The organism is Filomicrobium insigne (assembly GCF_900104305.1).
Classification (GTDB): domain Bacteria; phylum Pseudomonadota; class Alphaproteobacteria; order Rhizobiales; family Hyphomicrobiaceae; genus Filomicrobium; species Filomicrobium insigne.
In genome coordinates this window covers 115,344-345,444 of the sequence record NZ_FNJC01000003.1, presented here as the reverse complement: position 1 = coordinate 345,444, position 230,101 = coordinate 115,344, and the positions used below count along the sequence as shown (strand labels likewise).

General features: G+C 57.2%; 215 protein-coding genes, 5 tRNA genes and 1 pseudogene (2 of these 221 only partly in view). 99 read left to right on the top strand and 122 right to left on the bottom strand.

The annotated features are described in order from the left end of the window. Window positions 1-602: the 3' portion of an outer membrane protein gene (locus BLS30_RS11765; RefSeq protein ID WP_052743917.1), read on the top strand. The gene continues 49 nt to the left of window position 1, outside the view; 602 of the gene's 651 nt are visible here — the last part of the coding sequence; its start codon lies beyond the left edge, outside the window; its stop codon occupies window positions 600-602. Window positions 603-809: 207 nt separating this feature from the next. Here BLS30_RS11765 and BLS30_RS11760 read toward each other — a convergent pair whose 3' ends face one another. Further along, window positions 810-2,126 (bottom strand): site-specific integrase, encoded by a 1,317-nt coding sequence (locus tag BLS30_RS11760; RefSeq protein WP_090228981.1) that lies wholly within the window; start codon window positions 2,124-2,126, stop codon window positions 810-812. A 105-nt stretch (window positions 2,127-2,231) separates the two neighbouring features. Further along, window positions 2,232-2,323, bottom strand: a tRNA-Ser gene (locus BLS30_RS11755). Between the two features lie 224 nt (window positions 2,324-2,547). Here BLS30_RS11755 and BLS30_RS11750 point away from each other — a divergent pair. Next, window positions 2,548-3,180: an NADH-quinone oxidoreductase subunit E gene (locus BLS30_RS11750; RefSeq protein WP_090228979.1), complete on the top strand. Its 633-nt coding sequence runs from the start codon at window positions 2,548-2,550 to the stop codon at window positions 3,178-3,180. Window positions 3,181-3,208: 28 nt separating this feature from the next. On the opposite strand, the gene BLS30_RS11745 is transcribed toward BLS30_RS11750, so the two are convergent. Continuing rightward, window positions 3,209-3,490 (bottom strand): hypothetical protein, encoded by a 282-nt coding sequence (locus BLS30_RS11745; RefSeq protein WP_052743916.1) that lies wholly within the window; start codon window positions 3,488-3,490, stop codon window positions 3,209-3,211. 469 nt (window positions 3,491-3,959) lie between these two features. Between BLS30_RS11745 and BLS30_RS11740 the strand changes: the two genes are divergently transcribed. Further along, window positions 3,960-4,280 carry a hypothetical protein gene (locus BLS30_RS11740; protein WP_090228976.1) on the top strand — a complete coding sequence of 107 codons (321 nt, stop codon included), beginning with the start codon at window positions 3,960-3,962 and terminating at the stop codon, window positions 4,278-4,280. 84 nt (window positions 4,281-4,364) lie between these two features. On the opposite strand, the gene BLS30_RS11735 is transcribed toward BLS30_RS11740, so the two are convergent. Continuing rightward, window positions 4,365-5,927: an ArnT family glycosyltransferase gene (locus BLS30_RS11735; RefSeq protein WP_090228973.1), complete on the bottom strand. Its 1,563-nt coding sequence runs from the start codon at window positions 5,925-5,927 to the stop codon at window positions 4,365-4,367. A gap of 20 nt (window positions 5,928-5,947) precedes the next feature. Further along, window positions 5,948-6,922, bottom strand: coding sequence for a quinone oxidoreductase family protein (locus tag BLS30_RS11730; protein WP_090228971.1), 975 nt, complete (start codon window positions 6,920-6,922; stop codon window positions 5,948-5,950). A gap of 202 nt (window positions 6,923-7,124) precedes the next feature. Here BLS30_RS11730 and BLS30_RS11725 point away from each other — a divergent pair, with 202 nt between their 5' ends. The 4 genes from BLS30_RS11725 to BLS30_RS11710 all read left to right on the top strand — a co-directional run bounded on the left by BLS30_RS11725 (window position 7,125) and on the right by BLS30_RS11710 (window position 8,851). Beyond that, window positions 7,125-7,538, top strand: a complete 414-nt coding sequence (locus BLS30_RS11725) for a hypothetical protein (RefSeq protein WP_139165341.1) — start codon at window positions 7,125-7,127, stop codon at window positions 7,536-7,538. 18 nt (window positions 7,539-7,556) lie between these two features. Then, window positions 7,557-7,853 (top strand): DUF6881 domain-containing protein, encoded by a 297-nt coding sequence (locus BLS30_RS11720; protein ID WP_090228966.1) that lies wholly within the window; start codon window positions 7,557-7,559, stop codon window positions 7,851-7,853. Between the two features lie 151 nt (window positions 7,854-8,004). Next, a complete protein-coding gene (locus BLS30_RS11715) occupies window positions 8,005-8,532 on the top strand; it encodes a DUF1493 family protein (RefSeq protein WP_090228963.1) in 528 nt (175 codons plus the stop codon). Window positions 8,533-8,542: 10 nt separating this feature from the next. Then, complete coding sequence (locus BLS30_RS11710; protein WP_090228960.1) at window positions 8,543-8,851, top strand: hypothetical protein; 309 nt, start codon at window positions 8,543-8,545, stop codon at window positions 8,849-8,851. Between the two features lie 33 nt (window positions 8,852-8,884). On the opposite strand, the gene BLS30_RS11705 is transcribed toward BLS30_RS11710, so the two are convergent. The 4 genes from BLS30_RS11705 to BLS30_RS11690 form a co-directional block, all read right to left on the bottom strand. After that, window positions 8,885-9,421, bottom strand: coding sequence for a CoA-binding protein (locus tag BLS30_RS11705; protein ID WP_090228956.1), 537 nt, complete (start codon window positions 9,419-9,421; stop codon window positions 8,885-8,887). Next, entirely contained in the window at window positions 9,418-9,858 is a 441-nt protein-coding gene (locus BLS30_RS11700; RefSeq protein WP_090229435.1) for a VOC family protein, read from the bottom strand. The genes BLS30_RS11705 and BLS30_RS11700 overlap by 4 nt, the downstream gene beginning before the upstream one ends. Window positions 9,859-9,863: 5 nt before the next feature. Then, window positions 9,864-10,706: an enoyl-CoA hydratase gene (locus BLS30_RS11695; protein ID WP_090228954.1), complete on the bottom strand. Its 843-nt coding sequence runs from the start codon at window positions 10,704-10,706 to the stop codon at window positions 9,864-9,866. 136 nt (window positions 10,707-10,842) lie between these two features. Continuing rightward, the gene (locus BLS30_RS11690) at window positions 10,843-11,382 is read right to left on the bottom strand and encodes a hypothetical protein (protein ID WP_052743915.1); all 540 of its coding nucleotides are present in this window, start codon (window positions 11,380-11,382) and stop codon (window positions 10,843-10,845) included. A 533-nt stretch (window positions 11,383-11,915) separates the two neighbouring features. Between BLS30_RS11690 and rplM the strand changes: the two genes are divergently transcribed. From rplM to argC, 4 genes are all read left to right on the top strand, one after another. After that, window positions 11,916-12,392: a 50S ribosomal protein L13 gene (gene rplM / locus BLS30_RS11685; protein WP_090228951.1), complete on the top strand. Its 477-nt coding sequence runs from the start codon at window positions 11,916-11,918 to the stop codon at window positions 12,390-12,392. Then, on the top strand, window positions 12,385-12,864 hold the full coding sequence (gene rpsI / locus BLS30_RS11680) for a 30S ribosomal protein S9 (protein WP_090228948.1): 480 nt from the start codon (window positions 12,385-12,387) through the stop codon (window positions 12,862-12,864). Before rplM ends, rpsI begins: the two co-directional genes overlap by 8 nt. A 232-nt stretch (window positions 12,865-13,096) precedes the next feature. Continuing rightward, the gene (locus BLS30_RS11675; RefSeq protein WP_090228942.1) at window positions 13,097-13,873 is read left to right on the top strand and encodes a TerC family protein; all 777 of its coding nucleotides are present in this window, start codon (window positions 13,097-13,099) and stop codon (window positions 13,871-13,873) included. A 106-nt stretch (window positions 13,874-13,979) separates the two neighbouring features. Beyond that, window positions 13,980-14,909: an N-acetyl-gamma-glutamyl-phosphate reductase gene (gene argC, locus BLS30_RS11670; protein ID WP_046479046.1), complete on the top strand. Its 930-nt coding sequence runs from the start codon at window positions 13,980-13,982 to the stop codon at window positions 14,907-14,909. Between the two features lie 61 nt (window positions 14,910-14,970). Here argC and BLS30_RS11665 read toward each other — a convergent pair whose 3' ends face one another. Together BLS30_RS11665 and BLS30_RS11660 are read right to left on the bottom strand one after the other, a co-directional pair. After that, complete coding sequence (locus BLS30_RS11665) at window positions 14,971-15,276, bottom strand: hypothetical protein (protein ID WP_090228940.1); 306 nt, start codon at window positions 15,274-15,276, stop codon at window positions 14,971-14,973. A gap of 200 nt (window positions 15,277-15,476) precedes the next feature. Continuing rightward, window positions 15,477-16,586: a COX15/CtaA family protein gene (locus tag BLS30_RS11660; protein ID WP_090228937.1), complete on the bottom strand. Its 1,110-nt coding sequence runs from the start codon at window positions 16,584-16,586 to the stop codon at window positions 15,477-15,479. Between the two features lie 137 nt (window positions 16,587-16,723). On the opposite strand from BLS30_RS11660, the gene BLS30_RS11655 reads away from it, so the two are divergent. Beyond that, the gene (locus BLS30_RS11655; protein WP_046479049.1) at window positions 16,724-16,951 is read left to right on the top strand and encodes a DUF2842 domain-containing protein; all 228 of its coding nucleotides are present in this window, start codon (window positions 16,724-16,726) and stop codon (window positions 16,949-16,951) included. Between the two features lie 8 nt (window positions 16,952-16,959). On the opposite strand, the gene BLS30_RS11650 is transcribed toward BLS30_RS11655, so the two are convergent. Together BLS30_RS11650 and BLS30_RS11645 are read right to left on the bottom strand one after the other, a co-directional pair. Further along, entirely contained in the window at window positions 16,960-18,036 is a 1,077-nt protein-coding gene (locus BLS30_RS11650) for a polysaccharide deacetylase family protein (RefSeq protein WP_046479050.1), read from the bottom strand. 108 nt (window positions 18,037-18,144) lie between these two features. Beyond that, complete coding sequence (locus tag BLS30_RS11645) at window positions 18,145-20,334, bottom strand: GumC family protein (RefSeq protein WP_090228933.1); 2,190 nt, start codon at window positions 20,332-20,334, stop codon at window positions 18,145-18,147. Window positions 20,335-20,499: 165 nt separating this feature from the next. Here BLS30_RS11645 and BLS30_RS11640 point away from each other — a divergent pair, with 165 nt between their 5' ends. The 7 genes from BLS30_RS11640 to BLS30_RS11610 all read left to right on the top strand — a co-directional run bounded on the left by BLS30_RS11640 (window position 20,500) and on the right by BLS30_RS11610 (window position 29,881). Next, on the top strand, window positions 20,500-21,162 hold the full coding sequence (locus BLS30_RS11640; protein WP_046479052.1) for a polysaccharide biosynthesis/export family protein: 663 nt from the start codon (window positions 20,500-20,502) through the stop codon (window positions 21,160-21,162). 33 nt (window positions 21,163-21,195) lie between these two features. Beyond that, window positions 21,196-22,389 (top strand): glycosyltransferase family 4 protein, encoded by a 1,194-nt coding sequence (locus BLS30_RS11635; protein ID WP_244512423.1) that lies wholly within the window; start codon window positions 21,196-21,198, stop codon window positions 22,387-22,389. A 99-nt stretch (window positions 22,390-22,488) separates the two neighbouring features. Further along, window positions 22,489-23,991: an undecaprenyl-phosphate glucose phosphotransferase gene (locus tag BLS30_RS11630; protein ID WP_046479053.1), complete on the top strand. Its 1,503-nt coding sequence runs from the start codon at window positions 22,489-22,491 to the stop codon at window positions 23,989-23,991. Window positions 23,992-24,021: 30 nt separating this feature from the next. Further along, window positions 24,022-25,323 (top strand): O-antigen ligase family protein, encoded by a 1,302-nt coding sequence (locus BLS30_RS11625; protein ID WP_090228930.1) that lies wholly within the window; start codon window positions 24,022-24,024, stop codon window positions 25,321-25,323. 156 nt (window positions 25,324-25,479) lie between these two features. Further along, window positions 25,480-26,889, top strand: a complete 1,410-nt coding sequence (locus tag BLS30_RS11620; protein WP_082101125.1) for a sensor domain-containing phosphodiesterase — start codon at window positions 25,480-25,482, stop codon at window positions 26,887-26,889. A 288-nt stretch (window positions 26,890-27,177) separates the two neighbouring features. Further along, complete coding sequence (locus tag BLS30_RS11615; protein WP_046479054.1) at window positions 27,178-28,890, top strand: sensor histidine kinase; 1,713 nt, start codon at window positions 27,178-27,180, stop codon at window positions 28,888-28,890. A gap of 25 nt (window positions 28,891-28,915) precedes the next feature. Further along, complete coding sequence (locus tag BLS30_RS11610; protein ID WP_090228927.1) at window positions 28,916-29,881, top strand: 2-hydroxyacid dehydrogenase; 966 nt, start codon at window positions 28,916-28,918, stop codon at window positions 29,879-29,881. Between the two features lie 6 nt (window positions 29,882-29,887). Here the strand turns inward: BLS30_RS11610 and BLS30_RS11605 are convergent, their stop codons facing one another. From BLS30_RS11605 to BLS30_RS11590, 4 genes are all read right to left on the bottom strand, one after another. Beyond that, entirely contained in the window at window positions 29,888-31,123 is a 1,236-nt protein-coding gene (locus tag BLS30_RS11605; protein ID WP_090228925.1) for an OmpA family protein, read from the bottom strand. A 220-nt stretch (window positions 31,124-31,343) separates the two neighbouring features. Next, window positions 31,344-31,715, bottom strand: coding sequence for a DUF1850 domain-containing protein (locus BLS30_RS11600; protein ID WP_046479057.1), 372 nt, complete (start codon window positions 31,713-31,715; stop codon window positions 31,344-31,346). Next, window positions 31,712-33,877, bottom strand: a complete 2,166-nt coding sequence (locus BLS30_RS11595; RefSeq protein WP_090228921.1) for a TRAP transporter permease — start codon at window positions 33,875-33,877, stop codon at window positions 31,712-31,714. The genes BLS30_RS11600 and BLS30_RS11595 overlap by 4 nt, the downstream gene beginning before the upstream one ends. Before the next feature lie 50 nt (window positions 33,878-33,927). Continuing rightward, entirely contained in the window at window positions 33,928-34,890 is a 963-nt protein-coding gene (locus tag BLS30_RS11590) for a TAXI family TRAP transporter solute-binding subunit (RefSeq protein WP_090229429.1), read from the bottom strand. A gap of 180 nt (window positions 34,891-35,070) precedes the next feature. On the opposite strand from BLS30_RS11590, the gene BLS30_RS11585 reads away from it, so the two are divergent. From BLS30_RS11585 to BLS30_RS11575, 3 genes are all read left to right on the top strand, one after another. Continuing rightward, a complete protein-coding gene (locus BLS30_RS11585; protein WP_090229425.1) occupies window positions 35,071-36,282 on the top strand; it encodes an acyl-CoA dehydrogenase in 1,212 nt (403 codons plus the stop codon). Window positions 36,283-36,345: 63 nt separating this feature from the next. Further along, window positions 36,346-36,894, top strand: a complete 549-nt coding sequence (locus tag BLS30_RS11580) for a GNAT family N-acetyltransferase (RefSeq protein ID WP_090229423.1) — start codon at window positions 36,346-36,348, stop codon at window positions 36,892-36,894. A gap of 96 nt (window positions 36,895-36,990) precedes the next feature. Beyond that, the gene (locus tag BLS30_RS11575) at window positions 36,991-37,575 is read left to right on the top strand and encodes a Spy/CpxP family protein refolding chaperone (protein WP_090228918.1); all 585 of its coding nucleotides are present in this window, start codon (window positions 36,991-36,993) and stop codon (window positions 37,573-37,575) included. An 11-nt stretch (window positions 37,576-37,586) separates the two neighbouring features. Here BLS30_RS11575 and blaOXA read toward each other — a convergent pair whose 3' ends face one another. Continuing rightward, window positions 37,587-38,369, bottom strand: a complete 783-nt coding sequence (gene blaOXA / locus BLS30_RS11570) for a class D beta-lactamase (protein WP_425284165.1) — start codon at window positions 38,367-38,369, stop codon at window positions 37,587-37,589. A gap of 192 nt (window positions 38,370-38,561) precedes the next feature. On the opposite strand from blaOXA, the gene BLS30_RS11565 reads away from it, so the two are divergent. After that, window positions 38,562-39,443, top strand: coding sequence for a serine hydrolase domain-containing protein (locus BLS30_RS11565; protein WP_090228911.1), 882 nt, complete (start codon window positions 38,562-38,564; stop codon window positions 39,441-39,443). Between the two features lie 72 nt (window positions 39,444-39,515). Here the strand turns inward: BLS30_RS11565 and BLS30_RS11560 are convergent, their stop codons facing one another. The 4 genes and pseudogenes from BLS30_RS11560 to BLS30_RS18505 all read right to left on the bottom strand — a co-directional run. Beyond that, window positions 39,516-40,322, bottom strand: a complete 807-nt coding sequence (locus BLS30_RS11560; RefSeq protein WP_046479061.1) for a TonB-dependent receptor — start codon at window positions 40,320-40,322, stop codon at window positions 39,516-39,518. Window positions 40,323-40,437: 115 nt separating this feature from the next. Beyond that, window positions 40,438-41,085, bottom strand: coding sequence for a cysteine hydrolase family protein (locus BLS30_RS11555; protein ID WP_046479062.1), 648 nt, complete (start codon window positions 41,083-41,085; stop codon window positions 40,438-40,440). A gap of 84 nt (window positions 41,086-41,169) precedes the next feature. Further along, window positions 41,170-41,580, bottom strand: coding sequence for a helix-turn-helix domain-containing protein (locus BLS30_RS18315; RefSeq protein WP_160298709.1), 411 nt, complete (start codon window positions 41,578-41,580; stop codon window positions 41,170-41,172). Then, window positions 41,581-41,865: pseudogene (locus BLS30_RS18505) on the bottom strand (AraC family ligand binding domain-containing protein); the annotation flags it as partial. It abuts the gene before it with no gap. 229 nt (window positions 41,866-42,094) lie between these two features. Between BLS30_RS18505 and BLS30_RS11545 the strand changes: the two are divergent. The 9 genes from BLS30_RS11545 to BLS30_RS11505 all read left to right on the top strand — a co-directional run bounded on the left by BLS30_RS11545 (window position 42,095) and on the right by BLS30_RS11505 (window position 49,141). Then, window positions 42,095-42,763: a Crp/Fnr family transcriptional regulator gene (locus tag BLS30_RS11545; RefSeq protein ID WP_090228906.1), complete on the top strand. Its 669-nt coding sequence runs from the start codon at window positions 42,095-42,097 to the stop codon at window positions 42,761-42,763. A gap of 102 nt (window positions 42,764-42,865) precedes the next feature. Further along, the gene (locus BLS30_RS11540; RefSeq protein ID WP_090229420.1) at window positions 42,866-43,078 is read left to right on the top strand and encodes a YgaP family membrane protein; all 213 of its coding nucleotides are present in this window, start codon (window positions 42,866-42,868) and stop codon (window positions 43,076-43,078) included. After that, on the top strand, window positions 43,078-43,227 hold the full coding sequence (locus BLS30_RS18150) for a hypothetical protein (protein ID WP_170832462.1): 150 nt from the start codon (window positions 43,078-43,080) through the stop codon (window positions 43,225-43,227). The genes BLS30_RS11540 and BLS30_RS18150 overlap by 1 nt, the downstream gene beginning before the upstream one ends. Before the next feature lie 42 nt (window positions 43,228-43,269). Beyond that, window positions 43,270-43,785, top strand: a complete 516-nt coding sequence (locus BLS30_RS11535; protein WP_090228902.1) for a YeeE/YedE thiosulfate transporter family protein — start codon at window positions 43,270-43,272, stop codon at window positions 43,783-43,785. Between the two features lie 24 nt (window positions 43,786-43,809). Beyond that, complete coding sequence (locus BLS30_RS11530; RefSeq protein WP_046479067.1) at window positions 43,810-44,427, top strand: YeeE/YedE thiosulfate transporter family protein; 618 nt, start codon at window positions 43,810-43,812, stop codon at window positions 44,425-44,427. A gap of 418 nt (window positions 44,428-44,845) precedes the next feature. Further along, a complete protein-coding gene (locus BLS30_RS11525; protein ID WP_046479068.1) occupies window positions 44,846-45,808 on the top strand; it encodes a bifunctional enoyl-CoA hydratase/phosphate acetyltransferase in 963 nt (320 codons plus the stop codon). A 3-nt stretch (window positions 45,809-45,811) separates the two neighbouring features. After that, complete coding sequence (locus BLS30_RS11520) at window positions 45,812-47,029, top strand: acetate/propionate family kinase (RefSeq protein ID WP_090228899.1); 1,218 nt, start codon at window positions 45,812-45,814, stop codon at window positions 47,027-47,029. Next, a complete protein-coding gene (gene fabI / locus BLS30_RS11515; RefSeq protein ID WP_090228897.1) occupies window positions 47,026-47,808 on the top strand; it encodes an enoyl-ACP reductase FabI in 783 nt (260 codons plus the stop codon). Before BLS30_RS11520 ends, fabI begins: the two co-directional genes overlap by 4 nt. A 502-nt stretch (window positions 47,809-48,310) precedes the next feature. Next, the gene (locus BLS30_RS11505; RefSeq protein ID WP_090228892.1) at window positions 48,311-49,141 is read left to right on the top strand and encodes an alpha/beta fold hydrolase; all 831 of its coding nucleotides are present in this window, start codon (window positions 48,311-48,313) and stop codon (window positions 49,139-49,141) included. A gap of 108 nt (window positions 49,142-49,249) precedes the next feature. Here the strand turns inward: BLS30_RS11505 and BLS30_RS11500 are convergent, their stop codons facing one another. The 20 genes from BLS30_RS11500 to BLS30_RS11410 form a co-directional block, all read right to left on the bottom strand. Next, window positions 49,250-50,791: a lipase family protein gene (locus BLS30_RS11500; RefSeq protein ID WP_090228889.1), complete on the bottom strand. Its 1,542-nt coding sequence runs from the start codon at window positions 50,789-50,791 to the stop codon at window positions 49,250-49,252. Window positions 50,792-51,445: 654 nt separating this feature from the next. After that, the gene (locus BLS30_RS11495) at window positions 51,446-51,997 is read right to left on the bottom strand and encodes a hypothetical protein (RefSeq protein ID WP_139165339.1); all 552 of its coding nucleotides are present in this window, start codon (window positions 51,995-51,997) and stop codon (window positions 51,446-51,448) included. Window positions 51,998-52,651: 654 nt separating this feature from the next. Further along, window positions 52,652-53,269 (bottom strand): phosphoadenosine phosphosulfate reductase domain-containing protein, encoded by a 618-nt coding sequence (locus tag BLS30_RS11490; protein WP_046479074.1) that lies wholly within the window; start codon window positions 53,267-53,269, stop codon window positions 52,652-52,654. A gap of 430 nt (window positions 53,270-53,699) precedes the next feature. After that, on the bottom strand, window positions 53,700-54,458 hold the full coding sequence (locus BLS30_RS11485) for a metallophosphoesterase family protein (RefSeq protein ID WP_090228887.1): 759 nt from the start codon (window positions 54,456-54,458) through the stop codon (window positions 53,700-53,702). A gap of 165 nt (window positions 54,459-54,623) precedes the next feature. Next, the gene (locus BLS30_RS18145) at window positions 54,624-54,782 is read right to left on the bottom strand and encodes a hypothetical protein (protein WP_170832461.1); all 159 of its coding nucleotides are present in this window, start codon (window positions 54,780-54,782) and stop codon (window positions 54,624-54,626) included. A gap of 34 nt (window positions 54,783-54,816) precedes the next feature. Then, window positions 54,817-55,329, bottom strand: a complete 513-nt coding sequence (locus BLS30_RS11480; RefSeq protein WP_046479075.1) for an FKBP-type peptidyl-prolyl cis-trans isomerase — start codon at window positions 55,327-55,329, stop codon at window positions 54,817-54,819. A 16-nt stretch (window positions 55,330-55,345) separates the two neighbouring features. Further along, window positions 55,346-55,753, bottom strand: a complete 408-nt coding sequence (locus BLS30_RS11475; RefSeq protein ID WP_197540862.1) for a hypothetical protein — start codon at window positions 55,751-55,753, stop codon at window positions 55,346-55,348. A 64-nt stretch (window positions 55,754-55,817) separates the two neighbouring features. Next, complete coding sequence (gene aprA / locus BLS30_RS11470) at window positions 55,818-57,683, bottom strand: adenylyl-sulfate reductase subunit alpha (protein ID WP_046479076.1); 1,866 nt, start codon at window positions 57,681-57,683, stop codon at window positions 55,818-55,820. Then, window positions 57,683-58,162: an adenylyl-sulfate reductase subunit beta gene (gene aprB, locus BLS30_RS11465; RefSeq protein WP_046479077.1), complete on the bottom strand. Its 480-nt coding sequence runs from the start codon at window positions 58,160-58,162 to the stop codon at window positions 57,683-57,685. Before aprB ends, aprA begins: the two co-directional genes overlap by 1 nt. Before the next feature lie 46 nt (window positions 58,163-58,208). After that, a complete protein-coding gene (locus tag BLS30_RS11460) occupies window positions 58,209-59,051 on the bottom strand; it encodes an adenylyl-sulfate reductase (RefSeq protein WP_090228884.1) in 843 nt (280 codons plus the stop codon). A 331-nt stretch (window positions 59,052-59,382) separates the two neighbouring features. Next, window positions 59,383-60,558, bottom strand: coding sequence for a sulfate adenylyltransferase (gene sat / locus BLS30_RS11455; protein WP_046479079.1), 1,176 nt, complete (start codon window positions 60,556-60,558; stop codon window positions 59,383-59,385). Window positions 60,559-61,202: 644 nt separating this feature from the next. Beyond that, window positions 61,203-61,280 (bottom strand) — tRNA-Pro (locus BLS30_RS11450). Window positions 61,281-61,795: 515 nt separating this feature from the next. After that, window positions 61,796-62,413: a response regulator transcription factor gene (locus BLS30_RS11445; RefSeq protein WP_046479098.1), complete on the bottom strand. Its 618-nt coding sequence runs from the start codon at window positions 62,411-62,413 to the stop codon at window positions 61,796-61,798. Then, a complete protein-coding gene (locus tag BLS30_RS11440) occupies window positions 62,410-63,798 on the bottom strand; it encodes a HAMP domain-containing sensor histidine kinase (protein WP_046479099.1) in 1,389 nt (462 codons plus the stop codon). The genes BLS30_RS11445 and BLS30_RS11440 overlap by 4 nt, the downstream gene beginning before the upstream one ends. Window positions 63,799-63,908: 110 nt before the next feature. After that, complete coding sequence (locus BLS30_RS11435; protein WP_046479100.1) at window positions 63,909-64,451, bottom strand: MerR family transcriptional regulator; 543 nt, start codon at window positions 64,449-64,451, stop codon at window positions 63,909-63,911. Between the two features lie 465 nt (window positions 64,452-64,916). Then, complete coding sequence (locus BLS30_RS11430) at window positions 64,917-65,237, bottom strand: integration host factor subunit alpha (protein ID WP_046479101.1); 321 nt, start codon at window positions 65,235-65,237, stop codon at window positions 64,917-64,919. A gap of 172 nt (window positions 65,238-65,409) precedes the next feature. Further along, complete coding sequence (locus BLS30_RS11425; RefSeq protein WP_046479102.1) at window positions 65,410-66,387, bottom strand: beta-ketoacyl-ACP synthase III; 978 nt, start codon at window positions 66,385-66,387, stop codon at window positions 65,410-65,412. A 91-nt stretch (window positions 66,388-66,478) separates the two neighbouring features. Further along, a complete protein-coding gene (plsX, locus tag BLS30_RS11420; RefSeq protein ID WP_046479103.1) occupies window positions 66,479-67,522 on the bottom strand; it encodes a phosphate acyltransferase PlsX in 1,044 nt (347 codons plus the stop codon). A gap of 214 nt (window positions 67,523-67,736) precedes the next feature. Next, a complete protein-coding gene (locus BLS30_RS11415; RefSeq protein WP_046479104.1) occupies window positions 67,737-68,252 on the bottom strand; it encodes a YceD family protein in 516 nt (171 codons plus the stop codon). Continuing rightward, window positions 68,249-68,803: a ubiquinol-cytochrome C chaperone family protein gene (locus BLS30_RS11410; protein ID WP_046479105.1), complete on the bottom strand. Its 555-nt coding sequence runs from the start codon at window positions 68,801-68,803 to the stop codon at window positions 68,249-68,251. Before BLS30_RS11410 ends, BLS30_RS11415 begins: the two co-directional genes overlap by 4 nt. A 170-nt stretch (window positions 68,804-68,973) precedes the next feature. Here BLS30_RS11410 and bamE point away from each other — a divergent pair, with 170 nt between their 5' ends. Then, entirely contained in the window at window positions 68,974-69,501 is a 528-nt protein-coding gene (bamE, locus tag BLS30_RS11405) for an outer membrane protein assembly factor BamE domain-containing protein (protein ID WP_046479106.1), read from the top strand. A 104-nt stretch (window positions 69,502-69,605) separates the two neighbouring features. Here the strand turns inward: bamE and BLS30_RS11400 are convergent, their stop codons facing one another. From BLS30_RS11400 to BLS30_RS11385, 3 genes are all read right to left on the bottom strand, one after another. After that, window positions 69,606-71,792: a sodium-translocating pyrophosphatase gene (locus BLS30_RS11400; protein WP_046479107.1), complete on the bottom strand. Its 2,187-nt coding sequence runs from the start codon at window positions 71,790-71,792 to the stop codon at window positions 69,606-69,608. Window positions 71,793-72,659: 867 nt separating this feature from the next. Beyond that, window positions 72,660-73,232, bottom strand: coding sequence for a GDYXXLXY domain-containing protein (locus tag BLS30_RS11390; protein ID WP_046479109.1), 573 nt, complete (start codon window positions 73,230-73,232; stop codon window positions 72,660-72,662). Window positions 73,233-73,234: 2 nt separating this feature from the next. Beyond that, window positions 73,235-74,419, bottom strand: coding sequence for a DUF2157 domain-containing protein (locus BLS30_RS11385; RefSeq protein ID WP_244512422.1), 1,185 nt, complete (start codon window positions 74,417-74,419; stop codon window positions 73,235-73,237). A gap of 146 nt (window positions 74,420-74,565) precedes the next feature. Here BLS30_RS11385 and trmFO point away from each other — a divergent pair, with 146 nt between their 5' ends. The 3 genes from trmFO (at window position 74,566) to BLS30_RS18140 (ending at window position 77,411) form a co-directional block, all read left to right on the top strand. Next, the gene (gene trmFO / locus BLS30_RS11380; RefSeq protein WP_090228878.1) at window positions 74,566-75,984 is read left to right on the top strand and encodes a methylenetetrahydrofolate--tRNA-(uracil(54)-C(5))-methyltransferase (FADH(2)-oxidizing) TrmFO; all 1,419 of its coding nucleotides are present in this window, start codon (window positions 74,566-74,568) and stop codon (window positions 75,982-75,984) included. 139 nt (window positions 75,985-76,123) lie between these two features. Next, window positions 76,124-76,669, top strand: a complete 546-nt coding sequence (locus tag BLS30_RS11375) for a hypothetical protein (RefSeq protein WP_090228876.1) — start codon at window positions 76,124-76,126, stop codon at window positions 76,667-76,669. A gap of 481 nt (window positions 76,670-77,150) precedes the next feature. After that, window positions 77,151-77,411 (top strand): hypothetical protein, encoded by a 261-nt coding sequence (locus BLS30_RS18140; protein ID WP_046479112.1) that lies wholly within the window; start codon window positions 77,151-77,153, stop codon window positions 77,409-77,411. Window positions 77,412-77,540: 129 nt separating this feature from the next. On the opposite strand, the gene BLS30_RS11365 is transcribed toward BLS30_RS18140, so the two are convergent. The 6 genes from BLS30_RS11365 to yajC form a co-directional block, all read right to left on the bottom strand. After that, window positions 77,541-79,556: an SGNH/GDSL hydrolase family protein gene (locus BLS30_RS11365; RefSeq protein WP_090228873.1), complete on the bottom strand. Its 2,016-nt coding sequence runs from the start codon at window positions 79,554-79,556 to the stop codon at window positions 77,541-77,543. A 73-nt stretch (window positions 79,557-79,629) separates the two neighbouring features. Then, the gene (locus tag BLS30_RS11360; RefSeq protein WP_090228870.1) at window positions 79,630-80,466 is read right to left on the bottom strand and encodes a phytoene/squalene synthase family protein; all 837 of its coding nucleotides are present in this window, start codon (window positions 80,464-80,466) and stop codon (window positions 79,630-79,632) included. Window positions 80,467-80,507: 41 nt separating this feature from the next. Beyond that, window positions 80,508-80,888: an Mth938-like domain-containing protein gene (locus BLS30_RS11355; RefSeq protein WP_046479114.1), complete on the bottom strand. Its 381-nt coding sequence runs from the start codon at window positions 80,886-80,888 to the stop codon at window positions 80,508-80,510. 57 nt (window positions 80,889-80,945) lie between these two features. After that, entirely contained in the window at window positions 80,946-81,917 is a 972-nt protein-coding gene (secF, locus tag BLS30_RS11350; protein WP_090228867.1) for a protein translocase subunit SecF, read from the bottom strand. Between the two features lie 19 nt (window positions 81,918-81,936). After that, entirely contained in the window at window positions 81,937-83,571 is a 1,635-nt protein-coding gene (gene secD / locus BLS30_RS11345) for a protein translocase subunit SecD (RefSeq protein ID WP_046479116.1), read from the bottom strand. 156 nt (window positions 83,572-83,727) lie between these two features. Beyond that, window positions 83,728-84,072, bottom strand: coding sequence for a preprotein translocase subunit YajC (yajC, locus tag BLS30_RS11340; protein WP_046479117.1), 345 nt, complete (start codon window positions 84,070-84,072; stop codon window positions 83,728-83,730). A gap of 327 nt (window positions 84,073-84,399) precedes the next feature. Here yajC and BLS30_RS11330 point away from each other — a divergent pair, with 327 nt between their 5' ends. Together BLS30_RS11330 and BLS30_RS11325 are read left to right on the top strand one after the other, a co-directional pair. Next, window positions 84,400-85,296: an ATP-binding protein gene (locus BLS30_RS11330; protein ID WP_046479118.1), complete on the top strand. Its 897-nt coding sequence runs from the start codon at window positions 84,400-84,402 to the stop codon at window positions 85,294-85,296. Between the two features lie 139 nt (window positions 85,297-85,435). Next, the gene (locus tag BLS30_RS11325; protein WP_052743901.1) at window positions 85,436-87,400 is read left to right on the top strand and encodes a L,D-transpeptidase family protein; all 1,965 of its coding nucleotides are present in this window, start codon (window positions 85,436-85,438) and stop codon (window positions 87,398-87,400) included. Window positions 87,401-87,728: 328 nt separating this feature from the next. Here the strand turns inward: BLS30_RS11325 and BLS30_RS11320 are convergent, their stop codons facing one another. The 13 genes from BLS30_RS11320 to BLS30_RS11260 form a co-directional block, all read right to left on the bottom strand. Continuing rightward, on the bottom strand, window positions 87,729-89,159 hold the full coding sequence (locus tag BLS30_RS11320) for a peptidoglycan DD-metalloendopeptidase family protein (protein WP_090228862.1): 1,431 nt from the start codon (window positions 89,157-89,159) through the stop codon (window positions 87,729-87,731). Between the two features lie 293 nt (window positions 89,160-89,452). Then, window positions 89,453-90,244: a 5'/3'-nucleotidase SurE gene (gene surE / locus BLS30_RS11315; RefSeq protein ID WP_046479120.1), complete on the bottom strand. Its 792-nt coding sequence runs from the start codon at window positions 90,242-90,244 to the stop codon at window positions 89,453-89,455. Window positions 90,245-90,263: 19 nt separating this feature from the next. After that, window positions 90,264-91,544 carry a serine--tRNA ligase gene (serS, locus tag BLS30_RS11310; RefSeq protein ID WP_090229415.1) on the bottom strand — a complete coding sequence of 427 codons (1,281 nt, stop codon included), beginning with the start codon at window positions 91,542-91,544 and terminating at the stop codon, window positions 90,264-90,266. Window positions 91,545-91,652: 108 nt separating this feature from the next. Continuing rightward, the gene (tatC, locus tag BLS30_RS11305; RefSeq protein ID WP_046479122.1) at window positions 91,653-92,465 is read right to left on the bottom strand and encodes a twin-arginine translocase subunit TatC; all 813 of its coding nucleotides are present in this window, start codon (window positions 92,463-92,465) and stop codon (window positions 91,653-91,655) included. Then, on the bottom strand, window positions 92,462-92,938 hold the full coding sequence (tatB, locus tag BLS30_RS11300; protein ID WP_090228859.1) for a Sec-independent protein translocase protein TatB: 477 nt from the start codon (window positions 92,936-92,938) through the stop codon (window positions 92,462-92,464). The genes tatC and tatB overlap by 4 nt, the downstream gene beginning before the upstream one ends. 86 nt (window positions 92,939-93,024) lie before the next feature. Further along, window positions 93,025-93,261, bottom strand: a complete 237-nt coding sequence (locus tag BLS30_RS11295; protein WP_046479123.1) for a twin-arginine translocase TatA/TatE family subunit — start codon at window positions 93,259-93,261, stop codon at window positions 93,025-93,027. 116 nt (window positions 93,262-93,377) lie between these two features. Continuing rightward, on the bottom strand, window positions 93,378-94,544 hold the full coding sequence (locus tag BLS30_RS11290) for an ABC transporter ATP-binding protein (RefSeq protein ID WP_244512421.1): 1,167 nt from the start codon (window positions 94,542-94,544) through the stop codon (window positions 93,378-93,380). A gap of 116 nt (window positions 94,545-94,660) precedes the next feature. Continuing rightward, window positions 94,661-95,485, bottom strand: a complete 825-nt coding sequence (scpB, locus tag BLS30_RS11285; RefSeq protein WP_082101119.1) for an SMC-Scp complex subunit ScpB — start codon at window positions 95,483-95,485, stop codon at window positions 94,661-94,663. Window positions 95,486-95,521: 36 nt separating this feature from the next. Beyond that, a complete protein-coding gene (locus tag BLS30_RS11280; protein ID WP_046479124.1) occupies window positions 95,522-96,340 on the bottom strand; it encodes a segregation and condensation protein A in 819 nt (272 codons plus the stop codon). 67 nt (window positions 96,341-96,407) lie between these two features. Beyond that, window positions 96,408-97,436 carry a beta-N-acetylhexosaminidase gene (gene nagZ / locus BLS30_RS11275; RefSeq protein WP_090228856.1) on the bottom strand — a complete coding sequence of 343 codons (1,029 nt, stop codon included), beginning with the start codon at window positions 97,434-97,436 and terminating at the stop codon, window positions 96,408-96,410. 13 nt (window positions 97,437-97,449) lie between these two features. After that, window positions 97,450-99,330: an SPOR domain-containing protein gene (locus tag BLS30_RS11270; RefSeq protein WP_090228853.1), complete on the bottom strand. Its 1,881-nt coding sequence runs from the start codon at window positions 99,328-99,330 to the stop codon at window positions 97,450-97,452. Window positions 99,331-99,386: 56 nt separating this feature from the next. Further along, window positions 99,387-101,144 (bottom strand): arginine--tRNA ligase, encoded by a 1,758-nt coding sequence (gene argS / locus BLS30_RS11265; RefSeq protein WP_046479128.1) that lies wholly within the window; start codon window positions 101,142-101,144, stop codon window positions 99,387-99,389. Between the two features lie 82 nt (window positions 101,145-101,226). Next, the gene (locus BLS30_RS11260) at window positions 101,227-102,468 is read right to left on the bottom strand and encodes a deoxyguanosinetriphosphate triphosphohydrolase (RefSeq protein ID WP_090228850.1); all 1,242 of its coding nucleotides are present in this window, start codon (window positions 102,466-102,468) and stop codon (window positions 101,227-101,229) included. Between the two features lie 124 nt (window positions 102,469-102,592). Between BLS30_RS11260 and erpA the strand changes: the two genes are divergently transcribed. Both erpA and xth read left to right on the top strand, forming a co-directional pair. After that, the gene (gene erpA, locus BLS30_RS11255) at window positions 102,593-102,934 is read left to right on the top strand and encodes an iron-sulfur cluster insertion protein ErpA (protein ID WP_046479130.1); all 342 of its coding nucleotides are present in this window, start codon (window positions 102,593-102,595) and stop codon (window positions 102,932-102,934) included. A 20-nt stretch (window positions 102,935-102,954) separates the two neighbouring features. Then, the gene (gene xth / locus BLS30_RS11250) at window positions 102,955-103,737 is read left to right on the top strand and encodes an exodeoxyribonuclease III (RefSeq protein ID WP_090228848.1); all 783 of its coding nucleotides are present in this window, start codon (window positions 102,955-102,957) and stop codon (window positions 103,735-103,737) included. A 66-nt stretch (window positions 103,738-103,803) separates the two neighbouring features. Here the strand turns inward: xth and BLS30_RS11245 are convergent, their stop codons facing one another. The 6 genes from BLS30_RS11245 to BLS30_RS11220 all read right to left on the bottom strand — a co-directional run bounded on the left by BLS30_RS11245 (window position 103,804) and on the right by BLS30_RS11220 (window position 114,609). Further along, complete coding sequence (locus BLS30_RS11245; protein WP_052743899.1) at window positions 103,804-104,847, bottom strand: tetratricopeptide repeat protein; 1,044 nt, start codon at window positions 104,845-104,847, stop codon at window positions 103,804-103,806. Further along, window positions 104,834-106,558: a dihydroxy-acid dehydratase gene (gene ilvD, locus BLS30_RS11240; protein WP_046479132.1), complete on the bottom strand. Its 1,725-nt coding sequence runs from the start codon at window positions 106,556-106,558 to the stop codon at window positions 104,834-104,836. Before ilvD ends, BLS30_RS11245 begins: the two co-directional genes overlap by 14 nt. 540 nt (window positions 106,559-107,098) lie before the next feature. After that, window positions 107,099-109,921, bottom strand: a complete 2,823-nt coding sequence (locus BLS30_RS11235; RefSeq protein WP_090228844.1) for a valine--tRNA ligase — start codon at window positions 109,919-109,921, stop codon at window positions 107,099-107,101. Window positions 109,922-110,140: 219 nt separating this feature from the next. After that, a complete protein-coding gene (locus tag BLS30_RS18435) occupies window positions 110,141-111,496 on the bottom strand; it encodes a DUF2497 domain-containing protein (RefSeq protein WP_280140629.1) in 1,356 nt (451 codons plus the stop codon). A gap of 281 nt (window positions 111,497-111,777) precedes the next feature. Beyond that, window positions 111,778-113,253, bottom strand: a complete 1,476-nt coding sequence (locus BLS30_RS11225; RefSeq protein ID WP_244512420.1) for a TolC family outer membrane protein — start codon at window positions 113,251-113,253, stop codon at window positions 111,778-111,780. A gap of 672 nt (window positions 113,254-113,925) precedes the next feature. Beyond that, complete coding sequence (locus BLS30_RS11220) at window positions 113,926-114,609, bottom strand: protein-L-isoaspartate O-methyltransferase family protein (RefSeq protein WP_090229405.1); 684 nt, start codon at window positions 114,607-114,609, stop codon at window positions 113,926-113,928. Between the two features lie 321 nt (window positions 114,610-114,930). Between BLS30_RS11220 and BLS30_RS11215 the strand changes: the two genes are divergently transcribed. The 3 genes from BLS30_RS11215 (at window position 114,931) to BLS30_RS11205 (ending at window position 115,669) form a co-directional block, all read left to right on the top strand. Continuing rightward, window positions 114,931-115,004: transfer RNA gene (locus tag BLS30_RS11215), tRNA-Cys, on the top strand. Between the two features lie 163 nt (window positions 115,005-115,167). After that, a tRNA-Asn gene (locus BLS30_RS11210) sits at window positions 115,168-115,242 on the top strand. Window positions 115,243-115,261: 19 nt separating this feature from the next. Next, a complete protein-coding gene (locus BLS30_RS11205) occupies window positions 115,262-115,669 on the top strand; it encodes a TetR/AcrR family transcriptional regulator C-terminal domain-containing protein (RefSeq protein ID WP_170832460.1) in 408 nt (135 codons plus the stop codon). Window positions 115,670-115,702: 33 nt separating this feature from the next. Here BLS30_RS11205 and BLS30_RS11200 read toward each other — a convergent pair whose 3' ends face one another. The 15 genes from BLS30_RS11200 to BLS30_RS11130 all read right to left on the bottom strand — a co-directional run bounded on the left by BLS30_RS11200 (window position 115,703) and on the right by BLS30_RS11130 (window position 133,666). Continuing rightward, window positions 115,703-116,818, bottom strand: a complete 1,116-nt coding sequence (locus BLS30_RS11200; RefSeq protein WP_210184030.1) for an alpha/beta fold hydrolase — start codon at window positions 116,816-116,818, stop codon at window positions 115,703-115,705. A 13-nt stretch (window positions 116,819-116,831) separates the two neighbouring features. Beyond that, window positions 116,832-119,312 (bottom strand): plasma-membrane proton-efflux P-type ATPase, encoded by a 2,481-nt coding sequence (locus BLS30_RS11195; RefSeq protein ID WP_090228842.1) that lies wholly within the window; start codon window positions 119,310-119,312, stop codon window positions 116,832-116,834. Between the two features lie 162 nt (window positions 119,313-119,474). Beyond that, window positions 119,475-120,911 carry a L,D-transpeptidase family protein gene (locus BLS30_RS11190; protein WP_052743895.1) on the bottom strand — a complete coding sequence of 479 codons (1,437 nt, stop codon included), beginning with the start codon at window positions 120,909-120,911 and terminating at the stop codon, window positions 119,475-119,477. 196 nt (window positions 120,912-121,107) lie between these two features. Further along, complete coding sequence (thiL, locus tag BLS30_RS11185; RefSeq protein WP_170832459.1) at window positions 121,108-122,118, bottom strand: thiamine-phosphate kinase; 1,011 nt, start codon at window positions 122,116-122,118, stop codon at window positions 121,108-121,110. Next, window positions 122,111-122,728 (bottom strand): transcription antitermination factor NusB, encoded by a 618-nt coding sequence (nusB, locus tag BLS30_RS11180; RefSeq protein WP_046479136.1) that lies wholly within the window; start codon window positions 122,726-122,728, stop codon window positions 122,111-122,113. Before nusB ends, thiL begins: the two co-directional genes overlap by 8 nt. Continuing rightward, entirely contained in the window at window positions 122,725-123,246 is a 522-nt protein-coding gene (ribH, locus tag BLS30_RS11175) for a 6,7-dimethyl-8-ribityllumazine synthase (RefSeq protein WP_046479137.1), read from the bottom strand. Before ribH ends, nusB begins: the two co-directional genes overlap by 4 nt. A 142-nt stretch (window positions 123,247-123,388) precedes the next feature. After that, window positions 123,389-124,540 carry a 3,4-dihydroxy-2-butanone-4-phosphate synthase gene (ribB, locus tag BLS30_RS11170; RefSeq protein ID WP_425284163.1) on the bottom strand — a complete coding sequence of 384 codons (1,152 nt, stop codon included), beginning with the start codon at window positions 124,538-124,540 and terminating at the stop codon, window positions 123,389-123,391. Then, window positions 124,537-125,130 carry a riboflavin synthase gene (locus BLS30_RS11165; RefSeq protein WP_046479138.1) on the bottom strand — a complete coding sequence of 198 codons (594 nt, stop codon included), beginning with the start codon at window positions 125,128-125,130 and terminating at the stop codon, window positions 124,537-124,539. Before BLS30_RS11165 ends, ribB begins: the two co-directional genes overlap by 4 nt. 11 nt (window positions 125,131-125,141) lie before the next feature. Next, complete coding sequence (ribD, locus tag BLS30_RS11160) at window positions 125,142-126,251, bottom strand: bifunctional diaminohydroxyphosphoribosylaminopyrimidine deaminase/5-amino-6-(5-phosphoribosylamino)uracil reductase RibD (RefSeq protein WP_210184029.1); 1,110 nt, start codon at window positions 126,249-126,251, stop codon at window positions 125,142-125,144. 205 nt (window positions 126,252-126,456) lie between these two features. Further along, window positions 126,457-127,011, bottom strand: coding sequence for a transcriptional regulator NrdR (gene nrdR, locus BLS30_RS11155; RefSeq protein WP_082101116.1), 555 nt, complete (start codon window positions 127,009-127,011; stop codon window positions 126,457-126,459). 98 nt (window positions 127,012-127,109) lie between these two features. After that, a complete protein-coding gene (gene glyA / locus BLS30_RS11150; protein WP_046479140.1) occupies window positions 127,110-128,420 on the bottom strand; it encodes a serine hydroxymethyltransferase in 1,311 nt (436 codons plus the stop codon). A 227-nt stretch (window positions 128,421-128,647) separates the two neighbouring features. After that, a complete protein-coding gene (gene hemA / locus BLS30_RS11145; RefSeq protein WP_046479141.1) occupies window positions 128,648-129,880 on the bottom strand; it encodes a 5-aminolevulinate synthase in 1,233 nt (410 codons plus the stop codon). Between the two features lie 261 nt (window positions 129,881-130,141). Further along, window positions 130,142-131,410: a L,D-transpeptidase family protein gene (locus BLS30_RS11140; RefSeq protein WP_244512419.1), complete on the bottom strand. Its 1,269-nt coding sequence runs from the start codon at window positions 131,408-131,410 to the stop codon at window positions 130,142-130,144. A 366-nt stretch (window positions 131,411-131,776) separates the two neighbouring features. After that, window positions 131,777-132,286, bottom strand: a complete 510-nt coding sequence (ldtR, locus tag BLS30_RS11135; RefSeq protein WP_046479142.1) for a transcriptional regulator LdtR — start codon at window positions 132,284-132,286, stop codon at window positions 131,777-131,779. Window positions 132,287-132,565: 279 nt separating this feature from the next. Next, a complete protein-coding gene (locus BLS30_RS11130) occupies window positions 132,566-133,666 on the bottom strand; it encodes an enoyl-CoA hydratase/isomerase family protein (protein WP_090228835.1) in 1,101 nt (366 codons plus the stop codon). Between the two features lie 421 nt (window positions 133,667-134,087). Between BLS30_RS11130 and BLS30_RS11125 the strand changes: the two genes are divergently transcribed. Further along, window positions 134,088-135,128 (top strand): extensin-like domain-containing protein, encoded by a 1,041-nt coding sequence (locus BLS30_RS11125; protein ID WP_139165336.1) that lies wholly within the window; start codon window positions 134,088-134,090, stop codon window positions 135,126-135,128. Between the two features lie 155 nt (window positions 135,129-135,283). Further along, window positions 135,284-136,333, top strand: coding sequence for a porphobilinogen synthase (hemB, locus tag BLS30_RS11120; RefSeq protein ID WP_090228829.1), 1,050 nt, complete (start codon window positions 135,284-135,286; stop codon window positions 136,331-136,333). A gap of 14 nt (window positions 136,334-136,347) precedes the next feature. Here the strand turns inward: hemB and BLS30_RS11115 are convergent, their stop codons facing one another. After that, window positions 136,348-136,854, bottom strand: coding sequence for a DUF2155 domain-containing protein (locus BLS30_RS11115; protein WP_046480652.1), 507 nt, complete (start codon window positions 136,852-136,854; stop codon window positions 136,348-136,350). A gap of 166 nt (window positions 136,855-137,020) precedes the next feature. After that, a complete protein-coding gene (locus tag BLS30_RS11110; protein WP_046479145.1) occupies window positions 137,021-137,416 on the bottom strand; it encodes an NADH:ubiquinone oxidoreductase subunit NDUFA12 in 396 nt (131 codons plus the stop codon). Window positions 137,417-138,182: 766 nt separating this feature from the next. Here BLS30_RS11110 and BLS30_RS11105 point away from each other — a divergent pair. Further along, a complete protein-coding gene (locus BLS30_RS11105) occupies window positions 138,183-141,863 on the top strand; it encodes a vitamin B12-dependent ribonucleotide reductase (RefSeq protein ID WP_090228826.1) in 3,681 nt (1,226 codons plus the stop codon). A 102-nt stretch (window positions 141,864-141,965) separates the two neighbouring features. Further along, complete coding sequence (locus tag BLS30_RS11100; RefSeq protein WP_139165335.1) at window positions 141,966-142,604, top strand: hypothetical protein; 639 nt, start codon at window positions 141,966-141,968, stop codon at window positions 142,602-142,604. Between the two features lie 87 nt (window positions 142,605-142,691). Here the strand turns inward: BLS30_RS11100 and BLS30_RS11095 are convergent, their stop codons facing one another. Together BLS30_RS11095 and BLS30_RS11090 are read right to left on the bottom strand one after the other, a co-directional pair. Beyond that, on the bottom strand, window positions 142,692-143,942 hold the full coding sequence (locus BLS30_RS11095; RefSeq protein WP_090228824.1) for a septal ring lytic transglycosylase RlpA family protein: 1,251 nt from the start codon (window positions 143,940-143,942) through the stop codon (window positions 142,692-142,694). Between the two features lie 202 nt (window positions 143,943-144,144). Next, entirely contained in the window at window positions 144,145-144,936 is a 792-nt protein-coding gene (locus tag BLS30_RS11090) for a competence/damage-inducible protein A (RefSeq protein WP_090228821.1), read from the bottom strand. 156 nt (window positions 144,937-145,092) lie between these two features. Between BLS30_RS11090 and sfsA the strand changes: the two genes are divergently transcribed. The 3 genes from sfsA to msrA all read left to right on the top strand — a co-directional run bounded on the left by sfsA (window position 145,093) and on the right by msrA (window position 147,268). Continuing rightward, a complete protein-coding gene (gene sfsA, locus BLS30_RS11085; RefSeq protein ID WP_046479148.1) occupies window positions 145,093-145,806 on the top strand; it encodes a DNA/RNA nuclease SfsA in 714 nt (237 codons plus the stop codon). 190 nt (window positions 145,807-145,996) lie between these two features. Continuing rightward, window positions 145,997-146,509 (top strand): peptide-methionine (R)-S-oxide reductase MsrB, encoded by a 513-nt coding sequence (gene msrB, locus BLS30_RS11080; protein ID WP_082101114.1) that lies wholly within the window; start codon window positions 145,997-145,999, stop codon window positions 146,507-146,509. Window positions 146,510-146,608: 99 nt separating this feature from the next. Continuing rightward, window positions 146,609-147,268, top strand: a complete 660-nt coding sequence (gene msrA / locus BLS30_RS11075) for a peptide-methionine (S)-S-oxide reductase MsrA (RefSeq protein WP_197540922.1) — start codon at window positions 146,609-146,611, stop codon at window positions 147,266-147,268. 64 nt (window positions 147,269-147,332) lie between these two features. Here the strand turns inward: msrA and BLS30_RS11070 are convergent, their stop codons facing one another. After that, complete coding sequence (locus BLS30_RS11070; RefSeq protein WP_090228819.1) at window positions 147,333-149,399, bottom strand: elongation factor G; 2,067 nt, start codon at window positions 149,397-149,399, stop codon at window positions 147,333-147,335. Between the two features lie 443 nt (window positions 149,400-149,842). Here BLS30_RS11070 and BLS30_RS11065 point away from each other — a divergent pair, with 443 nt between their 5' ends. Then, window positions 149,843-150,154 carry a hypothetical protein gene (locus BLS30_RS11065; protein WP_139165334.1) on the top strand — a complete coding sequence of 104 codons (312 nt, stop codon included), beginning with the start codon at window positions 149,843-149,845 and terminating at the stop codon, window positions 150,152-150,154. On the opposite strand, the gene BLS30_RS11060 is transcribed toward BLS30_RS11065, so the two are convergent. Next, window positions 150,132-151,052 (bottom strand): alpha/beta fold hydrolase, encoded by a 921-nt coding sequence (locus tag BLS30_RS11060; protein ID WP_170832458.1) that lies wholly within the window; start codon window positions 151,050-151,052, stop codon window positions 150,132-150,134. The two genes, BLS30_RS11065 and BLS30_RS11060, sit on opposite strands and share 23 nt — an antisense overlap. A 127-nt stretch (window positions 151,053-151,179) precedes the next feature. Here BLS30_RS11060 and BLS30_RS11055 point away from each other — a divergent pair, with 127 nt between their 5' ends. Further along, complete coding sequence (locus tag BLS30_RS11055; RefSeq protein ID WP_046479154.1) at window positions 151,180-151,617, top strand: c-type cytochrome; 438 nt, start codon at window positions 151,180-151,182, stop codon at window positions 151,615-151,617. 126 nt (window positions 151,618-151,743) lie between these two features. Continuing rightward, a complete protein-coding gene (locus tag BLS30_RS11050) occupies window positions 151,744-152,397 on the top strand; it encodes a polymer-forming cytoskeletal protein (protein WP_046479155.1) in 654 nt (217 codons plus the stop codon). Between the two features lie 73 nt (window positions 152,398-152,470). Here the strand turns inward: BLS30_RS11050 and BLS30_RS11045 are convergent, their stop codons facing one another. Further along, window positions 152,471-153,673 (bottom strand): pyridoxal phosphate-dependent aminotransferase, encoded by a 1,203-nt coding sequence (locus BLS30_RS11045; protein ID WP_046479156.1) that lies wholly within the window; start codon window positions 153,671-153,673, stop codon window positions 152,471-152,473. A 426-nt stretch (window positions 153,674-154,099) separates the two neighbouring features. On the opposite strand from BLS30_RS11045, the gene BLS30_RS11040 reads away from it, so the two are divergent. The 3 genes from BLS30_RS11040 (at window position 154,100) to BLS30_RS11030 (ending at window position 155,418) form a co-directional block, all read left to right on the top strand. After that, window positions 154,100-154,432 (top strand): hypothetical protein, encoded by a 333-nt coding sequence (locus BLS30_RS11040; protein ID WP_046479157.1) that lies wholly within the window; start codon window positions 154,100-154,102, stop codon window positions 154,430-154,432. A 90-nt stretch (window positions 154,433-154,522) separates the two neighbouring features. Then, window positions 154,523-155,065 (top strand): hypothetical protein, encoded by a 543-nt coding sequence (locus BLS30_RS11035; RefSeq protein ID WP_090228811.1) that lies wholly within the window; start codon window positions 154,523-154,525, stop codon window positions 155,063-155,065. Between the two features lie 173 nt (window positions 155,066-155,238). Beyond that, entirely contained in the window at window positions 155,239-155,418 is a 180-nt protein-coding gene (locus BLS30_RS11030; RefSeq protein ID WP_076605417.1) for a hypothetical protein, read from the top strand. Window positions 155,419-155,526: 108 nt separating this feature from the next. On the opposite strand, the gene BLS30_RS11025 is transcribed toward BLS30_RS11030, so the two are convergent. Next, the gene (locus BLS30_RS11025; RefSeq protein WP_046479160.1) at window positions 155,527-156,243 is read right to left on the bottom strand and encodes an SDR family oxidoreductase; all 717 of its coding nucleotides are present in this window, start codon (window positions 156,241-156,243) and stop codon (window positions 155,527-155,529) included. 210 nt (window positions 156,244-156,453) lie between these two features. Between BLS30_RS11025 and uvrB the strand changes: the two genes are divergently transcribed. From uvrB to BLS30_RS11005, 4 genes are all read left to right on the top strand, one after another. Then, window positions 156,454-159,204: an excinuclease ABC subunit UvrB gene (gene uvrB / locus BLS30_RS11020; protein WP_090228807.1), complete on the top strand. Its 2,751-nt coding sequence runs from the start codon at window positions 156,454-156,456 to the stop codon at window positions 159,202-159,204. A 188-nt stretch (window positions 159,205-159,392) separates the two neighbouring features. Continuing rightward, on the top strand, window positions 159,393-160,142 hold the full coding sequence (locus tag BLS30_RS11015) for a bestrophin-like domain (RefSeq protein WP_090228804.1): 750 nt from the start codon (window positions 159,393-159,395) through the stop codon (window positions 160,140-160,142). A 304-nt stretch (window positions 160,143-160,446) separates the two neighbouring features. Continuing rightward, window positions 160,447-160,947, top strand: coding sequence for a hypothetical protein (locus tag BLS30_RS11010; protein ID WP_046479163.1), 501 nt, complete (start codon window positions 160,447-160,449; stop codon window positions 160,945-160,947). 108 nt (window positions 160,948-161,055) lie between these two features. After that, complete coding sequence (locus BLS30_RS11005; protein ID WP_090228802.1) at window positions 161,056-161,490, top strand: hypothetical protein; 435 nt, start codon at window positions 161,056-161,058, stop codon at window positions 161,488-161,490. A gap of 84 nt (window positions 161,491-161,574) precedes the next feature. Here the strand turns inward: BLS30_RS11005 and BLS30_RS11000 are convergent, their stop codons facing one another. Continuing rightward, complete coding sequence (locus BLS30_RS11000) at window positions 161,575-162,222, bottom strand: MBL fold metallo-hydrolase (protein ID WP_090228800.1); 648 nt, start codon at window positions 162,220-162,222, stop codon at window positions 161,575-161,577. Between the two features lie 124 nt (window positions 162,223-162,346). After that, the gene (gene ctrA, locus BLS30_RS10995; RefSeq protein WP_046479165.1) at window positions 162,347-163,042 is read right to left on the bottom strand and encodes a response regulator transcription factor CtrA; all 696 of its coding nucleotides are present in this window, start codon (window positions 163,040-163,042) and stop codon (window positions 162,347-162,349) included. Window positions 163,043-163,755: 713 nt separating this feature from the next. On the opposite strand from ctrA, the gene BLS30_RS10990 reads away from it, so the two are divergent. Continuing rightward, window positions 163,756-164,136 (top strand): hypothetical protein, encoded by a 381-nt coding sequence (locus BLS30_RS10990; RefSeq protein WP_046479166.1) that lies wholly within the window; start codon window positions 163,756-163,758, stop codon window positions 164,134-164,136. 172 nt (window positions 164,137-164,308) lie between these two features. Next, window positions 164,309-164,887 (top strand): hypothetical protein, encoded by a 579-nt coding sequence (locus tag BLS30_RS10985; RefSeq protein ID WP_139165333.1) that lies wholly within the window; start codon window positions 164,309-164,311, stop codon window positions 164,885-164,887. Between the two features lie 90 nt (window positions 164,888-164,977). Here the strand turns inward: BLS30_RS10985 and sciP are convergent, their stop codons facing one another. Then, entirely contained in the window at window positions 164,978-165,256 is a 279-nt protein-coding gene (gene sciP, locus BLS30_RS10980; RefSeq protein ID WP_046479168.1) for a CtrA inhibitor SciP, read from the bottom strand. Between the two features lie 407 nt (window positions 165,257-165,663). On the opposite strand from sciP, the gene mnmA reads away from it, so the two are divergent. The 3 genes from mnmA (at window position 165,664) to BLS30_RS10965 (ending at window position 170,015) form a co-directional block, all read left to right on the top strand. Next, window positions 165,664-166,851: a tRNA 2-thiouridine(34) synthase MnmA gene (gene mnmA / locus BLS30_RS10975; RefSeq protein WP_090228795.1), complete on the top strand. Its 1,188-nt coding sequence runs from the start codon at window positions 165,664-165,666 to the stop codon at window positions 166,849-166,851. Between the two features lie 249 nt (window positions 166,852-167,100). Continuing rightward, window positions 167,101-167,177: transfer RNA gene (locus BLS30_RS10970), tRNA-Met, on the top strand. 732 nt (window positions 167,178-167,909) lie between these two features. Continuing rightward, window positions 167,910-170,015, top strand: a complete 2,106-nt coding sequence (locus tag BLS30_RS10965) for a methyl-accepting chemotaxis protein (RefSeq protein WP_090228792.1) — start codon at window positions 167,910-167,912, stop codon at window positions 170,013-170,015. An 88-nt stretch (window positions 170,016-170,103) separates the two neighbouring features. Here the strand turns inward: BLS30_RS10965 and BLS30_RS10960 are convergent, their stop codons facing one another. After that, window positions 170,104-170,379, bottom strand: a complete 276-nt coding sequence (locus tag BLS30_RS10960) for a PepSY domain-containing protein (protein WP_046479170.1) — start codon at window positions 170,377-170,379, stop codon at window positions 170,104-170,106. Between the two features lie 122 nt (window positions 170,380-170,501). Here BLS30_RS10960 and BLS30_RS10955 point away from each other — a divergent pair, with 122 nt between their 5' ends. From BLS30_RS10955 to BLS30_RS10945, 3 genes are read left to right on the top strand one after another with little or no spacing between them, the layout of a single operon-like run. Beyond that, a complete protein-coding gene (locus tag BLS30_RS10955) occupies window positions 170,502-170,822 on the top strand; it encodes a PepSY domain-containing protein (RefSeq protein ID WP_082101112.1) in 321 nt (106 codons plus the stop codon). Next, window positions 170,822-171,487, top strand: a complete 666-nt coding sequence (locus BLS30_RS10950; protein WP_046479171.1) for a response regulator transcription factor — start codon at window positions 170,822-170,824, stop codon at window positions 171,485-171,487. Before BLS30_RS10955 ends, BLS30_RS10950 begins: the two co-directional genes overlap by 1 nt. Beyond that, the gene (locus BLS30_RS10945) at window positions 171,484-172,842 is read left to right on the top strand and encodes a sensor histidine kinase (RefSeq protein WP_090228789.1); all 1,359 of its coding nucleotides are present in this window, start codon (window positions 171,484-171,486) and stop codon (window positions 172,840-172,842) included. The genes BLS30_RS10950 and BLS30_RS10945 overlap by 4 nt, the downstream gene beginning before the upstream one ends. Here the strand turns inward: BLS30_RS10945 and BLS30_RS10940 are convergent. After that, entirely contained in the window at window positions 172,837-173,328 is a 492-nt protein-coding gene (locus BLS30_RS10940; RefSeq protein ID WP_244512418.1) for an Lrp/AsnC family transcriptional regulator, read from the bottom strand. The genes BLS30_RS10945 and BLS30_RS10940 overlap by 6 nt on opposite strands. Window positions 173,329-173,445: 117 nt before the next feature. On the opposite strand from BLS30_RS10940, the gene BLS30_RS10935 reads away from it, so the two are divergent. Further along, a complete protein-coding gene (locus tag BLS30_RS10935) occupies window positions 173,446-174,855 on the top strand; it encodes a pyridoxal phosphate-dependent decarboxylase family protein (protein WP_090229391.1) in 1,410 nt (469 codons plus the stop codon). A 183-nt stretch (window positions 174,856-175,038) separates the two neighbouring features. Continuing rightward, window positions 175,039-176,421: a hypothetical protein gene (locus tag BLS30_RS10930; protein WP_244512417.1), complete on the top strand. Its 1,383-nt coding sequence runs from the start codon at window positions 175,039-175,041 to the stop codon at window positions 176,419-176,421. A gap of 22 nt (window positions 176,422-176,443) precedes the next feature. On the opposite strand, the gene BLS30_RS10925 is transcribed toward BLS30_RS10930, so the two are convergent. From BLS30_RS10925 to BLS30_RS10915, 3 genes are all read right to left on the bottom strand, one after another. Then, window positions 176,444-177,214 (bottom strand): molybdopterin-binding protein, encoded by a 771-nt coding sequence (locus BLS30_RS10925; protein ID WP_090228781.1) that lies wholly within the window; start codon window positions 177,212-177,214, stop codon window positions 176,444-176,446. After that, window positions 177,211-178,086 (bottom strand): cytochrome b/b6 domain-containing protein, encoded by an 876-nt coding sequence (locus BLS30_RS10920; RefSeq protein ID WP_090228779.1) that lies wholly within the window; start codon window positions 178,084-178,086, stop codon window positions 177,211-177,213. Before BLS30_RS10920 ends, BLS30_RS10925 begins: the two co-directional genes overlap by 4 nt. An 86-nt stretch (window positions 178,087-178,172) precedes the next feature. Beyond that, window positions 178,173-178,436, bottom strand: coding sequence for a pentapeptide MXKDX repeat protein (locus BLS30_RS10915; RefSeq protein WP_090228778.1), 264 nt, complete (start codon window positions 178,434-178,436; stop codon window positions 178,173-178,175). A gap of 394 nt (window positions 178,437-178,830) precedes the next feature. Here BLS30_RS10915 and BLS30_RS10910 point away from each other — a divergent pair, with 394 nt between their 5' ends. The 3 genes from BLS30_RS10910 to BLS30_RS10900 all read left to right on the top strand — a co-directional run bounded on the left by BLS30_RS10910 (window position 178,831) and on the right by BLS30_RS10900 (window position 180,728). Further along, a complete protein-coding gene (locus BLS30_RS10910) occupies window positions 178,831-179,376 on the top strand; it encodes a sigma-70 family RNA polymerase sigma factor (protein WP_090229388.1) in 546 nt (181 codons plus the stop codon). Next, window positions 179,373-180,023 (top strand): NrsF family protein, encoded by a 651-nt coding sequence (locus BLS30_RS10905; RefSeq protein ID WP_046479178.1) that lies wholly within the window; start codon window positions 179,373-179,375, stop codon window positions 180,021-180,023. Before BLS30_RS10910 ends, BLS30_RS10905 begins: the two co-directional genes overlap by 4 nt. A 117-nt stretch (window positions 180,024-180,140) precedes the next feature. Beyond that, entirely contained in the window at window positions 180,141-180,728 is a 588-nt protein-coding gene (locus BLS30_RS10900; protein WP_090228774.1) for a Tll0287-like domain-containing protein, read from the top strand. Between the two features lie 72 nt (window positions 180,729-180,800). On the opposite strand, the gene BLS30_RS18030 is transcribed toward BLS30_RS10900, so the two are convergent. Next, window positions 180,801-180,974: an amidase family protein gene (locus BLS30_RS18030; protein ID WP_139165332.1), complete on the bottom strand. Its 174-nt coding sequence runs from the start codon at window positions 180,972-180,974 to the stop codon at window positions 180,801-180,803. A 176-nt stretch (window positions 180,975-181,150) separates the two neighbouring features. Beyond that, entirely contained in the window at window positions 181,151-181,609 is a 459-nt protein-coding gene (locus tag BLS30_RS10895) for a host attachment protein (RefSeq protein WP_052743888.1), read from the bottom strand. Between the two features lie 629 nt (window positions 181,610-182,238). On the opposite strand from BLS30_RS10895, the gene BLS30_RS10890 reads away from it, so the two are divergent. Then, window positions 182,239-183,042 (top strand): pentapeptide repeat-containing protein, encoded by an 804-nt coding sequence (locus tag BLS30_RS10890; protein ID WP_046479186.1) that lies wholly within the window; start codon window positions 182,239-182,241, stop codon window positions 183,040-183,042. Between the two features lie 29 nt (window positions 183,043-183,071). Here the strand turns inward: BLS30_RS10890 and BLS30_RS10885 are convergent, their stop codons facing one another. The 4 genes from BLS30_RS10885 to BLS30_RS10870 all read right to left on the bottom strand — a co-directional run bounded on the left by BLS30_RS10885 (window position 183,072) and on the right by BLS30_RS10870 (window position 186,211). Further along, the gene (locus BLS30_RS10885) at window positions 183,072-183,416 is read right to left on the bottom strand and encodes a c-type cytochrome (protein WP_052743887.1); all 345 of its coding nucleotides are present in this window, start codon (window positions 183,414-183,416) and stop codon (window positions 183,072-183,074) included. A gap of 74 nt (window positions 183,417-183,490) precedes the next feature. Next, window positions 183,491-184,786, bottom strand: a complete 1,296-nt coding sequence (locus BLS30_RS10880) for a sulfite oxidase (protein ID WP_046479187.1) — start codon at window positions 184,784-184,786, stop codon at window positions 183,491-183,493. A gap of 115 nt (window positions 184,787-184,901) precedes the next feature. Next, window positions 184,902-185,669 carry a hypothetical protein gene (locus tag BLS30_RS10875; protein ID WP_090228771.1) on the bottom strand — a complete coding sequence of 256 codons (768 nt, stop codon included), beginning with the start codon at window positions 185,667-185,669 and terminating at the stop codon, window positions 184,902-184,904. Then, window positions 185,669-186,211: an RNA polymerase sigma factor gene (locus tag BLS30_RS10870; RefSeq protein ID WP_046479189.1), complete on the bottom strand. Its 543-nt coding sequence runs from the start codon at window positions 186,209-186,211 to the stop codon at window positions 185,669-185,671. Before BLS30_RS10870 ends, BLS30_RS10875 begins: the two co-directional genes overlap by 1 nt. A gap of 246 nt (window positions 186,212-186,457) precedes the next feature. Between BLS30_RS10870 and BLS30_RS10865 the strand changes: the two genes are divergently transcribed. The 5 genes from BLS30_RS10865 (at window position 186,458) to BLS30_RS10845 (ending at window position 193,858) form a co-directional block, all read left to right on the top strand. Further along, entirely contained in the window at window positions 186,458-186,877 is a 420-nt protein-coding gene (locus BLS30_RS10865) for a CBS domain-containing protein (RefSeq protein WP_046479190.1), read from the top strand. Between the two features lie 115 nt (window positions 186,878-186,992). Next, window positions 186,993-187,439 (top strand): DUF2267 domain-containing protein, encoded by a 447-nt coding sequence (locus BLS30_RS10860; RefSeq protein WP_046479191.1) that lies wholly within the window; start codon window positions 186,993-186,995, stop codon window positions 187,437-187,439. Between the two features lie 25 nt (window positions 187,440-187,464). Beyond that, window positions 187,465-189,519: a protein-L-isoaspartate(D-aspartate) O-methyltransferase gene (locus BLS30_RS10855; RefSeq protein ID WP_090228768.1), complete on the top strand. Its 2,055-nt coding sequence runs from the start codon at window positions 187,465-187,467 to the stop codon at window positions 189,517-189,519. A 357-nt stretch (window positions 189,520-189,876) separates the two neighbouring features. Then, window positions 189,877-192,528: a TonB-dependent receptor gene (locus BLS30_RS10850; RefSeq protein WP_046479193.1), complete on the top strand. Its 2,652-nt coding sequence runs from the start codon at window positions 189,877-189,879 to the stop codon at window positions 192,526-192,528. A gap of 442 nt (window positions 192,529-192,970) precedes the next feature. Continuing rightward, window positions 192,971-193,858 carry a transporter gene (locus BLS30_RS10845; RefSeq protein WP_090228766.1) on the top strand — a complete coding sequence of 296 codons (888 nt, stop codon included), beginning with the start codon at window positions 192,971-192,973 and terminating at the stop codon, window positions 193,856-193,858. 18 nt (window positions 193,859-193,876) lie between these two features. On the opposite strand, the gene BLS30_RS10840 is transcribed toward BLS30_RS10845, so the two are convergent. After that, a complete protein-coding gene (locus BLS30_RS10840; RefSeq protein WP_090228762.1) occupies window positions 193,877-195,010 on the bottom strand; it encodes a site-2 protease family protein in 1,134 nt (377 codons plus the stop codon). A gap of 315 nt (window positions 195,011-195,325) precedes the next feature. On the opposite strand from BLS30_RS10840, the gene BLS30_RS10835 reads away from it, so the two are divergent. The 10 genes from BLS30_RS10835 to BLS30_RS10790 all read left to right on the top strand — a co-directional run bounded on the left by BLS30_RS10835 (window position 195,326) and on the right by BLS30_RS10790 (window position 206,445). Then, a complete protein-coding gene (locus BLS30_RS10835; protein WP_139165331.1) occupies window positions 195,326-195,715 on the top strand; it encodes a hypothetical protein in 390 nt (129 codons plus the stop codon). 312 nt (window positions 195,716-196,027) lie between these two features. Then, entirely contained in the window at window positions 196,028-197,059 is a 1,032-nt protein-coding gene (locus BLS30_RS10830) for a DUF937 domain-containing protein (RefSeq protein ID WP_090228759.1), read from the top strand. Between the two features lie 294 nt (window positions 197,060-197,353). Further along, entirely contained in the window at window positions 197,354-199,108 is a 1,755-nt protein-coding gene (locus tag BLS30_RS10825; protein ID WP_090228756.1) for a SulP family inorganic anion transporter, read from the top strand. Window positions 199,109-199,270: 162 nt separating this feature from the next. Then, entirely contained in the window at window positions 199,271-199,741 is a 471-nt protein-coding gene (locus BLS30_RS10820; RefSeq protein ID WP_090229385.1) for a CreA family protein, read from the top strand. Between the two features lie 100 nt (window positions 199,742-199,841). Continuing rightward, the gene (gene ku, locus BLS30_RS10815; protein WP_046479198.1) at window positions 199,842-200,789 is read left to right on the top strand and encodes a non-homologous end joining protein Ku; all 948 of its coding nucleotides are present in this window, start codon (window positions 199,842-199,844) and stop codon (window positions 200,787-200,789) included. Continuing rightward, complete coding sequence (ligD, locus tag BLS30_RS10810; protein WP_090228753.1) at window positions 200,786-203,266, top strand: DNA ligase D; 2,481 nt, start codon at window positions 200,786-200,788, stop codon at window positions 203,264-203,266. Before ku ends, ligD begins: the two co-directional genes overlap by 4 nt. A gap of 107 nt (window positions 203,267-203,373) precedes the next feature. Then, window positions 203,374-204,099, top strand: a complete 726-nt coding sequence (locus BLS30_RS10805; protein WP_046479199.1) for a VIT1/CCC1 transporter family protein — start codon at window positions 203,374-203,376, stop codon at window positions 204,097-204,099. A 78-nt stretch (window positions 204,100-204,177) separates the two neighbouring features. Beyond that, window positions 204,178-205,128 carry a DnaJ C-terminal domain-containing protein gene (locus BLS30_RS10800; RefSeq protein WP_090229383.1) on the top strand — a complete coding sequence of 317 codons (951 nt, stop codon included), beginning with the start codon at window positions 204,178-204,180 and terminating at the stop codon, window positions 205,126-205,128. A 3-nt stretch (window positions 205,129-205,131) separates the two neighbouring features. Then, on the top strand, window positions 205,132-205,470 hold the full coding sequence (locus BLS30_RS10795) for a chaperone modulator CbpM (RefSeq protein WP_046479200.1): 339 nt from the start codon (window positions 205,132-205,134) through the stop codon (window positions 205,468-205,470). A 57-nt stretch (window positions 205,471-205,527) separates the two neighbouring features. Then, window positions 205,528-206,445: a ribokinase gene (locus tag BLS30_RS10790; RefSeq protein WP_090228750.1), complete on the top strand. Its 918-nt coding sequence runs from the start codon at window positions 205,528-205,530 to the stop codon at window positions 206,443-206,445. Between the two features lie 24 nt (window positions 206,446-206,469). Here the strand turns inward: BLS30_RS10790 and mdoH are convergent, their stop codons facing one another. After that, window positions 206,470-208,407, bottom strand: coding sequence for a glucans biosynthesis glucosyltransferase MdoH (gene mdoH, locus BLS30_RS10785; protein ID WP_052743883.1), 1,938 nt, complete (start codon window positions 208,405-208,407; stop codon window positions 206,470-206,472). Then, window positions 208,404-210,029, bottom strand: coding sequence for an OpgD/OpgG family glucan biosynthesis protein (locus BLS30_RS10780; RefSeq protein WP_090228747.1), 1,626 nt, complete (start codon window positions 210,027-210,029; stop codon window positions 208,404-208,406). The genes mdoH and BLS30_RS10780 overlap by 4 nt, the downstream gene beginning before the upstream one ends. Window positions 210,030-210,038: 9 nt before the next feature. Here BLS30_RS10780 and BLS30_RS10775 point away from each other — a divergent pair, with 9 nt between their 5' ends. Both BLS30_RS10775 and BLS30_RS10770 read left to right on the top strand, forming a co-directional pair. Further along, window positions 210,039-211,547: an OpgC family protein gene (locus tag BLS30_RS10775; RefSeq protein ID WP_090228745.1), complete on the top strand. Its 1,509-nt coding sequence runs from the start codon at window positions 210,039-210,041 to the stop codon at window positions 211,545-211,547. Continuing rightward, window positions 211,451-212,320 carry an SGNH/GDSL hydrolase family protein gene (locus BLS30_RS10770; RefSeq protein ID WP_090228742.1) on the top strand — a complete coding sequence of 290 codons (870 nt, stop codon included), beginning with the start codon at window positions 211,451-211,453 and terminating at the stop codon, window positions 212,318-212,320. Before BLS30_RS10775 ends, BLS30_RS10770 begins: the two co-directional genes overlap by 97 nt. 8 nt (window positions 212,321-212,328) lie before the next feature. Here the strand turns inward: BLS30_RS10770 and BLS30_RS10765 are convergent, their stop codons facing one another. Next, window positions 212,329-212,574 carry a hypothetical protein gene (locus BLS30_RS10765; RefSeq protein ID WP_139165330.1) on the bottom strand — a complete coding sequence of 82 codons (246 nt, stop codon included), beginning with the start codon at window positions 212,572-212,574 and terminating at the stop codon, window positions 212,329-212,331. Between the two features lie 279 nt (window positions 212,575-212,853). Continuing rightward, window positions 212,854-213,684, bottom strand: coding sequence for a hypothetical protein (locus BLS30_RS10760; protein WP_090228737.1), 831 nt, complete (start codon window positions 213,682-213,684; stop codon window positions 212,854-212,856). A gap of 462 nt (window positions 213,685-214,146) precedes the next feature. Between BLS30_RS10760 and BLS30_RS10755 the strand changes: the two genes are divergently transcribed. Both BLS30_RS10755 and BLS30_RS10750 read left to right on the top strand, forming a co-directional pair. Further along, complete coding sequence (locus tag BLS30_RS10755) at window positions 214,147-214,710, top strand: PRC-barrel domain-containing protein (RefSeq protein ID WP_090228735.1); 564 nt, start codon at window positions 214,147-214,149, stop codon at window positions 214,708-214,710. A gap of 229 nt (window positions 214,711-214,939) precedes the next feature. Beyond that, window positions 214,940-215,137: a CsbD family protein gene (locus BLS30_RS10750; protein WP_046479205.1), complete on the top strand. Its 198-nt coding sequence runs from the start codon at window positions 214,940-214,942 to the stop codon at window positions 215,135-215,137. Window positions 215,138-215,222: 85 nt separating this feature from the next. Here BLS30_RS10750 and BLS30_RS10745 read toward each other — a convergent pair whose 3' ends face one another. Beyond that, window positions 215,223-216,023: a response regulator gene (locus BLS30_RS10745; protein WP_046479206.1), complete on the bottom strand. Its 801-nt coding sequence runs from the start codon at window positions 216,021-216,023 to the stop codon at window positions 215,223-215,225. A 221-nt stretch (window positions 216,024-216,244) separates the two neighbouring features. Here BLS30_RS10745 and BLS30_RS10740 point away from each other — a divergent pair, with 221 nt between their 5' ends. From BLS30_RS10740 to BLS30_RS10730, 3 genes are all read left to right on the top strand, one after another. Beyond that, complete coding sequence (locus BLS30_RS10740; protein ID WP_046479207.1) at window positions 216,245-216,544, top strand: NepR family anti-sigma factor; 300 nt, start codon at window positions 216,245-216,247, stop codon at window positions 216,542-216,544. Further along, window positions 216,541-217,116 carry a sigma-70 family RNA polymerase sigma factor gene (locus tag BLS30_RS10735; protein ID WP_280136708.1) on the top strand — a complete coding sequence of 192 codons (576 nt, stop codon included), beginning with the start codon at window positions 216,541-216,543 and terminating at the stop codon, window positions 217,114-217,116. The genes BLS30_RS10740 and BLS30_RS10735 overlap by 4 nt, the downstream gene beginning before the upstream one ends. A gap of 178 nt (window positions 217,117-217,294) precedes the next feature. Continuing rightward, on the top strand, window positions 217,295-217,798 hold the full coding sequence (locus BLS30_RS10730; RefSeq protein WP_046479208.1) for a Dps family protein: 504 nt from the start codon (window positions 217,295-217,297) through the stop codon (window positions 217,796-217,798). A gap of 74 nt (window positions 217,799-217,872) precedes the next feature. Here the strand turns inward: BLS30_RS10730 and BLS30_RS10725 are convergent, their stop codons facing one another. The 3 genes from BLS30_RS10725 to trxC all read right to left on the bottom strand — a co-directional run bounded on the left by BLS30_RS10725 (window position 217,873) and on the right by trxC (window position 220,473). Continuing rightward, entirely contained in the window at window positions 217,873-218,781 is a 909-nt protein-coding gene (locus BLS30_RS10725; RefSeq protein ID WP_197540864.1) for a formate/nitrite transporter family protein, read from the bottom strand. A 109-nt stretch (window positions 218,782-218,890) separates the two neighbouring features. Beyond that, window positions 218,891-219,988, bottom strand: coding sequence for an NADH:flavin oxidoreductase/NADH oxidase (locus tag BLS30_RS10720; RefSeq protein ID WP_046479209.1), 1,098 nt, complete (start codon window positions 219,986-219,988; stop codon window positions 218,891-218,893). Beyond that, window positions 219,985-220,473 carry a thioredoxin TrxC gene (trxC, locus tag BLS30_RS10715; RefSeq protein ID WP_046479210.1) on the bottom strand — a complete coding sequence of 163 codons (489 nt, stop codon included), beginning with the start codon at window positions 220,471-220,473 and terminating at the stop codon, window positions 219,985-219,987. Before trxC ends, BLS30_RS10720 begins: the two co-directional genes overlap by 4 nt. A gap of 312 nt (window positions 220,474-220,785) precedes the next feature. On the opposite strand from trxC, the gene BLS30_RS10710 reads away from it, so the two are divergent. Next, the gene (locus tag BLS30_RS10710) at window positions 220,786-222,444 is read left to right on the top strand and encodes a CHASE domain-containing protein (protein ID WP_160298704.1); all 1,659 of its coding nucleotides are present in this window, start codon (window positions 220,786-220,788) and stop codon (window positions 222,442-222,444) included. 454 nt (window positions 222,445-222,898) lie between these two features. After that, on the top strand, window positions 222,899-224,314 hold the full coding sequence (locus BLS30_RS10705) for a sensor histidine kinase (protein WP_090228732.1): 1,416 nt from the start codon (window positions 222,899-222,901) through the stop codon (window positions 224,312-224,314). Between the two features lie 131 nt (window positions 224,315-224,445). On the opposite strand, the gene BLS30_RS10700 is transcribed toward BLS30_RS10705, so the two are convergent. From BLS30_RS10700 to BLS30_RS10685, 4 genes are all read right to left on the bottom strand, one after another. Then, the gene (locus BLS30_RS10700; protein WP_046479213.1) at window positions 224,446-224,625 is read right to left on the bottom strand and encodes a DUF1328 domain-containing protein; all 180 of its coding nucleotides are present in this window, start codon (window positions 224,623-224,625) and stop codon (window positions 224,446-224,448) included. A gap of 86 nt (window positions 224,626-224,711) precedes the next feature. Beyond that, a complete protein-coding gene (locus tag BLS30_RS10695; protein WP_046479214.1) occupies window positions 224,712-225,149 on the bottom strand; it encodes a universal stress protein in 438 nt (145 codons plus the stop codon). 183 nt (window positions 225,150-225,332) lie between these two features. Then, window positions 225,333-226,277 (bottom strand): GGDEF domain-containing protein, encoded by a 945-nt coding sequence (locus BLS30_RS10690; protein WP_046479215.1) that lies wholly within the window; start codon window positions 226,275-226,277, stop codon window positions 225,333-225,335. Between the two features lie 173 nt (window positions 226,278-226,450). Next, a complete protein-coding gene (locus BLS30_RS10685) occupies window positions 226,451-227,584 on the bottom strand; it encodes a threonine synthase (protein ID WP_425284162.1) in 1,134 nt (377 codons plus the stop codon). Window positions 227,585-227,707: 123 nt separating this feature from the next. Here BLS30_RS10685 and BLS30_RS10680 point away from each other — a divergent pair, with 123 nt between their 5' ends. Continuing rightward, window positions 227,708-228,796 (top strand): zinc-binding metallopeptidase family protein, encoded by a 1,089-nt coding sequence (locus tag BLS30_RS10680; RefSeq protein WP_090228727.1) that lies wholly within the window; start codon window positions 227,708-227,710, stop codon window positions 228,794-228,796. Here BLS30_RS10680 and BLS30_RS10675 read toward each other — a convergent pair. Next, window positions 228,793-229,668, bottom strand: coding sequence for a transglutaminase family protein (locus tag BLS30_RS10675; RefSeq protein ID WP_046479217.1), 876 nt, complete (start codon window positions 229,666-229,668; stop codon window positions 228,793-228,795). The two genes, BLS30_RS10680 and BLS30_RS10675, sit on opposite strands and share 4 nt — an antisense overlap. Further along, window positions 229,665-230,101 carry the 3' end of a circularly permuted type 2 ATP-grasp protein gene (locus tag BLS30_RS10670; protein WP_090228725.1) on the bottom strand. Its footprint extends 2,107 nt past the window's final position, so 437 of the gene's 2,544 nt are visible here — the last part of the coding sequence; its start codon lies off the right edge, out of view; it ends in the stop codon at window positions 229,665-229,667. The genes BLS30_RS10675 and BLS30_RS10670 overlap by 4 nt, the downstream gene beginning before the upstream one ends.

Below are 230,101 nucleotides of genomic sequence, written 5' to 3'. Positions count from 1 at the left end.
ATGTATGTGCGGCCGAGCTGCTCAGGGCCCCGAACTACGATTGGAGCGGACCTTACATTGGTGCGCATGTCGGCAAGGCTTGGGGCGAGACCGGCAACTCGTGGCGCAATACGGTCATTACTGACTGGCAGCCCGATGGAGACATCTCCTACGACGGTACGGCCTCAGGTTTGCACCTGGGCTATCTGTGGCAGCGCGGCTCACTTGTATATGGCATCGAAGGCGACATTACTTGGTCCTCGTTGAACGGCGACGACAGCCAGTTTGCAGGTTTGGTCAACGCGCTGGAGATGGGCTACGTCGGCACCTTCAGGGCCCGGCTCGGATTTTCCCACAGTAACGCACTGATTTACGCGACAGGCGGCGTCGCGTTAGGCGAGATCGAAAAGAAAGACCTAACCCTCGGTTCATCCAACTCAAATGACGCTGTTGGTTGGGCAATGGGAGGCGGTCTTGAGTATGCCTTGTGGGATAGATTGCGAGTGCGCGTTGAGTATCAGTACGTCGACTTTGGCAGTGTCGTTTCCAGCCTTGGTTACGATCATCGGGCAGATGACATAAATATTCAGTCAGTGCGCGGCGGCATAAGCTACGGCTTTTGAATGCCTTGAGCGGCGGCACCTCTTCGCCTGTCTGGACTGCAAAGCGAGCAGATCGCCGTGAGCGGCGATACTCCGAGCTTGTCGCTTTCTGCGGTCGTGACGCCACGCATAGGCGTCTTCCAACGTGAACGTGCCATAGTATCTGCCCTTCGTCCGTGCTCGTCACTTAGCCGAAGATCCTGGCCGGTTCAACCTAGCGGATGCTCATCACAGGCTCGTTGGCGGCGCGAATGCAATTCGATCAAGCCATCCTTGCAGGTGCTCCAGCGTCGGCCCCTTGCCATACTTCGGGCGCTGGTGCTTGTGACCCATTAAGGTCGCAATAATCTTGTCGGGCGGATCAAGTGCCGTTAGCCGATCCTCGAAACTATGCCGCGATGAGTAGAGCGAGTGCGCTGGCGTCGGCCGCATGCCGTGGTTTCTAAAGAACTTGCTGATGTTCGCTGATAGCGTCGCGCCCTTATCGAAGTAGCGGGGAAATCCTTTCGGTTGAAGCTTCATCGCCTCCAGGGCGCAGCCCACGAGAGGCATCACTCGTTCGCTGTCGTTCGTCTTGAGCTTCCGGCCTTCCGGCTTGATCTCCAGATGCGGCACGTCTGCATCGAGGTGGATGTGGCTGGGTCGGAGGTTCACGATCTCGCTTGGGCGCAAGCCGGTATTCGCCATAACAAAAACCACGCGCCGTGCTTCGGGGTGAAGCGCGTCGAGCGCCCCGTCAGCCAAGATCACCTCCTGAATAAACTCCGGATCAAAGGGAGCACGCGGCACCGTCTTCTCGCCTTCCAGGCGTAGCTTGGCGAATACATCCAGCGGAATGCCGATCTGCTGCGCGTTCTCTAACGTGCGCAGCATCTTTCCGATGTGGCCGAATTGTTTGTTTGCGGTGCCGATCTCGGCCTTACCCTTGATGACGCGCTCGCGCCAATGGTCACGAAAAGCGAGCGCATCGGCGCGAGTAAGCGCTGTGACGTTCTTCTCTCCGACGATCTTAATGAGGTCGTTGACGGCGCGGTTCTTGGGGTTCCGCCAGCGTTTGAGCTGATCCGGTGAGAGGGCTTTCAGGCTCGCCGCTTGCTCTTTTTCAAATGCCGCGACTAGCCTGCTCAGTGTCAACGGAGGCGGTGAGACAACGCCAACGACGGCGTCGTAAACCGCTGAGCTGGGCTTCGGCTTGAACCTCTTGATGAGGGCCACACGCTTTTTAATTTCGATGGGACCGGCTTGCGCGAGTTCCGACTTTTCAATGTAGCGAATGCCGAGTTGATGAGCGGTGCGACGTGCGCGTTCGTACCGCTCTTCATGGTTCGGCTCGCGCCCTTGCTCTAATTCCCTCCAGCCTTGTTCAAGCACCTCGTTGAGGTGCGCGACCACCTGCGCGGCACGGATGCCGCGTGGATCATCCACAACTGGAATGCGCGTCGTGAGATAGACGAAACTTCTGGTGTCTAGGTGGCGATATTTCTTTGGAACTCTGCGGATCAGATACCAGATCCCGCCACGGTTGAACGGCTTCGGTGCCCGCATGATGTACCGCAATTGTTATGCAGTTTACGGTAATGCAGTGCCGAACCGTTGGCAATTTTTTGGATTTTTATCCTGCACACTCAATGCCTTGGGTGTCAGGGTTCCTGGCGGAGACGGAGGGATTCGAACCCTCGATACGCCGTTGAGCGTATAACGATTTAGCAAACCGCCGCCTTCAGCCACTCGGCCACGTCTCCGGAGGTCGAAGGCATCCGTATAGTTGGGCGACTCGGCGATTGCAACCCGCCTGATAGATATCTTGTTCGAAGGCCTCGCCGGACCTGCTCTTTCGCGCTAGGCTGAGGCCGGGCACCAGGACTTTGAATGCAGGTTTCAACCCAATAAAGCACATGCGATGTACGGATCAGCACACGTTATAGTTCTGCGTTTTTGGCTGTGCCGCCGGTGGGCGTGGTCAATTATGGTGCTTGCCATTTTATCGAGCGCTGCTCTCCCCGCGGCCGCAGAGGAGCAGTGTGTTACTTGCGAAGAGCCGTTTGCGGTCTACCGCTGCGCGTTCGATCCGCAAAGCTCCCTCTCGATGACCGCTTCTGCGGCCCCCTTGGTTTGTGCCAAGGAGTTGGCGCAACGCGGCGGGCATGCGCGATGCAGCATCAGGCGCAACGCGTCTGGCCCCTGCGAGGGAGAACTTGTGGTTGTGGCACCCTCTGCGGATACTCAGATGCCGGTTGCACCGCCCGCGAACGTCGTAGTGCCCGGAACTGTGCCGCCCGCTATAGGCACTGGCCAGGAGGACCCCAAGCTTGCGCCCATAAAGCCAATCGAACCGGCTGCGGCACCGGAAGATGCGTCTCAGGACGTTCCATCCAAGCAAGAAGAGGCCGAAGCAGAGCCAAAGGGGCCTCCAAAGACGGTGGAGGAGCTTGCGAAGCGCACGGCCACGTCGTCCAAGAAAGGCCTTGAGGACGCAGGCGATGCGGTCGTTGGCGTTGCAAAAAAAACTGGCGAGAAACTGGGTGAAGCCGGTGATGCCATTGGCGGCGCCGCCAAATCGACATGGCGCTGCCTGTCATCATTCTTTTCAGACTGCTAGCCAGCGCCTCTCCAGGACGGCCAGACGCTTACTGGCGCGCCAGCCACGCGCGCGCTTGGCGCTGTGCCTCGGCAATCTCGCTCCGCGTCATCTCCATCGCGACTTCGCTGCGATAGATGCGTGCTTCGCGATTGCCGCGAAGCGCAGCAATATTGAACCACTTGTGCGCCTGGATCAGATCGATGTTCCGGCCGCTGCTGTACCTCAAGCCACGCGCAAAATAATCCGGCGTCTCAGCTTCCCAACCGATCGAGACCAACGCAATGGCGTCCGTTGAGATGTCCTCGAAATAGATTTCTTCCCTAAGCATTTGTGTTCTCGCTATCTGCTCTAGTGCCCCTCGAAAAACGCTTGCAGGAGCCGTTGTCAGTAATGCCGGGAGATCCTCCTTGAAGGACCGCCCCTCCCGGTACTGATGATGTCGCCGAAGAAATGATAACTGGTAAACGCCAAGCAGCTTTATCTATTTGAATGCGCAGGAAAATTGTTGATCAACGAGTCCTTATTGTTCCGCCTTGGGACGAATGTTTCAGAGCGTTCCGCAAGATAAGATTTTCTTCACAGACAGCCCATGCCAATTGGCAACGGTTCAAACCCGGAACCTGGGGTGCGGCAATTCGTGCCATCTATTCGCCACAAAGTCAGAGTGGGCGCGGCGCTCAGCGACCTGTTGTGTCAAATGATCCGTTCAGCGCCAATTCATACGAGATTGTTTACTACTTGCGTCAGCTCTGGAACGCTTTACCTTGGCGAAACGGTCGGTGGGGAATGCGGGCCGCATGGGACAACTGCCAGCGAATTGGCGTCAGCTAGAGGGGGGCAATCTCGTGATTTTGCGTGCGTTTTCGACGACGACTGCCGCCGTTTTCTACTGCCTGTTGGGGCAAACCGCATTGGCGACACCTCTTGAGACGGGCAGCATTCGTCAAGCCGTGTCTGTCGACATCCTCGACGGCACTGATGCTTCGCCGTCCAAAGACTACAATGTCGCTGATCTTGTCCCGCGGAAAACGCTCGCCGGCAAGATTCTCGCTGCGATCGCTCTGGAACGGGTTACCGGCCGGAAGCCTGATCCGAGCCGTTTTTCAGAACTCAACTGAACCGTTTTCTCGCCTGCGCGCTGACCGTACAGCGCGCTCCTCTCACGGTCAGTTCCTTCGTTCCCGCTATCTGTCGCGGCTTCCTTATGGTGCATCGTTAATTATCAAAAGCTTCCATTCGGTGGTTCGGTAGCCGTCCTCCCGCCACAGATGGTGCCAGGGCACCGTCAGGGTGTCCGCTTCATCGACTGATCGTCCCTCCGGCAGCATCCGTCCCATGAACGTGTGAGCCTGCTTTTGTGGAATATTGGCGCCCCACACGTAGGCTCGGGAGCCGCGCGACCAGTCGGCGCCTTCCGGCGTAAACGTGGGGTAGCGGCGCGTTACAATCGTCGCTTCGGGGAATTGCGAACGCAGGTTGCCCGCCAGTTCGTCATCTATGCTGATGATCGTTCCCTTGGGATCGAAGCCACGGTCCTGCATGCTTTGAGCAAGAGTTGAATACGGGATACCCCAGCGGCAGGTTTTACACACCGGATCGAGGATGAACATGTTGGCCATACGCGCGACAAAGGCGATCACGGCGATCAGGATCGCCAAGCGCGTGAAGCGCTTCACGTGCAACGGCGTGCCTGAGGCTCGCCGCGCGACGCCAAAGAGCCAAATCGTGCTCGTTATATAAAGCGGCATCAGAACGTGGACCGCCAGCCCATGGATTGCGAACGCGAGCGCTCCCACAATCGAAAGCGCGTAAGCGACCAGTGCCGTATGCAATATCCACTGTTCGAGATCGGGGGGATCTGACTTGGTCGGCGCACGGCCTAAGTCCACCCACGCGGTCGGCAAGTACCGCGGAAAAATCAGCGGCAGAATAATTATCAATGGCGAGAGGTAGGCGAGCGGGCCTCGCAGTGCATCTACGAAGCCATCAAGCGCATACTTCCAGTTGTATGGATCTGCGTTCGTCAGCCAGCGCAAGCGCCGCGGATCTGAAAGCAGCCACCAAAGATAGGGTGATGCAATTGCCACCGCGATGACCAGCGAAAGCAAAAGGGGCGCGCGGAATAGTCGTCGGCGCAGTCCCGGCTGCAGCGAAGCGGCGAGGCAGAGGCTCGCCAAAAACACCGTGTAGGCAGGCTCGGTGAGAAAGCCCAAGCCTGCGATCACGCCCAGCAGGATGAAGTTACCGATCCCGCCGTCCTCAGCGATGCGCAGAAACACCCACAGCGTCGCAGTGACCGCGACCATAGCGCCGACTTCGTGGGTGAAGCCTTCGTGGAACCGCCAGCTGATCTGATAGATCAGCGCCAGCGACTCGACAGTCAGGATCGCAAAGAGACGGTCTTTAAATACACGCAGCGCGGATAGATACAGAAAGCCTGCCGTCGCTATGAGTGCGGTGTACTTGATAAGCAGGAAGCTCTCGATGTGCGGGCCCATGACCTGCTGCACACCCCAGAGCACCCAGTCGTATAGCGGTGGCTGGCGTGGGAAGGCGTCGTACCCAGCCTGGAGATTTTGGACGAGGATGTTGTCGACTACGTCATCTTCGCCGAGCACGTTGGACGCCAGAAGCCGGAAGCCGACATGCAGGAACGAGTAGGTGAGGACAGCGAATAGAACCAGCGCCAATCCTTGAAGCGCCCGCCGGTCCTGTTGCACGCCAACGTTTGCCGCGTTGGCCTGGCCTTCTTGCGATTGTGCCAACGAGGTCTCCCCGGACGAATTTAAGGTACCAGAACTGTAGAGCCGGTCGTTTTTCGCGCTTCGAGATCACGATGCGCGTCGGCCGCTGCGCTCAGCGGGTAGGTCTGATTGACGTTAATCTTGACGTGCCCCGCCGTCACGACGTCGAACAGGTCGTTCGCACAGGCTTCAAGATCTTCGCGCGTCGAAGTGTAGGCGAACAATGATGGGCGCGTGGCAAAGAGAGAACCCTTTTGACCGAGCAAGCCGATGTCAAAGCCGGTCACAGGACCGGAGGCGTTGCCGAAGCTCACCCACATGCCGCGCGGGCGAAGGCAGTCGAGCGATGCAGGGAAGGTATCCTTGCCGACGCCGTCATAGACGACATCGCAACCGCGCCCTTCGGTGATTTCCTTCACGCGATCCACAAAATTTTCTATGCGGTAGTTGATGACGTGCGTGCAGCCGTGCGCCTTGGCCAGCTCTGCCTTATCCTGTGAACCGACCGTGCCGATGATGGTGGCCCCGAGATACTTTGCCCACTGGCACGCGATAAGCCCCACGCCTCCTGCTGCCGCATGGAACAAAAGGGTCGTGTTGGCGTCGACCGGGAACGTCATGCGCAGCAGATAGCGCGCGGTCATCCCTTGAAGCATCATGGCGGCCGCCGTCTGATCGTCGATGGAATCGGGCACCTTCACGACACGATCCGCCGGTATCAAGCGCTCCTCCGCATAAGAGCCCATTGGATTGGCGTAGGCCACGCGGTCGCCGACCTTCAGCCCCGGGACATTGGGGCCGATGGCAATCACTTCGCCAGCCCCTTCCATGCCGATCGTGGCGGGGAGATCGCCCACGGGATACAGGCCGGTGCGGTGGTAGGTATCGATGTAGTTCAGTCCGACGGCGGTATGGCGGATACGGATCTGGCCGTCCCCAGGCTCGCCGATCTCAACGGCCTCCCACTTCAGTTCTTCCGGGCCGCCGTAGGCATGAATTCGGATCGCGTGGACCATCGCTCAACTCCGCTAGGGTGTGAACAAGTGCCGTGAAACGGCTCTGCCGATTTGACTGGTCGGGCTGTTCGCAGCTTTTGGGTTACACTCCCGCCACGCACATGCCTTGACCGCGCCATTCCCGCCTTCTATGGGCTCGTGCTCAGCTTCACAAGGGGCGATGATGGTAGCATTGTGTTCGACCGGAGGGCCGGCTTCCGCCGTGAGATTATTATTGGTCGGTTTTGCTCTGATGGCGATGGCTGGCTGCGCGGGGCAAGGGCCGGGCGTGAGCTCTCCGACGGCAGGCTTATCCTGCGTCGATGACTCGCCTGATTGCGTCGCCAAGCGGCAAGCAACTCTGGAACATTTCAAGAAGGACGATCAGCGGGCCTGGATTGGGCAGTCGGCGACGCCGGAAGCCTATGCGTCAGGCGTGAGATTGTTCGCCTACAGCCAGAAGAAGAAGCAGCTGTCGTGCGATGAGCTGAAGCGGGGCAAGATTGAAGCCGATGCCGCGCCCCGGATCCTGCAAGGCGCCAGCGGCAAGCTCTCGCTCAACCAGATCTCGCGCGGCAAGATGCTGGCGCATGAAGTTTCGCGGGAATTGGGCCGCGAGATTAAGAAAAGGTGTTGAGGCGGCGAGGCCAATGAAGTGAGGCGGTACATAAGGGTTGAATGGAGACACGACCATCCTGACGAGCCTGTTCTACTTTACAGCGATCTGGACGATGCCAGCTTTGAAGTGCGCAAAGTAGAAGTATTTCGCGACGGCTCTGTAGGCTACGCAGATGCGCACTTGTCCCAGGGATTGACCATGCTCGGCTCAGAACCCATACCGACGCTTTCCGAGATCAATGCTGATCCTGAATTTTATGCGGCAGAAATTACTGACGATGAATTTGAGGAGGTATGGGTTAGAGCGATTTCGCTCTCAACTCGTGGCAATTGAGCGGACGCGGAGGATCAAAAGCAGATGATCTACCTCACCGTCGACGGAAATTTCCGCGGAACTGGCATTCGAAAACTCGGTTGACGGTGGTTATATCGACCTAAATACCCTTGAACTGTCAATCGGGCTCATTAAGCGAATTCAGAATTGGTTGCGCCAATACAAAGCCGCACACTACGATCAGCTCAAGGATCATGTCCTGGTGGATGACCTGGACCGTGAAGGGCTGGAGATTTGCCGCGCCTTGCAGGTTGAAGTGGTGGACGTGAAAGTTGAGTACTTTTCCGACGCTTTGATGAGGAAAATAGTCACCAATAGACTGATCTCACTCCACGAGGCTTACATGTCGGCTGCCGACAAAGAACTCTGGGAAAGACTCTTGAAATTTGTGCGTGAGGAAACCAGAACTCGTAAGAACATATCTGGTGATACTGATATCGCTCACGATTTGGGAGTGGACGGCGACGACGCCTTGGAGTTCATGTTGGCCTTCCAAAGAGAATTCAACGTCGACCTATCGAATTTTAGATTTAATCTGCACTTTGGCTCTGAAGGATTCGATTTGATTTCTGCCATTGAAGCCCTTGTTCGCAAGAAAGGGGGGATTCCCGTTACGATCTTCATCCTTTTCTATGCGGCCAAGAGCAGTCGCTGGCCTGAACTCGATCAACCCGCGTAACTGGGTGCAAATGACGACGATCACGCTTAAAGCAGACGCAACTCGGTTTTATTCCAGCTATGATGAAGACGCATTTTTCGGCTGGCTGAAGGCGATCGGATGCGTCGTCAATTTTTACGGACGAGGCAAGACGCTTTATATCGACGTGGCTTCTGGGAAGCTAACCGAAGAAAGCCTTAGAGAGCTTCTTGCGTTGTTTCGGAGATACGACGTGGAAATGAAGCAACTTGCACAGTTTGCGTCCGACGCAAATCATCATTGGTTCTCCGAGCCAACTAAGTATTGGCATTCAGATGTCTTTGGTTCTGGCGAGCCTTAAAAAAACCGGCTCGGTCTTTCCGGCCTTGCTACCCTAATCCGCCTCCCTCAACACATGGCTCTGCACACCGAATTTCGATAGCTTCGGCTTGCGGCTGGAGATGGTGCGGGAGTTGACGCCGGCCCAGGAAATCTCTCCTGAAAGACGGCCGTATTCGATCTTGGGGCAACGGTTCATGACGACCTGGAGCCCGGCCGCTTCAGCCTCAGCAGCGGCAGTATCGTTGCGCACACCAATCTGCATCCAAATCACTTTGATGCCGAGCCTGTCTTTCTCCGCGATGGCCTGCCGCGTGACGTCTAGCGCATCGTCAGAATTGCGGAAGATATCGATGACATCCACCGGCGCGGGCAGATCCGCGATCGTCGTGTAGGCAAGGCGGCCCAGGATCTCTTTGCCGGCTTGGCCCGGATTGACCGGGTGAACAATGTACCCCTTGCCCAGCAGATACTTCATTGCGAAGTAGCTAGGCCGGCTTTTATTGGCGCTCGCGCCGACGAAGGCAAAGACCCGAGCCGCGGCAAGAATGCCCTCGATGTAGTCATCCGAATAGTGTTCGTCGTGATTCATGGCGCTTTCTTCGGTTTCGGTAGCTGCATGCGGCCGTTTTCATCCAGGGGACACAATGGATTGTAGGCGACTTCCCAAAGATGCCCATCGGGATCAGCGAAATAACCGGAATAGCCGCCCCTCACTTTGCGCGCGGGCTTGATGATCGTTGCCCCGCAGCTTTTGGCATGCCGGAGAGCTTCGTCGACCTCGCCTTCGTTGGAGAGATTTATCGCAAGACTTACACCGCGGAAGCCTGCACCGTCATGCGGCACACCGGCATCCTCGGCCAGATTCTCCCGGCCGAAGACGGCCAACACGGAGCCCTCGAGTTGGAAGAAAGCAACCGACTCCTCCTCGATCCCCGCCGCCTCGAAGCCCAGCCGTTCGTAGAAGGCCCGCGCTTGGGCGACATCGGCGACGCCCAGCGTCACCAGCGTCAGTCGCTTCGGCAGCATGCCGCTTAGCATCCCTGCCAGGTTGGCGGGCGCTTCTCGAGGAATGCACCGATTCCTTCTTTCGCGTCGGCGGTCATCATGTTGCGGACCATGACGTCGGCTGCGTAGTCGTAGGCTTCCGGTAAGGACATTTCGATCTGGCGATAGAAAGCCTCCTTGCCGATCGCAACGGTGGCCGAAGACTTGGCCGCGATGCGCCGCGCCATATCGAGGGCTGTCGTCATGACATGCTCGATGGGAACGGCTTGGTTGACTAGGCCATAGTCAGCAGCCTCGGTGGCCGGCAACATCTCGCCCAGTAGCAGCATTTCCATGGCGCGTTTGCGCGGCACGTTGCGAGATAGAGCGACCATGGGTGTCGAGCAGAACAAACCGATGTTGACGCCGGGCGTGCAGAACTGCGCTTCGCGTGAAGCAACTGCCAGATCACAAGTGGCCACGAGTTGGCATCCCGCTGCGGTCGCTGTCGCGTGCACGGCGGCGATCACCGGCTTGGGGCACGCAACAATTGTGAGCATCATGTCGGCGCAGGCTCGCATCGTCTTTTCATAGAAGGCGAGGCCGCCGTCGGGATCGTTGCGGTGGCTTGTTAATTCTTTGAGATCGTGTCCGGCACAAAAGGCTGGTCCTTCCGCCGTCAGAATGATCGCACGGACATCGGCATCGGTACCGAGCGTCTTAAATGCGGTCGTCAGCTCGGCGAGCATCTCCAAGGATAAGGAATTGCGCGCCTTCGGGCGGTTCATCCGCAATATCGCAATTCCTGTTTCGGGCTTCTCGACAACGAGAAGAGATGACGTCTCGCCAGTTGCTGCGTCAGCAACGCTGGTCGAAGCGGTGTTTTGCATGCTGGCCTCCTTCACGCTTTCCAAATACAGCGTTTCAGCTTTTACATTCCAACGAAAAAGCGCCGGTCCTGCGAGAACCGGCGTTTCCGAAATCCCGATCCTTGCGCGGATCTAAGTGTCCGCGCGGATCTTGAGGCTATTCGAGCGACTTCTCGATTTCCTTGCGGTGCTTTTTCACCAGATCAACGTTACCGGGATATTTCAGCTCAGGCGTCGCCGCGATCGCGTCCTCGATTTCCTTGATCATATCTTTCTTTTCTTCCTCAACCAGCTTCTTGTCCGCTTTCACCTCAGCAAGCTCAGCGTCGAGCTGCTTGCGAGGATCGGAATACTCGCCAGTCTCGTCGTCAATACCGGCTAAAACGAGGGCAATGTTCGCAGCAACGTCATCAAGTTCCTCGTAGTCCTTGAAGCCGTGCTTGGCCGCGATAGCATCCAGCTCTTTCTCAAGCTTTTCATCAACGGCTGCGTTATCGCCCTTGGCATCTTCTGCAGGCGCTTCCGTGTTTGTGTCGACCTTCGCCAAGTCTCCTTGTGCCGCGATGAATTTCGAGATTTGTTCTTCCGTCAGCTCAATCTGCTGGAATTCCTGCGCCGTTGCCGCCGTGGCAAGGGTTGCGCAGGCCACAAATACCGACATTGCCATCGTTCGAATGATCGAATTGACTTGCGGCATACGCCTTCCTCCAAAAAGTTCTGCCGCACCGTCCGGCGGCATTTTTTCCCATGATCACCTCGGCCGTAAGCCAAGGTCTGCCTACATCACTCATCGACGTCGGCAGGAGACGGGGTGATGTCCCGAGTCCTGCAACCGCTGAACGCGGCTCCGGGTTCGGACCCGTCGCTTTTTTTGTTTGGAACATGTTTGCGGCAGCCGCAAGTCAGCTTACGTGCAATCCCGTCATCCTCGCTGGCTTACTTTAGTCTCTCTGTCTGCGGGGTTAGTGGCCGCGGGACACGATTGAAATTGTTCGCAGCTCAAATGTATAAGGTATCTTTATACCACAGCATGACGGTATCATGATACCTCAAACCCAAGGCATTGTATTTTCGTCATTTCTCTTGGTTCACATACCATTTTAGATTGACATGAAGCTATGATTCACGTAGTAAACGCGCATCATACAGGCGTTTCGTGCGCCCGATGCGCATGGTCCTTGGGCCATGCGCTTTGTTTTTCAACATTCCGACAGGCAGGAGTTCTGCCCCATGAAAACCTTCGTCGCCAAACCCGGCGAGGTGGACAAAAAATGGATCGTGATTGATGCGGAAGGCCTCGTCGTCGGCCGTCTCGCGGTCCTCATCGCCACCCGTCTCAAAGGCAAGCACAAAGCGCTCTACACACCGCACGTCGATTGCGGCGATAACGTTATCGTCGTCAATGCCGATAAGGTTGTGTTCACGGGACGCAAGTTCGAAGACAAGCGCTACTACTGGCACACCGGCTATCCCGGTGGCATCAAGCAGCGCAGCCCTCGCCAGATCCTTGAAGGCCGCTTCCCGGAGCGCGTTATTGAGAAGGCGGTCGAGCGCATGCTGGCGCGCGGTCCGCTTCAGCGCAAGCTCATGCGTAACCTCAAAGTCTACAAGGGTGCGACCCATCCACATGAGGCGCAGAACCCGGAAATTCTGGATGTTGCAAAACTTAGCCGCAAGAACGCGAGGGCTTTGACGCACAATGGCTGAAGAAACAAAAACCCTCGAAGATCTCGGCGCTCTAGCGACGGCTGGCGCGAGCGAGACACCCGTTCACGTGCAGAAGCTCGACCAATATGGCCGCGCTTATGCGACCGGCAAGCGCAAGGACGCCGTCGCGCGCGTCTGGTTGAAGCCGGGTCGCGGGCAGATCACCGTCAACGACAAAGACTTCAAGGCCTATTTCGCACGGCCGGTGCTGCAGATGCTGCTTCAGCAGCCTATCAATGCCGCCGAGCGGGCTGATCAGTACGACATCATGGTTACAGTGATGGGCGGCGGGCTTTCCGGTCAGGCTGGTGCTGTTCGGCACGGCATTGCCAAGGCGCTGACCTACTACGAGCCGGAACTGCGCACCGTGCTTAAGCGCGGCGGATTCCTGACGCGTGATAGCCGTACCGTTGAACGTAAGAAGTATGGTCGTGCGAAAGCTCGCCGTAGCTTCCAGTTCTCGAAGCGCTAGCGAGCCCCCCCAAAGAGGGGTTCTCAGACTGGCATACGAAGGTCACAGTTTTGTATGCGTGGAGCATTTTTGCCACACGCTCTTACACTGAGGTAAATGAACTCACAAATGTGCCCCAGCGCGGCTCCGCATAGCAGAGCTGCGCTGGAACGGCCGGTGGGTTGCCAGCACCTTGTATTGGCGCGGTACCGGTAACGGAGGGCCCAATGATGCAATCGAGGTGCTTTAAAAGATGGACTTTCTACTTAACGTAGATCCAATCGCAATTGCGCAGTTTATCGGCGTTGAGTTCTCGCATCTGGTGTCACCTCAGTGGTACCGGGAGAACTACGCGGCCCTGTTGCAAATCATTATGATCGACGTCGTGCTGGCGGGAGATAACGCCATCATCGTCGGCTTGGCCGCCTCACGTGTCGCGCCGGACATCCGAGGACGGGTGATCTTCTGGGGCATCGCGGGCGCCGTTGTTCTCCGAATTCTGTTTGCATCCGTCACGACCCAGATTCTCGCGATCGTCGGCCTGACGCTGGCGGGTGGCATTCTTCTCCTTTGGGTCTGCTGGAAGATGTACCGGCAGATTACCGGCGGAGAAGAGCACAACATCGACGAGATCGAGAAAAATCTCGATGCGAAGAGCACCACTGGTCCGCCCGTCAGCTTCTGGGCTGCTGTTTCGCAGATCATTGTCGCTGACATTTCCATGTCGCTCGACAACGTTCTCGCGGTTGCAGGTGCTGCGAAGGGCGAGCCGCTGGTTCTTGTTGTTGGTCTTGCGGTCGCGATCGTCTTGATGGCGCTTGCTGCTCATTTCATCGCCAGACTTCTGGTCCGCTACCCCTGGATTACCTGGATTGGTCTGCTGATCATCGTTTATGTTTCGTTGGACATGATCTATAGGGGCTCGCACGAGATTACCTGTGAGGTGTTCAATTTCGGCTGCAGCGAAGATCTGTTCAGTGCAATTCTGCACCGATTGGGCCTTGGGCCAGGCGCTAGCGGAACACCCTAGGCAAACTGATTGATCGGTTACGTTTAGAAGTCATCCGTGGCGTATCCAGTGCAAGCTGGATACGCCATTTCCACACCACCTATTTCTCGGGATCTTTTTGCAGGATATGGCCAAGCAGCCGAAAGTCTTCATAGACGGTGAAGCTGGCACCACGGGTCTCCAGATCCGCGAGCGGCTCAGCGACGGTATCGATGTCGAAGTCATCAGCATTGCGCCAGAGAAGCGCAAAGACGCTGAAGCACGTCTCGACATGATGCGCGCTGCCGATGTCATTATCCTATGCCTGCCAGACGATGCTGCGCGTGAAGCCGTGTCGCTGGCAGATAATCTTGGAGACAATGCGCCCCGCATTATCGACGCCTCCAGCGCACACCGGACGGCTGACGATTGGACCTACGGTTTCGCGGAACTTGTCGGCGGGCACGCTGATCAAATTCAGAATGCTCGACGGGTGACGAACCCCGGCTGCTATCCGACAGGCGGTATCGCGCTGATCCGCCCCCTGGTCGACGCCGGGCTTATCCCTTCCGACTTTGGCATTAGCGTCAACGCTGTCTCGGGGTATTCCGGCGGCGGGCGGTCTATGATCGAAGCCTATGAAGCAGGCACGGCCGAGCCGTTCGAGCTTTATGGCCTTGGCCTATCGCACAAACACGTCCCTGAATTGATGCGGTATTCCGGCCTGACGCGCCGGCCGATCTTTGTACCGTCGGTTGGAAATTTCCGGCAGGGCATGCTCGTAAGCATCCCTCTCCATCTCGATCTGCTTCCGGGCAAACCGAGCCTGCGCGATCTCGAACTCGCTCTCACCAAGCATTATGACGGCAGCACGATCGTTTCCGTGGTGCATGAGCCGCTTGAAACGGTTGGCCAGCGCATTGGTGCGGTTGCACTCAATGGAACAGACAAGATTGAGTTGTTCGTGTTCGGCAGTGAGACGCAGAAGCAGGCCGTTCTTCTGGCGCGTTTAGACAACCTCGGCAAAGGTGCGGCGGGTGCTGCCGTTCAAAACCTGAAGCTCATGTTCGGTCTGTAGACTGTAATCCGCCTTAAGCGCAGGACGACAGTCGCGGCGGCAACCATCGCTCGTACTTTGTTCAATACAGGCGGGCGTAGAGCGTCGCCGTGTGCGTTGGGAGCATCCGCGATGTATCGACGTAGCGTGAAAGCTCACGCAAGCGCCGACGCGTGAGAGCGAAATGAACCTGGCTGCGCTGGCATTGGAAAACGCCCGCGCAATTTGGCTTCGGAACAAATGAGAGACGGTAGTGCTTCGGCATGAAAGCGCAGGCGCTCTTGCCCGATGTCAACGTCCAACAGATCATGTCGCGATTATAACCGGCGGACACCGATACCGACATTGCGGCGAGCAAAGCAGCCGCAAGGACAAATACAATACGCATGTACAAATGCCTCCCGAGACGCGGCAACGAAAGCTTTTCCGCACTCGTCTTAACGGGAGGTGGGGGCAGGCACCAGTAACAGGGCCTCATTCAGCAGCATATCCTGCAACAGGCGCTGCAAATGAGGCACAGTTTCAATCACTCACCGCAGTTTTCTTTGGCCCGCGGTGAGCAAACCTCTCCCGAAGATTATGCGTCAATCATTGCGCGTTGGTCCGAGTCATATTGTGGAGATGCCAAACGCAGGCCACGACGACAATCGCCGCTCCAGCCTGATGCAGCAATCCTAGCGAGATCGGAATATGCCCCGCTACGCCGGCTTCCAACAGAGTCCAGATTCCAAGTCCCGCTTGGCAGAGGAGCGCAATTACGAAGAGCCGTGACGACGCAATGATCCGTTCGTCGTCCTCACTCAATGCCAATCGGATCGCCTGATACCCTGCCAAAACGAGCAGGAGATACGCCAATGTGCGATGGATGAATTGCACTGTGGTGACGTTTTCGACGACGTTCATGTACCAGGGGCTGAGCGTACCCAGGCCATTCGGGATCAGCCGACCATCCATGAGCGGCCAAGTATTGTACGTCAGGCCGGCGTTCATACCTGCCACAAATGCGCCAATGATCACCTGAACCAGTAGGAGTGCACCCATGGTGTACGCTAAGCGTCGTTGACCGGATGTCACTGTTTGAAGGCGGATGCGATCCGTGTCGCCAAGTGTGGACAGGTCGAGTACAAGCCACGTTAGAAGCGCGAGAATAACAAGCGCGGTCGTAAGGTGGAGTGCGAGCCGGTAGTGGCTGACATCAATCCGTTCCACGAGACCGGATTGAACCATGTACCAGCCGAAGAAACCTTGCAGTGCTCCCAACGCCAACAGACCCCAAAGCTTTGGCACGAGGACCGGGCGAAGGCGTCCCGTCAGCCAGAAAAAGATCAGCGGGAGCGCAAACACCACGCCGATGAAGCGACCGAGGAAGCGATGGGACCATTCCCACCAATAGATGAACTTGAACTCGGCAAGAGACATGCCGTGGTTCAAGAGCTCGTATTGCGGGATCTGCTGGTACTTCGCGAAGGCATCCGCCCAATCTGCGTCATTGAGCGGCGGAATGGCGCCGAGCAGTGGCAGCCATTCGGTGATAGAAAGACCGGAGTCTGTGAGCCGTGTCGCACCGCCGACAACGATCATGGCAAATACGAGGAGCGCAACCACGATCAGCCATAGGCGCACAGCCCGATCAGAAGCCGGAATGGCTTCATGAGCTGGACGCGCGCCAATATTTGACAGGGCTGAGCGTTGCGTCATTGATCATCCTCCACAAGTCGCTAGCCTTTTGTTATGAGGCGGCACCTGCAAGATCAACGCACCAAAGGCCGCAGGCTCGTCGTCACCGGTCAAATGCCAGTGAGACGGCGCCCTCAACGCATATATGGAACGTTTTTATGACTAGCCGAACGCGGAAGCTGATCGGGGCAATCGTCTTACTCGTGTTTCTCGCGATCTACGCCTTATTGGCGCTTGCCGTCGCTATCGTTCTTCAGGTCAACACTACGAGCAAGTTTGTCGAACTCGCATTCTACGTCATCGCAGGATTGATCTGGGTTATCCCGGCTGCGTTTATCGTCTCGTGGATGTCTCGTTCGGACGATGATCTGAAGGCCGGCAACTAACGTTAAGGTTAAGCCCGGCGCCGGAAGGTCCCGATGCTCGATGCCTGCCGCGCTGCGTCGATTAGAGCGAAGGGGAGACCGGACAAGAGCGTCCGGACAAAACCGATCTCCTGGTAGTCGCCATTTAGCGAAACTCGGGGCAAAGCGGTCAGCTGCGTCGCGTGGCTCGCGTGGATGAGACCCTTGCGCGTGGTTACCGCAGTCAACATTCCCAGCTCACGCGCCAGATCAAACTCACGTTGACCCGCCGCGGCGTCGTTTCCGTAAGGATAGCTAAAGTGGCGGCAGGGTCGGTCGAGTTCACTCTCGATCCGGGCGATGCTGCCCGCCATTTCGCGGCGTGCACGCTCGATGGGTAATTTTGCCAGAGCGTAGTGACCGGTTGTATGGGCTCCGATCGTCACCAACGGATCGGCTGCGAATTCGCGCAATTCGTCCCATGACATGACAAGGTTACGACACAGGCCTGCGGGATCATAGCCTGCGCGCTCAGCCAAGCCCGCTACAATGCTTCGCGCATCATCTTCTGCGACAGCACGGAGAGCCCAATACAGCTTGTGGAACGCTGCGTTTTTCTCAGCGTCAGTGCGTGTGGCCAACGCAAAGGTTCGACCATCGATGTCGCATCGCACCGAGGCAGCTTTACGGATGGCGCTTTCCAGGACGAGCCACCACAAGTCGCCCTTTCCATCGGCGAAGTCTTCCGGCACGTAAACGGCCATGGGAAGGTTGCGCGACTTGAAGATGGGATAGGCGAGATCCCGATTATCACGATATCCGTCGTCGAATGTGAAGCACACGAACGGTGGAGCGCCTTCGTGTTCCGAGATGCGGGCGGGGACCTCATCCAAAGAGATGATGTCGTAACCCCATTCGCGAACCTGATCGACAACGGCTTCCAGAAATTCCGGCGTTAAAGAGAGAATGCGATTTGGCGCAAAGCCTTCACCAGTATCGGGCGTTACCCGATGCAGCATAAAGATTGCGCCGATACCGCCGGTGAGCGGCTCAGCGAGGCTGTCCGTCCGCGTTGTCCGCAACGTCCGCAACGCAGCTTGGAGGAGCTTTGTGTTGGTACGGCTCATATGCTTTTCCCGGCTCTTTGAGAGCGCACACCATCGCCCAGAAAATCAATCTGCACAGTGATTAATGCCAAACTCATAAGAAGAAAACCCGCTTCTCATCACAAAGCCTCAGGCGATGCTCGCGGCGCGCAGCGCTTGGTTCCATCGCTTCTCCGCCTTACCGCCGCGGCCCTCCATCACCTCTGTCTCATAACGCAAGAGTTCGATGTCGCTCACGGTGAAGCCCAGAAATGTTCCGTGTTCAGAGAATGCGGTGCGCCTCGTCTCCGCGTTGTCCATAATTATCGCGATATCGAAACGCCCCTGTATCGTTTCGAAAATGGCCCGCGCGGCCTGCGCGCGTGCGACGACGAGGATCTGGTCATATGCCTCATCCAGAGCATCGAGGATCATGTTGAGCTGATCGGCGTCGACGTTTTCGTCCGATGCATTCACTGCGCCGCAGGCGATGATATGTACGCCGCTACCCGGCAAACTGCGCACAACATCGCTGAACGTCACGGCCCCGCTGATCAACTCTGTAAACCCCGGCGCGCGTGACATCTGGAACGCGTCCGCTAATCCATCGCCATCGAAGCTGCCGTCGATAATGAGGGTTTGGGCTCCAGCTTCTGTCATAGCGTTCGCTGCATCACGCACAACGGCCACCGTCGTCGCTGGGTCGGCGTGACTTGCCAGGATCGTCCGCTGTCCTGTCCTCGCTGTTCCGGCGCTATGGACAAGATGTTCGGCCAGTGCATCTGGGGAGCGGAATGCAGGCGCCAAGTCGGCTGCCTCGGCTGTTTCCGGATTTGGCCTTGGGAGAGGTGGCGGACTAGCTTCGACGGGTGCTGGATCGGACGCGGCGACCACGGCGATTTCCTCACGCAACCGACACTCGCTCTCGTCACCTTTACGCGCACCTGCCGCGAGGCCAACCGTAATAACGATGGCCGTTCCGAGGAGAAGTGTGCCGACCATTACCAGGACGGTGTACGGCACCTTGCGTGGAAAGACGGGGACACTCGAAGGCCGTGCCAACGCGATGATCTGAGCTTCAACCGGAACGACCCCGCCGTCGGCCCGGGCACGGTTGGCTTCGAATTGTGCTTGCAGCCGCTCGAGTTCGCCGCGCTTTGCCGCGGCCCTGGCCTCGAGTTGCCGCAGCTCGACATTGTCGGCGCCGCTGTCTGCGACTTCGATTTTGACGGCGTCCAGACGTTTACGGATCGCGGCTTCCTGCTCTGCAGCGATGAACGCCTCACGGTCGAGGCCCGCTACCAGATTAGCGACCTCGGCTGATATTTGCTGTTTCACCGCGTTCAGGTCAGCGTTGAGTTGGCGGATCACTGGATGGGCCGGCTTCATTGTTGCCGAGAGCTTCAGAAGATCGCGCTCAACCGTCACCCGTTGTTGAATGAGATTCTGAATGATCGGAGAAGCTTGGACTTCCGGGATGGCCTCAGGTGCCCGTTTTGACAGCAGCTGCCGCGCCGCCTTCGCCCGTGTCTGAGCCGCAGACGTCGTTGCACTTGCCCTAGTCAGCTCGGATGCGATGTCACCAAGTTGCTGCTCATTCAGCGGCGTCTGCTGCGCGCCACTCCGCAGCAAGCCGGCTTTGGCCCGGAAGTTTGCGACCTCGGATTCAGCCTTGCTAACTTCCTCGCTGAGAGCTTCGATCCTTGGAGCCAGCGACTTTTGGACGGTGTCCGTTTCGGCGACCGTCGCTTGCGCCAATTCCTCGCGATAGGTCTCAGCAACAGTGTTGGCGACCTTGGCCGCTAGCCCCGGATCAACCGAGGTGAACTGTATGTTGATCACGCGGCTTTCCGCCGGGCTGTAAACGTCCAGCCGACTGAAGAACTCTTTTAAAGCTTCATCTTCGTCGGAGATTCCAGGACGACTACCGCCAAGACCAACCAGACGCATAACGGTATCGAGGGAATCTACCGGCCCCAACGAAGCGTTGAACTCTCTGCGGCTGTCGAGTTGCAGCTCCTTGATGACCCTCGCTGCGAGATTGCTCGAGAGCAGCGCATGGACGTGCGTGTTCACCGCTTCCTTGTCCATGCGTGAGGGTAAGGTGTCGAGGCCAGCAGTTGGATTGTTGGGATTGCTGAACGGATTGGCCGTTCCCTTGGCGACAATCGCCATCTCGGCCTGCGAGGTGTAGCGCGGTGCCATCATTGACAGCACGACATAAGTGAGGATCCCGGCGGCAAGCGTCAGCACAAGCAGCTTCGGCATGGCGCGACGCAGGGTCGCCCATAAGGCCATCAGGTCAATATCGTCTGGGGAGGCGAAGCTCTTGTCACGCATGCGGTATCCATCGGGCGATTAACGTCCAATACGTCAACGGGATTAGACCGTGCGTGAGTAAGCAATCTCTTAACCGTTCAGAAATTGCACATGAGGTGAGTCTTTCTTAACCCGGTGCGGGCTACACCCGAGCTAAACGAGTTTTATTCGACAAGGTGACAAGTGATGTCGTTGCGTCTTTCCTGTGTGCCAATGGCTTTTGCACTGCTGCTTGGCGGCTGTGCCAGCGGTCATGGCCCAGCGCCTTTCGGCGAGGACGTGCGCGCAGCTATCAGTGAGCCCGACGCCCGAGTTGAGTATGTCACTTGGGGCGAACCGACTGTTCAGCCCGGTGATTTTGCCGGTCCGCAAGCCGTTGCTGACAGCGACGGGCCTTACCTGCTCGATACCGGCGATCGATTGCGTATCTTTGTCTATGGCCAGCCAAATCTTTCGCGGATTTACGTTGTGGACCATGCCGGACGGATTTCGGTGCCACTGATCGGCAACGTCAGCGCTCGGGGGTTGACCACCGACGGCCTTACGCGGGTGATCACACGCCGGCTTGGTGCCGAATACGTGCGCGACCCGCAGGTCACGGTCGATCTGCAGCAGAACCGGCCGTTCTTTATTCTGGGCGAGGTCCGGAACGCAGGTCAGTTTCCGTACGTATCGGGCATGACCGTCGAGACGGCGATCGCGATTGCCGGCGGTTATAGCGAACGCGCAAGCACGCGCACGTTCCGTGTGACGCGTCGGATCAACGGCTTGGTCGAGCAGCTTGAGACATCCGCGGACTATGTCCTCAAGCCCGGCGACACCGTGTTCGTTTACGAGCGGTTTTTCTGAGGTTTGGAGAGCTAAAGCGTTTGAGGTGAAACAATGATGGGCTGGCCGTTACGTATCCTGCACATCCTACGCGCGCCCGTTGGCGGCCTATTCCGCCACGTCCGCGACCTCGCCCTTGAGCAGGCAGCCCTTGGTCACGAGGTCGGCGTTCTTGTTGACTCCACGAGTTGCGATGGGCTCACGGGTGACCGGCTCGTGTCACTCGAAGCGTCTCTCTCTCTTGGGCTGTATCGGACGCCCATGCCACGTTCGCCGGGACCGGGAGACCTTCCCGCTGTCCTTTTCACCCGTCGCCTCGCACGCAGCTTGGACGTCGACGTCTTACACGGACACGGCGCCAAGGGTGGACTCTATGCGCGCCTCGGCGGCCGCATCTTGCCATGGTCACGCCGCGCACCTGTTCGGTTTTATACACCGCACGGTGGAAGTCTTCACTACTTCGGCGGCGGCCTGAAAGGCCGCGCGTACGTTTATACGGAGGCCGCCCTCGCACGGATGAGCGAAGGCGTCATTTTTGAAAGCGCCTTTGCGGAAAACATTTATACGCGCGGTGTCGCATCGGTCGGCGTCGCCCAGCGCGTCATCCCCAATGGCCTGAGCCCGGAAGACTTTGATGTTGTTGTCCCCCATGAGGATGCGGCCGAGTTTGTATTTGTCGGTGAGTTGCGCGACCTGAAGGGCGTTGACCTGCTCCTGCGCGCCCTCTCGCGGCTACGGTTTGCCAAACCGCCGCGTGCCGTGATTGCCGGCGACGGGCCGGATGCGATGCCGCTGCGTGCCCTTGCGCGCGAGCTTGGACTAGGCGCGCGGGTTTCGTTCACAGGAGCTCTCCCTGCGCGGCAAGCGTTCACGATGGGGCGCGCGCTTGTTATGCCGTCACGCGCTGAGAGTCTGCCTTATGTCGCCTTGGAAGCTGCCGCCGCGGGGTTGCCGCTGATCGCCAGCAATGTCGGCGGCATGCCCGAGATCGTTCGCGGAAGCGCCACACGCCTCGTAGCTCCAGATAACGTCGAGGCGTTGGCCTGCGCCATGGCGGCAACACTGGACGATATGGAAGATTCACGTAGCCGCGCAATCCAGCTACGCGGCCTCGTTGCTCAACGCTTCACCGTCGCCAAAATGACAGGTGCGGTTCTCGACTTCTATCGTGAACAATTGATACGCACGGCCATGTTCGATGTGCCAGGTCGAGTCGCGTTGTCAGATGATCTTTACCCTAATCGATAACGTTGACGCGGACTCCGGTATCAGCGGCTGCTATGGCACAATCACTGCTTGCCTTCAGGGCAGTTGTCCAAATTGGGACAATGCCCAGAAGAGAAGATCATGTCCAAGTCTGTTGCCCGCGTTTGCACCGATACACCAGTCACCACGCTCAAAGCGCCGCGTTTATGGGATTTTTCAGTAGACGCAAAGTCGCCGCTGATCTCCGCTAACGTTGTCAGCGATAGCGTCCGCTTCATCGAGTTCACGTTGTGCGCTCTGACGGGGCTCATTGTTGCAGCGGCATATGTCTCAGATTTGAACACCGCCATGCACGCGAGCTATCTGATCGCTGCTTTTGCGACAGCTGGTATCTCCATTTTAAGTTTTCACTACCTGGGTTTGTATCGAATTGACCGGTTGGTCGCCGGCGTCCGCAATTTGCCGCGTATCGCTTTGGGATGGATGGTTGCGTTTGCATTTCTTGCGGCTGGTTTGTTCTTCGCAAAGCTGGGTGGCGAATTTTCCCGCTTTTGGATGGCCGCTTGGTTTGTCGCCGGTGGCGCACTCCTTATTGCCGAACGGCTCGTTGTCGCTTCGCTCGCACAGAGCTGGCATCGTAGCGGCCGCCTTAGCCGTCGTGCCATTATTTACGGAACAGGTCCCGTTACGGAAGCGGCGATTGCTCAGCTTGAGGACGACCTGAATAGCGATATCCGGATCTGTGGTCTGTTTGATGAGCGCGGTGACGGTCGTGCGCCGTTGAGCACGAATGGCTATCCCCTGCTGGGTAAACTCCAAGATCTCGTGCAATTCACACGCTCGACACGGGTTGACCTGATCATTGTTGCACTGCCGATCACGGCAGAGGCACGCATCGACCAACTCCTGACCGAGCTCTCTCAGCTTCCCGTCGATATCAAGATGCCGGCTGGCGCCTCGCGGCTGCGCTTTGCGCCGCACGCGTACTCGCGGATTGGCGACGTGGCCATGATCGACCTTATGGATAAACCGATTGCAGCCTGGGGCGGCATCGCGAAATCTGTGTTCGACAAGGTGATCGCCGTTGCGGCTCTTGTCGCCTTGGCCCCGGTCATGGCTGCGGTGGCAATCGCCATCAAGCTCGACAGCCGCGGCCCCGTGCTGTTCCGCCAGAAGCGCTATGGCTTCAACAACGAGTTGATCGAAGTTTTCAAGTTCCGCTCGATGTACACTGACCTTTGCGATGCGACAGCGAGCAAGCTCGTCACGAAGGGGGATCCGCGTGTTACCCGCGTCGGCCGCTTCATTCGCAAGTCGAGCCTTGATGAACTTCCGCAGCTGTTCAACGTGCTAAAGGGCGAGCTTTCGCTCGTCGGGCCGCGTCCCCATGCATTGTCTGCAAAGGCTGGGACCGAACTCTACGACGACGTCGTGAAGGGCTATTTTGCCCGACACAAAGTCAAACCGGGCATCACCGGATGGGCTCAGATCCATGGCTGGCGGGGTGAGACCGATACTGAGCTCAAGATCGTCAAGCGCGTCGAGCATGACATCTATTACATCGAGAACTGGTCGGTATTTTTGGACCTCTACATCCTCGCTAAGACGCCGTTTTCGCTTATCAAAACCGAAAACGCATACTGAGGATCTGGTTAGGTATTGTAGAGCGTATTCATGGCACCCGCAGACGCAGCGTTTATCGGCAGAAGGCCGCTCCCACAGTCGCTACGTTTCGCGCCTAAGGAGCGGTCTGCGAGCGTCGTTCATAAGTTATCTCTCGTCTGCGTCTGGCTCGCGATCGGCAGCAGCGGGCTGGTGTTTAGTGAGCCTGCGCCGGTCGATGCGCTTATGATGGGGCTCATCGTGCTTCTTCCGGTCGTCGGCTTGGTGAGGACTACGCCGGTTCTCGTGCTCTATCTGTCAGCATGGCTGTTTGTGGCGGCAGGCGGATACATATCTTCTGCGACCATTCCGGATATCCAGGCCTCAGTTACCTTCACGACGATCTCGCTCTACCTGAGCCTCGCCTCGTTCGTCTTCGCTGGCTTTGTTGCCAAGCGTCCGGATGCCCACACACGTCTCATCCTGAATGCCTGGACTTGTGCCGCGTTGGTGGCCGCCTGCGCGGCTATTGTCGGCTATTTCTCCGTCATGCCGGGCGCCTATGATCTCTTCACGAAGTACGGCCGCGCCGCCGGAACCTTCAAGGATCCGAACGTGTTCGGCGCGTTTCTGGTTGCGCCTGCCTTGTACATGCTGCACCTCGTGATCAATCGCCCGCTCCGCTCGGCAATTGTACCGCTCGCTATCGCGGGAATTCTGGCGCTCGCCATTCTTCTCAGCTTTTCCCGAGGTGCTTGGGTTAACCTCGCGATTGCCGTTCTCATCTTCGGGTATCTGGCCTTTGTCACGGCACCGACCAGCGGCCAGCGCGCCCGCGTCATCCTGCTTGGCTCAGCAGGCGTGGCTGCTCTCATCGCCATCGTAGCCGTCGCCGCTCAGTTCGATGGCGTTTCAGACCTTCTCAGCCAACGCGCCAGCCTCAGCCAGAGCTACGATTCCGGCCCAGACGGGCGCTTTGGCGGACAGGCGAAAGCGCTCAAGCTCATCGCTGAAAAGCCATTGGGTATCGGCGCCTTGACGTTCAGCACGCAATACCACCGTGAGGAAGTGCACAACGTCTATCTGAGCATCTTTCTCAATGCCGGATGGCTTGGCGGTAGCGTTTACTGGCTCATTGTTGCTGTTACAGCCGCATTTGGGCTTCGCCACGCCGCGCGCAAAAGCGAAATGCGACCGCTATTCCTAGTGATCTATGCCGCCTTTCTGGCAACCATTCTGGAAGGTATTATTATTGATACTGATCACTGGCGGCACTTTTACCTGCTCACAGGTATGACGTGGGGGTTGATGGCCGTGGGACGAGGGCACTGCGCGTCTGATATCAGCAACAGGCGCTCACTTGATCATCCATAATTCGGAAAACATACCGTTTTACGGGACTTTCTGAGGTATACTCATCCAACCGGAGATATCGGAAGGGGGCCGGTCCGAGCAGATAGTTACAATTTAACTTAATGCTCAGACATGCCTTTCATACTGTCTTAAACATGTGTTTGCCCGGATTGACTTATGGCCTCGTACAGATCGCGCATCGACATTGAGCCCCTGCGGGCGTCGACCGGTCGCCCAGATGTGGAGGCCGAACGCGCGCTTGCAGCATTGTGCGAAGTTGCCTCCAACATCAGCGGATGTCCCCTCGCAGCCATTTCGTTGGTTGATTCCGACCGAGAGCACTTCGTTACGGGTGTCGGCCTCGATGCGCTGGCGCACCCGCGCAAGAACCCGTTTTGCGCTTATACGCTTACTAATCGCGGCAGGACGTTCGTCGTTGGCAATGCGGCGAAAGACGAGAGATTTCGTGCAAGCGCGTGGGTCCGTCACGATCCCAACATTCGATTTTATGCCGGACTTCTTTTGGAAACCGGCGCTGAAAATGGCGCTGCGATCCTTTGTGTGATGGATACGCGGCCTCGGCGTTTGTCTGCCGCAGCGCTGTCGGTTTTGCAGCGTCTGGCCGAAACGGCTTCCGGCATCCTGAAACTCCGCCAACAGGCCAACCGTTCGCCCAAAAGCCGTCCAGTTCCTGCGGCACCGACAATGAAGTCCGCTGCACTTGTTGGAAGGGCCTCTCAAGCCCCAGAGACGAAAGATCGTCCAGCGCCTCGTCCGCGTGCCGCGCGCGCTCAAATTTCCCGCGCGCTGAGCGACGGTGAGTTCGTTCCTTTCTACCAGCCGACTGTGGAGTTGAAGTGGGGCCGCACCGTCGGCTTCGAGGTCCTGGCCCGCTGGAAGCACCCAACGCGCGGCCTGCTCGCTCCTAAAGACTTTAACCAGGCAATTTCGGATCGCTCACTCACGCCTCTTTTGACGCGTGCGATGTTGAATTCCGCGTTGAAGGACTACGCTGTGTGGCGCGCGCAGGGCCTTGCACCCGGACGTCTTGCCATTAACGTCACATCTGCAGACCTCATGAATAAGCGCTTTGCCGACGAAATCAGCAAAGCGCTCGATATGTACCGCTTTAACCCACGTGACCTCGTCGTTGAAGCGACGGAAGGCATCGCGATGGGGGCACCTGAAGGCCAGATCCATAAGAGCCTTTCGGAACTCCGCAGCCAGGGCATTCACATCGCGTTGGACGACTTCGGCACCGGCTTCGCAAGCCTTCAGCATCTTCGCAACTGGCCGATCGATGGCTTAAAGCTTGACCGCGGCTTCGTGCGCAACTGCCTTTCGAATAAAGAAGACCAGATCATCATTCGCGGGATCGTTCAGATGTGTCGCGCGCTTCGGCTGAGTATTGTCGCCGAAGGTATCGAAACCAATGCGCAGTACCTTTTCCTGGCGAATGTCGGTTGTGACTATGGCCAGGGCTTTTATTTCTCAAAGCCTATACCGGCTGCTGATGTCCCGAATTTACTGAACGGTGCCTTTGCCTCGTCGGCCGATCTCATGCCGAAAGCCGTCAAGATACCTTGAGCATTGGTGAAGATATTCTTAATTTATGTATTTCCATTGATTATCCTATTTTCTTTCAAAATTTGTTGAAGTTCGAATTGAAAGACCAGAAGAGACTGGTCATCAAATATTCTCAATGCCCATGCCCCTAACGTCGCGACGTTCGTTTCGTCAGTAGGCGACCGGTTGTCGGCTACTCGATTACAATAGTGCTTGGCACGGTGTGATCTTCGTTGAGATAATGGTGCCGCACTTCCGCGCTCTGTTTTGCGCGCGGAACGCAATGACTGATTCAACTGGGCAGACGGGATGTCTCAAGGAAGCGAGTACCGCTCGCGATCGCTCACCGCTCATCTCGTCGGCTTCGCTCTGGCGCTGGTAGCACCGCTCCTGCTTTTCGCAGCACTCGGTGCCATGGTGTTCACGCGTGCAGAGATGTCGGCCAATGAGGAACGCCTGAAGCGTCTATCGGTTGATGTCACCAATGACGTTGATCGCGAGATTAAGGGCTTTGTGACTTTGCTCAGCGCGCTGGCGCTCTCTGAAAGTCTCGCGCAGGATGATTACGCAGCGTTTCATGCGCAGACTAAGGCTGCCCTGCGTCATGCTCGTACATATGTCCTCCTGTTGGACACATCGCTGAAGCCCATCGTCGATACGCGCGTGCCTTACGGGGCGCCATCTCCACGTCCCTTCGATCGCAACGTCGCACGTCATGTTGGTGAGACTCCGGGAGTTCATGTGTCCGGACTCGTTGGTATGGGCGCGCCCGGTGATGGAGATGCCATCGTCATAGGACTTCCCGTCATGCGGGATGGCGCTCTGCATTGTATCCTTATGATGACGATTACGACCGCGCGCGTGCACGAGACCATCGCTACGACTGCTTTACCTACCGGGTGGGCGATCGCAGTAGCGGACAAGAAAGGAGAGGTCATCTCCCGCTCCCCCGATGACGGGAGCGGGCCGGACATTGACCTTGTGAGGCATCCTGCCGGCGTCATGGTGGAGAGGCGAGATACGGATGGGGTTACCCGCCTTGAGATGCAGGACACCTCTACCCTGACTGGCTGGCGTACGATCATCAGCGCTCCCAAAAATTTGCTTGAAGCTTCGCTTTGGCAATCGCTCGGCTGGCTTGCGTCCGCCGCCGTTCTCGCCGGCATCCTGACGACGCTTCTTGCGATATTGGTGGGACGGCGTATGGCTCGATCAATGGGGCGTGTTACGCTCGCGACACGCAAGCTCGCGTCCGGCGGTGTCGTTGAGGCAGAAGGCTTACCACTTACCGAAGCCGATCAGGTCATGAAAACGTTGAGCCTCGCTTCGATGCTGATCCATGAACGTACGGAAGCGTTGAAGATCAGCGAGGAACGCTCGCGAGAACAGGTTGAGCACATCAAGATGCTGATGCGTGAGCTTGCGCATCGCAACAAGAACCAGCTTGCCGTTATCCAATCCATGGCCCGCCAAGTCGGCAAGGGCAGCGCGAGTATCGACGACTTCCTCGATGGCTTTACGTCGCGCCTGCATTCCATGATTCAGTCTCAGGAACTCGTATTCGGTCGAGACCGTGGCGACGCTCCTCTCGCGCGGCTCATTCGCGAACAACTTAAGCCCTTTACTGACGTGGAGGATGGCGGGCGCGTCGTCATAGAAGGGCCAGAGGTCTCATTGACGGCGGATGCCGCCCAGACCATAGGCCTAGCGCTCCACGAACTAGCAACGAACGCGACGAAGTATGGCGCCCTTCGTGGTCAGGAAGGGACAGTCTACATCGACTGGTCTCTTCCTAATGAAAACAATGTGGGCTTGCGCCTGAGCTGGCGCGAAAGCAACGGTCCGGACGTTGAGCAACCGCAGCGATGGGGCTTCGGGCGTATAGTCATCGAACGGCTTGCAGCTCAGACACTCGATGGAAAAGTCGTTTATGAGTTTCCTTCGACCGGCGTGGTGTGGATACTGGAAGCGCCGCATACTGTCATTGCACCATCCCACCATCTCAAGCGGCGCATCTCCTAACCTGGCAAAGAGGGCCGGATAGACCGTGAGCGATAAACCTGTTCTTTGGATCACCCGCAAACTTTCGCCAGCTACGGAAGCGCGCGCCGCACGCGACTATGAAGTTCGGCTCAATCCCGAGGATCGGGTTTATTCCGGCGATGAGATCGTCGCCATGAGCAGTGAGATTGACGCGATCCTCCCGTGCCATTCAGAGATCTTTTCTGCGGACGTAGCCTCCCGGCTTTCCGATCGCGTCAAGATCATTGCCAACCACTCCGTCGGCGTTGACCATTGCGATCTTCCTGCGCTCAAAGCGCGTGGGATTGTCGTCACCAACACGCCCGACGTTCTCTCGCAAGCGACAGCTGAAATCGCCACTTTGCTGATGCTGGCCGCGGCACGGCGCGCAGGAGAAGGCGACCGGCTCGTGCGTTCCGGGCAATGGACGAGCTGGAGCCCGTCCTTCATGGTCGGAACCCAACTTACCGGCAAACGACTTGGGATCGTTGGCATGGGCCGCGTCGGACTTGCCTTTGCGCACATGGTCAAAGGCTTCGACATGGAGCTTCACTACTACAATCGGCGTCGTCTGCCGCCGGAAAAGGAAATGAATGGCGTCTATCATGAAACAGTCGAACAGCTGTTAGGACACTGCGACGTCGTTTCCCTTCACTGCCCCGCGAGTCCCGAAACGCTCAACCTGATGAACAGCGCACGGCTCTCGCTGCTGCCGGACGGCGCCATTCTCGTCAACACGGCCCGTGGTAGCCTTGTCGATGAGGCGGCCCTCATTGATGCATTGAAATCAGGGAAACTGGCAGCAGCTGGTCTCGATGTTTTTCAACGCGAGCCCGGAGGCAATCCAGAGCTGTCGAAACTCGACAACGTTTTCATGTTGCCGCACATCGGCAGCGCGACGCGCGAAACGCGAGATGCGATGGGCTTTCGCGCCCTGGACAATCTGGATGCCTTTTTCTCAGGTCATGAGCCAAGTGACCGGCTTGTGTAACTCAGCTTAGTTAGCCAGTCGTAGTTCAACCCTTCGATCCAGCTGGTACAGGTCCTCTCGGGAGAAGTTCGAACGGTCGACACCGGTAAATGGCTCCGTTTTACCCTTCGGCAAAAGTAGCAATTCGCCCGTGAACCCACCGGTGCGGAGATAGTTCTCCACGGTTTTGAGTCTGTCCATAGAGAGCTCCATGTTCAGTTCGGGCGTCCCGCGTTCGTCGGCGTGACCCGAGAGCGTCACCGTGTCCAGTTTGCGGCGCTTGAGATACTCGAGCAGCAAATCGGCCGCCTTCTCACCATCGTGTGTGAATATCGCCTCGCGGTAGACGAACTGGATCGGAATTGGAATCTTCTTGTCTTCAGCGACGAGTGGCGTGCGCCCTGGCTGTTCGTCCGACATTGCTGCGAGCTTCATGACTTCGTCCGCGTCCGTTGCAGCTGAGGCAACAGATCCCGCATCTGCCGGCCCGGTTTCCGCTTGTTCGGCAGCCGAAGTATCGACACCTGCTGGTTCACGTTTTGGGCCGTTCTCGCTTTGGCGCGCATCATCGACGAGCCGTTGGAGATCGCTCAGCATCTTTTCGTTGACGTCGCGCGCGGTCTGACCGGGTTTTGACGTGCCCGGTGATTGCTTCGACGCGTCCGCGTTAGATGACGCGTCATCAACGGCCGCCATCCGCGCGGAGGAGTTTCCGTCAGCGGAAGTGGATGTCTCTGCCGGGGCCTCTCCGACTTCCAAGCTAAGTTTTGGATCGTTGCTCGCGAGCTTGCGTTCCGTAATTAGAACCCACTCACCATTGTCATCGACCTTCGCCGTGCCAACCAACTCACCGTCAGCAAGCACGCGAACAAATTGGCGGGGCTTACCCTGACCGGCAAAAACAGAAACGCCATCAGGTTGTATCCGCGCAATATCAAAGGCCAATCCGTCGGCTAACTTTCCTGCGCGCGGTGTTGAATCGCCCTGTGCAGAAGCGCGCGAGGAAGGATCGACGGCCGCGACCTTCTCCGCTTCGGTCTTTGCTCTGGACGTAGTCTGAGAAGTCTTGGTCGACGCTGCCGGTGTTGGCGTCGCCGCAGAGGCGGCCGCAACCGTTTCCTTGGTGTTTGCCGGAGCCGAGGTGCCGGCGTTGTCGGTGAATCTCAGGTTATTCAGGTCATAGTAGCCTTGCTGGACGAGTACCGCGGCGCCGACCGCGGTCGCCAACAGCAAAACCACCACAACAACTACGAGCCTCTTCATAACACAACCCTGCACCTACCTGCGGATACGCACGCGTACCCATTGCTTTGCGAGATCGGGGAGACCTCGCCATAACAGGCCGCGCTGCCCCGTGGGGCCTATGCCCCCAGCGCTGACCCGTGGGCTTTAATAGGTGAATATGCCGTTGCTTGGTGCAACGCAATCATTGCCTATAAATTTGGGAAACATTCCGGGGTGCCACAGCGTGCGTTTGTGGCTTCTAGTCCACGCTCTCCGCACAGCGGCCAAGCGTTGCCGCTTCCATTTCAGGATCGGGAGAGATTTTCACGCAGCCTTTTAGCGTACACAGGCTCCAAGGTGCAGTCGCGCCTGACGCAGCCAAGTGGAGCTCCTTGATCGGAGCCAAGGGCGGCTTGTAGTGCCACCACCCTTTTGACAATACGGCACCTTCGGGCGGTTCCATTCCTGCACCGGAGCCCTTGACTCTGGCTTCGACGATTTCAAGACCACGCGGCGTTAGCTTCCAATCTTCTTCCCAGGCGATCCGCTCGACGGAATGTGTCCACGCGAGAGTGAACGCGCTGGCGGCGATCACGGTGAGCTTTCCACTCGCGAGCAGGCAAAGGCTCAACCTGATCCTCCCGGTTCAACGGATGTGTGGCCGGATGTCCTGCGCCAGTGCAAAAAGATGACCACAGCTGCAAGCGCAAAACCGACTTCATCAGTCACGGGAAGCGCCGCGATCATTGTGACGGCTGCTGCTGCTGCCAATATGCGTTCGAGAGCGGACATGCTCCCGCGCAGATAGCCAATGATGGCCGCGCCCCATAGGCCGACGGCAAGCACGGTCTTGCCGACAATGTAGGCGACAGCGGCGGGATAGCCGATGGCTTCGGCAAGCGGCCCACCGTCTTGCAGCATTAGGGCCGGGGTGTAGACCGCGATGAAGGGAATGACAAAGCCGGCGGCGGCGATCTTCACGGCTTCAATCGAGATCCTGAGACCGGACTCCCGCGCAATTGGAGCGGCTGCAAAACAGGCCAGCGCAACGGGAGGCGTCAAGTCAGCCAGAATACCGAAATAGAAAACGAACATATGACTGACGATCAGTGGCACGCCTAATTCCAGAAGCGCCGGACCGGCGAGCGATGAAGTGATGATGTAGTTTGGGATCGTGGGGATACCCATCCCTAAGATGATGCATGTGATCATCGTAAGCAGGAGCGAGAGGAACAGGTTGTGCTCCCCAACTGACACGATAAAGCCACCGAACGTTGTTGCGGCCCCCGTCAATGTCATCGTGCCGATGATGATACCGACGATCGCGCAGGCAACGCCGACGGACAGTGCCGTTTTTGCCCCTTCAGCAAGTCCGATCACAATGTCGCTGAGGGTTTCGCGACCACCTTTAGTTAGGAAGTTCCAAGCGATGAGCAGCGCAATGGCCGCGCCAACGATTTGCAAACCGTATTCAAGAAAGAGTGCCGCGATAATTCCCAAGCCGATCCAAAAGATCGAACGGATTACGATATTTGGAAGCTCTAGAGCGACCGAACTGCCAAGTATCAGCAATAGCGTCAGAACTAAGCCAACCGTTCCGGAATAAAGCGGCGTGTAGCCGGAAAAAAGCAAGTAGACGAGCGCGGCGAGCGGCAGGATTAGATACCACTGCTGTTTGATCGCATCGAGCGCTGATGGCACTTCGTGATCACCCAAGCCCATCAGGCCGCGCTTGCCAGCTTCGAGGTGCACCATCCAGAAGGCGGACGCGAAGTACAAGACGGCAGGGACAATTGCGGCTTTGACGACCTCCGCGTATGCGACGCCTAAAGTTTCAGCCATGATGAACGCGACGGCGCCCATAACTGGAGGCATGATCTGCCCGCCCATGGAAGCTGTCGCTTCGACCCCACCCGCGAAAGCCGCCTTGTAGCCAAAGCGTTTCATCAGGGGAATCGTGAACTGGCCTGTCGTTACGACGTTGGCCACGCCGGAGCCTGAGATCGTTCCCATAAGGCCAGACGAGAATACCGCGACTTTGGCGGGGCCACCTCGACTGCGTCCGAACAGGCCCATCGACACATCGGTGAACAGCTGGATCATCCCTGCGCGCTCAAGAAATGCGCCAAACAGGATGAACAGAAAGATATATGTCGAGGAAACGAAGACCGGAATGCCATAAATGCCCTCGGTCCCGAAGGCCATGTGGTCGATCACCTGTGTGAGATCGTAGCCGCGATGATTGAGCGGCGCGGGCAGATATTGTCCAAACAAACAATAAAGAAGGAACAACCCCGCAAGGATAGGTAACGCCGGCCCCATGACGACAATGGTCGCGAGGAACACGACGGCCAGCGAGATGATGCCGACAATTAAGTCGATGTTGTTGGGATCGCCGGCGCGCAGGAGAAGGGGCTCGTATTCCCACCACTGGTAGATGGCGACTGCGAAGCCCGCGAGCCCGAGAAGCCATGCCAGACCCGTCAGCGGCCATTTTACCCGCGCAAGCGCGGCTCCTAACGGGAGCGACAGAAGTACGAGAAAGCCAACGTGGAAGCTGCGTACGAGTTGGCTCGGCAGATCAACAACGTGAGCGGCGGTCGCCAACTGGAAAAGTGAAAAGGCGACAGCGATAGCAAATAGCAGCCAGCCCACGGGGCCATGGGGAAAGGTATGGCTCAACGCTTCGCGCGGACCGGAGGCCGGGGACGCGGGGCTGGCGACACCTGCGGTATCGCGAGGCACGTGGCTGCTCACGCTCGTAACCCTCCAAGGTTTCCTGGCGGAGATCATTCAAGCAAAATGACCGACGCCCGCACAGTGGCGGGCGTCGGCAAATATTATCAGGGCAGCAAACCCTTTTCCTTATAGTAGCGCTCCGCGCCAGGGTGTAACGGCACGGGAACTCCCTTTGTTGCAGTGTCGAGCTTGATTGCGGCCGCAGCCTTATGCGCTGCGACCATGTCGGGAAGATTTTCGAAGAGCTGCTTTGTCATCTGGTAGGCAATTTCGTCGCTGACGCCGGAATGGGTCACCAGAATATTGCGAACTGCCAGGGTGGGGACGGCTTCCGTCTGGCCATCATAGGTGCCTGCCGGAATTTCCGCCGCAACATAAGGTGCTCCCAGTTTTTCAGCAACTTCTGCTGGGACCGCCACCATCTGAATAGGAACGGACGCAGCCAAATCGCGGATCGAGGCAACGCCCAGGCCCGCCGACTGCAAGGTCGCATCGAGCTGGCGGTTTTTAATCAGCTCAACGGACTCGGAAAATGGCAGGTATTCCGTCTTACCGAGATCATCATAGCTCATGTTCAGAGCGCCAAAGATTGCGCGTGCATTGAGTTCGGTCCCGGATTTTGGCGCGCCGACTGAAAGACCTTTACCCTTGAGGTCCTGGAACGATTTTACGCCGCTATCTTTAGAAGCAACGATCTGGATGTAGTTCGGGTAGATCGCCGCAATGGCGCGCAGCTTATCAAGCTTTTGAGGAAAGCCGGCCTCAGCATTGCCTTCCCAGGCCAACTTGACGGAGTCACCCAGGGCAAATCCGATCTCTCCGCGTCCCTTCTGCAGAAGGTTCAGGTTTTCGACGGATGCTTTCGTCGATTGAACCTGGGTGCGTACATCAGGAATCTTCTCGCCGTAGATCTTGGATAGTGCAACGCCCAAAGGATAATAGACGCCGCTTGTGCCTCCGGTAAGAACGTTAATAAACGTCTCCGCGCGCGCGGAGACGGCGGTTGAGGCTGCGAACAGTATTGCAGTTAGTGCGCACGTAGCTGTGCGACCCACCCTAAAACACATACGTATTCCTCCAACATCGTTCGTAATCGTTTTGCTTGTCCGCGCCGATTGAAGTGGCTTCTCTGGCCGCAACCGATGACGAACAGACGTCAGTTTGCCGACGTGAGCGGAAATTGCAATTGAACCTTGCGCCCAAACGCCCTTCAATTGTGACGTGCGGTGCTCCAGAAGGATCTCAAGATGCTCGAGCCGGATACCAAGAAGTCCAATCAGGAACAAACAACCCCGTTCCAATGGGCTGATCCCCTGTTGATCGAGGGTGCCCTGGAGGACGAAGAACGGGCAGTTCAGGATAGTGCCCGGGCGTTTGCACAAGACAAGCTTATGCCGCGGGTTCTGGATGACAACCGGAACGAGAATTTCGACCGCAGCGTCATGGCGGAGATGGGGGCAATGGGGTTGCTCGGCCCCACCATCCCCGAAACCTACGGTGGCGCCGGCGTTAACTCTGTCTGTTATGGGCTCATCGCCCGGGAAATCGAGCGGGTCGATAGCGGCTACCGTTCGGCCATGAGCGTGCAGTCCAGCCTCGTCATGTATCCGATTTATGCCTACGGCTCTGAGGCGCAGCGCCAAGCTTATCTGCCGGGCCTAGCAAAAGGTGAGATCCTTGGGTGCTTCGGGCTGACCGAGCCGGACCATGGCTCGGATGCTGGCGGGATGCGCACACGGGCGCGGGCGGTCAGCGGCGGGTATGAACTCTCCGGCGCGAAAATGTGGATCACCAATTCGCCACTCGCGGACATCTTCATCGTATGGGCGAAGACGGATGATGGCTCAATCGCGGGCTTCATCCTCGAGCGGGGTATGGCCGGGCTGACGTCTCCCAAGATCGAGGGAAAGTTTTCATTGCGCGCGTCGGCGACGGGCGAGATCGTCATGGATGGCGTCTTCGTGCCCGAAGCCAACATCCTTCCGAATGTGCGCGGATTAAAGGGCCCGTTTGGCTGCCTCAACAACGCCCGCTTTGGCATTGCCTGGGGCACTTTGGGCGCTGCTGAATTCTGCTGGCACGCTGCACGGCAATATACGCTCGACCGGCAACAATTTGGACGTCCTCTAGCGGCCAATCAGCTGATCCAAAAGAAGTTGGCGGACATGCAGACGGAGATCACGCTGGGGCTGACGGCCTGCCTCCATGCCGCACGTCTCAAGGATCAGGGGCGCCTCGCGCCGGAAGCTGTATCACTTCTGAAGCGCAACAACTGCGGCAAAGCGCTTGATATCGCTCGTACGGCGCGAGACATGCATGGCGGTAATGGCATTGCGGATGAGTTTCATGTGATCCGTCACGTCTTGAACCTTGAAGCGGTGAACACGTACGAAGGCACGCACGATATCCATGCGCTCATTCTTGGGCGTGCTCAAACCGGGATCCAGGCGTTTGGGTGAACTCATATACTCATCGTCAAAGTTCTGCCTTCCTAGGGGATGGAATTAATCAGCACTCGGTTCATGTCTGCAATTATCCGTCTAACGAGAGAAGAAGACATAGCGGCCCTCCCGGCCATTGAACGTTCATCGGGAGAGACCTTTCGCGTGATCCCCGGTCTTGCCTGGATCGCCGATGACAATGGGCAATCCCCCGAGGAGCATCTGCATTTCCTCCGGAGTGGCACCTCATGGGTCGCTACTGATGAACAAAATCGTCTTCTCGGGTTCCTCAATGCGGAAGTGTACGGACAGGAGTTCCATATCTGGCAGCTCGCCGTGCGGCATCACCATCAGAGACGGGGGTGCGGAACGGCGTTGATCCGAGAAGTCATTGCCAGTGCAAAGGCGAGAAAACTGTTTGCTATAACGCTTACGACTTTCCGCAACGTCCCATGGAACATGCCCTTCTATCAATCATTAGGCTTCCAAACTCTTCGAGTTGATCAACTCGATGACCGCCTCATCGCGCTATTGCGAAAGGAAGTCGAGCACGGTCTTCCTGAGACGAAACGTTGTGCGATGCGCCTAGTCTTGGGCCACCCGCCCGTAAATGGCGACACGATTAGTTGAACCGCCTTCGTCCCATTAGTTGACCAATGTCAACGCGGCTGACGCCTCGGTTGCCGGACTGTTCATTAAATCCAGCAACACAGAGGATGTAACACCATGTGGAAACTAGCTTCTTCAACACTCGGCATCTGCGCTTTGAGCGCACTCCTTGTGGTGCCTGCACTTGCGCAGGACAATTCCGAAAACGCTCCCGAGATGGGCATGATGGGTGGGGACTGTCCCATGATGCGGATGATGGGCGGTGGCATGGGGCACGGCATGATGGGCGGCGGGATGATGGGACAAGGAATGGGCAAAGGCCAGATGGGTCAGGGCATGATGCGCGGGCACGGTATGGGGATGATGCGCGGCGCACGAATGGGCGCGATGGTCGAGGCGCGCCTTGCCTACTTGAAATTTGAACTCGGGATCACCGACCCTCAAAAGGATGCATGGGCGGCCTATGCCGACGCCGTGAGAGCACGCGTCGCCAACATGCAAGGCGTACATCAAGCCATGATGGAAACTATGCAGACCGGCAACGCGCTGAACCGCATGGACGCGCGCATCAAAGGCATGGAGACAATGCTCTCGTCCCTCAAAGAGGTGAAGCCTGCGGCAGAGAAACTTTACGCGTCTTTAAGCGACGACCAGAAAAAAGTTGCAGATCAACTTATCGGCAGAGCCTGCGGCGCCATGTAACAGGGCCCGCACTAAAGGACGCCCAACTTGGCGAGCAAAGCCTTGCCAATGGGAACGCGTTTTTTCACATCATCTTTTTCGAGGATGTCCATGTTGAGCGCGAAAGTGAATATCCCATTTTCGCGCTCCACCCAGCCGACCCACCAACCAAGTTGCGGCGTCCGTGAAAACAGCCAGCCTGTTTTGCCGTAGAGTGCCGGCCCGTCTCCATTCTCCAGCCGAAGGATGTCGTGCACAGCCTTTTGCGCGCGCTCCGAGGCATCGAGTTCGCGCTGGACCAGACGTGCAAGAAACTGGACCTGCTCGACGGCACCGATTTCGAGCGGCCCGTCGAGCCAGAATCTATCGACCTCAGACCCTGGGTCGCCGTTACCGTAGCCGATCCTCCGGAGCCATTGGTTATAGCGCTCAAGCCCGATCCGGCGCGCCAGTTCCTGATAAACAGGAACATTCGATACGACGATGGCCTCGCGTATCGGCATATCCCGTTCCCACTGCTTGAACGGTTGCGGTTTGCCGCCGTACGGGATGACCTCGTTTTCGTCTTTCACCACTCCTGTCTCAAGCGCGATAAGACTGTTGGCGATCTTAAAGGTGGAGGCGGGAACGAAACGCGTTTGGGCTCGCTCGGCGTTCACGAGCGTCATGCGATCGGCCGACACGTCGTAAAGAACGAACGTGCCGGTCGTGCCGTGCTCTTTAAAGATGGCGGTGAGGTCATCACGTACGTTGCGCTCTGTCGCGCTAGTGGGTGTTCCAAGGCAAGCAAGACATAGGAACGCCAACGTCGACAGCAACCGTTGCCGCACGAGTTGGCGTGTTCCGGACGGGATCATGAGAACCTCATTGAGAAGTGCTGGAAATTCGCTCGGAACAAATCATCGGCTCGCGGCGCAATTATGCCGCCTGAGTCCTCCGAATGGACATCGTAATGCTTTAGGCATCCGTTGGTTCGCTGCAGATCCGAAAATTGGAGCTTCTCTTTCATGTCGAACGCCCGTCTCTTTTCCGCGCTCGCACGCGAGGGCAGTCCGATCACCGGTGAATCGCGGGCCCTGTTTCCGTGGTGGAGCATCACGAAGACGGTGCTTGCGGCTGCGGCGCTGCGTCTTGTCGATGAGGGAAGGCTTTCTTTGGATTCCCCGTTCAAGGATCGCCGTTATACACTCCGGCACCTGCTCCAACATACCGCCGGGGTGAACACTTACGGCGGGCCTTCCTATCATGGAGCGGTTGCTGCTGGAGATCCGGTTTGGCCAGTCGAGGACCTGCTCGCTCGGCTGGATGCCGATACGTTGTTGTTTGAACCCGGTAACGGCTGGTCATACTCAAACGTCGGCTATCTCTTTGTCCGACAGTTGATTGAGGAGACGACAGGTACCCACATCGACGCGTCTCTCCGCAAGCTTGTCTTCGAGCCCATGGACTTGCAGCACACGCGGATTGCAACGACGTTGGATGATCTGGGCCTGACGCAATGGGGCAATGCCAAAGGCTACGATCCGGGATGGGTTTATCATAGCCTTCTCATCGGGCCACCCTCCGATGCCGTCTCTTTCCTTCGGCGGCTGTTCGCTCGTGGCTTTCTCTCAGCCAAATCCGCTCGCGCGATGCGCCAAGTTTATGCTCTCGGCGACGAGGTGCCCGGTCGTCCCTGGCGTAAAACCGGTTACGGCCTTGGGCTGATGATCGGTACTATGGTCAGCGGCGGACAGGTCTATGGTCACACCGGCGGCGGGCCAGGTAGCACGTCTGCCCTCTACTGCTTCGCGGATCTTCCCGACCGGCCGATCGTCGCCGTCTTTGCGCAAGGCAACGATGAAGGCATTGCAGAATACGAAGCCGAGCGGCTGGCTCTTAGCCGATAAGCGCGGCGTGACATCGGCTTGGCGACGATGTTCCTGCGGCTTTCGGAGGTTTCTTCGCAAGCCTCAATTTGCTCAGAAGGTCTTGCGGTAGCCTACGGTGACGGTACGGCCCAAACCGTTGACCGTGAGGTTGCGCACGGAGGTCGCCGTCGGATTTTCGTCATCAGTATCCAGCAGGTTCGTTGCACCGAGATAGAACTGGCCACCTTCGTAGGGGATCGCAAGGCTGGCATTCACGAGGAAGGCCGGTTCGATCGGGTAGATGTCACCCGCGATGTTGATGGGCTCTTCGCGTCCCGTCCACCATTCGCCTTCTAAGTGAAGGATCCAATCGTTCTCGAAGCGATAATCTCCGTAGATCGTGCCGCGGAAAGGCGTTGCGATGCGGTTGTTGAGCAAATGGCTATCCAGGCCGCCATCCCCATCATCGTCGTAGCGACCCTCGCGCCACGTAAACACTGTTCCGAGTGACAGGTTCTGTGTGACGGCTACCTCTCCCGCGAACTCGACACCGTAGATCATTTCCTTCTGCTGGGTGATCGTGTTGGTCGCCGGATCGAAGCTTACACCCTTTTCGCTGGTGCTGATGAAGCCGGTCAGGCTGCTGCGCCATGTCGTATCGGCACCACGGATGCCAAGCTCATACGGCGTCTGCACCTCGCGGCCATCGACAAGTTCTTGCCCAGCGCTCTCGCGAATGAGATCACCACCCCAGAAAAGCAACGCACCCGGCATCAGTGCATCCAACGACGTTTCCATCGTGGCATTCACACCTCCGCGCTGCGACGTCATCACCGTCTGATTGTATGGCGATGTCGGATTGTTGATGTCGCCGGAGTAGTACACGATGAAGTTATAGGTCGGGTCGAATTTCGCCATGTAGCAAATCCGTGACAACGGATTTCAGAGCCCGGCTTGCGCTGCGCATGATGCCACCGGTCAGATGGGCTAACTGCCTGTTTGATTTGTGTAATATTGCACCCCCACGCGACGTCTAGCTTGAGCGCAACCATGTCTCGACGTCGTCTGATGTCAGAATGTGGACGCCGATGCCTTGCAGCTCGGCTAAGCCTCTTTCGTAAAGTTCGGACATCGCGTCGGCTATGACGCAGAGCCGGTAATCACGATTGCTCGCGTCGTAAATGCTTGCGCGCGGACAGTTGGGAAAATTGCATCCCGCGAACGCAAGTGTCGTCACGTCGAGATCATCCAGAACCGCTTTGAGCATCGTGTCATGGAACGCGCTCCATCGCGGCTTATAGAGAATCCATTCGTTCGGGCCGATGCTTTGGAGGCGTCCCGCGAGGAGCGTATCGGCATCAAGTTGTATAGCATCGTCCGGTTTTAATGCGTCGACCAGCTCTGCGCCTTCCGTGGCCGGTCGCGCGATTACCGCTCCGCGTTGGATCAAGTGTCGGCGACACAGGTCCACATTCGAGCCGTCGGCTTTGTACAAGCGAACGACGTGGATGATTGGCCGTCCGGCTTTGCGAAACGCTTCAAGCGATTTGCGTACGGCGGGCACGATGGCAGCGGTGCCTGCGATCATTGCCGGCGCACCCTCAAGTGTAAAATCGTTTTGAAGGTCGATCGTGATGAGCGCAGAAGCGGCAGGCTCAGGCGTTGTGTAAGGATCGGACATGGGTCGGCACTCCAGAGCTGGAAACGGCTCTGGGAGTGGCACTGTTTGGCTTCGATCGTCTGGAATGAAATCGACTACGCCGGTTCAGAGGAACGCGGATCTATAAGCAGCGGGTGTCGTTCCATACGCCCTTACAAATGAGCGGCCCAAATGGCTTTGATCGGCAAACGCCGCATCATATGCCGCGTCGACGGGAGCCTCTCCAGATCTCAAGCACTTTCTCGCTACCGTCAGCCGGTGCGCCAGCCGATAGGCGGCGGGGGTTATGCCGACGTTACTTCTGAATGCGCGAATGAAACCGTCTGTCGAATATTCTAGCTGGCTAGCGAGATCCGCGATCCTTGCGTCTGTGCCGGCAACGAGGTCGCGCATAGCCATCCATGTTTCATCGTGCTCATTGGGTGTGTCGCGAATTTTCAATGAACCGATTGCATCCAGAATGTCTTCCGGTTTGCGGGCATTGGGACTGCGGATCAGTTGAGGTCGTGCGCGCACGCATACCGCCGCATGGTCCGCGGGCAAATAAACGTTTATGACGGATGATCTTGCACTTGCCGAAGATGCGTGTGGCATTCCCGCGGGCAGCATTAGGATCTCGCCTTCGCAAACGTGGAACACCTCTGCCGGTGTTGAAAACCTGCGCCATCCCCGCCTCACGGAGACAAGCTGCACTTCGTTATGAAAGTGAGGGACAAGCGAACGGGCGGCGGTCGCCTGCAGACAACCGATCTCCACCGAAGTGTCCGGTTGCCAACGCGAATATTTCCATCGGGGTGCCATATGTCCCGCGAAGCTCATAGATCCCTTGCGAGACTAATACTAAGGCGTCCCGAAGGGCGTGCGCAATTGGCTCGAACACCTCTTTCCTTCCGCACTTCCTGAATGAGATACTTCCATTCGCCCAGCGCAATGAGGATCGGGATAAGACTTGGCTCGCGCCCTTTTAGCCCGTAGGGAAGCGTATGCGTATTGCCCCTCACCGCATCAGGTGAAACCCACGGAGCCTTCGATGTCTCAGGAAGCTGAATGGATTGATCAGTTCGCGGGGCTTAAGCGTCTGCCGCCAGATGTGGTCGATATCCTGATGCGTAACAGCGCCGTGGTCTCACTCCCGTCCGGCAGTCGCATCTATGGGCCGGGTCAGGCTCCTAAGAGTTACCTGCTTTTGCTGGATGGTAGCGTGCGCGTCCAGCAGATCTCGGAAACCGGCCGGGAAATCGTACTTTATCGTGTCTCTGCGGGCGAGAGCTGCGCGCTCACAACTGCCTGCCTCATGGGGTATGAAGACTATCCAGCCGAGGCGATCGCGGAAACGGATATTCATGCCGTTGCCATTCCGCGCACCACATTTGAAGAGCTTATCGCCCGTTCGCACGAGTTTCGACGCTTCGTTTTCACAGCCTTTAGTACGCGCGTGACAAACCTCTTCCGGATCATCGAAGAGATCGCATTTTCGCGCATGGACATTCGTCTCGCTCATAAGATTCTGGAATTGTCCCACGGCGCGGACGATGTCACGAGTACGCAGCAGCAGATCGCCTCGGAGCTTGGAACGGCGCGCGAGGTCGTTAGCCGGATATTTGCCGAGTTTCAGCGTCGAGGCTGGCTTGCGGTGACGCGAGGGCACATCAAAATCAACAATCGCCCTGCACTCGAACGGCTCGCATCTGAGCACTAGTCAGACCTGCCAATTCCCTCACTCCGGCTTTGTGACTTAGTCACATACTTCCGCTTACGCTCCAACTAGCTTGACCTCCATCAAAGAAAAATGGAGGCGACCATGAAATGTAATGTGGGTGGCATCGACCGGGCCATACGCGCTCTTGTGGGCGTCGTTCTAATCAGCCTTGTGTTCGTCGGGCCGCAAACACCATGGGGATGGGTCGGTCTTTTACCGCTTGCATCAGCCATCATAGGCTGGTGCCCGCCTTATACCCTGCTCGGTATCAACACCTGCCAGCCGCGGGCATCGAAGGAAGGAGGTAAGACGTGATGCGCTTATTCTTCTTGCCGGGTGACTTGATCTGCGACGCGTTCGGTGTGCCGGCTGAGAGTGATCATCGCCAGGTGCTACGTAGCTTCTTCAACATGATGATCTGGGGCGCGTTGACCGTCGGCGTTGCCCTAAAGGTCGCTTTGTAAGTCCAGAAGAAGAGTCACAAACAAACGACATGGAGGGGTTAAATGCTTAACCTCACTGATAAGGCGTGGTCTCCCTACGTTGCTGGCGTGATCATCGGCCTTCTACAAATCCCGACCTTCCTGCTCATGTCGACGGCGCTTGGCGCGTCATCGTCCTTTGTAACGGTCGGCGCTCACATCGCCTCACTGTTCGACAGCCAAGTCTCCGATGTCAGTTATCTGGCTAAGCATTTGTGGGGCGCAAAGAACTGGTGGCAGGTTGCCGTTGTCGGCGGAATTGCCGTCGGCGCATTTCTATCGATGCGCCTTTCCGGCGCCCGTCGGCAAACCATCTCACCGGTGTGGGCACGCACAATCGGAACATCGACGTTGAGTGCTCGTGCACCGGTCGCCTTCCTCGCAGGTTTCATCATGCTGTTCGGCGCCCGCATTGCTGGCGGCTGCACGTCAGGTCACGGCATTTCGGGGATGGCGCAACTTTCCGTCGGATCGACGCTCGCCGTCGCCGCGATGTTCGCCGGTGGCATTCTGACCGCCGCCCTGTTCCGCCGTGCGTGAGCGAATTCACAAAGGAGAGATGACATGTCCGTGTTGAATGCCATTCTTATCGGATTGGCCACCGGCATTGTGTTCGGCTTCGTTTTGGAAAAGAGCCGCGTCTTTGAGCCCGGCGTCATTGTCGGTCAAATGCAGCTCAAGAATTTTCTGATGCTCAAAGTGTTCCTGTCTGCCGTGATTACAGGGCTCATTGTCCTTGCAGTCATGAACGGCATGTTCGGAGTGAAGCTCAGCCTCAAACCCTTATTGTATAAGGCCGACATGATCGGTGGGCTGATCCTTGGCATCGGCATTGCGCTTGCCGGAGCTTGTCCAGGTACGACGCTGGCCCAGATCGGTGCCGGCTACCGCGATGCAATCTTCACGCTCGTGGGTGGTATTGCCGGGGCCATCACGTACGGATATTTCGACGTCCCCATCAAGGCCTTCTTCAACGAGAAGGGTGAGAAAATCGGCTTTGATCAGCTCCTTGGCTTGCCCTTTTGGGCGACCGCAATCGGGCTCGCTGTAATTCTTGCCGGAGTGCTTTGGGCAGTCGAGCGTTGGCAGTCCTGGACTGTCGAAACAGGCACTGACTACGACGGGCTTATGGGCGGGACAGTCCAACGAGATAAGACCGCTGCTCACCTGCGTAAGATCTAAGAATAGATTCGCAGTCCCTCCGACCGAGGGATACCCGGCAAAGGCTCTTAGAGGTGGCGTTAGCCTGAACGCCGCCTCAACGCTTTGATAGATAGGCCCGCAAAACTTTGTGAAGCCATCCCCGCGGAAAGGTCTCGCCGTCGGACTTTGACGCAGGTCAAAGCAATCCAATTCCACAACAATGAACGTAGATCATTGGCACCTGCGAAACTCGGCAGAACGCATAGATCGTCCAACGATGGCTGCCGCGGATCACCTATGAATTCTCTCAGAAAAAGACCTCCGGCCGCTTCACTAAAAGCTTCACACGGAGATCATATATTTCCCGGAGGACGCGTGGTGACGCTGCCCTTTTTCTTGAGTGGTAGCGATCCAATTCGGGGCTGTGACGTTGTCTGGGATATGAAAGGATGCTGCGATGCCTAGAAAGGCTGTCGTCTCACCCATCCGTAAACATGAGAAATATGAGCACCTGATCGCGGCGACACAGGCTCTCGTTCCCCTTACCACTGCTGTGGCGCATCCGTGCGATGAGACGTCACTTCGGGGAGCTATTGACGCCGCAGAAGCCGGCATGATTGTCCCACTTTTGGTTGGCCCCGAACAGAAGATCCGTGCGGTGGCGCAATCGTGCGGTCTTGATATCAGTGGCGTGGAGCTCATCGATACTCCGCATAGCCATGCCGCTGCGGAAAGAGCGGTGGAGCTGGTTCGTGAGGGGAAGGCAGAACTCCTGATGAAGGGGAGCCTGCATTCGGACGAACTTCTCGCTGCAGTTACCAACAGAGAGAAAGGACTGCGAACTGGACGGCGGATAAGCCATGTGTTCGTCATGGACGTTCCGACACATGCGCAGACCCTGTTTATCACCGACGCGGCGGTCAACATAACGCCGGACCTGATGGCAAAACGGGATATCATACAAAATGCTATCGACCTGTTTGTCGCGCTCGGCATGGGCTCACCCAAAGTGGCCATTCTCTCCGCAGTCGAAACCGTGAACCCAAGCCTGCCGTCTACGATCGATGCGGCCGCCTTGTGCAAGATGGCGGACCGCGGCCAGATCACAGGGGGCGAACTGGACGGCCCGCTTGCCTTTGATAACGCCATCAGCCTTGAAGCCGCACGGATTAAGGGGATCAAATCCGCCGTTGCGGGACAGGCTCAAATCCTCGTTGTGCCCGATCTTGAGGCCGGGAACATGCTCGCCAAGAACCTCACCTTCCTCTCAAATGCAGACGCTGCCGGCATCGTGCTGGGCGCCCGCGTTCCGATTATCCTGACCTCCCGAGCCGACAACCTGCGGACGCGTATGGCCTCCTGTGCCGTGGCCATGCTTCTTGCACATAGTCGGCGTGCACATGAGCCAATCCGAGCCTAAGCGATGAGCGAAACGATACTTGTGGTCAATGCCGGCAGTTCCAGCGTCAAGTTCCAAGTCTTTGCCGTTGGCCCGTATGACCAGCTCGAGCGGCGCATGAGAGGTCAACTCGAGGGGATCGGAACTCATCCCCGTCTGTTCGCCAGAGGGAGCGAGGGGGAGACGCTTGTCGATCAGAGATGGAGTGCTCAAGAGATCCCAGACGTGCCGACGGCGTTCGGGGAAGCTGTGTCCTTCCTGAGAGCCCATGGGAATGGCGAGTTGCCGATAGCCATCGGTCACCGTGTTGTGCACGGGGGATCTGAGTTTACTGCCCCAACAATCGTGTCCGGCGAAGTGATTAAAAAGCTAGAGCCCTTTATTCCGCTTGCGCCTCTTCATCAGCCCAACAATCTTGCACCAATAAAGGTGATCCACGAGAAGCATCCGCATCTCTTGCAAGTTGCCTGTTTCGACACGTCCTTTCATCGAGGGCATCCTGCGGTTGCCGATTACTACGCCATACCTGATGAGCTTCATACGGAAGGCGTGCGCCGCTACGGCTTTCATGGCTTATCGTACGAATATATCGCGGGCCAACTTCCAGATATCGCACCAGAAATCACCAGTGGGCGTGTCATCGTTGCGCACCTGGGCAGCGGCGCTTCGATGTGCGCCATGGTTGATCGCAAGAGCATCGACAGCACGATGGGCTTTACCGCACTCGATGGCCTTCCAATGGGAACAAGGCCGGGGCAGCTCGATGCTGGTGTTGTCATCTACCTCATGCAGCAGAAGGGCATGAGCGCGGACGAGATTGAACGCTTCCTTTACAAGGATTGTGGTCTCAAGGGATTGTCCGGGATCAGCAATGATGTCCGCGATCTGCTCGCAAGTTCGGAGCCGCGCGCTAAGTTCGCGCTTGAATATTTCGTTTACCGGATCGCCACTCTCACAGGCATGTTGGCCGCGGCCATGGGTGGCATCGATGGCTTCGTGTTTACAGCCGGAATTGGCGAAAACGCAGCGCCCATTCGCGCTGCAGTCCTACAGAGACTTGCGTGGTTGGGCTTTGACCTTGACGCGGAGGCGAACGCCGCTGGTGCATCCCGCATCACCACAAAGAATTCTCCTGCTGCCTGCTTTGTGATCCCGACCAACGAGGGCCTGATGATTGCTCGGCACACGCTGAACGCTTTGCGGGCCCAGTCGATCCCTCTTCGTGAGGAGAAACTTGCATGATTGATCTTTCTTCATTGGCGCTGCTCAAGGAGAAGAAAGCTCTCGTCACGGGTATCGCCAACGAGCATTCAATTGCATGGGGCTGCGCCAAAGCTTTTCGCGCGTTCGGTGCTGACCTTGCCGTCACCTATCTCAACGACAAGACGAAGCAATATGTGACGCCGCTTGCCGAGGAGATGGAGGCCTCCATTTTCATGCCCCTCAATGTGCACAACGAAGGCGAGCTGGAAGCCGTCTTTGACGCCATCGAGAAAAAGTGGGGCAAACTCGACATCATGCTGCACTCGATTGCGTTTGCTCCTAAAGCCGACCTACAGGGCCGCGTCGTTGACTGCTCGAAGGAGGGTTTTCTTCTGGCAATGGAGCTATCGTGCTGGTCGTTCATCCGGATGGCGAAACTGGCAGAACCCTTGATGAAAGACGGCGGCAGCCTCTTCACGATGACCTACTACGGCTCTCACATGGTGGTCGAAAATTACAACATCATGGGGCCCGTGAAGGCTGCGCTGGAGTCCGCTACGCGTTACGTGGCGGCGGAACTCGGGCCTAAAGGTATCAGAGTACACGCGATTTCTCCCGGTCCATTGAAGACACGGGCTGCCTCTGGGATCAGCGATTTCGACAAGCTGCTCCACAAAGCGCAGATGAAAGCACCAAGTCGCAGTCTCGTTTCCATTGACGACGTCGGTGTCGCCGTAGCTTTCCTGGCAATGGACGGTGCCAAGCTCATTACAGGCGATACGCTTTATGTCGACGGTGGCTATCACATCATGGATTGATGCTCCGGTGACGGACGATCAGCATATCCAATATTGAAGGACGTACCTTGGTACTTCTCGTAACGGATACGTTGCGGACGCACGACGTCCACTTTTTTAACCACGCCTTTTGATTGAATTGACAAGCGCCGATAGTGCGTAAAACTATCTTCCATCGTTTAGGCTCGCCAAGGCGTACGATCATGTTGATCGCGGAACAGCTCGGTATCATGCCTGCCTCAGTTGCCGTTCAGCGCACGTCTTTAAACAGCGGCCCCTTACGAACTTTCGGCATTTGTGGCTGTCAGACAATGCGCCCAGCGCTGTTCACACCTTCCTCCACAATCCGCATTCCCATTTGCGCTGACACAGTCGTCCTGGCGGGATTTTCCGATGACCTTGCCTGGGTCGATTAAGGAGAACGTGTTCCCTAGCATTCAGCCACGGCATCGACGCCACCGGGGGATGAGCACACCTCTAAGCATACATTTCAGTTGTTAGTTCCAAACAGTGTGAGGTCACCATGGACACGATCACGACCACCGACGGAACCAGAATTTATTTCAAGGACTGGGGTCCGCGCGATGCCCAACCCATCGTCTTTCATCACGGCTGGCCGCTCAGCGCGGACGACTGGGACGCGCAGATGATGTTCTTTCTCGCTAACGGCTATCGCGTTATTGCACATGATCGCAGGGGACATGGACGCTCGACGCAGACGTGGACGGGAAATGAGATGGATACCTACGCGGCAGATGTCATCGAGCTGGCAGATGCTCTCGACCTCAAGAACGCGGTGCACATCGGGCACTCGACGGGGGGGGGCGAAGTCGCGCGTTATGTGGCCCGATCCAAACAAGGTCGCGTTGCGAAAGCCGTGCTGATTGGCGCAGTACCTCCAATTATGTTGAAGACGGCAAATAATCCGGGCGGCCTGCCCATCGAGGTGTTCGATGGGTTTCGTGACGCTCTTGTCGCCAACCGCGCGCAATTCTTCCTCGATGTCCCTTCAGGACCGTTTTACGGCTTCAACCGCCCGGGTGCCAAAGTGAGCCAAGGGGTCATCGAGAACTGGTGGCGCCAAGGCATGATGGGTGGCGCGAAAGCCCATTACGACTGCATCAAGGCCTTTTCCGAAACGGATTTTACAGAGGATCTCCAGCAGATCGAGGTTCCGACGTTCGTCATGCACGGAGACGACGATCAAATCGTGCCTTACGCGGATTCAGCGCCGCTCTCAGTCAAGCTCTTGAAAAACGGAACCCTTAAAACCTACCCAGGCTTCCCTCACGGGATGTGCACAACGCACCCGGAAGTGATCAACCCGGACCTTCTGGCCTTCGTTCGCACGTAGCGGCAGTTGCCCCGCGGCTCTGCCGTGCGAGCCGAGCCCTCTTGGATCTGACTGCTTTATCAGGCGGTGCGCCTCTATTCCGCCGTCATATCCCGCATTGCCCTTTCTCTACCCCTTGACCGTGGTGGCATAAGCAGCGGTTACGATCGCAGCGTATGACTTTGCTATTTCTGGGTAGTCAGCATCCTGCTCGAAACTTGCGGTTAGGCGGAAGCCTTCGCACTGACCGATCGTATAAGCCAGCAGCTTGGCAAACCGATCCTCATCGAAATAGGACGTGTGGATCAGTTCCTGCCAGGTCAGGTAATCGGCAAGAACATCGGATGTGGCCTCCGGTGTTTCCGCCGCAGCCAAACTCTCAACGATATTCCTGAATTTAGGGATCGCACGTCCAATCGCGTGATCGCTCTCTCGCTCGATCCCATCTGCGATCTCGGGTGGCAGCGGCGGGAATCCTTTTGTCAGCCATACAGGCCATTCTGAGGCATCGATTGCGAGATCTTCACGAGCGTCACTTCCGTAGGCCAAAGCCTTTAATTGCGACAGTGTCATCGGGTTAAGGACATGACTGAGCCCGTGACTGACCACGCGCGCGAGGCCATTGAACGCCCAGGTCAAAAAGACTGCGCCAACGAGCAACACGGCGATACCTGCAGCAAGCAATCCGAGTTCTCCGCCCATCGACATATCCCGAAAGGCTTCGGGAGGAAGGATGAGGCTTGTCGGCAAAACGAGAAGGCCAATGAACAGAACAGCAGCGTTCTCAAAGATGTTGCTTCCGCCAGATGGATACAGCTCGTCCACCGCTGCCCCATCGATCCGCGCAAATACATGAGACGCAATGGCATCCATCATCGGCTCGGAGGTCAATGTCAGAAGACAGAGAAGCGGTATGATCGCAATCGCCAGCAGGTTTAGACTTGATGCGGCGAACTCACGGGAGAAGATCTCGATGTCGAGGCTCTTGATGGCTTTCAAGCTTTGGACTGCTTCATCCTTAGCGTGCCAAAGTGAAAGCCAGCGATTGGCGTAGTGATCTGCCGCGAACCCCAGCAAGCCGCGGTTGAACCGCAATGAGCGACGAGATTCCATGTAGCGGAGGATGGCATAGAACACGGTGATTGGGCCGCCAAACGTCAATGCGGCCAGCGCCCACAGCATCGGCTCTCGGTCGTCGGCCCCGACAAAGACAGAGAGAATGCCGAGGATCAGGAACGTCAGCAGTGTGAGATAAATGGCTTTGCCGAAGATCCCGAGCCGCGAGAACAGGAAGCGCTGGCGTTCCGTTTTGATAAAGGGGGTGCCAACGGTGATCCATCGCTGCATGCCGCTGAGCGGCTCGCGTTGTTTTGCACTATGCAGGAGCGCCGCGCTGATTACAGAACCTCCGTGGCTGTGACCGACAACGACGAATGGCTCTCCCGCTGTTTCCAGCGCCGTCAGCTTTTCCATAAGTTGCTTGCCTGCCGCGCGCCGCGACGTCTCACTATTGAGACCGTCCCACACGCAGGGCTCGATTTTGAGCGTACCGTCGTCCCCCTCGACGCTGTTCTGCAATTGGGTTGTGAACCTGCTGCCGCGCTGCCACCACTTTGTGCCCTCCAGCGGCCCACTGGCGAACGTGCCGTGGACGGTGACGATGGTTGCCATACGCTTTTTCTCCCCCGTACTTAAAACTTACCGGCACGTGCTCTAGCACCCCTCGCAAATGCCGCTTGTCTTCGATAGCGCGCCAAAGGGCAGACGCCAACGGCCCGCTTCGTCAAAATCCGGCTTTGGGCGGTAGGAGGTTCTATCGTCACGCAGCGAACAAAATTGTCGACCTCTCAGACAAGCCCCGCATGCGAGTAACCGGCCCTCTCTGTGCGGGGGGCTCACATGACATGATCATCACAGGGTCGCGAGGTGTGTAACCCTTCCAGCTTCTATAGCGAAGTTAAGAACGTGTAGGCGGGAACCGCCACACGTCAGATAAAAAGGAGATGATCATGAGACGTATCCTCACTTCGCTTGTCGTCGCGCTCGCACTGGCGGCCGGCGTCTCTGCTGCGCAAGCAGACCCCATCACCGTGCACGGCTATCTCGGCACCAACTACGGCGGCAAGTAAGCTCACCAATCCATGGCGCGACATGGCCGTAGGGGAAATCTACTCTACGGCCATGTGCGTTGAGCCCTGACGGACGGCGTTCGTGACGTTTCTTTCACACCTTGGAGGCTGGCCAATATAAGGACCAAATGACCACTTTAGGGGGGTGACCTACGATCGAAGGTGATGACTACCGATGAGAAGATGAACCCCTTTCTCAGATCGTTGATTCGCCTTCGAACGGGACTCCAGCAATTGAAGCTTGGCGTTTTATGGCATTGATGAGTTCATCGAAGCTCACTTGAAGCGCGGCGGAAGGCGTCAGCATAAGAACAATCTGCTCTCCAGGTTGCCCCGCTCTAACGCCTCTGATCCAATTGGCCAGCTTCAACTGAATGGGGCCGGGCATCCAATCCATCTTCTCAGCATCCAGGAAGAAAATAACCCCACCCAACTTTCTGGAAACTCTCGTTTCCTTGATCCTCAGAATTGCTTGCCATGGGACCGTCGTACGCCCCCAGGATGCATCGCGTATGCCACTGTCACTTATTGTGATCGCTGGCGCCGGCTGCACGATTTTCAGAACCGCGCGGATCAATTTGAAAGCGTAGATCGGGATTGCCAGGACCACCACGTAATACAGCCATTGTGGAAACGAGGGGTCCTTCTCAATAAGGACGACGCTTACGGCTCCTGCCACCAGCAGCGCACTGATGATGATGGTGCGCCATATGATACGGTTGTCGTAGGCGAAGTGTATCGGATTCATTTTCCCCCCTTTATCGGTTGCCAATTTTCTGACCCTCATACGCAAGGGCGAGGTTGCAGCAAAGCTTTCTTCATCGATCACGCTAGTGGAGACCGAACGTCTATCGTCTCCATCCGCAATTTGTATGGAGCAAAAGGACCAATCAGTGACAGCGGAGAACGCTGCGCGCGCGGCAGCATCGGGCGGGGAGTACCAGATGGCACGAGCATCCGCCCACGCAGCGTCGCGGTCGGTGTAATCAAGTACCGTCCGTCAGCCGCGCGAGTGACAGACCAGTTTCGAAAATACTCAAAGCGGTTGCTAGATGGGACTGATATTGCGCAACCCTGCTGCGAAATCCAGAATGGCCAGCTTATTTTGAGATCAAGAAGAGACGCTGCATAGTCCCCAATGCTGACTGAACCACCTGGACATCTGGCGCATCATCAGCCCGCTAGCCGCGTGCACCGGCAGGATGTTGCACGACCTCTCTCGCGTGAAAGCGAAGTCGCTACGCGCTAGAAGCGCGGTGGTCGGGGGTGCCGTCATCGGTATTACTCACTCTGTCCGGTGGACAGCAACGCGTGCGATGTATTCTGAGGTGCGGGGCTCACTTGCCCCGCTACAGAAGTCCTGTCGATTGCAGCTCGATTGACTGCCGCGATCGCTGCGTGTTCAGAAGGCAAAAGTTGTCACAACTTCGGCTTCGTCCTTTGGCGGCTGCGAGCGACCCGACATTGCCAGGGGATGATAGGACAAACCATGCTCCTGCATGAAGCCCTGCACCTGACTTTGGCTCCAGGACGCCAGCGGATCAATCCGGATCAGCCGGCCTTCCTGCACTACACGCGGGCCTGGCGTGTCAGGATACGGGCAATGGTATGCCGCACGAATCCAGCAGTCGAAACCCGCAAGCGCCTCGTTCAGGTGGGCAATCATGTAGGCCCTGGTATGAGCATCCGGGTCCTCCGCCCACAGCCCTTCACTGTGATCGCAGTCACCGGGCAACACCCCATGGTCCTCGGCAGGTTCGCGGATGTCGCGCAAGCCAAGTTCACTGACAAGCTTGGCGAAATATTCCCGGCTTTCGGGAAAGAGGTTCGGCATGTGGCAAAATACGATGGGCGTGGCCGGGTCGATCTCCGAGATCAGCTTCAGCACAACGACACTGCGAGCTCTGAGCGAGCAAGTCACCACAGTTTTTTGCGGAAATCTTTCCCTGATCAAATATCGGAGGAAAGAGGATGTATCCATCTCCGCAGTTGTTCCGAGGATGTCATCAACTTGTGTCATAGCAATCTCCCTCAGGTTTGCTCACGTCATCGGAGGCGTTTTCTGGGGGTTAGTATTGCTTTTTCTTCACTGTACGCGCGATTTTCGTCCATCGTCAAGATGTTCTAGGCTTGTAGTACTTGTGCATTGCGATAACGGTCGCATTTTCGCAGGTTATCGAAAAACGCTGAAAAGCCGATGTCGCGGCTCGACGTCTCAACGCGGATGCATCATGTGTTTCCGCGGAACTCGATGAAACTCCCTCCACCGCGCATGCCGTTGCGCACCATTCTGACCTTCTCCTCTGCAGAACAGTTAGGTGCCGTTTGGTGGCGCGCACTGACGGTTTCTTCTTCGCTCTGCGGAGCCTGCGTTGTACGGATTGTGGGTGGGGAGCCTCCATTCATGGGGTAGCCAAGGACACTGCTGCCGAAGAATTCTTACTCGCCTGTCACGCGTCGCCCGCGACTCTTGTTTCCGTGCTGAAGCCCCGGACCGGATCAAAACGATGGACATAATACACGGGCTTCTGCTGCATATGAGGCGGGTAGCTGCCATATCGCAGAGCCGTCGCGATGCTCGGTGCCACTATTGCGGGGATGCCCTCGAGCTCACTAGAAACTGAGCGGTGAACATGGCCACTACAGACCGCAACGATCCGACCTGATCGACGCAGCAACGTGCTGAGTTCAGACATGACTTCCAAACTTTCAAAGTGAACAGGCTCAGGCCCTTCTGACACCACGAAAGGCGGGTGGTGGGCGAACACGACGATGGGCTTTGTCGCCTCTGCTGCAACTAAGCCGGCCAGATGTCTGAGCCGCTCGGGACAGAAGTCGCCCTTGTTGCCAACACTCGAGGTATCAAGAGCAAGCAGTCGTACCGGATATCTTTCGATCGCGTACTGGATGAAGTCGAGGTTCGGCGCCAGATAGCCATCCGCCGCGAACGTTTCGCGTAGCGCTGTCCTGTTATCTTTGTTTCCAGCCAGTACATACACAGGCGCACGTGCGTTAGCCAGAATGGCCGCTGCCTGAGCGTATTCGTCCTGCCGGCCGTTGTGGACGATATCGCCCGTATGCACGATTACATCTGGAAGCGGATCGAGCGCGTTGATGTCGGCGATGCTGAGCGCAAGATCCGTCGCCCGCCGATCCGCATCAGGTATATCCAGGGCAATATGGGTATCGGAGATTTGCGCGATGATCATGGTAGTGGTCTTGCCTGTCGATTGCGCGCGCGCTCAACGCGTCCCAACGGTCGCCATCGCCACATCCAGCTACACCCAATACTCATGATATGTTTGTGTCAGCAGCAATGCGTGCAGCGCGGTGATCACGCTGCACGCATTCTCAGCTACGCTGCGGTACGGCGCCTACGGCCGCTTCGGAGTCTTGTATTCGGCTTCCTTCTGGAAGGGTTCCCACACGGTCTCATAGCCAACAAACCCTTTTTCATTGGGCTGCTTTTGGCGCGTTGTCAGATAGCGCGAGTGGCCGTCGGGAACTTTAGTGATGGGTTTTGGGTCGCTCATAGGGCACCTTTTGAATTGGATACCGAAATGTTGCTCAGACAGGTCGCATAAGTGACGGATCAATGCCCTCCAGAGGCGCGTTGATCGGTCCACCTGCTTTTGCTTCTTCTTCGGTCGGCTCACGCACTGCAAGAATCTCGAGCGTAAAAACGATCTCCCTGCCGCAAAGAGGATTGTTGCCATCGACGGTCACCGTCTCATCGTCGACCTTCGTCACGATAAAACTGCGGGTCTCGCCCTTGTCGTTCTCCATCAGGATCGAGGTGCCGACTTCTCGATACTCTTCCGGAACGTTCTCAACGAGATCCGTAAATACTAAACTCTCATCGCGCGCGCCAAAAATAAGACCGCCGTCGAGCGGCACCTCGATGATTTCGCCTTCGGATCTGCCCTCCAGTTGGGCATGAACAGAAGGGGACAAAATTTCGTTTTGCCCGTGAATATAGGCCAACGGGAATTCAACCATGGTGAGAACCTGACGAGTTCTCTTGTCGGACACCTTATAGGTGAGCTCTACAAACTTGCCATCGCGGATTGTGTCGTTCATGTCGAAGCCAGACTTCTCAGAATAGGGAGGCGCCGAAAATTTTGATCTTTCCGTCCTCATAGCCGAGGACGAGTCGACCAAGCCATTCACCCTCCTTTTTCGAGCTACGCTGCCGGTAGAGAACGGTCACGTGCTCGCCGCGGCGGATAATACCGAGATAGTCACTGTCGGTGGTAAGGTTTCTGGCAAGTTCGCTATTGGCGAACTGATGGCCAGCCGTGACTTGGTTCATCGCACGCGCCATCGAACTGGAGAAATTCTTGACGAACTCTCCATATTTTCCTTCGTTGGAATTCGTGATGAGTTCGAGCCACAGCGGATCGGCTATGGCCTTTATTTCCTCGTCAGTTTTATCGATGATATTTGCGCGCGCATCTCCGGCGCGCGCAATGACCGGACCATCAGAAGACATCAACATCGACATGCTCGCCTAATCCTTAGTGACCAAATTGGACGTTAAACACAGTTACGCCGTCCAAAGGTCATTGTTACTTGTCCTCGACTAGGTGATAGCAGGGCGCTTTCTCCATGGTGTATTCCCCAGTTTGCGGATCGCGGCGGGAAACTGTCAGCACGTGCCAGTTCTCATCGTCCAGCTTCATGGCGTCACCGCGGTAGTAGTAGCCCGGCCAGCGGGTCTCCTTGCGGAACAAGGTATGCTGCGTGACGCATTCTGCTGCGCGGTGCCGATGTTTCAACTCCCAAGCTCGCAGCAACTCGTGAATATCCTTTGCAGCCACGCTCTCGAGATCTTCTTCCATAACCTTGAGCTTTTTAAGAGCGATATTCAGGAGCTTCTCGTTGGTCATGTAGCTGACGGTTACGCCGCCACAGTACTCGTCCATGAGCTTCTGCAAGCGTTCTAGGCCCTGCTTGGGATTGATGTAGTGGGGATTGACATCTCCTGCCACGACCGCATTGCGGAATATCTTATAGTGCTCGAGCGGTTTGTAGATCTCTTTTTTGCGGCGTTCGATTTGCGCGTCCGACACGACAATGCCCTCGGCCTTGCCGTCGTCGATATACTTGCAGGCGGCCTTTGCCGCGAGCCGGCCCTCAGTAAACGAGCCAGACGAGAACGCATGTGGCGTGCCGCCGACCGCGTCGCCGGCGCCGAACAGGCCTTCGACCGTCGTCATACGGTTGTAGCCCCAGAAATACTCGGGCGGCGAAACGTCCTCGGGACCCGAGCACCAAGCGCCCGAGCATGTCGCATGCGACCCCATAACGTAGGGCTCGGATGTAGTTAGTTCGGGGTTCTCGTTCTTGGGGTCGACGTCGGTGGAGGCCCACAACACGGCCTGGCCGATGGTCATGCCAAGAAAGTTTTCCCAGCCAACCTCTTCGAGATGGGGATCTTGGAATGCCTGCATCGTCACCATGTGGATGGGGCCGCGGCCCGCATTCACTTCACTGATCAGAGCATGGTTGCGCAGGCAGGTCGGGATCGGCCTGTGGGTCAAGTGCGAAGCTTCCGGATCCAGATATTCCTTACCCACCCTTTCTTGCAGCTCGGGGAACCACTTGGATTCATACTCCTCGCCCAAGCCGTTCTGAGTATAGGTCTTCAGATGCAGGAAGTAGGCACCGACTGGACCATAGCCGTCCTTGAAGCGCGCCAGGACGATACGGTTCTCCATCTGTGTCATCTTTGCGCCGGCTTCGATCATGAGGCCATAGGCGGATGCGGACGACCACGGCGCGTACCAAGTACGACCCGAACCTTCGCCGACCGAACGCGGCTTGAAGATATTGGACGCACCACCTGCGCCGCAGATCACGGTCTTGGACTTGAATACGTGGTAGTTGCCGGTGCGGACGTTGAAGCCGACGGCGCCGGCAACGCGGTTTGGTTTGCTCTCATCCATCAGCAGATGGGTGAGGCAGATGCGGTTGAAGACCTTGTCCGCGGATTTCTTGGCGGCCTCGGCAACGATGGGCTTGTAGGACTCGCCATGAATCATGATCTGCCATCGACCTTCCCGCAGATAGCGACCGGTCTTCGGGTTCTTCATAATGGGCAGGCCCCACTCCTCGAACTGATGCACCGTCGAATCGACGTGACGGGCCATATCGAACAGCAGATCCTCACGCACCAATCCCATCAGGTCGATGCGCGCGTAACGGACGTGGTCTTCCGGATTATTCTCGCCCCACCGTGTACCCATGTAGCAGTTGATGGCGTACAGGCCTTGGGCAACTGCGCCAGAGCGATCGATATTGGCCTTCTCGGCGATAACGATCTTCTTATCCTGCCCCCAGAACCTGGCCTCCCAGGCCGCGCCGCTGCCACCAAGACCTGCACCGGCGACGAGAATGTCAATGTTGTCTTCGACGATTGTTTTGTAAGCCATCAGTAGTACACGCCTTTCTTCAAGACGAGACCGGCGTCCTTGAGGGTGCGCAAACCGTCGTCATCCATGCGAATCCACTTCGGCTCGTTGTACAGGAGCTCGCTATCGCGCATGTCCCTACTGGGCGCGGGAACGTCCGCGAGTTTCGGAATATGCTTTCCCCAGGGCTTGGTAGTGATCGGCGACAGAAATTCCTTCTCAGTGCCGTTGCGGTATTTAATTTTCCAAGCGATGGTGCCGCGCTCTTCGTCGCGCTGGACTCGAACACTGTGTCCCAATGGGGCGAAGTCGGCGTACCCACGCACGTCGATCGCATTCTGCGGGCAAGCCTTGACGCAGGAGTAGCACTCCCAGCACATATTTGGCTCGATGTTATAGGCGCGACGGTAGGTCGGATCGATGTGCATGATGTCGGACGGGCAGATGTCGACGCAGTGTCCGCACCCATCACACCTTGTCATGTAGACGAAGGTTGGCATAAGTCGACTCCTTAGCTCTGATTGTTCTTTTTAATGGTGCTGGGGCCTAATAGTGCCTGGGCGCTTCGCGCTTGATGCCAAGTCCCATGTTCATCGGAGCATCTCGCAACAGCTCCATGGAGTGCCGTTGCTGTTGCTTGGGGTCGTCACGGGTTATTGTCGGCAAGTTCTGGGCTGTACCATTGGCTTTCGACATGCGCTTCTCGAAAGCCGCGGCGGGCTTGAAGAACATGTGTGCCAGCTTCGACCAGGGCACCGACCCGAACAGCACAGTGGAAGCGATGATGTAGAGAACCAGGAATACCGTGGTCCAAACCGCGTTCCCGGACGCCTGCATGAATGCCCACAACAGAGCGAAGGTCGTGCTGGCAACCAGCGATACGACGAACAAATCCGCTTTCATCAGGCGGAAAGGCGACTGCCCCTCAGCGGAGACGTCAGCGCGAATAAAGAACCAAAACCAGTAGCCGCCGATGCAAACCATGAGCGCACCAAGCGACCAAAGTACGGGCAGGATAGCCGGCGTCGGAGTAGCATTGGTGGGGTACGCGAACACCATGATCGCGGTGGTGATGACATAGATGATAAATCCATACATCGTCAGCAGATGTGCAATCCTGCGTTTCGAATTGCAGAACTCGCCAGAGGTCAGGACGTCGACAACTGCAGTTTTGGCGGCGATCGACAGCATGTCTCCGCCGTCGAGCTGTTTCCGCGCTTTAGTTCGGCTCGCTCGCAAATTGTCGAAAAAGTACTTGGCGCTTTTTTTGTGAATGATGTCGAAGAGCGTACCCGCCACGACGAGAAGCGCCATCAGGACGACGTAAGTCTGTATGATGCTAGGCGATATGGAAGTAGAAAGATCAGCGAAGGGATTGGTGGTGAACATAGCCCGACGTTCCCCCGAAACTTGTTGCCGCCACTTGATTTTTTTATGAACTATAGTGCAACGATAGCTCTCTGTGGCCGCGTTAGTCAATCATTGGAATAAATAAAAATTCTACGTTTGACGGCAGTTGTGCACGTCGATTGTCAAAGCCTGCATTCTGTTCGAATTTTTTTCATTTCGCTTCCGCGATCTGCGGCGCAGTCCCAGCCCAAGTTGCGCACCTGAAATCATGTAAAATAGGTCAGGCTCAACATTTTGGTGTGTTTGGGAGCTGCGCCGTTTACCCGGCAAGCGTGCCTGAACGCAGAGTGCTAGGTAGGCACGCATCAGTTTACGCTGAGACTCCTGCGTAGTACTCGCTGAGGATGGCTACGACCTCTGGACGGCTGAACTCGGGTGGCACCGGCTCGCCGTTCGCCAACATCTCGCGCTGGCGCGTGCCTGACACGGACAGATGCTCTTTCGGATCGTGCGGGCAGGTTTTACCAGTCGCCATTCCGCCGCAGCGGTAGCAGTAGAACGTTACATCGATCTTGAGGGGCTGGCACAGAAGCGCGCCTTCCCACAAGTCGTCGAAGATATGCTGGGCATCGTACGGTCCGTAGTAGCTTCCCACTCCCGCGTGATCGCGTCCGACCACGAGATGAGAGCAGCCGAAATTCTGCCGAATAAGCGCGTGGATGAGTGCCTCCCTCGGTCCTGCGTAACGCATCTCGATGGGATATCCAGCCTGGATCGCAATGTTTGGTTTGAAGTAGTTATCAATCATGGCTTGGATCGCGCGCGTTCTTACCTCCGCCGGTATATCGCCCGCTTTGAGCTTCCCGAGAACCTGGTGGATGAATACCCCGTCCGTCACCTCGGCTGCGATCTTGGCCAGATGCTCGTGGCTTCGGTGCATGGGATTGCGCGTCTGGAAAGCGGCGACCTTCGTCCAGCCGCGTTCGAGGAACTCCTGTCGTGCTTCCTCAGGCCGCAGATAAAGCCCTCGATATTTTTCGGGGTATTCGCCTTCGGAAAGGGCGATGACAGGACCGCCCACGTTGACATCGCCCTGGCCCATAACCTTCTGCACGCCTGGGTGCTGGGGGTCGGTCGTGCGAAATACATGCGCGCATTCGAGATTGCGATCGATGCGATACTTCTCTCGCACCATGAGCTGGCCGAGCACCTCTCCGGTCTCGGCATCGGCCAGCGCAACCTCCTCGCCAACAGCGATACCGTCGGCGACGCTGCTGTCCAGCGAAAGCGTGATTGGGATCGGCCAAAATACGCCGCTGGTGAGCTTCATTTCTGTAACCGAAGACTTCCAGTCGTCGTGGCCCATAAAGCCGTCAAGCGGCGTGTACGCGCCCATGCCGAGCATGAAAAGGTCAGAAACTTCGCGGGATGTGAGCGGGATCTTCTTCAGTCTCCCCGCGCGTCTGAGCGCTTCAGGACGCTCGTCGACTGGCACAAGTAGAGGCTTAAGAGACTGCGCCCCGTGCGGTGGTACAAGTTTCGACATGTAATTCTCCCTCCTGTGCACCCGGCTTCGGTGAAATTGTTCTACGCCTCGAGAAATTATTAAAACCACTTACCTCGCTTACTGTACATGCCGGAAGAGAACCCGTCTGCAGAACTGTACTCGAGGGGGAGAGGCAGTCGCCGCGCTCTTCGATAGCTCCGGCCACAAGAGGACGGTCGTGAAGCGACGTCTCGCAGTACGAATAGTAGCTAGCGGCGCAACCTTTTCAGGGCGGGATAGTGCGTTTTGTCTCGTGAGTAGAAGACTGCGTGGTCTCGTGACACAGTCGCGAAATTTGCCAACAAATGCGCTGATCGCTTGGAGCAGTTTGTGAGGCAAACCTGCAATTGCATACGCCCCCAAACGCTCGAACACCTCGGGGTGCACTGGTAAGTGAGACATCAATGCGAAGCGATGGATATCGCCGTGGTCTGCATGTCGACGCGTAGCCATCCACGCAGCCAGCCGCTCCACCACAAGTGTGCTTCTTTTAATTTTGTAGGGGGCTTCAACTCTCTGATGACGTCGACGGAAAGCCGCGCCCTGAGTTCGTGCTCGGATGCCGTGACGCTTTCGAAGAAATCAGCTTTCGTCCCGTGGACCAGATATGGGCCACGGCGGTTCCACCTATTTCATTGATTTAATGGTCGGAGCGGGGAGATTTGAACTCCCGACCCCCAGTCCCCCAGACTGGTGCGCTAACCAGGCTGCGCTACGCTCCGTATTCAGCTGTTCGTAAGCGAGGTATTTGACCTCGGATCAGCTTGTGTCGCTAATTTCACGTTGAGCATATCAGGCGAGTGAAGTCTTCAAAAACGCTTGTTAGGGGAAACAAGCAACTGCCTTATGCGAACGCTCACCGCGCCTGCCCACACGGTTCGATAACCGTGCCATGGGCTGGCTAAAATAGCGAGAGCGACTGCTAGCGCGAAACGGTTCGGCTTTCAAGGTTGTTCGACGCGTCCAGCGCGATTTGAGGCGACAAAAAAGAGGCCGCCTGAGTTCGAGCTTCGTTCTGAAGCTCAACCAACGGCGGCCTAACCCTATATCGTCGCAGAGACAATGCGGGGGTGCGACGCATCTTTTTCTGGTTAAAGGAGGTTAACCGGGATAGGGGTGCGCCTCTTGCAAGCACATTCAATCTAGCTGCGCCCGTGGATTTCCAGCGATGGGATATCTTCCCGATATGTCGGGAACTTCCTCACGATTTTGAGCCAAGAGATTTGGTTAGCTGCATTTACCGTGTGCGGTTTTCTACCGATATCCTAATAAGATCGGCGGTGCGATCGAGACCTAATTTTTCTTTCAGGCGGCTACAGGCATTCGCGACCGTCTTGTAGGCAATCCCAAACGTGCTCGCGATCTCCGACAAGCTCTTACCTTCGCCAAGCAGACGAAGAATTTCAGTTTCCCGGTTCGTTAGCTGTTGCATGGGATCGGTTTGATCGATGGCCGTAAAGGCTAGCTCCTTGGCCAGCTCCTGCTCGACGTATTTCTCCCCCGCCGCAACCTTCTTGATGGCTGTCACGAGTTCATCGATGGATGCACTCTTGCTCACGTAGGCCGAAGCGCCCGCGCGCAATGCCCGCATGGCGTAATGCGGGTCGGAATACATCGAGAACATGACGACCGCCGCCGAATGCCCCTCAGCCTTGATCCTCTGAAGCAACTCCAATCCGCTGCTACCACCGAGATTGATGTCGAGAACAACGACGTCAGGTTCCTCCGTGCGCAGAACGGCAAGGGCGTCAGCCGACGTTTCGGCTTCGAAAGTCACAACATCCGGAATTTGAGAAATAAGGCGCGTCACACCCTGCCGAACGACGGCATGATCATCGACGATGAGAACCTTCATACCGATGTTCCTGCTTCCATGCTTTTGCTATCTGACAGATACTCGGCGCCGTCGAGCGGCAAAATTGCTTTGACGCGTACACCATGCTCATCTTTGCGATCGATGACCTCAAGTGTCCCTCCGAGCAAGGCTGCACGTTCCTGCATTCCTATGATGCCATAACCGCTCGTCAATGTTGGCGCTAGTCCTATACCGTCGTCAATGATCTCAACACTGAGCAAATTTCCCGATTCAATGTCTATCGAAATATCTATCCCACGGGGGCTCGCGTGACGGATGGCATTTGCAATCCCTTCCCGGACAATATTTTGAATTGCCGCGTCCATCCGCACCCCGAAACTGCGCGGTGGAACATTCACGCTAAAGGCGATGTCGGGGTGACGTTTTTTCCAGAAGGCGACAAGATTCTCGATGGAGTTTGCCAGCCCCAGCGCGTGTAGTCCTGAGGGTCTCAGTTGCCCGAGGATGCCCTTGACGTTGCGCTTCATCTTCAGGACCGCATCGAGAATAGCCGCCGCACGTTTCTCCACATCCGGATCCCTGCTTGTCTCTTCCTGCTGTCGCAAAGCGGTTGCATCAACGTCGACTGACAAAAGCAGAGGGCTCATTTCGTCATGAAGAGCTCGCGCCAATTCTGCGCGCTCTTCTTCCTGGACGGTTTCAAGTTGTTCGCGCAGCCGCCTGTTGCGGTGCTCCATCTCGCTTAGTCGTTCGCTCATAGCGTTGAAGCCACTGCCCAGTTCGACCAATTCGCGCGGCCCGCCGATATCGACCCGACGGTCATAGCGACCAGCGCCGATTTCGGCGAATGCGCCTGTGAGATCATTGAGCGGCCGTAATGCCCGGCCCAGGGCAACCCATAAAATCAGAAGCACGACGCCGCAGAACGCAGTCAAGATCAACAGGTACAGCTTCGCGTCGCTCCAGACCTCCGCCACTTCGTTGTGAGAATCTGTTTCAAGAACGACGGTTCCGAATTTATGAAAGGCGTCTGGCAATTCGAGACGCACTACTTTGGGTTTGCCCGCGAGAAGCTCATAAAGCCATTCGGGGACGGCAGCTGATGGCGGCTGCAGAATTGACTGCCGGATAACGACGTTATCTGGATCGCGCAACGACGCTCGCAAATGCCGGTCATCGTCGAAATCAGCGACAGTCAGTTCAAGCCGACGTCGTGTGGCGGAAATCTCATCGACATCGTCAAGAGCATTGTGAGCAATGCGGCTCCCCACGACTATCGCTGCGCGCATCTCCGCTTCAATCCTCTGGACAGCATGCCAGTAGATTAAAACACCGCCCAAAATTAACGTGACGATCAATGCAAGCGTGATCGTACGGATTAGTTGAAGGCTTAGCGACTTCGGCGTTGGTGCTTGTTTAGCCATCCAAAGGAGTTTGGTCCAACCATGCGCGGAACTGTGTCAGTCCGCACACCTTAGTCTATCAGCGGCCCAAAGTGTGAATGGCTAATTTGTCGAAACCGTTTTGAGTGCCTTCAAGCTTGACGCCGTGCGCGGCGCGCCGGGGCCGGCTTTGCGGCATTCTCATTTGCGCTCTCTGGCGACTGGCTTAGCAGGGCGCGGCAGGCTTTTAACTCTGCGATGGCCTGTTCAACGGCTTTCGCGGCACCGGGTGGCATCGCGATAGGTTCAATGCCCCGCGCCTTACCGGCAGACGTCGCGACTTTAGCGGTAGCCGATCCGCGCGCAGCCACGCGCCCTTTCGCAGTTTTCCCGCGCGGCACAGTTTCATCTGACTTTATCGCAGTTCCTTCGGGCGCGGCCTTTACGGCATCGACCCCCTTCTCGCGCAAGATCTTCTGCACGCCTTTAATTGTGTAGGCCTCAGCATGAAGCAAATGGCGAATTCCACTAAGAAGCTCAAGATCTTCGGGACGATAGTAGCGTCGTCCACCACCACGCTTCATCGGCTTGATCTGGGGAAACTTCAATTCCCAGAAGCGGAGCACGTGCTTCGGCACATCGAGTTCATCCGATACTTCACTGATGGTACGGAATGCCTGTGCGGTCTTGCTCATTGTCTTACCCCGCTTGTTGGGTCAATCCACCGGGATTGCCCTAAGCTAAGGAGTTGCGATTTCCGTCAATTCGCTCGCTGATACGTCGTTAGCGGCTCTTGGCGCGTGAACTGGCCCTCATTTCACGCCGACGTCATGTAGCTTCAGAATCCGCCGCCTGTATGGCTTCAATCGGCGCGAACCCAGACACAAATCATGCAACCCCTTTACTCAATGTAGTGAAGGAATTTTCGCCCAATATTAATAAGACGGATATGGCTGGCTTGCGCTTTTGCACTGCTGAGCAGTGTCAATTGTCCAGTCAGCAAGGGTGTGTGTCTTTACGGAAACGCCCGGCTAGGTTGCCGTTTGGCTCTTTATGTGACTAGCGTACGGACGTCGCGTAAGCAGGTATCTGCGCGTTTTCATAAGAAAAGCCCGGATCTCATGCCATCCGGGCTTTAACAAGCTCGCAAATGCTTCGGGTTACTCCGCCGCGCGGCGCCGCCCCTTTTGACCGCCATTGATACGGTCCTTCATGATATTGCTGGGCCGGAATATCAAAACTCTACGCGGGGTGATCGGGACTTCTTCACCCGTCTTTGGGTTCCGCCCGACCCGTTCGCCTTTCTGGCGAATTCCAAAAGATCCAAACGATGATAATTTTACTGGCTCACCATCAGCCAAACAATTCGAGATCTCGCTCAGAACAAGTTCAACAAGTTCCTGAGATTCGTTTCTAGGTAAACCTACATTGCGCACAACGGCTTCCGCCAGATCGGCGCGCGTCAATGTCTTACCTCCCATACTGTCCTGCCTCCCCACTGCAACGGAGATTAATAATGCTAGTGGGGTTGTCAGCATCGGTCAACGAGATACTGTAACAAGCCGCTGAAATTGCGTACGATTTCTTGTTCCCCGGCGAGATATGGCAAATGGCGTGTTAGCAAAGCCACAGAATGCTTTAGCGCAGGGCGTGCTACCAGCGCACGAGGATGGCGCCCCAAGTGAAGCCACCGCCCATGGCTTCCAGCAATACAAGCTTGTTTTCTCCGAGCAAATGGTGCTCGAAGGCATGGTTCAGAGCTAGGGGTATCGATGCTGCTGATGTGTTGCCATGGCGATCGAGGGTCATGACGATCCTCTCAGGTGGAACGTTTAGCTTCTTGGCAATGCCATCCAAGATTCGCTTGTTGGCCTGATGCGGAACGAACAAATCAATTTCGTCGCTCGCATAGCCAGCCTGCAGAAGTGTCTCTTCGATTACTCCAGATATTTTCTGGATCGCGTGTCGAAATACTTCGCGGCCGTTCATACGCAAATGGCCAACCGTGCCCGTGGAGCCCGGCCCGCCATCGACGTAGAGAAGATCCTCAAACCGGCCATCGGAGCGGATGCGCGTTGAGAGGATACCGCGATCATTGCGATCACCGTGCTGTGGCAGAGCTTCAAGCACGACGGCTCCGGCTCCATCGCCAAATAAAACGCAGGTGCTTCGGTCTTCCCAATCGAGAATACGAGAAAATGTCTCCGCGCCAATAACCAGCGCGCGGCGGGATTGACCTGCCTTGAGGAAATTGTCGGCAATACTCATGGCATAAATGAAGCCAGAGCAGACGGCCTGAACGTCAAAAGCGGCGCCCTTGGTGATGCCCAGCGCGGCCTGTATGCGTACCGCTGTCGAGGGAAACGTGCGATCCGGCGTCGCGGTGGCACAAATCACGAGATCGATGTCGACGGGATCGATTGCGGAGCGCACGAGAGCCTGGCGCGCGGCTGCCAATCCCAAATCGGACGTTGTCTCGTCTTTCGCTGCGATGTGGCGCTGACGTATTCCTGAGCGTTCGACGATCCATTCGTCGCTGGTATCAATACGTTCGGCGAGTTCAGCGTTGGTCACTACGCGGCTCGGGACATAGGCACCGACGCCACGGACGATCGACCGGATTACTGCCACAGGATTCCTCTACGCCTTATTGTTGGGGCGCGTGCCGCTCGTCTCAGCGACTGCGCAAACGTCTTTCCGCACCGTGCCTGATTGTTTCCCTTTATCCGGCAATGGACTCACCAATTCTACGGTGAAATGCCTCAAGGTCAGCGGCCAGTCGTTCGATCAAGCCGCTCCCCGCCATCTCGTAGCCAAGATCGATGGCGCTGGCAAAGCCCAGTGCATCGGTCCCTCCATGACTCTTGATGGTGATGCCGTTCAGCCCGAGGAAGGTTCCGCCGTTAACTCTGCGGGGATCCATTCGCTCGCGCAAAATTTTAAAGCCGCCTCTCGCAAGTAGCGCGCCGAGGCGGGAAGTCCAAGTCCGACGCATCGCATCACGGAGATATTGGCCCATCTGACGCGCCGTACCTTCTGCCGTCTTCAGCGCGATATTTCCGGCAAACCCCTCCACGACGACAATATCGACGATACCCTGGCCGATCTGATCGCCTTCTACAAAGCCATGGTAGCGGAAAGGCAGCCCTTCCGTCTCCTTAAGCCAAGCATGAGCTTTCTTAACCTCGTCCATTCCTTTGACCTCCTCAACACCGACGTTGAGCAGGCCGACGCTGGGGCGTTCAATCTGGAACAGAGCGCGCGCCATAGCTGCGCCCATGACGGCAAAATCAGAAAGTTGGCGCGCATCCGCTCCGATGTTCGCTCCGACGTCCAGCACAATGCATTCGGATTTCACGGTCGGCCATAATGCCGCAATCGCCGGGCGTTCAATCGCTGCCATCGGTCTGAGAATGAGCTTGGACATCGCCATAAGCGCGCCTGTATTCCCTGCAGACACGACGACGTGAGCCTCACCGTTGGCCACTGCGTCGATCGACAGCCACATGCTTGAGCCTTTACCGCGGCGCAGGGCCTGGCTCGGCTTGTCGTGCATCGCAACCACGGAATCCGTATGGACTACCCGCGAACGCGCAGCCAGATCCGGATAGCTTCTTAGTTGCTCCTTGATCGCGGCTTGATCGCCAAACAGCACGAAATCCAAGGCTGGATAGCGGATAAGCGACTGCGCCGCGCCGGAGACTACAACGCTTGGCCCGTGATCGCCGCCCATGGCGTCGAGCGCTATCGTACGTGGCGCTTGCATGGCCGGAATGTCGCCTCGTTTGTCGTATCGTCAGCCCGTCAGGATGGCGAGCGTTACCTCTGAAGTGCCGGGCACCAATAATTGTTGCCCTGAGACGCCGGAACATACGCCTTTGCAGTCGGGAAACAACCGATTTTTGGTGTTATGAGCCGTCTCACGCGTGCAACTCAACGTTGTCTGGAGCTTATTCACCGCACCTCAATGCCTATAACATTTAGGATTTCTTCTTCAATTCGGCGAGAGCAGCAAACGGCCCTGTCGCGATTTCTCGCGCCGATGCCACATCGGACCATTGTGCGTCTTCGCGCCGCGGATAAGGATCAAGCCCTGTCGATATGACCTCAAAGACGATGCGGCCGACATTGATCCAACCGTTTTCGATCGGCTCTAGATCATCGATGCTCAGCACTTCTTGTTCATCTTCCCGGCTCTCTGGAAGAAGGTCCGACGGGATAAACGCGCAATCCAGCGTTTCGTCCTGGCTTGCGCGCACCGGCTCAAGAGACACGATGCAGCTCTGGATCACGCCGACCGTAACGTGACCGGTCAACTCATAACGATCGCGATTCTTGGCTTTGATCTGATAGGTTGCCGAGAGGTTCTCACAGGAAACGATCGAGAGGCTTGCCGCAATCTCCGCGCACTCCTCCGGCGTGGCCTTCCGCGTTACACGTAACCCGTTGGCGGGAATTTCATTCAGCCTATGTCGCCAGTCTGCCAGGGCCGTCACGAAAGTTCCTTTCTCTCCACGAAGCCGTTCGGGTCCGGCAATTTCAATATGCCGGCAAGCATATCCTCCGGATCGATCTCTTTCAGAACCCGCGCGGCTTCCAGAACATATGCTGCGAGCTCTTGTGCGCGAAACTCAGGTGTCGGCTCCGCGCAAATGAACTCAGACAGCGCCACGGCCAGTGCGTCCTGACCGAGACCACTCGCTTCGCGATATCTTTGCGCGCGCCCGTACAGCCCGGCGGCCGCCCCTTTGACCCTCTTAGGGACGGTCATATCGCCGACGCCGAGTTCGCGCATACAGTCATCCATGTCAGTCACGAAGCGTTCTATGAGGATCCGTGACCATCGCGTGTCGCCCGGAAAAGCCTCCCGCAACTTCTCCAGCACCAAAAACATGTGCAAGACGATGAGTTCGTAGCGACCTTCAAGTGTGTCGTTGATGCCAAAGTCGACGTAAAATGCCGGTTCGCGCGCCTGCGCCACGACGGCGCCATAAAGGTTCTCTGCCTTACGCGAAGCGTCTGCTCGTTTTGCTAACCATTTCAACATGCACTCTTCTCCCCTTTCCCGGCGTGGCGAGTACGGCAAGCAGTGTATGAGGGGGGGCTGAGCATTGCGTTCATATATACGACAGGTTAAGCGGGCCCAAGGGGGCGTCCGGACGTGATTCTCTATGGCGTGGTGCGGGCGCCGTGATTTGGCAAGGGTAATAGCAGATAATGCGTATAGCTGGGCTTATTCGCCAGTCCTCTAAAGGTGCCGTCGGTATTGGCTCTATCAGGCGTGTGCGCCGCCGCACGACTGGATTGTTGCTCACCATGGCGCTACTGGGAGGTTGTGTTGCCTTAGCCGGATGCAGCCAGCAGTTACTCAAGCATGGTCAACACTTCACGGAAGGTGATCTGCAGCAGATCCAGACTGGCATGAGCAAGGATCAAGTGCGCTTGACGCTGGGCACACCGTCAACGACGACAACCGCCACTGCAACCGGCGGCGAGACTTACTATTACATTTCGAGTACGGCAACCCAGACTGCGTTCTTCAAACCGACCGAAACCGACCGAAGAGTCGTCGCCGTTTACTTCAATCCGCTCGGCTCTGTCGATCGACTTGCGCACTATGGCATGAAGGACGGCAAGGTCTTCGATTTCATCTCGCGCACGACGCCTGCCCCTGGCGGTAATGACGAAGGCCTGCTGAAGCAGCTGTTCCGCAACCTGGGCACAAAGCAAATCTTCGGCGATTAAGCGCGTCCTCTACACAGCAACTTTCGATATCCCAACGCTCAAATTCAAAGGCCCCACCAAACTGGTGGGGCCTTAGCTTTTTATCGTCCTGTAGATCACTAGCCTTAGCCGTGCGAGAGAACGGCCAGGAGCAACAGCGCAACGATGTTGGTGATCTTGATGGCGGGGTTCACGGCAGGGCCTGCCGTATCCTTGTATGGATCGCCTACGGTATCACCTGTGACGGACGCCTTATGCGCTTCGGAACCCTTCTGGTGTTTCGTTCCGTCCTTATCCACGAAACCATCCTCGAAGGACTTTTTGGCGTTGTCCCAGGCGCCGCCGCCTGACGTCATAGAAATGGCGACGAACAGGCCGGTGACGATAACGCCAAGTAGCATTGCGCCAACGGCTGAAAACGCCGCGGACTTCCCGACGGCACCGCCGCCGGCCACCAGATAGATGACGAAGAACAGGACGATTGGCGACAGCACGGGAAGCAGCGAGGGTACGATCATCTCCCTGATCGCGGCGCGCGTCAGCAAGTCGACAGCGGCGGCATAGTCGGGGCGATCCTTACCTTCCATGATGCCGGGCTTTTCGCGGAACTGGCGGCGAACTTCCTCGACGATTTGTCCGCCTGCACGTCCCACCGCAGTCATCGCGATGCCGCCGAACAGATACGGGATCAGCCCCCCCAACAGCAGACCAACAACGACGTAGGGGTTAGAGAGCGAGAAGTCCGGGGTTACGCCTTGGAAGTACTGATAGCTAGTAGATCCAGCTGCGTTGGCTTGCGAGATGAAGTACTGCAGGTCGTAGTTGTAAGCCGCAAAGAGGACCAGCGCGCCAAGGCCCGCGGAGCCGATCGCATAGCCCTTCGTTACGGCCTTGGTCGTATTGCCCACGGCATCGAGCGCGTCGGTCGAGCGGCGAACCTCTTTAGGCAAACCAGCCATTTCAGCAATGCCACCGGCGTTGTCCGTCACGGGACCGAATGCATCAAGCGCGACGACCATGCCAGCGAGGCCGAGCATCGTCGTTGTCGCGATGGCAGTGCCGAACAGTCCGGCCAGGTTGTAGGTCGTCAAGATCCCCGTCACGATGACCAGCGTGGGGAGAGCGGTTGCCTCCAAGGAGACCGCAAGACCCTGAATGACGTTAGTGCCGTGGCCTGTGACAGAGGCTTGCGAGATCGCGCGCACGGGGCGGAAACCAATACCGGTGTAGTACTCCGTGATCCAAACGATCAGTCCGGTCACGGCCAAACCCACAAGCCCGCAGAGGAAGAGGTTCATGCCCGTGATTTCGACACCCGACGTCGTCGTGCCGATCATGCCGAAGCCACTCTCTTTGTCTCCGAACACGAGATAGTTGGCTGCTGCTAGACCAGCGACAGACAAGATGGCGGTAACAATGAAGCCGCGATAGAGCGCGCCCATGATCGAGTTATTAGATCCGAGCTTCACGAAGAAGCTGCCGATCACGGACGTGACGATGCATGCTGCGCAGATTGCCAGAGGATAGACCATCATCTGGGTGAGTTCGGGCTGGCCAACAAAGAAGATCGCGGCGAGCACCATCGTCGCGACGACCGTCACGGCATAGGTTTCGAAGAGGTCCGCCGCCATACCGGCGCAGTCACCGACGTTGTCACCAACGTTATCGGCAATCGTCGCCGGGTTGCGCGGATCATCTTCCGGAATTCCAGCTTCCACTTTACCGACGAGGTCCCCCCCGACGTCAGCGCCTTTCGTGAAAATACCGCCGCCCAGTCGTGCGAAGATCGAAATCAGCGAAGCGCCGAAGCCGAGTGCAACCAGCGCATCGATCACGGTCCGGTCAGCCGTCGCAAAACCCAGTCCGCTGGTCAGGAAGAAGTAGTAGGACGCGACGCCCAACAGTGCGAGGCCAGCAACAAGCATTCCGGTCACAGCACCCGACTTAAAGGCGACGTCAAGACCCGCAGCGAGCGATTGAGATGCCGCCTGCGCGGTTCTTACGTTGGCGCGAACGGATACGTGCATGCCAATGAAGCCAGCGGCGGCCGACAAAACGGCGCCGATCAGGAAGCCAATGGCAACAAGGCCGCCCAGCAGAACCCAAGCGAGAGCGAAGATGGCGACACCAACAATGGCGATGGTCTTATATTGGCGGCTTAAATACGCCTGCGCGCCTTCACGAATTGCACCAGCAATCTCTTGCATCCGAGCGTTACCGGCATCCAAGGCCATCACCGACCGGATTGTGTAGATGGCGTAAACGATCGAGAGGGCACCGCAGGCGATGATCCCCCAAAGTAGTTCGTTCATGTGCTTGTCCCCTCCCGGGCGGGATTATTTCAGCTTCGGCGCGACGTTACGGCGCTCCGAACTCTTTTGTCGCACCAAACAGCGACTTAAGCGCGCAGACCATGCCAAAACCACCGATCCGTGGCAATACGGGCACAACGCATTCCATAGAAAGTCTGATGTTTTCTGCTTGTTTATTCCGCGGGCCGGACAGCACCGGATCAATCCGTTGTATCGGCTAACTCAAAGACTATCGGCCGGAGCGTGGGCATCGCTCCGGCCGATATTGCTTAGAGAAGAGAGAGAGAAACTAATACGATTTAGAACGGCTTAGCGTGGACGGCACGGAATTGCTTCCACTTCACACTTCCAACCGCCGCTTCCTTGAGAACAACCACCAGATTTCGAAATAGCATACTTATAATATGCCCAGTCTGTGCCGTACTCAAAGGCCGTGAACCCCTGCCAGTCCGAGATTGCTGCCCGCTGGGCGGCCTTCTTAGAGCTGTGGCCGGCGCTGCTGCCGTAATGCTTGTGCTCCGTGAAGCACGTCTTGCGACCAACTTTTCTCCAATCGTGAATGCTGGCCAAACCTGTATCGTCTGCCATCACATGCGACGTGGAGAACACTCCAGTAACGCACACGGCCAATGCCAGGGCCAGAAACGCTCTGAGCGACATCGAGGTCTTCCTTGTTAACGTTTGTGGACGAACGGTGGAAAAGTGACAGATTCCTGCGCTCGAAACGATAATAACTGGGTTAGCGCAGGCAATTTCCGACGGGCAGCGGCAAAACCGACACATGTAGCGGTTTTGTCTTGGGTTGCCCTTGCACCCACACACATGCGCCGGTTCGAGATATTTTGACGTTCTTCGTCATGTTTTGATCTATAGAAGCGGTTCGTCGTAGACGCGGCGCCCCGCAATCTCCAAACCTTTGATCGCGCTTTCGCCGGATTCTCCAACGGCCACGATGACCTTCATCTCGCCAGCGCGAATGGTCTTTTCCAATTCCAGCCCTTCACCCTCCGGCACGAAGTAGCTCTCTATGCCGTAGTGCATACGGATTCTGGTTGGTTGATCGGCATGCGGCCGCCAAACGTGATCGACTCGGCCCTTCAGGACGACGTCTTCCGCATTCACGCGGGCCGGCTTGGTGACGGACGCCGCGACAGGCGCCCAGCCTTGCTCGGCAGAGCGCTGTAGGGTGACGTAGAGGTTCTGATCCTCGATAGGTGTCTCTTGCAATAGCGCCCCATCGAGTTGAGCGATGGTCCGATAATTCAGGATTACATAGTCCCCCCGAAAGAGACTGCGCGGGTCAATCGGCGCGACATCGAGAAGGATTTCTCGACCATTCGCGAGGAGGTTCGTACGCTCCCAAACCATGTAGCCGAGCGCTAACGTCTGGAGCCCTGCCACGATGATTACAGCGGTCAACGGACCGATGCGGTTCAGCATCCCTATGCCCTCCCCTGGACTTGCGCACTGAGATGCAGGCGATACGCGACGTAGGCCAACGCGATTACCACGATGCCGGCGGTGAGGAAGAATACGGAGGAGCCAAGCAATGTGCCGACACTCTTGAAGTAGAGCCCCATAACCTCGATCGAGAATGCGGTGTAAGCGACCCAAAGCGCCCCGCGATTGTCCGTCCGTAGCGCAAGGATAATCGCGCCAATGAGGAGGGCGAGCGTCCCGACTGCCGTTGCGATCAGTGTGTTTGTCGTCGGATCTTCAATGAACTGTAACGCGAACAAAGCTGCATAACTGACGGCTATCGCGTACCCAAAGCTGGTGCGGGCCGGCTCTATGAGAGCCGGGATCGCATGCAAGGTCGTAATGAGAATGCCGACAGTCGCGACGGCCAAACCGATAATCAGGACAAGGCCGTGAGCATGACCCTCGTTCAGCAGATAGCCGAGCAACACGACGAAGATGGAAATGGCCAGGGCGGATACGTGCATGCCCGGATGCCACTTGTGCCATACGAAGCCGAGACTGATGAGAGCCCATGCAATAAGGAACGGCCAGTGGACGTGTTCTGTGATGGATGTTTCCCAGCCGCTCCACAGTCCGGCTAAGAGCATGGCAAGCACGAGTGAAGGGTTAGACCGCAACAAAATTCCGGCCAGAACCGCGCCCGCACACCAAAGCAGAACCGCGTCCGGTGGGCGGCCCTCGATGTGGTACATCTGCGCGATAAGCATGATGGCCGCGCCAAATATGCCTACTCCGCCAAGGATAGCGGCGTGTGCAAAGGCTTCGAGATTTCGTGAAAACAACCAGCCGGCCAGTCCATAAAAACCCCAAAGGGCTGCGCCTAGCAGCCCCAGACGTGCGATCTTGGGCATTTCCTGCCAATTGGCAGCAACGAAGCTCATCGCCGCGAACCCCAGCAGGACGGCCCCCAATATCGCCAACACGGCGGGCAGCCGGAAGGCAGGGGTCTGGGCACGCAGCTCCTCTGCGATGGCCTTGGCCCCATCGGGCGTGACCCAGCCCGCCTCCTGCCAACGCTGAACGTCGGCTTCCAATTGACGACTATGGCGCCACATCACGGGAAAGATCCTCGAGGGACGGTGGGGAGGCTTGGCGTTCTTGGCATTATGATCTCCGGTCGGGTCGCCCCCGTTCAGCCCTGTCATGGTCGCGTTTTTCGGGCGTATTGGGTTTAACGCAAATGTAGCTTGGCAATTTTGTTTTTTGTGTAGAAAGCCTGTGGTGAGAGGGTGACCGACGCGGGCCCTTTGTCGCGATTGTGCGACGCCCGGCAAATGACTAGCGTGAGTTTATGAGCGACATCAAACCAATCCACATCATCGGCGGCGGGCTTGCAGGTTCGGAGGCCACTTGGCAGGCCGTTTCACGCGGCGTGCCTGTGGTTCTGCACGAGATGCGACCGGTGCGGGGCACAGACGCACATAAAGGCGACGGGTTGGCGGAACTTGTCTGTTCGAATTCATTCCGGTCCGACGAATGGCGAACCAACGCGGTTGGCCTCTTGCATGAGGAAATGCGCCGCGCCGGTTCGATAATCATGGCCGCAGCCGATGCTCACAAGTTACCGGCTGGCGGAGCGTTAGCTGTCGATCGCGATGGTTTTTCCGATGAGGTGACCAGGCGCCTTTCAACACATCCGCTCGTCAGCCTGAAACGCGAGGAGATTTCAGGTCTTCCACCAGCCGATTGGGACAGCGTCATCATCGCCACCGGCCCGCTCACCTCCCCAGCTCTGAGTGCCGTGGTCTTGGAGCTGACGGGGGAGAATGCGCTTGCCTTCTTTGACGCCATCGCTCCGATCGTTCACTTCGAGAGCATCGATCTTGACATCGCATGGCGCCAATCCCGCTACGATAAAGCAGGGCCTGGGGGAACGGGTGCTGATTACATCAATTGCCCACTCGACAAGGTGCAATATGAGGCTTTCATCGATGCGCTGATTGGCGGCGAGAAGACAGAATTCAAGGAGTGGGAAGCCAATACGCCCTACTTCGACGGCTGCCTGCCTATCGAGGTGATGGCCGAACGAGGCCGCGATACGCTGCGGTTCGGCCCAATGAAGCCCGTGGGTCTATCCAATCCGCATCGGGGCGGAGAACGTCCGCATGCTGTCGTGCAGCTCAGGCAGGACAATGCGCTCGGCTCGCTGTGGAACATGGTCGGGTTTCAGACCAAACTTAAATACGGCGCGCAGGCGGATATCTTTCGCATGATCCCAGGGCTCGGAGATGCGCAGTTTGCGCGGCTCGGAGGTTTGCATCGCAACACCTTCCTCAATTCTCCCCGACTGATTGATCCGCTTTTACGCCTCAAGGCTGATCCCAGACTGCGTTTCGCCGGCCAAATCACGGGCGTCGAGGGCTACGTTGAGAGTGCTGCCATTGGGCTGCTGGCGGGCCGCTTTGCCGCTCAGGAACGCTTGGGGCACAGCCCCCCGCGGCCCCCAGAGACGACCGCTCTGGGGGCACTGATCGGGCACATCACCGGCGGTCACCTAAGTGCCGATGACGAAGGGCGGCGATCGTTCCAGCCGATGAACATTAACTATGGCCTGTTGCCAGAAGCCACGACCTTTGAGACAACCGATGCCGATGGGCGCCGGCTCAAGGGTAAAGATAAGGGCTTTGCCAAAAAGCGAGCGGTGTCCGAGCGTGCCTTGCGGGATCTTGACGCTTGGCTTGGCCAAGAGCTTGGCGCGGCCGCCGAATAAGAGCTTTTCCTCAATCATCTTTTTTGGGCCCTGTCGCGCAGGGAACAGCGCACCTTCCGTGATCGCCGCATATTCGTCTCATCGCTGGAGAGCAAGCCCGGTTGAAACCGCGCACGCCACGGAAAAAGGGACGAAGGCTATGCAGAAGTCATTCATCATCATCGGGACTGCTCTTTTCATTGCAACGAGCGCATTCTCGTCCGCGGCCACGGCTGGCGGTTGCGGCAAAGGTTTTGGCGGTTACCGCGGCTTCTCGCATCACTCTTACAACCAGAGCGTCTATGCGCAGCGCAATCGGCAGTTGGCCAAGAAGCGCGCTATTGCAAAGCAGCGCGAACTTGCCCGCATCAAAGCTGAAAAGCGCCGCGTGGCTCTTGCCGCAGCGAAGGCCCGTAAAGCTAAGCTCGCAGCTGCCGCTCAGGAGCGCCGTGCAAAGCTTACCAAAGCAGCGCTCGCCCAGACAAAGGCTGAGGTAGCAAGCAAGAATACACTGGCATCAACTAGCGTCGCAGCACTGGCCGGCCTTGAACGTTCTCTTCCCACCGTTCCGGTTACGCAGGTTGCTGAAGAAGTGGCGAACACTGCCGCTCAGATCACGACTGTTGAATCTTCCCACGTCGCATTGGGATGCAAACGGTATATTGCTTCTGCTGGGCTGACCGTGAACGTTCCCTGTGAAAACTAATTTCCACTGCAAGTTTATTCCGTAGAGAAGATAAAAGCCGGTGCGGTTTTCCGCTGCCGGCTTTTTTGCGCTTGCTCGCCTCGCGGCGCTTAAAAAATTCTGCGCCGGCGGAACTGTTGCCTTCCGACTGCGTTACGGAAACTCGTCGGGGCTTTGGATTGAACAGAAAAATTCCGGAACGTCTGTGTACGCAGGCTGCAGGTCACAATGAATTGACCGCATGCGTTTTTTCATTCGCTTTCGGGCTAACGTCGGATCTTGCTGGGGAACTGCGCAAGGCAACAGCTCAGGAGAGATACAGTGAAACGTTCCCAAGGATGGCGGCTCGTCGCACTCATCGCTGCGGTGTGTGCATTCGGGACAGTCGACAAGGCTTCCGCAGCGGCCGTTCCCGCTGCTGGGCAACTCGCTTCGACCACTAACGCTATGAGAGACAACGCCCGCAGCGGTGATGTCATTCTAGTTAGACGGCGCGGCTATCGTGGACATCGCGGCTTCCGAGGCCATCGCGGATTTCATCCCCGCGCTGGACGCCACTGGCGAGGAAATCGTCGTTGGCGTGGTCATCGTCGTTGGCGCGGACGGGGATGGCGCGGGTTCTACTACTCGGCTCCCTTCATTGGCTATGGGTACTATGGTTACTCACGTTCGTGCTACCGGAATTGCCGTTGGCGCGGCAATTCCCGGTACTTCTGTCGGCGCGTCTGCCGCTAATAAAGCTTATTCAAGGTCAGCGGATTGAGTGGGCTTGAGTCGATCCCGCCGGTTTTAAGACCAACGCCTAAAATCAAAGCGGATCCGTCTTCGGGTCTGCTTTGATCGTTTCCACGCATCGATAGTTTATTGTTTGCTCGCGCAAGGTCCGACACCGTTATAACGGCGCGGAGAGATCCGCCCGGTGATTGCGGCGGTGATAGCGATCAAGCACTGGTCGCGCGATTTCCAGTAGGGAATCCGCCATTGCCGCTTGCCCTTCCGCGGTTGGATGAAAGGCTCCCGAATAGGTCGATGCGAGCAGCAATTGGAACCAAGAAAAGGTATCGAATTTTAGTACTTTTTGCAGGAGCGACGGAGTGACGTGGAAATTTCCCGTCAAAAACGCGTCGTTCGGTGTACGGAACCACCTCTGTCGCGAGGCATATGAGCGATAATCCGCAGGGTTATACGGCACCCACTTGTTCTCCACTTTGCGCGGAAGGCGAAGATCGTCGGCGATAGAGAATGCGCTTTGAGTGAAGCCCGCGCAGATGCCGCGTCCGATGAATGCTCCGCGATGCCGCTGGGCAAATGACCAGCCGTAGCGCCGCGCGCTATCTTCCATCACATGATGCAACTTATCAGCGATCCAGATACCTTCCCGGGCACGCGCACTGCTGAGAGCGAAATCGCTGACGATTTCCATCCCGGCACGTCCATCCGGACAAACAGCGCTGCCGTCGCCCATCAGAGCTAATCCGGGATACGCGGTTAGAATGATGCGATCGGGCTCGTCCCACGGGATATGCAAAATGTTGTGCAGGGCGCGGTTGAGGGATTTGTAGCGATCATCCAGTGCGCGCAGGGCAATAGTGGCTTCCGCCGTTCCGTAGACGCCTCCAATCCAACCGCTCAATTTTCGCAGCAACGACTCGTTGGCTAATATCGCGTTGGCCAGCAACCGCGCGAAGCCGATGTCGTTGCCCCCCACCGACAGAAAGAGCAAATCGATTTTGCGAGAAAACTGAGCATCACATTTGCGCAGAACTAGGCCGCCCTCTAGTTCTTTCAGTCGCCCGCGCATGTGGTAGGCTTCGGGAAGATCGTGAGGCTCGGCGTCATGCTTTCCGCACATGACCTCTGCTGCGGCGGAGATCTGCGATAGCTCCGGTGGATTCTCGACCCATTCATTGCCCTTGTAGCGCAAAAACAGCCCGAAGATTGTTTCGGCGCCAGAGCAGGCAAGCCCGACGTAAGTCACTGCCCGGTGAGGCTCTTCGATCGCCAATTGGAGCGCGGCTCTCGCCTGGTGCGAATACAGCGAGCGATGACAGGCCTGATCCAGCCAACGCGCATTTCCCTTAATGAAGGCTTTGTCGCCAATCTCATTCCAGTTACCGACGCGAGCCGGGAAACCAGCCAGGCTGAATTCTCCATCGCTCCCGTAGTCCGCGCTCCGCTCCCGGGAAAACTCCACGGGAATGTCTGGATTGCCATCGCCCGCCGCGAAGCTATCTCCCATACCGACAATGAACAAATCCGTGACGCTGGCGTCTGTCGTGGCGATGCGCCGTGATCCGATCTCAACTTCGATCGTCGCGCCGGCAGGATAGGGAATGGATAATTCCACGGGACGATGACACGGTGCGGTGATCGCGTCACCGCGTAAGCGGTCGCCACCATGGGGTGCGGTGAGCCACGTGCAATCCACCAAGCCGGCCTCAGGAATATTCTTGAGCGAAGCAATGATCGTGTGGCTCGTGGGCGTCGCGTAAGCCTCTTTTTTCCCGGGACAACGATAGCGATTGCGTTTTGTGTCCCAGCAAACGTCATCCACCATGGTGGCGGCCCAGCCATCTTCATGACGCGACGACAATGCGCGCTCTGCGGAAAGGACGGGCGTGCGCCGCTCGGCAGGCGACAAGGCCAACCATGTTGCGCGGTGAACCTCGGTATCACGTGGATTGCTGAAGAAGCGGAACGGATTTGCAACGCGCCACTCGATGGCGGGCAAATCGGGCATGGCTGCAGGGGGCAGCCCCGTAAAACCTTCAGGCTGCTCTATGGCAGGCAACGGCGCCTGCGTCACGTCGGGAGCGACATCAAACGTCTGCGCCTCAACAACGTGTGCCGAAAGCAAAAGAGCTGAAAGCAAAAGGACCGGATAGCGCAGTATTCGCGTTAGCAGCATGGCTCGGCGTCTACTCCGTCGGAGTTCAGTTCGATGGCAGCGCAAGCGAACCGCTGCCTGATTGCGTTGAGCGTTACAATTTCGCCCGCTGCCATGCACGCCACAGCCGCCATACGCGTGTCAGCGGCGAAATTTCGACTGGCGTTTGCAGCCAGTTGTCCTCTCTCTGCAAAGCCTGCAAATAGGGCTCGATGAGGGCAGCCGGCAAAAGAGCTGACAACAAGTCGCGGGAAAGCCTTGTATTATCAGCGCGAACATGAGCGAGTTCATCTCTGGCGATTTCTATCGCGACGTTACGCGTTCGTGCCGCCGCCAGCTTATTGTCCGCCTCTCCCAGCCGCGTAACGTCAATGTCGAGATATTCGGCTGGCAGGGGCCAACGGCCGCGGCTGATGGCGAATGGCAAATGGAGCAGGCATCGAACGGTGCCATACGCGCGCGCCGCTGCACATAACTTTGCGTCATCGGCCGGACTGAGATGCGCCCCGGTGATGCCGGTCGCTAGACGGAAGGGGCCTGTCTCCGAACGATCAACATAATGCATGAATGCTTTCGGGCCTGACACTGGGTCCGCGTAGAAGTCCTCGGTGCGCGCGTCGAAGAGATCGGCAAAAAACTTTCGCGGCAAGTTGTGGCGCCCGATGACCTCGCCCATGGCATCAGCCAAGGGATTGCCAGTTGTGGGCCGTGTTTCGAGGTTTTCGAGCCAATCACGCCACCATTGCAGACGGATTTCACCCAGCGCCGGTTCTCGCACAATCTTCGGGATACGTTCCATCTCACCGAGAAAAGCGGCAAGTATGATGAGGTCATCGCGGTAGGACTTGGGGGCCAAAAGGGCCGCCAGGTAGCGATCTGGCGCATATGTGCGGGCTGTGTCACGAACGTGCTGCAGCAGATCACTTTCCATCCTGATATCCCTACCACCCGGTATCCAGACCGGGCATGATCTCAGGGAACCGCGATCATCGCCGCGGCAACCGCTCGACCTTCTGCTAGCAACACATTGTAGGTGCGTGCTGCCGCGCCCGTTGCCATGGGTTCCAGCGACATGCCGCTTTCAGCAAACCGAGCGCGCAACTCTGGCGTGGCGAACACCTGCGTCGGCCCCGTCCCCAGTAGAAGGATCTCTATACGTTCGGCCTCGTCAAGTACGGGCTGTAGTGTCTCTACGCTGACCGATACCGGATCGTCCACGCCCCAAGCGTAAATTCCGCTCGGCAAACAAAGCAGCGATCCTCTGTGGCTCATTTCGGCGAAGCGAAAGCCTCCACCGCCATATGCAGTTATGGCGGTGGGATAGGGATAGCGAGCCAGGTCGGTCTGCGTCATCGCGGTTCCTGCCCATCCGGCTAAGCACGCCTGCGCATGCGCCGTGGCAATCCGAGTTTACGCTTTGGCCGCAGCCGCCGCTCCTCGGCCGGCGACCGCTGTGTCCGTACCGGACCAATCGCGCTTCACGCCAACCCAAACAAGAAACGGTGCCGCGATTACGATCGTCGACCACGTACCGGCCACGATGCCGAACAGCATGGCGAACGCGAAGTTATGGATGACCTCGCCACCGAACACGTAGATCGCAAAAACAGCCAGGAACGTCGACAACGACGTAATGATCGTGCGCGACAGCGTTTCGTTGACCGACAGGTTCACGAGCTGGGCGAGCGGCATCTTCTTGTACCGCCGCAAGTTTTCGCGAATGCGGTCAAATATGACCACGGTGTCGTTAATCGAATAGCCCGCCAGCGTGAGCAAGGCCGCGACCTCGTTCAACCCGAAGTCCAGATTCAGAAGACTGAAGGCTCCGAGCGTCAGAGAGATATCATGAACGGTGGCGATGATCGCAGCGACACCGAACTGCCATTCGAAGCGGAACCAAACATAAAGCAGGATCCCAATACTGGCCAAACAGACTGCGATCATACCAGCTTGTTTCAGTTCACCCGAAACACCAGGCCCCACGACTTCGACGCGTCGGATCTCAATGTTATCGCCAAGCGCCGCGCGAACTTTATCGGCCGCCGCCTGCTGGGCCTGCTCGACTGACAAATCTGCACTCGCCGCCTGCTGTTCCACACGGATCAAAGCGTCTTCCGGACGATCCAACCCCTGAATCTGGACGTCGCCCAGCCCCAGGCTAGACAACTTTCCACGCAAGTCCGCGATGTCTACGGGACCGGATTTGGATTGGACTTCGAGGAGCGAACCGCCCTTGAAGTCGATGCCGAAATTGAGCCCTTTGCTGAACAGCGAGCTCATCACGACGAACAGCAAGAAGGCCGTGAGAATGACGAGCGGCCTGCGCAGGCGCAAGAGGTCGAACTGTCGACGGTGGGGCCAGAAATCAACGCCTTTGAACATGGTGCGTGGCGCCTCCAGATTAAAGCGGTGCAGGGATTTTGCGGGTCTTCTGGCTCGCAATCCACAGCGATACCATGAGGCGCGTGACAGTGAAGGCAGTGAACATCGTGGCCAAAATTCCGAGACACAAGGTGACGGCAAAGCCGCGAACCGGTCCGGCTCCGAGCCAGAACATAACTAGGCCCGCAATCATCGTGGTGAGGTTACTGTCGACAATGGTTCCCAACGCACGTTGGAATCCGCTGTCGATCGCGGAAATTGGCTGCTTACCGTTTCGCATCTCTTCACGAATGCGCTCATAAATCAGCACGTTAGAATCGACGGCCATGCCGACGGTCAAGACGAGGCCAGCAATACCGGGAAGCGTCAACGTGGATCCGATTGTCGACATCAAGCCGACGATCAAACACAGGTTTATCGCGACCGCCAGGATCGCAAATAGCCCGAAGAGCCCATAGGCGAAAATGATGAAGCCCGAAACGGCGATACTTCCAATGATGCCCGCCAGGATTCCGGCCTCAATGGAGTCCGCGCCAAGCGAGGGACCAACGGTCCGTTCTTCGATCACGGACAGTGTTGCCGGCAATGCGCCGGAGCGAAGCTGAATCGCCAGATTATTCGCTTGGTCCACCGTGAAACTACCGGAAATCTGACCCGTGCCGCCGAGGATCGGCTCACGAATAACCGGCGCTGACAGCACCTTCACATCGCGCTTGCCGTTGATCACACCATTGTCGAGGACGATGGCGAACGGCCGGCCAACATGGCGAGAACTGTATTCGCCAAAGATGCGCGCCGCTCTTTGATTAAATCTGAAGGTAATGATCGGTTCGTTGGTACGGCTATCGAACCCAGGTTGTGCATCGGTCAGGTCTTCGCCGTAAACGACCGGTGTTTCCTGCACCAGGTATTCATGGTTCGGATCGTCCTGATCAGGATAGATCACATAGCCTGGAGGGACGCGCGTTTGCCGGGCCTCTTCGGCGCTCATCTGCTGATGCACGTCGTGGAAGCTCAAACGCGCTGTCTGTCCGATCAGGTCTTTCAGCTTTTTGGTATCGTCGAAACCAGGCACCTGAACGAGAATGCGATCGGTGCCCTGCCGTACGATATCGGGCTCGGTCGTGCCGATGGCGTCAATACGGCGGCGAACGACTTCGATAGCAGCTGCTGCGGCGTTCGTTGAGCGTTGGTGGATGCCCGCTTCGGTAGGGGCGACAGTAATGAAGCCATCCCCCGACTCGCTGACGGCGATATCGTTATCCGCTCCGGCAATCATGCCGCCGCCAACCGGCTGCGCCAACTTACGAAGTTGTGATAACGCCTCGTTTGTCTGCGCGGGATCGACCAATTTTACCCGAACAGCATCTGCCGTCTGCCCTAGCCCTGTGTAGCGGATCTTGGCGTCCCGCAGGATCTTGCGGACTTCGCCGCGCAGGTTATCGAGCCAGTCCTTTTTCAACTCCTTGGTGTCCATCTGCAAAAGCAGATGCGCACCGCCACGAAGATCCAAGCCCAAATTCAGCTGCTTCTTAGGCAGAAAGTCTGGCACCCAGGCCAGCGTTTCTTTGCTCAGGAAATTGGGCAGTGCGGTCAAAACGCCCGCCAAGCAAACGGCCGCGATGACGGAGATCTTCCAGCGAGAGAAGTGCATAGGGCTATGGCTTTCTACTTGCCGTGTTCTGAAGCCCTGTCCGGGCTCATGGCGATTAGGTCGATCGGCTGCGCCTAGTCCGCGGCCGGCATCCGAAAACGTAGGTCATGCCAAGTCCGCAGACGAATTCAGGCCGCGCCGCTTAAGGGAATGCGCTCAGCTCGCATCCTTCTCCTTGACCGGTTCGCCCTTATTGCGCACGTCCAGGAGTGAAGACTTGAGCACACGCACACGCATCGTCTCGTTCAACTCCACCTCGATCTCATCGACTCCGTCCGGCGCTTTGGTAACGCGCCCGATGAATCCAGCCGATGTCACGACAGTGTCACCGCGCCGCACCTTCGTAACCATTTCCTGATGCTGCTTCGCGCGCTGCTGTTGAGGGCGGATCAGCAGGAAATAAAAGATAACGATCATGAGGAGCATTGGGAAAAGAATCCCAAGGCCGCCGAATGGGTCGCTACCGCCGGCGCCCTGTGCAAGAGCGGGTGTGATGAACATGTAATATCTCGCGTTTCTGAGGGCGACGATGGCCCGATAGAGGCAAAGTCTCGAATACAGACAAGCCGACGGTGGCCCTCCCGCAAGCCCCTTATGGGTCAAGCACGATCGCCCGGTCGTCGTCGTTGAAGCGCGAATATATAGGCGCGCGGCTCGTTTGCAACCGCCTCGCACTGAGCCGAGGCGGCCTCCTCCCTTCTAAAGTGTCGCTGGCTGCGGTCTTGACGGACTGGGAAGGCTTAGCGCATGTCTCGATCAAGCCCACAAAATCACAGCGAACGCGTCGCGATCCGCAAGCGTCCGCCTGCGTTCTCAAGGACTTGCCTTATGACGAAGCTGAATGATGACGCCGCTATCCTCGAGCGGATCGCGGCAGCGTTGGAGCGATTGAGCCCTCCGCCACCTAAGGCTCCCGACTTCGATGCTGCAGATGCGTTCGTCTGGCAGTCAGAGCCGGAAGGTTTCCAGCCGGTTGCACACGTGAACCGAGTCCCCTTATCCCTGCTTAAGGGTGTCGACCGCACGGCGGAAGAGCTTCTCGCTAATACTGAACGATTTGCGCGTGGCTTACCGGCCAATAACGCTCTTTTGTGGGGCGCACGCGGCATGGGTAAGTCCTCGCTCGTGAAAGCGGCGCACGCAGAGGTCGGACTGCGGCTGAAGGCTGAGAGCAATGGTGGGACTTCGAGTGGCGCGCTCAAACTTGTCGAAATTCATCGGGAAGACATCGCAACGCTGCCTCGCTGCCTTCACCATATGAAGGCCGCCGCTGACTGCCGCTTTATCGTCTTTTGCGACGATCTCTCATTTGATCACGATGACACGTCCTACAAGTCTTTGAAGGCTGTTCTCGACGGTGGCATCGAAGGCCGCCCGGTGAACGTGATCTTTTACGCCACATCCAATCGCCGGCATCTCATGCCACGCGACATGATGGAAAATGAGCGTTCTACAGCAATCAATCCTTCTGAAGCGGTGGAAGAGAAGGTCTCCCTCTCGGACCGTTTCGGCCTTTGGCTCGGCTTCCATAATGGCTCGCAGGACCAGTATTTGGACATGGTCCGGGGGTACGCGAAATACTTCGATCTCGGCATCGAAGACAATGAATTGCGCCGCCAAGCGCTGGAGTGGAGCATGACCCGCGGAGGACGCTCAGGCCGCGTCGCATGGCAGTTCATTCAGGATCTCGCAGGCCGCCTCGGTAAGGATACCCGCGTCGAATAGCAATAAATTCATTACTTTTGACCGAAAATGGGATCGGAAAACACGAAACCGCAACTATTGTAGCGGAGTTTGCGTATTAGAGGCCCGCTTTGACTTAAAGGTTAAAAAGCGGGGGTGGTTCACGAGGAGGGTGAGGCCCATGCGGCTGGCCGTTTTGTTCGTTTCTAGTCTGGTTCTGGTGGCGGGGAGCCCTTTGGTAGATGCTCGCGAGAGCAGCTCCGTTGATCCAGCGATAGACGTTACGGTCGGTGAGCAGGACGATCTTAAGACCGCCATTCTGCGTGACATCACAGAGCGTAAGCCGCGCGCCGATGAGACGATGACCCGGTGGCTCGATGAATTGGGCACGCTTTATGCGACCGAGTTCGATGCACCTCTATGGGTCAGCTATGATGGGCTGACAGCTGCTGGAAAGTCCGTTATAGCCGAACTCAAGCGCGCCGATGAATGGGGGCTCGACCCAAATGCGTTCACCGCCAACATTCCTGTCAGCATCGCAAAGTCCTCGGAAGAGATGGCTCTCGCCGAGGTTGAGATTACCCTTGCGGCCCTGACTTACGCTGTCCAGGCACAGGGTGGCCGGCTCGATCCCACCGAATTGAGTTTGTGGTACGAGCGCGCGAAGGTGTCGGTGGACGCCGCCGCTCTCATGCGCGGCATGAAAGAGGCGAGTGATCCGGCCACGGTTCTCGTCGCGCAGCAACCTCAGCACCCGCAGTTCCTTTTGCTCCGTCAAGCCTACCTGAAACGCAAGTTTCCAGAACGTTTCGCGTCGGCTGAAGAGAAACCCACCGAGGCCGAACCGGAACCTATCAAATTCAGCTACGGTAAGCGGGTAGCGCGTGGCCAGCGGAATGAGCAAATTCCGCAATTACGTGAACGTCTCGAAGTACCGGCCGCCGATCCGGAAGATGAGGACCTGTATGATCAGGAACTTGTCGACGCCGTTACGAAGTTTATGCGAACCCAAGGCTGGCGCCGGAAGACGGTATTCGACGATAAGGTACGTAAAGCGCTCAACAATCCCAAGGACGGCGATTCAGAGGAGACGGAAACGGTTTCTCTACAGCAGATCTTGGTCAACATGGAGAAATGGCGGTGGTTGCCGCGCGATCTTGGCGAGTTGCGCATCTGGAACAATTTGCCCGCCTATACGACCGAGCTGATACGTGGAGACCAAGTCCTTTTCTCCGAGCGGATCATCGTCGGTAAGGAGAGCACTCAGACGCCCGTCTTCTCCGATAAGATGTCTCACGTCATCTTCAAGCCAGAATGGGGCGTCCCGAGTTCGATCAAGATCAAGAGCCTGCTTCCAAGCTTAGCTTCCGGCGATTACGACGTCTTGGCCCGCCGCGGCATGCGTATTCAGCATGAAGGTCGGCCAATCAGCCCGGCACGCTACAATTGGGCGAAAACCGACATTCGATCCATCCCGATTGTGATGGGCGCCGGTGCGAGCAATCCGCTCGGACGGGTGAAGTTCATGTTTCCCAACCATCATGCGGTCTACATGCACGACACGCCGGACAAGCACCTGTTCGATAACTCAAAGCGCAACTTCAGCCATGGTTGCATCCGCGTACGAGACCCCCTGCAGTTTGCTGAATTGCTCTTGCGTGAAACCGCTGGCTGGTCGCGTGATGACGTGGCCGCCCAGTTGAGCCGGGGCGCCGAAGAAAACCATCGCGTCGACCTGCCAACCCCGGTGCCGGTTCACAATGTCTACTTCACGGTGATTGCCGAGGAAGACGGCACTCTGAGTACGTTGAAAGACGTCTATGGTCACGACAAGCGGATAACCCAAGCGCTCCAAGGGAAGTCGCTATCAGCTATCGCTGCATCTGACCCAGCCCGGGCGCAGAAGCGTGAAATGGAACAGCTTGCGAAGTCGGGGGCCGCCTATGCCATGGCTCGTGAGGATTACGAGTTCTACGATTATCAAGGTTATAATAATGGCGGCGGCTACGGTGGCGGTTATTACTTGTTCTCCTCGAGCTCCGGCTCCTCTTACGGTGGTCCACCGCAAGGAGCGAAGCCAAAGAAAAAGAAGTCCGTTCACACTTGGTCTCTTAATCCGTATCAGCACGGCTTTAACAGCGACTGATCCGTCAATCCAGATGACCTGAACCCAACATGAGCGCCCGATAGTGTCTTTCACTATCGGGCGCTTACTTTTTTGAGGTGTCTTTCGTTTTCACGTTTAGTTGGGTGACGTGAACGCTTTTGGTTTTGGGTTGTTCAGAGCGAACGCATCAGCAGCAACGCACGGATCCGATCTCGGACAAAAACCTGCTTGTCCTCGAGGGTGTTTTGTTTGGTTCGTTCTGTTTTCCGAAAACTGCAAAAAAAGCAAAGGGCTCGCAGCCATCACATGCCGCAAGCCCTTTTTAAAAAGGTTCCTTTTGTGTTTTAGAAGCCGCTCGCTTCCGCGACTACAACGTTTCCAAGTACGGAAGCGGATCTACCGGCTTTGAGCCCATACGCAATTCAAAGTGAAGCTGTGGCTGGTCGACTTGGCCAGTCTTGCCCGCCTTAGCGATAACCTGGCCACGCGTGACCTTATCGCCGCGCTTCACATTCATCGCATCGTTATGGGCGTACGCGGTCACCCAGCCATTGCTGTGGCGCAGCAAAATCAGGTTTCCATATCCACGCAGCTCAGATCCAGCGTAGGCGACCACGCCCTCTTCAGCCGCATGCACGTCCGTACCTGCAGGAACGGCGAGGTTCACGCCATCGTTGTGAGTTCCATCGCTACGCGGCCCGAAGTTATCGATCACGCGACCACGCACCGGCCACCGCAGCTTACTCGCAGACGAACTCGTATCTGCGCTTTGGGTCTGCGTATGAGTGGGTGGCGCGATAGATACCGTGCGAACCCCCCGCGGCTGCGTTACCTGCCTGGATTGACTGGCCGATGGTGCTGCTGGGCTCGCTGAAGGTGTCGCGTCGGTGCGCGTGTAGTTGTTGTCGAGCGATGCGACACGCTGCGGCTGCGGCTCAGAACGCGTTTGCGCCACCGTCGACGTGTCCGAACCATAGCCAGGCACCCTCAAAACCGTGCCAGGCATCACGCGGCGCGGATCGGAGATACCGTTGTGACGCTGTAGCTCTCTCGTGGTTGTGCCGTGGCGACGTGCGATATTGTAAAGGGAGTCGCCGGACACAACCGTATAGCTCCCACCCCAATCGGACTGCGTTGCGGTCCGTGTCGTCGTCGGAGCACTGTAGGTTGATGGCTGTTGAACTGACGCCGTTTGTGATGGCGAATTATAGGAGCGCGGTGCAGCTGATGCGCCGCCGGGTAATGTCAAACGCTGGCCTGGATGCAGCTGCGAACTGGTCAATCCATTGACGGACATCAACTCCGCAAGTTCAACACCGTGACGCCGCGAAAGCCCATAAAGCGTATCGCCGGATTGAACGACAATGGTCTGGCCCGATGATGAACGCCCGGAGTCGTACTGGCGTTGCGGAGACGGTGCGCGGTATCCACTGTCGGCATAGTTGTTGTTGCGGCCGCCGGAATAGGGAGAGCGCTGGTTACCGTAGCTATTATCGGAGTTCTCTGCGACGTCCGGCAATCTTGATGAGCGAACGTTCGGTTCCGTGCTCGTTACGGGCCCGGTGTAAGAACGACCGTAATCGGCACCCGGCGACTGGTCGGACAGGTTCGTTGCACCGTAACCAGACGACCGATCTACAGAACCGGTACTGTCATTAAATGCGAAGCTGGGGCTGTCGAAGCGGGTAATGTCGGCGCTGCAGCCTGCGAGAAGGGGGCCACTCAATGCCAAGGCAACCGGCGTAACGACGCGGAGAATGTGGCGTCGGCCGGCTCGCAAATATAGCAACTCATTCATGATACGCACCTCTATACCAGCCTATTTGTTAACCCTTAATCAGTTAACGAGCGATTAACGCTTGGCTGGTCCCGCTTAATAAACCGCCTCGATTCGCGCTTGTGCCGGCTCGGCTGCGACCAACTTCGCCGCCACAGCGAAGCCGGGGTGCAAGATATCGGCACGTCTGATCGTCAGACATACGATTTGATTGTGAGGGGGACTTGGCGTGCGTGCGACGCGGATTTGTCAAATGCGTGACTACTCTGCGTCTTGGTTCGTGTGTCGGGGGATGTTCCCCCGACAAAAATAATTCAGCCGAGTTTGCGAGGTTTGCTACGCGTATCCGAGAAAATTCCCGTGAGCGCCGCATGCGCGGCCGCATGGGTCAAATCGGCATGCAACGGCGTGACGGAAATCAATCCATTGGCGATCGCCCACAAATCACTTCCCTCGACGGGGTGAGAGAGACGCCGCTCAAAGCCAAACCAGAAATAAGACCGCCCCCAAGGATCAAGCCGCTCGTCGATGTTGAGTAGGTTTTGATCTCGATGTCCCTGGGTCGTGATCATCATGCCGGAAACCTCATCCGGCGGGAGATCGGGGTAATTAACATTGATCAAGACGCCCGCAGGCAGCTGGTTCTTCAGCAGCCTTCTGATGAGTTCCGGGCCATGGGAGCGCGGAGTGTCCCAATGGATGTCACCGTTCTTGTCGAAGCCGCATGTAAGGCTCATGGCGATCGAGGGGATACCGAGCATCGCGCCTTCCATGGCGCCGGCAACAGTGCCGGAGTACGTCACGTCTTCCGCGAGATTCGAACCATGGTTCACTCCCGACAGGACTAGGTCCGGCGGAGTGTTCAGGAGGATATGGCGCACACCCATGATGACGCAGTCCGTGGGTGTCCCGCGGATGGCAAATTTGCGCTCGGCAACCTCGCGGCATCGCAATGGCTCATGGATCGTCAGGGAGTGTGCCGAGCCAGACTGATTTGTCTCAGGAGCGACAACCCAGACATCATCGGACAGCTCATGTGCGATCTCCTCCAGGACCGTGAGCCCCTGAGCATTGATGCCGTCGTCGTTGGTTACAAGTATGCGCATATCACCTCATGCAGCCGCATCAGGCGGCCGGTTCGATCCGTTCCATTCCTCCCATATAGGGACGCAACTCCTTCGGGACGATGACAGTCCCATCGGCCTGCTGGAAGTTTTCAAGGATCGCGACCATCGTGCGACCTACGGCGAGCCCGGAACCGTTGAGCGTATGGACAAAGCGTACGTCCTTATCTCCGGCGCGGTAACGCGCATTCATACGCCGCGCCTGGAAGTCACCACACACGGAGCAGCTTGAAATCTCACGATAGGCATTCTGACCTGGCAGCCACACCTCAATGTCGTAGGTTTTACGCGACGCAAAGCCCATATCCCCTGAGCACAGCAACATGGTGCGATACGGGAGTTCGAGACGCTGCAGCACCTTTTCGGCGCTTGCCGTCATGCGCTCATGCTCATCAAGTGATGTTTCCGGCGTCGTGATGGAGACCAATTCGACCTTAGAGAATTGGTGCTGACGGATCATTCCGCGCGTATCCCGGCCGGCTGAACCCGCTTCCGAGCGGAAGCACGGTGTCCATGCCGTACAACGCATCGGCAGTTGATCTGCCGGTATGATTTCATCGCGGACCATGTTGGTCAGCGAAACTTCCGCGGTTGGAATGAGCCAGAAACCTTCCGTCGTACGGAATAAGTCTTCGGCGAACTTGGGTAAGTTGCCGGTACCATACGCAGCCGCATCCTTTACCAGCAGAGGCGGATTGTATTCCGTGTAACCGTTCTCGCCGGTATGCAGATCGATCATGAAGGACGCGATCGCGCGTTCGAGCCGCGACAACGCTCCCTTCAGCACAACAAAACGTGCGCCAGAGATCTTTGCCGCTGTTTCGAAATCCATAAGGCCGAGGGATTCCCCCACCTCAAAATGCTGTTTGGGCTCAAAATCAAATTTCGGAGGTTCGCCCCAACGGCGCACTTCAACGTTGTCGTTCTCATCGGCTCCGAGTGGCACATCGTCGAGCGGCAGGTTGGGGATGGCCGAGAGCACCTCATTAAGCTGCATCTCGAGCTCGCGCGCTTTCTCCTCGCCGGTCTGGATGCGCTCCTTCAAATCCGCGACTTCAGCCTTGAGTTTGTCGGCCGCCGCCTGATCCTTGGCAGCCATGGCCTTGCCGATCTCTTTGGAGGCTGCGTTTCGGCGGCTTTGCGCGTCTTGAAGAGCTGTCAGATGGCTCCGTCGCGCCTCATCAATTTCGATGAGCTTGCCAGCTGCGGACTCCAGACCGCGCTTTTTTAAGCCTGCATCAAAGGCGTCGGGATTTTCGCGAATCCACTTGATATCGAACACGTGAGGCCTCGTAGTATCGTTCGGAAAGTAGGGCGAGCTATAAAACGGGTAGAGCTGCCGGTCCAGCGGCGTACTCCGGACCGGCAATCGCAGCAGCATCAAGCCGCGTCAGGATGACGATTCAGACTTCGCCTCTGCCTTTTGCTTTTTCTCGACATGCCGGACGGCGATGATCGAAGCTTCATAGAGAAGGCACGTAGGCAAGGCCATTATGATCATTGAAATAGCGTCCGGTGGGGTCAAGATCGCTGCTGCAGCAAAAATGCCGACGAACGCATACCGCCGCGCAGCTTCCAGTGCTTTGGAATCCACAACGCCAGCACGTGCCAGCAGCGTCAGTACGACGGGAAGCTGAAAGCAAATCCCGAACCCCATGATCAACGTCATGACCAGAGACAGGTACTCGCTGACCTTCGGAAGCAGCGCGATTTCGGCATGGGTGGCATCGCCCAGCTGTTCGAAACCAACGGAGAAGCGCACCAGAAGCGGCATCGCGATGAAATAAACGATCGAGGCGCCGAGCAAGAACAGAAGCGGCGTAGCGATCAAGTAGGGACGGAAAGCCGCTCGCTCGTTCTTGTAGAGACCGGGCGCAACAAATTTGTAGACTTGCCACGCGACGACCGGGAACGACAGAAAGGCGGCGCCGAACATAGCGACTTTGATGTCGACAAAGAACTTTTCGAGCAGGTGCGTATATATTGTTTTAGCGTTGCCGGCGCCGACAACGCTCACAAACGGCCAGAGCAAAATATTGTAGATCTGCTTGGAAACCGTAAAGCACAGCAGGAACATGACAAAAAAGGCGCCGACCGCGTAGATCAACCGGGTGCGTAGCTCAATCAAATGTTCGAGCAGCGGCGCCTTCGATGCGTTGATTTCTTCCTGGCCGTCCCGGGTGCCGGTGTCCTCGACACTCATAATCGGCTCTTCTCTTCTTGCTGGGTCGGTACGGGTGTGCCGGCAGGCACAGCAACAGGAGCTGGCTCAGCCACCGCTTCCGGTGCCTTCTGAGGTGCGTCCACGGTTTCAGTCTGCACCGCGCTCGCCGCCTCTGTCGACCCTGCCTTCGGAAGGGCGGGGGTCTGCGCGCTTTTGGCTACGATATCCGCCTCTCGGGTAGCTTCCGCCAACTCGCTTTCGACGGAACTCTTCGCCTGCCTCACCGTGCTGGAGACTTCATCGCGTAGCCCCGCCACATCCTTGCGGATCTGGTCCAGTTCGGTGTCTCGCATCGCCTCGTCAAACTGGGCGCGGAATTCGGCCGCCTGTTTGCGGACGACGCTTGTAAAGCGTCCGATGGTGCGCAGAAAAACGGGCAACTCTTTAGGCCCCACAAAAAGCAGGGTGATGATGCCCAGGATCAGCAGCTCGCTCCAACCAATGTCGAACATGGAATGCGTACTCGCCAGACCGCGGTGTCAAAGCGTCCCGGCAGCTCAGATAGCTACCGGTTACGCCCTTCTCCGCGCGCGGCCCATTAACCGACCTTGGTGCTCTGCGTCTCAGACTTCTCAGACACGGTCGAGGCGTGATCGATGGTCTTAGGAGCGTCGGACTTAGCCTTGGCGGTATCTTCTTCGTCCGCCATGCCCTTCTTAAAGCTCTTTATACCCTTGGCGACGTCGCCCATTACTTCCGAGATCTTGCCGCGGCCAAATAATAGCACCACGATCAAAAGTAGGATGACCCAGTGCCAAATGCTAGTTGCACCCATAGGTTGCTAGCTCCTGCGACGGTTGTCGTCGCGTTATGTTGGATTACTCGAAGGGAGACTATCGCAGAAAGGTTGCGAGCGAGCAAGCAAGTGGCGGTTCATCCATCACAAACCGACTAACTCGCTGGCAATGTTCCATTATTGCTGCCGTTCGAGGGGAAAACAAGCACGCCTTCCGGATCAATCGAGACGCCCACTTCTGCGCCTTTGTGCCAACTTCCATTGCCCGCTGGAAGGCGCGCGTGCAGCGGCACATCGAAGCCGCTCACGCCAATTTCAACAAGTATGATGTCTCCGAGAAAGCGAACGTGCAAAATACGGCCAGCCAGGCCTTCGCCCGCAGACCTTAATTCAATGCCGCGCTGGCGGATACACAACGTCGCTTTGGTGCCGTCTGACATGCCCAATGCGGGGATGCGTCCGATAGGGCTCGCGATTTCGCCGCCCGTCACCGTCTGGGGGACTTCATTAATTTCCGAGAACATGCGCGCGATGAACAGCTCGGATGGGCGGCTGTACATATCCTCAGCTTTACCGACCTGAACGACGCGCCCCGCACGCATGACGGCGATGCGATCACCCAGCCGCATGGCTTCCTCGGGGTGATGCGTCACGATGATCGATGTGGAGCGCGTTTCGCGTAACAAGGCCAGGGTTTCCTCCTGCATTGTTTCACGAAGTTGTACATCAAGGCCGGAGAACGGCTCGTCCATCAGCATGACAGACGGACGAGGGACAATGGCACGGGCAAGAGCCACGCGCTGTTGCTGGCCGCCCGATAGGATGTGCGGATAGCTGCTCGCATATCGCTCGAGGCCGACGCGTGCCAGGATCGCCATGGCCTCGCGATGTGCCTCTTCCCGCGGCAGGGCTCTCAGACCGAACGCGACATTGTCTAGGATTGTCAAATGTGGGAAGAGCGCGAAGTCTTGAAACATCAAACCGACGTTTCGGCGCTCTGGCGGTTCGAAGCGATCTGGACCGGCGACTTCCCGGTCGTTGATTAGCAAGCGGCCTGCAGACGGTTTCTCGATTCCAGACGTAATGCGCAGCAGCGTTGTCTTTCCGCAGCCCGATGGCCCCAACAAGCAAACAACCTCGCCTGGAGCAATGTCGAGGTTAAAATCCCGCAGCGCATAGATGTCGCCATAGCGGCGAGAAACGTCTTCGAATGTCACACGTGCTGCGAAGGATGCGGCCGCCCGCCCACGCGAACTCGCAGCCGGCGCTTCTGCGGTGGCTGACGCCCCAGACCAGCGCGGTATCCATTCATTCAGCCGCACCGTGTACGCCCCATGCTCTGCTCTGTCCTCGGCTATGTTGATTTGTCCGCTCAAGAAACGAGCATATAAGGGCTATGATGATTTGTGCAATCGTGATGGCCGTTACGACTTCTGGGTTAAACCGTGGAAGCACCGGATTCGTCGGTAGAATCCGGCTCCTCCGCATCGCGAATAGGTAGATCCATTTCGCTTTGCTCTTCGGGCTCCTCGTCTTCGGCATCCAATGGTAATTCATCCGGCATCAACGCGGCCACGTCCTTGGGTTCGGGCATGTTGAAGCCCGTCGGCAGTGATGAGTCCAGGAGCCCGGCACCTTTCAACTCGGAAAGGCCCGGTAAATCCCTTATGCTATCAAGGTTGAAATGCTCCAAAAACCGCTCGGTCGTCCCATAGGTTACGGGGCGCCCGGGAGCACGACGGCGTCCCCGCGGCCGTATCCATCCTGTTTCCAGCAGGATGTCGAGTGTGCCTGCCGATGTCGAGACACCCCGGACATCTTCAATCTCAGCCCGCGTGACGGGCTGGTGATAAGCAACAATCGCCAACGTCTCGAGTGCTGCTTTCGATAGCCGCCGCTCGGTAACAGAGTGGCGCTCCAAGAGATACGACAAGTCGGTCGCTGTCCGAAAAGCCCATTTGCCCGATATGCGTACGAGGTTGATACCTCGATTAGCGTAAAACGCCTGCAGTTCCCTCAAGATGCCAGCGACATCAGCATCTGCTTCTAAGTGTTCCGCAAGCTGCGCTTCTGCCATTGGCGCGGTAGCCTGAAACAATAAGGCTTCAACGATGCGCAACTTGTTGTTCTGATCGGCCAGAGGCAACGTCGCGACATTATCTGTGTGCGTCGCCTGGGTATCGTCGGGCTGCGAAGCCTCAGGTCCCGTTGGCACCAATGTCAGCTTCGGCCCGTTGGCAGGAGGCCTGTTAAAAGGATTCATCCGTCACCTTTCACAGCGTCGCGCAACGTTGCCGCCTCAGGCGGCAGGATCGCGTCGACGCATAAAAATTGCAGCGAAGGGCGCTTCCTGACGTAGTTCGACAAGTCCTTCACGAGCCATCTCCAGGGTCGCACCGAAAGAGCTGGCACGCACAGTTCTTTCCTCCTCGTCGAGAGGCAAATACTCAGCGATGAAACTATCAAGCTGAACCCAGACGCCTGTCGTATCGCCGACGAGTCTTTCCAGACGGCGACGCGCATCCTTGATGGACCAGACCTTCCGCGCCGCAACCCGGTGCACGACCTTGACGGTCCGCTGCCGTTGTATAGCGTAGGCCTTAAGCAGCTCATATAGATCCGCCGTCCACGCCGTTTCCCGCACAGCCTTGATCGTTTCAGGCATCCCGCGCGCAAAGACGTCGCGGCCGAGGCGCGGCCGCGTCATAAGCTCCGCCGCCGCCTTGCGCATCGCTTCAAGCCGCATAAGGCGGAATGCCAGCCGTTGTGCCATCTCTTCGGCGCTTATCTGATCGTCCGGCGTATCCTCGCGCGGCAGCAACAATCTGGACTTAAGATACGCCAGCCACGCCGCCATCACGAGATAGTCGCCAGCGAGCTCAAGACGCAGCCGCCGTGCTTCAGCAATGAACGTGAGATACTGCTCGGCGAGCGACAGGATCGAAATTTTGGAAATGTCGACCTTCTGCGTGCGCGCCAATGCCAACAACAGGTCGAGCGGTCCCTCAAACCCCGCGACGTCGACAACAAGGGCCTCCTCGTCGCCGGCCACAGCCTGTTCTATCGGGCTGTTCCAATCGGAAGTCTCAACAGTCGGGCCTTTGTCATCATCGTCCATAGCGATGGTTCTTTACGTCCTGATTTCAGGGTTTGCGCGCAGTGGTCTTGTTTGCGGCTCTTGCAGTTTATACCGATTCAGCTGCGGAGCCTTGATCCAGGATCTGCGCCAAGGCAGCTTCGGCCTCGGCCTTATCATAGGGTTCTACGGCGGTCGTTGTCCGCCACGCCACGTCAAATCGCCGGGCCGCCTCCCCGTCCAAAGACGGAACACCGCTGGCAACCAATTGCATCTCGTCGAGGCGGCCGTTGCAATGCAACGCCACGTCGCAGCCCGCTGCCAGTGCGCGTTCCGCCCGAGAGCGCAGAGATCCTGTCAGGGCCTGCATGGACACGTCGTCGCTCATCAGTAGGCCGTCGAAGCCGATCGCCCCACGGATAACTTCAGAAATGACTTTGCTAGACGTTGTCGCAGGCTCGTCTGGATCGATGCTAGAATAAACGACATGCGCCGTCATCGCTGCGGGCAGGTGGGCAGCCGCTTTGAACGGCGCAAGGTCACTGGCCGCTAATTCGTCGGCGGACGCATCAACCGTGGGTAGCTCGATATGGCTATCGCACACGGCGCGTCCGTGGCCAGGTATGTGTTTGATTACGGGCAAAACGCCGCCAGCGGCGAGCCCCTTCGCAACTGAGAGCCCCAATTCGGCCACCGGTGCCGCTGCTGTTGCATAAGCGCGATCGCCAATAATGTTGTGGGATCCCATGACGGGGACATCAAGGACTGGCGCGCAATCAGTATTGAGCCCGAGCGCTCGAAGATCGTCGGCCAAAAGCCTGTAGACGAGTTCTGCGGATTTTGCTGCCGGCGCGACATCGCCACCTGCCGCCGTGAGATAGGCACGTCCGGGTGGAAGCGCGCGGCCAAGCGGTGGTCGCAGACGCTGTACGCGCCCGCCTTCCTGATCGATGAGTGTTAGAACCTCATCGCTACCGATGGCTTGCAGCGCATCGTTGACAAGTCGCCGGATCTGCTCATGGGAGACGCAGTTCCGCGCGAATAGGATGATGCCAACCGGCTCTGTTTCGCGCAGAAAAAGCGCTTCATCCGGACCAAGTTCGGGCCCCGCAAGCCCGGTGATGAATGCGTGACGCATGTGGGGTGCGCGACTAGTACGTCGTAATCCAGCAACCGGAATATCCGGCGACCTTAAGCTGGCTGCAGAGCTGCGCGGCGCTTTCCTTGGAACCCGGCGGCCCAACCATCAAGCGATGATAGCGTCCCCGAGAGCCGAGGTTTGCCTCACGGACGTCCGGCGTACGCGACCCTAGGACACTCGAGTAATTCTGCTGCAGGTCTGCGTATTGAGCCAGAGCATCCACTCGACTTGTCGTAGAGACCGGAACGGAAGCCAGAACAGCAACGTACCCGGCAGATGCTGCTGCTGAAGTACTCGGACCGGTCGAAGCCGTTGTGACAGGTGCGGTCTTCTTCGGCGCTGCAGCGGCGACGCGCGCACTCGTGACACGCTCAGACGTATCGGCCGGCTTTGCTGCAGGTGGAGGCGCAGCGCTCGACGAACCCGACGTTGCCTGATCGCGTGTAATCACGACAGGGCGTGCCGGAGAGCGAGGCCCGGTAGAAGCCGGCGGCTGTACGACAATCGGTTGCTGAGGCGTATTGGTGGCCGCAGTCGGAGTAACTGGCGGGCGCGTTGCAGCCCCGCCAAACCCATCGACCAGCGTCAAACCGGGGACTGCCACAACGGGGTTGTTCGGCGGTGTCTCCGAAGGAGTTGGTGCGGAGCGCGGGGTAACGATGTCGCCGTTGCGGCCGATCATCACTGTCGAAACACGGCGCGAGCCATCGTCGGCAGCACCGGAGTTACGCGGCTCGCTCAGACGGCCGAGAATTTTCGAATCAGTGTGATCGAAGCTGCGTCCGCCCGGGTCTTCAGGACGCACCTTGGGTGGCTGGGACGCCCCCTTTACGACAGGTGTGCTTGCGACTTGCGTCGCACTCGGGCCAACGACAATCTTGTAGCCATAGGCCATAGCGCCGCCGATCATCACGGTACCGACCAACGCCATTACGATCCAACCGATGCGAGAGCGCGGGCGCTCTGCCGGTTCGTCGTCTTCATATTCGTCTTCGTCGTCATACTCCGCATGCAGCGCTAAATCCTGCGTCGCATCGTAGCCAGCGCTGGCGAAGATCGGGCCAGAATCGAGGGCAAAGTTGCTACCAGCCTCCTGCTGTCCCCAACCACCATCGGCATACTCACCGTGCGCGGCAGCTGCCGGAGTGAATTGGGACGACGGATCGTAGCCGCCAAAATCGTGATTGCCCTGCTCTTCGTTGCGAGGCCAATCCTCGAATTCCGAACCGCGTAGTCCTGGGCGCTCAGTATCGAACGCATTGCGCGAGCCCAAATCGGGATATCCCGGCACAACAGGTTCTTCCGGCATAGAAGGCGCGGTCGGTTGCAGATAATCTTGGAATTGACCGTGCATATCCCCCGCAGCGGGGTAGCCCCGTCCCGGATCGAGATGGGGTTCGCGCGTAGGCTGATACTGCTGAGGTTCATATGGCGGCGCATACCCACCAAGCGCCGGCTCAGGGTAGGACGGGAACTCCGGTGGCGCGCCATATCCCGCTCCGGGATTTCCTTGATTTGGAATCCCTAGGCTTGGCTGCGATGCGGAGTCGTAAGGCTCGAAGCCCGGCGCTTGCGGGTAGTGATAGCCATCTTGGCCGCCCCCATACGGATTGTGCTGGGGGGCTGAGGGATATCGCGGATCAGGAGGCGGCACTGGCTCGATTGGTTGGCCGTATCCGCCAGGGGCGACGGGTTCATACCGACCTTGCGGCGGAACAGGCTGCTGCCAATAGGGGTCCTGCGGGTACTGCCCACCATAGTCCTGGCCATTCGGCCAACCGCTGTTTTGCTGACCATGTTGCGGCGCTGCGGACTGGTCCAACGGGTGACCATGTTGCTGTTGCGGAGCCGGATGGCCGGGGCGCGTACCATATCCATCTGAACGTGCCATCTCGGGTAACCCTCTTTCTAACCGCCTGCGCTAAACCCTCTTTACGAATCGTGAGTCTAACGCATTGCGTTCGGGGCCTCGACACCGAGCACACCCAGTCCAGAGGATATTACCTGCCGAGTGGCTGATATGATGGCGAGCCGAGCTGCGGTTACGCCCATGTCGTTGCTGTCGATAAAGCGCAAATGTGGCGAATCATTGCCACGATTGTATTGAGAATGAAGGGCTTGCGCCAAATCATAGAGGTAAAAGGCAAGGCGATGCGGCTCGTGGGCAGCGACCGCGCCCGAAATGACCCGAGGGAAGCTTCCGAGCAGCTTAACCAATTGAATTTCCCCAGGATCTGTCAGCTTGGACAGGTCGGCCGCCGCTAAAGCTTCATTTGACGTGCTCAAGCTGGGGAAAGCCTGTGTAGCGTTGCGGAAAACCGACGCGATACGAGCATGCGCGTACTGAACGTAGAACACCGGATTGTCTTTTGACTGCTCCGTCACCTTGGCAAAGTCGAAGTCCAGGGGCGCGTCGTTCTTCCTGTAAAGCATCATGAAGCGAACAGGGTCACGGCCCACTTCATCGACGACATCACGCAGCGTTACGAAAGTGCCGGCACGCTTTGACATCCGGACAGGCTCGCCCGCGCGAAATAGTTTAACGAGCTGGCAGATCTTTATGTCCAGGCTCGCTTTGCGGTCGGACAGGGCCGCAACAGTAGCCTTCATGCGCGATATATAGCCGATGTGATCCGCACCGAAGACGTTGATCAGCTGTTCGAAGCCGCGCTGCAGTTTGTTGTAATGGTAGGCGATGTCGGACGCGAAATACGTGTATCCGCCGTCAGATTTTACCAAGGCCCGGTCAACGTCATCGCCAAACTCCGTAGAGCGGAACAAGATCTGCTCACGATCTTCCCACTCGTCATCGTCGTGTCCTTTCGGCTTCGGGAGCCGGCCCTCATAGATCAACCCCTTCTGCTTTAAGAGGTCTATAGCCGCGGCTACCTGGTCCGTGCCGTCCTGGATGAGGGAGGCCTCCGAGAAGAAGACGTCGTGACGAATGTTGAGTGCGGCCAGATCCTCTCGGATCATCGCCATCATCATTTCGATGGCGGTCTGGCGTACGACGGGTAGCCAGTCTTCGTTCGCTTGAAGCAGTTCGCGGCCATGCTTTTTGGCCAGTGCCTCTCCTACCGGCTTGAGATAATCGCCGGGGTACAACCCTTCCGGAATTTCGCCGATGTCCTCGCCCAGCGCTTCCCGATAACGCAGGAAAGCCGAGCGCGCGAGGACGTCCACCTGATTCCCGGCATCGTTGACGTAGTACTCACGCGTCACGTCATAGCCCGCAAATGCCAAAAGATTGGCGAGGGCATCACCGAACACTGCGCCACGACAATGGCCGACATGCATCGGCCCTGTGGGGTTGGCGGAGACATATTCGACGTTGATCTTCGTGCCCTTGCCGATAGGCAGGCGGCCGTAGGTCTCACCTTCAGCAAGAATGGCGCCGACCAAGCGCTGCCAGAACGACGCCTTGAACCTGATGTTCAGGAAGCCCGGCCCGGCAACTTCCGCCCCCTCAATGTCAGGGTCGGCCTCAAGTCGGGCTTTTAGCTTCTCGGCGATGTCGCGCGGTTTCTGCCGGGCTTTTTTTGCCAGGACCATGGCTGCGTTGGTCGCGAAGTCCCCGTGTGACGGATCGCGCGGCGTTTCAGCCTCGATTGCCGACACTTCCAAATCGGACGGCAGTTCGCCGTCGGCTTTCATGGCTTCCAGCGCGGCGCGGATCAGCCCTTCAACGTGTTCGAACACGTTCATGCGGTGTGAGACCTCAATTCAAGAAGTTAGAAACGGCGCCCGCAAACGCGAAAGCTCGCGCAGCAGCAACCGGCATGCCCGGCTATCGCAATTCCGGCGTGGCGTCAAACAACCGCCGATGCTCGGCGATGGCCAAGCGGTCGGTCATTCCTGATACAAAATCACCGACGAGGCGCGCATAGCGCCGGTCACTCAGGCCCTGCGCGGCGGACCGCCATGCCTTTGGTAATTCCTCGGGTTCGTTCAGATAGCGCTGAAATAGGTCGCAAACGATGGTTTCCGCCCGCGTCATCACCCGCATCACCCGCGGGTGGCGGTAAACGCGGTCGAACATGAAGCGCTTGAGATCCTTTATCTGAGCTTCCAATTCGGGAGAAAACGCAACGACGGACATCGTTGCTCGCCGGATGTCGTCTGGTGAGCGCGGTGCCAGCGCTCTAAGGCATTGCCGGGAGTGGTCAACGCAGTCACTAATCATGATTGTGATCATCCTGCGCGTGATTTCGTAAATGACGCGGGGATCATCATGTTCTCGGATCGTGGTCTGCACATTGCGCGCCACTTCTCCGGCGAGAGGGGCCTCGGCAATATCGGCGATAGAGAGAAGCCCCGCACGCAGGGCATCATCGATGTCGTGATTGACGTAAGCGATATCATCGGAGAGTGCAGCTACCTGAGCTTCGGCGCTTGCATACTGATCCAATTCAAGGCTCCGCCAGCGCTCCAGCACCCGCAACACCTTCGCAACCGGGTGGTCGGGTCCGTGGACGACGGGCCCATTATGCTTAGCCAAGCCTTCCAACGTCTCCCAGGTGAGATTGAGGCCGTCAAACCCCAGATATTTGCGTTCCAGGCGCATAACGACACGCAGTGACTGAGCGTTATGGTCAAAGCCGCCGTAGTCGGTCATGGCATGGTCCAGAGCGCGCTCACCGGCATGTCCGAAAGGGGAATGTCCAAGGTCATGGGCAAGCGCCAGGGCCTCGGCCAGGTCCTCATCAAGCCGAAGCTGCCGGGCCACGGTGCGGGCAATCTGTGCGACTTCCAAACTATGTGTCAGGCGCGTACGATAGTGGTCACCCTCGTGAAAAACGAAGACCTGCGTCTTATATGTAAGACGGCGGAAGGGCGTCGAATGCAGAATGCGGTCACGGTCGCGCTGAAAAGGACTACGTGTTGTACACTCCTGTTCAGCATGCTCGCGAGCGCGACTGGGAACGCTGCTAGCCGCATAATCCGCCATACTGCGCGCTCCGGGCGGCAGTGTTTCGCCGTAATCGTCCCTATCGGGCGATGAATCTAATTGGCGCCGGCCGATTGTCATGAAGCGCGTCTTTCTCATTAGGCCGCTTGCCGTTTGACAGGGTGGCGCGGCGCCCTATCTTCATGGGCGAGTCCCCTATACGAGAGCAAGCCTTGTTGGCAAACCTCTCGGAAGACCGCCATTAATGATGGATGCGATGGATCATAAAGTCACCGTCACCGAACGCGCCGCCAAGCGCATTGCGGAAATTGTTGCTACCGAAAAGGACAACTCGATGCTGCGTGTCAGCGTCGATGGTGGCGGCTGTTCAGGCTTTCAGTACAAATTCGATCTCGTGGCGCAACGCGAAGATGACGATACCGTACTAGAGCGGGATGGCGCGACAGTCTTAATTGATCCCGTCTCTCTTGGCTTTTTGGTCGGCTCCGAAATCGACTTCGTCGACGAATTGATCGGCGCCTCGTTCCAGATCAGGAACCCCAACGCAACCGCTTCCTGCGGCTGCGGCACAAGCTTTTCGATCTGACCTCCGATCGGCGCCATTGCATGAAAATCGCGACTTGGAACATCAACGGGGTCAAAGCCCGGATCGAAACAACTTTGACCTGGTTGCGTGAAGCGAACCCGGACGTCGTCTGCCTGCAGGAAATAAAGAGTATCGACTCCAACTTTCCCGCTGAGCCGTTTCGGGATCTTGGCTATCAGGTCACAACGCATGGCCAGAAGGGCTTCAATGGCGTTGCCATCCTCTCCAAATCCAGTGTCGAAGACGTCATGATCGGACTGCCGGGCGATGATGATGATGTGCAGGCCCGCTATCTCGAAGCAACGGTTTCTACAGCGAACGGAGCGGTTCGCGTCGTGTCGCTCTACCTGCCAAACGGCAACCCCATCGGGTCGGAGAAGTTCTCTTACAAGCTTTCCTGGATGATGCGACTGGAAGCGCGCATGAAGGCTTTACTGGCAGAAGAGATGCCCGTTGCCGTTGCGGGCGATTACAACGTTATTCCGACGCCGGAGGATGCGAAGAGACCTCAGGCCTGGACCAATGATGCGCTTTTTCAGCCCGAAAGCCGGACGGCTTTTCGCAGGCTGATCAACCTCGGATATTACGACGCTGTCCGCGCAACGGCACCGGGACCTGATCAGTATACGTTTTGGGACTATCAGGCTGGAGCCTGGCAAAAGAACGATGGCATTCGCATCGATCATATTCTGCTGTCACCGCAGGCGGCAGATCGACTAGATTCGGCCGGAATCGACCGTGAAACGCGCGGCTGGGAAAAGCCTTCGGACCATGTCCCTGTGTGGGTCGAATTGACGATATAAGGAGGGTCGGCTGCCGTCAATCGTGTGGCCGGTCCGAAAATCAACGATAAAAAACTGAGGCCTGCGTTAGCGACCGCCTTCTGTCGACGCACCGACGTTGCGGAACTCACCCGTCCCAGGTGCTGTCGTTCCCGTCATAAAGCGGGTCGACGATGTGCTGCTCGGGCGACTTGAAGCTTCGATTTGATTGGAGGATCCCGGCGCTTGCTGGTCCAATCGCAATGGCACGACTTCGCCGTTAGAACATGTGCGCTCTGGGCTCTGGTCCAGCAAGCCCAAGGAACTCTGGTCGCGGACTTCGGGCTTGCGGCCATAACGCGTGTCCCACTCAGCGACCATGCCAGTCACTTGACTGCGGACCCCCTTCGAAGCGCCACAATAGATGTTCTGATATGTGTCCTCGATCCAGACGCGATCTTGCGGCGGGGCATTCTTTACGGCAACCGAAATCAGCGCCAAAGCGCGTACCGGATCGTTAGGCATGAACTTGCCGCGCCAGTAGAGATCAGCCAAGAACGCCTGCGCTCCGGCATGCCCTTTCTGGGCTATGATTGCCAGCAGATGCTTGGCGCGTGCAATGTCTGGTGCGACGCCGTCACCATGCAACTGCAGCTTTGCCAACTCGAATTGCGCGTCTTCATCATTGAAGAACAGAGCCGCGTGATTGAGATATTCAGCGGCCAGCGCCGGGTCTGCTCGCAGTCCGATTTCGGGGAGACCAAGCCGAACGTATCCGGCAAGCGCAGTCAGGGCACGGGCGACATAAGGTGCGCGGGTATCATCATCGGGATCGGCGTCGGCATACTCGTTCGCAATCTTCTGATAGAGCATGTACGCCTTAGCATGATCCGTATGCGCACTGTTATTGTCAGCGTAAAGTCGCGCGAGATAGTATTGCGCGAGGAACAGGTCCTTAGCTGCCGCGTGCTCCAACGCAGGAATCGCGATTTCGTAATAGCCGCCGTTGTAAGCGCTGACACCTTGGCGCAGCGCTTCTTCCGCCGACACGAACTGCGGTACGGCAGCGTGGCCCGTCACCGGACCCGCCATCGTCACAGCCGCCAAACAGGCTGCGGCAATCAACCCATTCTTGCGCTTATATGTCCGCATAGCAGTGAACTTCCGCCTTTCCACCAGCGTGGGTGACCGCACCGTACCGCGCGGGCCCAACCTGATTTGCGTACTTCCTCAACACACCGCTCTGATAGGCGTTGGCAGGTTCCTGCCATTGCGCCCGACGAGCTTCGAGTTCAGCTTCGGAAACTTCGAGGTCGAGCGTGCCCTTGTCGGCATCGATCGAAATCATGTCACCATTGCGGACGAGCCCAATGGGACCACCTACGGCCGCCTCAGGCCCAACGTGCCCGATGCAGAAACCGCGGGTCGCGCCAGAGAACCGGCCATCTGTGATGAGAGCGACTTTGTCGCCTACGCCTTGTCCATAGAGAGCCGCTGTCGTCGAGAGCATTTCACGCATACCGGGCCCACCCTTCGGTCCCTCATAGCGGATGATGAAGACGTCGCCCTCGTTGTATTCACGGCGATCGACGGCTTCGAATGCATCCTCTTCACAGTCGAACACACGCGCAGGTCCACGGAAGGTCAGCTTCTTCATGCCGGCCACCTTCACGATTGCTCCATCGGGAGCCAACGTGCCGCGCAGTCCCACAACACCGCCAGTCGGCGATATGGGATTTGAAACCGGGTAGACAACCTTTTGTTCCGTATTGAATTTCACGTTTTCGAGATTTTGCGCCATCGTTTTACCGCTGACCGTCATACAGTCACCGTGGAGATAACCGCCCTCCAACAGCGCTTTCAGGATCTGCGGTACGCCGCCGATATCGTAGACGTCCTTCGCAACGTATTTGCCGCCGGGCTTGAGGTCGGCGATGTACGGCGTACGCTTAAAGATCTCTGCTACTTCGAAGATATCGAGATCAATTCCTGCCTCGTGCGCCATGGCTGGAAGATGCAATGCGGCGTTGGTGGAACCACCCGTCGCAGCGACGATGACAGCCGCGTTCTCGAATGCTTCACGCGTGCAGATGTCTCGCGGGCGGAGCCCATCAGCAACGAGACGCATAACGGCACGGCCGCTCTCAGCAGCATATGCGTCACGGCTTTCATATGGCGCGGGCGCGCCGGCCGAGCCGGGCAGCGCCAAACCTATAGCTTCGGACACACAGGCCATCGTATTGGCCGTGAACTGTCCGCCGCACGAGCCTGCGGAGGGGCAAGCAACGCATTCCAGTTCATGCAAATCGGAATCCGACATCCGGCCCGCCGAGTGCATGCCAACGCCCTCGAACACGTCGACAACGGTGACGTCCTTGCCCTTATAGGTGCCGGGAAGGATTGAGCCGCCGTACATGAAGACAGATGGGACGTTGAGGCGAAGCATCGCCATCATGATGCCCGGCAGCGATTTATCGCAGCCGGCAATGCCGACCATGGCGTCGTAGCAGTGGCCGCGCATCGTCAATTCGATTGAGTCCGCAATCACCTCACGGGACACGAGCGAAGACTTCATCCCCTGATGGCCCATCGCGATGCCGTCTGTGACGGTGATCGTGCAGAATTCGCGCGGCGTTCCGCCACCTTCATCAACCCCGGTCTTCACCGACTGGGCTTGGCGCATGAGAGAGATGTTGCAAGGCGCTGCTTCGTTCCAGCAGCTGACGACGCCGACAAACGGATTATGAATCTGCTCTTCCGTCAGACCCATCGCGTAATAATAAGAGCGATGCGGCGCGCGCGTCGGCCCTTCGGTCACGTGTCTGCTGGGCAATTTCGCCTTGTCGAACTTCTTGGCGCTCATCTCTCTCCCTTTAACCTTCAAATACGCGCAGTGAGAGGAAGCAAAACGCCCCGGGGCCACATTGCGCACCCCCGTGGATCATTCCGACCCGACAATGGATAAGGCTGACGCCGGGCCCGCAAACCCGCTCGCGTCGAACGCCTTAGACCCCGCCCACTCTGCGACTGTTCAACCGTGGTGGACATTGATCGGGGTTTGTGGCCCAAACGTGGCGTGGACGCCGCATAGTGGCGACACAGACACAGTGAAGGAGTCGCAAACAAATTTCCTCCAATCCAATCCTGCCCCGTGGATAACTCGCGGGACTGGCGGATACGCAGCCAAGAATTGAGCAACGGAAGTTTGACCGTGCAATTCGTGTAGCGCCCGACTCCGGCGATCAAAGGGCTATCGGTGGGCGGAAGTTTTGTTTTGGGACGACCAAATCATGTCCAACCGGCTTGCTACATGGGCGCTTGATGCGGCACCAGCAAGGCGGGAAAACGGAAAAGGCCCGCGAAATGAAGTCGCGGGCCCATCTTTTTAAGAATTGAAGTTAACTTAAGAGGCTTCGAGACGCCTCAAGGCTGCGGTCAACCGCTTGATGATGCCTTCCAGCTCCGCCTTACGCTCCCGGGTCTCTTCAACAGCTTCCGGCTTTGCCTTGGCTACGAAGTTTGGATTTGCGAGCTTGGCATCCATCTTGTCGAGATTGCCTTGCGCTTCGCCAATCTCTTTGGCCAGACGACGGCGCTCGGCCTCCATGTCAATGACGCCTTCCAACGGGATTGCTGCCGTCGTCTCGCCAACGACGATCATCGCAGCTCCCTTAGGCGCAGTCGCATCAAAGCTGATCGAGTCGAGACGGGCCAAGCGGCCGATCGTGTCCTCGTGGCGATCCGCCCGCTCGCGCGCCGCCTTATCAGCGCCGGTGATCACAAGCGGTATTTTGGCGCCTGCCGGAATATTCATTTCGCTGCGAACCGAGCGAATTTCCGAGATCAGGGCTACGACCCAACCAATTTCGGCATCGGCCTCCGCGTTCTGCAATTCGGACAGTTTAGGCCACTGAGACAGCGTCAAAAGACTGGTACGTTTTTCTCCGTGCTCCACCATGTGTGCCCAAAGCTCTTCCGTGATGAAGGGCATGAACGGATGCAGCATTTTCAGAATCTGATCGAGCACCCAGGCGACGCAGGCGCGTGTTTCCGCCTTTGCCTCTTCGTCATCCCCATTGAGGATCGGTTTGATGAGTTCGAGATACCAATCGCAGAATATACCCCAAACGAACTCATAGGCAGCCGTCGCCGCTTCGTTGAATTTGTAGGCTTCAAGGCCGGTTGTTACTGCTGCAGAGGCGCGTTCGGTTTCGCCAACAATCCACTTGTTGAGAGTTTCATCGAGCGCGGCAGGATCGAAATCGAACTTGCGGACACACTCGTTCATCTCCGCAAAGCGTGCCGCGTTCCAGAGTTTGGTGGCAAAGTTCCGATAGCCTTCAACACGCTGGGTCGACAGTTTGATGTCGCGCCCCTGGGCCGCCATCGCCGACAAGGTAAAGCGCAACGCATCGGCTCCGAAGGAGTCGATGACGCCTAAGGGGTCCATGACGTTACCTTTCGACTTCGACATCTTCTGTCCCTTCTCGTCGCGGACAAGGGCATGGATGTAGACGTCGTGGAAGGGCACCTCCTTCATGAAGTGAAGGCCCATCATCATCATGCGAGCGACCCAGAAGAAGATGATGTCGAAGCCCGTGACGAGAACATTCGTCGGGTAGTAGCGCTGCAATTCCGGCGTTTCGTCCGGCCAGCCAAGGGTCGAGAACGGCCAGAGCCCGGATGAAAACCACGTGTCGAGCACGTCTTCATCGCGTTTCAGCAGAGCGTCTGCCGTCCCGGCACGGGCGATTTCGTCGGCGCGCTCTGTCGTTAGAGTTCCGTTCTGAACGTAATGCGTTAGGGCTTCGGCCAACGCCTCACCCTCGTCAGTGGCGACAAATACCTGACCATCCGGCCCATACCATGCCGGGATCTGGTGCCCCCACCAAAGCTGTCGTGAAATGCACCACGGCTGGATATTGCGCATCCATTCGAAATACGTCTTTTCCCAATTCTTGGGCACAAAACGCGTACGACCGTCCTCGACCGCCTTGACGGCGTCCTTGGCAAGTTCAGCGGCATTTACGTACCACTGGTCGGTCAACCAGGGCTCGATAACGACATTCGAGCGGTCACCGTGCGGGACGGTATGGGAAGTCGGCTCGATCTTCTCAAGCAATCCGGCGGCGTCCATATCGGCGACGATCCGCTTTCTCGCAATGAAGCGATCAAGCCCGCGATAGGCTTCCGGCGCGTTTTCATTGAGCTGGGCGATCTCGTCGAGAATGTTGATCTGCTCAAGATTGTGACGCTTGCCGACTTCGAAGTCGTTGAAGTCATGCGCCGGTGTGATCTTCACTGCGCCCGTTCCCTTTTCGGGATCGGAATATTCGTCAGCTACGATCGGTATTTCGCGCCCGACAAGCGGCAATGTCACGGTCGCCTTGGCTGCAAGCAAAGCCGCGTACCGTTCGTCTTCTGGGTGCACGGCAACACCGCTGTCGCCCAACATCGTTTCAGGCCGCGTCGTGGCGACAACGATATAGTCCTTGTCGTAACCATCGACCTTTTGCGTGAGCGGATAGCGGAAGTGGTACATGTGTCCACTCGGATCGCGCGCAAGGGCTTTGTCCAGAGCGGCGGCGTCGAAAGCCTCTTCTGAATCCCGGTCCCATTTAAACGAACCTTGCGAGTCGACCTGCACGACTTCCAGATCGGAAATCGCTGTCTGGAATTTCGGATCCCAGTTGACCAGGCGCTTATCCTTGTAGATCAGCCCCGCGCGATATAGCTCGACGAATACCTTGAGAACGGCGCGCGAGAGCCCTTCATCCATCGTGAAGCGTTCGCGCGACCAATCGCAGGAAGCGCCGAGCCGCTTCAGCTGATTGATGATGACGCCGCCAGACTCTTCCTTCCAGGTCCAGACCTTCTCGACGAACGTATCGCGCCCAATCGCGCGGCGGTCCGGCTCCTGGCGCTCCATCATCTGCCGTTCGACGACCATCTGCGTGGCAATCCCGGCGTGATCCGTACCCGGTTGCCAGAGGACGTCCTTGCCGCGCATACGCTCGAAACGGCACAGCACATCCTGCAACGTGTTGTTGAGGGCGTGCCCCATGTGCAGAGATCCCGTCACGTTCGGTGGCGGAATGACGATGGTGAATGGTTCGGCAGCATCACCTTGACGATCAGGGCGGCCAGCTTTGAAGGCTTCAGCCTTCTCCCACTCGCCGTGGATGCGCGGCTCGATTTCAGCCGGCTGATAGGTCTTTTCGAGCATACGGGGTTTTCGCGTTCGCTTCGGTCAATAACAGAGTTGGGCGACCCTTGCGCACCGCACATGGGCCAACACTTCAATTGATTTCGTTGGTCAACGGCAGGAAGCGGTTTGTAGCCGCCCCAATCTGCCGAGTTCACCGGTGTTCGTTAGCACAAAGGCGCCCCGAAGGTGAACTCTTGTGGAGAATGATGACGTTGCTTCGCCCGTGAGTCCTGTTCTTCAGGCTTTCGAACCGGGGTCGGTCCTTACCTTGACGGCGTTTGAAACCTCACGCCGCACCGTATCCTCGATGATCCGCGGCAGGTTATCGTCCAGCCATTCACGCAACATCGGCCGTAGAAGCTCCATGACAGCGTCCTCAAGCGAGCGCCCCGCTGCGGCACCTGTCTTTGCTGCTGCCTCTCTACCCGACACAGACACCAATGGCGCGCCAAGATTGGTTGCGCCGCTTACTGGTTTTACGGATGCGCCAACGACCTTTTCCGCTTCCACCTTCTTTGTGTCAGACGGTCCCGCAGCAGCTTCCGCCGTTTTTGAGTCAATTTTCTCGAAGGCCTTCAAAACAGGCTCAATGCTGGGAAAGTTGGGTGAGGCCTTATTGTCGCTTTGGCTGTCCTTCGCGGGCGTTGTCGGTCGGGAATTGAAGAACGACGGGAAGGATGAGCCTCCTTCACCTTTACTTACCGGCGCGGCAGGCTTGGATTGAGGCGGCGTCGGCAGGGCCGGTGACTTTTCCTCGGAACGTGTGCTTTGTACTGGACCGGCGTCCATCCGGTCCGGCAACGGTTTGCCGGTTAACGGCCCAGGGAAGAATCTTCCGGGACTTTCTTGGGCAGGTTGATCCCCGCCACGTGGATCGGCGTGCGAAGTCACGGACTTTTCGGAGGCCAAGCCCGCAAATCCATTCGCACTGCTTCCTGCTGGCGGCGATGCCGCCGATTGAGGTTCTGACGGTGTTGGGGCGGCAGACTCGTTATGCGCCGCCTCATTGCTACGCATGGAGTCTGCCCAGCTTAGGGGCTGACTGTCGTTTGGCGCTTTCGCGTGCGGAGGCGGTGTAAAATCGCTTTTGCTTGTTGCTTCGCCCGGCCGGCTCAGTCCAGGCGTTGGTGGGCCGCTTCCATTCGACGGTTCATGATCTCGACGCGGCACGAGAGAGCCAAAATCGAAACCAAGGGACGCAGCTTTCGTATTTGGGGGGCTCGGTGCTGGACCATTTATGGGTGCGGCCTGCTCCTCAGCCGAGAACGGACCCGGTGCAACGGCAGCTGGTGGCAACGGTTCTTCCAGAAGATCGGCGAGATCGTCGTCGTCCTGCTGGCCTAATAAGCGCTGCTTCCCTAACTGGTCTGGCTGACTATTGAATGCCGGGCCGGAATGTGGCGGCAAATGCTGCGCAGGGGCCGCACCGTTCAGTTCGCCGCCCGTGCTTTGTTGTTGTGTCGGCGTGGGATTCGGAAGTTCCGGGGCGGCCGTGCCTGCTTCTCCGGGAGAGGGATCTTGAGAGACCATGTTGCGGATGGAGGCCAGAATTTCCTCCATGCTGGGCTCACGGCCGTTGCCAGGTACGCTCATTGCCATTCTCCGCCATTTCAACTGCCTTAACCGGCCGCGATCGGCGCGTCGCAGTTGTTACCCTTAGGCTTGGTACAATGGCTGGGCCTGGACTTCAATGCATGGCGGGCTTCTTGTCCCGGATCAGCAGGGGAATACACGCCGGTTTTCGCCTTAAACGCCCGAACACTCTAGGTGGCCAGAGTTATTTCGGCGAGGTTGGAGGGGGTCAGCTTCAAACCCAAAATTAAACTGGCGCCGGTCAAGAATGACACGGCGCCAGATAAAATTGCGCAACCAGATTACTTGTAAGACTGGCGGCTCCCGTGAGAGTCCCACAGATCTAGATTTTCTCTGCGTCCGTCGGCGTGGGTGATGGAGATGCCCCACCACTTGCGCCGCACCTCAAAGTAATGCGCTTCCGGATCATAAACCTCTGACGCGACACCAAGGGTGGCCGCGTCAAGCCGCCCAACGGACGACAATAATCCGTAAGCCGCCACAATCAGGTTGCGTCTTGACGTCTCCAGCTGCACCTGAGAATTCAAAAGTTCTTGCTCAGCATTGAGAACGTCCAAGAGCGTTCGCTGGCCGACCTTCTCTTCTTCGCGCACGCCGGCCAAGGCCGTCTGGTTGGCTGTCACCTGAACTTTATCGGATTCGATCTGAGCGACGGCGGCTTGATACTGCGACCATGCCGTCACAGTGACTTCGCGCACCTGCGTGCGAACATCTTCAATGTCCTGAAGGCGGCTGACATGCGTATGCTTGGCGGCACGTACGCGTGCCGAAACCTCACCGCCCTGATAGATGGGGACGTTGATGCGGCCGGTGACCGTGGTCGTCTCGGATTCAGCAATCGAGTCGCTTGACTCAAACCGGTCCTGGTAGCGAGCTTCAAGCGTGACCGTCGGCAACAGTTCACCGCGGATCGTGTCCACGTTGTAGCTGGCAGCTTGTTCCAAGTAGAGGGCCGTGATGATCAGCGGGTTCTCGTGCTCCGCTCGCGCGATCGCCGCCTCCAGCGTCTTCGGCATTAGCCTGTAGGGAACAGTTGGCTCGCGCAGATTGCTTGGCGGCGAGCCGATGACGCGTTCATAACGTGCGCGGCTGGATTTCAGATTGGCCCGCGCCAAATCCAGGTCTGACACGGCGCCCGCACGACGCGCTTGAGCTTGCGCGACATCGGTTCTCGTGACTTCACCAACTTCGAAACGATCCTGCGTGGCGCTTAGCTCACGGCTCAGAACGTTGACGTTGTTCTCCTGCAGACCAACGATAGCCTGGTCCCGGACCACATCCATATACGCGGTGACGGCGTCGAAAAGGACCTGGCGCTCAATTTCGCGCAGATTTTCGCGGCCAGCGCGGACGTTGGCTTCTGCCTGATTTACCAGGTTCGTGGTGCGAAACCCGTTAAACAGGTTCTGCTGAACGGATACGTCGTACCCGCGAGGCGTGCTGCGGCGGCCACTGCGTCCACCACCGACTTCATCATCGAACCGTACGCGGCTGTCCTGAACACCCAGGTCGGCATTACCTTCGACAAACGGCAAGTAGCCCGAACGTGCTTGAGGCACGCTTTCGTCCGTGGCGCGCAACCGAGCCCGCTCGGCATCGATGCGTGGGTTATAAGTATAGGCCGCTGAGAGCGCCTGATTGAGAGTTTCGGCAGTCGCCGTATCCGAAAATGCTGAACTGGCCGCTATCAGCGCCGCCATGGCGGCGGATCTGAAGAGCGCACCCAGTCGCATCTGGACAGGACTGTTCGTCATCATCGCGACTCGCTTCCGTTGTGAAATCTGGCACTGCGGCGAGACTGGTACGCTGTCTCTTGAGCATCGACGCCTACACCCAACGGCATATCCGATTCCAAGACCACACTGGATGTAGCCCCCAAGCTGTCCACATGCGATGCACCGGTTTTGCATTACCCGTGCACACACCCGACGCGCTGCCAAAGCTAGCTGCTAGTTCAATAATATCCGCTGAGTGCTCGGCAAAGCCCCGTTACTCGTTCCGAGCCCCCTCCGTTGTGCTGCGTTGCACTTCGCACACAGTTTAGGCAGAAGCCGACTAATGCATGTTTACGCTAGCGTAAGCTTTTCATGGTAGGCGGAGGGCAGAATCAACGACACGCAACAACTAGCCTAACCAACAGACTTTATTTGTTTTTTTGCCATGCCTGCAACGAGCGATAAGCCCCGCATGACTCGCGTGTGTGTTCATTCATTTTACGCGATTCTGTCCGTGCGGAAATCACGACACGCGCGCGAGTCAACGATCGTGTTTAAATCGGTCGATCACGATTTCTCGCGCCAGAAAATCTGCTGATAGCGTCCGAGGCCGGATGATTCGCGAATCACTGCGCGGCCGCCACCTTTTCGTTTGCTCATCTGCAGCCAACAAACGGGCCGAACTCTAGAGTGAAAGACGGACGCGTCCTTGACTCACAACGTGAAAACTGCGGGCTTTGCAAAACCCGGGAGAGGGGAAGCCGCTGCCTCAAAAGCTTCGCGCTCATCGAACGTCGCACCAAGGCGTCGCCACAACACAGCCCGGGAAAGTGGTCCCTTCTGATAAATTGCCACCAGTCGGCCACCGTCCTTTAGCTGATCCAAGAGGCCGAAGGGGACCTCTTCAACCTGTCCTTCCAGAACGATCGCATCGTACGGTCCTTCATCAGGGTAACCCGACGCCAATTCGCCAGAGACGACAGCCACGTTGTCATAGGACGTCTCAGACAAAAGATTCCCTGCCGTTTCTGCGAGCTCGGGATCTACTTCCAGCGCGACGACTGTCTCCGCAAGGCGCCCTAGCACAGCAGCGGAATATCCCGTGGCGCACCCAACGTCGAGAACAACGTCGCTCTCAGAGATTTCTGCGAGTTGTACGAGCCGTGCAAAGTCACGTGGCGCCATCAGGGATCGGGTCGCCCGATTCGCACCATTCGGTGGCATCGTTACAGGCACTTCGTCATCGATGTAGGCCAAAGGCTTCATTGCGGTCGGGACGAACTGCTCACGCGGGATTTCCAGCATTGCCCGAATAATGCGCCGGTCGGTCACGTCACTCGGACGGATCTGCGAATCCACCATGTTCGTGCGTTGCACAGCGGCATCTACAGAAACCATGTCATATCCTTCATCGCGTTGTGGCCTGACGCCTGTTTTGATGGGCGCCATCAGGGCCGAGCAGGCGCTGTTTGTCCGTTGCAATGGGGCGAAAATTTTACTTCGAGCCCACTTAGCAGGCCCGCGCCATCTCGCCAACGCTCCTCTTGACCGATTTTGCTTGGCCCAAGCTTGGCTGAGCTTCATGCCGCAGCGGCAAAGGGACGATTGCACAAAGATAGATCATTGTGATAATCGCTTATCTCCCGCGGTCAGGAGACTTCCAATCGCGATGCCCTTCGGGGCCGGCCGTTCGCCACCACCGGCGGTCGCAGGTACTTTGGCCACGTGGCGGAGTGGTGACGCAGCGGACTGCAAATCCGTATACGCCGGTTCGATTCCGGCCGTGGCCTCCAGCTTCTTTTGCTGGGACTTTCCTTGCCGTATCGGGCTTCTGAAGCAGGCTCGTTGCGGTTAAGGGTGCGCCATTGAGGCACATCCTTGTTTTTGCTTCTTTGGGGCTTCTAATCTCTGCGCACTTCATGCTATCAAGCGCGCTCTGATTTGGTTCCCGAATATTCCGCGGTAGCTCAGCGGTAGAGCATCCGACTGTTAATCGGACGGTCGTAGGTTCGAATCCTACCCGCGGAGCCATTCATCTGTACGTCTAACGGTGCAGCCCCTGGGTAACATCGGAGATATCGGCGACTATTTGCGTGCCTATGCCGCACGGCAGCTTTTGGTGGTCCTGACACCGCGCCTGATGCAGCTTCGTCGCCTTGTGATTGGCGAAGCCGGTCGATTTCCGGAACTGGGGCAAGCTCTTTACGAGGGTGGAGCCGCACGTGCCATCGCCGCCCTGGCGGCGGAATTCGAGCAATTTGTCGAGCGTGGTTGGCTCGTGCTCGAAGATGCGCACTCCGCTGCTACGCATTTCAATTGGCTGGTCATGGGCGAGCCCGTGAATAAGGCCATGTTGTTGGGCGACGAGGCGATCCCGAGCCCTGCAGCACTCCGTCAGCATGCCGCTGATGCGGTGAGGGTCTTTCTTGCAGCTTACGCGCCGCGCCGTCCGAAGTGACGAGTTGCATCCAGGTCAAACGCCATAATACGCTCAATGCCTCGCAATCCACTGAGCTATGTGTGGCCAATGATCGGACAGAGTTCGCGCGCCCATGAACAATCCGATGTGGCCTCCAGGCACGGTCTCCTGGACGATATCGCGCCTCGGTGTCCCAATCAGTTTTGCAGCGCCCAGGACCTGCTCGGGCGCGGTGATGTCATCCTTCTCGCCCGCTAACAGGTACACGGGGCATTTGATGTTCCGTAGATCGAGCGTCCGCCCGAGGCCCACGAACGTTCCCTTCGCAAGACGGTTTTCCATGAACAACTGCGTGATGACCTGGAGATACCAACGACCAGGCAGATCAATCGGGTTTTCATACCAACTTTCAAACGTCTCCTCCTTCTTGAGGTACGCAGGGTCGTTAATGTGTTCGTAGAGATCGATGAGATTCTCGAAATAGTGCTGCTCCGGATGCATGTTTTTCCAGCCCTGGAGCATGAACTTTCCGCGCATCAGGCCGCCACCCAGCGCGACCAATTCCTCATAGAATGAGCGTGGCGAGGCATGGACCATATGCTTCAATGGTCCTGAGCCCGCATCGGTGTCGATCGGGGCGCCTGCAAGAACAAGGGAATTCACCTTTTCGGGGAAACGTGCTGCGATCATCGCGCAGACCCAGCCCCCCTGACAAAGCCCCACGAGGTTCACGCGGCCGCCCAGATCATCGATCGCAATCACCATTTCCTCAAGATAGTTGTCGATCTCCAGGTCCTTCATATCTTCGGTCGCTGACTTCCAGTCGGTCAGAAGGACGTGGCCAAGTCCGTTGGCTAACAGCGTTTCTATAAGGCTCTGGCCGCGATGATAGTCGGCGATCACAGCGGTGTGGCCCGCGTGCGGAGCATCGACGAGCGTCGGGATTCCATCGTCGGGATTTCCGTATTCCCGCAAACGCATGGTGCGTAAATTCAACCTAGTGCAATGCGGTGTTGCGAGAACGGGACGCAGTTCGTCGTAGATTTTGATCTCTTCTTCTACAAACTTGAGGTTCTTCACATAGAGTTCGGTTCCCGCTTCGATCATCGTGGCCGCCATGTTCATAGGCCAGAACGCAGGAACGCTCATTGGGATGAGTTTTTCTACGCCTGCATGTTTTCGGGCCATCTATCCATCTCCTTCAAGACCGTGGTCCCGGTGCCGCCGCGTGCATTTCGATACGATTGAGATGTCGCGACTGGAGTGCCGAGCGGTGATCCAGCAGTCGGTAGACTGAGATTTTGATGAGACTTCCGAGCAGGAAGAACACCAACGCATACCCCCAAACCATGAGCGCAAGAGGCCAGCCGGTCGGTGCCATGAACCATCCGTAGACGACGGCGAGCGTCCCGACGATCTGCGTCGTTTCACAGGGGACGACAAGCTTCCAACTCGGCCATGGCCGTTCCCAGATCGGCCCCTTGTTGCGCGTCAGATAAATCGTCATGTGCCCGGCGACGAGCAATTTGAGAAATACGAGGGATTGAACAACGGCGGGCTCGAGCTGAAGATAATCACGCGCAATCCAGAACATGCCGAAACTACTGAACACGCCGAAGATGCCCAGCGCGGAGGCTACCGTTAGAACGCGTGTCATATCCCAACGCACCGGCTTCAAGGCAACAGGTGCGTTGTCGTAAGCGATCATCATGATGGGAAGATCGTTCAACAATGCGAGCAGCACGACCATGATCGCTGTGACGGGATAGAAGTTGAAGATCAGGATGCTGGCCGTCATGAACAGGAGAACCCGCGTCGTCTCCGCGATGCGATAGATGGCATAGCCAGTCATACGCTCGAAGATCTGGCGCGCTTCTTCAATAGCGCGGGTGATTACCGAAAGGCCCGGCGCCGTCAGCACCAAATCAGCCGCTGCTCGTGCAGCGTCCGTTGCACCGCTTACGGCAATTCCAACATCGGCCTGCTTCAGCGCAGGCGCATCGTTAACGCCGTCTCCCGTCATTCCGACGATGTGACCCGCCCCTTCCAGGACCTTCACAATTTCGAACTTGTGTTCGGGAAAAACGCGGGCAAATCCATCCGCTGCACGGATGGCAGGAAGACGATCCTGCGCGGCGCCATCACCAAAGACCTTCTCCGCCACGACGATATTTTTCCCGAGGCCCAACTCTCCCGCGATTTGGCGAGCAATCGCTTCGTGGTCTCCAGTGACCATTTTGATATCGAGCCCCATCGACTTGGTCGTGGCGATCGTACGCGCGCTGTCATCCCAAGGGGGGTCAAACATCGGAAGGAGGCCGAGGAACCGCCAGCTTCCCGTGTCGTCTTTGCGTGCTACGCCGAGTGTCCGATATCCGCGACTGGCATCTCTGTCGATTTTCTCTGTTACGTCTTTGCTCTGTCCCGCATCCAACTTACACAGATCCAGAATGACTTGGGGGGCGCCCTTCGCGACACTGAAGCGTTTTGCATCTTTCTCGACGTCAGCGCTCGCGTGTTTGATTACGGGATCGAAGGGGTGAAAGGCGAGGATGCGATAGCCTTCGAGTGAGGCGGTGGTTTCTTTCAAAGCCGCGAGGATGGCACTGTCGATCGCATCAGGCGCATCACTGCGTGAGGCCAAAGCCGCCGCCAACACGAGTTCCTCCGCCCGCACACCGTCGGCTGGCTGCACTTCACCTAGTTTCAGTTTGTTCTGGGTCAGTGTGCCTGTCTTGTCGGTGCACAGAATATCCATGCCCGCCATCTCTTCGATCGATACAAGACGCGTAACGATCGCTCGCATCCGGGCCAAGTGCTCGGCACCGACCGCCATAGTCACGGACAATACGGCAGGTAACGCAACGGGGATTGAGGCGACCGCGAGAATGAGCGCGAATTGCGCGGTTTCGATCAGCGGATCCTGGCGGAATAAAGCGGCAAGGCCGATCAATACGACCAATCCGATAGTCACTAAGATCAGAAAATTACCGATCCGCAGAACTGCGCGCTGAAAGTGCGAGACGGTCTTGGCCTCTTCAACGAGATGCGCTGTCTTGCCGAAATAGGTGTCCATTCCCGTCTCGGTAACGAGCGCTGTCATTTCTCCGAGTTTGGCAATTGAGCCTGAATATGCGACGTCGCCAGGCTTTTTGTCGACCGGCAGAGACTCTCCCGTCAGTGCCGACTGATCAACGCTGAGATAGGCACCTTCGATGAGCTTAACGTCAGCGGGGACGATACTACCGAGCGTAATCTTCACCACATCGCCAGGCACGAGCAGGCGCGCGACAATCTCCTGCCACTTGCCGTCTCGCAAGACATGAGCCTTTGGGGCGAGCCGCTGTTTCAAGAGCGCAATGGCGTTGTCGGCCTTATATTCCTGCCAGAAGCCTACGCCCGCATTCACAAACAACATGGTGAGAATTACGGCGAAGTCAGCCCAGTGACCGACGACGGCGGAGAGAACCGCTGCAATCTCAATCATCCATGGAATAGGTCCCCAGAAGAATCCCGCTAATTTCTGAAGGAGGCTTACAGCGTGTTCTGCTAGCGCATTTTCCCCGTATTGGGCGAGACGCCGGGCTGCTTCTTCTCGGGACAAACCAGCTGCTTCCGCGCCGTTCAATTTCGATTGAAGCGGTTCGTCCGGCGACTTGGCGGAGGCAAAATCATTCCGCATGCATATCGCTTCCCGCCCTCAAAAAAGGGCCTGGGCTACACAATCAGGACAATGCGTCGCCGTCACCCCATAAAGGCAGGCGTCGGACGACACCGCCTTTCATGTAGGAGGCGACCGCGTGATATGCGATGGGACAGACCTGCGGCGGGTCGTCGTCCGTGGTCAAGGAGCCAGTGCGTTAACCGGTTGCGCAGGCGGCGCGTCTTCTGGATCGATATCACCAGCCAGTTCGCGAGCCCCGTCGCGGTCATAAATGTCGGGACGGAACTGCACTTCGCCGTTCGTTTCACCCCAAGCGGTGATGTAGACAAAGTAAACGGGTATCGGACGCGATAAGGTCAAATCCAATGGATCACCCTGGTCGAGCACTGCCTGAACGCGTTCAGGCTGTTCCCAGCCAGCCTCCTGCTGCGCGATCCAACTCACGAGATCCATGACATCCTGAACACGAACGCACCCTGCGCTATAGCTTCGGGCAGGCTGCTTGAAGAGCTGCTTCATCGGCGTGTCGTGCATGTAAACAATATGCTCGTTGGGCATATCGATCCGGACAAGACCCAACGCGTTCCAGGGGCCGGGATCCTGACGGAAAAACGTCTGGGAGAGATCGACGTTGTGCCAATCGATGGTGGCGAGATCAATCTCCGGGCCGTCGAAGCTGCCGCGGAAAGCGCGAATGTGTTCTTTCTCCAAATAATCAGGCTCCCGCTGCATGCGCGGCACGAGATCGAGGCGCGCAATACTTCCAGGCACGCGCCAGTAAGGGTAGAAATTCAACCCGCGGATCGTCGATTTTATGGACGGTGTTTCGCGTCCCGGCCGTCCAGCGATTACCCGGTGCCGCTGCTGGACTTCGTGACGGTTGACGGCTTCGAGCTGATAAGCCGGCACGTTTACGAGCACGTATCTATCTTCGACGCCGGAGGTCCATAGCTGCTGGATGCGGTTCAGATTAAGCCGCAGCTGATTGAGGCGCATTTCCGCGGTAACGTTGAGCGCGGCGAAGGTCGGCCGATCGACGCGGCCTCTCATGCGCAAACCGTGACGGGCCTGGAAACGCATTACCGCTTGTTCAAGTTCACCGTCGAAAGCGAAGCTGTCATAATAGCTTCCGGTCGCAGGCATATCGCCACTAGCGCGCAGACGTCGGCGCAGAGCGGGGACGCGTTCATCATCATCACCCGGGCGCATAAGCCGCGGCCCTGGGACCATCGGCCAACCGCCGTTAGCGACAATCTGTTGATACCGCTTGATGGCTTCGTGCATCGACTGGATCATCACGTCGCTCAGCCACGGCGTAGGCCCGTCGCGCAGATCGTCAAGCCGGATCGTGCTCGATTCACGTGGGCCGGCACGGGAGCGGCGATCGAGCTGCGCGCCATGGCCGATAATCGATTCCCACCACTGGCCATCCTGAGCAAAAGCACCGCGAGAGAATGGAACTAGTCCAGCCGAAGCGGCAAGTGCCGCAGCACCGCAAAGTAAGCCTCGTCGTGTCGCGCCAGACACCTTCTTGGTGCGCTCCATAGTCATCGCAAATTCCTGATGAATTCCCGTGTGCCCATTGCCCGTTGCCGTCAGCTTTAATTGCCGCAGCACGTTCGCTCCGCCGCTTTTACCTAACAACTATGCCTGTGGCCAAACAAAGACGTTTGACGTTCCCGTGAAATTGCTTCTCCGACTGGCCTTGGGAGCCAGCAATATCATGCTGCCGAGACCCCGTAGAAACGACTTTCACTTTGTCGAAGTTCCGTTCAAAGCATTGCTCATTGGCGCAAATCGGGCGAGCGCTCTGTCAACCGAGATGATCCCAACCTTTACGGGTTATGCTCAATGAGTTTCCATCGTCTCCGACGACGCTAACCCCTAGCGTCGCAATTATTTCTCCAACCTCAGCAATTGATACGCCGGCGTGCCGCGCAGCCTCTGCGAACGCTCCGAGCGCATCCGGCGGTACGGCCGCCAAAATTTCATAATCATCGCCTCCGCTCAAGGCGTCCGTCAGCGATACTTTCTGGTTGTTAACCAGTTGCTGAATTGGTGCGCTCAAGGGGACCTGAGGCGCGCGCAGACATGCCCCTACTCCGCTGGCGCGGCACATGCGTTCCAGATCGAGGATCAGGCCATCCGAGATATCCATCGCGGCCGATGCATATGTGCGCAGGGCTTCGACGATGCCAAGTTTCGGCCTCGGACGCTGATAGCGGTTTTTGAGGAAATCCGCGTCGGTTCGAGAGAGATGCGCGAAGGCCTCTGATGACTGGCATACATGCAGTCCCGCCCAGGCATCTCCGATTGTTCCCGTTACGATAAGCCGGTCACCGGGTCGCGCGTTACGGCGCAACACCGCGGTTTCCTGCGGCACGCTGCCAATTGCGGTCACGGTCAGCGCCAGCCCGCTCGTTCCACGAACCGTGTCCCCGCCAGCCAAGTGGATGCTCCAGTCTGACTGCCCCTGTCGGAAGCCCTCTGCCAACCCCTCAAGCCAATCGGTCGAACCAACGGCTGGCAATGTCAGCGAGAGCATATAGGCAAGCGGATCGGCAGCTTTCGCAACGAGATCGGACACGTTCACCGCGAGAGCTTTGTAGGCTGCGTCGGATGCTTGCTGCACCGAGCCGTCGAAAAGGAAATGGACGTCCTGGACCAGCGTATCCATGGTCAAGACCAGCTGACGTCCGGACGGCGCGGAAAGAATTGCTGCGTCGTCAGTCAGCCCAAGCGCGCCGGGCAGGCCTGCCGTCAGGGGTGCGAACACCCGAGCGATCATGGCTTGCTCGGCGTCGGACTTGGGAAGCTCAGCCATTGGCCCTATCGGGAGATGGATCCGGCTCGGTATCGGCAGGCGGTTCGTTTTTATCCTGCGGAGAGGTCCGCCGCATCTCAAACTCGGAAACGCGGAGGCGGCGCGCGAGGCGATCCAACACGCCATTGGCGACTTTGGGCTCATCGTCGTCAAAGAACGCATGCGCGACTTCGATGTACTCGTTGATCACAACGCGGGCAGGGATGTCGCGTCGCTCGATCAATTCGAATGCGCCTGCACGCAAAATAGCCCGAAGCGTAGAGTCGACGCGCTTGAGCCGCCAATTCAACGCAAGCTGATGATCGATCATAGGATCGATATCGCGCTGTCTGCGCACGACGCCGCGCACGAGTTCTGCAAAAAACGCAGCGTCGGTGGCGGGAGTCTTCGGTTCAGTCGTCTCTTCGGCTGGATTTGCTTCCGTCTCTTCGGTCGGAAAGCGGAGCGTTGTGAATTCGTGGATGACGTCGGTCACGTCGGTTCCAGCAAGGTCCATCTGGTAGAGAGCTTGCACGGCCGCCATGCGGCCAGCGCTACGGGCTGCACGGTTTGCGCTGCCGGTAGCCTTTCCTGAAGCCCGGCGAACAACTTTACGTGGCTTGACGGTCATGCCCCTTGCCCCTGGAATTCACGCGAAAGTTCAATCAATCGGAGGCAGGCTGCAGCGGCGTCGGCGCCTTTGCTGGAGCGGCCGCCCCGCGCGCGTTCCAGCGCCTGGGCTTCGTTTTCCACCGTCAGAATACCGTTGCCGACGGGCACGTTATGTTCAATCGCAATCTGCATCAGCCAGTGGTTGGCGTTGTTAATGACGACATCAAAGTGTGAGGTCTCCCCTCTTATGACGCAACCCAACGCCACGGCGCCACAATACTGAGCGCTGGCGGCGCTGCGGGGAATTAGGCCGGACGTCACGGCCTGCGCGAGAACCTGGGGAATCTCCAGCGCCCCGGGGACGATAATATGATCATAGCTTGCGCCCTGCGCCTCTAGCTCCGCGAGCGCCCCGGTAAAGAGCTCGTCGGCAATCTCCGGATAAAACCGTGCTTCAATGATGAGCACTTTAGCGCGCCAGCGCGGTGACTTGTGATCGACGGCTGGTGCATCCGGCCGCCCTGTTCTGGTTACCATGTCGGTCCACCTAGAGGTCTTGATTTCTTACAAATTTTTCGAGCGTTGAAGCTCACGAGCCAGCGCTGCTCCCGCAGCACACAAGGACATTCCGCCCATGCGTTTTCCGAAGACGGCTATTTCTTATGTCAAAAGCGAACCCTCAGTAGAATTCGCGCGTGTCGACAATAGATAGTCCGAAAGCTTCTAATCCGACATAGATATGCGCCGGGGAGTTTGTGAGCAGCACCATATCGCTTACGCCGAGCGAGCGCAGTATTTGCGATCCCACGCCGATCTCAACTTGGCGACGGTCGTTGCGGGTATGCCCACCTTCAGATGCCGGGCGTGCCGCGATATACTCGGACACCCCCTTCGGCCGAAGATCACGGATCAATACGATAACGCCCCGGCCTTCATCCGCGACAGCGCGCATCGCAGCGGCGATCTGGGATTCGCCTGCTGTCTCGGAGCCCACGCCAAGCAGGTCCACGAACGGGCTCACAGCATGTACACGCACAAGCACGGGCTCTGAACCGGAAATGTCGCCTTTGACCAGCGCCAAGTGTTCCCCCGGCTCCACCAACGTCTCGAAGACGTGCAGTTTGAATTCTCCGCCGAACGCGCTGTTAATATCGCTCACGGCCAACGGGCGGACGATGTGATCATGCCGCAAGCGGTATGCGATCAGGTCTTCGATCGTGCCGATTTTCAGTCCGTGCTTTTGGGCAAACACCATAAGGTCCGGCAGGCGGGCCATGCTGCCGTCGTCATTCATGATCTCGCAAATTACCGCTGCGGGCAAAAGCCCCGCCAGGCGGGCTAAGTCCACGGAAGCTTCCGTATGCCCCGCACGCATCAAGACACCCCCTTCGCGCGCGGCGATCGGAAAGACATGTCCTGGAGAAACTATGTCGTCTGCACCTTTACTGGGATCAATGGCCGTCGCGATGGTCCGCGCACGGTCGGCCGCCGAGATGCCGGTGGAAATTCCTTCACGCGCCTCAATCGACTGGGTGAACGCCGTGCGGTTCCGTGAAAGGTTGGAGCGCACCATGGCCTCGAGCCGCAGCGTCTGCGCGCGTGCCCGCGTCAACGTCAAGCATATGAGGCCACGGCCATGCTTGGCCATGAAGTTTACAGCATCCGGCGTAGCCATCTGTGCGGGTATGACGAGATCGCCCTCGTTCTCCCGGTCCGGGGCATCAACCAAGATGACCATGCGGCCATTACGCATTTCCTCGATAATTTCCTCGGTCGAGGACAACCCGAGTTCGGTCTGCGGCGAGGCTGATGTTTTCGCCTGATCTATCAATTTCGAAACTCCATCATGCGCGCGACGTAACGCGCGAACACATCAACCTCAAGATTGACGTTCTCGCCTGCGCTTTTCGCTCCCCATGTGGTGGCGGTCAAGGTGTGGGGGATGACATTTACGCCGAAACGCCCACCACTTACCTCGTTAACGGTCAGAGAGGTGCCATCCAGAGCCACAGAACCTTTGGGCGCGATGTAGATTGCGAGATGCTCAGGAACCTCAAATGAGAAGCGCCGGGATACATCATCGTCCTGACAATCAATAATGCGTGCGACACCGTCGACATGGCCGGTCACGACGTGTCCCCCCATCTCATCTCCCAATGCCAGGGCACGCTCGAGATTGATCCTCCGGCCCGGCTTCCATTGGCCTACCGTCGTTTTGCTACGGGTCTCATTGGAGACATCGACGGAGAAAAGACACCCCTCAGCACGCGCTCCGATCTTCGTGACGGTGAGACAAACGCCATCGCAGGCGATCGACGCGCCGATCGCGATATCGGCGGCCGGATAAGAGGCGCTGATCTGGAAGCTGCCGTCGTTTTGGTCGGCAATTGTGCCAATGTCGGTAATGATACCGGTGAACATCGCCTCAATCCTCAATTCTTACGATACGTTAGCATTACATCGTGGCCGACGTGGTTGATCTCCGCCAATGACAGAGAAAGACCTGGGAGAAGTGCTGCAAGTTCTTCGGGCCCGGGAACTTGCCGGGGCGGCGGCAAAACTGCAAACGATGAATCCGTGGGCGGTGCGCGAAACATAATCACTTCGTCCGCGAGACCCGCCCCCGCGAAGGCCCGCCACATGGTTGGGCCCCCTTCAACGAGGAGCCGCGTGACGCCCTCTGCCACGAGTGCTTCCGCCACTGCGGGGAGCCAGGGAAGTCCACGGACGTCGTTCACTTCAATCAGCTTGGCGCCCAAATCGGATAGCTCACCCGCCACTCCAGCTTGTTCCGCAAAGAGTTTCCTGCTCCCGACAATCCACACGGGTGTCTGTTGTGCAGAACGCACCAGTCGGCTTCTGGGCGATGGAAGCTCTCGCCCTGCGAGCACAATACGAACAGGCGAACGGTCAGCCAAACCCGGAAGGCGACATGTCAGATCAGGGTCATCATCGGTGACGGTACGGGCTCCGACGAGAATTGCGTCTGCGCGCGCGCGCAAAAGATGGCCCCGCAAGCGTGCCAACTCTCCCGTTACCCACGTGGGCGCGCCGCTGTTTCCCCGGGGGACGCTCAATGCGTGGTCGACCGCCAGCTTCAACTGAACAAGCGGGCGTCGCTCCGTCACGCGTAGAATATGGCCCCGCGTTACCCAATTGGCTTCCTTGTTAAGGACCCCGCGTTCAACATTTATGCCGGCTGCGCGCAAACGCGCCGTACCGCGACCCGACACCCGCGGATCCGGGTCCTCTTGAGCGAGAACGACGCGCGAGAGGCCGGCGGCAATGACGGCGTCCGCGCACGGTGGCGTTCTTCCGACATGGGAGCAGGGCTCCAACGTCACGTACATCGTCTTGCCGCGCGCGCACTCACCCGCCTGCCCGATAGCTATAGGCTCGGCGTGTGGACGCCCGCCTGGGGCCGTGGCCGCCACCGATATGATCGTTTGTGTCGTCTCGTCGGCAATGACTGCACCAACAGTCGGATTCGGCGCCGTCGTGCCCAGCGCACGGCGCGCGGCGCTCAAAGCAAGCGACATCATCTGACGATCGAAGGCAGTCGTGGTGGTAATCGGACTATTCCAGTTTCAGCCGCAGGCCCACATGCGGCGGTTCACGATGAGGATTGTGAGCAGGCGGACATTTGAGACCGACTAAGCCGGCGAATGCCGCCAGCACAGATTTGTGTCCCAGGGGATAATCCGCGCAAGCCGTACTCTGAACGTCCGAAACGCTCTTTTACACCCCTTAGCCCCGCTTACCAACGACTGCGATATCCACGATGCGCTCAGGCTTCGCCGGAGAGTTCGGAGGTTCAGATATGCCCGCTGCCTGCTCGCGCGGTGGGATTGCATCGCCAGCAATCTCGCCGAGAACGCCCGCGAAATCCGCAGCCTCGCGGAAATCGCGGTACACGGAGGCAAACCGGACATAGGCAACGGGGTCTAATCCGCGCAGCGCGTCCATTACAAGCTGACCGATCATGGCGGAATCGATTTCGGTCTCACCGCTCGCCTCAAGTTGGCGAACAATGCCGGACACCATCCGCTCAATGCGCTCCGTATCGATGGGCCGCTTGCGCAGCGCGACCTGCACGGAGTTCATCAGCTTATCGCGGTCGAACGGGACTTTGCGCCCGGAACGCTTCGTCACGATGAGTTCGCGCAGCTGCACGCGCTCAAACGTCGTAAAGCGGCCGCCACAGTCCGGGCAGACGCGACGCCGGCGGATCGCGGAATTTTCCTCCGTCGGCCGGCTGTCCTTTACCTGCGAATCTTCGCAAGCGCAGTAGGGGCAGCGCATAGGTCTCTCTTCTCCGCAAAAGCTAAAGGCGCCGCGCAGGTCGTTGGCCCGCGCGACGCCTCTATCTTATAGCCCGTTACCGATGCTCCGGTTAAGGCTCAATTCTGGCTGTAGATGGGAAAACGTTTGCAAAGCGCAATCGCTTCCGCCTTGATCTTCTCTTCCACAGCTGCATTGCCGTTTTCGCCATTCTTCGCGAGGCCATCTAGCACTTCGGCGATCATACGGCCGATGTCACGGAACTCAGCGACGCCGAAGCCGCGTGTCGTGCCAGCAGGCGCGCCGAGACGGATACCCGAAGTCACCATCGGCTTCTCGGGGTCGAACGGCACACCGTTCTTGTTGCAGGTGATATGCGCACGGCCCATCGCCTTTTCCGAGATGTCGCCGGTCACCTTCTTCGGACGCAGGTCCACCAGGATGAGGTGGGAATCGGTGCCGCCCGAAACCAGCGCAAAGCCGTTTTCAACGAGGACTTCGCCCATGGCCTTGGCGTTATCGATGACGTTCTTGATATAGACTTTATAGTCCGGCTGCAGAGCTTCACCGAAAGCAACAGCCTTAGCGGCGATGACGTGCATCAGCGGGCCGCCCTGAATGCCAGGGAAGATCGCCGAGTTGAACTTCTTCGACAGGGCTTCGTCGTTGGTCAGGATCATGCCACCGCGCGGGCCGCGCAGGGTCTTGTGGGTCGTCGTGGTGACGGCGTGCGCGTGCGGGAACGGGCTCGGATAGAGACCGGCGGCAACAAGGCCAGCGAAGTGGGCCATGTCGACCATGAAGTAAGCGCCAACTTCATCGGCGATCTGACGGAACGTCGCGAAGTCGATCTTGCGCGGATAAGCGGAACCGCCTGCGATGATCAGCTTCGGTTTGTGCTTCTGCGCGAGCTCACGAACCTCATTGAAGTCGATCAGGTGCTTTTCGCGGTCGACGCCGTAGTGGACGGCATTGAACCACTTGCCCGACTGGTTGACCGTGGCACCGTGGGTCAAGTGACCACCGGCGGCCAGACTCAAACCAAGGATCGTGTCGCCTGGCGCAAGCAGTGCGTTGAAAACGCCCTGGTTTGCCTGGCTGCCCGAATTCGGCTGAACGTTGGCGAAGCCACAGCCGAAGATCTTCTTGGCGCGATCAATCGCCAGCTGTTCAGCGATATCGACGAACTGGCAGCCGCCATAGTAGCGGCGGCCGGGATAGCCTTCGGCGTACTTGTTTGTCAGAACGCTTCCTGCTGCCTCAAGAACAGCCTTCGACACGATGTTTTCAGAGGCGATCAGCTCAATCTCGTGCTGCTGACGGTCAAGCTCTTTCGCGATCGCGTCGGCAATCTCCGGGTCGCGCTCAGCGAGTGACTGAGTAAAGAAGTTATTGGTGTCTGCGCCCGCTGCGGCCGTGGCTGTCGACATGAAGCTGTCCTCGTGCTTGCAAAAAGTTGCGGCGTTTCAAAGAAAAAAGGCTGGTTCGCCGCAAGAACCCCGGCATCTCCAGCGTTGGTTGATCGTATGCCCTACCATAGTCGAATACGGTGGAACAAGATGTCGGACTAAACGCGGCGCTTTGCCGCCACGCTGTAAAAGGCCCTACAAACCCGGCAGGAAGTGCCTTTTCTATCTAACTTCTTCAAATTCTGGATTTATTCCGCAGCGAGGCGCACATATTCGCCCTTGGCGACTGGGCAGCGCTGCCAAAGCTCTCTCAGCGAAGCTACGAGATGGTCCATGTGCGCGTCTGTGTGGGTCGGACCAGGCGTCAGGCGGATACGCTCGGTGCCCCGCGGTACGGTCGGATAATTGATGGGCTGCACATAGACTCCGTAATGATTGAGAAGCGCATCCGTGACCGCTTTGCAGTGCACAGGATCACCAACCATCACTGGGACGATATGGCTCGGGTTTTCCATAACCGGGAAGCCTTCGTCCGCGAGGCGCCGTTTCAGCGTTGCCGAGCGCTCGTGCATGTGTTCCCGCTCAACCTTACTGGACTTCAAGTGGCGAATGGACGCCAGCGCGCCAGCGGCAATGGCGGGCGCGAGCGAGGTCGTGAAGATGAAGCCTGCCGCATAGGAGCGGATGGCATCGCAAATGACGCGGCTTGCCGCGATATAGCCACCCATCACGCCAAAGCCCTTGGCAAGGGTACCGTTGATGATGTCGACACGGTTCATCACACCGTCACGCTCGGCTATACCGCCGCCACGGGGGCCATAAAGACCAACTGCATGGACCTCATCGAGATAGGTCATGGCGCCGTACTTTTCTGCGAGATCGCAGATCGCGGAAATCGGCGCGATATGACCGTCCATCGAATAGACACTCTCGAATGCAATCAACTTAGGCGTTTCCTTGGGATACTGCGCAAGCTGAGCTTCAAGATCCGTGATGTCGTTGTGCCGCCAGATGTGCTTCATGCCGCCACCGTGGCGGATACCAGCAATCATCGACGCATGGTTTTTCTCATCCGAGAACAGCACGATGCCGGGGATGAGCTGTTGGATGGTTGACAGTGTCGCGTCATTCGCGACGAAGGCCGAGGTAAACAACAGCGCCGCTGGCTTACCGTGCAGGTCGGCCAGTTCAGCTTCCAGTTCGACGTGATAATGCGTCGTGCCGGAGATGTTCCGCGTTCCGCCAGAACCGGCCCCAACCAGATCAATGGCCTCGTGCATCGCATTGGTGACCACGGGGTGCTGGCTCATGCCAAGATAGTCATTGGAGCACCACACCGTGATGTCGGACGCCCCATGTGTATCAACATGATAAGCGTGCGGGTAATTCCCGCGCTGGCGTTTCAGGTCCGCGAAAACGCGGTAGCGCCCCTCCCGATGTAAGGCATCGATAGCGTCCTGAAACTTCTTGCCATAATCCATGTTGCGGTCCCGAATGCCCGTGGATGGCCCAGTTCCAGAAAACCGAGCTGGTTAATCGGTGGAGTCATAGAATGACTATAATCTGCGATAGAGCAAGACAATGCGGCGCATAGTCATAAATGCCGTTGAAATGCCCGATTTTCCTCGGCGTCCAGTGAAGAGCATCGTGCAGCCGAGTTCAACCCTCGTTTTGAGGGTAAATCTGCGCAGATAGCAAAATTAGGATCAGGCACACCCGCGGCAAGGGGAGAACGGACTACCTCAGTAAGAAGCGACGTCTCGCCCCACGCCATCTTTGAGGTAGAGATCGCGGCGAAACTGCACCACGCCATCTTCCGTGGCCCAAGCCGTGATGTAGGCAAAATACAGCCGTACAGGCTTCTTAAGCCGCACATCTTCGCGTTTCACTTTGGCCTTCATCTCGTCCACACGAGAACGGTCCCAACTACCTTGATCCGCCAACAGCCATGTCGCGAGTTGTTCGATATTTTGCACACGCACACATCCGGAACTCGCCGCCCGGAAATTTCGGCCAAACAGGGAATCGGAGGGCGTGTCGTGCATATAAACGGAGTGGCCATTGTGGAAGTTGATCTTCAGGAAGCCCATCGGATTACCCTCGCCGGGCTTTTGCCGATAAGACAGCGCGTGCGGACGGCTTGAGTTCCAATTGATCTTCTCGGGGTCCACCTTGCGGCCTTCGCCATCGTAGGCGTCTATGCCATATTTCACGAGCACGCTCTGGCCAGCGCGCTGCATTTGCCGCCCCTTGGGGATCAAGTCTTGAGAAATGACCGTTGGGGGAAGGCGCCAGATCGGGTTGAAATTCAGTTCGTGGATACTCGAGGTCAACAGAGGTGTCTTTCGATCCGTTTTGCCGACGACGCCGGCATGGCGTGACACAACGCGATCATTCTCGATAGCTTCTATCTGGGCGGCGGGGATGTTGACGACGACGTACCGTCCTTTTGCAGTGTGACGCGTGTATTCCTTCAGTCGCTTCAAGCCCAACTTAAGCTGGCGCAGCCGCACTTCGGCCGACACATTCAATGCAGCTCGCGTGCGCTTATCTACGATCCCGGTCGGTGCGAGCCCGTTCGATGCTTGGAAGCGCTTCACCGCCTTTTCAAGATAATAGTCAAAGTGCTGCGGCATCCAGGACTCATCCTGGAGATCGCCAGACAGCTTAAGACGATCGCGCAGGTCCTCAACAGCTGGACCATTGGACCCCATTGCCAGCTGATCGGAAGGTAATTCTTTCCAGCCGCCGCCTTTGACGATTAACTCGTAGCGTTTGATTGCAGCGTCTGTCGCTGCGATGTTGCCGGGGGACAGCGTTGGATATCCCGGTGGGGGATTGGCTTCCCAACGTCGGATGAAGTTGCGATCAACCGCGCCTGTATTGGGCTTGTTGAACGACATCCAGTCGTTGGGCCCCACTGCATGTGCGGGCATGACAACCGGCGCAGCAAACAAGGCCAGCACACACACAGCACGCCACAAGCTTGACTTGAAACGTTGATCGAGCACGGTCCCACCCTCGCAATAGCGCCCACGTCTTGTGAACCTTTTGCAGAGCCGCCAATCCGTCGACGTTCGGTGTTAATTGGCTCAATACAAATAATCAGCCCAAGCCGCGCGGGCCGAGCCAAGGCTCACGAAAATCATGATCGTGAGGTTGTGCTATTCGCCGCCAAATGGAAAGCCGTGTCCCAGCGCCTGCGTGCGTCCAGACAATAAGTGGTGCGGCCGGGCCACATAGTCGCCGTGAGGAAGCCTTTGAGAGGGCCGGTCGCTGGACAAAAAAAACGGGACCGCGGTTCGGCGCAGTCCCGTTCATATGAATGCGATCACGTTTTTTGTCCTTGGCTGGGACTTATCCTTCCTCAGCCCTAATTACAGACGGTAGCGGATCTGATCGGTCCAGAAGCGCTCAAGGCGAACCAAAGCCCGGTTCAAGCGGGAGAGATCGTCTTCCGCAACTTCGCCAACAGCTTCGATCGAGCCGAGTTGGCGGCGATAGAGATCATCAACTACTTCACAAGCGCTTAGCCCCTTATCGGTAAGGCTTACGCGGACCGACCGACGGTCGACCTCGGAGCGCTTGTAGTGGATGTAGCCCATGTCCACGAGCTTCTTGAGGTTGTAGGACACATTCGAGCCAAGATAGTAGCCGCGTGTCTTCAACTCGCCCGCGGTCAGTTCGCTATCGCCAATATTGTAGAGCAGCAGCGCCTGAACTGAGTTGAGGTCGGAGCCGCCCTTGCGATCAAACTCGTCTTTGATGACGTCAAGAAGCAGACGATGGAGCCGTTCAATCAGGCGAAGAGCCTGCATGTATTCGGAACGGAACGTTTCATCGTCCTCTACTGCGGCGTGTGGGGTCACGTCGTAAGCTAGATTCATTGGACTGCCTCATACCTGTTTACGCCCCGATTTTGTTCCGGGTTAGGCACAAGGTACCTTGGACAGCTAAATCTTGCCTAAATAGATATAGTAAAAGAATAGTAACGGGGGGTTCCAGAAAAGGATTTATTAACTCATCATCTCTCGCACGCCCGTTTTTTTGGGCTTTTGCCATTACTGAACATTGCGCGCGTGCCACCAAAAATACTTTCTTTTGGCGATGGCGGACGCTCATGAAGCTCTGAATATTAACCTCGTTTCGCAATTCGGGCGACAATCTCAGACACGTGCGGCCTGCATTTCGGAACGGGTCGGCAAATCCAAGCCATCATCTGTAAGTTGTGAAAAATAGTGGGCGACCATCTCTGCCGTCACCCCGGACAAGTCGGCCGGCTGCCAGTTTGGCTTGTTGTCTTTATCTATAAGCACAGCGCGTACCCCCTCGCGGAAGTCCGAGTCTTCCAAGAAGCGGCACGCTAACTTGTAATCGACACCCAATGTCTGTCTCAGGTCCATGGCCCGCGCCTCGCGGATATGGCGCAGCGTAACCTTGAGTGACAATGGCGCCTGCTTTTCGAGATCCGCAACGACCGCTTGCGCCCATTCCGCATGAGGCCCACTGGCCGCCTTCAGGCGCCCAATGATCTCTTCGACCGTATCTGTCGCAAAACATTTGGCGATGAGTTCATTATAGGGCTCCAGTTCTCCGGGCCCCGGATCGCTGTGACGCTCGTCCAGCAGCGTGTCCACCGGCCATGCCTCACTTAAGCCCGCTTTAATCGCGGCAAACTCACTTTCCGGAATGCAGTGAGTTGCAAGGCCCAGCTTAAACGCATCGGACCGGGAAATGGCGCGTCCCGTTAAGCCCAGATAGGTTCCGATTTCATGGGGCAAACGGGCTAGGACGTAAGCAATACCGACGTCCGGAAACAGGCCGATCGCCGTCTCCGGCATGGCAAACTTGTAGCGCTCCCCAGCGACGCGGTGCGTGTTGAAGGCGGTCAAACCGACGCCCGAGCCCATAACAATGCCGCTTATCAGAGAAACGGTTGGCTTAGAGAAGCACTCCAGGAGCCAGATCAGCTCATATTCTCTTTTGAATGCCACGCGTGCTGCAGGCATGTTGCTTCTCGCAGCACTTACGCTTTCGCGTACATCGCCGCCTGCACAGAAGGCCCGCTCTCCAGCCGCTTCAATTGCCGCGGCGTAGATATCCGGATTGCGGGCAAAAGCCGGGAACGCCTCCGCCAGGCGCGCTTTCATGGGGGTATTGAGAACGTTGAGGACCTGAGGGCGATTGAGCGTGATCAAGCCCAGCGCGCCATTCTCACTTACGGTGACGCCTTCGACATCAGGTGCAGTCAAGTCTGATGTGCTCATAATCCCCCGACATTGGCTATCTCAGGCTTTATCCCAAGACTGTGGTTCATCGCGCATTGGTTAGTTGCGTTGACACGTTTCGCAGGTATATGGCGACTTATAAGCATGGCGAATCATCGGGGGCAACTGCACCTCGCGCGTCCATTTGCTAGGGGTTATGTTGCCGGCGTAATGGCGATCTGAAAGTCAGGGGGAAACTTTGCGTTCCGTCGGTTGGATCACATTATGCTTGGTCAGCTTAACCGCTTGGCCAGTCGCCAGCGCTTATTCACAATCCTTCCCGGACGTTGTCAGTCAGACAGCGCGATCCGTCACAAGCTCATTTAAAGCTGTGGAACGGGCGGCTCAAAATTTGGCTGCCGAGGGACCGCAAACTGGCACGCCAACACGCAAGCAAGCCAGCGCTCGTCGGGATCAGGCGATGCGCCTCGCGCCTCCGGATCCGGAACGCAAACCTCGTGCTCTCCTCGCGAAACCTCAGATTACTGCCTCTTGGCCAAAGGTGCTTCCACCTAACGGCGAGGAGACACGTACGAAGGCCGCTGAAGACAAGTGGAGCGCCGTCGAGATCAACCTGGCGCGGGCGCGCTGCGTGCATCTCTTCAAATCTTTGGACGCTGTGACGCTACCAGAAACTCCCATCAAAGAGGGAGCTTGCGGCGATCCCGCCCCCGTACGACTCATCAGCGTCGGTACGAACCCAGCGGTTAAGCTGTCGCCCGCACCGATCGTCAATTGCCAGATGGTTGCCGCCCTCCACGATTGGGTCGAAAAGGATCTTCAGCCTCTCGCCCGCAAACATTTTCGCAGCCCCATCGTTGCGATCAATGTGATGAGCTCCTATTCCTGCCGCAACACGTATGGACGCTCGAAGGGGCGCCTATCGGAACATGGTCGCGCCAATGCCCTGGATATCCGGGGGTTCGTGACGAAAAAGGGTGTCGAGCCAGAACTTCTAGCCCATTGGGGACCGACGAAACGGGAGGTGACGGCCGCTCGTAGAATTGCTGCAGAGAAGGCGGCCGAGAGGAAGGCCCAGCGCCTCGCAGAAGCAAAGCGGCGTATTGAAGCCCGCCGCCAAGCCCAGGTGGCTCGTCTCCAGAAGGCTGAAACCGCCCCAAGTTTGGCCATGTTGGGCTCTACCGGCAGTGCGCTCTACCAAACTATTGTCAACGACGACAAGGATGAGGTGCAAGCCGCAAGCTTTAACGCGAGCAAGCTTGGCGGCCCCAAACCGCCCTCTCAAGCGCCACTACCCGAATTCAAAACCGAGGTCACTCCGACCGCCGCCCCCGCCGTGCGTGCGCCGGTCAATACACGATATGCGCGCTTCCTGCGCGATGCGCACACGAGCGCTTGTGCGATTTTCGGCACCGTGCTTGGCCCAGAGGCTAATCGGGCGCATAGTAATCACTTCCACGTCGATATGGCAGAACGCGATCACGGCAACTATTGCCGGTAAGTCCAGCTTTTTATGCGCGCTCGTCCCCGTGCATTTTGCTGGACTTTACGGTAATCCGTGATGGCGCGCGCTTAAGCCCTCGCGATGTTTATGCTGGATTTACATCCGGCAAATGTTTCGCCAATCGCCCCCCTGCAATCCTGGCCATCTGATCCATGACGAAGTCAAACGAGCGATCCCTCGCATCTCCGCTGGAAAATGTCAGCCCTGGGAGCTTTCCCCTCGTGCGTCCGCGGCGCGTGCGTCAAGCGAATTGGAGCCGGCGCTTGGTGGCTGAGACCCGCCTCAGCGTCGACGATCTCATTTGGCCAATTTTTGTGGTCGAAGGTGAAAACCAACGCGTGCCCGTTGCTTCGATGCCAGGGGTGGAGCGGCTGTCAGTCGACCTTGCCGTCGCTGCAGCCCACGAAGCCACAGAACTCGGCATTCCTGCCCTTGCGCTCTTTCCTTACACCGATCCCGCTTTACGCCGTGATGACGCGCGCGAAGCGTTCAATCCTGACAATCTCGTTTGTAAAGCGACGCGAGCGATCCGGGAGGCGAACCTCAACATCGGGATCGTTCTCGACGTCGCGCTCGACCCTTATACGAGCCACGGACACGACGGCCTGCTGATCGAAGGCCGGATTGCGAACGACGAGACGCTTGAAGCCCTGGTCAAGCAGGCGATGGTTCAAGCGGAAGCTGGCGCCGATATCCTGGCTCCCTCAGACATGATGGATGGCCGCGTCGGCGCGATCCGTCGGGCGCTCGAAGCTGGCGGTTATCGCGACACGATGATCATGTCCTATGCGGCTAAGTACGCATCGGCCTTCTATGGCCCGTTCAGGGACGCGGTCGGATCTTCGTCGACGCTGAAGGGCGACAAACGAACCTATCAGATGGATGCCGCCAATACCGATGAGGCTCTGCGTGAGGCGGCGCTCGATCTCGCTGAAGGCGCCGACATGATCATGGTCAAGCCTGGCATGCCGTATCTCGATATCCTGCAGCGCATCTCCCAGGATCTGCGCGCTCCGACGTACGCGTACCAAGTGTCGGGAGAGTACGCGATGCTGATGGCTGCGATCCAGAATGGATGGCTCGACGGAGATCGCGTGGTGGTCGAAAGTCTGCTGGCGTTCAAGCGTGCAGGCGCGTCAGGGATCCTGACCTACTTTGCGCCGCGTGTTGCGCGCGAGCTACGTGACCGGGCGACGGGCTGAGGCTTTTGCGCGGATCAGCGACGGATGCGGCGGCGCGGAAACGGTGCGGGTGAGGCATCTTCGCTCTCGGCGGCTGTCGCTGCCGAAGGATCGGTTGCAGGTGACGTGGCCACGCTGCCACCGATGGGCTTACGGCATTCGGTCAGCCAGATATCGAAAACGGGATGCTCCACAGCGTTCAGGCCCGGGCTCTCAGCAAACATCCAGCCCGCAAAGAGCCGCTTAACGCTGCCATCCAGTTCCGTTTCGTCGATCTCAACAAATGTTGTGGTTTTGGGTCGCTCAGTGGGTGGGCGCGAATAGCACACGCGCGGCGTAATCTTGAGCGCGCCGAAGTCGATAGTTTCGTTGAGCGGAACTTCAAGGGTTTTGATCCGCGCCGTCACTTTGTCGAGCGCAGCAAAGACGGCGACCTGATTCGATAGCCGCTCGGCCATAGCCGCGCCTGCGCTTGCAGTTACCCCGACAGCGACAACCGCAAGGGTAATTGTAAGATACTCGGAAGCAGGTCGGCTGCGCATCGTCATCCTAAGTGTGGGATCGTTCCCCTGAACGGGGCCTGTCCGGCGGCTGTTGCACGCCCGTCGGACCTCGCCGTTATCGACAGTGAATTTGTCTGCAGCAAGATGCCCCGCACCTCTGCGGGGTGCCGCGGGCGGCACTTTTCACTTCATATTGCCAACCGGGTCATTCCGGCTTCCAGGCTTTATAATCACCTGTCGCACGTTCACGCTTTTGCGGACGCAGAATTGAGCCCTTCGGGCGATAGGCTTTTCCGGTCCCAGTCATATTCATCTTGTGAGGTTTTTGCCACGCTCGCGGCTTGTAGTTTTCGTCGGGTAGATCGTCGACGGTGTAGTGCAGCCAACCGTGCCACTCCGCCGGCACCTTAGAGGCATCCGCCAAGTCCTTATAGACTACGAAACGGCGGGGCTTCCCAAGTGGCCCCACGCCACTGCGCTGCAGGTAATAGCGATTACCGAACTCGTCCTCGCCGACTTGGCTCGCAATTTTCCAGATCGTGAAGCGCGTCCCCCAGGTGTTGCCACCCCACCAACTGAAGATTTCGCTAAGGATGCTCATTGCCGCTCACCTCATCCCGACGGCGCGGTTGCGCCGCTAAAAAGTGACCACAGCTTAGAGCAAAGCCGACCGATGATGTCCATATGCTGACGAGGCTTGCTGGGATGCCACAGTGTCTCGGATCGGAATCGCGTTAGCCTTAGATGCGTAGCTCTTCTCGGGGTTCGATTTGTCCTGAACGCCTAAGATCAACATTGGCGGGCGCTTCAGAAGGTTCTGTGCTCGGTCTGTCCCGTACCGGTCCACGGGTTTTCCACATACCTTCCCCGCACACCCCACATATAGCCCCTCAGCAACACTCGAACCCCTAGAGGTTGTATGGATGTCTTTTGACGAGGGTCGAATCGACCTAGTGTGGTCGACGTGGTGGGACGACGTTGTTGCATTGCTCTGGGTTGATCTTTGAGCGTCTCAATCGAACCAACACACCTGTCGCGTTCAAGTTTCCAGTCACAGTCAAAATCGTAGGGAAGAGCTGTGCGACGTGCAGCGCAGCTGGATTTTGGTGTGTGTTTTCACGGGGTTGTTCTGCGCTCCTTTCTTAATGGCCGATTCAAAGCATCGGCCAAATGAGAGGGTGTGTGCTCAGGACCCCGACTGTGGATCTTGATCGAGCCAGGTCGCGTCCCGTCTCAAGTGTTTGCGTTCCCAAAAAATAACGCAGCGTCATCCTCGTCGTACGTAGGCGCCGCATCCCGCGAAATTACTGTCGCAGCGATTTCCTTTGTATCGCGCGCAGTGCCTATGACCTTGGGGGTTTACGAGAATGAAGATCACACGGCGCTTCACCAAAGCCGGCACTTCGCCTTACGCCAACATCCCCTTCCGCAGCGCCACCTCCGAGATCAAGAACCCAGACGGCTCGATCGTTTTCAGCCTCGAAAACTTCGATGTTCCGGAACATTGGAGTCAGGTTGCCGCTGACATTCTTGCGCAGAAGTATTTCCGCAAGGCCGGCGTTCCCGCACGCCTGAAAAGGGTTGAGGAAAACCAGGTCCCGTCCTGGCTGTGGCGCTCGGTGGCTGACGCTGACGCTCTGGCTGAGCTCCCAGAAGATGACCGGATCATCGGCGAAACCGACGCTCGCCAGGTCTTTGACCGGCTCGCCGGTACCTGGACCTACTGGGGCTGGAAGGGCGACTACTTCAGCAGCGAGGAAGATGCGCGCGCATTCTTCGATGAGCATTGCTACATGCTGGCCATGCAGATGGGCGCGCCGAACAGCCCGCAGTGGTTCAACACTGGATTGCACTGGGCCTACGGCATCGATGGCCCCGGCCAGGGTCACTATTATGTCGACCATGTTACGGGCGAGCTGACTGCTTCAGCTTCCGCTTACGAGCACCCGCAGCCGCATGCTTGCTTCATCCAGTCGGTCGAGGACGATCTCGTCAACGAGAACGGCATCATGGACCTGTGGGTGCGTGAAGCGCGCCTCTTCAAATATGGGTCCGGCACCGGCACCAACTTCTCGAGCCTGCGCTCCGCAAATGAAAAACTGTCAGGCGGCGGTCGCTCGTCGGGTCTGATGAGCTTCCTGAAAATCGGCGATCGTGCTGCCGGTGCTATCAAGTCCGGCGGGACGACACGGCGTGCGGCGAAGATGGTCGTTGTCGATGTCGATCACCCGGATATCGAGGAATACATCAACTGGAAGGTCAAGGAAGAGCAGAAGGTCGCCGCTCTGGTGACCGGCTCCAAGATCTGCGAGAAGCGCCTCAAGGCCATCCTCAAGGCATGCATCAATTGCGAGGCCGACGGTGAGGACTGCTTCGATCCGGCGAAGAATCCTGCGCTGAAACGAGCGATCAAAGAGGCTCGCCGTGAGTTCGTGCCGGACAACTATATCCGTCGCGTTATCCAGTTCGCGCGTCAGGGTTTCAAGGATCTCAACTTTGCGACCTACGATACCGACTGGGATTCGGAGGCTTATCTGACCGTCTCTGGCCAGAACTCCAACAACTCCGTTCGAGTTAGCGACGACTTCCTGCGTGCTGTCGAAGCGGGTTCGGATTGGAACCTCGTGTCGCGTATAGACCGCAAGCCGGTGAAGACCATTAATGCGCGTGATCTGTGGGAACAGATTGGTCATGCCGCCTGGGCATCAGCCGATCCCGGTATCCAGTTCCATACGACGATCAACGACTGGCACACATGCCCGAACAGCGGTGAGATCCGTGCCTCTAACCCGTGCTCGGAATACATGTTCCTGGACGACACGGCGTGCAATCTGGCGTCGCTCAACCTGATGACCTTCCGGGATGCGGATGGCAACTTCGATACAGAAATGTTCGAGCACGCCTGCCGGCTGTGGACGATCGTTCTCGAAATCTCGGTCACGATGGCCCAGTTCCCGTCTCGTCGCATTGCGGAATTGAGCTATCGTTACCGTACTCTGGGCCTGGGCTTTGCCAACATCGGCGGCCTGTTGATGGCTTCGGGTATTTCCTATGACTCCGCACAGGGGCGAGCCATCTGCGGTGCGATCTCCGCTATCATGACCGGAACCTCCTACGCGACCAGCGCCGAGATGGCTGGCGAGATTGGAGCTTTCCCGGGTTACGAAGCCAACGCGTCCGAGATGCTTCGGGTCATCCGGAACCATTGGCGTGCGGCACACGGCGAAGCTGGCGGTTACGAAGAACTCTCGACGCTGCCGGTGCCCCTCGACCACAATGCATGCGAAGACAAGCGTCTCGTCGACGCGGCTATGCGGGCTTGGGACAAAGCCATCGAACTGGGCAACCAGAATGGTTTCCGCAACGCGCAGGCCACGGTGATTGCGCCGACGGGCACAATCGGCCTTGTTATGGATTGCGATACGACGGGTATCGAGCCGGACTTCGCGTTGGTGAAGTTCAAGAAGCTTGCCGGAGGCGGCTACTTTAAGATCATCAACCAAGCCGTGCCGGGAGCACTCCGCAAGCTCGGGTATAGCCAAGCGCAGATCGCAGAGATCGAAGCTTACGCGGTTGGACATGCCTCGTTGGCTCAGGCGCCCAATATCAATCACACCAGCCTCAAGACAAAGGGTTTCGATGATGCGGCCATCAGCCGGATCGAAGCCGGACTGGAAAGCGCATTCGACATCAAGTTCGTCTTCAACAAGTGGACCCTTGGTGAGGAATTCCTGACCGGAAAACTCGGTGTGCCTGCCGAAAGTCTCGTTGACCCGAAGTTTGATTTGCTGAGCCATCTTGGATTTACGGCGAAAGAAATCGAAGCGGCCAACGATCACGTCTGCGGTGCGATGACTCTGGAAGGAGCCCCACACCTCAAGGCTGAGCACTTGCCAATCTTTGACTGCGCCAACCCATGCGGACGTACGGGCAAACGCTACCTTTCGGTCAACAGCCACATCGACATGATGGCCGCAGCCCAGCCGTTCATTTCCGGCGCGATCTCTAAAACGATCAACATGCCGAACGATGCGACGGTCGAGGACTGCAAGCAGGCCTACACGCGTTCTTGGCGGTTAGCTTTGAAGGCGAACGCACTCTATCGCGACGGCTCGAAGCTCTCACAGCCGCTCAATTCTCAGTTGCTCGGTGAAACGGCCGAAGAGCAGGACGAGGCGGTAGAACAGCTCAGCAGCGAGAGGCCGCAAGCTTTGCGCGCAGCCGCTGCAGCCGAGAAGATCGTGGAACGTCTGGTTCCACGCGGTCGGGAACGCTTGCCAGGCCGTCGCAAGGGCTACACTCAGAAGGCGACCGTTGGCGGACACAAAGTCTATCTAACGACGGGCGAATACGAAGATGGCCGTATCGGCGAGATCTTCATCGACATGCATAAGGAAGGCGCGGCTTTCCGCTCGTTGATGAACAACTTCGCAATCGCCATTTCGCTGGGCCTGCAATACGGCGTGCCGCTCGATGAGTACGTTGATGCCTTTACGTTCACACGCTTCGAGCCTGCTGGCTTGGTGCAGGGCAATGAAACAATCAAGAACGCGACCAGTGTTCTCGATTACTTGTTCCGCGAGCTTGCCGTCTCTTACCTTGGCCGCAATGACCTCGCGCATGCTGACCCTGGTGAGATTTCAGCTACGGCACTCGGCGGCAAAGAAGCGGAATCCGAAACGCCATCGGTGCCCGCGGCTCAAATCGTGTCGCATGGGTTCACGCGTGGTGCTCTCGTGGGTCGTATCGGCCCCCGTGACAGCTCAACTGTGCAACTCGCACCGAGCGACGTAACAACGGCTTATTCCGGCTCGGGTGTGAATGATGGCGGTACGCAGTTGTTTGCGCGTCAAACCATCGAAACATCCCGCGTGGTCACCGAAGGTGCTCTGGCGCTTAAGCCGGATCTGGTGTCCGATCGGATCACGGAGGCGCGCATCAAAGGCTACGAAGGCGAAGCTTGCGGCTCTTGCGGCAACTTCACTCTGGTGCGCAACGGTACCTGCCTGAAGTGCAACACATGCGGCGGAACCAGCGGCTGCTCGTAAGACTGGCGCAGTACACAACCAATACACAGGTTTCACCACATGGTGTCCACAGCCCTCGGGAATCCCTTTACACTGGGATTCCCGAGGGGACAGGTTGACCTTATGAGCAGATTGAAACGAAACGAGCAAATCCCGCCATGCGTCTATCTGGTGGCCGACCATTTGGATGCGGCTTTGGCTGCGGGCGAGGATCTCATTGCTGCGGCTCAGTCGTGGCAGCCAGGCGAGTGTTGTGATCCGGCGATAGTCGGAGTACAGCGCTGGACGCTCTCACGCGTGATGACCTATGAAATGGCGCTGGTGACGCGGGTGGTCAAAGCGCGCGAGCATGTAGCAGATCTCGCCGATGCTGCGCCTCACTTCAGACCTCTGGCTCAGCTGTTCGTTTCCGGAACGCGGGACCTTTATGAAGCTTTGAAGGTCATTGGCGACACGGCTGCGCTCGACTTCGATACGGGTGACGGGACGATCGCGTATTTGCGGTCTCGCGGTCTCATTGCAGCAGACGCGCCGGGCCTTGCCGATTACGCACCGCTTACTGTGAATGACGATTTCCTCGTGGCGAGCCGCATTCCTCTCGGGGTCGTGCTCGACCTCATCTCGGAGTTCATCGAAGCTCTTGATGCACAGTTCGAGCTCTATCCCGATGAGCCAGAATTCGCATCGGACTCATCACCGGATGGTAGCTTCTCCGTGTTGCCAGGCGATGAGCCGTCAGTCCGGGCAGATTCGGCCGCTTAATCGCGCAATCGACCCCAATAAAGTTAGCCCTTCATGTCACGTGTTTAGCCCGACAGTTTGTCTGCCGGGCTAAATCTTTTGTCGTCCTCATGCAAAAGCGGCGAGGCGTGCAATTTTGGGGACGGCCACTGCGTAACGTGGCCGCTGTGGTGTCGGCGAACGCCGGTCCTCATCCCATTGGCTCAAGCGGCCCCAGCTCCCGTCTTTCGCTTCGATTTTCAGATACTCGTAAAGCAAATACTGCCAGGAATCGGATCGTGCGGCCCCTACTTCCTTCGTTCTGATCACCATAACAGGCGTGGTGCTTGAACGCGTGTGTGCCGCTATTATCCGTCCCCGGAGCCCTGCTTGGACGCTCGCGGGCCTATCTTTGGAATTGCCGGAAGCAGGCTGTGCAACGGCTTCTACCGCCACCGCAGATGCTCGGCCCGTCTTCGATGCCATGTCCTTCCGCAGCTCCGCCGCCCTTGCAGCCGGCTCAACGGGTTGGACCCAAGCGTCCGTTAGAGCGCTGGCCGGCGGCGACGGTATTGTGACAGCGCGTACCGGCAGTTCCTCGATCCGGTGCAGCGCCTCGCGGATCGGTTTCGCGCGCCGCGCGCGTTCCATACGCGCATCTGCTTCCTCGTTTGTTTCCGCCTGCGTCGCCATAGCCATCGCGCCAGAGGATGGCGCGATCATGCTGGCGGCGATTGCGCTGACAGCCATGGCCGCAACGGCGGCACGCTCAGCATCCTCAACGTTTTCGTGCTTGCCAATGTAACCGGGCACAGGCCGATAGCGCCGATGCTTCCTGTATGTCGCTTCACGCTTGTCCGGGGCTTGAAGAATGCGGGTCTTAAGCGTCGCCACCCCGCGGTTGCGGAACCCGAGCTTTTCGGCGGTTGCAATAGAGACGTCCAGCTTCCGGTTTCCCCAATAGGGGCCAGCGTTGTTTATGCGGATCACCGCAGCATCCTGCGTGACTTCATTCCAAACCAAAAGGACGGTGCCATCCGGATAGATGGGACTCGCAGCGTTGTCCGCGCGATCTGGATGGAATCTCTCACCCGATGATGTCAGCCCACATGGATTGTACCGATCAAAACGGCAGTCATTGTAGTGAGAAGCCGCGAGCGTGACGTCCTCTCCGACAAGAGCCTTTGTTTCATTGAGGCTCTTCACGCGGTGGCACTTTTTATAAAAGCAGTAAGTTGAGCCGGGCGTCTTCGCTTCTACCTCTGTGACAGCAAGCCCAGCAAAGATAGCTGCGAGAGCAATCATCAGTCCCGTCGCGGCAATCAGATACGCGCGGGATGGCGAGCACACGCTATCGTCCGCTAAAAAGCTTGTACGCATTTAAGGTACCCCTCGTATCAACAGTCTTCGTCTTATTGCGATGCAGACACGGGGGTTTCAGTCAGAACCCCCGCCCGCGCCTGAATCGGAGTTAACGGCGGGGGACACGAGCAGGAGTTGTTGGCACAATCGAGTTGTTATAATGAATTATGGTTAACGGTGCATATTGCGCTCGCTACGGAGCCGTCCGTGGGCATGTCCTTTAACTTTCTGTTTTGGAAAATGAAATTCCAGAATCTGCGAGTTTCTGACACAGCGAAATCATCGCCTTTTCAAGCTCTTCTGCGTCGATCGACCGCAGTACCAGTTCGCACCTGAGGCCGTCTGCAACGAACTTTGGGTAGCTGCCCATCGCCACATCGGGGAATTCGGCTTGATGCGCGGCGAACATGTCGGCGATGTCGCCTTCCGGTGCGGCGACGACGATGCTTTCGGACAGCATCCTGGCTCCCGTCCGAAGATACTGCAGGGCGTCGTCGAGCATCACCTGCATGATCTCAGGGACCCCGGCCATCACCGTGACGTTGTCCAGCTGGAAGCCGGGGGCGATGGAAATGCTGTTGCGGATAAGACGGGCCCCTTCGGGAATACGGGCCATGCGCAAACGCGACGGCGTCAATTCCAAACCACGGCGCTCGTAATAAGGCCGCATCAATGCCAGCGCGCGCTCGTCCACATCAATCGGGACGCCGAACGCTTTGGCGATGGCCGAGGCAGTGATGTCGTCATGCGTCGGACCAATCCCACCCGTTGTGAAGACGTACGTGTATGCGGCGCGCAGTGCGTTGACCGCGGCAACGATAGCTTCCTCCTCATCCGCGACGACACGCACCTCACACAATCTAATTCCGGAACGGGTCAGATGATCGGCGAGGTAACCTATGTTCCGGTCTTTCGTGCGCCCCGATAGGATCTCGTCGCCGATGACGAGCACTGCTGCCGTTACCTCATCCTTCGCCGTAGCCTGATCCGGATTAGCCTGTGTTTTGGTCATCTCATTCACACTCTCGTCGTCTTGCCCCCTGCTTCAATTTCCCGCCGCGGGCGAGGGCACATTGCCGGAAATTGCGTTCCGGCAGAAGCAGGCAATTTCTCCAGCGCTGTGATAGGGCTGCCCGTTCGTCGTCAAACCTCACCAGGCTAACACTCCATGCGATTTCCGAACCCTCTTGTCCGCGGACGCCTCATCAAGCGTTACAAACGCTTTCTTGCTGATGTCGAACTTGATAGCGGGGAACTCATTACGGCAAGCTGTCCCAACACCGGCGCCATGCTTGGCTTGTCCGCCCCTGGCACGTACATCTGGCTGTCAACTAATGACAACCCGAAACGGAAATACCGGTACACATGGGAGCTGGTTGAGAACGATCTCGGCTTTGGTCCGGTTCTTGTTGGGATCAACACAAGCCATCCGAACAAGCTTGTTGCCGACGCGATCGGTGATGGTCAGCTTGAAGCGCTTGGTGGATATGAGAGCCTCAAGCGGGAGCAGGCCTACGGGAAGGCGAGTCGCATTGACCTCCTGCTGGAGGATCCAGCGAAAGGCCGGGCTTATGTCGAAGTCAAGAACGTGCACTTGATGCGCGAACGCGGTCTGGCGGAATTCCCCGATTCAGTCACGCAACGTGGCCTCAAACATCTTGAGGAGCTCGGCGACATGGCTGAGGTTGGGCACCGCGCGGTGATGCTTTATCTGATCCAGCGCAGTGATGCTCGCCAAGTTCGTATGGCCGCGGATATTGATCCAGCTTATGCGAACGGGTTAGCGCGTGCTGTTAGCCGTGGTGTCGAAGCACTGGCTTACAAATGTGATCTATCCAGCGAAGAGATACGCGTGACGGATGCGGTCCCTGTTATCGTTTAGCTTTTGCGTCTCATGCGTTTTCATCCAGCGCGCGAGATTGGCTGTTGTCTTGCCTTTGCGCACATTGATTTGATGTGGGGGTGACCTGACAAATACGGTGTTATGCCCCCAAGTTACGGACACCAATCGATATGCCCACGGAAGGGCCCCACGAACCCACTCCGCTCCTGCGGATCAGGGAGGACACGCGATGCTAAGCCGCCGTACATTTAGTATAGCCGGATTGAGTACCGTTACCGCCGCCGTGTTTACGTTGGCGTCCAACCGAGAAGGTGCAGCGGAGAACTCTATGACAACGACATTTCCAATAACGAAAACGCCGGAAGAGTGGCGTGCCCAGCTCACCCCCGAGCAGTTTCGCGTGCTGCGCCAGCATGGCACGGAGCGCGCACGCTCTCACCCCTTCGACAAGAACTACGATGCAGGTACCTATTTGTGCGCAGGTTGCGATCAGCCGGTGTTCAGCTCTGACACCAAGTTTGACAGCCGCACCGGATGGCCCAGTTTCTGGAAACCGATTGAGGGCGCCATCGGCACCTCTACGGACCACAAGTTTTTCATGGTTCGCACCGAAGTCCATTGCAGCCGATGCGGCGGGCACCTCGGACACGTATTTGATGACGGCCCAGAGCCGACGGGCCTGCGTTATTGCATGAACGGCGTCGCGATGAAGTTCGTCCCTGAAGGGGGTGAGAAGCCGTAACTGTCTCGGAAAAGATTTTGTGTTGGCCGGATCGTCGGCTCCGGCCACTGCTCTAATTTTTCTAGATTGCATCGCCTTTTCGGAGATTTATCGATGCGTATGAGCCGCGGATTTTGGTTTAGCATTTCAGGCTTGGTTATTGCTGCCCTTGCCGCAGGTGTAGTCGGGCTCGGAGCTCAGGCGCCATCGCATGCCAAGACCGAGGGCTCCGTATCGAAAAATGCGAAGCTTGACGTCGCAACGTTCGGTTCAGGCTGCTTCTGGTGTACTGAAGCCGATTTTGACAAGGTCAAAGGCGTTGTGTCGACCATTTCCGGATATATGGGTGGCAAGACGCCCAACCCCACATACGAAAGTGTCTCGGCCGGTGGCACCGGCTACGTCGAAGTCTTGCAGGTGACATATGATCCGTCCCAGGTCTCCTACAAGACGCTACTCGATTACTACTGGCGGCATACCGATGTCGTCGATGGCGGCGGGCAGTTTTGCGATCGCGGCGATCAATACAAACCCGTCATCTTCGTTCACACGCCGGAGCAACGGCAGCTTGCCGAAGCGGGCAAGGCCGAACTGGAAAAGAGCGGTCGCTTTTCAAAACCGATTGCCGTTCAGATTGTCGCTGCGAGCACCTTCACGCCCGCCGAGGACTATCATCAGGACTATTATGAGAAGAACCCGCTGAAGTATCGCTACTATCGCTACAGTTGCGGCCGGGATGCACGCATCAAGCAGCTTTGGGGCAGCGGTGCGACTCATTGAGCCAAAGCACGAATAAAAAAGGGCCGGCGCGTCAATCATCGTCCGGCCCTCGAAATTTTGTGTGTCACGCTGTTGCGTGCATCTGATCCGTGATCGCGTGATCGGCCAGTTTGCCGGTCAGTTCGGCCAGATGATCAAATCGCGCCGAGTATGACCCGACGCCAGCGGTGGCCGACCGCAACTCAATAATCAGATCTTCCATCTCAGCTGCCGGGATGTGCGCTTCGAGAACATCCCAACCGGGCCAGCCTGGTCTTGCGTCATATCCTAAAATCTGCCCCCGTCGTTGTGGGATCATACCGTTGACTTTCGCGGTGGCCTCAGACGGGACGGCGATCGACACAGCCATAATGGGCTCAAGCAAGACAGGCGAACACTTGGGCATGCCGTCAGCCATGGCGAGCCGCGCAGCTTGTCGAAATGCCATGTCCGATGAATCCACGGAGTGGTACGATCCATCCTTCAGCGTCACCGAGATGTCGACCACGGGAAAGCCGAGCGGCCCGCGTTGCATGAAATCCTTCACACCGATTTCGACAGACGGAATGAACTGCTTGGGAACAGCGCCTCCGGTGATCTTTTCGTTGAACGAAAATCCGGTGCCACGCGGTTGTGGACTAATTTCAATCACGACATCACCGAACTGTCCGTGTCCGCCAGATTGCTTTTTGTGTCTTCCCCTGATCTCCGTGGGTTTACGCACCGTTTCCTTGTAAGCAATCTGGCGTTTGATGCGGTCGACGGCCACGGAAAATTTGCGCTCAAGGCGTTCGAGCGCGACCCTCAAGTGCATTTCTCCCTGACCTAACAGAACGATCTGATTTGTATCCCGCGAGTGCTCGACCTGCAGGGAAGGATCTTCCTCCATCAGCTTGCCGAGTGCGGTGGTCAATTTGACCTCATCCTTGCGATCTTTGAGACCCAGCCCCGTGCCATAGACAGGTTGGGGTGGTTCGGGAGCTTCGATCTGGACGACCGGCGTCTTGCTGGTTGTTACCGTTTCTCCCGTCGCCAATCCGTCGACTCGTCCCAGCCCGACAGTATCGCCAGCTGCTGCTGCGTCGCACTTCGTAGTGTCTTCACCCATTAATCTGAACAGGCCGGATATGCGCTCTTCCTGACCTTGCGCCCCTCGTAACACGGCGCCGTCAGTCAAGCTCCCGGTCAGCACCCGAGCAACCGACATCTTGCCACCGTGCGGGGAATGAACCGTCTTGAATATAAAGGCTGCAGAGTCGGTGTCGGCAACGCCAAGCCGTTGGGCGGTTTTCGCTACAGCAGGCACCTCATGGCGGAGAGCTTTGAGCAACCTGTTGATGCCATTGCCGTGCTCGGCACTTCCCAACAACACAGGACAGATAACGCCCTTCCGCAAATCTTCGGAAAGGTCATCAAAAACCCTGTCACGCGAAGGCTCCACATCCGAGAGAAGTTGCTCCAAGAGTTCGTCGTCGTAATCGGCGAGCTGCTCGAGCATCTGGTAGCGTGCTTCGGACTCGCGGTCCTTCAGTCCGGTCGGAAGTTCGATAATCTCAGACGTATCTTGTTCGCGATAAACATACGCACGTTCGGATGCGAGATCGACGAACCCCGTGGCTACGCCATTTTCCCAGATCGGGATCTGACGCAGCACAAGCGGCTTCACGCTTGCAGGTTGCAACATTGGGATGATGTCGCGAACCGGAGTCATGAAGCTGTCGATCTTATTCAAAAACAGGAAATGGGGAATTCCCCGATCATCCAGTTGCTTGAGGATAAGTTGTAGGGCCGGCAGTCGCTTAGTATCCGGCTCGCACACGACGATCGCGGCATCGCAGATCGTCAGAGCCAATGAAGACTCGTGTTGGAATTCAATTGAGCCGGGGCAATCTATAAACGTGAACTGATCATCAAGGTATGTCGTGTCTGCAATGTTGGCTGACACACTCATGCCGTGCGCCCGTGCCTCCGGGCTAGCGTCACCGATGCTGTTGGGATCTGAAGTTTTGCGTTGACGCGGCACAGCGCCTGTGCGGGCTAAAATTGCTTCTAGCAATGTCGTCTTACCGCAGAGATAAGGTCCGACAATCGCAACACAGCGCGTGCCGTTACCTCGTCTGCCGCCCGTTTCAGAGCCGTTGGATTGGTCCATGTGCTCCTCCCGATCTGGTTGTTGTCCCCTAAGCTGAGGACGTGCCCAGGCATGCGAGTGCGCTGCCGCACCCCGCGCCTGGAAGGAGCGCGGCCACGAGCATGTTCGCGCCGTCTCCGCAACGACGCAAGCATCAGTTGTCAGCGATGTACTCGCAGGGAGCAGCTAAGCTGTTGCTTTTACGTATTATTTATATTTTTTAACCGCATAGGCTCATAGCTTAAGGCAGACCATTAGCTCTCTGCCGGCGGCGATTATTGTATTGCAGTGCAAATTACTTTTCTCGCTGCGCCGCAACACTAAAAATAAACCAAAAAGATCTTGACCCTGAGCACCTATGCACATGATATTTTCAACATTGGTTGGTAGGAATCGGTAGACCCGCCGCAACGAACGAAGCGGGTCGCGCGTTGGGTGAGGCAGAACACGGCGAGGAGAGATCGATGGGAATAAAATCCCTTATGTCCGCCGCGCACGCCGCCGGTTTTGCCATGGCGTCGTCCGAGGACCTTCTAAAGTCCAGTTCTAAATCTCTTAGCGAGATCGGGCGGGACGACGAGCCACAACGCCCTGTTTATACTTATGTCCCGGTTTTGGAACGGGAAGTGGCTGCTCTTCCAGCACCGCGTTCGCGTGCAATTTACCCGATACCCGCTGGACGCGCACTCGTACCGGTTGCTCCGAAAGCAACCGACACGTATGAGCGTTGGCGCCATTATTGGCTCGGCTGGCTCAGTGGTCGTGCCGTAGCCTGAAGCGCGTTACGTCTTCATCGAGATCTGTCGCGAGCCAATCAAATACCTCTCGGTAATTTTCCATAATCCAGAAATGCCCTGCCCCGACGATTTCGGTGAGCTTTGCGTTGGGTATTGCCGACGCTAGGCGGCGGGCGGGACCTAGAGGAATATTGTGGTCTTCAAGACCGAGCCACAAATGTGTTTCGGCCGTCACCGTGGATAAGTCGACATTCCAATTTCGGCCAAACAACATCATATCGATGACAGGCCCTTCAACGCTGCGAAGGAGGCCCGCGCGCATAATTTCGGCGAGGGCTTTCTTATTCTCGCGTTCGCGAAGGATCTGTCTGTCAGCGTAACCTGCTCTTGCAGCCACCGTAGTAATGGCCAAGTCTTGGCTGGCGGACAGGAGCATGCGAAACGTCGCGAACGTAAGCCGCATTCCGCCGGGCATTCTAGGCCACGCAGTAAAAGCGAACCTGTGAAATGGCCCAATGGGCCCATGGAACGGCCGCGGCAGGATTGGTCCGACCGGGCCGATCAGAGCGAGTTTGTCAACGCGCGCACCCAACGCGGCAGCAACCGTAGCTGCGAACGGTCCACCTCCCGAAATGCCGACGATTGAGAAACGCGCGAGACCCAAGCGGTTTGTGACCTCGCAGATGTCATTGGCGAACTCTGCGAGGGAAGGCTGTAGGAGAGGTTTGGCGGTGAGCCCGTACCCCCAACGATCGGGACAGTAGAGCTTTAGACCTAGCTCGTTGGCCGCTTTACTCGCGAGACGGAATTTCAACCGCGACCCGGGCGTGCCGTGCAGGGCAAGCACGGGCTGCCCGTTTGACGCGCCGTACCAACGCAGGCCGAATTGCCTTCCGTCGGAAAGAGGGATTGAAAAGTCCGTATCCTCTTTGACCATGCCCGGATCCATTTGACGCGGACCTTAATATTTGTTGGTGCCTTGGGATTGTCTGATTGACCGTTTAGCCACCGAAATGCAGGTTTAATCGGGTTTTTCGGCCCGCTGGTCCGACGGGGAGTTCCTTATGCTGCGTTTGTCCGTTGCCGTGTTCGCGATCACCGTTGGTGTAGGCGTCGCTGCGGCTCAAAACCACGATATCATCAAGGCACGCCAATCGGCGTTCAAGGCCATGTCCGACGCTGCAAAGCCGACGATCGCGATGATGAAGGGGGAGCGACCCTACGAACAAGCGGCCATCGACAAAGCGCTGGCGACGATGGCTGAAAAAGCAGCCGTTCTCCGCAATATGTTTCCTGAGGACTCCAAGACGGGCGAAAAAACAGAAGCTCTACCGGTTATTTGGGAGAACAAGGAAGACTTCGTCGGTCGCTTTGGCAAGCTGGCCGAGACCGCAAAGGCGGGGCAAGCCAGCATAACCGACGAATTTGTTTTCATGGACGAGTGGCCAAAGGTTATGGGCAATTGCAGCGGTTGCCATAAAAAATACCGCAAGGATGACTGAGACGGTCGTCGCACTATCGGTCACAACACTTCTTTAGGGTGTGCCCGATAGGTCGATACGATCCGGCGCTCGCGGCGGAAAAAATTTGGCGAATGCATAGTTCATCGTAGCAGGGAAGCAATCACCGTGACCCAATCTCAAGGCGTTGCCATTATTAGCGACGATACAGTCCTTAAGGGCCGGATCGCGCACTGCAAGCTGCTTGAAGTTCATGGCTATGTTGAAGGCGAAGTCGCCGCCGAGCGCCTGATCATACATCCTGGCGGTCGAGTTTTCGGAACGATCAGGGTCGATAACGCAGAAATCAACGGTACGCTTCAGGGAAACGTCGCGGTCAAACATCTAATCGGGATCGGGGCTACCGGCTCCGTGAACGGGCAAGTGCAGTACGGCCGCATTTCACTGGCGTCGGGTGCGGAACTCTCAGCTGATCTTCGCAACGTGCCGCCGGAAATTTCCGGCGATCTTGACCTCGTCGTGCGGCGCGGTCGCACCGTGAGGATCACGACCATGGATCTGACTGCGGTCGATCCGGACGACAGTGCGCACAACCTCAGCTTTTTGGTTTCAAATCCGATCAACGGCTTCGTCGCGTTGAACCATGGCCAACGCGTTCCCGTGGAGACATTCACGCAAGCAGATCTCGAGAACGGCCATGTGATGTTCGCGCACGATGGCAACGCCGCGGAAACCGCGAGTTTTGATGTCATCGTTTCGGATAGCGCGGGCGCAACGTCAGGTGCAGCCAAGACGGTAACAGTCGCCGTCATCGCCGCCTGATAATGTTCTCATATCAGGCGTTCTTTTAAAAATGCCGGAGCCCCGACGTGGTGCTCCGGCATTTCTTTTATTCTTACTTCAGGTTCGCGCAGAAGCGTTGAATCCGTTCGCAAGCATCCTGCAGCGCCTCAGTCGACGTGGCGTAAGAGATGCGGAAAGCAGGAGATCCCTCAAACGCCGCACCATGGACGCAGGCGACACCCTCGGCTTCCAACAGAGACGTCACGAAGTCCTCGTCGGTCTCGATCTTCTTGCCGTTGGATGTCGTCTTGCCGATGAGGCCGGCGCAGGACGGATAAACGTAGAATGCCCCCTCCGGCTTGAAGCACGAAATACCGGTTGCCTGATTGAGCATCGATACGACGAGGTCCCGGCGCTCAACAAAGATCTTGTTGTTCTCTGCGATGAAGTCCTGGGGCCCGTTCAACGCTTCGACACCGGCCCATTGCGTGATGGAGCATGGGTTCGACGTCGACTGCGATTGAAGTTTGCGCATGGCGTTGATCAGCGGCTCAGGGCCGCCGGCATAGCCCAAACGCCAGCCCGTCATAGCGTAAGCTTTCGAGAGGCCGTTCATCGTCAATGTCCGGTCAAAAAGCCCCGGCTCCACCTCAGCCGGCGTCGCGAACACATTACCGTCATAGATCAAGTGCTCGTACATATCGTCCGTAAGCACCCAAACATGGTCATGCCGCATCAGAACATCGGTGAGCTTCTTGATGTCTGCTGCCGAATACGCCGCGCCAGTCGGATTGGAAGGCGAGTTGAACAAGAACCACTTGGTCTTGGGTGTGATCGCGGCCTCAAGAACCTCTGGCTGCAGCCGGAAACCATGCTCCATCTTGGTTGGTACGAAGACAGGCTTGCCGCCCGCGAGCATGACGATATCCGCGTAAGACACCCAGCATGGCGCTGGAATCACAACTTCGTCACCCGGATTCAACGTCGCTAGAAGGGCGTTATAGAGAACCTGCTTACCGCCCGTCCCCACTGAGATCTGGCTCGGCTTGTAGTCGAGTTTGTTGTCGCGCTTAAATTTCGCGATGATGGCCTGCTTGAGTTCGGGAATGCCATCGACGTCAGTATATTTTGTTTTACCTTCAGCGAGCGCTTTGACAGCGGCTTGCTTGATATTTTCAGGTGTATCGAAGTCCGGTTCGCCTGCCGAAAGCGAGATGATATCCCGTCCCTCGGCCTTGAGCTGACGCGCCTTTGTTGCGACGGCGATCGTGGCGGAGGGCTGGATGCGGTTGAGGCTATCGGCAATGAAGCCCATCAGACTAAGCCTTTCTTTCAAATGTAGGCGTGATTAACTGGCCGGCAGCGGGGATCATCCGCACGCTGCCGCCGAACAGCTGCTCTATGTAGGGCGCTTTCTGGCGGCGCGCAGGCTAATGTCGGTTTGCTTATGGGGCAAGCAAACATCTTGCCCTTCCCATTGGTCTTTTGGACTATTCGCGCGGCTCCTCGCCTCCAACCCCCATCTGATGCGCAGCGACAACATCAGCGAAGAGTCCGTTACTCCTCCACCGCTGTATATGGCTCGGCCACAATCTTGGCTCAGCCTCCGCTCAAATTGCGTTCTCATAACGCTGAACTCGGCTATGCTCGTGCGCAGTGATAGGAGGCGCTTCTGAAGAAATTTGCGGGAATTCCGAAGCACTTTGCCCGGATTGGGGCGGATATTGCCGTCGGTCTCGGGTTGTTTTGCCTTATCGTCAGTCTTGTGGGGGCCGAACCGGGCCCCGCCGTTCCACAATTCAGCGATCTCATCGCAATTAGTGCCAATGCCTCGGAAATCGGGAAGGTTCCTGATCAGGCGCAAGCGGCGGCCAAAGCTGCGGAAGTGGTTAAGGTGGCCTTACCGGTCACGCAGTCAAAAGCTTCCAGCCTGCTTCTGTTTGTCGACCAGCGCACCGCTATGTGGATGCTCGCGGCCATATTTTCCGGGATCTTTGCGTTTAATCTGACGTTTCTGCGATACCTCAGGCGTCAGCACGCACCGGTTCGGATACATCGCCGTCGGCTCAGATAACAGCTTAGCGAATGGCCGGGGCCTTAGACTCCGGCCAAGTTGCCCCTATATTTAGGGCTCAGTGAGCAATAGAAGCAGGAGTAGACGCACATGCGAGATGCGAATGCGCGCTTTACAAGCAGGCCCGTGGCCATTGGCTTGGGGGCGTTTTCGGCTCTACTTGCCACTGGCCTCCTATTTTTCTCGACCAGTGAGACGATGCTGAAAGCGCAGTTCGTAACCGCTTTTGATTCTTATTCAGCACCGAGCCCGACCGGAACCTCCAAAACCGGTGGGCCTTCCCTGGCTTCGCTGCCGTTCGCGGCTGGCGAAGATTTCTGGCTTGGCAGTTCGTCTCCTGGCGCAGGTCTTAGCGACCACGTACGCCCGGCTTCCTGGTCCGGGTCCGTTGCGGTCGGGGACGAAATCTCACTCTCCGGCAACAGTGGCCGTCGTGTTTTCGAGATTGTCGCCATCACGGAACTGCCTGTAGAGGGCCTGACGCGTGTCCTCCACGGCGGTTCCAACGATCGAATGATTTTGGTCACTGCTCGTGAAAAAGGCAGCAGCAAAGGTCAGATCATTCGGTTTGTGATTGATCGCGACGATGCCAACGTGTTTGGGGACAAGCTCGCTTCGCCGCATTCCCTTTAAACACTCTGCCTCCTGACAGATCCTGCTTCGCAGACCTCTCCTTGTAGCGTTGCGGGATTGCCATAGCGCTCTCTCTAAGGCTATGGCGAGGTATGCTCGCGCGATGGACGGCGGTGGTCTGCCCGTGCCAATCTCCAGCCGCGCAAATATTTCCATCCAGGCTGGAGTTGTTCATGCGGCTCAATCCCCCAACCGTCGTCATCTTTTTGATTTCGTTCATCCTGGCCGTGCTGGCCCTGATAACGAAGATGGGGTTTGTCGCGGTTCCCCGATACCTACCTCATCAGGAGTACTGGCTGGCGATGACGGCGTATCTCGTGCTGATGGTAGGCAACCTTGTTCGCGGCCTCTAAACGAGGTGCGTCTCAGGTTCTCAAGCCTTCATGTGAAAGATCAAACTTTGTAGCGAAGGCCCGCTTAAGGGCCGCCGCATTGTGATGCCAATTCGACTGTTGGGTCCCTCACCAAGCAATCTGCTTCTTGTCGCGGAAGAACCCACCTGTTGGTCCGCTGTCGTCCAGCGTTGCAAGCCAGACTGCCGTCTCTGCGCCCTCTTCAGGTGATCTCGTCGCTTCTGGGCCGCCCATATCGGTCTTCACCCATCCGGGGCACATCGCATTGACCTTTATGTCGCCATGGCCAAGATCGCTTGCCAATGTCCGGGTCAGCGTGTTCAGGGCGGCCTTCGACATACGGTAAGCAGGATAGCCGCCGCCCATTTCGGAGAGTTGACCAAGCCCTGAGGAAAGGTTGACGATCCGCCCGTACCCAATCTCCTTCATCGTCGGCAGAACGGCCTGGATCATCAGCAACGGTCCAAAGATGTTGGTGGTGAAGGTCTGCTGCACGATCGAGAGCGGAACATTCTCGACAGTGGGAGCCCCTGAACTCGGTCCATCTATCAAGATACCAGCGTTGTTCACCAGAATATCGATCCGGCCAAACAGATCCTTGGCATTCGCCACACCCGTAGCGATGCTCTGAGGGTCGTCAACATCGAGTTGAACGACTGCCGGCTCCAGGCCTTCACTCGCGAGCTGCTCAGCGGCCCGCTTGCCCTTGTCGAGTTCACGCGAAGCAATGATCGGCATCACGCCCAATCGTCCCAACTGACGGACGATCTCAAGGCCGATGCCCCGGTTTGCCCCGGTGACAAGCGCGACGCGCGTTTCTGCCATTTCAGGCCTCCTAGCTCGCCTAAAAATTCTTTCAACACGAAGACCTTAGACGGACGGTCCCCTTGCAGGAAGTGTAGGTCGCGAATTTTTTGCACGGGCTTAACAGGTTGCATCTGCTTTTGGCATTGTCGCTTGCTCGAACGGGGAGCGTGGCAACTCACTGTCATCTAGGCCCTTTGCTCGCGACACCGGACGCGCCATATTGCGGGCATGTCGCCAACTTCCAAGAATCCCTCATCGGTCAAACCGAAGAAGCCGCGTGCCGCACGTAGCAAATCCGGAAAACCGACACCTCCGCCTTCCGAGACGGCCGCGCGCACGCCTGGGCTCGGCGAAGCTCCGCAGGCTCCATTTGATAGCGGTGTGCTCCCGGCCTTGAGGGCTCAGGCGCTGCAGCCCACGAGCGGAACAGGCAGTTTAACGGCTTATCTAGACGCCTTGCTTGCCAAGCCGCATGAGCGCTCAGCAAGTGCACGGGAACTGCTGAAGCAGCAACCGATGATGGCCGCGCATCCGATCGTCGCAGGATCCGAAATCGACTTCGTGCCGCATCGTCCGCCGCGGCCGGAGAAAAGCGAAGGCGGCATCCGTTTTGAGATCGTCTCGGAATACGAACCGAAAGGCGATCAGCCACAGGCGATCACAGATTTGGTGGCCGGGATAGATGCCCACGAGCGCGACCAGGTTCTGCTGGGCGTTACCGGCTCGGGCAAGACGTTCACGATGGCTCAGGTCATCGCGCGAACGCAACGGCCCGCTTTAATCCTGGCGCCGAACAAAACTCTCGCGGCGCAGCTCTATGGCGAGTTCAAATCGTTCTTCCCAGACAATGCCGTCGAGTACTTCGTCTCGTACTATGACTACTATCAGCCGGAGGCCTACGTCCCCCGCACCGACACGTATATCGAGAAGGAAAGCTCGATCAACGAACAGATCGACCGGATGCGGCACGCCGCAACGCGTGCGCTGCTCGAACGCGATGACGTTATCATCGTTGCATCGGTGTCTTGCATTTACGGTATCGGTTCGGTCGAGACGTATACGGCGATGACCTTTGCCATAAAGGTCGGGGAACAGCTCTCTCGAGATCAGTTGCTCGCAGATTTGGTCGCCTTGCACTACAAGCGCAATGACACTGCCTTTCAGCGCGGCACGTTCCGCGTACGCGGCGACACCATCGAACTCTTTCCGGCTCACTTGGAGGATCGCGCCTGGCGCATCTCTATGTTCGGCGACGAGATTGAGTCTATTACCGAGTTTGATCCTCTTACTGGGACCAAATCCGACGACCTTGAACTCGTGAAGGTCTACGCGAATTCACACTACGTGACTCCCCGCCCGACTCTCCAGCAGGCGATCAAAGCCATTAAGTCCGAATTGAAAGGACGGCTCGACGAGTTGCATGCCGCCGGCAAATATCTCGAAGCCCAGCGCATCGAACAGCGTACGCTGTTCGATATGGAGATGATGGAGGCGACGGGTTCCTGCGCCGGCATTGAGAACTATTCCCGCTATCTGACGGGCCGCCGCCCTGGCGATCCACCACCGACGCTGTTCGAATACCTTCCGGACAATGCCCTTGTCTTCGTTGACGAAAGCCACGTAACGATCCCGCAGATCGGCGGCATGTTCCGCGGCGACTTCCGACGTAAAGCAACGCTGGCCGAGTACGGTTTCCGCTTGCCGTCTTGTATGGATAACCGCCCTCTCCGTTTCGAGGAATGGAATGCCATGCGTCCGCAGACCGTGTCGGTTTCGGCAACTCCCGGCGGTTGGGAATTGGAACAGTCTGGCGGCGTATTTGCGGAACAGGTTATCCGGCCGACAGGGCTGATCGACCCGCCCATCGATGTGCGGCCCGCGAAGTCACAGGTGGACGATCTTCTCGATGAAGTGCGCCAGATTTCCCAGAAAGGCTACCGTGCGTTGGTCACGACGCTGACAAAGCGCATGGCCGAGGACCTCACCGAATACATGCACGAAGCGGGAGTCCGCGTGCGCTACATGCACTCGGACATCGACACTTTGGAGCGGATCGAGATTATTCGCGATTTGCGTCTTGGTGCATTTGACGTGCTGATCGGCATCAACCTGCTGCGCGAGGGCCTCGACATCCCCGAATGCGCGCTCGTTGCTATTCTCGATGCTGACAAGGAAGGCTTCCTACGCTCAGAAACTTCACTCATTCAGACAATCGGCCGTGCGGCGCGTAATGTCGACGGACGCGTGATCCTCTATGCCGATCATGTGACGGGCTCGATGGACCGGGCGATCGCAGAGACGAATCGGCGCCGGGAAAAACAGCTCGCCTACAACGCTGAGCATGGCATCACACCGCAAAGCGTCAGAAAGAACATCGCGGACGTTCTGGCCTCAGTGTACGAACAGGATCACGTCACAGTTGATACCGGGCTGGCCGATGCACCGGCCGCCCACGGACACAATCTTGCGCGCGTGATCGAGGACATGGAAGCGCGTATGCGTACGGCAGCCGCAGATCTGGAATTCGAGGAAGCCGCGCGACTACGTGATGAGATTAAGCGGTTGCGCGATACCGAACTTGCTATTGCCGACGACCCGCTGGCGCGGCAAGCTCAGGTGGAGGACCGGGCCGGACGCTATGAGGGCGAACGCAAATATGGTGCAAAAGCCAATCTTCCTGCCACCGAAAAAAGCCGCATCCGCAAACCCTCCCTTGACGACATGGGTCCGGGTACGGACATGCCCGTACCACGCCGCGATGCCAAAGTTGATCCACGGACAAAAGCTGGTGCGTTCGGAGAGCGCATTTCGGGGGCGCACAAGCCGACTCTCGACGAGATGGGCCCTCACGCCATGCTCTCCGTGCCAACCGGAAAAACGAAACCCGTGAAGCCTGTGAAGACGACGGAATTTGATGATCCGTCTGAAAAGAAACAACGGCGCGGCCGACCGAGGAAGACGGGGCGACCTGGCGCGTAACGCTTCAGCTGCCTCTCTGTAAACCACACTTTGGAACTTCGCGTGCGGCGGCGCGGTTGGAGATTTAAATTAATTGAATTCAATTTGCGTCCGTGACGGCGGTCGCACATTTCGTACAGTTATTGATTATCCTTGGATCCGCCGGAAGCTGACCTCGCACATTTGTCGTTCAGTCCGAGGGCTCATTCATGCCCGTCGTTGCGTTTCTGATTGTGTTTGCGCTCACATTTTGCGCGGCATTACTCGGCCTGTTTTTGGCGACTGTTCTGCCCAAACATCACATGACTGAAGACTCTCAGCGGGCCATTCATTCGTTTCTTGAATTGAACGGTCTGCTCGCAGCGGTCGTGCTCGGATTTCTCGTATTCTCGGCAAAAACCTCGTTCGATACGAAGGACACGGAATGGCGACATGCTTCGGCGGAGGTCATTCTCCTCGATCGATTGATGTCTCATTATGGCCCCGAAACCCGTGATTTGCGCGCCCTGTTGCGGAAGGCCGTTGCAAGCAAACTCGCCCAGTTCGAAAAAAGCCGAAAACCCACTGAATTGGTGGTAGGGATCGACCAGGTTCAATTGCAACTCAGCAGCCTTGTGCCGACCACGGATGCACAATCCTGGCTCAAAAGCAGAGCGCTCGACGTAACAAATGAGATCGCGCAGACACGCTGGTTTCTACTCGACGACGTCGACAGCACCATGCCAATCCCCTTCTTGGCGCTTCTCATCTTGTGGCTCGCCATAATATTTTTCGGCAATGCTCTCTTCGCCCCGCGGAATACCACCGTGCTTTCCATCATCGCGCTGTGCGCTGTTGTGTTAGCCGGCTCCGTGTTCCTGATTATGGAAATGGACGAATCTCAGGGCGGCTTGATTTCGATTTCAAGTGCGCCATTGCACGAAGCGCTCACCGAACTGACCCCGGGACAGGCCCACTAAAATCAAACGCTAAAAGTCAACACGAGGGCAGATCTTTCCGTTGTCGTTAGAATCTTGCCTTAGCATAAGTTTTGCGCCGCGCGCCTGCACATAACTCCCAGGGGTTGCACGAGTTCTATCTTTGCTAGCTATAAGGGCGTTAGGCACAATCGAATAGAGCTGAGGTAAGAATCCAATTTGGTGAGATCTTTCAGATCGATAGCCTCAGCTCGCACTCTCCGTAAAATCAGTGTGACCCGCAGGACCTCGTCAATTGGCTCAGAAACCTTATTATTCCGCGCCGAAACCGGGAGCGGAGATCAGAATGAAACTTTCGACGTCTGGACTGATTGGCGGCGTCTTGATGTCGGCGTCAATCGCATTGCTCGGCTTCGCGCAGCAGGCTACGGCTAATCCATTGAACGGATATGTCGGCACTTGGAGCGGCTCGGGTTCGGTCAAACTCGATAGCGGCAAAAGCGAGCGGATCGATTGCCGCGCGTATTACACCTCGCGTCAGGAGGGAACAGACCTCAACGTGGCCATCCGGTGCGCCAATCCTTCGAACAAGATCGAAATGCGTGCCGGCTTGACCTATTCCGGCGGCGCCGTTTCCGGGACCTGGGAAGAGCGGACGTTCAATGCGACTGGCGCTGTGACTGGAACAGCAAACCCTGCATCAATCAAGTTATCAATCAACGGCGCCATTACGGGATCCATGTCGGTCTCCCTCAGCAACAACCAGCAAAACGTCTCGATCTCGACTGCTGGATCCGGCTCGGGGCTTAGCGCCGTCAAGATCAACTTGAAGCGTCAAGGCGGTTAATCCGCCGTAGAACGCCGCTGTGATTGGCAATATCGGTGCCACAGGGCCACATGAACTCTGCCGTCGGGCAGAAGGTCCCCTGGAACCCCTCCCTGTCCGGAATCCGTTATGTTATTTTCATTCTTCGTTGCCATGTTTGGCATGCGGCGTGTTGTGCCCGCGACCCTAGACCCTGGAGAGCTTCCGATGTCATTTGGAAACCGCTTCGCCCTGATGTGCGTGGGCCTATTAGTAAGTGTCGTGTCAGCCCTGCCACAGAGCGCAGAAGCCGGCCGGATCGGGCGCCTTCCCGAGGACCTCAGCAAAGGCTACGTCGTGGCCGAAAGCAACTTCGGCAACGGCACCGTCTCAGGCCCCGTGCGCCTCACGCGGCTCGGCCCGCAAGTGCGGCTCCCCGGAGGCACCTGGGAATACTGCCGCCGCAGTTGCTCCGAGACGCTCCGCGTCGAGACTGTCGACTTCTGGGAAGGCCGAGCCAACGGCGAGCAGGGGTTGTCGCAGGAGTGCGGTTTGCTTTGCCTCCAGTTTAGAGGTCGTTACTGAGCCGTAGGGCACCGGATCTGTGATCCGGTGCTATGCACGCCTTGCACAGGGCCCCGCCACTCCCGGGGCCTATAGTGCTCCCGTTCAGGTCAGGAACGGATTCGCGTTGCGTTCGAGGCCGATTGTACTGCCCGGACCATGACCGCAAATGAACGCGAAGTTGTCTCCGAGCGGCAGCAGCTTCGTTTTAATCGCTGAAATCAGCGCATCGTGGTCGCCATAGGGAAAATCCGTTCGGCCAATTGATCCCCTGAACAGGACATCGCCAAATAGCCCGAACTTATGGGGCTGGTTGATAAACACGACAGAACCTGGCGAATGTCCGGGGCAGTGCATGATATCGAAGCTATGCCCTGCAACGGTGACCTGGTCCCCTTCCGACAGCCATCGATCAGGTGTGACATTACGGGCCGAAAAGCCGTACTCGCGTCCCTGCGATTCCAGCCCCTGAAGCAGGAATTCATCGGCCCGGTGGGGACCTTCGATCTTCACACCCAGCTTTTCGCGAAGCTCGTCTGCGCCGCCAGCATGGTCAATATGACCGTGGGTCAGCAAAATCTTTTCTGGCTTCATGCCCACTTCTGCGATCGCGTCTTCAATACGGTCGATGTCGCCACCAGGGTCCACGACGGCGCCGACACCGGTTGCCTCATCCCAAATCAGCGAGCAATTCTGCTGAAATGGCGTGACCTGCAGAATTGCGGCTTTAAGCGATGGCTTCGTATCTGTCATCTTGGCTGGGCCTTTCGGGCTGAGTTTCGGCGCGCCCTTCCTAAAGCATTTTGCCGATAAGAACAAAAAAACGGGGCCTTTCGGACCCCGTTTTGAGTAGTCTCAGGTGCTGCGATCAGCGCGATCAGGCTGCGGCATGTTCGTCGTCAGGATCTCTCAGCACGTAACCACGTCCCCAGACGGTTTCGATGTAGTGCTGACCGCCGGTTGCCGTCTGCAGTTTCTTGCGCAGTTTGCAAATGAAGACGTCAATGATCTTCAGTTCGGGCTCGTCCATGCCACCATAAAGGTGGTTGAGGAACATTTCCTTGGTCAGCGTGGTCCCCTTGCGCAAGGAGAGCAGCTCCAGCATCTGATATTCTTTGCCCGTCAAATGCACGCGTTGGCTGTTCACCTCTACAGTCTTCGTGTCGAGGTTAACCTTGAGGCTTCCCGTCTCGATAACGGACTGCGCATGACCCTTCGACCGCCGGACGATGGCGTGGATACGCGCCACGAGCTCATCTTTATGGAAGGGCTTCGTCATGTAGTCGTCAGCGCCAAAGCCGAGGCCGCGAACCTTGTCTTCGATGCCGGCCAAGCCGGACAAGATCAGGATCGGCGTCGAAACCTTGCTTACACGCAGAGCTTTCAAGACTTCGTAACCCGACATGTCTGGAAGATTGATGTCGAGAAGGATAATGTCGTAGTCGTACAACTTGCCGAGGTCTGCTCCCTCCTCGCCAAGATCCGTCGTATAGACGTTGAAACCTTCAGACTGCAGCATCAGCTGAATGCTTTGCGCAGTCGCACTGTCGTCTTCGATCAGAAGCACCCGCATTTTATTTCCTCTCTTCTCCGGCCGCCGCCAGCGCCGCAGTTCAATTAATGCAGAGCACGCAAACTTCGATCTCTAGCTAAATCCTCTTTAGGACGTTAAGCATTAGAAGTTTAACAATTCCTAATTTTGTCTTGAGGCTGCCCGTCGAACTCTCGACAATTTGCTCACAAGACATCAACGAATCTCCAAAACACCTGTGACCTTGCCTGCTTCGCGCAATACTCCAGCGCCCGCTGAATCACCGCTCCGCAGACACGAAGTGAAGACCACCGGTTTCTTGCAGGTACACAGGGAACTCTAATTCGGGCTGGCAGGTCGAGCGGATACACTCCGCCTATGGACGGCTCAAATCCAAGCTTCACGCCATTCGGCGCAATGCCGGACCTTTCGATTCGGCCGCTGACTACCCCACAACGCGCACTATCAACAGTTAGCATTATTCGCGACCGGCCCCTAGACCGCAGATTCATATTTCTGAGTCTCGGGACGTTCCCAGTTAATTAGATCCGTCAAGCGTTGTTTTAGCGCAACGTTAAATAGCATGTGCTACACATCATATTGTACGCTAGCGCGCCGATCTCATATTGACGTTTTCCCGCTATAGTAGCAGGTTAACAGATTGTGTGGAGACTTCAGTCGAGCTTTATCTCGACTGGCATGTTTTTTGATTGTCGAAGCTGGCGAATGGTCGAAAGAGTTAGGGGTATCGAACCATGAAGTCACGTGATGCTGCGCTTCGCCTGAAGCGTTTTGAGGCTGATGAAAAGGCCCGTAAGGTTGTCGATCTTCAGCATATGATTGCAGAATTTGAGCGCATGGCGGGCGATCTCGACCGCCAGATCCGCGCCGAAGAAGAACGTACCGGTGTCAAGGACACGGCACATTATGCCTACTCCACGTTTGCGAAGTCGGCTTCTCTTCGTCGTGACAACTTAAATTCATCGGCTAACGAGTTGCGCATCAAGCTTGAATCAGCTCAGCGCGAGCGCGACGAAGCCATGGAACAACTCACGCGCGTTTCATCTGGCGAGAGCCAGGTTGGCCTGCGTGAGCCACAGCGTCCCGAACGCCATTCAGGAATGGCGGCACGCTGATCCCAATCAGCGCGCCTTTCCTACATTTAACATAGTTATGCAGTCAAACGCGTGGGTGCCGGGCCACTTGGCCTTGCGCCCCACGTTTTTTTTATGACATTGAAACAACGTTCTCTCCGGCGGGAGACAGCTCTTAGCTCCTCGTTTTTTAAACGGTCAGGTAACGATCGGCATGACGGGATCTACCCGAGGTTTGTTCGCATGCATAAGCCTTTGCGTTGCGCTCACCGGCTGCGCCGGAAACGGGCCGGTTGACACGTCGGTGTTAACGTCTGGGACCACGGGCGCACTTTCAGCCATTCCCAATGCAGCGAGTGCCCTTGCCAAAGGGATGAAGCAACCAACCGGTTCGCCGACCGAGATTTACACACGCATTGCCCGTGGTGTCCTAACCTGCTGGCTCGGCGGCTACGGCCCGTTACGTACTCAGTACCTGTTCCAAGCCGAGGCACGGCCGGAACACCAGGGCGGGGGAAGTAAGATTTTGATTCACGAGCGCATCAAAGATGCTCCCAATCAGCCCGGGCGGGTTGCCTTTGAGATCCAGATTGAGCCAATCGGTGAGACAGCGACAGTATCCGCCAACAATAAGCAGCTGCCAGCAAGTATTGGCGACAACCTCAGTCAGGATGTTTACCGATGGGCCGCTGATGAAGAGGGATGCGTCGAAGGCGGGGTGAAGGCGGGGTGGGGCGCAACAGCTGCAGCCAGGCAGGACAAAGCACCCAAGTCGAAAAATAAACGCAAGTAGAGCAGCCCGCCTAATCGCAGCCAAGAGCGGAGCGCCCTGGGGACGCACCGCACTGGGGGCTAGGGGAGGGGGGATTACTAGCCCGGGGGATCAGTCGCGGTAGTCTTGCACGCGGGTGGCGCGCAGACCCGGCAAGCCATGCCGGTCAATCGAGCGTTGCCAGGAGAGGAACTCGTCGACCGTCAACTTGTAGCGGTCACACGCCTCTTCAATGCTGAGCAGACCACCACGCACAGCGGCAACAACTTCCGCTTTGCGACGGATGACCCAACGCTTGGTGTCCTTTGGAGGAAGATCGGCAACCGTCAGAGGGCTACCGTCGGGTCCGATTACGTAGCGCACGCGGGCGCGCATCTGTTGTTCTGTCATGGTACTGGTTACTCTGTACTCGTTACACTTTTTATGACGCCTAAAATCCTTATAGCCGATCTCGATTAAGTTCCGACTAAAGCCTTATGTAAAAATAGCATAAACAGCCGTCCCTTTAGTATTCGCCCGACCATTAACCTTGACGTAGAAATCCTAAACAAATGACCCTAAGTAGTTATCGGCGCCGATATCCTTGGACATTTGGCACAATAACTCTTGTTGCGAGCTGCGGCTGCCTGCCTCTTGAATTGCGTGCGCTCGCAAACCTAAATTGCTTCCCAGCCGCGATGCGGGCATAGTGAGCGCCGCGCGCAACTGCGAGTGCGCGGAACTTGTCCGCGATTTTCAACTATGTGTCCGTGACTTGAGTCACTGGATTCAGTCCTCATCTTATCAATGAAGTGTTAATGACCGCAAATTCAACCGTCTCCACTTCTGATCGTCCCAGCTTAAACGTTGGGGAACGTCGCCGCGTGGTGGTTGCCATGTCTGGCGGCGTCGATTCATCGGTTGTTGCGGCGCTGCTTACACAAGCGGGCCATGAGGTTATCGGTATTACACTTCAGCTTTACGATCACGGCGCTGCTGTGGGGCGCAAGGGTGCGTGCTGTGCCGGTCAGGATATTCAGGACGCGCGCAATGTCGCGTCCCGGCTTGGCATTCCGCACTACGTTCTCGATTATGAAGATCGATTTGCCGCCACGGTCATCGCTTCGTTCGCGGACAGCTACGTTGCCGGCGAAACCCCGATCCCCTGTGTCAATTGCAACAGCCAGATCAAGTTCCGCGATCTGCTAGATACGGCACGCGAACTCGGTGCCGACGCCCTTGCCACCGGGCATTATATCCGACGCCGGGAAGGGCCGGCCGGCCCCGAACTCGCCCGTGCGCGCGACGCCGAGCGCGACCAGAGCTATTTTCTGTTTACGACCACCCGGGAGCAACTGGCGCAGCTTTGGTTCCCACTAGGGGACCTGCCAAAATCAGATGTGCGCACTCTGGCCCGTGATCTTGATCTGCCGGTCGCCGACAAGCCTGACAGCCAGGACATCTGCTTCGTCCCAAGCGGCCGGTACTCAGACATCATTGAACGGCTTAAGCCAGAAGCCATGACACCGGGCGATATCGTGCACGTGGACGGCCGCCGGGTGGGGCAGCACCAGGGTATTGTCCACTACACCGTGGGCCAGCGCCGCGGTCTTGGCGTCGCATTCGGGGAGCCACTCTTTGTCATCCGGCTAGATGCTGGGCGAAATGAGGTTATTGTCGGTCCGCGTTCGTACCTTGATACCCGACGCATAGTCCTGCGTAACGTCAACTGGATCGGCGACGGTATTCTGGAAGAGGCTGCTCGCGAGGGCTTGACCATCCATGCGCGGGTGCGTTCAACGCAACAGCCCCAGCCGGCCGTGCTGTCCGCCGATAATAATGGAGAGGTTTCTGTTGTACTGACCGATCCAGCAGGCGGTATCGCAACGGGGCAAGCCTGCGTCTTTTACTCCGATGCCGGTAATGATGCGCGGATTCTGGGCGGCGGCTGGATCGCTGCGACAAAATCCGCCAACGACGACGTGCCGCTGGCACGGCCAGCCTGAGCCTATAGCCGGGGCATTCGGTTCGCGTATTCTGGTAATTTCCAACGCCACAAATTGGATTGCGTGCATTCCGATGCGCACAGCCTCTTGCACGGGATGATCCAATCAGTTACATCCTCTCCGGCATTCTCGAGGTCCGGACAGCCATGCTGGACACTCAAGCGCCAGGGTTCCTGGATTTTCAGTTTGAAACGGGTAGTGGCGCGTTGCGTCACGCAATCCGGCGCTATGCATTGGCCGACAGGCTTTGGCGGAGTAGCTCAGCTGGTTAGAGCAGCGGAATCATAATCCGCGTGTCGGGGGTTCAAGTCCCTCCTCCGCTACCATCCAACACCCCAAATCTGGAAGTCATGGTCAGGCCGCCGCTTGGTGGCACGCGCCCGCATATCGCGGTTTTGCATCCTTTGCGGCCGCAATCGTCATCACATTATATATACGCATGAAGCCTGCCCGATTTCGCTGCCGCCTTTCCGGCAATGAAATATCGATGCATTGACGAGCCGAATTCCCCCCGTTTCCTAATATGGAGCGTCTTCACTTTTAGCATCCTGCGCAGCGCGCCAGCAAGGCGGTCCGAGACTGGGAATGGTGTCATCTTCAGAGTTTCCTCCCCCTCGCCGAGAGCAAAGCACCCAAAGGCGTTCTTTCATTTTTTCTCAATCGTTGCAGCGTCAAATTTTTCTCGCCTTGAATAAATTCCGGACCCGAGCCAAAAGCCGGCTTACCTCTTTCGTATTGCATACTTTCTGACAACTCCCGAACTCAGGCTTTAAACGTGTTCGGTGACTGAGGTGCTATTTTTTCTTTGGATCGCATGCACTTTTCGACAGAGATTCACGTTTCATTCTCATATTAACGGACTAACATCACTAAAACGTTCCCTCCCTATAGCGCGCAAGATTCGCGGAATTATTTTTCATATTCCCCATCGCTCCCAACCAAATGAAACAAATCCATTCTGTGCACAGAAGGTAATTGTTCATTTCTTCAAAGTAATTTTTCTTCCGGGAAATGATACCGGCCGATCCGTGCCGGCTATTTTGGGGTGGGGGCCAATAATGAGTTCTATTCGAACGCTTACCATAGGTACCGTTCTGAAACTTCTTTTCGGAACGATGGTCATAATTGCAATCGCCACATTGGCAATTCCAATACACAATGACATCAACCAGCTGAGAGAGAGCAAGCGGGTGGTTAGAGTTGCAGAGGCCGGACAAGCCGTCTTCATAGCGCTCCAAAACAATCGTATCCAACGCGGCCCGACGCGGGTCCGGCTCCAAGCCGAGGCACCGACTTCGGATAGCTATTTCGCAACGCTGAATGCGGCGCGCGCCAAAGTAAATCCGGCTGTCGCCGATATTCTGCGGCTTTGCGCAGAGATCGACTGCACCAACGGACAAACGGAAATCTTCACCGGCTTTCCAGGTAGCCTTGAAAGATTGGCAACCATGCAGAAGCGCTCGGATGCTGCTCTGAAGGTGGCGCTTTCCGAACGGCCGGCTGGCATTGCTCAGGAATTTAATACGGTCGCCACGGACGTTATCGATCGCCTTGAAAAGATGTCGATCGCACTGGCGACCGAGGTGCGCATGAGTGACGTGCAGATCGCGGAGCTTATGGCGGTGAAGCAGGCCGCCTGGCTCGCCCGCGACGGTGTCGGCCTTGGTCGCACGGCGCTGGCCGAAGCTCGCACCAAGCAGGCGTTGACGCCGGCACTTGACCGTAAAATCGCTGATCTGCGCGGCCGGGCTCTCGTCAATTGGTCTGTTGTTAAAGAGCTTATCTCGCGTCGCGGTGTGCCGGCTGAACTGAAGGCTGCCGTAGAGACGGCCGATACAGAGGTGTTCCAGAACTATTATGAAAGCGTTTGGAAGACTGCTTTCGAGGAACTCTCCAACGGCGTTCCCACAACGATTTCGAACGACACCATGAATGCAACCAGCATCAAAGCACTTAACACTTTGACCGCTGTTGCTGACACGGCCATGCGGCTGACCCAGGAACACGCTGAACGTAAGTATGGGGAAGCTCAATACACATTGATGGTTCAAAGTGGCGTTCTCGTTTTTGTACTCCTCCTTGGCGCCGCAGGCTTTGTGATCGTTCAACGCCGCATCACACATCCTTTGGGTCAGATGACAGACGCGATGCGCCGTCTGGCGGAAGGCGATCTGATGATCGAAGTTCCAGGTGCGGATCGCAAAGACGAAATCGGTGCGATGGCAGGTGCTGTCGAAATCTTCAAGGAGAGCGCCATCCAGCGGGCTCGCCTCGAGGAAGAAGGCCAACGCCTGCGGGCGCAGGCGGAAGCAGACAAGCGCAAAGCCATGTCGCAACTTGCCAAGGACTTCGACTCCAAGGTGAGCAGCCTAGTGGAATCCCTCGTCTCAGCTTCCAGCCAGCTGGAAACTACGGCAAACGAGATGTCCAACACGGCGAGATCAACCAGTGATCAGTCAAGCGTTCTCTCCGAATCCGCAAAGGAAACCGGCGCAAACGTTCAGGCTGTTGCGGCTGCGACGGAAGAACTTGCCTCCTCGGCGAGCGAGATCGGCATGCAAATCGGCCAGACGGCCAGGACCGCCCGCAAAGCCGTTGAAGATGTACGCATGACGGATAGCACCGTGCAGACGTTGTCTGCTGCGGTTGAAAAGATCGAGACCGTTGTCGCGCTCATCAATGACATTGCCGCGCGGACCAACCTGCTCGCGTTGAACGCCACAATCGAGGCTGCTCGTGCAGGTGAAGCCGGTCGTGGTTTTGCTGTTGTGGCCAGCGAGGTGAAAGACCTTGCGAACCAAACGATCCGCGCGACTGATGAAATCGTCTCGCAGATCAGCGAGCTTCAACAAGCAACGACCGGTGCTGTGAGTGCAATCCGGGCCATCGGGGAGCGCATCGAACAGGTCGACGAGATCGCGAGCTCGATCGCGGCGGCCGCTGAGGAACAGCAGGCGGCGACATCCGAAATCGCGCGAAGCATCTCGCAGGCGGCGCAGGGCGCTGACCTCGTCGGCCGCAGCGTCGATACGGTTCGCGATGCCGCTGAGAGCACCGGCACCTCCTCGAGCGAGGTTCTTTCCTCGGCCAAGGAACTCGCAAAGAGCTCGCATGCACTGCAACGCGATATGCGGGACTTCATCTCCGGCCTGGAAGCTGCTTAAGCCTCTTTTTCGCTCTCTCTTACACACCAAACAGCAAAGGCCGCCCTTGGGCGGCCTTTGTGTGTCCAATCAGGGCCTCGTAAGAACCTTAGTCGTCATACCCCACGAGAACCTCTCCCGTGGCGGGATGAACATGAACTTCGATCCGAGTACCGTTCTTGCTCATCTCGACCTCATAAGCGCCATCGTCGGATTCAATTTCGTGGACCGTGTACCCTTGAGCTGAGAGCTTCTCGATCATTTGCGTAGGGGAAAGCCACTGATCCCTTGGAACATTGAGGCGCTTGCCGTTCCAGTCGGCGGCGGCGGGAAGAGCGCTTGCCAGAGTTGCTGCAAGGGCGGCTGCAACGATGAGATGCTTCATCTATAAGTTCTCCTGTTTTGCTGGGCTCGTTGCCCGTCCCCGCAACATTGCAAAGGCGCACTGACCGCGCCCTGACCGACGCTGTCAGCGTTCTGTCAGCTTCAAGAGTGGAAAATGCTCTGATGCCGCATCCTCTAAAAATCCTGCTCACGCTTCTTGTTTGTGGCCCCGTCCTGCTTACCGGGGTTGGGACCGCTGTTGCCGACGACATCGGACACGAGGAGGCCCGCCGTCTGGTTGAATCCGGGAGGATCCTGCCGCTCGCAGAGATCGTCGATAAGGTGAGTGTGGAGGTTCCCGGAGATATTCTGGAGACAGAACTGGAATACGATGACGGGATAATCGTCTATGATTTTAAAATTCTGAGACCTGATGGACGGGTCCAGGAGGTCGAGGTTCACGCCTCGACAGGTGATATTCTCAAGATCGAAGACGATGACTGATGCGCATACTTGTCGTAGAAGACGAGCCTCGGATCGCAGCAGACATAACGACGGCGCTTGGTTCATCTGGGTTCGTTTGCGACGTATCGACCGACGGCGAGGAAGCCTGGTTCAAGGGCGATACGGAAAACTACAGTCTCGTCGTGCTCGACTTGGGTCTGCCAACAATCGACGGCCTCAGTGTTTTGAAGCGATGGCGCGCTGCCGGCCGCGACATGCCCGTATTAATTCTTACCGCGCGCGGGGCTTGGCCGGAACGCGTGGAAGGCATTGATGCCGGCGCCGATGATTACCTTGTGAAACCATTCCAAATGGAGGAGCTCATCGCGCGGGCGCGGGCACTCATCAGACGCTCCCGTGGCATTAGTAGTCCTGTGATTGAAGCTGGCCGAATCAGAGTCGACACGCGTCAAATGCGGGTCCTCGTGGACGATGCGCATGTTTCTCTTACTCCGCTGGAATATCGGCTGGTCTCGTTCCTGGTGCACAACAAGGGGCGGGTAGTCTCGACGACGGAACTGCTCGAACACCTTTACGGTGATGACGACAGCCGCGAAACAAATGCACTTGAGGCCGCGATCATGCGCGTGCGCAAGAAGCTCGGGACAGGCTCGATCGAAACCCGACGCGGCTACGGCTACATCATCATGGATGAAGCGTCGTGACCGCCCGATCACTCAGGTGGCGATTGCTTATCGCTGCCGCAGCGTACATCTCCACCGCACTTGTTATTTCAGCCTTAGTGCTTTCCCTGCTTTTCGAACGGCACGTAAAGGCGTGGATCGACGGCGAGCTAAACGCGCAGCTTGATCAACTCATTGCCGGCGTCGAGAAAATAACCTCCGGCGAGCTAACACTTTCCCGCACGCCGAAAGATCCGCGGTTTGAGAAGGCGCTTTCAGGGTTGTACTGGCAGGTGGAATTCGGGGCGGAACACCGCGTACTCCGCTCGCGGTCTTTGTGGGATTTCAAGCTGACACTGCCGCGGGAACAGCAGATCGACCAGGAATCTCGCCACCATCGGGTGGCTGGCCCCGGCGGCCAAGAACTTTATCTCCTTCAAAAGCGCGTGGAGCTACCGGCACGGCTCGGCCGCGAACAAGCTTACTTCGCCGTGGCAATCAACGAGGCGGAGGTGCAGGCCGCTGTTTGGCGATTTGCGAACGCCTTGATCCCGTTGCTGGTGACATTGGGCATCATGCTTGCCGCCGCGGCGTGGATACAGGTTTCCATTGGGCTTCGTCCTCTCGCGTCAATTCGCGAGAAAATCTCAAGTATCAAGTCCGGTGCCCAGGCTCGGCTCGGTTCAGAGTTTCCTGATGAAGTCCGGCCGTTGGCAAGTGAGATCGATTCACTCCTGGACAAGCGCGACGATGAGATCGAGGTTGCGCGCACACGGGCAGCGGACTTGGCACACGGTTTAAAAACGCCACTTCAAATCATCTTCGGCGGCATCGCACGTCTCAAAGCCAAGGGAGACGCCGAGTTAGCCGAGGATCTAGAGACCGCCGCGCGCATGATGCAACGGCATGTCGACCGGCAACTGGCACGTGCGCGTTTGCAAGGACGCCGCATGGACGCCGTTGCGGATGTGAAGAGCGTCGCCACTCAGGTTGCCAATGTTCTCAGACGCTCTCCTGACGGGGAGCGCCTGGAGTGGCTCGTTGACGTGCCCTCAGGCACCGTTGCGAAAATTCACACCGATGATCTCGCCGAAGCCTTAGGATGCCTTGTTGAAAATGCAGCACGGTATGCCCGTTCGCAGGTCACCATCACCGCCATGAAAGAAGCGGGCGGCATTACCATTCGCGTCAGTGACGACGGTCCTGGCATTCCTAAAGACAAAATGCCGGACGCACTCAAGCGTGGAGAACGGGTGGATACGTCTGGCCCCGGATCTGGGCTGGGCCTCGCGATCGCTACTGATATCGCAGAAGCTTGGCACGGCACGCTCGGCTTTACGCCTCGCGCAGATGCATTCGCTGTTGAATTACGCCTCAAGAGTGCGAAAACTTCATAGTCGATCCGGAAGCGGCAACGGCACGTTTTCTTTGACCGTCCGGATCACGACATTGCTGCGAATATCCTTCACCATGGGCAGCTTCAAGAGCGTCCCAAGCAAAAACTTCTCATAACTCTCGAGATCCGGAACGGCGACCTGAAGCAGGAAGTCAGTCTCGCCGGATACGAGGTGGCACTCGATCACTTCCGGCATTGCGCAAAACGCTTCCTGAATTGCCTGAGCATTGTCATCGCGATGACCGTCAACCTTGATTCCTACGAGTATAGTCAATCCGAGGCCGACGCTCTTTCGATCAAGGATTGCGCGGTAGCTCTTTATAACTCCGCTCCGCTCAAGCGCTTTAACACGCCGCAAGCAGGGGGTTGGCGAAAGGCCGACACGTTCGGCGAGTTCGGAGTTCGGCATCCGCCCTTCTGTCTGCAATATCTTGAGAATTCGACGGTCGAAGTCATCCAAACGCTCTAGCATATTCCACCATTTCATTCGAAATTTTTGGCATATTATGTCTTAATGTCGGCTCTCTTCGCCTCAAATAGCACGTTTCTGCTTTCCTTTTCATGAGACACTGCGGGTCCCGCTCGTAACATGGAATGGAATATCATGGGCTTTCGAGAAGACGTCTCGATTACGGTAGATGCCTTGGATGCGTTTGCCCGCGATGCGCGCAAACGAGAAGGCCCCGTGCTTCGCCAAGAACGCTTAGTCCCACTCCAGAACGCGCTTGACGTCGCGCATCTCATCGAACACGGCGGCCTTGAGGGGCAAACGCTGCAGCGTTTTCTGGACACTTATCTCGCTGCATCAACACGCCTGCATCACCCTGGCTATATGGCGCATCAGGTTGCCGTGCCACTTTCTCAAAGTGCAATCGCGGCTCTGGTTGATGGCTTCACAAACAATGCTATGGCCATCTACGAGATGGGGCCTGCCGCTGCAGCGGTCGAACACGCCGTCATCAATTGGATGCTGGAAAAGATCGGCTGGCGCCCTTGCGTTTCAGAGGCCTCAGACAAAACAGCGGACGGCGGCGGCGTGCTGACGCATGGCGGCTCGCTCGCCAATCTGACGGCGTTGTTGGCCGCTCGTGCGCGGGTCGTGCCAAATGCTTGGCAAGAAGGGAACCCCTCTCACCTTGTCATCGTCGCATCGCCGAGCAGCCACTATTCCGTCTCTCGCGCGGCGGGCATCATGGGGCTCGGTTCCGTTCGCTATGCTCCAACCGACTCCGCCGGTCGACTTGACCCAACCAGACTTTCTGGATTTCTCGCCGGATTGCAGCAGGAAGGAACGCTTCCACTTGCCCTCGTCGCTAACGCGTGCGGAACGGCTCTCGGACTTTACGACCCTTTGCGAGAGATCGCGCACATCTGCCGGCAGCATCATATTTGGTTGCACGTCGATGGCGCGCATGGCGCATCCGCTTTGCTCTCCCAACGGCTCCGCCATTTACTGGATGGAATTGAATTGGCCGATTCCGTTGTGTGGGACGCACATAAAATGCTGCGATCATCGACGCTGTGCGCCGCCGTTCTCACACGCGACCCGTTGGCCCTCGATCGGGCTTTTCGGGAAGAGGCGAGCTATCTCTTTCACGAAAAAGATCAGCCCGGCATCGACCTCATTCACCGAACGGTTGAGTGCACGAAGGCAGCTCTTGGGCTGAAGGTGTTCTTTGCGCTTGCCTCTCAGGGGGAGAAGAGCATCGCCGCCACGATTGAACGGCAGACCGCCTTCGCCCAGGAGACCGCTGCATATTTGCGAACCGAGCCTGAGATCGAAGTCGCCGTGGAGCCTCAATCGAATATCGTGTGTTTTCGTTTTGACGGCCCAGACTCCCTTCAACTCAAACTTCGCCGGCGCCTGACTGAATCAGGAAATTTCTACATCTCGACGGCAGAGGCTCTTGGACGACGCTGGCTCCGTATCGTGTTCATGAACCCTTCCACGAATTTGAATGATGTCGTCGCACTCATCAATGAGCTCAGAGAATATCTCAAGAGTGGAGTTTGAAGGAGACAGCTCCGCTCGCAGAATTTTCTTTACCGTTTTGATTATTCTAATCTGTCAAAGATCAAGATCGAGCTTTGGTGAATAGCGTTGTCCGGCAAAATATGGCCATCTACGCTGTGAGGGATTTCCAACAACGCGTACCGCGCCAAGCGCTACCCCTGTCGCGATGAGGCCTGGGCAATAGTGTCAAAATCATTCATCGAGAGCCTGACCGGAGTTCTGCTCTTTGCAACTGCGGTCCTGGTGATGCTCTCGGAATGGCATGCAAACAAGCTGCTCTCCTGGACGGGAGACCTCTTCGCAGTATTGACGTTGTTGCTCCTCGTCGCGCAAGTTCACTGGGGTCGGCAAATCTTTGTCGTTGTCGGTCTAGCCCTCGCAGGTATCGCCTTTGCGACACGGCCCGACTGGTTTCAAATGATAGTTGGAGCCACCGGAAAAGCGGCCTTTATCGCGGCCTTGTTCACGGCGCTTGCCACAATGCGAAATGCAGCGGCGAGTTCACCTTCGATCGCCGAGTGCGGCCATTTTCTAGCTTTGCAGCCCCCGGGGCGCAGGTACATCGCACTTACCGTTGGCGGCCAATTGTTCGGTCTGCTGCTGAACTACGGCGCGCTTGTTTTGCTCGGCACCCTCGCCGAGGCGAATGCGCGACAAGAACCTAATGAGGAAATTCGCAACCACCGCATTCGGCGGATGTTGCTCGCGATCCAACGCGGCTTCGTTTCCATGCTAACTTGGTCACCTTTAGCTTTTTCCGTCGCCATCTCAACGTCTCTTATTCCGGGAGCGCGATGGTCGGATGCTCTCCTTCCGTGTCTTGTTAGTTCTGCGATCCTTGCTGGCGTTGGATGGGGGCTCGACACTATATTCAAGCCCCGCCTTTCCGTTCAGCCATCACCACGAACAGCTGAGGGAAGCTGGCTCAGCCTCTGGCCACTTTTTTTATTGCTCGCGGTACTGGGTGTCCTCGTGGGCGTGCTCCATGCCGCGACCGACATCCGCGTCATTGGAATCGTTATGATGGTGGTTCCCGTCATTTCGATCATCTGGATCAGCATTCAAAACTCGGGGAAGGTGCCCGCGACATGGGCTCGCATTAAGACGTACGTGACGAGAGATCTGCCGTCCTATCGCTCCGAAATAGTCCTGCTCATGATGGCCGGTTGGATTGGCACGCTCGGGGGCGCACTTTTGTCGCCCCTGGCTGCCGCTTCGGGGTTTGATCTTTCAAACGTACCCGCGTGGCTCTTACTCGTTTGCATTGTGTGGTTGATACCGCTGACCGGTCAGCTCGGCATGAACCCGATTATGACCGTCACACTTTTGGCCCCGCTTCTTCCCAGCGCGGCCGCTATCGGGGTCGAGCCATCCGACATCATTGTGGCGATCACAGCAGGCTGGGCGATGAGCGGAGCTAGCTCACCGTACACTGCCACGACCCTGATGATCGGCGCGATGGGCGGCGTGAGCGCACACCACGTCGGCCTGCGATGGAACGGGCCTTACATTTCGGTTTGCGGTGTCGCGCTCTCAATCTGGGTCGTTGTCCTGACGCTCCTTTAAGGTCGGGCGACGCGTAGCGCGACTAGATGCCAGCGTACCATTCGTATCCGCGATCTTCCCAGAAGCCGCCGCGGCCGCGTCCGATAGCCTTCAAGCTATCGACGATTTCAATACGCATGATGTATTTGGCGTGCTTATAGCCGAGTTGGCGCTCGACGCGCAGACGAAGCGGAGCTCCATGTGCCACTGGCAGGTTCTGATCGTTCATGGTGTAGGCCAGGATTGTCTGCGGATGGAACGCATCGACGAGATCGATGCTCTCATAGTACTGGCCATCGGCCGTGTTTTCGTATTTGTCGGCGCAATGGAAGACTGCATAACGCGCGTCCGTATTCAGGCCTGCTGTCTTTAGGACGGTGCCCAACTGCACGCCGGTCCATTTGCCGATTGCGCTCCAACCTTCCACGCAGTCGTGCCGTGTAATCTGCGTGCGCGCAGGCAGCTGCTTGAGCTCCGCGAGAGATAGGCTGAGTGGACGGTCGACCTTACCGTCTACTGTCAGACGCCAATCGGCAAAGCCGTTGTCGAGAAGGCTGGCATAGGCATCGCCCTCGGGGTGTTGCGTCCCATTCGCTTTAAATACGGGGGACATATCGGCCTCCGTATATTCGCGCGCCAATGTCGTGTCCGACAGCAAAGCGCGCTGCAAGTCCTTGTTCAGTGCTTCAGCACCCTCTAGGACGCGTGCCACGTGTTGGTTGTCGACCAAAGCATCGCAACCACCGAGTAGGGCTGCGGCCGCCGTAGCAGCAGAGCCGATGAGAAGGCGTCGACGTGTCGGGCTCACAATCATGGATGCTTCTCCACTTCAATCGCATAGCGGCCCGTAACCATCGAGCGCAGGTTATTCCACACGCCCGAAAGCAGGACCATCGCCACGTGCACAAAGACGAAACCGACGATCAGTGTCGCTGAGATGAAATGGATCGTGCGTGCAGACTGGCGGCCGCCGAACACATCAAGCAACCATGGCCACGCTGCATCCATTGCCGGCGACATTGTCAAACCTGTCGCCACCATGAGGGGCAGCAGAACGAAGATTACACTTAGATAGGCCAACTTTTGCAAAGTGTTGTAGTGGCGTGCTTTATCGCCTTTGGGAAAGCGCAGACGCGCGTGATCGGCGATCTCGTGAGCTAAATGCGAGGGGGCCAGCTCATTGGTGTTCGGCACCAACTTGCGCCGAAAATGGCCAGCGGCAATTCCGTAGATCACGTAGGCGAGCCCATTGAGGACGAACACCCACGCGAAGAAGAAATGCCAGCGCCGTCCCGTGGACAGATCCCGGTAACTCGGGATCGTCAGCCACGAGGGGAAAGCGCGCACGCTTAGTGCACCGTTATATTCAGAGGCGCCCAAAAATCCGGTGGTCGGAATTGCCAGAGAACCGATCCGGGTTTCGCCTCGGATGCTGTTACCGTCTCTATATGCGCGAATATCGATGAAGGCTGGATCCGCATCTGCTCCGTACTTCCCCCAATAAAGAGAAGGATGAGCATTAAATATTTGCAGCCCGCTCAGAAGCAGGATGAAGAGGCACAAGACGTTCATCCAGTGGGTCAGACGCACCAGGAGTGGATGACGAAAGACCAGTTTTTTTTGAGTTGCGCCAGCCACGTCGGATGACGATGGCTTCCCTACCGACCGGGATCTGGGATGAAACATGATTTTTGCTCAAGATTGTCACATGAAAATGGGCCCGGCTCCAGCCGGTTGAGCGCAAGAACCGGGCGCCTCAGTGCCTAGTTCTTCTACATTGCGTCCGACTTCATGGAGTCTTTTTCCATGCCGTCGTGTTTCTCCATCGCATCCGATTTCATTGAATCAGACTTCATGGAATCCGTTTTCATGGCGTCGGATTTCATTGCATCGGACTTCATGGTGTCTGATGCCATTGCATCTGACTTCATAGAGTCCGTTTTCATCGCGTCTTCGGCCTGGGCGACACCCAGAGACGTCAGCGCTACGGTAGCGATCAAGAGTCCGGCACGTGCAAAAGGTTTAATAGGCGTCATAATAATCTTCCTTGAAAGCGTGCGCTACTTTTAAGCGCGTGGGTGAATGCTAGGCCGATAAGCCCAGCGCGATCCCGAACACCGGAGTTTTGCAAATCCGGCACTCTGGATTTCGGACATGGCGCGTCGTTTCCGCAGGTGGTGCGGACACCGTGCCAAAGTTCTTTTGCTCGGAGGCTGGACTAGAACGGCGATGCCCTGGGCATTGCAAATCTCCCGATCAAATCTTCTCTGTCGACGCGTTGCGCCGGTGTTGAAGGTGAATTCGGGAAGGAGAGCAGGTCGGTTACTATCGTCACGTCCTTGTGATCAGTAACCTGCTCGCTAATGGTGTGTGCGTCAGCTTCGCGCTGTAACTCTTGCGCCTATTGAAACGAATAAGGATTAGGTGGACGTGCAGCCGGTAGAAGAACGGCTACGCAGATTGATGATCGAGGCTTTGGCCGGTGACGAGAAGTCGTACCGCCAGTTGCTGAGTGATGTCGGCGACCGGGTACGTGCGTACTACTCGCGCAGGATGGGGCCCGGGCATGCCTCTACGGAGGATCTCGTGCAGGAGACACTGCTCGCGGTTCATACGCGCCGTTTTACCTACGATAGCGACCGCCCGTTTACTGCGTGGCTGCATGCCATTGCACGGTACAAGTTGATCGACCATTTGCGTGCGAGCCGTGCGCATTTATCGGTGCCGATCGATGACATGAACGACCTGATCTCTGCCGATGACTCCGAAGCGACGGGGGCTCGGCACGACGTGGAGAAACTGCTGGGAGACCTGCCGGAACAGACGCGCGGCTTTATTCGCGCCGTCAAAATCGACGGGCGTTCGATTGCTGAAGTCTCTGCGGCCTCCGGAGCTTCAGAATCCGCGGTCAAGGTCGCCATTCACAGAGGATTGAAACTGCTTGCTCGACGCATGAAAGGAAACGACGCGCCTTGACTACTACGCCAGACCTCATCGACTCCCTCGCGACCGGCCTAAAGCCGGCGCCGCGTGGATTTGTGTCGCGACGATTGGGGCTTGGAATCGGCGCGGGCGTCGTCCTCACGATCGCTGCCGCCACGCTTTTTGCTTTGGGCCTGCGCCCTGATTTGCCCACCGCGTTTACGTCTCCGCCCTTTTGGATCAAGTTCGCCTTCACGGGGCTCTTGATGTTAGCCGGCCTCGTGGCCGTTTGGCGCCTGGCGCGTCCTGAGGGAAAAGTGTCCCGCTCGATGTGGGCCGGAATTGTTGGTGTCCTGCTCGCGATGTCTGCGTTGGCCGCCGTGCAACTCGCAAATGCGCCAGTCGCCGACTATCGCGCGCTTATCATGGGCAAGACGGCGGCCATATGCCCCTGGCTGATTATGCTTTTGTCGCTCCCCATACTCGCCGGAGCGCTGTGGGCCATGCGGTCGATGGCGCCGACACACCCTACGCTCGCGGGCGCCTCTGTTGGGTTGGCCGCGGGGGCGTCTGCCGCGTTTATCTATGCGTTTTCCTGCGACGAGAGCGCGATGCCGTTCGTGCTGATCTGGTACGGGCTCGGTATGGCGGTGCCCACGCTCGTCGGCGCGCTGCTCGGCCGCTACTTGCTGCGCTGGTGACAGTTTCCGGACAGCTTCTTCGTCGCACGAAGGGGTAACCTTCGGCCGCCTAGCTTAATCTTTTTGAGCGTCCTATCTTCGGGACAATGTTAGACAACTGGAACGGAGCGCTGCCCTATGCCTCAACGACTTACCGCAGGTCTTTTGGCCGTTCTCTTAGCGGCCGCATTCCCAGCCGTCGCCCCCGCGACAGAGACAAACGATGCAGAGACACTTAACCGTGCACGCGCTGCCGCGAAGGATCTCGGAGAGCGTTTGAAGGGTGAGCTTGTCGCTGCCATTAAATCCGGTGGACCTGTTACCGCGCTCCAAGTCTGCAACACTGTCGTAGGCGACCTCGCAATTCAGACCTCGAAACAGCATGGTCTGACGGTGGGCCGTACAGCGCTCCGGGTGCGCAATCCGAAGAACGCACCTGATGCTTATGAGCGCAAAGTCCTTGAAGAGTTTTTGGAAAAGGCTTCATCCGGAGCTGATCTTGCCAAGCTCGAACACATCGAGGTCGTCTCCGAGAATGGCGAAAAGACCTTTCGCTACATGAAGGCCATACCCATGGCCGCCGAACCCTGTCTCGCGTGTCACGGCACTGAGCTGAAGCCTGAGGTGAAAGCGGAGATTTCCCGGCTTTATCCCGAAGACCAAGCGACCGGATTCAAGCCGAACGAATTAAGGGGTGCGTTCACGATTTCGCGCAAGCTCGACTAGAAATCTGGTGCGTTTCTGCGCTCCCGGATCGGGGAGACATGGTCCCCGACCCAGCGAAGTCAGAAATTCGCGCTAAGCTTCCGCGAACGGATTGGTCAGGTTCTGCTCAACCCATTTGGCGGTTTGCAGAAGATGCTGATCCTCGCCGAAGCCTCCTACCAGTTGAATGGCGAGCGGAAGGCCATTGGCCGACCGCGCGACCGGCATCGAAAGCGCCGGCACTCCGAGCAACGTCCACCAGCGCATCCTTCAACTGGACTTCCTGGCCCTCATGGCCCATGCGCCCCTCCCGCCTAAGACCCCGATAAAATCTACAGCATACTATTATGCGCGCATCGTCACGGCTATGGACGCCTCATGGATGTCCAACCCTAAGCTTCACCGCAAATACGGGTGTTTTACCTATGGGGCAATCGCGGAGATTAACCGATGTACCCAGCTTCGATATGCTTCATGACCTCGGGAATCCCGGCTTTGGTCATATCCTTATCGATCTCGGCGATCACTTTCGCGCGCACATGGTTGCTCAGCGACTTGCGCAGATCACCCAGCATTGCAGGTGGAGCAACGACGATGAGCCGATCAAAGCCTCTCGCTTTCAAACTAGCGCTGAGCATATCAGCGATCTCAGTCGCAAATCTGGTGACCATTTTGCGGCTGGCATCCTGTTTCGGCTCCACCGCATGTCGCCCCGGCCCGAAGCGATCATGCACGCGTGTGGGGCGTTCGCGTGTCAATTCTCGACCGGGCGAACGTTCTTCTTCAAAATTATAAGGTTCTGAAATTGTTGTGTCGGCGCATGCCCCAAACCCTTCGACGACACGCGAAATGATGCGCGCTCTAGCGCCGTCAGCAACAAGGATCCACGTCGTACGCCGCATGGGACTGCCTCGCAATTAGGCCGGGACTTGAGTTTAAGGTATCTCTTTGGAAGGCAAGCGTGTTGATTTACCTCAATTAAGGATAATCGCCTCCTGCTTTAACGGCCCAACTTTGAGAAAGGAACTTACCTTTCAGCCCCCTCAAAAATGCTTTTCAGAAATCCCCGAACGCCACCGGGCTGACGCGCTGCCTCCCCAGTGCGGTCGACGCCAATCAAGAGTGAGGCGACGATCACATCAGGCTCTTCCTTGATAGCCAATACCGTACCGCCGCCTTCTCTCTGTCCGCCTTTGAAGATGCCATCTGTGCCGGATCGAAATAGTACGGACCTTCAACCGCTTGGGGTAGCAGCGTGCAGGCTCCGGGCGGTTGCGCGCTAGGGGCTGTGGAACCGGTTGGCCCAGTCGCCTCCTCAGCGGAGGCCGTCACGGCTAACATCCCCGAGCCTGCTGCCCCAACCGTCAACCCTCCGATAACCTGGCGGCGGAAAGCCGACTATCCATTCCTTACTCTCCTTTTGCGGGTCGCACGCCTTGTTAGGTCGGCTTCGAATAGGCATTTGAGTAAAACGTGGTGACTTTGGATATCCGTCGCCAGCGCATGCCTGCCCCGGCACGGAGGACAAACCATGCTACGCCCAGCGCTGCTGGTTACCGCTTTCGCACTCGTGATGCTGAACATCTCGCCGCCTATTGCGCGTTCGCAGGATTTCACCGGGCTCGATGTCACCTCGGAATCCTTTACCAAGGCAGACATGTCGCGGGACGACGTCATCCAATCCCTTGCCGAGCTTCCGGCTGGCGCTGAGCTTGATCTCACGGGAAAGAGTTTGAACGGTCTCGACCTGTCGGGGCTCGATCTCAGACGGATCAAACTACAAGCTGCGCGCATCAATAAGACGAACTTCAAAGATTCCAATCTCGACGGCGTCACTCTGGATCAAGCCTGGGCTCTCAAGTCTGACTTCTCGGGTGCGTCATTGAAGGGTGCCAGTCTGTTCGCAACTCAACTCTGGGATGCCCGTCTTGATGGTGCGGACTTGAGCAATGCGCGCGTCGCCGCAGATTTCACAAATGCGAGTTTGAAAGACGCCCAATTTGATGGAGCCAACCTATCGGCAGACGAGACAAACCAATCGATGGGTTTGATGCGGGGCGTCCTTAAAAGCGCGAATCTCGATGGAGCGTCATTTCGGAAAGCCAATTTGGCCCGGGTTATGATGGAATTTGCCTCTTTGCGAGATGCGGATCTTACAGACGCAAACCTGAAAAACAGCGAGCTCGCGGCAGCCGACTTCACTGGCGCCAATGTTGCCGGCGCCAACTTTGAAGGCGCCGACCTCAACTCAGCTCATATCGGCGAAATGAAAAATACGGCCAAGGCCAAGAACCTCGACAAAGCCAAAAATCTCGATAAGGCATTTCGGAACTAGGCGCGCAGTTCCTAGCTGGGGCAAAAACTTCAGAACCGTCGGCGGGTCTTCGGCGGGCCCAGGTGTTCAGTGAGATAGTCGAGGACAATCTTTTCATCTTCAGGCGGAAGCTTGGGCATCCCCTGCTTTTCGTTCATCCATACGAGCAAATCCTCCCAGCGATGACGGGGAAGCTTCTGCTGCGAAACCAGACCGAGAGAATGGCAAGCCCCGCAATAGGCCGCGACTTCCTCTCGCCCCTCACCTTCCGGCAGGCCCTGGTACTCATCTTCCTCTTGTTGCTGAGCGCCAACGGTGGGCACTCCCGCAAACACCACACAAATCCCGATAACCAAGGCGGAGAGCCACCTTGGTGCCAAAGCAATGATGCTCATGATGTTTTTCAACCGCATTTTTAATTTGAAATAGTGCGAGGAGCCCTTCGCGCTGGCTCCTCGCCGCCGGAGCGTCAGCTAACGGTAACCGCCACGCGATGCATGGCGTTGTTAAGATAGCCCTTGGGGTTCCAGACGATCATGTGCGGCTGGCTCACGCCCTGGTCGTTCGTCGCGCGGGCCCAGATTTCGTAGTAGCCGGCTTGTGGCAACGTTATCTTTGTCCGCCAGTTCTGCCATGCGAACGGATTGACGGGCTTATCGAGTTCCGCCTTCTGCCATGTCTGACCAAAGTCATAGGAGACCGCAACTTCGACAACCTCGTGTGCGCCGCTCCATGCGTGTCCCCGCACGTCGATCTCTCGACTTGAGGGCGAACTGCGGGTCATCGGCGAGGTGATCAGTGACTTAACGGGCATTTCCCCGATGATCACGTAATCCTTGTCCTCGACCTTTTCACCAGGCTCGACCGGTCGGTTTGGAACGCGGTAGGAGCTACCGGTCATCTTCGCACCGTCGTGGACTTTGTCGCGCACCCAAACGCGCGTCAGCCACTTCTGCGAGCACGATCCCGGATAACCAGAGGCCACCAACCGGACGGGAGCGCCATTATCGATGTGCAATGCCCCGCCATTCTGCTCGAAAGCGATAAGCGTATTTGGGTCCATCGCCTTTTCAATCGGCAGTCCCCGCGACAAGGTTTTCTTTTTCTCGTCGCCCGAAAGATGCGTATCGGCGCCCTCGTGTCCGGTGTAGATCGCGCTCTTTTTAACGCCTGCAGCTTTCAGTACGTCGGCAAGCCTGACGCCTGTCCATTTTGAGCACCCAACCGCGCCATAGGTCCACTGCCCGCCGCTCACGGGAGGATCGAAGAAACTTCGGCCGTTCCCGGCGCATTCGATGACCATGGCCTGTTCGACAACGTCGAAGTCTTTCTTCAGGTCAGCAATGGACAGCTTGAGGGGCTTTTCCACCTCACCGTCGATCGTGATCGTCCAGTTCGCGGGATCGGTGTTTTCCGGCGGGTTGCCATTGTTACGGATGAAGTGCCGTGCCGTTGGCGTGATGGCATCGTCGAGCAGGTGCGGCGGCGTCTCTGCGTTCAAGGGTTTGTCATTGACGAGCTGGAGCCCGTCTTTGCCCTCAACCTTTGCGACATCGGCTAGGGCTACTGGAATGAAGCCGCTCGGCATATTGCGATGGAAGGGAATGGATGCCCCGAGCATGGCTCCCATGGACGCCAACCCCGCCCCCTTCAAAAAGCCGCGACGGTCCGCGCCCGTACGGCGGCCAAACACGAGCTCGTCAGCCATTTCTGCGTCCCGTTCGAATAGCTCGAACAGCCCGCGTTCCACGGTCTTCTTTCCCATACGTTTCCTCCCTATTGTTCTCGTCAGACGACGGCTTATTGAGAGAAGACGTTTCAGGGGTCGCGTTTATTCCATGCGCCTTGGAAAAAATTTATGGTGCGTAGGAGAGGGCCGTTCAAGCTTGGCACGGGCGGCTTGCGGCTCGGGCTTGTGCGAGCCGCTGGCGCGTTTTCGCATCAAAGGGCCGTTGGCTACGGATCGCACTTTCGATGACGGTCGCGAGTTCCCGGAAGCGTCGCGGCGCCATTCCCTGAGCCATAAGAAGGAAGCTGTTGCCGCCACTCGTCCAAACCCGCGCGTGCAGTGGTGGGGCAAATGCGTTGGCCGTAATCTCTACTCCCTGTGGAATCTTGAACAAACTCAGGCGGCAACCGCGCGTACCCTCGTAACCAAGCCGATCAAGTATCCTGCCGTCGTACACAAAGCTCTCACGACCCGCGAACGCGAGTTGAGCGGCCGTCAGGTCCAGCATCTCAGGCTGTGACCCAGCATAATCCACGCGCGCTAGCCCCCCTGCCGGCGCCGAGCGATCGAAGGTCCAGTCACGATGGTGCGTTTCGAACAGGGCTGTCAATGGCGTTCCCGGCTTCGGATCGAAGTGGCCGGATAGTACGACAGCCAAGATCAACACAGCAGCCAAAGACGCTGCCGCAGCCATCGCTGGCAGGGCAAATGGCCAACGTTTCGGCTTTTCCGGCATCCGCAGCGTAACGGTCGGTGCCAAGTCCGCGATCGCGGCTTTCATCTCGCGCAGGGAGGCGATTTGTGCGGCTATAGCCCGATCCCGCGCCGCTGCGCGGGCGACGTCAGCAGCTTCCGCCGGCGTTAGTTCACCGTCGACGTAAGCACTCAGCGTTTCGATACCGATACGCTGGCTTGTCATTAACTGCTGCCCTTTCTGCCTGCCCTTTGCACGGGTAGAAACTCGATCGTCGTTTCCGCTCTGGTTTTCGCCATTGCTTTGTATAGGGCTGCACGCGCTCGGGAAATGCGGCTCATGATCGTACCTACCGGAACCTGAAGTAGATCCGCCGCTTCGGCATAAGTCAGACCTGATATATCGATGGCACCGATAATCTCCCGGTGCGCGACTGGCAATTCGCCAAAGGCCATACGGACCGCCAATACATTGACTTGCTGGGTTTCGGACCCGAAATCCCACATACCGATGTCTTCCTCGCCAAGGTCCGCGGCCCACTCGATATCGCGCTGACGGCGATGCCGGTCGGTAAAGGCGTTGCGGAGAATGCGAAAAAGCCATGCCCTATACGCGGGCTCGTCGCAGGGAACTTCCCTGGCCGCCAGAGCTTTGACTACAGCCTCATGTAAAAGCTCGCGCGCAATGTCAGCGTCGTGCGTGAGGCTGAACGCGTAACCGTATAAGCGACGCAAATAGGGCTCGATCCGCTGCCGCTTGCCTTTCACGACTGCCCTCTGCCCACTGGAATTATCCGTTTCCTACCTCGATGCATCTTAGGCAAAGCAATGGTTTTCTCGCAAGCGGCCCCGACAAAAGGAGGATAATTGCACGGTGCGCACTGGCTTGAGCCACCCGCAGCTTGACCCAGATCAACGCGATTTTTCAAACCGCGGAGAGATGATACGATCTCAGTGACCTCGACCTCGACCTCGGCCGTGGTCGTGCGAAAACGCTAGTTCGGAGTACGCAAAATGAAAGTCAAAGACGTCATGCACTCCGGTGCCCAATGGGTTGGCCCGGATACGCCGTTGTCAGAAATCGCCAAACGCATGAAGGATCTGGACGTTGGGTCCATTCCCGTCGGAGAAAACGATAGACTTATCGGTATGGTAACTGATCGCGATATCGCATGCCGTGCTGTTGCCGATGGCAAGGACTGTTCCCGGCTGACGGCCCGAGACGTGATGAGCGAAGGCATATTTTATTGCCGCGATACGGAAGATCTCGAAGATGCGTTGCGTATCATGGAGCAAAAGCAGGTTCGCCGTTTGCCGGTCATCAACGACGAGAAGCGGATGGTAGGCATCTTGAGCGTGGGAGATATCTCACATGCCGCGTCACATGAGCTGACCGGCGAAGCGATGACCGCCTTATCGGCACATCACGCCTGAATAGACAGAAGAACTAAATTTGGAGACGAGTCGTTCTTGCCGATATGGCGGGAATGAAGGAGGTCGTGAAAATATCGGGGGGCCGAACTCCGCTTACGCTTTCGGAGTATCAGCCATGACGCTACCCGCAACGGTCTCACATACCGTGCAGCAGACCCAAGAGTGGCTTAAAGAGCTGCGCGATAACGCCGACCTTGATGACGAGGCGGCCGCGTTGAGTGTCTTACGTGCGGTCTTGCATCAACTGCGTGACCGTCTGACCCTCGAAGAAGCCATCGAATTTGGCGCGCAATTACCAACACTCCTCCGTGGGATTTATTACGAGGGATGGCGTCCCTCGCGCACGCCGGAACGAATTCGCTCAAAGCAGAAATTTCTCGATGAAGTTTTGATGAAGCTTTTGCCGCGTCCCGTTCCGCCGGAACAAGCGGTCCGTGACGTCTTCGCGCTAATTGCCCATCACTGCGATCCAGGAGAAGTTTCGCAGGTAATTGGCCAACTGCCGGCTGACATAAAGCAACTATGGCCTGAGACAGCGCGTACATATCAGCAACGCATCTAGAACTCCCGCCGCACAGGAGGTGCATATGAGCGATCAACGCCATGCGCCAAGTCAAGATAAGCAGAGTAAGACACTGGATTTCTCGGCCCGCCGGCGAGCGATGGTTCACAATCAGATCGCGGCACGCGGCGTTGAGTCAGAGCACGTGCTCAAAGCGATGGAGCGTGTCCCACGCGAGCAATTCCTCCCCGAGCATATGCAGGAGTTCGCTTATGACGACACGCCGCTTCCCATTGAGGAAGGCCAGACGATTTCGCAGCCCTACATCGTTGCGTTTATGACGGAAGCGTTGAACCTCGAAGGTGGTGAGAAGGTTCTCGAAATCGGGACGGGGTCAGGATATGCCGCCGCTGTACTCTCGGAAATCGCCAGCGATGTCTACACGGTCGAGCGGCTTGGTGAACTCGCGGTGACAGCAGCTGCAAAGCTTTCTGACCTCGGATATCGCAACGTTCACGTACTTCATGCGGACGGGACGCGGGGCTGGCCCGAGCACGCTCCCTACGACGCGATCATCGTTGCAGCTGGCGGCCCGGAGGTCCCAGCTTCCCTGAAGCGCCAACTCAAAATCGGCGGCCGGCTTGTGATCCCCATAGGGACCGATCCCCGCGCTCAGGAACTCGTACGTGTCACCCGCGTGGGTGACGATGCCTTTGAGAGCGAAGACATTGCTGACGTACGGTTTGTTCCGCTCGTGGGGGAAGAAGGCTGGGCTTCGGGGAGGGCGCAATCCTCTCCGCGTCAACGCACTCGTAGATCCGCCGACCCTGACGATTCTGCTATCAGCACCGTACGCGAATTTTCGGAACCGTTTGACAGCATGGAAGATGCTGATCTTGATGCATTGATCGCGCGGATTGGCGATGCACGCGTTGTGCTTCTCGGTGAAGCGACGCATGGCACGTCCGAATTTTACAGAATGCGAGAGCGTCTCTCTCAGGAACTCATCTTAAAGAAGGGCTTTCGCTTCATCGCGATTGAAGGTGACTGGCCGGATGCTGCGCGAGTGGATCACTATGTCCGTCACTTTGAATATCCGGCTTCGGAATGGACGGCTTTCGCCCGCTTTCCCACGTGGATGTGGCGGAACCGAGAGGTGCAATCGTTCGTCGACTGGCTACGCGATTACAACGAAGCAAAGCAACCAGAGCAACGCGTCGCGTTTCATGGCCTTGATCTTTACAGTCTGTATACGTCAATCCGATCCGTTCTTGCCTATCTCGACGACGTCGACCCTGAAGCGGCGGAGACAGCACGCGAACGCTACGGCTGCTTAACGCCGTGGCAAAGCGATCCCGCCACCTATGGTCGGGCCGCACTCACTGGTCGGTTTCGGAGTTGCGAAGACCCGGTGGCGCGTATGCTTTCGAGCTTGCTGGAACGGCGACACGCCTATGCGTTACGCGATGGAGATCGCTATTTCGATGCGGTGCAGAACGCCAAGCTCGTCGCCAATGCAGAACGCTATTATCGGATCATGTATTACGGCTCGCGCGCGTCATGGAATTTGCGCGATCGCCACATGTTCGAAACGCTGACGTCTCTTCTCGAATTTTATGGCGCGAACTCGAAGACGATCGTCTGGGCTCACAATTCTCACGTCGGAGACGCGCTCGCGACAGAGATGGCGCTGCGCGGCGAACATAACCTTGGACAACTTTGCCGTGCCGAATTCGGACGGGGTGTCTACACCATCGGGTTTGGAACTGACCATGGCCAGGTCGCCGCAGCATCGAACTGGGACGGGCCGATGGAGGTCAAGACAGTTCGGCCCGCCGTCAGCAATAGCTATGAGCGGCTGTTTCACAAGGCCTCCCAAGCTGGCAACAGCTCACGTTTCCTTTTGAACGTTGCTCAGAACGGAAAATCGGACCTTTACAACGTCCTCGGAACGCCGCGGCTCGAGCGTGCGATCGGCGTCATCTACAGTCCAGAAACGGAACTCGCCAGCCACTATTTTCAAGCCGTTCTGCCAAAGCAGTTCGACGACTACTTCTGGTTTGACGAGACGTCGGCGATCACTCCGTTAGATACGAAAGAACTGGAGGGCCTCCCTGACACTTACCCCTTCGGGGTCTAGTGTCACTCTAGTTGCATATCTCCCTAAAGCTCCGCGAATCACGGTCAAACTCAATTGTGTTGGATTGCCTGCTTTTGTTGCGGTGCCGTCGTGATGTGTTGTGGTCACACCCGCTTCTAAAACATGCATTCCATACATTCCAAATCCGGTTTCCATTATTGACCAATTTGTGTTCAACGGTTTTCAGTATTACCCGTTAAGTCTTGGAAAAATAAGTAAAATCGGGATTATTTCCCACCATTTTTGGGAATTTTTCCCTTTCGGTCGACCCGCATGAGAGTTGCTGACCGTATCTCGATATCCGGTGGCACGTGTGGTGAGAAAGAGCGTCTCGTGCTCCAGTCCTAGGGGGGGCTAATGATTTTTAATATTTTGAGGCATTGCGCATTCAGTACGGGAATAGCTTTGCTGTTATGGCCAACCTTGGCTCTAGCCCAAGGCACCGAGCAACAGCCAGCGACAACAGATACACCCGCCACCACTCAGAACGGTCAGGCGCCCGTAAGTGGCGAGCCAACCGGTGCTGACTTGCCAGCGGTCGAGGTCATTCAGGATCAACCCAAGGCCAAAGCGGCGAAGGCGGCTCCGAAACAGAAGCAGAAAGCGACACCTGTAGCTCAACCTGTGGTTTCACCCGAGCCGCTTCCGCCAGAGGCCGTTTCGTCTCCTAGCGCACCCGTTTCTACAGCAGCTGGACGCGCCAACGGTGACCTTGTCCCCATGTCCCCGTCGGGAGGAGAGATTCCGGTTGGGAAATACCCGGGTGGCGTCAGCACGGTTTCGTCTACGATGATCTTGGACAACGGCCGTGTTGAGACGCAGGATGCCCTGCAAAAACATGTGCCTGGTGTCATTCTTATGGATGCCGGCGGCTCGACGTTCCGTACCCAGCTCGATTATCGCGGCTTTGGGGCGGGCTCCATCACCGGTTTCCCCCAGGGCGTCGCTGTCTATCAAAATGGTGTGCGCATCAATGAAGTCTTCGGGGATGTCGTCAATTGGGATCTCATTCCGTCAAATGCCATTAGCGATATAACGATCCTCAGCGGCAACCCGGTTTACGGACTCAATGCTATCGGTGGCGGTGCGTCAATTCTTATGAAGGACGGCTTTAGCTTCCAGGGTGTCGAAATCGACGTCATGGGCGGTTCCTTTGGACGCAAGCAAGTATCGACTCAGGTCGGTATGCAGAGCGGTCCGGCAGCAATCTACTTTGCTGGCCAGAAAATCATGGATGATGGCTATCGCGATTTTTCCGATGCTGACCTTGAGCGCATGTATACGGATTTGGGTTTCCGCGGCTCTGCCGTTGAGATGCACTTTAATCTCACCTGGGCAGGCAGCTCGGCAGGTGTCGTTGCGGCGTCTCCAGAAGAGCTCCTGAATCTTGGGTGGGAGCGTACCTTCACCTCCCCGCAAACGACTGACCTTGAACTGCTGATGCCGTCGATCAACGCGTCGGTGAAGGCAACGGACACGCTAACCTTCTCCGGTCTCGCCTACTACCGCCGCTACAGGTCCAACCTCATCGACGGCAACGTTCTGGAGGGTGAAGAGTGCGGTGAAGTTCTCGCCGAAAACCCGGGCGCGACGACGGAAGCCGACTTCAACGCGGATAACGTTTGTTCGGAAGAACTTGAGAACAACGAAATTCAACAGCTTCGTGACCTCGACGGTAATCCGATAGACGGCGACGCTGCCGGTGGCGAACCCTTCGGCGTTATCGACCGGATCAACCAAAAGGCAGAAAGCTGGGGCGGTTCCGTCCAGGCTGTTGAGAAGTCAGATCTGTTTGGCTTCAAAAATCAGTTTTTGTTCGGTGCGAGTTATGATCGCGGCTCGGTTCGGTACGGCACCTCATCGGAGATCGGTACCATTGGCCCGCGTTTCGTTGTGGACGGGTCAGGTATCATCCTCGGCGGACCTGATGACTTTATCGGTCGCGATGTCGATGTTCAGACTGAATATGTCGGTGTCTACTTTACGAACACGCTCGACCTTACCGACCAGCTGGCTGTGACCGTCGGCGGCCGTTACAATTACGCTGCCATAGACATGGTCGACCTCACCGGTGAGTTCGATGGAATTACGCGAGATCACAGTTTCGAGCGTTTCAACCCAAGCGTCGGCGCGACCTACGAATTCATGCCCGGCATTTCACTCTACGCCGGCTATTCGGAAGCAAACCGTGCGCCCACTCCCGCCGAATTGGCCTGCGCAAACCCGGAAAATCCGTGCCCAATCGAGAGCTTCCTGACGGACGATCCTCCGCTGGAACAAGTGGTCTCGGACACGTGGGAAGCTGGTCTGCGGGGACGGATGAAGTCCTTTGACGGCTCGCAGCGCTTCGACTGGGGTGTTGGATTGTTCCGCACTCAGAACACGGACGACATTCTGTTTGTTTCGGCCGCACAGACGGGTCGCGGCTACTTCTTCAACGCAGGCGACACGCTTCGTCAGGGTGTTGAGGCTGGCATGCGCTATTCCAACAGTGTCTGGTCTCTTTATGCAGGCTACAGCTATGTAAGTGCTACATTTGAGACTGCGAATGAGTTCCAGTCACCCGCGCATCCCTTGGGCACACCATGCGTCGGCGATCCTGATACTTCCTGCATCAATGTCTCTCCCGGTGACAATATTCCGGGGATCCCCGCCCATCGCATCAAGGCGGGCTTCGATTACTGGGTGACGGATCGCTGGAAGGTTGGTGCTGACCTTGTTGCTGCTTCAGGACAGTACCACCTCGGCGACGAGGCTAATCTTCTGCAGCAAGTTGGCGGATACACGCGCGTCGACGTGTCGACGTCATATCAGCTGACTGACAACGTTCAGATTTACGGCTTCGTAAATAACATCTTCGACCAACGGTACGGACTGTTTGGTACGTTGTTTGAGGCAGATGAGGCCCCGACGGATCCCGTGGGCCCCGGCTTTGAGTTCACTAACCCCCGGTCGATCGTACCGGCGCCACCGGTTGCGGCGTATGGCGGTGTGAAGGTCACGTTCTGACAATTTACAGGGGAGGGAGACACTGTCTCCCTCTGCCTCATAACCGACGAATATTCGTCGTGCTTCGATCTCCTCGGCATGTCGTTCTGTCTGGCGTGACGACGATTTCGTTCCACTGCTGGACTCGTGTTTGCGAGCAGAAACGGCATTGTCTCTTTCTTCGATCCAACGCTTTCGTTGAGCGCTTTTGCCTCGTCAGCCCGGCGGCTGAACCATCGGCGCATTTCCTTTGACCTGTGCGTTCTGATCGCGACTCGCAACAGTTCCGCAGCGCTGGTGACGAGCTTCTTGAGCGCATTCTTGGTGCCCCCTCTCACCTCCGTCTCCCCCTCCCACACGCAGATCACTGGAGACACTATAACATTAAACTTATTGCCCTTGACTGCAAAAGTTAGCATAACCTAATTTCCTATTCATCACCTAACTGAATGGGACATTCCGAATGCGCATCAATTTTGTTGGCCTTCTCGTCGGCGCAGGCCTGCTCGTGTTGCCCGTAGGCGGTTCTTTAGAGGCTGTGGCTGGCGACAGCACAAAGCGGCGGTATTCGGTTTTTGCTCCAACACCAGATCACCTGATGCGGGACATGTCGACGGACCGGCCTGATGCAACAGAGAGCCCTTTCACTATCGATGCCGGGCACGCACAGGTTGAGACCAACATCTTTGGGTTTTCGCGATCCACGCGTGACAGTGATGGCTTCAGGACCGACACTTATGAGATCGGCACGACGAACATCCGCATTGGTGTCACGAGTTTTGCCGAGCTGAACCTTGTCTGGCAGCCCTACGGAGTGGTGCAGACGAGCTCACTTCTGTCGGGGCCTGCATCCAGGAGCTCGGGCATCGGCAGCGTCGACATACGCGGCAAGATCAATCTTTGGGGTAATGACTTGTTCGGCGACTTGGGCACGAGCGCGTTTGCTCTACTCCCGTTCGTCACTCTGCCTACAGAGCGTAGTAACGATGTCAGTGCGGCAGGGTTTTCGGCAGGTCTTATCGTGCCTTTCGCACTACAGCTGTCGGACAAGATCGGCTTCGGGCTCAACGCCGGATTTGTCTCTACGAAGTCGGAGGAAACATCGAGCTACCGCACTGAATATCTGGTGACAGCAGCCGTGTCATACGAATGGACTGACCGTTTGGGAAGCTATTATGAAGTGGGCGTGGCATTCGAGACGGATGATCCGCGCGGCGATGCCGTCTTTCTTGGAACGGGGCTCACCTATGCCGTCAACAGCAATACACAACTCGATATTGGCCTCAACGTAGGTGTCTCGCCTGCCGCCGACAGGATCAACCCGTTCATCGGTATCTCCCGCCGTTTCTAAAAAATCGCTTTGCGCGGATTATCGAAGGGCGTCGACGTCCTGAGAGGACCGGCCCGGCGCCGCGGGACGTCCGGATTGCATGCCGGCGGCGCGCAACATGAAAAATTCTGCCATGTTTTCCCAGGTCACGTACCCCAGAAGCCGCTTGTCGGCATCTACTATTCCGACAGCTGGGGCAGCCTTTTCCTGGAGAAGTTTAACGACGGCTTCGAGGGGCGCATTGATGGGCCGCTCAGGAACGTCGCGCTTCATGACGTTGAGAACCGGCGTCTTCCCGCCGCTGGCTGCCAGCGCCTCTATGATTGATTGACGCGTCAACAGTCCCCGCAGTCGCCGTGCGCCATCCACCACCGGAAATTCCTGCTGCGTGGTCTTCAGCAGAAGATCTGCAGCGTGGTCGATGTCCGAGTTTGGCTCTAGGCTCTCGAATTCCGTGATCATGACATCTCCCGCATGGCGTCCACGCACGAAGTCGCGCATGTTGGCGCTATATGCTTCAGCGCCCGCCGCCAGGAAGATGAAGATTGCTATAAGCACCAGAAACGGATTGCCCAACAATCCGAGGAAACCGAATACGATCGCGAGAGCCTGCCCAACCCTGGCCGCCACACGGGTCGCCGCCTGGTAGCTCATGGCGAACCCCAACAAAGCTCGCAGAACGCGCCCGCCGTCCATCGGGAAGGCTGGAATAAGATTGAAGATCGCCAAGGCTAAATTAACCGTGACAAGTCGGCTCGCGAGATCCGCTCCAAATTGCGAGGAAATCTGCGGAACGGTCAGATCCACTTTTGCGCCAAAGAGAAGCATCAGAACGCCGGCTATCGCAACGTTAACGGCCGGTCCTGCGAGTGCGACGACGACTTCCTGACCCGGTTTTTCGGGCATACGGTCAAGCGCGGCGAGACCGCCGATGGGAAGCAGTGTGATATCTCGGGTTTTTATTCCGTAATGGCGCGCGGCTACGACATGGCCAAATTCGTGGAGCACGACGCAGGCAAACAGCAACGTTACGAAGACAATGCCATCCAAAGCGGCGACTGGGCCGGCCTGAAGCCAAAAGACTGTTCCCAACCACACCAGCAGCAAGAGAAACGTAAAATGCACCCGAATGCTTGTGCCGCCCACTTCAAACAGCTTGAATGACCACGCCATGGACTGCCTCATTTTCAACGATGCCGCTACGGTGCACCGGCGGCTGTTGCCACATTTGCCGCCACAATCGACATAGTATTTTTACCGGGTTCTCATTGCATCTTAGCAGACAGCCCCAAATCATTATAAATAAGCCATAGATTTTGTTTCTTTCGGTCGCATAACAACCCTGAAAGGACCCATTAATATAAACAAAATGTATGAATTTTGGGTCGATCATACCGAGTGTGGCGCGTTAAACTGGATTATGCAGAAGGTCCTTAGGATGGCCGCGGAATCCTGCAGGAGGGAGTCCTTAGTTACATGGGATTGGATATGAACAAATCCAAGTTGCTTTTCGTTACCGCCGTGCTGGCGCTGGCGGCGCCCGGGTCAGCTTCAGCAGCATCGCTAGATGGCACATGGAGCGGCGGCGGCTTCGTCAAACCCAGTTCTGGAGATAGCGAGAAGGTTCGCTGTCGCGTTAGCTACGATCGACAGACGGACAAAGTTTTCGGCGTGACGGCGACTTGCGCAACTCCTTCCAACAAGATTCATCAAACCGGCACGGTCTTGAAAGTGTCCGAAGATCGCTATGTCGGCGATTTTTATAATGGTCAGTTCGACATCTCCGGCCGCGTTCGGGTGGTCGTGCATGGATCTCGCCAGACCGTGACCTTTTCATCGCCAAAAGGAACCGGGAAGATGGAGTTGCGGCGCCGTTAGAATGGACAGGCTGAGATGATGTCCCCATCTGCATAAAAACGTTGAATTGCGGTCACTGCTCACCTGCCACGATGGTCTGTGCTTCGCTGACGAGCCTTCGCCGTGGCTGACCGCCCATTTTGACCCAAAGCAGATATCGCGACGAGAGAGCTCTCAAAAACTGGAACCCGTTTGTTACCGAACACAGTTCACGATAGATCTGGAAGAACGGGCTCAGAACATGTATGAAGAAGATTAAATTGCCCTAAGAATAGTCATTAATTTCTTGGATGGTGGGGTTTGTCTTCGGGGGATAACTGCAAGGAGTTTCCCATGACGACGAATTTGGTCTCCACTATCACCCAAGTCCTCAACTCTGATGTCGTGGCGCGCATCGCCTCAAGCCTTGGCTTAGACAAGGCAAAGGTCGGAAGAGCGATCCAGGCAGGTGTCCCTGGTCTGCTGGCTGCGCTCACTTCGCTCGTCTCCAAACCGGCAGGTGCCTCAGCATTGCTCAAGACGGTCTCCCAGCAAGATCCTAGTGTGCTTTCGAGCTTAGCCAGCACGCTCGGTGCCTCCGGGAAAACGGCTTTTATTGATCGCGGTGCGAACTCCCTGTCATCGCTTCTTGGTAGTACGACGATGTCGGCGCTTACCAACTCGATCGGCCGATATGCCGGTGTCGGCGCAGAATCTTCAAAGAGTCTTATGGGATTGCTTGGGCCTGTCGTGTTGGGCGTTCTGGGACAACAGCAGCGCACACAAGGGCTAGACGCTGCGGCGCTCGGAGGCCTTCTTGCGTCGCAGAAGGACAATATCTCCCGCGCGCTTCCAGCTGGCTTCGCCGAACACCTCAAGGATACTGGTATTCTCGATGGCATCGGCGGCGTTAAAGCGTCAAGCTTCAAACCCGCCTACGCTAAGCCACAACCAACTTCGTCGAATCTCGGGTGGGTGTTGCCTGCGCTCGGTATTCTAGCCGTGGGCGCCCTTGCTTGGTATCTGCTTCGGAACCCGACCAAAGAAGTCGCAACCCTCCCACCGGCCAAAATAGAGTCCCGGACTACAGCTCCCAATCGCGTAACCTTTACTGTCACAGCAGATGAGGCGAAGAACTGGATTGCGAAACCGGTATACAGCAGCGACAACAGGAAGATCGGGGAGATTATTGAGATCAATCGTGACCCCAACAACAACGTCACTGAAGTGTTCATGGACACGGGTAGTTTCCTAGGCATTGGCGCCACGCGCTACAGGATCACCTCAGACCAAATTCAAGAGGTCAAGCCCGACGCCCTTATGCTGACGATCAAGGAGTCGGAGGTTACGAAGGAGCTCCAAGGGACCAAGAACCAACCGCAATAGGGTATGGTTCATCCCCTCTGGAGGTGAGCAAAGTGGCCCTAGCCGTCGCAGTTCGCTGCGTTTCAGAATAGCGAAATTCAAGTTACTAAGACGGCTGCTGCCACCGTTGCAGGCACCATAACGGTGCTTGATTTGGGGGAACGATGGGCGGCGCCAGCCCATGATTTTGCAGAGCGGGCGATCTCCACTCAGCCCGCGCTGCTCCCAGTTCATGGCTGGAGGCGGTCGCGCATCAATTCGTCCAATGGTCAAGCTCTCCGAACAAGCTCAATATGAGCGCGCTTACGAAATTACATGGGGAGCGACCGTGGGCCCTCACTGGACCCCCGGCCGGGTGCTGATTTGCAGAAATCTGTGCGTCCGCCGGAGCCGACGTTTGCCGAGCTCTTTACGCCGAAACTGATCACGGTGCTTCGCGAGGGCTATCACCTCGCGGATTTGCGCAATGATGCTATAGCTGGATTGACCGTCGCCATCGTCGCATTGCCGCTGTCGATGGCAATTGCGATTGCCTGCGGGCTAGATCCGGCTAAGGGGCTGTATACCGCTATCATCGGCGGTTTCATCATATCTGTCTTCGGTGGAAGCCGTTTTCAGATTGGCGGGCCCGCCGGCGCGTTCATTGTCCTTATTGCCACTATTGTCGAGCGGCACGGCTACGACGGGCTGGTGCTCGCCACGTTGATGGCCGGCCTCCTGATGATGGCGATCGGGTTCCTGCGGCTTGGAACCTACATCAAGTATATTCCGTATCCTGTCACGATCGGCTTCACGGCTGGCATCGCCGTGATCATCCTTTCGAGCCAGCTCAAAGAGTTTCTTGGGCTGGCTGTTGAAAAGGAACCTGCAGCTCTTATTCCCAAACTCGAAGTTCTCGTTGGAGCGCTGCCAACGTGGAATTCGGCTGCCGCTGCCGTCGCCGTTTTATCCATCGCGTTGATCTCGTTTGTTCGAAGAGTGCGGCCAACGTGGCCGGCATTCCTGATCGCGGTCGTGGCTGGTTCTGTACTGGCCTACGTATTCCAGCTTGATATCGCCACGATTGGTACACGGTTCGGTGGGGTACCCTCCACGCTGCCCGAACCCGCGTTGCCCGCCTTTAGTTTTGAAAAGGTGCGCGCCGTCCTTCCTGACGCCATCGCAATTGCTTTGCTCGGCGCTATCGAGTCGCTTCTGTCCGCTGTCGTTGCCGACGGGATGACTGGGCGCCGCCATAGATCGAATTGCGAACTCGTGGCGCAAGGCGGGGCAAATATGGCATCGGTTGTCTTTAGCGGCATGCCCGCAACGGGGACGATTGCGCGTACGGCGACGAATGTGAGGTCTGGAGCCAAGGGCCCGCTCGCCGGGGTGTTCCACTCCGTCTATCTTCTTCTATTCATGGCCGTGGCCGCCCCATTGGCGTCATACATACCCCTCGCGACCTTGAGCGCGGTGCTCGTGGTCGTCGCCTGGAACATGGCCGAGCGAGAGGAGTTCATTGCCCTCATCAAATCCTCGACGGGGGATCGCCTGATCCTTCTTGCCACCTTCCTGTTGACGGTCTTTGAAGACCTCACCATGGCAATAGGTGTCGGCGTTGTCCTAGGAGCCTTCCAGTTCCTGCATCGCATGGCCGAGTCCACTCGGGTCGACAGCGAAATCCCCTTGGTCCCCGAGGATGTCGCCGACGATGTGGGATCCACCCGCACCTCTTACGAACCATCACAGATGGGACGCGACGTGATCGTCTATCGGGTTCGCGGAGCGCTGTTCTTCGGAGCAACAACCGCCGTCAGCAGCGTTCTCGACCGTATCGGATCGACGCCGAAGCTGTTCGTGCTCGATCTTACGGAGGTGCCGCTGGTGGACAGTACGGCAGCGAACGCACTTAAACGCTTTGCCAGCAAACTCCAGTCTGCGGGCGCCACGGTTTATCTGACAGGAGCTTCAAAAAGCGTGCGGCGTTCGCTCTTGCGCGACGGCTTGCGCCGGCCGTTGGTGCGGTACGCAAAGGATGTGGAGACAGCGTTGGCTTATACGCAAACAGAAAATGTGGAGTTGGGCTGACCGCTTCTCGCAATCTGGCGGGAACGAACTATGTCTCAAGACGTTGATTGCTGCCGCATAGCTCGGTTGGTCGTCGGCACGCGTTCCCGAGATCACCAAGCGTCATCGAGAGGCCCGCTGTTGCGTATCCTTATTCTCCTTTCAATATATGCCACCATCGTTATGGGAACCGGCAACGCTCAAGCCGACGATGAGCCGGAGCTCATCTTCAAAAAGACAACCGTCTGGAAGTTCCTGTCGCCGGACCATAAACTCGCGACGTATGCGATCGACGACCCAGATGTTCAGGGCGTGACATGCTATTTCACGGTGCCGGAAAAGGGTGGATGGACCGGATGGCTCGGCGTCGCCGAACAACTATCGGATGCCTCCCTTTCCTGCCGTCAGGTGGGCCCTGTCACATTCACCCGGCAACTGGAGCAAGGAGCGGAAGCCTTCCGCCAGCGGCGCTCCCTCTTCTTCAAAAAGATGCGCCTCGTTAGAGGCTGCGACGCGCGAAGAAACGTGTTGGTTTACGTAATTTATACGGACAAATTGATCGAGGGCAGCCCGAAGAACTCCACGTCCTCGGTGCCAATCATGCCCTGGGGCACGTCACAGCCGACGCGTTGCGCCGACTGGATCAAGGACTAAAATCGTCGGGAAGTGCACGACACGCATGAGGACACGGAACCAGTCCTGAAAAGCCGCGTTTCAGGTTAATACAGACCGTTTGTAACGCGTAGGGTTTGAAATGGTTGCGGTCCGCACATTTTGGAAAGGGCACATGCGCCTTGCGCTGGTGACCATCCCCATCAGGCTGGTCAGCGCGATATCGTCCGAAGAAAAGATATCATTCCATCAAGTGGACCGCAAAACGAAGCAGCGGATCCGATACAAAAAGGTAGCCGGAGAGGGTGGGCGCGAAGTCCCCTCACAGGACATCTCCTACGGTTATGAAGTCGAGCCCGGCAACTATGTGTTGTTTGACAACGACGAGCTTGACGCGCTGAAGCTTTCCTCGCGCCATACGATCGAGTTGACGGAGTTCGTGGACGCGTTCTCGATCAATCCGCTCTATTTCGACCGGCCTTATTATATCCTTCCGGACGGCGAGGTGGCGGAAGAGGGTTATTGCGTAATTCGCGACGCGCTTCAGAGCGCAAAAAAATGCGGAATTGGGCAGATCGCCATGCGCGGCAAGGAAAACCTTATCGCTCTCATGCCGGCCGGAAACGGGCTCATGCTCGAGACCCTTCGTTATGACAGCGATGTGCGCGACGCGGATGACATCTTTTCCGGACTCGGAACGCAGAAATTTCGGCCTGGCCTGATTGATATGGCGAAGCAGCTCATTGAAGAGCGGTCGACCGAGTTTGATCCCAGCGCCTACAAAGATCATTACGCCGAAACGGTTCGAGAGTTCGTCAAAGAAAAGCTCGCTGGCGGCGAAACGGTTGCGGTCAGTAGTGGCGAAGAAGCGGCCACCGGTGCGGGTACCGTCATCGACTTCATGGAGGCACTCAAGCGCTCGGTCGAGAAGGCTCCTGCCAAAAAGGGCGGTCGGTCAGAGCCGAAACGCGCGGCGGCAGCCTCGACAAAGCGCGATCCCGTAAAGCGATCCAAAGCACCTGAGAAATCAGCTGGCCGAGGCTCTTCCGGCTCAAAGGGCCGATCCGCAACGACGAAGAAAAAAGCGTGACCTCCCGCACCAAAACCCAAGCCCTGCGGCTCAATACGTATGCGGCCAAGCGCGACTTTAAAAGAACACCGGAGCCGCCTCCGACCCGGGGAACTGCACGAAACAAGTCCCAGTCTCATATCTTCGTTGTCCAGCACCACATCGCCCGCCGCGATCATTTCGATCTGCGCCTCGAGATCGATGGAACGCTCAAAAGCTGGGCGGTCACGCGGGGGCCGAGCGCACTCCCTGGAACACGCCGCCTTGCCGTACGGACGGAAGATCATCCTCTGGATTATGCGAGCTTTGAGGGCGTTATCCCGGAAAAATCCTATGGTGCGGGCACCGTCATGCTGTGGGATCACGGCACTTGGTCAGGTGCTTCCGACAAAGAAATGCTACACAACCTCACGCAAGGTCATCTCAAATTCACCCTGCACGGTGCACGCATCCGCGGACGGTGGGCACTCGTGCGCATGGGGCACGAAGGACAGCGCGAAAACTGGCTGCTCGTCAAAGACCGGGACGCTTATGCGGAAGATGACGACAGCCTTGCCGCGCGCTATTCAACCAGCGTTGTTTCGGGACGGTCGATGGACGAAATCGCGGAGGGGCGAGCCTCCTACCGTCAGGCTTCTTCGAGCAGGAAAACGACATCCCTTCTCAAGTTTATCCCGCCGATGTTGTGCACGTTGGCCGACAAGGTGCCCGAGGGTCGCGACTGGCTCTACGAGATGAAATACGACGGCTACCGTACGGAACTCATCACAGGAAACGGCGCGGCGCGACTGTTCACTCGCAACGGCCATGACTGGACAGATCGATTTCCCGACATCGCCGAAGCAGCCGCGACGATTCCTCCTGCAATCCTGGATGGGGAAGTCGTCGTATTCGACGCGCATGGGCTCTCTGATTTCGGCGCGCTTGCCGCCGCGCTTGGCTCTGGGCCTAAAGCTCCGATGACCTTTATCGCCTTCGACGTTCTGCGAACAGGCAAGCGTGACGTGAGGGGCCAATCTCTGAGTAAACGCAAAGCGCATTTGGACACGCTACTGGCCACCTTCGGAAAGCCGGAACTCATTCGGATCGCACCCACCTTGCAAGGAAGCGGCCCCAAGCTTCTGGAAAGGATCGCGAAATCGGGAGGCGAAGGCATCATCGCGAAACGCGCGGGATCGACCTACCGCTCTGGGCGCTCGAAGTCATGGCTTAAGATCAAAGCAATTGCTCGAGAGGATGCGGTCGTCATTGGCTTCACGCCGTCGAGCGCCGGCCGGCCCTTCGCTTCGCTTGCTGTCGCGCAGTCTGATGGCGACAGGCTGCGTTATTGGGGGCGCGTTGGCACCGGGTTTAGCGCGCGGACGGATAATGAGTTGGGCGCGAAGCTTTCCAGACTCGTACGCCCATCACCGCCAGAGGGCTTGGAAGGTTTGGATCTTGTTCCTAAAAAGGTGCGTTGGGTTGCCCCGGAACTCAGGATCGCTGTTCAGCATCGCGGAAAGACGGTCAACGGATTGTTGCGAGCTGCGCGTTATGTTGGCTTGCGCGAAGATCTTTCCAGCGGCAAATCCCATCGATCTAGCTTGCGAGGGTCGCCCGTGCCAAGTCCGTCACGCCAAACGGTTAGCAGGGATACCAAGATGCCCTTGACGCATGGCTCTCGCGTCATATTCCCAAAGGTGGGCCTGACCAAACGTGACCTCGCCGACTACTATGCCGAGGCTGCGGATCTCATCCTCCCGCATCTGGAAAACCGACCCATCAGCGTTGTACGCGCGCCGGACGGTATCGATGGTGAAACTTTCTTCCAACGCCATCCCATGAAGGCCATGAAAGCCGGGATCATCAGAGTTCCGGACCCCGCTAAATCACATCCCGACTATATGGCCCTCGACGGCAGTCCCGGTCTTGCGACCGTCGTGCAATTTGGTGGCATCGAACTTCACGGATGGGGGGCGAGGCTTCCCGACCTTAATGCCCCCGACCGCATGGTCTTCGACCTCGATCCGGATGGTGAGGTCTCCTTTGCTACAGTGCGGGACAGCGCCTTTCTCGTGAAGGAGGTGTTGTCCAGCGCCGGGCTCAAGAGCTTTGCAATGGCCACCGGCGGCAAAGGCGTTCACGTCGTCGTCCCGCTCAATCGCACACAGACTTGGGACGATATATCCGGGTTCGCCTCTGGCTTAGCGCGGCGGCTTGCTAAGCTCGAGCCGGGTTCGTTTGTCGCCACGGCGAGCAAGTCGCGACGCAAGGGTCGCATCTTTATCGATTGGCTGCGTAACAAAGCGATGGCGACGGCAATTGTGCCTTATTCGGTTCGAGCGCGAGATGTGGCGTCAATCGCTTGTCCGATTTCATGGTCAGCGCTGAAGGGCCTGGAGAGCGCCAAACCGTACACTGTTAAGACTATCCGCCTTTCAGGCCGTCAGCCGTGGGCTGGATATTTCAATGTGGATCAGGCGATTGCGCCGCGCGCGCTGGAAATGATGACGTCTTGATCCTTTGTGAAGATATAGGCTCCAATACAGTTCATCGGGTCATACTGTTTCATCGCGTCTGTCGTCCTTCTGATCGGCAACGCCTTTCCATAGGGAGCTGCGGATCAATGGCACCAATACTGGAACACGGGCATACGCCTTCCGAAATTCGTCGGCGTCTCGCTTCCGGTGCGCAGGTTAGCTACACGCGTGACTGGGTCTATGGCGGCATTGATGGAACGGTCACGACCTTTGCTGTTGTTGCCGGTGTTTCAGGGGCGGAGCTGTCCAGCCAGATTATTCTGATCCTCGGCACGGCGAACCTTCTGGCCGATGGTTTTTCGATGGCGGCGGCCAACTATAGCGGCACCAAGACGGAGTTGGACGAATACGAGCGCTTCCAACGCATGGAAGAACGCCACATCAAACTTGCTCCAGATGGAGAACGAGAGGAAATTCGGCAAATATTCCAAGCAAAGGGGTTTGAGGGTGCGGATCTCGAACGAGCCGTTGAAATCACCACGGCGACGAAAGAGCGTTGGGTCCAAACTATGTTGACGGAAGAACACGGGCTGCCTCTGGCGAAGCGGTCTCCCCTACGCGCGGCCGTGTATACCTTCTCCGCATTCGTCGTCTGCGGCCTCCTACCTCTCATTCCCTTCATATTCGGTTTTCATGCCGGTCTGTTCATCGCCACGATTTTCAGCGGGCTGGCATTCATATTGATCGGGTCCCTCAAAAGCCTATGGTCCGCCCGCAGTTGGTGGCGCTCAGGGCTGGAAACATTGGTTATCGGCCTCGCCGCAGCGGCCCTATCTTATTTGGTTGGGCATCTCCTCAGAGGTTTGGCTTGACCATATCTGGAACCGAGGCATTGACGCCACCAAAACGCCTTGGCCATCATCCTGGCGTTTCTTTGGTCAGAGGGTGCGATGGAGTTTAAGGACTATTACAAGATCCTTGGGGTTGAGCGTGACGCGTCCCAAGACGAGGTCAAACGGGTTTATCGTAAGCTCGCACGCAAATATCATCCCGACATCAACAAAGAAGCTAACGCGGAAGCGAAGTTCAAAGAGGTCGGGGAAGCTTACGAGGTCCTTGGCGACGCTGAAAAACGCGCCGCCTATGACCAGCTTGGCTCCGGATATACTCCCGGCCAGGACTTCAGACCGCCACCGAACTGGGATACCGGTTTTGAGTATTCCGGACGCAAAGCGGACGGCGCTGACCACGACTTTAGCGACTTTTTCGAAAGCCTGTTTGGCGGCATGCGCGCTCGCCGCAGCGGTTTTTCAACGCGCACCCAATTTCACTCGCGCGGTGAGGACCACCATGCCCGGGTTGTTATCGACCTTCACGACGCGCTTGAGGGGGCAACGCGGACCCTGACACTAAGGGTGCCCCACGTCGACGAAACGGGACATGTTTCCGTTCAGGATCGAACACTCAACGTCAAGATTCCCAAGGGCGTGACGGAGGGCCAACAAATCCGTCTCAAAGGGCAAGGGACGCCTGGAGTCGGAGGTGGAACGGCAGGCGATCTTTATCTGACGATCGAATTCGCGCCGGATCGGCTCTACCGCGTCGATGGTCGGGACATCTATCTTGATCTGCCGGTTGCGCCCTGGGAAGCTGCGTTGGGCGCTACGGTCAAAACACCAACGCCGGGCGGTCCTGTTAACTTGAAGATTCCGGCGGGTTCCGCGCAGGGGCGTAAACTTCGCGTTAAGGGCCGCGGGATCCCGTCCCACCCGCCTGGGGACTTTTACGCCGTTTTGCGGATCGCCTTACCTCCAGCCGATACGGAGGAGGCCAAGGAAGCCTACCGGGATATGGAACGCCGCTTGAAGTTTGATCCGCGCGCAACATTTGGAGGCTTGTGAACCATGGCCGAAAAGCAAAGTTCCGTTCACACTGCCGAACTCGTCAGTTCGACGACACGCTTGACGATTACCGAGATCTGTCAGTCGTGTAATGTTGATCGGACGTGGATTTCAGAGCTTGTAAGTGAAGGCGTTCTCGAACCCGAAGGACGCTCCGAAGGTGAATGGCGATTTGCGGCCTTTACCGTGAGCCGCGTCGCGACGGCCCGACGCCTCGAACGCGATTTCAATCTCAACATCCCAGGCATCGCTCTGGCGCTCGAACTTCTCGACGAGATTGAGGGATTGCGCGCACGCCTGCGCGCTCTGGAGATACCTTCCGAGGAACCCGAGGACCAGTGATCGCGTCTTTCTCCCACTGTCACCGCAATAACATCGGTTCCCCATGGGCCTGAGCATATGACGATACTGGTGGTCGGCAACTGTGTCGTCGATCGTTCCTACAAAGTGGATCGATTGCCGCGGCCCGGGGAAACAATGATCGCGCGGGAGGCGCGCATTGATTTCGGTGGTAAGGGCCTCAATCAAGCTGTCAGCGCAGCGCGTACGGGCGCGCCTGTCGCGTTTGCAACAGCCGTGGGAGATGATGTTTACGGTCGGGAAATCGTAGACTTGCTGCGGCGTGAAACGATCGATGTCGGACCGACACACATCAGACCCGGACCAACGGACGAAGCTGCGATTTTCGTGCTCCCAGATGGAGATAACTCGATCATCGCGTCGACACATTCGGCGCAGCATGCCGGGCCCGATATCGGCCTGAAAGCGATGGATCGGCTAAAGCCTGGCGATTGGCTGGTAATGCAGGGAAACATCGATCGGGCGACAACCGCGGCTACGCTCGAAGCAGCGCGGGCGAAGAATGCTCGCATCGCGGTCAATCCTTCGCCTATCCTTTTCGACTACGAAGGGCTTTGGCCGCTTATAGACTTGGCTTTCGTCAATGCCATTGAGCTGGCGGACCTATCCGGCCTCTCAGAGCCCAACGCAGCTGCAGCGCGATTGATTGAACTCGGATGCGACACGGTTGTTGCGACGCTTGGCTCCGCAGGTGCCCGGCTTTACGCGCGAGGCCGTTCAGAGCCGTGGACCGCGCAGCCACCTGCTGTGAAGGCTATTGATGCCACCGGTGCGGGCGACGCCTTCTGCGGTGTTTTCGTGGGTTCACTTGCGCGTGGGTTATCCCCCGAAGCTGCCCTCTCCGTTGGGGTCCATTGCGCTTCTTTGAGCGTAACGCGGCAAGGCAGCCTGGCCGCCCTACCGACCCGCGAAGAAATTTCCGCGACGGCGCGCGAGTTCGCCACCACGCCGGGATGACAAACTCACGCTTGAACCCATTCCTCAGGTCAAGGGGGCAGGTGCACCGGGTAAGGGTGTAACGCTCACCTCTTTCGTCTTCGTGTCCGTTCTTGCTGGAGACTCGCAAAATCGTCTCCACCGAGCGGCCCGCGTTTCCACCCTACTCACGATATCCGGGACCTTTAAATCTTCGTCGGTGGCGAGCATCAGTGAAATTGACGGCAACGAACATCGGGATGTCAGCCACGTCACCCACGGGGCCAAGATCAGGCCGAGCACGACAGGCGCCATCCAAGCCAGAAGCCACCACGATACGCTTACCGAAATCGCAGCCAGCACTAAGCCGATCATGACGTGCCGCACGTGAAACCGGATTGCCTCCGCAAGGGTAACGCCATCAGCGTCGCGCCGTTGCGCCGCCCAACCGCTATCCCGACCACGTATGATTTCAACGATAGCTTGTAGATGCGTCATCAAAAGGATCGGTGCCAGCAGAACCGATAGGATGACCTCAACGACGGTGCCGGCAATGGTTTGCAACGCAGACGCCACTGATCTCCGCGTCGTAAGAAGCCAGTTCACAAGGCCCAGCGCCTTAGGAAGGAAGAGCGCGCTGACTGTCATAACAAGAACAGTCACGGCATCGCCTGTTACCAGTTCATCCACGTTGGCCATGTTGGCTTCGTCACCCGTGAGAAACGGGAGGGAGAGCGCCATGCCGACGAGCATCAAGGCAACCCAGAAAGCCGAAACGAGATAGCCATATGCGCCCATGAACAGGTGCACACGGCTGGTCAACGTCAGCCCGCGTACCGTGATCAGGCCCAGATGCTGCAAGTTGCCCTGGACCCAACGCCGGTCGCGGATCGCCATGTCGATCAGCGTGGGCGGACTGGATTCATAGCTGCCGGTGAGCTGAGGCGCCATGTACACGGCCCAGCCAGCCCGGCGCAGCAGAGCTGCTTCAACAAAGTCATGACTTTGGATGTGCCCGCCGAAAGGAGGCGCGCCATCGAGCTTCGGGAGGCCTGCGTATTTGGCGAACGGCCGCGTCCGAATGATAGCGTTGTGCCCCCAGTAGTTTGCCGACTGACCCGACCAAGCTGAAAGCCCCCGCGCCAAGATCGGCCCATAGGCCGCGTTCGCAAACTGCTGCAAACGCGCAAAGGTCGTCGTACTGGAAATGAGCTTGGGCACGGTCTGGATGAGCCCGGCGTGAGGGTTGTGTTCCATTGCTGCCGCGAGCCGAACCAGCGTTTCTGCTGACATGACGCTGTCGGCGTCAAAGATCACAAACTGCTCAAATTCGCCGCCATGCCGCACGATCCAGTCCTGGATGTTGCCGGCCTTCTTGCCGACATTCTCCTCGCGATAGCGATAGAAAACCTCCATCCGGCTGGCGACTATTCTCTTCAAAATCTCAAATGTTTCGACCTCAAGATCGCGATCTTGACCCGGCCGCGTGTCGCTCAGGACGAACACAGAAAACTTGTCGCCATGGCCCCGGTCCGCAAGGTCTTTGGCCAATTCTTCAATAGTCGCCGCGATCCGCGCAGGGCTTTCGTGGTAGATTGGAAAAAGTAGTGCTGTTTTTGTTGCGAGCGGCGTATCCGCAGATGGAATGACCGGTATGGCGGGCGCCGCACCGAAACGCATCAGGATGAAACCAAGCAATGCCGCAGACGTGCCGACACTCACCCACACAAAGCAAGATGTCGCAAGAAAGATGAAAACCCCTTCCCACACGTTGATACCGGACGGCGCCAAGGCGCCATAAAGCCAGTAGGCAAAAAATGCGGTCATCATCAGCGTCGCGGCAGTCACGGTAAGCCGTGCCGCCCACGTCGTCGCCGGCGAAGTTCCTAGCTTGGGTTCGGTATCACGCTCCGCGCGATCCCAAAGCTCCTGCGGAGGCATGAAAACCCCGGCATCAGGAGGAACTTTTGGAGGCGGTAGAGGAAACAGCCTAGCTGTAATCATTGATGCATGCCTTTCGTCCAACGGTACAGCCAAGTTTCCGATCCGCCTTGCAGGGCTGATAAAGCCACGCGCAATTCGGCGGTCTCGCTTGCTCCGGGATAAAACTTGAACGCAACGCGCAACGTGCCGGACTCTCGATTCACCTGAACTTGGGGTTTGCTGAGGCGGCCTTCGCTTGTTTGCATGGTTGGCAAAATTTCAACTCGGTCGCTCTCGCCTTCGATGCCGTCATACTCAATGACAAACTGCACAGCGCCTTCGCTGCGATCCGAACCGATGCTAAGCCCGGCCATTGTGCGCATGATGCGGACTTTGGGACCAATGTCGCGGAAGGTATCTGGCCACGATAATCTGTAAGCCAGCCGATATGCTTTGCCTGGGGCAAGTGCCTCGTCAGGCCGCCAGAACGCGACGATGTTGTCGTTGGCTTCGGTTTCCGTTGGCAGCTCTACGAGTACGACGCTACCGCGCCCCCAATCGCTCTTGGGCTCAACCCAAACGCTCGGCCGTAAATGGTATTTGGCTTCGAGGTCCTGGTAGGCTGCGAATTTACGTTCGCGCTGTTCAAGACCGAACCCTTTGGGACCATCATCCTGAAACATGCTTACTTCGATTTGTCGCGGATTAGAAAGTGGGCGCCACAGATACTCGCCGCTGCCGTTGTGGATGGTCAGACCATCGGAGTCGTGCACGGATGGGCGAAAGTCACTGACGCGGGTACGATCGCTGCTGGAGACGAGATACATGCTCGTCAGTGGGGCCAATCCGATTTGTGAGATCTCTGTACGAGGAAAAAGTGTCGCCTCGATGTCGATGACCGTTGTGTCGCCCGGATCAATCTTGAACAGGTAGGCACCCGCCACGGACCTACTCTCTAATAGCGCATGCACCACCAATTTATTGGCATGAGGCTCAGGCCGCTCGATCCAGAACTTTGTAAAACGCGGGAACTCTTCGCCACCAATAGCGCCGGTACGCAAGGCAAGCCCACGCGCAGAAATGCCATAAACTTGTCCACGCGACAAAGCTCGGAAATAACTCGCGCCCTGGAAAACGATAATTTCATCGCTCACGTCAGGACTATTCAGCGGGCCGTTAATTCGAAACCCTGAAAGGGGAACTCCTTTTGAGAAAGCTGCGACTTTCTTCAATGTTCCCCAATCGAACATATCCGGATCGGCGCGCACGGGGGTTGAAACACCGTTGTCTACAAGAGCCAGCTCAACCTCTTCGTTGTGTATCCACGCGGTGGGCAAAAGTTGCAGCCGGTACTTGCCGACCTTGTCGAGCTGTATCGCTGCTTCAGGACGAAATCTCGCCATTCGATATTCGTCATACGTCCCCGCCAACTCCTTTGCCGGGTCGTGATCGCGCGGCGGGGGTGCGACATATGGTTCGCTGGCGAGCGCTTTGGCTTCTTGGATGACGGCGTCCTGACTGAAGTGGGCAATTGGCCTCTTCAATGCCGGGGGCAGCGCTTCCGCTGCGACCGCGTGCACCTTCACCAAGCCTGCGACAGAAGCGCCCAGGATCAGTAGTAAGCTGCGAATTCCGCTGCCCTTTCTGAAGGTTCTGGACGCAGTCTTTTGACCGTCGAATTTTGCAAAATCGAAGAGTGTCATGATCCACAGATGTTTGTGATTGGCGCGAACTCAACGCAATTCACCGCGTTTGGTTCCTCCGCTGCTGAGTTCAACCCACCAGGTTCTCAGGGGAGGCTTCTCGAGTCTGCGTCATGGAACGCGCACCGGCGCGCTTCCGCCGGTCCGCATCGGACATGCGCCCCGAACGGACATCGCTCGTCTGACGACTCAGAGAGTATGCGCGCATGGTGGCAAAAGCTTGCCGTCGCGACGCAGGTCGGGAACCCCGCCGTCTCACCCGCCATTTTAGAGCTAAGGAAACGCCCGAATCGTTACCTAAGAGCGGGGTACCTCACCGTGAAGGCCGCAACTGCTGGAAATATATCGCTTATGCAAAAGAGTCAGGCACCCGTACAAAAACGCGACGTGCGCATCGATTTTTTTCGAGGCCTCGCCTTACTTTTTATTTTCGTCGACCACATTCCCGGGAATTGGCTGGCGGATCTAACTATGCGTAATTTCGGTTTCGCAGATGCTGCAGAAGTTTTTGTATTTCTCGCTGGTTTTTCCGCTCTGCTCGCTTACAGCAAGACCTTCGAAAAGGAGGGCTTCCGCTCCGGGACTTCGCGTGTCGGGCGTCGCATCTTCGACCTATATGTTTGGCACATCGGAACGGTTGTAGTCAGCTTGCTGCTCCTTAGCGCGGCAGCGCTTTTCTTTTCGCAGCCCAACTATCTGAACCACATCGGCCTGCAGTATTTCATCAACTACCCTTCGCATGCGATTCCCCAGGCTGCGGTGCTCTACTATCAGCAAAACATGCTGAACATTCTGCCGCTATACATCCTTCTTCTGGCGTGGTTCCCCGTTATGTATTGGCTGCTGCGCCGTTCGCACGCACTCGTACTTATTATATCCGCTGCGATCTGGCTGGCTGCTTATGCCGGAGGGCTGGGATTGCCGGGGCATCCGGTGTGGGGCTGGTTCTTTAACCCCTTCGCTTGGCAGCTCCTGCTGACTTTGGGTGCAGTGGCTGCAGACCGGGTACGCAGAAATATGCCGCTCTATGAAGCCGTTCTGCTTCCGCCGGCGGCCGCCTATGCGCTCTTTGCGTGCCTACTTGTTGCGCCTTGGACCCGAATCCCCGGGCTGGAAAGCACGCGTCTTCTGCCGGGCGATCTACTTGGAGCGATTGATAAGACGAATTTATCACCTCTTCGCATCTTGCACATTGTCGCGCTCGGGTACATTGTCGCCGCTTGTGTCCCGGCGTCAGCGCGTTGGCTGACGTCACCGGGCGCAGGGGTCATTTCACGTTGCGGTCAACATTCACTAGAAGTCTTCTGTCTCGGCACGCTCTTGTCGTTCAGCGGATGGGTGGTGATGCAGGAAGCTGGGACTGACCTCACTACGCAAATTGCTGTGAATACAATAGGTATCTCTGTATTGGGTGTTACCGCATGGTATCTCGCGCAACGCAAGCTGGGGCGCAGTGTCGGGCTCGTTTGGCCCTCCGTTCCGCTTTTCAATCGTGTTTTGCTGCCGCCATCGCGCTGATGGCGGTCGGGTATGTGTCGTCAGCGCAAGCTCAAGCAGCCCAAACTGCAACATCTCCTCCAAAGAAAGCCTGTAAGGCACCCAATGAGCTGGTTCATCTGGACTGGCCCATGCCGCGCCTGACCGCCGCTTTTCGGAAGGGAGAAGTCATCCGTATCGTCGCGCTTGGTTCGTCCAGCACACAGGGTGCAGGGGCATCCAGCAAGGCAGCCTCTTACCCGTCGCGCCTTCTGGTCGAGTTGCAACATCGTTTTCCAGAACACAAGTTCGAAGTCGTTAACTTGGGGATCGGGGGACAGCTTGCACGCGATATGCTCGCGCGGATCGCGAGCGCGGTGCTACCGTTGGACCCGGACCTCGTCATCTGGCAAACCGGCGTGAACGATGCGATCCGAGGCGTAAAAATCAGCGAATTTCAATCTACAGTGGATGCTGGTCTAGACCTCATGCAAAAGCATGGGATCGATGTGGTTCTGCTCAATCATCAATACTATCCGGGTGCGGCGCGACTCCCTAATTTCCCGAGCTATTTGCGCATCATGAAAGCGATTTCCACCGAGCGAAAAATCCCTTTGCTGCGTCGTTACGAAATCATGCAGCACATGGTCACTTCGTCACAATTTTCGGTCGAAGAGCTTCTTGCGCCAGACAAGTTCCACCTGAACGACACGTCATATCGTTGCTTGGGCGAGGTTATGGCTGATGCATTGGCGGAGGAACTAACAACTGTTGCCTCTAGAGCCGGGCTGCGGACTCACGTGAGCGGACCATAGTTGGCAAGCTATTCTGTAGAATCCTGCAGCGAGGGGGCTGCTGTCGTCACCCGAGCCAGGGCCAACATAATGTCGTTGATCGCATCGATACGGCTAATGTAGTGGCTGATTTTGCTGGCGGCGGCGGGACCGCTCGCCAGCAAAGCCTGAAGTTGAGCCCAGCACGCACACCGCTCGTCCTGAAGCGTCGCGAGCGATTGCTCTACGTCGTTCAGTGTCTCGATGTGCGTATGCGTCGGCTTATCTTCATGCATAACGTCGGCCATCCCGATAATGACGGGCTACGGGAAGACGCTTCTCTCGTCGCAACGGAGCGACAGTCGGTTCTGAAGCGTTATCACTCTTATGCGCCACTTTTAGTCGCAAAATTCGTTGGCGTAATTCAGCCAGCGGGTGAAGCGGCTTAGGCCTGTAACCAATATTCATTGGACATAGCTCCGTTCATCTGTTGGCGATCGTGCCCAGACAAACGTTACTACGTATTCACCGTTCCGGTTGTCATTGTCGCAGGGGCTGGGACATTGACATCAGCTCTAAAGCCGGGACCGGCGCGGATAACAAGCTTTGGCCCATGCGCTCACCGAGCAACCTTTGGCCGGCACCGCAGACCACTCTATCGATGGAGTGGACAGGCCCACATTCGCCGCCGAGACGGTTGACGGGGCCCATGCTGCCCAAGCAATCGACGCGACAACGCCCAATCCGACCATTGCCGCCAGAACAAAGGCTGGCCTCGGATAAAACGCGTTGTGATACGGCGTCCTTTCGCTCGGCGTTTTGCCCTGCGGCGATGTCTGTGCGAAAGAGGACTTTAGGTTTCGCCATAACCGGCGCCGGAGGGAAAACGGCAATGCGTACAGAAACGGGACTATCAATTTTTCTCGCGGACTTACGGTCTTTTTGCCGACGTTTTCGACCGCAATGCTATTGTCTCGACGAGCGGAGGCGAACGTCATCTTCTTGAATTTGCGCATCGAAGACTTCGCAAAAAAAGCGAACCGCTTCTTAAAAGCTGCTAGTCGCGAAGACGCCGGCTTTTTGGGTTCGACGACGTATGTCGCGTTGCCTCTGTCCAGGGCTGTCGCAGTCACCTGACGCGGGCGGCTCGGTATGCGCGGCGCCCCGGCGAAAATCGAACGTGCGATGGACATTTGCGCGCGGACTTCATCCAACATGTCTTGGGCATCATCAAAACACCGCACAAAGCGTTCTTGCGCCTCGGCATTTGGGTTCCGCTTTATTGTCGCTTTGGATTGGGCATCATGCCGGATGCAAGCGCGCGCCGCTTGAATTTCAGTGATAGCCCCGATTATTGAAGCGTCCAACGCGTTCCAATTCAGCGCCGCTCTCGACGGATCGGCCATTTTCATGCTCCGACTCTAAGAACAAATTACATTCGATTCTTAACCAAGTCTGCGCTGCATATATAAAATAGCCGTTAAGCGTAGACAGAAATCAGATCATTTTTTCAGCTTTTCATTTAAGCTCCGCTTCTCCCCAAAATAAAAACGCGTTTCTTCCTCATATTCTTATTTTGCAAACGCGTCGCTCCGCGCTTGGCTTGTATGTCGTAATAATTTCCGGTTCCCTCCTCGAATAGTTGCCCCAACAATCAAACTGATCGCCCTACAAATATTTACCGGCGAATTGGCGCATGCGCCTGCTGCTGCCTTAAAACAGCTGCGAATCTCCGCAACACCGGCGGACACATGTGCGTGCCTTTGGTGTCCTCGGCTCCTACCGGGGAACCAGATGACGTCACATGAATTTTAAGAGCGTGGCATGTTGCACATCGTTGCCCGCCACTAAACAGGAGGAGATCATTGATGCGCGGATTCTTGCTGACAGCGAGCGCCATTGTAGCTCTATCGCCTGCGTTCTTCGCAGCGCCGGCGATGGCTCAAACAGCAACAGATACCGCTAATAGCTCAACGTTAGAGTTTATTTCCGGACCGAGCGCGGATGAGGTCAGAGCCTCTCGCTGGATCGGCGCGCCCGTGAAGAACAATGCGGACGAGAAGATCGGTGATGTCAACGATTTGGTCTTGTCGCCTTCGGGGCAGGTTCAGGCTCTCGTACTTGGCGTCGGTGGATTTGTTGGGCTTGCTGAAAAGTACGTTGCGGTAAAGCTTGCCGATACTGAGTTGCGCAAGGAAAAAGATGGATCACATATCGTAATCGTTGACACGACAAAGGAAGCCTTGCAGGCGGCCCCGGAATTTAAAGTCGCTGGCGAGAAGACCATGCGCGACCGGCTTGATGAGGCTTCAAAGGCTGTTAAGAGCGGATACGAGACCGTGAAGGAAAAGGCCAAAGAGGGCTACGAAAAGGCGAAGGAAGCGATGCAAGGCGATGGTTCCAAGCAGCCCGCACCAGCCGAAAAACAATAAGACAACTTAATTTAATCTCGTACCGAGGGGAGCGGTTATCCGCTCCCCTTTTGTTTGTCTGCACCCTGATATTATTCATATTTTTCTGATACTTATTTCTCAATCTTTGAGAAATAAAAACAGGAACCTCCCCGGCTCATCATCCGTTATTCATGCAAGCCGCTTACGAGCGCAGATTGCTCGTGTGGTCCAATGAAAAATATGCTGCAACCGTTTAAGGAGTTTATCCATGAACTGGGATCAAGTCGAAGGTAACTGGAAGCAATTTAGCGGTAAGGTCCACGAACAGTGGGGCAAGCTGACCGACGATGAACTTGACCAGATCGCCGGCAAACGCGAACAGCTCGAAGGCAAAATTCAAGAACGATATGGCATCGCGAAGTCAGAAGCGAAACGTCAGGTCGAAGAATGGATGCGCCGCTGGTAAGCTAGTTTTGTCCAATACAATGCAAAGCCCCGTATCGCCAGAAAGCGATACGGGGCTTCTTTAGTTTTGGCGGCAATTGCTGTTATCAGGCTGCTTTAGAACCAGCTTTCTGTTCGAAGAACAGCGCCTGACTGATAAGAGCTTTGAGCATGGCGGGCTGGAAAGGCTTGGTCAGAAGGAACGTCGGTTCCGGACGCTGCCCGGTCAGCAACCGCTCCGGGTAAGCCGTAATGAAGATCACCGGAACTTCGATTGAGCCCAGAAGTTCGTTGACGGCATCGATCCCCGAACTTCCATCGGCCAGTTGTATGTCCGCAAGGATCAGGCCTGGTGTCCTCTTTTTAACAAGCTCGACGGCTTCGCGGTGCGTTCTTGCTACGCCGATCGGACGATGACGCAACGACGAAACGATTTCTTCCAGGTCCATCGCGATCAGCGGTTCGTCTTCGATGATGAGCACATCGGTGGCGACCTGCGCAGCAATTTCTGCGCCAGCTTCCTCGACCAGCTCATTCAACTCGTTTTCTGGGACCCCCATAATGGCAGCAGCCTCATCGGGAGAAAATTGTTCAACCGATACAAGCAAGAAGGCTTGGCGAGGTCGCGGTGTAATTGCCTCGAGCTTGCGCTCGATCAGCGTGTCCACGGCTTCGTCGGCCTCACGATTGTGCTGAGAATTAACGTCCAACGACCCCCAAAGTTTGAGGAAGACCTGGAATAGCGCCGCGCGTGGCGGGAGAGTGTCAGGGAAGCTGTCAGGGTCCTCAACAAGTGCCTCGAGCGCTGCTGCGACGTAGGCATCCCCGCTTGTCTGACTTCCCGTAAGCGCGCGCGCAAAGCGCCGCAAATACGGAAGGTGAGGAGCGATAACTGTAGCTAGCGACATAAGATGTTCCTGATTGTGGACGTCTAGTGCGATTTGATTTGGTCATCGGCGATGGAAACCCGCAGGCGAAAAAAAAGTTCCAAACTCCGGAACCATCCCACGCTGCACGCGTTTTCGGCTGGTGGTGGGCACCATGCCGTGCAGGTTTGCCGGACTGGTCTGGTATCCGATAGGATCAGTTGATTTGGGATAGATCAACAAGGAATCCCCCGAGGGAACTGATGGCGAACAAGGACCAGGAGCTGCGGCAGGTGGTGGACCCTACCGACATAGCCCGTAAAGGCGGCGGAGAGGACAAGCATACCGATTGCGGAGAAGAAGAAAAATTGAGGCAAGGTGACATCGACACAATCGCCACCAGTTCGGTGCGCGATAGCAATTCGGAGGTGCGTGATGCCGTCGGTCGACGGGTTCGTGCGTCCTATGGAGAGCTCATACAGCAACCGATTCCAGACAAATTTTTGCAGTTGCTCGACCAGTTGCAAGTATCGGAAGAAGCTGCAAAGAGGCGTAAATCGTGACAGCGGCTCAACAATCCGAAGAGATGAAACGCGCCCTGGTGGCTGCGATCCCCAACCTTCGGGCGTTCGCAATCTCACTTAGCGGCAATGCGGATCGTGCAGACGATCTCGTGCAGGAAGCCTTGGTCAAGGCCTGGGACAAGATCGATACGTTCCAGGAAGGCACCAACCTGAAGGCTTGGCTGTTCACGATCCTGCGCAATGCATATTTCTCTGAGTTTCGGAAACGGCGACGGGAAGTTGCTGATGGCGACGGTGAATATAGTTCGAAGCTTTCCGTCCAACCTGCTCAACACGGACATCTTGACCTCAACGACCTTGTTTCCGCGCTTGAGCAACTGTCGGAGGATCAACGCGAGGCTATCCTCCTCGTCGCTGCTGAAGGCTTCAGCTACGAAGAAGCCGCTGAAATCTCCGGTTGCGCCGTGGGCACCGTGAAGAGCCGTGTCAACCGAGCCCGTGCACGCCTTGCGGAAATCATGCACATCGAGTCTGCTGAAGATCTCGCACTCGAATACTCAGGCGACGTGACCATTCCTATCAGTGGAACGATCGCCGGACGTAACGGCTGATCCTGCCAAGTCTTTGTCACCCTTCTCCAATTTTATTGAACTTTGCCTTGCCTCAAGCGGGGGAACGATGGACTTGCACAGTGCGTTGCCTCTGCGAGCCGGGACGTCCCCCAGTCCGTGGCCCTACGCGTCGGCCTACGGGTCACGCTGTTTCAAATTCAATTAGAGGCAAACAAACATGGCAAAGACCGCTCTTGCCGCGCAGCCGGCCAACGAAAATCCAAATACCGGGCTCAATCAAAAAAGCAGATCAAAGCTCGCTGAAGATCTCGGGAAGGTCCTCGGCGATACCTACACGCTGCTCGTGAAAACTCATGTCTACCATTGGAACGTCGTTGGGCCTGTCTTCCTTCCGCTCCATGAACTTACAGAACAGCATTACAAAAATCTTTTCCAAGCCGCCGACGATATCGCGGAACGCATTCGGGCGTTGGGCTACCCCACACCGCTGAGCTTTGAGAAGCTAGAGTCTATGACCCAGCTCAATGAAGAAACGAGCAAACGGTCAGCCCAGGAGATGGTCAAACATCTTATCGCGGATCACGAGGAAATGGCCCGGCGCATCCGCAGCATCACTGCAAGCGCGGCTGAAGACGAAGACTTTGTAACGCACGATCTTCTAAACGGGCGCCTCGCGTTTCACGAGAAAGCTATCTGGATGTTGGGTGCAATCGTCGCCTGATTGAATGTCGCGGCGTCGGCCGGCGAAAGGACAAAATCCTCGCGCTCAGCCGACGCACATTTCCTTATGCACGCTTACCGTTCCTTGGCGATCTCTTCACGCACCTGCGCATAGGCGACGACGGCGAACAGCACTGTGCCGCCAAACACATTTCCCGCAAGCGTGGGTAAAAGGAAACCCCCGAAGACATCAGCAAGACCAACGCGTCCCTCAAAGAAGAGATAGAACGCTTCTGCAGATCCTGCGATGACATGGGTGAAATCCCCCAACGCGATCAAATACGTCATCAGGGTGATGATCCAAAACTCGCTGCCCTCGGCGGACGGCATCATCCAAACCAGCGCAGCAATAAGCCAACCCGCCACAATCCCCTTGAGGAACATCTCGCTCGGTGTGTTGGTCATCATATGCTCGCCGATTTCCGTCACGGCACGGGCAACCTCGGGCGGCAACACACCGCTCTGCGAGATGAAGTACGCAAAGATCATGCAGCCGATAAGGTTGGCCGCCAAAACAATTCCCCACAGCCGTAACAAGACCAGCCACCAAACGTGCCCACCTCTGGAAATAAACGGTAGGACGGCGGTCAGAGTATTCTCGGTGAAGAGCTGTTGACGTCCGAGAATAACGATTAGAAAGCCAACCGAATATCCGAGGTTGTCGACCAACGGTTTCCACGGCTCATCGGGCAGATGAGCCGCAAGAAAAGCCTCTGCGAGCACGGAAAAACCAATTGAGAGGCCCGCGGCAAGGCCGGACCACCACAATGCGGGGAAGCCCCTCGCCAGCTCACCTTGCCCCTCTCGCCGGATGATCTCGAAAACTGCCGCCGCGCGCAGGCGAGAACGCTCGCGGGCTTTTTCTTCCTCGCCGCGTTCTAGCCGGGAGCTTTTGGTCTCGTCGTTCATTTCCCGAACGGTATCGACGGCGTCTTTCTTTTCCCCGGCTTCATCTTGCATTTCTGCAACCTCGTTTTCGTTCATTGTGTTCCACCGAACAATATTCACCACGCCGCGTTTGCGCGGAGTGTCTTTCATTGTGTTGGCGGTTCAAGATCCAAAATTAGCAAGGTCACTCGAAACTCCTTGTGCTCTATCCTTCTAAGAGATGTCGATAGCGCGCAGGTTGGGACCGCAGATATTGCTTGGGCGCCTTAACGGTCGCACCGAGGTGCGCCGCAGCATGCCAAGGCCAATGCGGCTCGTAGAGTATCGTTCTTGCGAGTGCGACGAAGTCTGCGTCTCCATTCGCGACGATCGCTTCTGCGTGGTCGTAACTGGTGATCAACCCAACCGCGATCGTCGGCAATTTGGTCGCGGCCTTTACGGCGCGGGCGAGCGGCACCTGATAGCCGGGCCCGACCGGGATCTTTTGAGTAGGGACCAGGCCGCCACTCGACACATGGACGGCGCTGCATCCGCGCTTCTCTAAGGCCTTGGCGAAAGCAACCGTCTGCTCGCTGTCCCAGCCTCCTTCCGCCCAATCCGATCCTGATACACGGACACTTACGGGGCGATCAGCCGGAAAGGCCGCGCGTACGACGTCATAGACCTCAAGCGGAAACCGCATCCGGTTTTCCAAACTGCCGCCGTACTCATCGTCTCGCTGGTTGGCAAGAGGTGAAAGAAATTCGTGCAGCAGATATCCGTGCGCCGCGTGAATTTGTATTGCGTCGAGGCCCAAGCGCGCCGCTCGTTTTGCAGCTTCACCGAAGGCTTCGCGGATTATCTCCATTTCGCCGCGATCCAAGGCCACCGGCGGATTGTCGCCTTCGGCAAAAGGTATGGCTGAAGGCGCGTAGGTCTGCCAGCCACGACTTTCATTCGGTTTAATCTGCGCGCCGCCCTCCCAAGGCACGCGCACGGATGCCTTACGTCCGGCGTGTGCCAGCTGAATAGCGATCGGAATGTCCGAGTAACGCCGAACGGCCTGCAACACGCGGCTAAGCGCGGCTTCCGTATCATCAGACCACAGACCTAGGTCATCAGGACTGATCCGTCCTTCTGGCACGACCGCCGTGGCTTCGATCGTGAGCAACCCAGCTCCAGAAAGAGCCAGATTGCCGAGGTGAATCATGTGCCAATCAGTGGCGCAACCTTCTTCGGCTGAATATTGGCACATCGGTGCAATGATAATACGATTACGGAGTTGTACAGATCCCACCTTTGACGGTGTGAATAACAAGCTCATGCTTCATCCCCAATTGATTGGCTTGGGAAATGTCGCTGACGCTTTGCCATCGCGTTGTCAATCCAATTCAGAAGTGCCGTCTCGGGCATGGCGCCGGTGGTGCGCGCCAGTTCTTCACCTTTATGCAGGAGAACGAGGCTCGGAATGCTGCGGATACCAAAACGCGCCGCCAAGTCCTGCTCCTTTTCAGTGTCCACCTTGCCCAGGCGCAAACGCGGTTCGACCTTTTGGGCTGCGGCTGCAAAGCCAGGCGCCATTTGTCGACACGGACCGCACCAACTCGCCCAAAAGTCGATGAGTAGGGGGATGTCGCTCGAAGCGGCGTGCTTTGAGAAGTTTTCAGAGGTCAACTCTATGGGGCTCCCCGCAAATAGCGGATTGTGGCATTTTCCACATGTGCCGTGGTCGCCCAATTTTTCAAAGGGAACACGATTAAGCGTCGCGCATTTTGGACATGTGACAATGAGAGTGTCTGGCTTTGCCATCTCAGCCCCTCGTATTGCGAGCACCTAGCAATTTGCGAATGGGCCCACGGTTGTGCGCAGCGCCAATCTCACGAACCCGACCTGATTGAACGCGTGTGCGATGCATGAGTTCCCTTAGTTGCGGTCGAAGAGCCAACATTCATCGGTTGGCGGCCTACAGCTTTACGGGACGCACGCACGATGCGATTGTTTGGCGCCATATAGATCTTTCACCCGAGCTCAGCCGAAAAAGCAGCATAAGGACAGTTATCATACCGCATGCTTCCGACCTTTCGACGGCTTCTATCCCATATTCCTGATTGGCGAGCAGCAATGCGGCCTACGGTACGGTCCGTAATGATCGTCGCCGTGGTCGGATTGACGGCCACGACGCTAGCTTGGCGCTTTGGCGTTTCCAGCGTCACGGAACAAGCCGAAAAGGTCTTTCAGGGACGCACCGAAGCCCTCATGGCGGAAATTGAGCGTTCTACAACCGCTTACGAGCATATGCTGCGGGGCACACAAGCCCTTTTCGAAACCCTTCCGGCTGTCAGCCGCACTCAATTTCGTCGCTACGTTGAAGCGTTGCGGATTACTGAGAATTTTCCAGGGATCAAAGGCATCGGCTTTGCTGCCGTTTTGACGAGAACCGAAAGGGACGCGCATATCGCTGCCGTCCGGGGCGAGGGCTTCCCAAGTTACGATCTGAAGCCCAAAGAAGATCGAGACATCTATTCTGCGGTCGTCTTTGTCGAACCGTTTGTACAGAACCGGGAGGTTCTCGGCTTCGACATGTGGTCAGAACCTGTCCGCAGAGCCGCGATGATACGCGCGCGCGACACGGGATTACCGGCGGCCAGCGGTTATGTTACTAGCCTTCAAACCAAAGAGGCGAACAGTGACAGTTCGTCTGGCTTTCTACTTTACCTGCCGCTTTATCGCGAAAACATGCCGACCGGTACCGTTGAAGAACGGCGCGCGGCGCTGCGCGGGTTCATCTACAGCCCCTTGCGTGTGAAAGAACTAATGAAAAGTGTGGTCGAGCGCCAATATCCGCGCCCCGACCGCTTCACGAGTATAGCGATCTTCGATGCCACCGGTGGTGCCGATCCGAAACAGCTCTATCAATCCGAAAACCTTACCGATGGTATGAGCGCTGCGCGATCGAAGCCACGGTTCAGTGTTGAAGCTGCACGCGACCTGTACGGAGCAAACTGGCTTCTGCGCTTTGAATCCACACCAGAGTTCGAGCAATCAATTGATTATTCAGGTGCCCACACACTGCTAGCTGCTGGCTTGATGGCGACCGCGCTCCTCTCATTCCTCGTGCTCTCCATCGGGCAACGCCAAGCAATGGCAGATGAAGCTAATGAACGTATGTCTTTGATGACGCGGGAGCTTGCGCACCGGGTCAAGAACACGCTCGCGGTCGTGCAATCTATTGCAACCCGCAGCTTATCGGACGGACGCAATGTCGAAGAGGCGCGCGAAGTCTTTTCAAAGCGCCTTCACGCACTCGCCCGCGCCCATACGCTCCTTCTCGATTCATCCTGGTCCGGCGCTCCTCTACGCGAATTGGTCCAGGCCGAGCTCGAGGCTTTTGGTGCACGCGCTATAGTCAGCGGTCCCGATGTTCAGCTAAGCGCCGGCACCGCGCAAACACTCGCGCTTATCCTGCACGAGCTCGCGACGAACGCAGTAAAATATGGAGCCATGTCCAACTCGACTGGCCGCGTCAGTGTCCGCTGGAACGTCGTCGGACGTGGCCGTAACGCCGTTTGCCGATTTGAGTGGCAGGAAAGTGGTGGGCCTCCCGTCAATGAACCTACGCGCCGCGGCTTCGGGCAGACGCTCTTGCGCCAATCACTCGCGCACGGACCGGATAGTCAGCCCAAAATCACATTCGCCGCCGAGGGCTTACGCTATGAATTTTCAGCCCCCCTTGCCGCCATAAGCGCGGATGAATCTGACGAACTTACGTTGCCCGACTAAGCCGGCACGCTGCGAAATCAAGTTCACCCTGCGATCCGCGACGATAAGGAACTCTTCTTCTGATCTCGCGTTAACCTTGTCCGAGACGCCTCGATGCGTGATCTCGTCTGCAGGGGACTTCTCACGGCCAAGTACTTGCGGAGTGGTAAGGGATGAGGAAGATGTCGTCCCGCATTTTTGTTCCGTGGACTGCCTATGCTCGTCGAGAAATCACTATGCCGGGCAACCCGAATCAGTTGCTCCCGCAATTATATGTACGTGATGTTTACTTTCCGGAGTTCTCAGAGGAACAGGAATAGGGAACCTGCCATGCTAAAGAACGTTTCAAGAATAGGCGGCGTGCACACTTGTCCCTAATTTTCGCTTCGCCTTGACGTCTTCATGTTGGGCGTCCGGATATGGTCCGCTCGCCGTTTTCATCCCAAACTTTTTATATCTAGTCGCAGGTAACGAATTGGAGCCAGAAACCGGCATCGCAATCGCAGCTCAAGCCATGGTGGGCGCAGCGCTTATTGTGATGGCCATTGGAAGCATCCTTCTGATAAAGCGGCTGAGTGAGCTATCTCCCTCGGGGTGGTGGGGTGTGGCGTTGGGGATCGTGTTTGCATTCCTGACTGGCGTTGCGTTGCTGCTCCCTTCGACCTCGCACTGGCTTACGACCTATCTGTCACCCTTGTTTCCCGATGGGCTCGTAGAAAGCGAGATCGCGGAATTTGCGTGGATCAGTGCGGCTATCGTGGCTCCTTTTGCCGCCATTGCTGTGTGCTTGCTGATCAGTGCGGCTATCGAGATGCCGTCCCGCGCCGACCTTGAACATCGCGTTGCCGCACACCGCCGCACGCTCGAAAAACTTCGCGAAACACGGAAGGATTTGGAGGAGAGAGTTGCGGTACGGTCCCGCGAGGTCTACGAAGCGAAAAAACGGCTCGAAATAGCGCTGCGCGATACAAACATCACGGTATCGATGCAGGATCTTAGTCTGCGTTACGTCTGGATACGTAATGCTCCGTCAGGTTTTGACGCTCAGTACATGCTGGGGCGGACCGATGACGAAATCCTGCCAAACAAGACTTCTGAGGAAACGATGTCTCTCAAACAGAGAGTTATCGATACCGGCGAAGAAGAACGCGGTCAGGTCATCGTCCAGAACGGCCATCAGTTGCGCTACTTCGATTTGACCGCGGAGCCCTATCACAATGAGGATGGGTCGATCGCGGGTATCCTTTCCATTGCGGTGGAAGTCACTGAGCAGAAGGAACGCGAAGAGCGTTTACGTAGCGTTTTGCGTGAAATGTCTCACCGGTCCAAAAACACACTTACGATTTTGCTCGGCATCGCGCGACAAACAGCGCAACGGTCAAAGTCTCTAAGCGAATTCTTGGCATCATTCGATGCGCGTCTTCGCGCATTGGTGGGCAGTCAGGACCTCCTCGTGGAGCACGACTGGCGCGCCATTCCCTTGGATGAACTCGTTCGCACACAAATAAAACCCTACCTGGATGGCGCGGAGAGGAGACTCCATCTTGAGGGACCTAGTGTGCGCATAAGAACAGAACCCGCGCAGAACCTGGGCCTTGCCCTGCACGAACTTGCCCGCAACGCGCAACGATTCGGGGCGCTTTCCGATACCAAGGGGCAAATCAATGTCTTCTGGACACTCGATCCAGCGGATGATCCGAATACGCTCAAAATTACGTGGCAAGAAAAGGATGGACCGGAAGTGTCCCCTCCGACCTCTCCACCCGGTTTCGGGCAGACGATGACTGAGCGGATCCTAGCGCGAGCCCTCGATGGAAATGCTGTCATCAACTATCTACCGGAAGGCGTCGTTTGCAAAATCGATGTGAGCATGGCGCACGTTGAAACATGAGGGAGCCACTGCTCAACCTCTGTGCCGTCTCAAAGTTTCAGGATGTTCTTAGCCTGGAATGAATTTCAGGAATTATTGGATTCAACATAAAAAAACCGGGCGCATGCGACACGCCCGGCACATTCTTTTCGTCAGACAGCTGGTGGACGTCGCCCACTTATCAGCCCGTATATCAGAGAAATGACGAACAGAACGATAAAAACCCAAAAGACGATTTGCGCGATTTCCACTGATACTGCAGCTACTCCACCAAATCCAAGTGCTGCTGCGACCAGCGCAATCACTAGGAATAGGACGGCCCAACCAAGCATGATCCACTCTCCGTTGTTGCGTAGTCTGTAGATCGGAAACGCGATATCACTACTTCCGTTCCACACACTTTGGCACGCACCACCGGTTAGCGATGGACTAGGACAGGAATTTTTGTGTGCGCCAGAACTTTTTGTGTTTCGCTGCCTAAAAATAACTGGGCTAGTCCGGTGCGGCCGTGTGACCCTAACACGAGCAAATCGCAACCATTCTTTTCAGCCGCATCGATGATCGCTTGATAGACTTGATCATTAATGACGTGCATCGTTTCGCACGTCACACCCGCTGCCGCCGCCGCCTCCGTGACCTTCTTCAAATTCTCTTCCGCGAGTTGCTGAATACCTTGCATGTATTCCTCTTCCGGGAATGCCACCATAAGCTCGCCTGGCGCTACGGCCTGCCACGGCCTTGAGACGGTTATGGCCGAGACCTTAGCGCCCAGCAGTTTCGCCAGTTGAAAGCCATCGCGCATCGCGCGCTCGGCCGGCTCCGATCCATCCGTTGCCACCAAAATATGTTTGTACATAGCTGTCTCCTTCTCCACGCCGGCGTCCCGGCGAACATTTCCTCTGCCTTCGACTTGGCGTACACCAATCCGGTCCCAGCGTCGCGACGATCAAATTTTGACGGCGCTCGCCCCCTCCGCAATCAAACTATGCATACGGAGTTTAGATCGTACTCGGAGTCGGATTTTACCAGAGGCTAGTGATCAATCGCCACGGGTATCAAGGCAGACGCAATTTCTGCCTGACGATTTGGCCATATAGAGCATACGGTCGGCACGGTTTATGATGCTTTCGATCGTGTCCTGATCACTTACAAAGGTTGAGACACCAATACTCGCCGTTATCTGTGCACATCCGGAGGCGCAACGGGGCTCTCGCGGCGGTGTTGCTGCCTGTACGCGCGCTCTGATGCGCTCTGCAACGACTGCTGCATTACGCAGGCATGTCGCGGGCAAAAGCAACGCAAACTCTTCCCCACCCCAACGCCCGAAGATGTCGACTTCCCGGATTGTACTGTTGACGGTCGTGACAAAATGTTTGAGCGCCTGATCTCCATAGACGTGACCAAATCGGTCGTTGATGCTCTTGAAACAATCCAGGTCGATCATTGCCAAGGACAGCGGCTCGCCAAAGCGCCTCCAGCGCAAACGTTCCTTCCGAGCTTCCTCCAAGAATGCACGACGATTGCGTGTCCCGGTCAATGGGTCCGTGCTCGCGAGACGCTCAAGGCTCGCCTCAAGCTCTTTCTGTCTGGTGAGGTCGCGGACGAACGCGATGAAACGCACTCCCAATTCATCCTTCGTCTTGAGGATAGAAATCTCGACTGGGAAGGCTTCTCCGCTCGCCCTCAGCGCGTAAAACGTATGATGATGGTCTGAATACAGAAATCTGGATGTGGGAGACGCACTCAGGCGCTCGATCAAGTGTCGACGGTGTCGCCGGTCAGCGCGAGGGATGAGCATATCCAGCGGCTGCCCCACGAGTTCTTCGCGCCTATAACCAAACAATGTTTCGGCCGCCGCGTTGACGTAGCCGATCGTGTGACCCTCATTAGCAACGACGACGGCATCGACACTGCCTTCGACGATCTCATGGAACAGTCGGGGGATGCACCGGGCGGAATAGTCAGCCGCCTGCAATGTAGCCATCGCGTTACCACCATCTGTGTCGGGAACAGTGACGGACGGTAGATGCACCTCGGTTTACAAATTGCTAATTTACGATTACATGTGATCTATATAACATTTTGATTTTTATGTGTTTTGTTTTCAATTTCACGTTGCTGACGTCGCTAGGATTCGCTCATAAGAGCCCCCGTTCGTCAGTGAGAAAAGAGCTCTGTCATAAATGCTGAGGCCTTAAGTCCACTGCCCGTCAGCACGGCGACCGTCGTTTCGTCGGGACCGATTTCCCCACGCCGACACAACAAATCAAAGGCGGCCGCGGCCACTGCACTGGTAGGTTCAACATAGAGTCCTTGGGCTGCCAACCCCCGGCACGCCGCGACGATCTGGGCCTCGCTCACGGCGACCGTGTTTCCGCCTGAACGTCGTATCGCTTTAAGTACAGAACCGAGACGCACCGGGTTCTTTATAGACGCGCCCTCAGCGACGGTCGGCGCGAAATGCAACGCATCCATCGCGTGCCTGTCAGCCTGATAGTGTGCATGTATCGGTGCGCAATTTTCTGGCTGAGCTGCGAAAAGTCTCGGCAACGTATGAATTTGGTCCGCTCGCATCAACTCTGTGAACGCTAGGTCGCACCCGAGAACGTTGCTGCCTGCGCCTGTCGGTATGATGATGTTATCTGGCGGATGAAAGCCCAGATCCTCCCAGAGCTCGTAGCCGAGAGTTTTCGTTCCTTGCAAAAAGAAGGGATGCCAGTTGTGACTGGCGTAGAAAACTTCCGAAGACTGGCGGATCGCTTCAGCTTCCGTGGCTTCCCGTGGCCCCTCCACGAGTTGTACTTCAGCTCCGTACGCCTTGATCTGGGCGATCTTGGGGGGTTGGGCATTAGCCGGTGCAAGTATCTTGACGCGCATTCCCGCAGCCGCGCCGTAGGCGGCAATCGCCGCTCCGCCATTCCCCGAGCTATCCTCCAAAATAGCGGCGATGCCTAGCTGCCGCAGGAACGAGACCATCACAGATGCGCCACGGTCCTTGAAGCTCCCGGTCGGGGCGAACCATTCCAGTTTAAAATGGCACTGGCGGCCATTCCATGTACGCTGGATAAGGGGGGTAACACCCTCTCCCAGACAGACGGGGTTTGCGATCGGAATCGGTAAGGCCTTGCGATAGCGCCAAAGACTGCGTTCCGACACGTCGATTTCGGAAGCACGCAAACCGCATAGCTCGATGATCGATAAGGGGTGGCCATCATCCGACCGCCAACGGGGGTCGCCAAGTGCATAGTGGCGTCCCGTGACGGGGTCAGAGTAGCAAGGTTCGCTGCCCACGGCAGTCATGACCTCATTCGCTTTTGAAGCAGGCGGCGCAACCCATCAGATTGCTCGTACGTTATTCAGGACGGTTTTCTTCAACTCAACCGGGGTTACCCGACATTAGGGTATCGTTGTTCCATGCAGAAATTCAACTGCTCGAATTGCGGGCACATCGTTTATTTTCAGAACGTGCATTGTGTGCGGTGCGGTAGCCCGCTTGGTTTTCTCCCCGAGCGGCTGACGATGTCCGCGCTGCAGCCCACGCCAGATAATGAGTTGGAAACGATCGGTGAGCAGCCCCTCAGGGTTCATTATTGCAGCAATTCACAGCATGGCGTGTGTAATTGGCTGATGCGGAGGGGGGACTTAAGCGGTCTATGCCGAGCATGTGACCTCAACAGAACCATTCCTAACCTTTCCGATAACGGTAGCACCGCCGCATGGGCAGCTCTCGAGGATGCCAAGAAGCGGCTTATCTATGCTTTGATGCGGCTCTCCCTTCCCTTCGACGAGGAGATCGATGGCAAACCCGGATTGAAGTTCGATTTTGTCAGCGGGGCGATGACGGGCCATGCAGATGGCTTGATTACCGTCAACCTGGCGGAAGCCGATGCCGTGGAGCGTGAGCGTGCGCGTCAGCTATTTGCTGAACCCTATCGGTCCCTTCTCGGTCACCTCCGGCATGAAAGCGGCCATTACTACTGGACAATTCTTGTCGACCGTACGCCGCACATCGATAAGTTCAGGCGCTTGTTTGGAGATGAGCGCATCGACTATGAGCGCGCGCTCTCACAGTATCATGCGGCAGGTCCGCCGACTGACTGGCAATCCAGCTATGTGTCGGCGTACGCCAGTTCACATCCGTGGGAAGACTGGGCAGAGACCTGGGCGCATTATCTGCACATAATCGACGCTGTCGACACCGCCGAGGCAAATGGCATTACGCTCGCGAACGATCAAGATTCCGCCAATAGGTTTGACAGCTATTCAGCAGAAGCCTTCGATGCTCTCATTGAACGGTGGGTGCCTCTGACACTGGCGCTCAACAGCCTCAGTCGCAGCATGGGGCATCAGGATTTCTATCCTTTCGTCAACCCGTCAGCGGCGCTGGAGAAAATGGCCTTTGTTCACGGCTTGGTGCAAGCTGTGGGAAAAGAGCGGGCCGTCCGCCGGGCAAGCGGCTGGCATGGTGAGCAAAAGGTTCTGCCTAACCTTTCCAATCACTAGCTAGTGGGTACGACGTCAACGGCGACACGTACCCCGTGCTCGCGTCCGCCCAACAGGACGCCACTGATCGGACATACATCATCATAGTCACGGCCATAGGCGATGGTGATGTGCTCCTCGCCTGGCATGATCTTGTTGGTCGGATCCATATCGACCCAACCGCATTCCGGCGCCCAAATCGACACCCATGCATGGGAGGCATCGGCACCCTGCAACCGCTCGCCCCCTTCAGGTGGCTTCGTCAATATGTAACCGCTCACGTAGCGTGCCGGGAGATGCATCGCGCGCAAGCAAGACAGCATAAGATGCGAGAAATCCTGACAAACACCGCGGCGGTTCCGCAGGACTTCACTGAGCGGCGTAGAGAGATCCGTGGCGGTCGCGTCGAACTTGAAGTCTTGAAAAATGCGTTGCGCAAGATCCCAGGCTGCCGCGATGGCTGGCCGCCGCTCCGGAAACGACGGGCGCGCATAAGTCAGAATCGCCGGTATTGGCTGCGTCAGCCGCGACGGTGACAAGTACTGGATCACATCAAGGTCCAAGTCGCCGTTCCCTGTCGTCACGCGTTGCTGCACATCTTCCCACGCGCAAGTCGCTTCTGGATCAACGGGCTCTGGAGGTTCTGCGACGATCGTAGAACGGGCATGGACGACGAATTCGGAATGCGCCCCGTCGATGCTAAGGATCGAGACAGGATTGCCGAAGTAATCAATCCTATCGATGCGGGTCGTCGGCGCCGGCTCGATCATCAGACTGTGACGCTCGACAGTCTGACGGGCGATAGGGCGGGGCGTCAGGTGCACGCAATGGCTGGAGTGGGAGACCATTGCTGAATAATTGTAGACAGTCTTGTGACTGACGTCGAACTTCATTGAGTGGGCTCTAACCGTGTGAACACACGACTTGGACGCTCGTCGCTCGGATTAAAATAACTACGCATTATGGCATCGGACAATCGCGGAAGCTTGTCCATTTGTTCGGTTAGAACATCCCGGAGCTGGCTATCGCCACTCTTGTCGGCCAGCAATTCGGCCTGCGCGAGCTGGACCGAAGTCCGCAGCCCCAGCACCAGACGCCGCTCCTCCGAAAGGGTATTTCCGAGCCGCCCCTTGGGCAGGTGCTCGAGATGGTTTGAAATAGCAGCGAGCTGGAACGCTATGCTCCGCGGATTTGCTTCGTCGAGGCACAATAAATCTAGCACAAGATGCAGCATTGGCTCGAGACGATAACGGGAGCGATACGTCATAAAGCTATCGCCCAGTTCAAGCAAAAGAACCAATTCCGCGGAGGAATGTTCTTCGCTTT

Bases quoted from the DNA above. Each gene is read 5' to 3' on its own strand.
- BLS30_RS10850 (WP_046479193.1), top strand. From the start codon at position 189,877: ATGATTTTTAATATTTTGAGGCATTGCGCATTCAGTACGGGAATAGCT.
- BLS30_RS11325 (WP_052743901.1), top strand. From the start codon at position 85,436: ATGCGGCTGGCCGTTTTGTTCGTTTCTAGTCTGGTTCTGGTGGCGGGG.
- BLS30_RS11585 (WP_090229425.1), top strand. From the start codon at position 35,071: ATGCTCGAGCCGGATACCAAGAAGTCCAATCAGGAACAAACAACCCCG.
- BLS30_RS11375 (WP_090228876.1), top strand. From the start codon at position 76,124: ATGCAGAAGTCATTCATCATCATCGGGACTGCTCTTTTCATTGCAACG.
- plsX (WP_046479103.1), bottom strand. From the start codon at position 67,522: ATGCAAGCGCCACGTACGATAGCGCTCGACGCCATGGGCGGCGATCAC.
- BLS30_RS11065 (WP_139165334.1), top strand. From the start codon at position 149,843: ATGGGAATAAAATCCCTTATGTCCGCCGCGCACGCCGCCGGTTTTGCC.
- hemA (WP_046479141.1), bottom strand. From the start codon at position 129,880: ATGGATTATGGCAAGAAGTTTCAGGACGCTATCGATGCCTTACATCGG.
- BLS30_RS10865 (WP_046479190.1), top strand. From the start codon at position 186,458: ATGAAAGTCAAAGACGTCATGCACTCCGGTGCCCAATGGGTTGGCCCG.
- nrdR (WP_082101116.1), bottom strand. From the start codon at position 127,011: ATGCGCTGCCCCTACTGCGCTTGCGAAGATTCGCAGGTAAAGGACAGC.
- BLS30_RS11665 (WP_090228940.1), bottom strand. From the start codon at position 15,276: ATGCGTATTGTATTTGTCCTTGCGGCTGCTTTGCTCGCCGCAATGTCG.
- BLS30_RS11700 (WP_090229435.1), bottom strand. From the start codon at position 9,858: ATGCTGCCGAAGCGACTGACGCTGGTGACGCTGGGCGTCGCCGATGTC.
- BLS30_RS10950 (WP_046479171.1), top strand. From the start codon at position 170,822: ATGCGCATACTTGTCGTAGAAGACGAGCCTCGGATCGCAGCAGACATA.
- BLS30_RS11695 (WP_090228954.1), bottom strand. From the start codon at position 10,706: ATGCAAAACACCGCTTCGACCAGCGTTGCTGACGCAGCAACTGGCGAG.
- BLS30_RS10985 (WP_139165333.1), top strand. From the start codon at position 164,309: ATGACGGGATCTACCCGAGGTTTGTTCGCATGCATAAGCCTTTGCGTT.
- BLS30_RS11760 (WP_090228981.1), bottom strand. From the start codon at position 2,126: ATGCGGGCACCGAAGCCGTTCAACCGTGGCGGGATCTGGTATCTGATC.
- ldtR (WP_046479142.1), bottom strand. From the start codon at position 132,286: ATGAATCTAGCTTACGACGTGACCCCACACGCCGCAGTAGAGGACGAT.
- BLS30_RS11540 (WP_090229420.1), top strand. From the start codon at position 42,866: ATGAAATGTAATGTGGGTGGCATCGACCGGGCCATACGCGCTCTTGTG.
- BLS30_RS11220 (WP_090229405.1), bottom strand. From the start codon at position 114,609: ATGGTTTCTGTAGATGCCGCTGTGCAACGCACGAACATGGTGGATTCG.
- xth (WP_090228848.1), top strand. From the start codon at position 102,955: ATGAAAATCGCGACTTGGAACATCAACGGGGTCAAAGCCCGGATCGAA.
- nusB (WP_046479136.1), bottom strand. From the start codon at position 122,728: ATGACCGTCAAGCCACGTAAAGTTGTTCGCCGGGCTTCAGGAAAGGCT.
- BLS30_RS11385 (WP_244512422.1), bottom strand. From the start codon at position 74,419: ATGACAGGGCTGAACGGGGGCGACCCGACCGGAGATCATAATGCCAAG.
- trxC (WP_046479210.1), bottom strand. From the start codon at position 220,473: ATGGCAAAGCCAGACACTCTCATTGTCACATGTCCAAAATGCGCGACG.
- BLS30_RS11055 (WP_046479154.1), top strand. From the start codon at position 151,180: ATGCTGCGTTTGTCCGTTGCCGTGTTCGCGATCACCGTTGGTGTAGGC.
- BLS30_RS11270 (WP_090228853.1), bottom strand. From the start codon at position 99,330: ATGGCACGTTCAGATGGATATGGTACGCGCCCCGGCCATCCGGCTCCG.
- BLS30_RS10920 (WP_090228779.1), bottom strand. From the start codon at position 178,086: ATGTTTCATCCCAGATCCCGGTCGGTAGGGAAGCCATCGTCATCCGAC.
- BLS30_RS11195 (WP_090228842.1), bottom strand. From the start codon at position 119,312: ATGCGGAATGATTTTGCCTCCGCCAAGTCGCCGGACGAACCGCTTCAA.
- BLS30_RS11640 (WP_046479052.1), top strand. From the start codon at position 20,500: ATGTCGTTGCGTCTTTCCTGTGTGCCAATGGCTTTTGCACTGCTGCTT.
- BLS30_RS10990 (WP_046479166.1), top strand. From the start codon at position 163,756: ATGAAGTCACGTGATGCTGCGCTTCGCCTGAAGCGTTTTGAGGCTGAT.
- BLS30_RS10700 (WP_046479213.1), bottom strand. From the start codon at position 224,625: ATGCTTGGTTGGGCCGTCCTATTCCTAGTGATTGCGCTGGTCGCAGCA.
- BLS30_RS11200 (WP_210184030.1), bottom strand. From the start codon at position 116,818: ATGGCCCGAAAACATGCAGGCGTAGAAAAACTCATCCCAATGAGCGTT.
- BLS30_RS10680 (WP_090228727.1), top strand. From the start codon at position 227,708: ATGCAGAAATTCAACTGCTCGAATTGCGGGCACATCGTTTATTTTCAG.
- BLS30_RS11005 (WP_090228802.1), top strand. From the start codon at position 161,056: ATGTTATTTTCATTCTTCGTTGCCATGTTTGGCATGCGGCGTGTTGTG.
- BLS30_RS10915 (WP_090228778.1), bottom strand. From the start codon at position 178,436: ATGACGCCTATTAAACCTTTTGCACGTGCCGGACTCTTGATCGCTACC.
- BLS30_RS11355 (WP_046479114.1), bottom strand. From the start codon at position 80,888: ATGACGCAGACCGACCTGGCTCGCTATCCCTATCCCACCGCCATAACT.
- BLS30_RS10725 (WP_197540864.1), bottom strand. From the start codon at position 218,781: ATGAACGAAAACGAGGTTGCAGAAATGCAAGATGAAGCCGGGGAAAAG.
- BLS30_RS11090 (WP_090228821.1), bottom strand. From the start codon at position 144,936: ATGACCAAAACACAGGCTAATCCGGATCAGGCTACGGCGAAGGATGAG.
- BLS30_RS11520 (WP_090228899.1), top strand. From the start codon at position 45,812: ATGAGCGAAACGATACTTGTGGTCAATGCCGGCAGTTCCAGCGTCAAG.
- BLS30_RS10955 (WP_082101112.1), top strand. From the start codon at position 170,502: ATGCCGCATCCTCTAAAAATCCTGCTCACGCTTCTTGTTTGTGGCCCC.
- BLS30_RS18030 (WP_139165332.1), bottom strand. From the start codon at position 180,974: ATGCGCTGGTGGACGTTGCTCGGAGTGCCGGCGCTTTCGATGCCGGTC.
- erpA (WP_046479130.1), top strand. From the start codon at position 102,593: ATGATGGATGCGATGGATCATAAAGTCACCGTCACCGAACGCGCCGCC.
- BLS30_RS11245 (WP_052743899.1), bottom strand. From the start codon at position 104,847: ATGCGGACATATAAGCGCAAGAATGGGTTGATTGCCGCAGCCTGTTTG.
- BLS30_RS10880 (WP_046479187.1), bottom strand. From the start codon at position 184,786: ATGGGAAAGAAGACCGTGGAACGCGGGCTGTTCGAGCTATTCGAACGG.
- BLS30_RS11070 (WP_090228819.1), bottom strand. From the start codon at position 149,399: ATGGACCAATCCAACGGCTCTGAAACGGGCGGCAGACGAGGTAACGGC.
- BLS30_RS11225 (WP_244512420.1), bottom strand. From the start codon at position 113,253: ATGATGACGAACAGTCCTGTCCAGATGCGACTGGGTGCGCTCTTCAGA.
- BLS30_RS10800 (WP_090229383.1), top strand. From the start codon at position 204,178: ATGGAGTTTAAGGACTATTACAAGATCCTTGGGGTTGAGCGTGACGCG.
- BLS30_RS11660 (WP_090228937.1), bottom strand. From the start codon at position 16,586: ATGACGCAACGCTCAGCCCTGTCAAATATTGGCGCGCGTCCAGCTCAT.
- BLS30_RS11400 (WP_046479107.1), bottom strand. From the start codon at position 71,792: ATGAACGAACTACTTTGGGGGATCATCGCCTGCGGTGCCCTCTCGATC.
- BLS30_RS11125 (WP_139165336.1), top strand. From the start codon at position 134,088: ATGCGCCTCGCGCCTCCGGATCCGGAACGCAAACCTCGTGCTCTCCTC.
- glyA (WP_046479140.1), bottom strand. From the start codon at position 128,420: ATGTCGACAGCCACGGCCGCAGCGGGCGCAGACACCAATAACTTCTTT.
- BLS30_RS11655 (WP_046479049.1), top strand. From the start codon at position 16,724: ATGACTAGCCGAACGCGGAAGCTGATCGGGGCAATCGTCTTACTCGTG.
- BLS30_RS11015 (WP_090228804.1), top strand. From the start codon at position 159,393: ATGCCCGTCGTTGCGTTTCTGATTGTGTTTGCGCTCACATTTTGCGCG.
- BLS30_RS10885 (WP_052743887.1), bottom strand. From the start codon at position 183,416: ATGAGCATCATTGCTTTGGCACCAAGGTGGCTCTCCGCCTTGGTTATC.
- hemB (WP_090228829.1), top strand. From the start codon at position 135,284: ATGACGAAGTCAAACGAGCGATCCCTCGCATCTCCGCTGGAAAATGTC.
- BLS30_RS10840 (WP_090228762.1), bottom strand. From the start codon at position 195,010: ATGGCGTGGTCATTCAAGCTGTTTGAAGTGGGCGGCACAAGCATTCGG.
- BLS30_RS11730 (WP_090228971.1), bottom strand. From the start codon at position 6,922: ATGGTCCACGCGATCCGAATTCATGCCTACGGCGGCCCGGAAGAACTG.
- BLS30_RS11060 (WP_170832458.1), bottom strand. From the start codon at position 151,052: ATGGTCAAAGAGGATACGGACTTTTCAATCCCTCTTTCCGACGGAAGG.
- BLS30_RS18150 (WP_170832462.1), top strand. From the start codon at position 43,078: ATGCGCTTATTCTTCTTGCCGGGTGACTTGATCTGCGACGCGTTCGGT.
- ribD (WP_210184029.1), bottom strand. From the start codon at position 126,251: ATGATGTCGCTTGCTTTGAGCGCCGCGCGCCGTGCGCTGGGCACGACG.
- BLS30_RS11035 (WP_090228811.1), top strand. From the start codon at position 154,523: ATGCGAGATGCGAATGCGCGCTTTACAAGCAGGCCCGTGGCCATTGGC.
- BLS30_RS11000 (WP_090228800.1), bottom strand. From the start codon at position 162,222: ATGACAGATACGAAGCCATCGCTTAAAGCCGCAATTCTGCAGGTCACG.
- BLS30_RS11595 (WP_090228921.1), bottom strand. From the start codon at position 33,877: ATGATCTCCGCCAGGAAACCTTGGAGGGTTACGAGCGTGAGCAGCCAC.
- BLS30_RS10940 (WP_244512418.1), bottom strand. From the start codon at position 173,328: ATGAAATGGTGGAATATGCTAGAGCGTTTGGATGACTTCGACCGTCGA.
- BLS30_RS10675 (WP_046479217.1), bottom strand. From the start codon at position 229,668: ATGAAGTTCGACGTCAGTCACAAGACTGTCTACAATTATTCAGCAATG.
- BLS30_RS10895 (WP_052743888.1), bottom strand. From the start codon at position 181,609: ATGCGGCGTACGACGTGGATCCTTGTTGCTGACGGCGCTAGAGCGCGC.
- BLS30_RS10690 (WP_046479215.1), bottom strand. From the start codon at position 226,277: ATGGCTACATTGCAGGCGGCTGACTATTCCGCCCGGTGCATCCCCCGA.
- aprA (WP_046479076.1), bottom strand. From the start codon at position 57,683: ATGGCTTACAAAACAATCGTCGAAGACAACATTGACATTCTCGTCGCC.
- BLS30_RS11435 (WP_046479100.1), bottom strand. From the start codon at position 64,451: ATGAGCAAGACCGCACAGGCATTCCGTACCATCAGTGAAGTATCGGAT.
- yajC (WP_046479117.1), bottom strand. From the start codon at position 84,072: ATGTTCATCACACCCGCTCTTGCACAGGGCGCCGGCGGTAGCGACCCA.
- BLS30_RS10900 (WP_090228774.1), top strand. From the start codon at position 180,141: ATGCCTCAACGACTTACCGCAGGTCTTTTGGCCGTTCTCTTAGCGGCC.
- BLS30_RS10730 (WP_046479208.1), top strand. From the start codon at position 217,295: ATGGCAAAGACCGCTCTTGCCGCGCAGCCGGCCAACGAAAATCCAAAT.
- BLS30_RS11330 (WP_046479118.1), top strand. From the start codon at position 84,400: ATGACGAAGCTGAATGATGACGCCGCTATCCTCGAGCGGATCGCGGCA.
- BLS30_RS11030 (WP_076605417.1), top strand. From the start codon at position 155,239: ATGCGGCTCAATCCCCCAACCGTCGTCATCTTTTTGATTTCGTTCATC.
- BLS30_RS11505 (WP_090228892.1), top strand. From the start codon at position 48,311: ATGGACACGATCACGACCACCGACGGAACCAGAATTTATTTCAAGGAC.
- BLS30_RS11410 (WP_046479105.1), bottom strand. From the start codon at position 68,803: ATGTTGAAATGGTTAGCAAAACGAGCAGACGCTTCGCGTAAGGCAGAG.
- BLS30_RS10805 (WP_046479199.1), top strand. From the start codon at position 203,374: ATGGCACCAATACTGGAACACGGGCATACGCCTTCCGAAATTCGTCGG.
- BLS30_RS11650 (WP_046479050.1), bottom strand. From the start codon at position 18,036: ATGAGCCGTACCAACACAAAGCTCCTCCAAGCTGCGTTGCGGACGTTG.
- BLS30_RS11555 (WP_046479062.1), bottom strand. From the start codon at position 41,085: ATGTCCGATCCTTACACAACGCCTGAGCCTGCCGCTTCTGCGCTCATC.
- BLS30_RS11750 (WP_090228979.1), top strand. From the start codon at position 2,548: ATGGTGCTTGCCATTTTATCGAGCGCTGCTCTCCCCGCGGCCGCAGAG.
- BLS30_RS11360 (WP_090228870.1), bottom strand. From the start codon at position 80,466: ATGGAAAGTGATCTGCTGCAGCACGTTCGTGACACAGCCCGCACATAT.
- BLS30_RS11740 (WP_090228976.1), top strand. From the start codon at position 3,960: ATGGGACAACTGCCAGCGAATTGGCGTCAGCTAGAGGGGGGCAATCTC.
- BLS30_RS11390 (WP_046479109.1), bottom strand. From the start codon at position 73,232: ATGCTGAACCGCATCGGTCCGTTGACCGCTGTAATCATCGTGGCAGGG.
- BLS30_RS11280 (WP_046479124.1), bottom strand. From the start codon at position 96,340: ATGGACGATGATGACAAAGGCCCGACTGTTGAGACTTCCGATTGGAAC.
- argC (WP_046479046.1), top strand. From the start codon at position 13,980: ATGGCCAAGCAGCCGAAAGTCTTCATAGACGGTGAAGCTGGCACCACG.
- BLS30_RS10740 (WP_046479207.1), top strand. From the start codon at position 216,245: ATGGCGAACAAGGACCAGGAGCTGCGGCAGGTGGTGGACCCTACCGAC.
- BLS30_RS11615 (WP_046479054.1), top strand. From the start codon at position 27,178: ATGTCTCAAGGAAGCGAGTACCGCTCGCGATCGCTCACCGCTCATCTC.
- msrA (WP_197540922.1), top strand. From the start codon at position 146,609: ATGAGCCGCGGATTTTGGTTTAGCATTTCAGGCTTGGTTATTGCTGCC.
- aprB (WP_046479077.1), bottom strand. From the start codon at position 58,162: ATGCCAACCTTCGTCTACATGACAAGGTGTGATGGGTGCGGACACTGC.
- BLS30_RS10860 (WP_046479191.1), top strand. From the start codon at position 186,993: ATGACGCTACCCGCAACGGTCTCACATACCGTGCAGCAGACCCAAGAG.
- trmFO (WP_090228878.1), top strand. From the start codon at position 74,566: ATGAGCGACATCAAACCAATCCACATCATCGGCGGCGGGCTTGCAGGT.
- BLS30_RS11115 (WP_046480652.1), bottom strand. From the start codon at position 136,854: ATGCGCAGCCGACCTGCTTCCGAGTATCTTACAATTACCCTTGCGGTT.
- argS (WP_046479128.1), bottom strand. From the start codon at position 101,144: ATGAACGTGTTCGAACACGTTGAAGGGCTGATCCGCGCCGCGCTGGAA.
- BLS30_RS10820 (WP_090229385.1), top strand. From the start codon at position 199,271: ATGGGAACCGGCAACGCTCAAGCCGACGATGAGCCGGAGCTCATCTTC.
- BLS30_RS10750 (WP_046479205.1), top strand. From the start codon at position 214,940: ATGAACTGGGATCAAGTCGAAGGTAACTGGAAGCAATTTAGCGGTAAG.
- BLS30_RS10925 (WP_090228781.1), bottom strand. From the start codon at position 177,214: ATGATTGTGAGCCCGACACGTCGACGCCTTCTCATCGGCTCTGCTGCT.
- BLS30_RS11490 (WP_046479074.1), bottom strand. From the start codon at position 53,269: ATGACACAAGTTGATGACATCCTCGGAACAACTGCGGAGATGGATACA.
- nagZ (WP_090228856.1), bottom strand. From the start codon at position 97,436: ATGCGTCACGCATTCATCACCGGGCTTGCGGGGCCCGAACTTGGTCCG.
- BLS30_RS11530 (WP_046479067.1), top strand. From the start codon at position 43,810: ATGTCCGTGTTGAATGCCATTCTTATCGGATTGGCCACCGGCATTGTG.
- BLS30_RS11635 (WP_244512423.1), top strand. From the start codon at position 21,196: ATGATGGGCTGGCCGTTACGTATCCTGCACATCCTACGCGCGCCCGTT.
- BLS30_RS11690 (WP_052743915.1), bottom strand. From the start codon at position 11,382: ATGCCGCAAGTCAATTCGATCATTCGAACGATGGCAATGTCGGTATTT.
- BLS30_RS11165 (WP_046479138.1), bottom strand. From the start codon at position 125,130: ATGTTCACCGGTATCATTACCGACATTGGCACAATTGCCGACCAAAAC.
- BLS30_RS10795 (WP_046479200.1), top strand. From the start codon at position 205,132: ATGGCCGAAAAGCAAAGTTCCGTTCACACTGCCGAACTCGTCAGTTCG.
- mdoH (WP_052743883.1), bottom strand. From the start codon at position 208,407: ATGATTACAGCTAGGCTGTTTCCTCTACCGCCTCCAAAAGTTCCTCCT.
- BLS30_RS11430 (WP_046479101.1), bottom strand. From the start codon at position 65,237: ATGGGAGGTAAGACATTGACGCGCGCCGATCTGGCGGAAGCCGTTGTG.
- BLS30_RS10770 (WP_090228742.1), top strand. From the start codon at position 211,451: ATGGTATCTCGCGCAACGCAAGCTGGGGCGCAGTGTCGGGCTCGTTTG.
- ribH (WP_046479137.1), bottom strand. From the start codon at position 123,246: ATGGTAACCAGAACAGGGCGGCCGGATGCACCAGCCGTCGATCACAAG.
- BLS30_RS10710 (WP_160298704.1), top strand. From the start codon at position 220,786: ATGCGGCCTACGGTACGGTCCGTAATGATCGTCGCCGTGGTCGGATTG.
- fabI (WP_090228897.1), top strand. From the start codon at position 47,026: ATGATTGATCTTTCTTCATTGGCGCTGCTCAAGGAGAAGAAAGCTCTC.
- BLS30_RS10835 (WP_139165331.1), top strand. From the start codon at position 195,326: ATGAACAAATCCAAGTTGCTTTTCGTTACCGCCGTGCTGGCGCTGGCG.
- rplM (WP_090228951.1), top strand. From the start codon at position 11,916: ATGAAAACCTTCGTCGCCAAACCCGGCGAGGTGGACAAAAAATGGATC.
- BLS30_RS11560 (WP_046479061.1), bottom strand. From the start codon at position 40,322: ATGGCGAAATTCGACCCGACCTATAACTTCATCGTGTACTACTCCGGC.
- BLS30_RS11575 (WP_090228918.1), top strand. From the start codon at position 36,991: ATGTGGAAACTAGCTTCTTCAACACTCGGCATCTGCGCTTTGAGCGCA.
- BLS30_RS10775 (WP_090228745.1), top strand. From the start codon at position 210,039: ATGTTTGTGATTGGCGCGAACTCAACGCAATTCACCGCGTTTGGTTCC.
- BLS30_RS11645 (WP_090228933.1), bottom strand. From the start codon at position 20,334: ATGCGTGACAAGAGCTTCGCCTCCCCAGACGATATTGACCTGATGGCC.
- BLS30_RS11365 (WP_090228873.1), bottom strand. From the start codon at position 79,556: ATGCTGCTAACGCGAATACTGCGCTATCCGGTCCTTTTGCTTTCAGCT.
- ctrA (WP_046479165.1), bottom strand. From the start codon at position 163,042: ATGCGGGTGCTTCTGATCGAAGACGACAGTGCGACTGCGCAAAGCATT.
- ilvD (WP_046479132.1), bottom strand. From the start codon at position 106,558: ATGAGCGCCAAGAAGTTCGACAAGGCGAAATTGCCCAGCAGACACGTG.
- secF (WP_090228867.1), bottom strand. From the start codon at position 81,917: ATGTTCAAAGGCGTTGATTTCTGGCCCCACCGTCGACAGTTCGACCTC.
- BLS30_RS11440 (WP_046479099.1), bottom strand. From the start codon at position 63,798: ATGGCTAAACAAGCACCAACGCCGAAGTCGCTAAGCCTTCAACTAATC.
- BLS30_RS11105 (WP_090228826.1), top strand. From the start codon at position 138,183: ATGAAGATCACACGGCGCTTCACCAAAGCCGGCACTTCGCCTTACGCC.
- BLS30_RS10965 (WP_090228792.1), top strand. From the start codon at position 167,910: ATGAGTTCTATTCGAACGCTTACCATAGGTACCGTTCTGAAACTTCTT.
- BLS30_RS11110 (WP_046479145.1), bottom strand. From the start codon at position 137,416: ATGAGCATCCTTAGCGAAATCTTCAGTTGGTGGGGTGGCAACACCTGG.
- BLS30_RS10935 (WP_090229391.1), top strand. From the start codon at position 173,446: ATGGGCTTTCGAGAAGACGTCTCGATTACGGTAGATGCCTTGGATGCG.
- BLS30_RS10890 (WP_046479186.1), top strand. From the start codon at position 182,239: ATGCTACGCCCAGCGCTGCTGGTTACCGCTTTCGCACTCGTGATGCTG.
- BLS30_RS10960 (WP_046479170.1), bottom strand. From the start codon at position 170,379: ATGAAGCATCTCATCGTTGCAGCCGCCCTTGCAGCAACTCTGGCAAGC.
- BLS30_RS11475 (WP_197540862.1), bottom strand. From the start codon at position 55,753: ATGTCGATGTTGATGTCTTCTGATGGTCCGGTCATTGCGCGCGCCGGA.
- tatC (WP_046479122.1), bottom strand. From the start codon at position 92,465: ATGAGTGTCGAGGACACCGGCACCCGGGACGGCCAGGAAGAAATCAAC.
- sciP (WP_046479168.1), bottom strand. From the start codon at position 165,256: ATGACAGAACAACAGATGCGCGCCCGCGTGCGCTACGTAATCGGACCC.
- BLS30_RS11130 (WP_090228835.1), bottom strand. From the start codon at position 133,666: ATGAGCACATCAGACTTGACTGCACCTGATGTCGAAGGCGTCACCGTA.
- BLS30_RS11445 (WP_046479098.1), bottom strand. From the start codon at position 62,413: ATGAAGGTTCTCATCGTCGATGATCATGCCGTCGTTCGGCAGGGTGTG.
- BLS30_RS11500 (WP_090228889.1), bottom strand. From the start codon at position 50,791: ATGGCAACCATCGTCACCGTCCACGGCACGTTCGCCAGTGGGCCGCTG.
- BLS30_RS10760 (WP_090228737.1), bottom strand. From the start codon at position 213,684: ATGGCCGATCCGTCGAGAGCGGCGCTGAATTGGAACGCGTTGGACGCT.
- BLS30_RS11675 (WP_090228942.1), top strand. From the start codon at position 13,097: ATGGACTTTCTACTTAACGTAGATCCAATCGCAATTGCGCAGTTTATC.
- BLS30_RS10875 (WP_090228771.1), bottom strand. From the start codon at position 185,669: ATGACAAGCCAGCGTATCGGTATCGAAACGCTGAGTGCTTACGTCGAC.
- BLS30_RS10695 (WP_046479214.1), bottom strand. From the start codon at position 225,149: ATGTACAAACATATTTTGGTGGCAACGGATGGATCGGAGCCGGCCGAG.
- BLS30_RS10755 (WP_090228735.1), top strand. From the start codon at position 214,147: ATGCGCGGATTCTTGCTGACAGCGAGCGCCATTGTAGCTCTATCGCCT.
- BLS30_RS11485 (WP_090228887.1), bottom strand. From the start codon at position 54,458: ATGATCATCGCGCAAATCTCCGATACCCATATTGCCCTGGATATACCT.
- BLS30_RS11580 (WP_090229423.1), top strand. From the start codon at position 36,346: ATGTCTGCAATTATCCGTCTAACGAGAGAAGAAGACATAGCGGCCCTC.
- BLS30_RS11710 (WP_090228960.1), top strand. From the start codon at position 8,543: ATGACGACGATCACGCTTAAAGCAGACGCAACTCGGTTTTATTCCAGC.
- sfsA (WP_046479148.1), top strand. From the start codon at position 145,093: ATGCGATTTCCGAACCCTCTTGTCCGCGGACGCCTCATCAAGCGTTAC.
- scpB (WP_082101119.1), bottom strand. From the start codon at position 95,485: ATGAATCCTTTTAACAGGCCTCCTGCCAACGGGCCGAAGCTGACATTG.
- BLS30_RS10825 (WP_090228756.1), top strand. From the start codon at position 197,354: ATGGGGAGCGACCGTGGGCCCTCACTGGACCCCCGGCCGGGTGCTGAT.
- BLS30_RS11095 (WP_090228824.1), bottom strand. From the start codon at position 143,942: ATGCGTACAAGCTTTTTAGCGGACGATAGCGTGTGCTCGCCATCCCGC.
- msrB (WP_082101114.1), top strand. From the start codon at position 145,997: ATGCTAAGCCGCCGTACATTTAGTATAGCCGGATTGAGTACCGTTACC.
- uvrB (WP_090228807.1), top strand. From the start codon at position 156,454: ATGTCGCCAACTTCCAAGAATCCCTCATCGGTCAAACCGAAGAAGCCG.
- BLS30_RS11025 (WP_046479160.1), bottom strand. From the start codon at position 156,243: ATGGCAGAAACGCGCGTCGCGCTTGTCACCGGGGCAAACCGGGGCATC.
- BLS30_RS11625 (WP_090228930.1), top strand. From the start codon at position 24,022: ATGGCACCCGCAGACGCAGCGTTTATCGGCAGAAGGCCGCTCCCACAG.
- BLS30_RS11480 (WP_046479075.1), bottom strand. From the start codon at position 55,329: ATGAACGACACAATCCGCGATGGCAAGTTTGTAGAGCTCACCTATAAG.
- surE (WP_046479120.1), bottom strand. From the start codon at position 90,244: ATGCGCATACTTGTAACCAACGACGACGGCATCAATGCTCAGGGGCTC.
- BLS30_RS11605 (WP_090228925.1), bottom strand. From the start codon at position 31,123: ATGAAGAGGCTCGTAGTTGTTGTGGTGGTTTTGCTGTTGGCGACCGCG.
- BLS30_RS11535 (WP_090228902.1), top strand. From the start codon at position 43,270: ATGCTTAACCTCACTGATAAGGCGTGGTCTCCCTACGTTGCTGGCGTG.
- BLS30_RS11705 (WP_090228956.1), bottom strand. From the start codon at position 9,421: ATGAATCACGACGAACACTATTCGGATGACTACATCGAGGGCATTCTT.
- thiL (WP_170832459.1), bottom strand. From the start codon at position 122,118: ATGGCTGAGCTTCCCAAGTCCGACGCCGAGCAAGCCATGATCGCTCGG.
- BLS30_RS10780 (WP_090228747.1), bottom strand. From the start codon at position 210,029: ATGACACTCTTCGATTTTGCAAAATTCGACGGTCAAAAGACTGCGTCC.
- ku (WP_046479198.1), top strand. From the start codon at position 199,842: ATGGTTGCGGTCCGCACATTTTGGAAAGGGCACATGCGCCTTGCGCTG.
- BLS30_RS11260 (WP_090228850.1), bottom strand. From the start codon at position 102,468: ATGACAATCGGCCGGCGCCAATTAGATTCATCGCCCGATAGGGACGAT.
- BLS30_RS11460 (WP_090228884.1), bottom strand. From the start codon at position 59,051: ATGTTCACCACCAATCCCTTCGCTGATCTTTCTACTTCCATATCGCCT.
- BLS30_RS11235 (WP_090228844.1), bottom strand. From the start codon at position 109,921: ATGCTCGAAAAGACCTATCAGCCGGCTGAAATCGAGCCGCGCATCCAC.
- BLS30_RS18435 (WP_280140629.1), bottom strand. From the start codon at position 111,496: ATGAGCGTACCTGGCAACGGCCGTGAGCCCAGCATGGAGGAAATTCTG.
- BLS30_RS11745 (WP_052743916.1), bottom strand. From the start codon at position 3,490: ATGCTTAGGGAAGAAATCTATTTCGAGGACATCTCAACGGACGCCATT.
- BLS30_RS11495 (WP_139165339.1), bottom strand. From the start codon at position 51,997: ATGAATCCGATACACTTCGCCTACGACAACCGTATCATATGGCGCACC.
- mnmA (WP_090228795.1), top strand. From the start codon at position 165,664: ATGACCGCAAATTCAACCGTCTCCACTTCTGATCGTCCCAGCTTAAAC.
- BLS30_RS11320 (WP_090228862.1), bottom strand. From the start codon at position 89,159: ATGAATGAGTTGCTATATTTGCGAGCCGGCCGACGCCACATTCTCCGC.
- BLS30_RS10720 (WP_046479209.1), bottom strand. From the start codon at position 219,988: ATGAGCTTGTTATTCACACCGTCAAAGGTGGGATCTGTACAACTCCGT.
- BLS30_RS10845 (WP_090228766.1), top strand. From the start codon at position 192,971: ATGCGCATCAATTTTGTTGGCCTTCTCGTCGGCGCAGGCCTGCTCGTG.
- BLS30_RS11010 (WP_046479163.1), top strand. From the start codon at position 160,447: ATGAAACTTTCGACGTCTGGACTGATTGGCGGCGTCTTGATGTCGGCG.
- bamE (WP_046479106.1), top strand. From the start codon at position 68,974: ATGCGTATAGCTGGGCTTATTCGCCAGTCCTCTAAAGGTGCCGTCGGT.
- BLS30_RS10855 (WP_090228768.1), top strand. From the start codon at position 187,465: ATGAGCGATCAACGCCATGCGCCAAGTCAAGATAAGCAGAGTAAGACA.
- BLS30_RS11100 (WP_139165335.1), top strand. From the start codon at position 141,966: ATGAGCAGATTGAAACGAAACGAGCAAATCCCGCCATGCGTCTATCTG.
- sat (WP_046479079.1), bottom strand. From the start codon at position 60,558: ATGTCGAAACTTGTACCACCGCACGGGGCGCAGTCTCTTAAGCCTCTA.
- BLS30_RS11045 (WP_046479156.1), bottom strand. From the start codon at position 153,673: ATGGGCTTCATTGCCGATAGCCTCAACCGCATCCAGCCCTCCGCCACG.
- BLS30_RS18145 (WP_170832461.1), bottom strand. From the start codon at position 54,782: ATGAGCGACCCAAAACCCATCACTAAAGTTCCCGACGGCCACTCGCGC.
- tatB (WP_090228859.1), bottom strand. From the start codon at position 92,938: ATGTTCGACATTGGTTGGAGCGAGCTGCTGATCCTGGGCATCATCACC.
- BLS30_RS11630 (WP_046479053.1), top strand. From the start codon at position 22,489: ATGTCCAAGTCTGTTGCCCGCGTTTGCACCGATACACCAGTCACCACG.
- BLS30_RS10830 (WP_090228759.1), top strand. From the start codon at position 196,028: ATGACGACGAATTTGGTCTCCACTATCACCCAAGTCCTCAACTCTGAT.
- BLS30_RS11545 (WP_090228906.1), top strand. From the start codon at position 42,095: ATGTCTCAGGAAGCTGAATGGATTGATCAGTTCGCGGGGCTTAAGCGT.
- BLS30_RS11295 (WP_046479123.1), bottom strand. From the start codon at position 93,261: ATGGGTGCAACTAGCATTTGGCACTGGGTCATCCTACTTTTGATCGTG.
- BLS30_RS11565 (WP_090228911.1), top strand. From the start codon at position 38,562: ATGTCGAACGCCCGTCTCTTTTCCGCGCTCGCACGCGAGGGCAGTCCG.
- BLS30_RS10790 (WP_090228750.1), top strand. From the start codon at position 205,528: ATGACGATACTGGTGGTCGGCAACTGTGTCGTCGATCGTTCCTACAAA.
- rpsI (WP_090228948.1), top strand. From the start codon at position 12,385: ATGGCTGAAGAAACAAAAACCCTCGAAGATCTCGGCGCTCTAGCGACG.
- BLS30_RS10765 (WP_139165330.1), bottom strand. From the start codon at position 212,574: ATGCATGAAGATAAGCCGACGCATACGCACATCGAGACACTGAACGAC.
- BLS30_RS11525 (WP_046479068.1), top strand. From the start codon at position 44,846: ATGCCTAGAAAGGCTGTCGTCTCACCCATCCGTAAACATGAGAAATAT.
- BLS30_RS11590 (WP_090229429.1), bottom strand. From the start codon at position 34,890: ATGTGTTTTAGGGTGGGTCGCACAGCTACGTGCGCACTAACTGCAATA.
- BLS30_RS11620 (WP_082101125.1), top strand. From the start codon at position 25,480: ATGGCCTCGTACAGATCGCGCATCGACATTGAGCCCCTGCGGGCGTCG.
- secD (WP_046479116.1), bottom strand. From the start codon at position 83,571: ATGCACTTCTCTCGCTGGAAGATCTCCGTCATCGCGGCCGTTTGCTTG.
- BLS30_RS10745 (WP_046479206.1), bottom strand. From the start codon at position 216,023: ATGTCGCTAGCTACAGTTATCGCTCCTCACCTTCCGTATTTGCGGCGC.